At 42.7% G+C, this 230,686-nt stretch carries 209 protein-coding genes and 1 tRNA gene (1 of these 210 cut by a window edge); 86 read left to right on the top strand and 124 right to left on the bottom strand.

Annotated features, from left to right (window positions below):
- From BLR84_RS06915 to BLR84_RS06890, 6 genes are all read right to left on the bottom strand, one after another.
- On the bottom strand, positions 1-1,395 hold the 5' portion of the coding sequence (locus BLR84_RS06915) for a hypothetical protein (protein ID WP_090466353.1). 657 nt of this gene lie to the left of the window's left edge; only the first 1,395 of its 2,052 coding nucleotides appear in the window; the start codon lies at positions 1,393-1,395; its stop codon lies off the left edge, out of view.
- 88 nt (positions 1,396-1,483) lie between these two features.
- On the bottom strand, positions 1,484-3,607 hold the full coding sequence (locus BLR84_RS06910) for a hypothetical protein (protein WP_090466351.1): 2,124 nt from the start codon (positions 3,605-3,607) through the stop codon (positions 1,484-1,486).
- Positions 3,608-3,742: 135 nt separating this feature from the next.
- Positions 3,743-4,186, bottom strand: coding sequence for a hypothetical protein (locus tag BLR84_RS06905; protein WP_090466350.1), 444 nt, complete (start codon positions 4,184-4,186; stop codon positions 3,743-3,745).
- A 229-nt stretch (positions 4,187-4,415) separates the two neighbouring features.
- Positions 4,416-5,156: a hypothetical protein gene (locus BLR84_RS06900; protein ID WP_090466348.1), complete on the bottom strand. Its 741-nt coding sequence runs from the start codon at positions 5,154-5,156 to the stop codon at positions 4,416-4,418.
- Positions 5,157-5,440: 284 nt separating this feature from the next.
- The gene (locus tag BLR84_RS06895; RefSeq protein ID WP_090466347.1) at positions 5,441-6,691 is read right to left on the bottom strand and encodes a PBSX family phage terminase large subunit; all 1,251 of its coding nucleotides are present in this window, start codon (positions 6,689-6,691) and stop codon (positions 5,441-5,443) included.
- Positions 6,692-6,965: 274 nt separating this feature from the next.
- Complete coding sequence (locus tag BLR84_RS06890; RefSeq protein ID WP_090466345.1) at positions 6,966-7,427, bottom strand: terminase small subunit; 462 nt, start codon at positions 7,425-7,427, stop codon at positions 6,966-6,968.
- 370 nt (positions 7,428-7,797) lie between these two features.
- On the opposite strand from BLR84_RS06890, the gene BLR84_RS06885 reads away from it, so the two are divergent.
- From BLR84_RS06885 to BLR84_RS06875, 3 genes are all read left to right on the top strand, one after another.
- Positions 7,798-9,051: a BamA/TamA family outer membrane protein gene (locus tag BLR84_RS06885; protein WP_090466343.1), complete on the top strand. Its 1,254-nt coding sequence runs from the start codon at positions 7,798-7,800 to the stop codon at positions 9,049-9,051.
- A gap of 166 nt (positions 9,052-9,217) precedes the next feature.
- Positions 9,218-9,814, top strand: coding sequence for a hypothetical protein (locus BLR84_RS06880; RefSeq protein ID WP_090466341.1), 597 nt, complete (start codon positions 9,218-9,220; stop codon positions 9,812-9,814).
- 162 nt (positions 9,815-9,976) lie between these two features.
- Positions 9,977-10,279 carry an RNA recognition motif domain-containing protein gene (locus tag BLR84_RS06875; RefSeq protein WP_090466339.1) on the top strand — a complete coding sequence of 101 codons (303 nt, stop codon included), beginning with the start codon at positions 9,977-9,979 and terminating at the stop codon, positions 10,277-10,279.
- A gap of 93 nt (positions 10,280-10,372) precedes the next feature.
- Here BLR84_RS06875 and BLR84_RS06870 read toward each other — a convergent pair whose 3' ends face one another.
- Together BLR84_RS06870 and BLR84_RS06865 are read right to left on the bottom strand one after the other, a co-directional pair.
- Positions 10,373-10,726 carry a DUF2489 domain-containing protein gene (locus tag BLR84_RS06870; RefSeq protein ID WP_090466338.1) on the bottom strand — a complete coding sequence of 118 codons (354 nt, stop codon included), beginning with the start codon at positions 10,724-10,726 and terminating at the stop codon, positions 10,373-10,375.
- Positions 10,727-10,974: 248 nt separating this feature from the next.
- Complete coding sequence (locus BLR84_RS06865) at positions 10,975-11,475, bottom strand: GNAT family N-acetyltransferase (RefSeq protein WP_090466336.1); 501 nt, start codon at positions 11,473-11,475, stop codon at positions 10,975-10,977.
- A 507-nt stretch (positions 11,476-11,982) separates the two neighbouring features.
- Here BLR84_RS06865 and BLR84_RS06860 point away from each other — a divergent pair.
- The gene (locus tag BLR84_RS06860) at positions 11,983-12,288 is read left to right on the top strand and encodes a hypothetical protein (RefSeq protein WP_090466334.1); all 306 of its coding nucleotides are present in this window, start codon (positions 11,983-11,985) and stop codon (positions 12,286-12,288) included.
- A gap of 58 nt (positions 12,289-12,346) precedes the next feature.
- Here BLR84_RS06860 and BLR84_RS06855 read toward each other — a convergent pair whose 3' ends face one another.
- Positions 12,347-13,048: a S24 family peptidase gene (locus tag BLR84_RS06855; RefSeq protein WP_090466332.1), complete on the bottom strand. Its 702-nt coding sequence runs from the start codon at positions 13,046-13,048 to the stop codon at positions 12,347-12,349.
- A gap of 198 nt (positions 13,049-13,246) precedes the next feature.
- Here BLR84_RS06855 and BLR84_RS06845 point away from each other — a divergent pair, with 198 nt between their 5' ends.
- Positions 13,247-13,429, top strand: coding sequence for a hypothetical protein (locus tag BLR84_RS06845; protein WP_090466328.1), 183 nt, complete (start codon positions 13,247-13,249; stop codon positions 13,427-13,429).
- Positions 13,430-13,476: 47 nt separating this feature from the next.
- Positions 13,477-13,890: a hypothetical protein gene (locus BLR84_RS06840; protein ID WP_090466326.1), complete on the top strand. Its 414-nt coding sequence runs from the start codon at positions 13,477-13,479 to the stop codon at positions 13,888-13,890.
- 135 nt (positions 13,891-14,025) lie between these two features.
- Here the strand turns inward: BLR84_RS06840 and BLR84_RS06835 are convergent, their stop codons facing one another.
- Positions 14,026-14,364 (bottom strand): hypothetical protein, encoded by a 339-nt coding sequence (locus tag BLR84_RS06835; RefSeq protein WP_143013850.1) that lies wholly within the window; start codon positions 14,362-14,364, stop codon positions 14,026-14,028.
- Positions 14,365-14,990: 626 nt separating this feature from the next.
- On the opposite strand from BLR84_RS06835, the gene BLR84_RS06825 reads away from it, so the two are divergent.
- Entirely contained in the window at positions 14,991-15,350 is a 360-nt protein-coding gene (locus BLR84_RS06825) for a helix-turn-helix domain-containing protein (RefSeq protein ID WP_090466318.1), read from the top strand.
- A 76-nt stretch (positions 15,351-15,426) separates the two neighbouring features.
- Here BLR84_RS06825 and BLR84_RS06820 read toward each other — a convergent pair whose 3' ends face one another.
- A complete protein-coding gene (locus tag BLR84_RS06820) occupies positions 15,427-17,658 on the bottom strand; it encodes a tetratricopeptide repeat protein (protein ID WP_090466317.1) in 2,232 nt (743 codons plus the stop codon).
- A gap of 208 nt (positions 17,659-17,866) precedes the next feature.
- Entirely contained in the window at positions 17,867-18,097 is a 231-nt protein-coding gene (locus BLR84_RS06815; protein ID WP_143013849.1) for a hypothetical protein, read from the bottom strand.
- A gap of 226 nt (positions 18,098-18,323) precedes the next feature.
- Between BLR84_RS06815 and BLR84_RS06810 the strand changes: the two genes are divergently transcribed.
- The 4 genes from BLR84_RS06810 to BLR84_RS06790 all read left to right on the top strand — a co-directional run bounded on the left by BLR84_RS06810 (position 18,324) and on the right by BLR84_RS06790 (position 21,119).
- A complete protein-coding gene (locus BLR84_RS06810; protein ID WP_090466311.1) occupies positions 18,324-18,914 on the top strand; it encodes a TetR/AcrR family transcriptional regulator in 591 nt (196 codons plus the stop codon).
- Positions 18,915-18,964: 50 nt separating this feature from the next.
- On the top strand, positions 18,965-19,333 hold the full coding sequence (locus tag BLR84_RS06805) for a VOC family protein (protein WP_090466309.1): 369 nt from the start codon (positions 18,965-18,967) through the stop codon (positions 19,331-19,333).
- A 43-nt stretch (positions 19,334-19,376) separates the two neighbouring features.
- Entirely contained in the window at positions 19,377-19,658 is a 282-nt protein-coding gene (locus BLR84_RS06800; RefSeq protein WP_090466307.1) for a YciI family protein, read from the top strand.
- 774 nt (positions 19,659-20,432) lie between these two features.
- Positions 20,433-21,119, top strand: a complete 687-nt coding sequence (locus tag BLR84_RS06790) for a hypothetical protein (RefSeq protein ID WP_143013848.1) — start codon at positions 20,433-20,435, stop codon at positions 21,117-21,119.
- 16 nt (positions 21,120-21,135) lie between these two features.
- Here the strand turns inward: BLR84_RS06790 and BLR84_RS06785 are convergent, their stop codons facing one another.
- A complete protein-coding gene (locus BLR84_RS06785; protein WP_090466301.1) occupies positions 21,136-21,963 on the bottom strand; it encodes an alpha/beta fold hydrolase in 828 nt (275 codons plus the stop codon).
- Positions 21,964-22,193: 230 nt separating this feature from the next.
- On the opposite strand from BLR84_RS06785, the gene BLR84_RS06780 reads away from it, so the two are divergent.
- The gene (locus BLR84_RS06780) at positions 22,194-23,012 is read left to right on the top strand and encodes an N-acetylmuramoyl-L-alanine amidase family protein (protein ID WP_090466299.1); all 819 of its coding nucleotides are present in this window, start codon (positions 22,194-22,196) and stop codon (positions 23,010-23,012) included.
- A gap of 76 nt (positions 23,013-23,088) precedes the next feature.
- On the opposite strand, the gene BLR84_RS06775 is transcribed toward BLR84_RS06780, so the two are convergent.
- Positions 23,089-23,553 carry a hypothetical protein gene (locus BLR84_RS06775; RefSeq protein WP_090466297.1) on the bottom strand — a complete coding sequence of 155 codons (465 nt, stop codon included), beginning with the start codon at positions 23,551-23,553 and terminating at the stop codon, positions 23,089-23,091.
- A 211-nt stretch (positions 23,554-23,764) separates the two neighbouring features.
- Here BLR84_RS06775 and BLR84_RS06770 point away from each other — a divergent pair, with 211 nt between their 5' ends.
- The gene (locus BLR84_RS06770; protein ID WP_143013847.1) at positions 23,765-23,986 is read left to right on the top strand and encodes a hypothetical protein; all 222 of its coding nucleotides are present in this window, start codon (positions 23,765-23,767) and stop codon (positions 23,984-23,986) included.
- A gap of 184 nt (positions 23,987-24,170) precedes the next feature.
- Positions 24,171-24,746, top strand: coding sequence for a YceI family protein (locus BLR84_RS06765; protein ID WP_090466293.1), 576 nt, complete (start codon positions 24,171-24,173; stop codon positions 24,744-24,746).
- A gap of 76 nt (positions 24,747-24,822) precedes the next feature.
- Here the strand turns inward: BLR84_RS06765 and BLR84_RS06760 are convergent, their stop codons facing one another.
- Positions 24,823-25,218, bottom strand: coding sequence for a hypothetical protein (locus BLR84_RS06760; protein WP_090466291.1), 396 nt, complete (start codon positions 25,216-25,218; stop codon positions 24,823-24,825).
- Positions 25,219-25,334: 116 nt separating this feature from the next.
- On the opposite strand from BLR84_RS06760, the gene BLR84_RS06755 reads away from it, so the two are divergent.
- Positions 25,335-26,585, top strand: a complete 1,251-nt coding sequence (locus BLR84_RS06755; RefSeq protein ID WP_176851981.1) for a DUF2130 domain-containing protein — start codon at positions 25,335-25,337, stop codon at positions 26,583-26,585.
- A 1,117-nt stretch (positions 26,586-27,702) separates the two neighbouring features.
- Entirely contained in the window at positions 27,703-28,710 is a 1,008-nt protein-coding gene (locus BLR84_RS06750) for an ABC transporter ATP-binding protein (protein ID WP_090466289.1), read from the top strand.
- A gap of 104 nt (positions 28,711-28,814) precedes the next feature.
- Here BLR84_RS06750 and BLR84_RS06745 read toward each other — a convergent pair whose 3' ends face one another.
- The 3 genes from BLR84_RS06745 to BLR84_RS06735 all read right to left on the bottom strand — a co-directional run bounded on the left by BLR84_RS06745 (position 28,815) and on the right by BLR84_RS06735 (position 30,982).
- Positions 28,815-29,768: an EamA family transporter gene (locus BLR84_RS06745; protein ID WP_218128236.1), complete on the bottom strand. Its 954-nt coding sequence runs from the start codon at positions 29,766-29,768 to the stop codon at positions 28,815-28,817.
- Between the two features lie 8 nt (positions 29,769-29,776).
- Positions 29,777-30,256 carry an Lrp/AsnC family transcriptional regulator gene (locus BLR84_RS06740; protein ID WP_176851980.1) on the bottom strand — a complete coding sequence of 160 codons (480 nt, stop codon included), beginning with the start codon at positions 30,254-30,256 and terminating at the stop codon, positions 29,777-29,779.
- Positions 30,257-30,691: 435 nt separating this feature from the next.
- Complete coding sequence (locus BLR84_RS06735) at positions 30,692-30,982, bottom strand: DUF3892 domain-containing protein (RefSeq protein WP_090466287.1); 291 nt, start codon at positions 30,980-30,982, stop codon at positions 30,692-30,694.
- A 194-nt stretch (positions 30,983-31,176) separates the two neighbouring features.
- On the opposite strand from BLR84_RS06735, the gene BLR84_RS06730 reads away from it, so the two are divergent.
- Positions 31,177-31,581, top strand: a complete 405-nt coding sequence (locus BLR84_RS06730) for a VOC family protein (protein ID WP_090466285.1) — start codon at positions 31,177-31,179, stop codon at positions 31,579-31,581.
- 9 nt (positions 31,582-31,590) lie between these two features.
- On the opposite strand, the gene BLR84_RS06725 is transcribed toward BLR84_RS06730, so the two are convergent.
- Positions 31,591-32,844, bottom strand: coding sequence for a metallophosphoesterase (locus tag BLR84_RS06725; protein ID WP_090466283.1), 1,254 nt, complete (start codon positions 32,842-32,844; stop codon positions 31,591-31,593).
- A gap of 226 nt (positions 32,845-33,070) precedes the next feature.
- On the opposite strand from BLR84_RS06725, the gene BLR84_RS06720 reads away from it, so the two are divergent.
- A complete protein-coding gene (locus tag BLR84_RS06720; protein ID WP_090466282.1) occupies positions 33,071-33,928 on the top strand; it encodes a glycoside hydrolase family 16 protein in 858 nt (285 codons plus the stop codon).
- Between the two features lie 203 nt (positions 33,929-34,131).
- Entirely contained in the window at positions 34,132-34,329 is a 198-nt protein-coding gene (locus BLR84_RS06715) for a hypothetical protein (protein ID WP_090466280.1), read from the top strand.
- Positions 34,330-34,669: 340 nt separating this feature from the next.
- On the opposite strand, the gene BLR84_RS06710 is transcribed toward BLR84_RS06715, so the two are convergent.
- Both BLR84_RS06710 and BLR84_RS06705 read right to left on the bottom strand, forming a co-directional pair.
- Positions 34,670-35,332, bottom strand: coding sequence for a Pr6Pr family membrane protein (locus BLR84_RS06710; protein ID WP_090466279.1), 663 nt, complete (start codon positions 35,330-35,332; stop codon positions 34,670-34,672).
- A 29-nt stretch (positions 35,333-35,361) separates the two neighbouring features.
- Entirely contained in the window at positions 35,362-35,961 is a 600-nt protein-coding gene (locus tag BLR84_RS06705; protein ID WP_090466277.1) for a hypothetical protein, read from the bottom strand.
- Positions 35,962-36,440: 479 nt separating this feature from the next.
- On the opposite strand from BLR84_RS06705, the gene BLR84_RS06700 reads away from it, so the two are divergent.
- Positions 36,441-36,938, top strand: a complete 498-nt coding sequence (locus tag BLR84_RS06700; protein ID WP_218128234.1) for a VOC family protein — start codon at positions 36,441-36,443, stop codon at positions 36,936-36,938.
- A gap of 126 nt (positions 36,939-37,064) precedes the next feature.
- On the opposite strand, the gene BLR84_RS06695 is transcribed toward BLR84_RS06700, so the two are convergent.
- From BLR84_RS06695 to BLR84_RS06655, 9 genes are all read right to left on the bottom strand, one after another.
- A complete protein-coding gene (locus tag BLR84_RS06695) occupies positions 37,065-37,280 on the bottom strand; it encodes a hypothetical protein (RefSeq protein ID WP_090466275.1) in 216 nt (71 codons plus the stop codon).
- Positions 37,281-37,391: 111 nt separating this feature from the next.
- Positions 37,392-37,808 (bottom strand): hypothetical protein, encoded by a 417-nt coding sequence (locus tag BLR84_RS06690; RefSeq protein WP_176851979.1) that lies wholly within the window; start codon positions 37,806-37,808, stop codon positions 37,392-37,394.
- A gap of 49 nt (positions 37,809-37,857) precedes the next feature.
- Positions 37,858-38,415, bottom strand: coding sequence for an RNA polymerase sigma factor (locus BLR84_RS06685; protein ID WP_090466273.1), 558 nt, complete (start codon positions 38,413-38,415; stop codon positions 37,858-37,860).
- A gap of 1,086 nt (positions 38,416-39,501) precedes the next feature.
- Positions 39,502-42,642: an efflux RND transporter permease subunit gene (locus tag BLR84_RS06680; protein ID WP_090466271.1), complete on the bottom strand. Its 3,141-nt coding sequence runs from the start codon at positions 42,640-42,642 to the stop codon at positions 39,502-39,504.
- A 120-nt stretch (positions 42,643-42,762) separates the two neighbouring features.
- A complete protein-coding gene (locus BLR84_RS06675) occupies positions 42,763-43,866 on the bottom strand; it encodes an efflux RND transporter periplasmic adaptor subunit (protein ID WP_255366871.1) in 1,104 nt (367 codons plus the stop codon).
- 22 nt (positions 43,867-43,888) lie between these two features.
- Positions 43,889-45,163: a TolC family protein gene (locus tag BLR84_RS06670; RefSeq protein WP_090466267.1), complete on the bottom strand. Its 1,275-nt coding sequence runs from the start codon at positions 45,161-45,163 to the stop codon at positions 43,889-43,891.
- A 668-nt stretch (positions 45,164-45,831) separates the two neighbouring features.
- Positions 45,832-46,617 (bottom strand): amidohydrolase, encoded by a 786-nt coding sequence (locus BLR84_RS06665; protein WP_090466265.1) that lies wholly within the window; start codon positions 46,615-46,617, stop codon positions 45,832-45,834.
- A gap of 113 nt (positions 46,618-46,730) precedes the next feature.
- Positions 46,731-47,876, bottom strand: coding sequence for a methionine aminotransferase (locus BLR84_RS06660; protein WP_090466263.1), 1,146 nt, complete (start codon positions 47,874-47,876; stop codon positions 46,731-46,733).
- A gap of 94 nt (positions 47,877-47,970) precedes the next feature.
- Positions 47,971-48,948 (bottom strand): YeiH family protein, encoded by a 978-nt coding sequence (locus tag BLR84_RS06655; protein WP_090466261.1) that lies wholly within the window; start codon positions 48,946-48,948, stop codon positions 47,971-47,973.
- Positions 48,949-49,201: 253 nt separating this feature from the next.
- Here BLR84_RS06655 and BLR84_RS06650 point away from each other — a divergent pair, with 253 nt between their 5' ends.
- The 3 genes from BLR84_RS06650 to BLR84_RS06640 all read left to right on the top strand — a co-directional run bounded on the left by BLR84_RS06650 (position 49,202) and on the right by BLR84_RS06640 (position 51,937).
- A complete protein-coding gene (locus tag BLR84_RS06650) occupies positions 49,202-49,609 on the top strand; it encodes a DUF4199 domain-containing protein (protein WP_090466259.1) in 408 nt (135 codons plus the stop codon).
- 156 nt (positions 49,610-49,765) lie between these two features.
- Positions 49,766-49,839, top strand: a tRNA-Pro gene (locus BLR84_RS06645).
- A 307-nt stretch (positions 49,840-50,146) separates the two neighbouring features.
- Positions 50,147-51,937 (top strand): site-specific integrase, encoded by a 1,791-nt coding sequence (locus tag BLR84_RS06640; RefSeq protein ID WP_090466257.1) that lies wholly within the window; start codon positions 50,147-50,149, stop codon positions 51,935-51,937.
- A 437-nt stretch (positions 51,938-52,374) separates the two neighbouring features.
- Here BLR84_RS06640 and BLR84_RS06630 read toward each other — a convergent pair whose 3' ends face one another.
- Complete coding sequence (locus BLR84_RS06630; protein WP_090466252.1) at positions 52,375-53,124, bottom strand: helix-turn-helix domain-containing protein; 750 nt, start codon at positions 53,122-53,124, stop codon at positions 52,375-52,377.
- A gap of 226 nt (positions 53,125-53,350) precedes the next feature.
- Here BLR84_RS06630 and BLR84_RS06625 point away from each other — a divergent pair, with 226 nt between their 5' ends.
- On the top strand, positions 53,351-55,141 hold the full coding sequence (locus tag BLR84_RS06625) for a DUF262 domain-containing protein (RefSeq protein ID WP_090466251.1): 1,791 nt from the start codon (positions 53,351-53,353) through the stop codon (positions 55,139-55,141).
- Positions 55,138-57,336 carry a DUF262 domain-containing protein gene (locus BLR84_RS06620; RefSeq protein WP_090466249.1) on the top strand — a complete coding sequence of 733 codons (2,199 nt, stop codon included), beginning with the start codon at positions 55,138-55,140 and terminating at the stop codon, positions 57,334-57,336. Before BLR84_RS06625 ends, BLR84_RS06620 begins: the two co-directional genes overlap by 4 nt.
- Before the next feature lie 65 nt (positions 57,337-57,401).
- Here the strand turns inward: BLR84_RS06620 and BLR84_RS06615 are convergent, their stop codons facing one another.
- The 5 genes from BLR84_RS06615 to BLR84_RS06595 all read right to left on the bottom strand — a co-directional run bounded on the left by BLR84_RS06615 (position 57,402) and on the right by BLR84_RS06595 (position 63,859).
- Positions 57,402-58,532, bottom strand: a complete 1,131-nt coding sequence (locus tag BLR84_RS06615) for an SIR2 family protein (protein WP_090466247.1) — start codon at positions 58,530-58,532, stop codon at positions 57,402-57,404.
- 62 nt (positions 58,533-58,594) lie between these two features.
- On the bottom strand, positions 58,595-59,974 hold the full coding sequence (locus BLR84_RS06610; protein WP_090466245.1) for a hypothetical protein: 1,380 nt from the start codon (positions 59,972-59,974) through the stop codon (positions 58,595-58,597).
- Positions 59,975-60,089: 115 nt separating this feature from the next.
- Complete coding sequence (locus BLR84_RS06605) at positions 60,090-60,689, bottom strand: hypothetical protein (RefSeq protein ID WP_090466243.1); 600 nt, start codon at positions 60,687-60,689, stop codon at positions 60,090-60,092.
- Between the two features lie 162 nt (positions 60,690-60,851).
- Positions 60,852-62,171: a hypothetical protein gene (locus BLR84_RS06600; RefSeq protein ID WP_090466241.1), complete on the bottom strand. Its 1,320-nt coding sequence runs from the start codon at positions 62,169-62,171 to the stop codon at positions 60,852-60,854.
- A gap of 29 nt (positions 62,172-62,200) precedes the next feature.
- The gene (locus BLR84_RS06595; protein WP_090466239.1) at positions 62,201-63,859 is read right to left on the bottom strand and encodes a phospholipase D-like domain-containing protein; all 1,659 of its coding nucleotides are present in this window, start codon (positions 63,857-63,859) and stop codon (positions 62,201-62,203) included.
- A gap of 364 nt (positions 63,860-64,223) precedes the next feature.
- Between BLR84_RS06595 and BLR84_RS06590 the strand changes: the two genes are divergently transcribed.
- Complete coding sequence (locus tag BLR84_RS06590; protein WP_090466237.1) at positions 64,224-64,484, top strand: hypothetical protein; 261 nt, start codon at positions 64,224-64,226, stop codon at positions 64,482-64,484.
- 48 nt (positions 64,485-64,532) lie between these two features.
- Here the strand turns inward: BLR84_RS06590 and BLR84_RS06585 are convergent, their stop codons facing one another.
- A complete protein-coding gene (locus tag BLR84_RS06585) occupies positions 64,533-65,336 on the bottom strand; it encodes an SOS response-associated peptidase (RefSeq protein ID WP_090466234.1) in 804 nt (267 codons plus the stop codon).
- Between the two features lie 7 nt (positions 65,337-65,343).
- Entirely contained in the window at positions 65,344-65,802 is a 459-nt protein-coding gene (locus BLR84_RS06580) for a hypothetical protein (RefSeq protein WP_143013846.1), read from the bottom strand.
- 175 nt (positions 65,803-65,977) lie between these two features.
- Between BLR84_RS06580 and dinB the strand changes: the two genes are divergently transcribed.
- Genes dinB through BLR84_RS06565 form a run of 3 tightly spaced genes read left to right on the top strand, consistent with a single transcriptional unit; the run spans position 65,978 to position 70,330 of the window.
- Positions 65,978-67,135 (top strand): DNA polymerase IV, encoded by a 1,158-nt coding sequence (gene dinB / locus BLR84_RS06575; protein ID WP_090466231.1) that lies wholly within the window; start codon positions 65,978-65,980, stop codon positions 67,133-67,135.
- Between the two features lie 4 nt (positions 67,136-67,139).
- Entirely contained in the window at positions 67,140-70,082 is a 2,943-nt protein-coding gene (locus BLR84_RS06570) for a DNA polymerase III subunit alpha (protein ID WP_090466229.1), read from the top strand.
- 11 nt (positions 70,083-70,093) lie between these two features.
- A complete protein-coding gene (locus BLR84_RS06565; RefSeq protein ID WP_090466227.1) occupies positions 70,094-70,330 on the top strand; it encodes a hypothetical protein in 237 nt (78 codons plus the stop codon).
- A gap of 402 nt (positions 70,331-70,732) precedes the next feature.
- On the opposite strand, the gene BLR84_RS06560 is transcribed toward BLR84_RS06565, so the two are convergent.
- The 33 genes from BLR84_RS06560 to BLR84_RS06400 form a co-directional block, all read right to left on the bottom strand.
- Positions 70,733-70,963 carry a hypothetical protein gene (locus BLR84_RS06560; protein WP_090466225.1) on the bottom strand — a complete coding sequence of 77 codons (231 nt, stop codon included), beginning with the start codon at positions 70,961-70,963 and terminating at the stop codon, positions 70,733-70,735.
- Positions 70,964-71,017: 54 nt separating this feature from the next.
- Positions 71,018-71,476, bottom strand: a complete 459-nt coding sequence (locus tag BLR84_RS06555) for a PH domain-containing protein (RefSeq protein WP_090466223.1) — start codon at positions 71,474-71,476, stop codon at positions 71,018-71,020.
- Positions 71,463-72,053: a hypothetical protein gene (locus tag BLR84_RS06550; protein ID WP_090466221.1), complete on the bottom strand. Its 591-nt coding sequence runs from the start codon at positions 72,051-72,053 to the stop codon at positions 71,463-71,465. The genes BLR84_RS06555 and BLR84_RS06550 overlap by 14 nt, the downstream gene beginning before the upstream one ends.
- Positions 72,053-72,829 carry a DUF4099 domain-containing protein gene (locus tag BLR84_RS06545; RefSeq protein ID WP_090466219.1) on the bottom strand — a complete coding sequence of 259 codons (777 nt, stop codon included), beginning with the start codon at positions 72,827-72,829 and terminating at the stop codon, positions 72,053-72,055. The genes BLR84_RS06550 and BLR84_RS06545 overlap by 1 nt, the downstream gene beginning before the upstream one ends.
- A 1-nt stretch (position 72,830) precedes the next feature.
- On the bottom strand, positions 72,831-73,985 hold the full coding sequence (locus BLR84_RS06540; RefSeq protein ID WP_090466218.1) for an ArdC family protein: 1,155 nt from the start codon (positions 73,983-73,985) through the stop codon (positions 72,831-72,833).
- A complete protein-coding gene (locus BLR84_RS06535) occupies positions 73,982-74,407 on the bottom strand; it encodes a M23 family metallopeptidase (protein ID WP_090466216.1) in 426 nt (141 codons plus the stop codon). Before BLR84_RS06535 ends, BLR84_RS06540 begins: the two co-directional genes overlap by 4 nt.
- Complete coding sequence (locus BLR84_RS06530) at positions 74,404-74,814, bottom strand: hypothetical protein (protein WP_090466215.1); 411 nt, start codon at positions 74,812-74,814, stop codon at positions 74,404-74,406. Before BLR84_RS06530 ends, BLR84_RS06535 begins: the two co-directional genes overlap by 4 nt.
- Positions 74,811-76,808, bottom strand: coding sequence for a type IV secretion system DNA-binding domain-containing protein (locus BLR84_RS06525; protein WP_090466213.1), 1,998 nt, complete (start codon positions 76,806-76,808; stop codon positions 74,811-74,813). The genes BLR84_RS06530 and BLR84_RS06525 overlap by 4 nt, the downstream gene beginning before the upstream one ends.
- Before the next feature lie 50 nt (positions 76,809-76,858).
- Complete coding sequence (locus tag BLR84_RS06520; RefSeq protein WP_090466210.1) at positions 76,859-82,294, bottom strand: helicase-related protein; 5,436 nt, start codon at positions 82,292-82,294, stop codon at positions 76,859-76,861.
- Between the two features lie 2 nt (positions 82,295-82,296).
- Positions 82,297-82,512 carry a hypothetical protein gene (locus BLR84_RS06515; protein ID WP_090466209.1) on the bottom strand — a complete coding sequence of 72 codons (216 nt, stop codon included), beginning with the start codon at positions 82,510-82,512 and terminating at the stop codon, positions 82,297-82,299.
- A gap of 5 nt (positions 82,513-82,517) precedes the next feature.
- Complete coding sequence (locus tag BLR84_RS06510; protein WP_090467600.1) at positions 82,518-83,312, bottom strand: DUF4138 domain-containing protein; 795 nt, start codon at positions 83,310-83,312, stop codon at positions 82,518-82,520.
- A gap of 58 nt (positions 83,313-83,370) precedes the next feature.
- A complete protein-coding gene (gene traM, locus BLR84_RS06505) occupies positions 83,371-84,516 on the bottom strand; it encodes a conjugative transposon protein TraM (protein ID WP_090466207.1) in 1,146 nt (381 codons plus the stop codon).
- 6 nt (positions 84,517-84,522) lie between these two features.
- Entirely contained in the window at positions 84,523-84,939 is a 417-nt protein-coding gene (locus BLR84_RS06500; RefSeq protein WP_090466205.1) for a hypothetical protein, read from the bottom strand.
- Positions 84,917-85,531 carry a conjugative transposon protein TraK gene (traK, locus tag BLR84_RS06495; protein WP_090466203.1) on the bottom strand — a complete coding sequence of 205 codons (615 nt, stop codon included), beginning with the start codon at positions 85,529-85,531 and terminating at the stop codon, positions 84,917-84,919. Before traK ends, BLR84_RS06500 begins: the two co-directional genes overlap by 23 nt.
- Before the next feature lie 68 nt (positions 85,532-85,599).
- On the bottom strand, positions 85,600-86,760 hold the full coding sequence (locus tag BLR84_RS06490; RefSeq protein ID WP_369829177.1) for a plasmid transfer protein: 1,161 nt from the start codon (positions 86,758-86,760) through the stop codon (positions 85,600-85,602).
- Positions 86,757-87,536 (bottom strand): hypothetical protein, encoded by a 780-nt coding sequence (locus BLR84_RS06485; RefSeq protein ID WP_090466199.1) that lies wholly within the window; start codon positions 87,534-87,536, stop codon positions 86,757-86,759. Before BLR84_RS06485 ends, BLR84_RS06490 begins: the two co-directional genes overlap by 4 nt.
- Before the next feature lie 18 nt (positions 87,537-87,554).
- On the bottom strand, positions 87,555-88,220 hold the full coding sequence (locus BLR84_RS06480; RefSeq protein ID WP_090466198.1) for a hypothetical protein: 666 nt from the start codon (positions 88,218-88,220) through the stop codon (positions 87,555-87,557).
- Positions 88,217-88,882, bottom strand: a complete 666-nt coding sequence (locus tag BLR84_RS06475) for a hypothetical protein (protein ID WP_090466196.1) — start codon at positions 88,880-88,882, stop codon at positions 88,217-88,219. The genes BLR84_RS06480 and BLR84_RS06475 overlap by 4 nt, the downstream gene beginning before the upstream one ends.
- On the bottom strand, positions 88,879-89,541 hold the full coding sequence (locus BLR84_RS06470; RefSeq protein ID WP_090466194.1) for a hypothetical protein: 663 nt from the start codon (positions 89,539-89,541) through the stop codon (positions 88,879-88,881). The genes BLR84_RS06475 and BLR84_RS06470 overlap by 4 nt, the downstream gene beginning before the upstream one ends.
- A complete protein-coding gene (locus BLR84_RS06465) occupies positions 89,538-91,961 on the bottom strand; it encodes a TraG family conjugative transposon ATPase (RefSeq protein ID WP_090466192.1) in 2,424 nt (807 codons plus the stop codon). The genes BLR84_RS06470 and BLR84_RS06465 overlap by 4 nt, the downstream gene beginning before the upstream one ends.
- A complete protein-coding gene (locus BLR84_RS06460; RefSeq protein WP_090466190.1) occupies positions 91,939-92,226 on the bottom strand; it encodes a plasmid transfer protein in 288 nt (95 codons plus the stop codon). The genes BLR84_RS06465 and BLR84_RS06460 overlap by 23 nt, the downstream gene beginning before the upstream one ends.
- Before the next feature lies 1 nt (position 92,227).
- Positions 92,228-92,533, bottom strand: coding sequence for a DUF4134 domain-containing protein (locus BLR84_RS06455; protein WP_090466188.1), 306 nt, complete (start codon positions 92,531-92,533; stop codon positions 92,228-92,230).
- Between the two features lie 222 nt (positions 92,534-92,755).
- The gene (locus BLR84_RS06450) at positions 92,756-93,046 is read right to left on the bottom strand and encodes a DUF4134 family protein (protein ID WP_090466186.1); all 291 of its coding nucleotides are present in this window, start codon (positions 93,044-93,046) and stop codon (positions 92,756-92,758) included.
- A gap of 2 nt (positions 93,047-93,048) precedes the next feature.
- Positions 93,049-93,330 (bottom strand): hypothetical protein, encoded by a 282-nt coding sequence (locus BLR84_RS06445; RefSeq protein ID WP_090466184.1) that lies wholly within the window; start codon positions 93,328-93,330, stop codon positions 93,049-93,051.
- Complete coding sequence (locus BLR84_RS06440; protein ID WP_090466182.1) at positions 93,327-93,662, bottom strand: hypothetical protein; 336 nt, start codon at positions 93,660-93,662, stop codon at positions 93,327-93,329. The genes BLR84_RS06445 and BLR84_RS06440 overlap by 4 nt, the downstream gene beginning before the upstream one ends.
- Positions 93,622-94,287, bottom strand: a complete 666-nt coding sequence (locus BLR84_RS06435) for a ParA family protein (protein WP_090466181.1) — start codon at positions 94,285-94,287, stop codon at positions 93,622-93,624. The genes BLR84_RS06440 and BLR84_RS06435 overlap by 41 nt, the downstream gene beginning before the upstream one ends.
- A gap of 15 nt (positions 94,288-94,302) precedes the next feature.
- Positions 94,303-95,256, bottom strand: coding sequence for a relaxase/mobilization nuclease domain-containing protein (locus BLR84_RS06430; protein ID WP_090466179.1), 954 nt, complete (start codon positions 95,254-95,256; stop codon positions 94,303-94,305).
- A gap of 189 nt (positions 95,257-95,445) precedes the next feature.
- On the bottom strand, positions 95,446-96,276 hold the full coding sequence (locus BLR84_RS06425; protein ID WP_090466178.1) for a DNA-methyltransferase: 831 nt from the start codon (positions 96,274-96,276) through the stop codon (positions 95,446-95,448).
- 481 nt (positions 96,277-96,757) lie between these two features.
- Positions 96,758-97,168: a plasmid mobilization protein gene (gene mobC / locus BLR84_RS06420; protein WP_090466176.1), complete on the bottom strand. Its 411-nt coding sequence runs from the start codon at positions 97,166-97,168 to the stop codon at positions 96,758-96,760.
- A gap of 120 nt (positions 97,169-97,288) precedes the next feature.
- Complete coding sequence (locus BLR84_RS06415; RefSeq protein ID WP_090466174.1) at positions 97,289-98,215, bottom strand: CHC2 zinc finger domain-containing protein; 927 nt, start codon at positions 98,213-98,215, stop codon at positions 97,289-97,291.
- Between the two features lie 623 nt (positions 98,216-98,838).
- Positions 98,839-99,678 (bottom strand): RteC domain-containing protein, encoded by an 840-nt coding sequence (locus BLR84_RS06410; RefSeq protein ID WP_176851977.1) that lies wholly within the window; start codon positions 99,676-99,678, stop codon positions 98,839-98,841.
- Positions 99,679-99,765: 87 nt separating this feature from the next.
- The gene (locus tag BLR84_RS06405) at positions 99,766-101,133 is read right to left on the bottom strand and encodes a cysteine peptidase family C39 domain-containing protein (protein ID WP_090466170.1); all 1,368 of its coding nucleotides are present in this window, start codon (positions 101,131-101,133) and stop codon (positions 99,766-99,768) included.
- A gap of 44 nt (positions 101,134-101,177) precedes the next feature.
- On the bottom strand, positions 101,178-101,819 hold the full coding sequence (locus tag BLR84_RS06400; RefSeq protein ID WP_090466169.1) for a hypothetical protein: 642 nt from the start codon (positions 101,817-101,819) through the stop codon (positions 101,178-101,180).
- 104 nt (positions 101,820-101,923) lie between these two features.
- Here BLR84_RS06400 and BLR84_RS06395 point away from each other — a divergent pair, with 104 nt between their 5' ends.
- The gene (locus BLR84_RS06395) at positions 101,924-102,538 is read left to right on the top strand and encodes a rhomboid family intramembrane serine protease (RefSeq protein ID WP_090466165.1); all 615 of its coding nucleotides are present in this window, start codon (positions 101,924-101,926) and stop codon (positions 102,536-102,538) included.
- 38 nt (positions 102,539-102,576) lie between these two features.
- Here the strand turns inward: BLR84_RS06395 and BLR84_RS29955 are convergent, their stop codons facing one another.
- Positions 102,577-102,741 (bottom strand): hypothetical protein, encoded by a 165-nt coding sequence (locus BLR84_RS29955; RefSeq protein ID WP_176851976.1) that lies wholly within the window; start codon positions 102,739-102,741, stop codon positions 102,577-102,579.
- Between the two features lie 132 nt (positions 102,742-102,873).
- On the opposite strand from BLR84_RS29955, the gene BLR84_RS06390 reads away from it, so the two are divergent.
- The 4 genes from BLR84_RS06390 (at position 102,874) to BLR84_RS06375 (ending at position 104,457) form a co-directional block, all read left to right on the top strand.
- Entirely contained in the window at positions 102,874-103,182 is a 309-nt protein-coding gene (locus tag BLR84_RS06390; RefSeq protein ID WP_090466163.1) for a helix-turn-helix domain-containing protein, read from the top strand.
- 115 nt (positions 103,183-103,297) lie between these two features.
- Positions 103,298-103,504 (top strand): DeoR family transcriptional regulator, encoded by a 207-nt coding sequence (locus BLR84_RS29635; protein WP_143013845.1) that lies wholly within the window; start codon positions 103,298-103,300, stop codon positions 103,502-103,504.
- A gap of 48 nt (positions 103,505-103,552) precedes the next feature.
- The gene (locus BLR84_RS06380) at positions 103,553-103,984 is read left to right on the top strand and encodes a MauE/DoxX family redox-associated membrane protein (protein ID WP_090466159.1); all 432 of its coding nucleotides are present in this window, start codon (positions 103,553-103,555) and stop codon (positions 103,982-103,984) included.
- Positions 103,985-104,133: 149 nt separating this feature from the next.
- On the top strand, positions 104,134-104,457 hold the full coding sequence (locus BLR84_RS06375) for a DUF6520 family protein (RefSeq protein WP_090466157.1): 324 nt from the start codon (positions 104,134-104,136) through the stop codon (positions 104,455-104,457).
- 32 nt (positions 104,458-104,489) lie between these two features.
- Here BLR84_RS06375 and BLR84_RS06370 read toward each other — a convergent pair whose 3' ends face one another.
- The 4 genes from BLR84_RS06370 to BLR84_RS06355 form a co-directional block, all read right to left on the bottom strand.
- Entirely contained in the window at positions 104,490-105,869 is a 1,380-nt protein-coding gene (locus tag BLR84_RS06370; RefSeq protein ID WP_090466154.1) for a RagB/SusD family nutrient uptake outer membrane protein, read from the bottom strand.
- A 10-nt stretch (positions 105,870-105,879) separates the two neighbouring features.
- Positions 105,880-109,077, bottom strand: a complete 3,198-nt coding sequence (locus tag BLR84_RS06365; RefSeq protein ID WP_090466151.1) for a SusC/RagA family TonB-linked outer membrane protein — start codon at positions 109,075-109,077, stop codon at positions 105,880-105,882.
- Complete coding sequence (locus BLR84_RS06360) at positions 109,074-109,661, bottom strand: TlpA family protein disulfide reductase (protein ID WP_090466148.1); 588 nt, start codon at positions 109,659-109,661, stop codon at positions 109,074-109,076. Before BLR84_RS06360 ends, BLR84_RS06365 begins: the two co-directional genes overlap by 4 nt.
- A gap of 105 nt (positions 109,662-109,766) precedes the next feature.
- Positions 109,767-109,994, bottom strand: a complete 228-nt coding sequence (locus tag BLR84_RS06355; protein WP_143013844.1) for a hypothetical protein — start codon at positions 109,992-109,994, stop codon at positions 109,767-109,769.
- A gap of 397 nt (positions 109,995-110,391) precedes the next feature.
- On the opposite strand from BLR84_RS06355, the gene BLR84_RS06350 reads away from it, so the two are divergent.
- Positions 110,392-110,616 (top strand): helix-turn-helix domain-containing protein, encoded by a 225-nt coding sequence (locus BLR84_RS06350; RefSeq protein WP_090466142.1) that lies wholly within the window; start codon positions 110,392-110,394, stop codon positions 110,614-110,616.
- A gap of 14 nt (positions 110,617-110,630) precedes the next feature.
- Here the strand turns inward: BLR84_RS06350 and BLR84_RS06345 are convergent, their stop codons facing one another.
- The gene (locus BLR84_RS06345) at positions 110,631-111,200 is read right to left on the bottom strand and encodes a hypothetical protein (RefSeq protein ID WP_090466140.1); all 570 of its coding nucleotides are present in this window, start codon (positions 111,198-111,200) and stop codon (positions 110,631-110,633) included.
- A gap of 331 nt (positions 111,201-111,531) precedes the next feature.
- Here BLR84_RS06345 and BLR84_RS06340 point away from each other — a divergent pair, with 331 nt between their 5' ends.
- The 5 genes from BLR84_RS06340 (at position 111,532) to BLR84_RS06320 (ending at position 117,611) form a co-directional block, all read left to right on the top strand.
- Entirely contained in the window at positions 111,532-111,756 is a 225-nt protein-coding gene (locus BLR84_RS06340; RefSeq protein WP_090466137.1) for a helix-turn-helix domain-containing protein, read from the top strand.
- 177 nt (positions 111,757-111,933) lie between these two features.
- Complete coding sequence (locus BLR84_RS06335; protein ID WP_090466134.1) at positions 111,934-114,150, top strand: DEAD/DEAH box helicase family protein; 2,217 nt, start codon at positions 111,934-111,936, stop codon at positions 114,148-114,150.
- A complete protein-coding gene (locus BLR84_RS06330) occupies positions 114,147-114,365 on the top strand; it encodes a hypothetical protein (protein ID WP_090466131.1) in 219 nt (72 codons plus the stop codon). Before BLR84_RS06335 ends, BLR84_RS06330 begins: the two co-directional genes overlap by 4 nt.
- A gap of 1 nt (position 114,366) precedes the next feature.
- Entirely contained in the window at positions 114,367-116,556 is a 2,190-nt protein-coding gene (locus BLR84_RS06325; protein WP_090466128.1) for an ATP-binding protein, read from the top strand.
- Complete coding sequence (locus tag BLR84_RS06320) at positions 116,553-117,611, top strand: AlbA family DNA-binding domain-containing protein (RefSeq protein WP_090466125.1); 1,059 nt, start codon at positions 116,553-116,555, stop codon at positions 117,609-117,611. The genes BLR84_RS06325 and BLR84_RS06320 overlap by 4 nt, the downstream gene beginning before the upstream one ends.
- A gap of 22 nt (positions 117,612-117,633) precedes the next feature.
- Here BLR84_RS06320 and BLR84_RS06315 read toward each other — a convergent pair whose 3' ends face one another.
- The 5 genes from BLR84_RS06315 to dndC form a co-directional block, all read right to left on the bottom strand.
- Positions 117,634-118,998 carry a DGQHR domain-containing protein gene (locus tag BLR84_RS06315; RefSeq protein ID WP_090466122.1) on the bottom strand — a complete coding sequence of 455 codons (1,365 nt, stop codon included), beginning with the start codon at positions 118,996-118,998 and terminating at the stop codon, positions 117,634-117,636.
- 1 nt (position 118,999) lies between these two features.
- Entirely contained in the window at positions 119,000-119,680 is a 681-nt protein-coding gene (locus BLR84_RS06310) for a hypothetical protein (protein ID WP_090466119.1), read from the bottom strand.
- An 87-nt stretch (positions 119,681-119,767) separates the two neighbouring features.
- A complete protein-coding gene (locus BLR84_RS06305) occupies positions 119,768-120,160 on the bottom strand; it encodes a DndE family protein (RefSeq protein ID WP_090466116.1) in 393 nt (130 codons plus the stop codon).
- Positions 120,150-122,288, bottom strand: coding sequence for an AAA family ATPase (locus BLR84_RS06300; protein WP_090466114.1), 2,139 nt, complete (start codon positions 122,286-122,288; stop codon positions 120,150-120,152). The genes BLR84_RS06305 and BLR84_RS06300 overlap by 11 nt, the downstream gene beginning before the upstream one ends.
- Positions 122,282-123,607, bottom strand: a complete 1,326-nt coding sequence (gene dndC, locus BLR84_RS06295) for a DNA phosphorothioation system sulfurtransferase DndC (protein WP_090466111.1) — start codon at positions 123,605-123,607, stop codon at positions 122,282-122,284. Before dndC ends, BLR84_RS06300 begins: the two co-directional genes overlap by 7 nt.
- 95 nt (positions 123,608-123,702) lie before the next feature.
- On the opposite strand from dndC, the gene BLR84_RS06290 reads away from it, so the two are divergent.
- Complete coding sequence (locus BLR84_RS06290) at positions 123,703-124,815, top strand: HNH endonuclease domain-containing protein (RefSeq protein WP_090466110.1); 1,113 nt, start codon at positions 123,703-123,705, stop codon at positions 124,813-124,815.
- Positions 124,816-124,820: 5 nt separating this feature from the next.
- Here BLR84_RS06290 and BLR84_RS06285 read toward each other — a convergent pair whose 3' ends face one another.
- The 19 genes from BLR84_RS06285 to BLR84_RS06195 form a co-directional block, all read right to left on the bottom strand.
- Positions 124,821-125,240 carry a hypothetical protein gene (locus tag BLR84_RS06285; protein ID WP_090466107.1) on the bottom strand — a complete coding sequence of 140 codons (420 nt, stop codon included), beginning with the start codon at positions 125,238-125,240 and terminating at the stop codon, positions 124,821-124,823.
- Positions 125,241-125,252: 12 nt separating this feature from the next.
- The gene (locus BLR84_RS06280) at positions 125,253-125,648 is read right to left on the bottom strand and encodes a hypothetical protein (protein WP_143013843.1); all 396 of its coding nucleotides are present in this window, start codon (positions 125,646-125,648) and stop codon (positions 125,253-125,255) included.
- Between the two features lie 10 nt (positions 125,649-125,658).
- Positions 125,659-126,159, bottom strand: a complete 501-nt coding sequence (locus tag BLR84_RS06275; RefSeq protein WP_090466101.1) for a DUF1281 family ferredoxin-like fold protein — start codon at positions 126,157-126,159, stop codon at positions 125,659-125,661.
- Positions 126,160-126,529: 370 nt separating this feature from the next.
- Complete coding sequence (locus tag BLR84_RS06270; RefSeq protein ID WP_090466099.1) at positions 126,530-126,808, bottom strand: hypothetical protein; 279 nt, start codon at positions 126,806-126,808, stop codon at positions 126,530-126,532.
- Between the two features lie 158 nt (positions 126,809-126,966).
- Positions 126,967-127,857, bottom strand: coding sequence for an NmrA family NAD(P)-binding protein (locus tag BLR84_RS06265; protein ID WP_090466096.1), 891 nt, complete (start codon positions 127,855-127,857; stop codon positions 126,967-126,969).
- Between the two features lie 540 nt (positions 127,858-128,397).
- A complete protein-coding gene (locus tag BLR84_RS06260) occupies positions 128,398-131,199 on the bottom strand; it encodes a M16 family metallopeptidase (protein ID WP_090466093.1) in 2,802 nt (933 codons plus the stop codon).
- A gap of 118 nt (positions 131,200-131,317) precedes the next feature.
- A complete protein-coding gene (locus BLR84_RS06255) occupies positions 131,318-133,606 on the bottom strand; it encodes a Gldg family protein (RefSeq protein WP_090466089.1) in 2,289 nt (762 codons plus the stop codon).
- 2 nt (positions 133,607-133,608) lie between these two features.
- A complete protein-coding gene (locus tag BLR84_RS06250) occupies positions 133,609-134,541 on the bottom strand; it encodes an ABC transporter ATP-binding protein (protein WP_090467598.1) in 933 nt (310 codons plus the stop codon).
- A 62-nt stretch (positions 134,542-134,603) separates the two neighbouring features.
- Positions 134,604-136,016, bottom strand: a complete 1,413-nt coding sequence (locus tag BLR84_RS06245; protein WP_143013842.1) for a RagB/SusD family nutrient uptake outer membrane protein — start codon at positions 136,014-136,016, stop codon at positions 134,604-134,606.
- A 10-nt stretch (positions 136,017-136,026) separates the two neighbouring features.
- Positions 136,027-139,425: a SusC/RagA family TonB-linked outer membrane protein gene (locus tag BLR84_RS06240; protein ID WP_090466084.1), complete on the bottom strand. Its 3,399-nt coding sequence runs from the start codon at positions 139,423-139,425 to the stop codon at positions 136,027-136,029.
- Positions 139,426-139,515: 90 nt separating this feature from the next.
- Complete coding sequence (locus BLR84_RS06235) at positions 139,516-140,499, bottom strand: FecR family protein (RefSeq protein WP_090466082.1); 984 nt, start codon at positions 140,497-140,499, stop codon at positions 139,516-139,518.
- A 114-nt stretch (positions 140,500-140,613) separates the two neighbouring features.
- Positions 140,614-141,186, bottom strand: coding sequence for an RNA polymerase sigma factor (locus BLR84_RS06230; RefSeq protein WP_090466080.1), 573 nt, complete (start codon positions 141,184-141,186; stop codon positions 140,614-140,616).
- 325 nt (positions 141,187-141,511) lie between these two features.
- Positions 141,512-142,069, bottom strand: a complete 558-nt coding sequence (locus tag BLR84_RS06225) for an NADPH-dependent FMN reductase (protein WP_090466077.1) — start codon at positions 142,067-142,069, stop codon at positions 141,512-141,514.
- A gap of 104 nt (positions 142,070-142,173) precedes the next feature.
- Entirely contained in the window at positions 142,174-143,286 is a 1,113-nt protein-coding gene (locus BLR84_RS06220) for an NAD(P)-dependent alcohol dehydrogenase (protein WP_090466073.1), read from the bottom strand.
- A gap of 60 nt (positions 143,287-143,346) precedes the next feature.
- Positions 143,347-144,951 (bottom strand): MFS transporter, encoded by a 1,605-nt coding sequence (locus BLR84_RS06215; protein WP_090466070.1) that lies wholly within the window; start codon positions 144,949-144,951, stop codon positions 143,347-143,349.
- Positions 144,948-145,994, bottom strand: a complete 1,047-nt coding sequence (locus BLR84_RS06210; protein WP_090466067.1) for an HlyD family secretion protein — start codon at positions 145,992-145,994, stop codon at positions 144,948-144,950. The genes BLR84_RS06215 and BLR84_RS06210 overlap by 4 nt, the downstream gene beginning before the upstream one ends.
- A 14-nt stretch (positions 145,995-146,008) precedes the next feature.
- Entirely contained in the window at positions 146,009-147,343 is a 1,335-nt protein-coding gene (locus tag BLR84_RS06205; RefSeq protein ID WP_218128231.1) for a TolC family protein, read from the bottom strand.
- 16 nt (positions 147,344-147,359) lie between these two features.
- Positions 147,360-148,001 carry a TetR/AcrR family transcriptional regulator gene (locus BLR84_RS06200; RefSeq protein WP_090466061.1) on the bottom strand — a complete coding sequence of 214 codons (642 nt, stop codon included), beginning with the start codon at positions 147,999-148,001 and terminating at the stop codon, positions 147,360-147,362.
- 149 nt (positions 148,002-148,150) lie between these two features.
- Positions 148,151-149,023 carry a helix-turn-helix domain-containing protein gene (locus BLR84_RS06195; protein WP_090466059.1) on the bottom strand — a complete coding sequence of 291 codons (873 nt, stop codon included), beginning with the start codon at positions 149,021-149,023 and terminating at the stop codon, positions 148,151-148,153.
- Positions 149,024-149,217: 194 nt separating this feature from the next.
- Here BLR84_RS06195 and panB point away from each other — a divergent pair, with 194 nt between their 5' ends.
- From panB to BLR84_RS06180, 3 genes are read left to right on the top strand one after another with little or no spacing between them, the layout of a single operon-like run.
- Entirely contained in the window at positions 149,218-150,033 is an 816-nt protein-coding gene (panB, locus tag BLR84_RS06190) for a 3-methyl-2-oxobutanoate hydroxymethyltransferase (protein WP_090466056.1), read from the top strand.
- An 11-nt stretch (positions 150,034-150,044) separates the two neighbouring features.
- Positions 150,045-150,404: an aspartate 1-decarboxylase gene (locus BLR84_RS06185; RefSeq protein WP_090466053.1), complete on the top strand. Its 360-nt coding sequence runs from the start codon at positions 150,045-150,047 to the stop codon at positions 150,402-150,404.
- Positions 150,405-150,416: 12 nt separating this feature from the next.
- Entirely contained in the window at positions 150,417-151,721 is a 1,305-nt protein-coding gene (locus BLR84_RS06180; protein ID WP_090466049.1) for an NAD(P)/FAD-dependent oxidoreductase, read from the top strand.
- A gap of 97 nt (positions 151,722-151,818) precedes the next feature.
- Here the strand turns inward: BLR84_RS06180 and BLR84_RS06175 are convergent, their stop codons facing one another.
- The 9 genes from BLR84_RS06175 to BLR84_RS06135 all read right to left on the bottom strand — a co-directional run bounded on the left by BLR84_RS06175 (position 151,819) and on the right by BLR84_RS06135 (position 158,800).
- Positions 151,819-152,493, bottom strand: a complete 675-nt coding sequence (locus tag BLR84_RS06175) for an SDR family NAD(P)-dependent oxidoreductase (protein WP_176851975.1) — start codon at positions 152,491-152,493, stop codon at positions 151,819-151,821.
- Between the two features lie 52 nt (positions 152,494-152,545).
- Positions 152,546-153,535, bottom strand: coding sequence for an L-histidine N(alpha)-methyltransferase (gene egtD, locus BLR84_RS06170; protein ID WP_255366870.1), 990 nt, complete (start codon positions 153,533-153,535; stop codon positions 152,546-152,548).
- Positions 153,536-153,539: 4 nt separating this feature from the next.
- Complete coding sequence (locus tag BLR84_RS06165; protein ID WP_090466040.1) at positions 153,540-154,217, bottom strand: 3-keto-alpha-glucoside-1,2-lyase-like domain-containing protein; 678 nt, start codon at positions 154,215-154,217, stop codon at positions 153,540-153,542.
- 31 nt (positions 154,218-154,248) lie between these two features.
- On the bottom strand, positions 154,249-155,217 hold the full coding sequence (locus BLR84_RS06160) for a zinc-binding alcohol dehydrogenase family protein (protein WP_090466037.1): 969 nt from the start codon (positions 155,215-155,217) through the stop codon (positions 154,249-154,251).
- Between the two features lie 32 nt (positions 155,218-155,249).
- Entirely contained in the window at positions 155,250-155,636 is a 387-nt protein-coding gene (locus BLR84_RS06155; RefSeq protein ID WP_090466034.1) for a nuclear transport factor 2 family protein, read from the bottom strand.
- 53 nt (positions 155,637-155,689) lie between these two features.
- Complete coding sequence (locus BLR84_RS06150; protein ID WP_090466032.1) at positions 155,690-156,574, bottom strand: alpha/beta fold hydrolase; 885 nt, start codon at positions 156,572-156,574, stop codon at positions 155,690-155,692.
- A gap of 48 nt (positions 156,575-156,622) precedes the next feature.
- Positions 156,623-157,216 carry a PPC domain-containing DNA-binding protein gene (locus tag BLR84_RS06145; protein ID WP_090466030.1) on the bottom strand — a complete coding sequence of 198 codons (594 nt, stop codon included), beginning with the start codon at positions 157,214-157,216 and terminating at the stop codon, positions 156,623-156,625.
- A 92-nt stretch (positions 157,217-157,308) separates the two neighbouring features.
- A complete protein-coding gene (locus BLR84_RS06140; protein WP_255366869.1) occupies positions 157,309-157,908 on the bottom strand; it encodes a Crp/Fnr family transcriptional regulator in 600 nt (199 codons plus the stop codon).
- Positions 157,909-157,936: 28 nt separating this feature from the next.
- Positions 157,937-158,800, bottom strand: coding sequence for a helix-turn-helix domain-containing protein (locus BLR84_RS06135; protein WP_090466028.1), 864 nt, complete (start codon positions 158,798-158,800; stop codon positions 157,937-157,939).
- 204 nt (positions 158,801-159,004) lie between these two features.
- Between BLR84_RS06135 and hxlB the strand changes: the two genes are divergently transcribed.
- The 9 genes from hxlB to BLR84_RS06090 all read left to right on the top strand — a co-directional run bounded on the left by hxlB (position 159,005) and on the right by BLR84_RS06090 (position 170,210).
- A complete protein-coding gene (hxlB, locus tag BLR84_RS06130) occupies positions 159,005-159,595 on the top strand; it encodes a 6-phospho-3-hexuloisomerase (protein WP_090466025.1) in 591 nt (196 codons plus the stop codon).
- Between the two features lie 40 nt (positions 159,596-159,635).
- Entirely contained in the window at positions 159,636-160,268 is a 633-nt protein-coding gene (gene hxlA / locus BLR84_RS06125; RefSeq protein ID WP_090466022.1) for a 3-hexulose-6-phosphate synthase, read from the top strand.
- Positions 160,269-160,576: 308 nt separating this feature from the next.
- Positions 160,577-160,780 (top strand): hypothetical protein, encoded by a 204-nt coding sequence (locus BLR84_RS06120; protein ID WP_090466019.1) that lies wholly within the window; start codon positions 160,577-160,579, stop codon positions 160,778-160,780.
- 288 nt (positions 160,781-161,068) lie between these two features.
- Positions 161,069-161,647 (top strand): RNA polymerase sigma factor, encoded by a 579-nt coding sequence (locus BLR84_RS06115; RefSeq protein ID WP_090466016.1) that lies wholly within the window; start codon positions 161,069-161,071, stop codon positions 161,645-161,647.
- An 83-nt stretch (positions 161,648-161,730) separates the two neighbouring features.
- The gene (locus BLR84_RS06110) at positions 161,731-162,834 is read left to right on the top strand and encodes a FecR family protein (protein ID WP_090466013.1); all 1,104 of its coding nucleotides are present in this window, start codon (positions 161,731-161,733) and stop codon (positions 162,832-162,834) included.
- A gap of 270 nt (positions 162,835-163,104) precedes the next feature.
- Positions 163,105-166,311: a SusC/RagA family TonB-linked outer membrane protein gene (locus tag BLR84_RS06105; RefSeq protein ID WP_176851974.1), complete on the top strand. Its 3,207-nt coding sequence runs from the start codon at positions 163,105-163,107 to the stop codon at positions 166,309-166,311.
- 11 nt (positions 166,312-166,322) lie between these two features.
- Positions 166,323-167,732 carry a RagB/SusD family nutrient uptake outer membrane protein gene (locus BLR84_RS06100; RefSeq protein WP_176851973.1) on the top strand — a complete coding sequence of 470 codons (1,410 nt, stop codon included), beginning with the start codon at positions 166,323-166,325 and terminating at the stop codon, positions 167,730-167,732.
- Between the two features lie 119 nt (positions 167,733-167,851).
- On the top strand, positions 167,852-168,955 hold the full coding sequence (locus tag BLR84_RS06095) for a TlpA family protein disulfide reductase (protein ID WP_090466005.1): 1,104 nt from the start codon (positions 167,852-167,854) through the stop codon (positions 168,953-168,955).
- Between the two features lie 124 nt (positions 168,956-169,079).
- Complete coding sequence (locus BLR84_RS06090; protein ID WP_090466003.1) at positions 169,080-170,210, top strand: TlpA disulfide reductase family protein; 1,131 nt, start codon at positions 169,080-169,082, stop codon at positions 170,208-170,210.
- A gap of 326 nt (positions 170,211-170,536) precedes the next feature.
- Here BLR84_RS06090 and BLR84_RS06085 read toward each other — a convergent pair whose 3' ends face one another.
- Positions 170,537-171,262 carry a LytR/AlgR family response regulator transcription factor gene (locus tag BLR84_RS06085; protein WP_090466001.1) on the bottom strand — a complete coding sequence of 242 codons (726 nt, stop codon included), beginning with the start codon at positions 171,260-171,262 and terminating at the stop codon, positions 170,537-170,539.
- Positions 171,259-172,341: a sensor histidine kinase gene (locus BLR84_RS06080; RefSeq protein WP_176851972.1), complete on the bottom strand. Its 1,083-nt coding sequence runs from the start codon at positions 172,339-172,341 to the stop codon at positions 171,259-171,261. Before BLR84_RS06080 ends, BLR84_RS06085 begins: the two co-directional genes overlap by 4 nt.
- A gap of 16 nt (positions 172,342-172,357) precedes the next feature.
- Here BLR84_RS06080 and BLR84_RS29950 point away from each other — a divergent pair, with 16 nt between their 5' ends.
- The gene (locus BLR84_RS29950) at positions 172,358-172,522 is read left to right on the top strand and encodes a hypothetical protein (protein WP_176851971.1); all 165 of its coding nucleotides are present in this window, start codon (positions 172,358-172,360) and stop codon (positions 172,520-172,522) included.
- On the opposite strand, the gene BLR84_RS06075 is transcribed toward BLR84_RS29950, so the two are convergent.
- Complete coding sequence (locus BLR84_RS06075) at positions 172,503-173,288, bottom strand: alpha/beta fold hydrolase (protein WP_218128229.1); 786 nt, start codon at positions 173,286-173,288, stop codon at positions 172,503-172,505. The genes BLR84_RS29950 and BLR84_RS06075 overlap by 20 nt on opposite strands.
- A 256-nt stretch (positions 173,289-173,544) precedes the next feature.
- Here BLR84_RS06075 and BLR84_RS06070 point away from each other — a divergent pair, with 256 nt between their 5' ends.
- From BLR84_RS06070 to BLR84_RS06045, 7 genes are all read left to right on the top strand, one after another.
- Positions 173,545-173,997: a hypothetical protein gene (locus BLR84_RS06070; protein WP_143013841.1), complete on the top strand. Its 453-nt coding sequence runs from the start codon at positions 173,545-173,547 to the stop codon at positions 173,995-173,997.
- A gap of 2 nt (positions 173,998-173,999) precedes the next feature.
- Positions 174,000-174,989 carry a hypothetical protein gene (locus BLR84_RS06065; protein ID WP_090465996.1) on the top strand — a complete coding sequence of 330 codons (990 nt, stop codon included), beginning with the start codon at positions 174,000-174,002 and terminating at the stop codon, positions 174,987-174,989.
- 45 nt (positions 174,990-175,034) lie between these two features.
- On the top strand, positions 175,035-176,390 hold the full coding sequence (locus BLR84_RS06060; protein WP_090465993.1) for a TolC family protein: 1,356 nt from the start codon (positions 175,035-175,037) through the stop codon (positions 176,388-176,390).
- Positions 176,380-177,438: an efflux RND transporter periplasmic adaptor subunit gene (locus BLR84_RS06055; RefSeq protein ID WP_090465990.1), complete on the top strand. Its 1,059-nt coding sequence runs from the start codon at positions 176,380-176,382 to the stop codon at positions 177,436-177,438. The genes BLR84_RS06060 and BLR84_RS06055 overlap by 11 nt, the downstream gene beginning before the upstream one ends.
- 8 nt (positions 177,439-177,446) lie before the next feature.
- The gene (locus BLR84_RS29945) at positions 177,447-177,608 is read left to right on the top strand and encodes a hypothetical protein (RefSeq protein ID WP_176851970.1); all 162 of its coding nucleotides are present in this window, start codon (positions 177,447-177,449) and stop codon (positions 177,606-177,608) included.
- On the top strand, positions 177,583-180,711 hold the full coding sequence (locus tag BLR84_RS06050) for an efflux RND transporter permease subunit (RefSeq protein ID WP_090465987.1): 3,129 nt from the start codon (positions 177,583-177,585) through the stop codon (positions 180,709-180,711). Before BLR84_RS29945 ends, BLR84_RS06050 begins: the two co-directional genes overlap by 26 nt.
- Before the next feature lie 171 nt (positions 180,712-180,882).
- Positions 180,883-181,260 (top strand): response regulator, encoded by a 378-nt coding sequence (locus tag BLR84_RS06045; RefSeq protein WP_090465984.1) that lies wholly within the window; start codon positions 180,883-180,885, stop codon positions 181,258-181,260.
- 18 nt (positions 181,261-181,278) lie between these two features.
- Here BLR84_RS06045 and BLR84_RS06040 read toward each other — a convergent pair whose 3' ends face one another.
- The 6 genes from BLR84_RS06040 to BLR84_RS06015 all read right to left on the bottom strand — a co-directional run bounded on the left by BLR84_RS06040 (position 181,279) and on the right by BLR84_RS06015 (position 188,563).
- Positions 181,279-181,785, bottom strand: a complete 507-nt coding sequence (locus BLR84_RS06040; protein WP_176851969.1) for a Crp/Fnr family transcriptional regulator — start codon at positions 181,783-181,785, stop codon at positions 181,279-181,281.
- 321 nt (positions 181,786-182,106) lie between these two features.
- A complete protein-coding gene (locus BLR84_RS06035; RefSeq protein WP_176851968.1) occupies positions 182,107-184,383 on the bottom strand; it encodes a TonB-dependent siderophore receptor in 2,277 nt (758 codons plus the stop codon).
- A 226-nt stretch (positions 184,384-184,609) separates the two neighbouring features.
- A complete protein-coding gene (locus BLR84_RS06030) occupies positions 184,610-186,223 on the bottom strand; it encodes a pyrroloquinoline quinone-dependent dehydrogenase (RefSeq protein WP_176851967.1) in 1,614 nt (537 codons plus the stop codon).
- 196 nt (positions 186,224-186,419) lie between these two features.
- Positions 186,420-187,100, bottom strand: coding sequence for an alpha/beta hydrolase (locus BLR84_RS06025; RefSeq protein ID WP_176851966.1), 681 nt, complete (start codon positions 187,098-187,100; stop codon positions 186,420-186,422).
- Positions 187,101-187,123: 23 nt separating this feature from the next.
- Positions 187,124-187,948, bottom strand: a complete 825-nt coding sequence (ygiD, locus tag BLR84_RS06020) for a 4,5-DOPA-extradiol-dioxygenase (RefSeq protein WP_090465968.1) — start codon at positions 187,946-187,948, stop codon at positions 187,124-187,126.
- A gap of 51 nt (positions 187,949-187,999) precedes the next feature.
- On the bottom strand, positions 188,000-188,563 hold the full coding sequence (locus BLR84_RS06015; RefSeq protein ID WP_218128227.1) for an ester cyclase: 564 nt from the start codon (positions 188,561-188,563) through the stop codon (positions 188,000-188,002).
- Between the two features lie 1,025 nt (positions 188,564-189,588).
- Here BLR84_RS06015 and BLR84_RS29940 point away from each other — a divergent pair.
- The 7 genes from BLR84_RS29940 (at position 189,589) to BLR84_RS05975 (ending at position 201,928) form a co-directional block, all read left to right on the top strand.
- Positions 189,589-189,741, top strand: a complete 153-nt coding sequence (locus tag BLR84_RS29940; protein ID WP_176851965.1) for a hypothetical protein — start codon at positions 189,589-189,591, stop codon at positions 189,739-189,741.
- Between the two features lie 296 nt (positions 189,742-190,037).
- Positions 190,038-190,625 (top strand): RNA polymerase sigma factor, encoded by a 588-nt coding sequence (locus BLR84_RS06000; protein WP_090465960.1) that lies wholly within the window; start codon positions 190,038-190,040, stop codon positions 190,623-190,625.
- A gap of 248 nt (positions 190,626-190,873) precedes the next feature.
- Positions 190,874-192,010 (top strand): FecR family protein, encoded by a 1,137-nt coding sequence (locus BLR84_RS05995; RefSeq protein WP_090465958.1) that lies wholly within the window; start codon positions 190,874-190,876, stop codon positions 192,008-192,010.
- 186 nt (positions 192,011-192,196) lie between these two features.
- On the top strand, positions 192,197-195,562 hold the full coding sequence (locus BLR84_RS05990; protein WP_090465955.1) for a SusC/RagA family TonB-linked outer membrane protein: 3,366 nt from the start codon (positions 192,197-192,199) through the stop codon (positions 195,560-195,562).
- Positions 195,563-195,573: 11 nt separating this feature from the next.
- The gene (locus tag BLR84_RS05985; RefSeq protein ID WP_090465952.1) at positions 195,574-196,968 is read left to right on the top strand and encodes a RagB/SusD family nutrient uptake outer membrane protein; all 1,395 of its coding nucleotides are present in this window, start codon (positions 195,574-195,576) and stop codon (positions 196,966-196,968) included.
- Between the two features lie 155 nt (positions 196,969-197,123).
- Entirely contained in the window at positions 197,124-198,623 is a 1,500-nt protein-coding gene (locus BLR84_RS30485) for a TlpA disulfide reductase family protein (RefSeq protein WP_218128225.1), read from the top strand.
- Positions 198,624-198,976: 353 nt separating this feature from the next.
- Positions 198,977-201,928 carry a M16 family metallopeptidase gene (locus tag BLR84_RS05975; protein ID WP_090465951.1) on the top strand — a complete coding sequence of 984 codons (2,952 nt, stop codon included), beginning with the start codon at positions 198,977-198,979 and terminating at the stop codon, positions 201,926-201,928.
- Positions 201,929-202,034: 106 nt separating this feature from the next.
- Here the strand turns inward: BLR84_RS05975 and BLR84_RS05970 are convergent, their stop codons facing one another.
- Positions 202,035-202,496 (bottom strand): Lrp/AsnC family transcriptional regulator, encoded by a 462-nt coding sequence (locus BLR84_RS05970; protein WP_090465947.1) that lies wholly within the window; start codon positions 202,494-202,496, stop codon positions 202,035-202,037.
- Between the two features lie 214 nt (positions 202,497-202,710).
- Here BLR84_RS05970 and BLR84_RS05965 point away from each other — a divergent pair, with 214 nt between their 5' ends.
- The 5 genes from BLR84_RS05965 (at position 202,711) to BLR84_RS05945 (ending at position 207,410) form a co-directional block, all read left to right on the top strand.
- Positions 202,711-203,733 (top strand): PLP-dependent cysteine synthase family protein, encoded by a 1,023-nt coding sequence (locus tag BLR84_RS05965; RefSeq protein ID WP_255366868.1) that lies wholly within the window; start codon positions 202,711-202,713, stop codon positions 203,731-203,733.
- A 19-nt stretch (positions 203,734-203,752) separates the two neighbouring features.
- Positions 203,753-204,013, top strand: a complete 261-nt coding sequence (locus BLR84_RS30555) for a hypothetical protein (protein ID WP_369829176.1) — start codon at positions 203,753-203,755, stop codon at positions 204,011-204,013.
- A 12-nt stretch (positions 204,014-204,025) separates the two neighbouring features.
- On the top strand, positions 204,026-204,202 hold the full coding sequence (locus BLR84_RS30550; protein WP_369829175.1) for a protein-disulfide reductase DsbD domain-containing protein: 177 nt from the start codon (positions 204,026-204,028) through the stop codon (positions 204,200-204,202).
- A gap of 381 nt (positions 204,203-204,583) precedes the next feature.
- Complete coding sequence (locus tag BLR84_RS05950) at positions 204,584-206,257, top strand: protein-disulfide reductase DsbD family protein (protein ID WP_090465939.1); 1,674 nt, start codon at positions 204,584-204,586, stop codon at positions 206,255-206,257.
- Positions 206,258-206,819: 562 nt separating this feature from the next.
- Entirely contained in the window at positions 206,820-207,410 is a 591-nt protein-coding gene (locus BLR84_RS05945; RefSeq protein ID WP_090465936.1) for an RNA polymerase sigma-70 factor, read from the top strand.
- A gap of 443 nt (positions 207,411-207,853) precedes the next feature.
- On the opposite strand, the gene BLR84_RS05940 is transcribed toward BLR84_RS05945, so the two are convergent.
- On the bottom strand, positions 207,854-211,426 hold the full coding sequence (locus BLR84_RS05940) for an ABC transporter permease (RefSeq protein ID WP_143013839.1): 3,573 nt from the start codon (positions 211,424-211,426) through the stop codon (positions 207,854-207,856).
- Positions 211,427-211,739: 313 nt separating this feature from the next.
- On the opposite strand from BLR84_RS05940, the gene BLR84_RS05935 reads away from it, so the two are divergent.
- From BLR84_RS05935 to BLR84_RS05915, 5 genes are all read left to right on the top strand, one after another.
- Positions 211,740-212,963: a FecR family protein gene (locus BLR84_RS05935; protein ID WP_090465928.1), complete on the top strand. Its 1,224-nt coding sequence runs from the start codon at positions 211,740-211,742 to the stop codon at positions 212,961-212,963.
- Between the two features lie 338 nt (positions 212,964-213,301).
- Positions 213,302-216,628, top strand: a complete 3,327-nt coding sequence (locus tag BLR84_RS05930; protein WP_090467588.1) for a TonB-dependent receptor — start codon at positions 213,302-213,304, stop codon at positions 216,626-216,628.
- Between the two features lie 11 nt (positions 216,629-216,639).
- Complete coding sequence (locus tag BLR84_RS05925; protein ID WP_090465925.1) at positions 216,640-218,334, top strand: RagB/SusD family nutrient uptake outer membrane protein; 1,695 nt, start codon at positions 216,640-216,642, stop codon at positions 218,332-218,334.
- Between the two features lie 381 nt (positions 218,335-218,715).
- Positions 218,716-221,166, top strand: coding sequence for a glycoside hydrolase family 95 protein (locus BLR84_RS05920; protein ID WP_176851964.1), 2,451 nt, complete (start codon positions 218,716-218,718; stop codon positions 221,164-221,166).
- Positions 221,167-221,196: 30 nt separating this feature from the next.
- Complete coding sequence (locus tag BLR84_RS05915; protein WP_090465923.1) at positions 221,197-222,690, top strand: glycoside hydrolase family 30 protein; 1,494 nt, start codon at positions 221,197-221,199, stop codon at positions 222,688-222,690.
- A gap of 183 nt (positions 222,691-222,873) precedes the next feature.
- Here the strand turns inward: BLR84_RS05915 and BLR84_RS05910 are convergent, their stop codons facing one another.
- Positions 222,874-223,134, bottom strand: coding sequence for a helix-turn-helix domain-containing protein (locus BLR84_RS05910; RefSeq protein ID WP_090465920.1), 261 nt, complete (start codon positions 223,132-223,134; stop codon positions 222,874-222,876).
- Between the two features lie 594 nt (positions 223,135-223,728).
- Here BLR84_RS05910 and BLR84_RS05905 point away from each other — a divergent pair.
- Complete coding sequence (locus BLR84_RS05905; protein WP_090465917.1) at positions 223,729-224,958, top strand: site-specific integrase; 1,230 nt, start codon at positions 223,729-223,731, stop codon at positions 224,956-224,958.
- A 160-nt stretch (positions 224,959-225,118) separates the two neighbouring features.
- Here the strand turns inward: BLR84_RS05905 and BLR84_RS05900 are convergent, their stop codons facing one another.
- Together BLR84_RS05900 and BLR84_RS05895 are read right to left on the bottom strand one after the other, a co-directional pair.
- Positions 225,119-225,634, bottom strand: coding sequence for a hypothetical protein (locus tag BLR84_RS05900; RefSeq protein ID WP_090465914.1), 516 nt, complete (start codon positions 225,632-225,634; stop codon positions 225,119-225,121).
- Positions 225,635-225,943: 309 nt separating this feature from the next.
- Positions 225,944-226,255, bottom strand: coding sequence for a hypothetical protein (locus BLR84_RS05895; protein ID WP_090465911.1), 312 nt, complete (start codon positions 226,253-226,255; stop codon positions 225,944-225,946).
- Positions 226,256-226,413: 158 nt separating this feature from the next.
- On the opposite strand from BLR84_RS05895, the gene BLR84_RS05890 reads away from it, so the two are divergent.
- From BLR84_RS05890 to BLR84_RS05860, 7 genes are all read left to right on the top strand, one after another.
- Positions 226,414-226,758 carry a GNAT family N-acetyltransferase gene (locus BLR84_RS05890; RefSeq protein ID WP_090465908.1) on the top strand — a complete coding sequence of 115 codons (345 nt, stop codon included), beginning with the start codon at positions 226,414-226,416 and terminating at the stop codon, positions 226,756-226,758.
- A gap of 138 nt (positions 226,759-226,896) precedes the next feature.
- Positions 226,897-227,691 carry a hypothetical protein gene (locus tag BLR84_RS05885; protein ID WP_090465906.1) on the top strand — a complete coding sequence of 265 codons (795 nt, stop codon included), beginning with the start codon at positions 226,897-226,899 and terminating at the stop codon, positions 227,689-227,691.
- 163 nt (positions 227,692-227,854) lie between these two features.
- Positions 227,855-228,121, top strand: a complete 267-nt coding sequence (locus tag BLR84_RS05880) for a helix-turn-helix transcriptional regulator (RefSeq protein WP_090465903.1) — start codon at positions 227,855-227,857, stop codon at positions 228,119-228,121.
- A gap of 204 nt (positions 228,122-228,325) precedes the next feature.
- Positions 228,326-228,592: a helix-turn-helix domain-containing protein gene (locus tag BLR84_RS05875; RefSeq protein WP_090465900.1), complete on the top strand. Its 267-nt coding sequence runs from the start codon at positions 228,326-228,328 to the stop codon at positions 228,590-228,592.
- Positions 228,593-228,672: 80 nt separating this feature from the next.
- On the top strand, positions 228,673-229,209 hold the full coding sequence (locus tag BLR84_RS05870; protein ID WP_090465897.1) for a hypothetical protein: 537 nt from the start codon (positions 228,673-228,675) through the stop codon (positions 229,207-229,209).
- A 20-nt stretch (positions 229,210-229,229) separates the two neighbouring features.
- On the top strand, positions 229,230-229,628 hold the full coding sequence (locus tag BLR84_RS05865; RefSeq protein WP_090465894.1) for a hypothetical protein: 399 nt from the start codon (positions 229,230-229,232) through the stop codon (positions 229,626-229,628).
- The gene (locus BLR84_RS05860) at positions 229,628-230,332 is read left to right on the top strand and encodes a zeta toxin family protein (RefSeq protein WP_090465891.1); all 705 of its coding nucleotides are present in this window, start codon (positions 229,628-229,630) and stop codon (positions 230,330-230,332) included. The genes BLR84_RS05865 and BLR84_RS05860 overlap by 1 nt, the downstream gene beginning before the upstream one ends.
- Positions 230,333-230,686 lie beyond the last annotated feature (354 nt).

Below are 230,686 nucleotides of genomic sequence, written 5' to 3'. Positions count from 1 at the left end.
CCAGTTTGTGGCCACGGGTATATTATTCACAATATCGCGGAAGGACGAAAAAGTAACCGTGCGCGTGGTATTATTGGTTTGGCAAATAATGCCAAAACGCTGCAGGGCATCTTTCAACAAATCTTTTTGGGTAATATCCGGGAAAATGCGCTCGCACTGGATATCCTGACCGAATAATACGTCCTGATTATCAGCCTTAATAGTTAGCTCTGTACCGCCGGGCATACTAAACCGCGAGCCGGTGTAGCCTTTAAATTCATACCCTACATGCAGCTGCCCGCCTATAGGTAACTCCGCATCGGTGGAGAGGGTTACGGGATCCGTGGTATTTTTATAAGCGAAGAGATTAAAAAAGCCCGATTGCTTATCAATAACGATATTATTTTTCAGATCGAAATTATGGCTAGCCAACTTTAGCTCACCATTTGAAGGATCGGTATAAATGATATTGATATCTAAGTTGGAGGCATAATCGCCAACAAACTTGCCGTAGAAATAAAAGGAAGGTATTTTTACCGTAATGGTAACTTTAGTCACCGCCTTTGCGACATATCTGCCGGCCGATGCCTGGTAATTTTGATCACTGTTGATCACGTTTTTAAAAACAACTGTGCCTATATTGTTCTGAACCCCGGGATGCGATACATTCAGCGCATCGCCTAATGACGCATTTACGCCAAGAGTTGCAGAGTTTTGATAATCGGTACCGTGCTCAAAATTGTCATTGGCAAACTGCACGATCAATTTATCATACATGGGTTGTTTGAGCAGAAACGAACTTTGATCAATCTTGTACCCTGCTGTTTGCGCAAACAGTTCGATAGCTGTTTTCAGGAAAAAGCCTGGTCGCTGGTAGCGTACATCAATTTGAGGGTTATTTAAAAAATCAGTAGCTATCCGGCCGTAATCAACCACAGGCCATATATAACCGCTGGTGTTGTTTTGCGAATGAGCAACCTTATTCAGATCCCATGTATGCTGATAAGGCACAAAAGCATTCTGTTTACCTATATCGGTAGTGTTATCGCCCATGTCATAGATTTTTACGTCCAGCACGTCGAAGAAATCAACATTGCCACTGAGCACTGTGACGCTGGCGGTATCCTGCTCAATGAGATTAAGCTGAGCGATAGCCGATGGAACGATCTCCAGTCCATCCTGTATGATCCTGGCTTCGTAATTATCATAGGGCAGGTTAGTGGTAAACAACACATCATCCGGGAAGCCCAGGATCTGCCGGTTGCGCTGTGTTAAGGGCAGCTTAAACTGATTGCTGGTATTGCCCTGTTGGTTCTTCACCTCTGCCAGGTTATTGATCTGGAAGGTGAGCGCAATGGGGCTGTCGTCACTAAGGTCGACCAGTTGATTGTTGAGGTATAGTTGTATCTGGTTCATGTTAAGTATAAAGTCGGGAGTCTTAAGTACGAAGTCGTCGTCATAAAATCAAGTCTCAGAACTCATGACTTACGACTAAAAACTTACACTACTGCGTTTGAATATTAATAGACGGCATATTGAACGTTACGCTGAATGGCGCCTGCCCGTTGCGGGTTTCATACTCGCTGTAAGTAGCGGTATTAATCACGATGGTTTGCCATTTTACAGGGTTTTTGTTCAGCAGCATCTGCACCTTGGGCGAGTATTTGATGGATTGTAAACCTTTGATATCATTAACCGATAGATCCTCGGCCATTACCTTCATTTTTTGCCCGGCTGTTTTGCTGATCACCTGTTCAATACCTTCCTGGTTTTCCCAGTCACTTACAAAATTCTTGATGATCACGGCGTTCTGTACGTCCAAACTTACCTCTTGATTAAAGACAAAACGATAGTATTCCCAGCTTCCGCTTAATCCTATCCAGCGCAGGTAAACGGAATTATCATCAACAGCATCATCTATCCTGATGGTTTGGGTTTGGGTAACGGTATGGGGAATGTTCTGATCGTCATTGTATTTAAGGGCAAGGTTCATATAAAAAGCCTCACGCGGGAAACTGCCGCTAATGCGCAGGCGGTTAAGCCCCAGTTGAGCGGATAGAGGCGTGTTTATCTGTGTTTGATCGGCAATGATAAATGAACTGCCATCTTCATTCAATAACCAGGAACCATCCTCATTAAGCAGGTAACTGGTTTGTTGCCCGCCGGCAAGTGGGTTACGGTTAATATCCAATAAAATAAGCTCTGCATATAGCTGTAGCCCCAGCAGATCTTCACTATAAATGAAGCCAATGTCAAAAGGATAACTAATGGAGTAAGCCGGCTCTGCAAAATCAGTTACCCAGCGGGCCAGTAGTGTAGGGTTGCTCATCGTTTTAAAAGGTACATAAGCTGCCAGGTTACCACCATAACGCTCGCCCAGTTGTTTGGCGGCATACATCACGTAAAACGGATAGGGTAGCAGGGTAAAGGGCGATGTGAAGCCTTCGGTTGTTCCGTCATCATAATGCTCGGCATATTCAATCTGATAGCTGGCGCTCAGGTTGTCGTCCCTGAAATTGGTCAGCGTATAATCGCTACTATCAACCGGACGTAATAAACTTTGCAAAAAGTTCGACAGGTCGGCTTTAATAATCCCTTCATTGTTTGGTCTGTTGGTGGCGGTGATAGTGTTTTGCCTGCCACTAAGTTTATCCTGGTAGGTAATGCGCGTAATTACGTTGTAATACGGTCGCATACTGTTAATGTTGATATAACCACCTGCATTGCCATTAAAGGGCGTTGTAATGGTAATTTCGTTATTGTTACCTGCTTTATCAACTACATATACACCCTGATATATGCCGGCATTCACATATAGCTTGTCGCCGGTAACAACTTTGTATTTGCCCGTTTTAGAATCAAGCAACGTAGTATTTACCGCTATTTTGGCGTACCCCTTTTCGTTGTCTTGTGTGATGCTGATGATGCCAAAATCCTTACGCTGATAGGTAAATACAATGGGATTAAAGGCCGCGTTCCAACGGGATATATTGCCTCCGCCCAGGTTTACTGACGGATCATCGATCAATAAACCGGATGTGGTTGGTATGGTAATAAAAGCCTGGGCTGTGCAACCTAATGGGTTACTGTCTTTTACCATGGGTTGTACCAGTCCTCCGCTTAAGCCTGTAAAAGTGGGTGACAGCTGCCAGGATGCACCGAAATTATTGCTGTACTGTATAGGGGCATAGCTTGATGACGCGTTAATGGTGATCTGCGCGTCGGCTGCACCTACGGCCGATTCGGGTTTATCTACATTAACATAATTGATCTTCAGATCGCACACACCCGGATTAGTAGGCGGCGGACCATCTCCCGGCTGTAAGGAAACTATCGAAAAAGTGGTATAAGTACTGGAAATGGGATCACCTTGCGGACTATAATGGCTTTCGCGCAGCACCCCGCTATATATTTTTACGGACTGACCGGGTACAGTAACGGTTTCGGTACTGGAATAGCCATCTGTGTTGACCTGGTAGGTTACCACGCAATTATTGCCATTGGTATATTGCCCCGTCGTGGTATCAATAATGGATATCAATACATCGGCAGTATCAATCTCGCCTCCGTTTTGATCAGGGTAAGTACTTACCCAGTTAGTTTCTTCTATTATAGCTAAAATGCCCATCTTGGTGGTTAATTATTGAGTTATTGAATGAGTTATTGTCTGAATCAGAATTTACAGGATTTTAGAATTAACCGAATGCAAGTCATTTCTATTCTGAACATTTTAAAATCCTGTAAATTCTGATTCAGACAATAATTAAAACGTATCAAAGTACATGGTTGATAAGGAAATAGTTAAACCAATGCCAGTAGTATTGGCGTCGAACTTATTATAAACCGGCTGGCATTTAGCCTTGCTGCCCGCCTTGATGCGGAAGTACCGGCCGTCGCCATCGCGGTATTTGGCGGCTTTTACAATAAATTCATTGGCCAGCCTCAAAGCCTGGTTTACAAAAGTTTCGTTTTCTGCAGTGTATTGTCCAAACTCAGTTTGGTATAGGAATTCAATGTAGGCAGTAAACACATTGTCTACCGATCCGTTAACCTGTGGCGATACATCAATGGGTTGTAATGGATACATGAATACACACGGAAAGGCCGTTACATCATCGGCAAGGGTATTGAGTTCTGTTTGTGTACCGTAAGCAAACGTAGGGTTGCCCGTAAGGGTTTGTACTATAGCTTCTATTTGGTTGCGCATGTTTTGTGAGGGGTTGATTGAGTTGATTGGTGAGTGGTTGATTAAGGGAGTGGTTGATTGAGTGAATAGTGAGTTTTGTCTACGTTGTTTAACATATTTAAAAACCACTCACTTAATCAACCACTCACTACCTCACTATACTTCCGTTGATATTCCGCTTCGGTCTTGTTGAGCAGGAGTTTGGTGAGCACACGCTCATAGGGCATGTTCATGATGATATCCCATTTGGTTATATCGCCGCCGGCCAGTGAGTTGATGGTATTGATATATTTGAATTTCTCGAACGACTGGATGCCCGCCCGTTTTTCCAGCGCTGTAGGAGCCGATGCCAGTAACCGGTTTTCGGCTTCCATAAGTTGGGATAACAGAAAAAAAAATGGCGCGCGATGGGTAGTGCCTCCGTTACCCGCATTTTTTTTATTTCGTTACAAAATTCCTCAGCCTGGTATTCATTGTACTTTTGCCCGGTGGCCTTGCAAAAAAAGTAATGGGCCAGCACCTGGCAGCAGGCACTTAATGACGGGTTAAAACGTTCCTGCCAGTCTTCCTGGCCATGCTCTTTAATGTGGTTATTAATCTCCTCGGCAATAATATCCCTGGCCGCCATAAATGCCCCGGTCGGTTCAACCGAAAGATCATGGCTTACTTTTACATTTTTCTGCACCTGCTTTTCCCGGGCATCATGTAAAATAAAAACAACCTCTTTAGGTATTACCTCGCTGTTGTACAGGTGTTTGATCTGGTGCGACAGGGCTAATACTGTCTCGGTAAATACCTGAAAATCGTCAACACTCTTTACATTGTATAATTCATCAACAGCAATGCCCGAAAGTATACCGATAGCTTCAATATCATTCAGATCGGGCTTTTGCTGCATGGCCATTATTTGCCCGAGTGTTACCTCGTTTAATTCCGTGGGAATTTTTACCGATAACTTGCCGGTGATTGTTTTGAGTGTTTTTTCGATCATGGTTTATTGTGGTTCATGGTTCATAGTTTTCTAAAGTTGATGATCTATGGTTTACAGGTAGGTATTCGGAAGATTGTTTTTGGCTAAAGCCAGGGAGTATTTCCATAATCCGCCCCATAAATGGGACGGCAATGAATAAAAGCGATTGATTTATCCTTCATTGCCGTTGGTTTTAACCAACGGACTACAATTAAACAGTTATGGGCTTTAGCCAAATCCAGCACCTAGCATTTATTTTAATTCTTCCAAACATCTATGAACTATGAACCATCAACTATAAGCCCTTAACGTATCATCTGTTCAAAAACTCCGGTTATGGAGTGGAAGTTTGACACAAATGGTAAATGTGATTTCAGTTTACCTTCGCTGCTGATCTTCAGCTTATTTAAGGCAACATAACGCAGTGGATCTATCAGGTGGTTCCATTTATCAACAGGTTGATTAATGGTTTTGCCCGATTGATCTACACGCCATTTATAGCGGTTAAGCTCATTGCGTAAGTTGACGCTGTTGCGGGTTACATTTATTTTGTAACGTTTAAGTATGTCGATAGAGTTTTTAACACTATCTGCACCTTTTTTAGCGCCCGTAACATACCATCCCATGCGCTTGAGGTCTTCTATTGATTTTGGTTCGGCGCTATCAGCAATGATCTCCGTTCTTTTACTTACGCCGCAAGCTTTAAGTCTTTCAGCTATATCGGTATTGGTTAAACCGGTTTCATAAAACAGTTCGTTAACCCAGAGCTCGCCATTTTGCCGGTACACCAGCAGGCAGCCGGTTTGATCGTTAGTGAAACCAAAATCGAGGCCGGCAGCAATAAGCTTTGCATCTGGCGGTACCTGTTCGCAGAGATACCAGTTGTTAAATATCAGGCCAGTGATCTTGCCGGTAATGCCACGGGCATATACTTTCCACAATTCTATATCATCTTTCTTTAATGATTCGATCTTATCCCGCATAGATTGATCAAGATAGGGGTTATGCCGGTGATCAGAAATGATCAACTGTACATTGGGTTGTCCTATCAGCTTTTCATGTACCCAAAAGCCGATATTGGGATTGTAGTCAATAAAAATACGTCGTTTGGTACGCAGGGCCAGCTCATGATAAACATCCCAGGTTATACCATTAGCCTCGTTCACAAATAAATAGTCGCGCTTTCCTGATTTGGCGTCCTGGGCATTATCGTAGCTTTTGAATTCGATAATTGAGCCATTAGTAAACTCAAACACCCTGTCGGTTTTATTGAAATTTTTTACCGTGTTCTGTAAAGCTTCGGATTCCTGGTAGATATTTAAGGCATCGCGTAGTGCCCCCGCTTTTAAATTAGGTATATCCTGGGCCACTACGGTTATCACTAATTTGGAGGTCTGGCATGCCAGGCAAAATAGAACTTGTTCAATGGCGTAGGTCTTGCCCGAACTGGTGCCACCCTGGTTCACAATCACCTGGGCATTGGAGAAATAGTTTTGCCCAAAAAGGACCGACCCTCCAAAACCGTTAAATGGAGGCGCATTGATGTCATTCATCATGATGTATAGCGTTAAGATTTTTTTGTTGAAACCCCATCGCCAGAGATGACGGAGAGCTTGTTATGTTAAAAATGCCATTTGGCATAAATGAATTCAAATATACTAATAAATTTCGGATTTTGGATGTTCGATTTCAGATTTTATTTTTGGAGCAAGGAGTAAGAACTTTAAGATTTATTTTTGATTTTGAATAGCGTAAACATTAAATTCAACTTTCCAAATCTGAAAATTCGAAATTAAGATAAATCCGAAATCGAACATCCGAAATCCGAAATCAAAGAATCACTTCCTTTTCACTGCCCACAGGTAGGGGACCGGTGTTTACGATCTGCACTTTGAGGTTATTGTCGGTTTTGGCGGGCTTTTGTACTTCAGGTTTATCATTCCAGCCCAGGGTTTTCAAAGCAAATATAACCCCGGTAGGTGTTTGGTATAAGCGCGACTCATAAGCGGCTTCTAAGCGCAGGCGTCCGCGTTTTAATACATGGGCATGTTTGCCGCTAAGCTCATAAGCCTCAAACTCCTGTTTGCTGCTAAAGCCCAGGAACAGTGCCATGCCCGCGATGGTGGCGGCTACTGGCTCACGATCCCATACTTTTTGTGCTGTTAGGGTGGGATCTTTTCCATTCGCTGGTTTTTGTTCGATATGGGATGTACCCTCAATGTGTTTAAAATACTGATCAATACGGTTGGCTAACACCGCCGCCGATTTTGAATAATAGGTATGAATTTTCATAAATTAATGTTTGAATTGGTGAGCAAGGATCTTTAATCCAAAGAATATGAAATGAATTCCGATTGGAATAATCACAAACAAATATCGGAAATAAATTTATAAAATGCTAACTTTTTTGGTAATTTATTATAAAAGACTGATAAGTAGGTTGATATTTTTTGAACCCCCATCTAATGCCAATACATGGCAAATGGCCATAAAATGTAGGCCAGCCAATGTACTTTATATTTGGAAAGTAAGGATTTATAACGCAAAATTTAGCTGTAACCTTTGTTTGATACCTGTCAAATTAGTTTATTAAACCAACCATTTGGCTTATTATTTTTATTATTGCAGCTGATAACCATTTATCTACCCTGGTACTATCGTAATGCGCCTACAAAAAATACTCGTTCTGATCTTTACTTTGGCAGTTTTCTTTTTCGCTAATGAAAAAGCATATGCGCAGGATAAGCGGTATATTCCTCTGGGGCATCCCAAATTTAAAGATACCCTGATAGTAGCCCATCCGGATACCACTTTTGAAAAGGATATTTTTGATGTTATCAAATCAATATTTGACAAAAATTACAAAGAAAGCAAGGCCGATTCGGTGACCACAAAACCGGTGTTCTCCATTGTGCCCGCGGTAGGTTATACCTTGCAAACAGATCTGGCAGGTACCTTATCTGGCAATGTGGTTTTTAGAACGGCCCCAAATACCCGGATCTCTACCATTACAATCAACCCGGCATATACTCAAAAAAAGCAGGTGATCATTCCCTTGTTGTCGAACATATGGACAAAAAACAACAAGTATGATTTCATTGGCGATTTCAGGTTTTACAAATATCCGCAAAGTACTTATGGCCTGGGAAGCCATTCCAATCTGGCCGATGAAAACCCGCTTGATTATTCATTCTTTCGATTTTCGGAAACGGTATTGAAACAAATATTCGGCAATTTTTATGCTGGTTTGGGTTATATTTTTGATGATCGCTGGAACATGTCTGAGAAGGGACAGTTTAACGGCGGCGTTTCTGATTATAAAAGATACGGGCCTATTACCCGCGCTATTTCAACAGGTATTACATTTAACGCCCTGTTTGATAGCCGCGACAATTCTATAAATCCTTCCCGGGGCTTTTACGCGTCGATGCAGTACCGCGATAATTATTCCTTTCTGGGTAGTACATCTCCCTGGCGTTCTTTAATTATCGATGTACGTAAGTATTATAAGCTTCCGGCGGAGTCTGATAATGTATTGGCTTTTTGGTCATACGATTGGCTGGTGATCAACGGACGCCCCGCCTATCTCGACTTACCAGCTACCGGCTACGATCCCAGTAACACAACGGGCCGGGGATATATCCAGGGACGATTCAGGGGCGCGCAAATGGTTTACCTGGAAAGCGAATACCGTTTTAGGATCACCCGCAACGGATTATTAGGTGGCGTAGCCTTTATCAACGCGCAGTCATTCTCGGCTGCTCCTGGCTCCGGCTTGCAAAGTATTCAGCCTGGTTTTGGCCCCGGTTTGCGAATCAAGCTCAATAAAGTATCCAAAACTAACATCGCTATTGATTATGGCTTCGGCCGCGAAGGTTCCAGGGGCCTGTTCATCAATGTTGGCGAAGTATTTTAGAGATATTATTTACGATTATCTTTTTTATAGATCCGCAAATACAATATTTTTTGCGAGGTTAATAATAATGGTCATTAATTGTAAAAAAATGTTAAATTTTTGTTTAAAGCCATCAAATTGATAAAATTAAAACTATTTATTATTAAATTTAGCCATCTATTAGCCTATGAACAGTATTCGGTTTACTAAATGGTTATTTTCTGCTCTTTTGCTCATCTCGGTGACTATTTCGTCATGCCAGAAAGATGAGAATGTAAAGAGTATGGATTCCACTAAGTCAATCGCCGCTGCCGATAGCGCTTCCACCATGAGCATTACTAATGGCCCTGGTAACTTTTTAGCTGGTAAAGGAACACTAAAGATTACCATTGAAGATTCCACTTATACTTTTGACGCAGCTACAGACTCCGTAGCTTTTATCAATGTACGTAGCGGTGATAGTAAGTATTTTGGCATTACGGCTATAAACAAGGCTCATACCATGAGTTTTGGTATTAGCTCTGTTGGTTTTGCCGCAGCTAATATGAACAGTAAAGTGGCTGGTAGTCAATTTCTTTTCAAATTAGATGACAAGAATCCTGTATTGCAATATACTTTAACTAAATACGGGGGCAAGGATGATTCCGGAAAAATCAGTATTGAAAAGTACAATAATGATAATCTGATAGCTAAGGGAACTTTCTTTACCTTTTTAGCCAAGGACGATAAAGCTAATTCGCCCTTTTACAGGGTGGAGGGTAGTTTTGAACTCCAACTTAAATAATTTAACTCTTCGTAATTTATTGCCGGATTTTTTAATAACCTTTAAATAACTTTCATTGCGTAATTTAAAGGTAAAAAAGACTAACATATCCACTTCTGCTTTACGTTCATGCTCAAAATACGGCTCTTTTTTTGTACCTTTACGGAAATTTTAAGGAGATTAATGAAAGTATTTATAGCAGGGCTTCCTCTAGAAGTAGATGAAGCCGAATTAACAGCTGTTTTTGGTGATTTTGGGCCGGTTAAATCGCTCAGGATCATTAAGGATCGCGAAACAAAAGAGAGTAGGGGTTTTGGCTTTGTAGAAATGGTTAATGATAATGAGGCGAAAGAAGCCATAAGGTGCATGAATGGTGCAAGTTATTATGGTCGCCGTATTACCGTTAATATTGCTGAAGACAAAGGGCCTGGCTTTAATGGCGGTGGTAATAGCACGGCAGGAAAAGGCAGCTTTAAACGTAATTAAGCCAGAAGTAAGAATATTCTTTTTTGATATAAGCCGGAATACTCCGGCTTTTTTTATGCCCCTCCGATTTTATTATCTATACTATTCTTGAGATTAATATGCCTGAATCATTGATGAGCTACTGATATTGAGGGTGTCCAATAAATAATCAAGCCTTAAATTTAACTCGTTAAGCGGTATTTGGCCGCTTTCAAATGCGGTGGTAAGCAGATCTAATTCTGCGGCGATATTGGGCTTTTGAATACTCAAGTCGGCAGTAGTGTTGTTTAACTGTTGCTGATTCTCTAAAACATTAATTTTATATTCAGCAGCAGTAAGTAGGTAGATCTGTTGTACATCACTGGTGTACAGGTGATTGCTTATCTTACTTTCCTGTTGTTTATTAAACGCAACTAAAAGTATTGCAGCAATAATAGCGGTAATTACAAACATCATTACAGGTTCCATCTTCTTAGTTTTATAATTTAGGTGACTGTAGCGGGAGGCTATCAGTAATTTATTAAATAAATATATGGGTATTATATCTTACTTATTACTGCAATGTTGATAAATCGAACAAATGTTGATAAGTATTTAATTTTTCCTCTTAGTTAAAAAAAACAAACATGTTTTTGTGTTCAGATGGGTTTTTGTACAGGCCTGGCTAACTTGCTTTTTGGGAGACAGAATATTCGCTTTTATAGTTTTAAAGGTATTTAAAGTCGTTTTTCATAACAATAAAATCTCAGCCCGGGTCTAAAACTCAGATCGATTTCACCAGCATAGATATAACCCAGTTTAGGAAATAGCTTTTGAGTAGCCTGGTTGCTGGTATTGGTGTCGATGCGTAATGTTTTTATATTCCGGCGTATGGCTTCGTTCTCGGCTTGTTGTAATAAGGTAGCGGCTATGCCCAATCCTTGATATTGAGGGCTCACAGCAAGGCGATGCGTAACTATGGCAGCCTCTGTAATATCCCAGCCAACTTTGGCGTATTCAGGCTCCTGATCCGTCGTTATTGCGGCAATGCCTGCAATTTGCTCTTCAATCTCCACTACCCAGAGTTGATCCTTACTAATATCATCAGTAAATACGGCAATATTAGGGTAGTGATCGTCCCATTGAAGATTTCCGGATGCTATCATAACAGGTACAACTTCGACAATAAGTTGCATGATCTGGGGGATATCATTTAATGTGGCCAGGCGGATGAGCATATGAATATATTTTTAGTATAATGAATGCCAAGTTATAAAATAGAATAGGGTTTAAATCAACATGCAGTTAGTATGCCTTTAAGCTATGTGCTTATTATTACAGGCTGTAGATGATGCTGGAGAGAAAGACGTAGCTATTCCTTTTAACTATCGATAAGGTTTGTGTTGTTTGAGTTTCAGCTGTATGATAACAACCCATATCATAAACAGGAGTATGGCATAAAAAGCTATATTCTGTAACTTATTGCCAACGCTGAGTTGGTAATTAATGAAATGTAGGATTTTAACCAGCATGTTAATTGCAGTGAGTTGAAATTAATAGGTTTTATTTGGTTGTTTTACAATGGTTTATGATTTCAAAAATAGTGATTTTATATTTTAATACACAAGCTTTTATGCCAGGATCAATACAATGCGATAAGTCTGTAACGGTTGGAGGCATGATAATCATCTCAATGTTCCTATATTTACTATTGAACGGCAAATAATCAATTAAGTGTATAAACTATGACCCTCGTGGAATTTTTAAAATGGCTTAAACGAGAGTCGGAGGATATCGAAAGGTTGAACGCGCGTAATTATTTTACCCATTTAGAACAGCTATTTAAAGTAATAGCATATGATGGCGCACGTTTAGATAAGAAACATGCCCTTATGATCACAACCTACCTGCAATATATTGCTAATACCAAACGCGACGAATTTAGGGATGATCTGTCTAAAAGCGATTTAGGAGAGGTACTGGAAAGCATAAAAACAGATCTGGATTGCATGATCTTTCGAATTGAGCAAGGAAACAAGCCGCTTGTTTAAGCGTGTAGTATAAAATACCATAAGCCCACCAGGCAATGGCGGACTTATGGTGTACACATCAGTGGTTGTGTTTTTTATGGATGTCTTTTACCAGGCACAATTTTTTAATGTCGGCTATTTTAATGATAAAGGGAGCATATTTAAGCCGGTTTCCTATCATTTCTGTGGTATTATCCGAGTGGGCAACTACTTCTTCAGGACTATCGCCAACCAATAATCTTTTATACATACGGTATTCGCCCCATTCAATATAGTATACTTCGCCCGGTAGTATTTTTTTATCGTGTATTACCTTTAAAGCTACCCAACAGCCATTTTCCAGGTAAGGGTACATAGAATGTCCCCAAACCGGCAATGCGAAATCGCAATCTTCAATTCCAGGGAAGTTCATGCGGCCAACTGGCATGGAATCATTAATGTCATTGTAAACCTCTACCCCCGAGGCGGTAGCCGAGATCTCGTACATTGGGATGCCTTCTTCTGTTCTTTTTTCTGTATTTTTTTCTTGAATTGTATCTGTTTTTGCTCCTGAAATAAACTCTGCATATTTTTCTTTAAATATTCTGAGTTTTTCTGGATCTATATTTTGCCTGCTCTTTATTATTTCGGTAATAGAGCTTGGTGAGTTAAAACCAAGAACCTCGGATAACTGAGCGTTCCCCAGGAATGCTTTTCCTTTAAGTTGGTTATAAAGTATGATAAACTCCAGAGTTTCCGGGCGAATAGTTTTGATCTTGTTGGCTTTTGGGGTATCATTCATGTTGATAACTTTTTAAAGATTATTCTTGATTAAAGTAAAGATTATTCTGTATATTTGTCTTGTTGATTTCACTAAAGTACTACATTTTTTTTCAATGGCAAATATATTTAATAAAGAAATTAAAGAATATTTATTACAGAAAAACGTGGAGTAGAAATCAACATCAAGAATACCCAGCCCGTACACAAATTTTTTACCATGCATATAGCCTACTCCGCCATTCAAAAACAAGATGAACAAGACCAACAAAATGCCGCCATTTATTCCGGTAATGAACAAGTTATACGATACCAGGCTTATATAGAGACGTGTGCAAAGTATAGTAAAGAAATAGCGGCTATACAGCAATATATGCCCGGTTGGACCCCGGCTTTCAGATAGCACATCTGCCTAAAAAAACACCCTATTCAGTAAATAAAAACAATACAATGATAAAAATCGCACAAAAACTAAAAGATCAATTATGGTGGCTTATTATATCTGTAGATTACGATTATAGCCGGATTGCCATTGCAGACCACGACTTAAACGACGACACGCTTACGCTTTGGCTGGAAGATAAACAGGATTACAAAAATTCACTGGACGAATGTCTGCAGGTTGATATTAAGGCACGTGAGTTTGCTAAAATATTAAAGGCAGAGGGCCTGAACAGTTATGAAGGCAGTAAAATGCACCCAACCAAAAACTTTGTATATAAAGCACGTATTGAAATAAGTGCTCCATTGAAATGGTATCAGAATGATGCCGCCATAATTGAGCAGCAATGGGCCCGTGAAGCTGTTTTGAAAACTATGCTAACACAGCTGGTTGAAACTGAGGCTGCCCGCATTTATGATTAAGCAAATTTTTGTGCATTTTATTATGCCAAATGGAATTATAATCATAATTTATAAAAACGTCTGAGGCAGGGATATTATCCCTGCCTCAGACGTTTTTGGCTTAAATAGATATGAATTAGGCGCAGCAGGGATCTGTTACTTCACCTTAATCTGCTGTTTTTCTTCTTGTTCCGCCTCTACTAATTCCTCAACCTCGCTGATCGCCTCGGCGGGTTGACTGGCATAGTTCAATTTACGGAAACGCCATTGGGCAAAAGCAGGCTCCTGGAAACGATTGATCAGCTTAAAAAATTTGGGGAAATTGTGTACCTCATCCAGCAATACCCCGGTTACTATGCCATTATTATCCAGTATTTCGCGGATGGTATATTCTTTATCTTTGGTTATCCAGATCTCAAAATCCCTTCTTATTTCTTCGCTTTTTTCAGGATCGATCCTGTCATTTATGCAAATTACCTTGTCTCCTGGTTTCATGATATATATACTATTTGAGCTGAGCTTTATTGTATCCACAGCCATTATACACTACAAAGTACCGCTTTTTAAATCGGAATTGAAAAAACATCGCCAATAATTCTCCGGTTATTGGGCTGAGTTGTATGTCATAAACTTTGTATTTGCCGAATTTATGAGCCATAAGTAACCTATTCGGTAAAAACGTCGTAATAACATTATATATAAATGTTTGGAGGCAATGAGTTTATTTTATTTTTTTCTGATTATAGGTTCGGTGGCAGTTTATCTTATTTTGAGATTTGATAAACAACAACGTCGTAAGCAAAGAGCACTTTTAAAGCAAACAAATGATGTTCAGCCATTATTGCTTATGCAAAGTTTAGGGCAAAAGCTTAACCGGTTAAATGAGGCATTAATCCAAAATTCAACCAAAAGTGAAATAGGTGACCAGCTAAAAAAACTAAGTACCGATTACAACTGCGGCCGAATCAGTATTCAGGTATATAATAACCAACTTAATGAATTACTGTACAGGGTAGAGGGGTGATGATTTATGACCCCGTTATGTATTGATTAGGATAGTGATGGCAAAGCGTAAATAAATATTTGCCAAATGAACAAATTGTTTATTATTGCAGTTGTATATGTCTGATGAAGCAATAATAAAGCGGTTAAAAGTAATTGTAAAGGAGCACGGCGGGCAACTAGGCCTTGCAGGTGCTATAGGGGTTGACCAGGGTTTTATCAGTAAAGTGATCAATCAAAAACAGGATATCAGTTATTATTTGATCCGTAAGCTTTGTTTCCAACTTAAATACTCACCGGAGTGGCTTATTTTGGGTACTGGTGAAAAAAAAATAGACAAGCCTGAATCAGCCAAACTGATCACCGAGATCCAAATGATGCGTACCGAGGTTGATATTTTACATGCCCGCATGCGTGCTTACGAAATGGAGATCAAAGATCTGCGCGATCAGTTGCATTTGGATAAAAAAGCCGGATAGTTGAACGTTAAAAAACTTGAAATAATAAAAGGCCATCCCATTACAGGATGGCCTTTTATGTATACTCTTTAAATTTTTACCGGCAATAACGGCTCGCTATGATCGAAGCTTTTTTTAAACCCAGTTCAATAGCTTTGTTAAAATCGGTGCAGGCTTGTGGTTTTTGGTTGAGCGCGATTTTTGTAAGCCCCATTTGTAAATAAGCCCCGGCATATTTGGGGTTTAGAGTGATGGCTGTAACGCAATCGCCGAGCGAGCCTGCTGCATCATTAAGGCTGAGTTTTAATTCGGCCAAATCGGTATAAACATAGGCGCCATCACCAAATTTTAAGGCATTGTCAAAATCATCGGTCGAGCCTTGTTCATCGCCCAGTTTATTTTTGGCGATGCTGCTATGCGCATAAGCTTTGGCGTTCTTGTTATTAATATAGGCGGCGTTATGAAAATCATCCACGGCACCAGCATAATCCTTTAAGGCTAATTTAACATCACCTCTGAATAAAAAGGTTTCGTCATTTGAATAAATGGATACGGCTTTATCCAGATCGGCCAGGGCTGCTTTATAGTTTTTTAACCGGGCCTGAATATGTCCGCGGTTTTGGTATACCACTGCTGATGAATCAGAAGTAGAGTCAATTTTTATAGCCGCGCTAAAGTCGGCCAGAGCCCCGCTGTTGTCCTGAAAGTCGGCACGATTAAGACCGCGTTTTAGCAAAATGGCAATGTTTTTAGGATTTTTAACAATACCTGCATCATAATCGGCCATGGCACCCTGTATATCGCCGGTGGCGGCTTTTGCTTCCCCCCTGAAAAGGTAAAAGTTTGAGTTTGCCGGGTTTAAGCTAATGGCAGTTGTAAATAGCGATACACCTTTTGTAGTGTATTTGAAAAAATCAGTCACCCGGCCCAAGCGTGTATAAACATCCTGGCGTTGCGGCGAAATCGTTAGGAGCTTTTCAAAATCCTTTACAGCTCCGGCCTGATCATTTATCTTATCTTTTTCGATACCACGGTTTAAATAGGCATACGTATAATTAGGGTTTACCTGTATAGCTGTTGTATAATCACGAATAGCCGCTTGCCTGTTACCCAGGTTACGGTAAGCATCGCCACGCACTAAATATGCCTCATCGCTTTTATTATTGATATTGATGGCTTGTGTAAGATCGGCTATTACGCCGGCGGTATCTTTTAAAGCCATTTTTGCCTTGCTACGACTTATATATGCTTTTAAGCTTTTTGGGTTTAATATAATTGCGCTGTCGGCGTCTGATTTGGCTCCCTCACCATCATTGAGCTCGAGCTTAACAGATGAGCGATTTTGATAAGCATCCGGATTTTTAGGATCAAGTGTTATAGAATGATCAAGGTCGTCCATAGCACCATTATAATCTTTCAGATTGCTCCTTACGAGCCCCCGGTATAAATACACATCGGCCCTGTTTGGGTATTGGCTAACGGCTTTATTAAAATAATCAAGCGCCCCTTTACTATCGCCCATGTTATTTTCGGCATTGGCCAGGTAAAAGAACAGGTTTTTGAGATTAGGATTAAGAGCTGCCGCTTTTTTATAATCGTCAACCGCACCTTTATAATCACCCAGATTTCCTTTGGTGTTTGCCCGGTACAAATATGCCTCAGCATTTTGAGGGTTAGAAGTTAACGCCATAGTATAATCGGCCACAGCTCCGCTATAATCATTTGTGCTCGCTTTGGAGTCCGCACGGTATCTGTATAAGTCACCTTTTTGAGGATTAAATTTTATAGCTGTATTATAATCATTAATAGCCCCGGTAAAATCGCCTTTGTTGTTTTTAGCCAGACCTCTATATTCATATAATTCGGCGTTGTTTGGGCTAAGTTTTAATGCAAAGGAGAAATCTGAAATAGCAGCTGCATAATCCTGGAGATTTGATTTGGCACTACCGCGATATTGGTACATTTTCGCATTCTGTGGCTCAAGGGAAATGGCTTTGTTAAAATCATCAATGGCATTGTGGTAATTGCCAATGCTGCTTTCGGAATTGGCCTTATAATAATACGCAGTCGCGAAATTTGGCCGCAGACTTATAGTTTTAGCATAATCGGCAATCGCAGCTTCATCATTTTTAAGATTACCATAAGCATTTGCGCGATAAAAATAGGCCTCACTGTTACTATCATTAAGTTGGATGGCCTTGGTAAATTCCTGTATGGCGGCATTATAATCTTTTGCATTAGCCCTGGCATTTCCATTTTGTATATATGTACTTGCCGTTTGGGCAAATGTGCTTAAAGGAAATAGGATAAGGAGTAAAATTTTTTTCATTTATGAATACTGGTTTGCGAGTTTCAGTAAAACCAATAGAAATATAACAAAGGCCATACCGAAAATAAAACGTCTTAAATTTACGCTGAATAATGATTTACTAAGGTATGGCAATAAAAATTGGGGTATAAAAACCCCATAATCAATTTTTTGAAACAAATAATGTGGCTTGGTAGGTGTTAACTTATAGGTACGAAATATTAAGTATTTAGAAATACGATGCTTCGTTTGTTTTATCGGCCTGGCTTTGCTCTCTTTTCTTACTGTAGAAAATAAACGCGGTGCAGATCAGGATACAGAAAATTGCTGATGTTTCAATAATGACATGAGTGAGTGGAATATGTCCCGGGCTATTGGAGATTAAAATACCGGCATCAGGCAGAAGTAATCCAAATAGTGGAAAACAAAAGAACATTCTTAATATTATTAATTTTTCCATAATTATTAACATTTAGTATGATAATGCTAAGATAAACATTATTTGATTACTATTTGAATAAAAATAATAAATCACTCGTACTACAATTGAGAAGTGAAAATGTTTTTGCTTTTTTTTTAAATAATTTCTCGGCCCAGTGAGGATGCCATATTTAACTTATAGAGCAGTGAAAAAAGAGAAATAAATTTTTAAATGAATGAACGTTCACTTATATTTGTAATGATATATGAGACCACGCGACGAAAATAAAGAGCAATTGATACGCCAAAAAGCTATTGAACTAATAGTTGATAATGGGCTTGACGGTTTTAGTGTAAGTAAACTGGCAAAGGCTGCGGCAGTATCACCGGCTACTATTTACATTTACTACAAGGATAAGGACGATCTGATTACCCGCTTGTGTGTTGAGGTAGCGGGCAAAATGATGGACTTTAGCTTTAAAGATTTTTCGCCCGAAATGGATTTTGCTGCCGGACTTAAAGTGCAATGGGTAAACCGGATGAAGTATTTCAGTAGTTTTCCAACCGAAATGGAATTCATTGAAATTATGCGGTATACCCATTATTACGAAGAGGTGAGTAAAACTCTTACTATTACCTTTGGATCGGTATTGGGGCCATTTATAGAAAATTCAATTCAAAAAAAGCAATTGATACCACTTCCATTTGAGGTTTACTGGTCAATTGCTTTTGCCCCTTTATATCAATTAATAAAGTACCATCACCAGGGTAATAGCTACGTAAATAACAAATTTGAATTGACTGAGGGTTTAATGATGCAAACTTTGAACCTGGTATTAAAAGCGCTTAAACCTTAAAAAATTTATCAATTTAAATAAACGAACATTCACTTATAAAAAAATAAACGATGAAACTTAATCATATTAATCTCCCTGTAACCGATGTAGCTGCCAGCATCAGTTTTTTTGAACAATACTTTAATTTTAAATGTGCAGAAATAAAAGGCGATAATCTGCTGGCTGTTTTGCAAGGCTCAGATGGCTTTACCCTGGTATTGATGGCTGATAGTTTTAACCGGAATGGCAACACAACATATCCCGACGCATTCCATATCGGATTTTTTGTTGAAAGCCGTGAACAGGTTACGGATATATATAATCGGTTGCTTGAAGGAGGATACGCTACAGAACACCCTCCGGGTAACCTGCGTGGCAGTTTTGGTTTTTACTTTAACGCGCCCGGAAACTTGCTTACAGAAATTACCTGCCAGGTGTAACAATTAATCGGAAGTTAAATCAAAATTTAAATTATTTCATCTTATGACACAGGCATCAGCTTATAAAGAACCCCACCATGTAATGCTGTTTTTTGAAGAGAAAGAAATTACAAATACACAGCATACGTGTATTAATGAACGTATTAGTTATTACGAAAACCTTAAAAAAATGGGTAAAGTGCTGTTAAGTGGTAACTTTTGGAATCAGGCCCGTAATTTTATTATTGTATATGTATCGTCAGATACGGAGCTGGAGCAAATTATAGATAATGACCCGGCTATACGTAATAATTTGTTTGAATTAGTAAGGGCCATGCCTTTTTGATACTGATTAAGCCGTATCATTTTTAATGATATTTTAAATAAATCGATTTATATTCAAAATAACGAATATTTAGAGTGTTTATGCTTAATAATAATGCCAAAATGAAAATATTTATGCAAGTTTTATTCGTAAATATTGAAAATATTTCGACATAATTTATTAAAATTAACCTGCTTGAAATATTATTTTACTTTTTAAGCAAAATAACTTGCATTGTATTCCCAAAAGGTGTAAATTAGGGATATCAAATTGTTAGTTATGGAAGAAATAGCGATTTTTAGAATATTCTCAAGCTTCCCTTTATTGGGATTACTAATTCCCGATCTTTCATCACTATTTATATTTCCGGTGAGGCAAATCTCTATAACACACTTGTATGTAGAGAGCTTTTTATTATTAACAGTTATCATTTGCACCGTAGGTATTTGGTATCACCAAAAGCAAGAACGAAATAATAATATGCAGGTAACGGCAGGTACCTGATCGCTGTTGTTTGCGTAAAGGAGGCTTAGCTATGTTTAAGATATATAATAAAGCCAATTATAAACTTATCCTATTTAATACCCTTATGCCCAGCAAATTTAAGCCGGGCTTTATTTTTTGTTGCCACGGTTAAATGATGTAATATTTTCACTTGTAGTAATGAATTAAGGTTTTTTCATATTTTTACTGTAAATGAACCTTGATCAATTTAACCCTTGCACCTTTGGTTTTATGCACTTTAACGCGTATTCGTTTAAAGCCCCCTGCTGTTTAAAAACAGTTTTAATTTTAATGTTTATATGCTTTTTTGGTACGGCTATGGGCCAGCACCGGTCGCACGAAGCGTTGACCTGGGGAGGTGGTGGCGGAAGCGGCGGTAATTTTGAATCTGGATATGGTATCACGTTTGGTGCAGGTATTGATGCGCCGATGAATTATTTCAAGGATATTTATAAGCCTGCGGCCGCGTTTAATTTAGGGGTTACGCGATTTATAGATAAACTAACCATAAGCCTTAATGTTGGTTATCACAACTATCAACCAAAAGACGCTTTTAACCCGGAGAAAATAACTATCGATATTGGGGACGGTGAAAATACCGGCTCCCAGGATCAAACCCCAATTATCGTTTTTTCTAGCTATAGGGTATTTTCAGGTTATGCAAGTATCGTTTATAACATTAATGTGGCAGATGGAGCAAGGCTTTATGGCGGCGCTAACATAGGAGGGTATTATACAGATTATTCATATCTGATTTTTGATCCCAATAGTGATCAGGGTGGTTCTGTAGTTACACCTGAGCGTAAGAATTTTTATATGGCCCCGCGCCTGGGGTTGATCTTTGCACTTAGTGATCACATCGGTGTAAGTGTAGAATCGACTTATAACTTTTATGCACCATTAAAAAAATCAAACAACAGTGGTGGAACATTTTATACTTCAGTAGCCGGGCTGGCGGCACTTACCTATAAGTTTTAATTATAGCATTAGAAAGTCATCGTTTATTAAATGGGCTTGTAAAAAACTCGTCAACTTTTTTGTTGAATTCGTCCCTGTGTTCAATCAGCGTGCCGTGCCCCGAGTTTGGAACTATCCATAAGTAGGCATTAGGGATGTTTTGTGAAATAAGCACGGTATGCTGTGTTGGGATCAGGTCATGATCGCCTCCGATAATCAATGAAGGGCTTTTGATAGCTTTTAAAGCCGAAAGCTTGATATTGGGCTGAAACCAATCGAGCAGAAATATCTTCCAGTCGTTTTTTTCTTTTGCTGTTTTAAATACCGTATTCTTTTTGGCTTCATACTCTTTTTGTTCCTGTTTCCAGTAGGAGGGTATAAGCCCTGTTGAATCTGGCCATAAATTGGCGCCTGTTGATGCCAGTTTGATCACCTTATCCGGATGGCGCATAGCCAGCTCGAGCGCGTTAATGCCGCCATCGCTCCAACCAATAACATATGCCGAATCGATATGCATAGCATCAAGTAAACCGGCAAAATCATCAGCCATCATTTCAAAACTCAAAGAATCGCGATCATCTTTTGATTTACCATGTGCCCGGCTGTCAACAGCTATAACTTTATATTTCTTCGCGAAGTAGGGGATGGTATTAGCAAAATTGCCCATACTGCCTCCGTTGCCATGTATCAACAGCAGTGGCTTACCTGTGCCATAAACTTCGGTATATAGCTTTATACCCCTTATATTATAGTATTTACCCGCGGCTACATTATCTCCATAAGGCGTTTTTACTTGAGCACTACACTCGGAATGTATCCATAATAAGCAGGCAACTAATAGATAAAGTGATTTTTGAATTTTCATAAAGGTTAACAATCAAGGATATAGCCTACAGATAAATTGAGGGTGCAGGCGGTATAAATGTATAATTACTTTAAATATATAATTGCCGAAAATATAAAAAACTGTGCTAACACGTTAAGTAATATTACCTTTGCAATATTAATTAAATACTTTTAAACTATACGCGTAAAACAATATCCTACTAAATGTAATTAGATAGAAATGTTTTACCACCTATACCAATATATTTCATGCCTGCCATTTGCCTAAAAAGTAATTATATAGCTTTTCTTCTTTTTTTTATACCTGGCTTACTTAGCGTCAGCCCCTCTTTTGCACAACAAGAAGGTACAGGCAGAAGCACTTTTAAATTTAAAACCGTAATTGTTGATGCCGGCCATGGAGGTAAAGATCCGGGAGCGCATGGCTCTTATTCAAAAGAAAAAAATATAGCCCTTAGTATTGCCAAGAAAATACGAGACCTTATTAATGATGAAATGGGTGGTGTTAAGGTAGTTATGACCAGAAGTACCGATGTTTTTGTGGAGTTGCACAAACGAGCGGATATTGCCAATGATAATCATGGCAACCTGTTTATATCTATACATTGTAACTCATCGCCTCAAAAACATAGTACAGAGCGAGGCTCTTTATTGCTGGTTTATGGTTTTCACCGGAGCCAGGAGCAACGTGAGGCCCTGCGCGAAAATGCCTCTATTTATATTGAAAAGGATTATAAGGATAAGTATAACGGTTATGGCAGCGATGCGGTTGTAAATACAATTGTATTGAATGCTTTTCAGCAAAAATATCGTAAACAGAGTATCCAATTTGGCGATCTGGTTGATCATGAGTTTAAAAAAACAGATGGCCGGCACAGTCATGGGGTGAAGGAGCAGGGGGTATTGGTATTAGCACAAAGTGGTATGCCTGCGGTATTAGTTGAAACCGGTTTTATTAATAATACTGCCGATGAGGAATACCTTAATTCGAGTGCAGGTCAAAATGAAATAGCCCGGTCAATTTTAAGGGCCCTGAAACAATATCGTAATAATTTGGAGGGAAGATAATTAGATTTAGTCATTGTTTTAACAAAAAAGCCGGACATTGATGGTCCGGCTTTTTTTATTAAAACTTTAATGAAGTTTACTGATTAACTTTTATATACTTTAATGTACCTCCGGATGTAACTGTGAGCGTATCTAAGTTAGTACTTATTTTGTACGGTACTTTGTCGAAAAAGACCTGGCTTATAGATGTACCGCTGCTATTAGGGTCTGTGGAACTTAACTTCTGGGTCAAATTAACATAAAGTACAGTACCGTTGGTATTATACGTGGCTCTATAAAGTGTGCTGGTTGGACTGGTAGCAGCAATAGTGGCATAAACATCAGTTTGTAAAGTGGAAAGCTGACCTTCATAAAAAGCAACGGTTTGTACGCTATCACCCAATGGGGCGCGATGTATCACTCTTTTCCATGCACCTACCAGGTTTGCATCCTCTGAGGCATCAGGGAGTTCGCTTTTCTTGGTGCATGATTGTATGGCTGTAATCAATCCTAATGCAATAACCAGCATTACTGCTTTTGTATAATAATTCTTGATGTTCATAGTAACTTTTTAAGTTTACAAATTTTGTGTTTTTTAATTAATTATCGCAAACTTAACACTGTTGTGTGCAAAAAGTTTTCATAAAGGGCAATTTTTATTGTCGTTTTATGCACATAGTGATATGTTTTGATCTATATATTAACCACATAGAATAGTTTTTACCAAAACTTTGAAAAATGCTAACTTAGTAAAACTCCTAACTCCAATTAATGTGGAATCTTTTATAATAACCATCGATAATATAGATTATCAGGTGAGCCTTTATTCGACGTTCCCCAGGTTATTTGATGTTTATAATAAAAACATTAATTATACCATCGGGAAAACAGATGCAGGTAATTGGGTTTATATCAAGCATGAGCCATTATCGGCAGTTATACCGCTTGAGCAGATTGGAATGGCTATTGATGACCATTTACCCGACGAGCAATAGAGGTATCTCAATCGGGGGTAAGTGTCTTTGTTATTGATATGTACCGACATAAAGTCCACTAAAATAGTAGAGATTTGTCATTAAATTTCAATAAAAAGATGTTTAAACATTTATTTTATAAAAGATCAATCCAAATATATACTTTTGGTGCATAAACAAAAGAAATTTAAAAAAAATTAACACAATGAAAAAGATCTTTATCCTGTTAGCCTCAGCATTTTTGTATACGGCTGCATCGGCACAAACAACCTGGACTGCGGACAAAAACCACTCAAACGTTAAGTTTACAGTAACTCACTTATTGGTAAACGACGTTGACGGTACTTTTAAGAACGTTGATGCAACCATAGTTGCCGCAAAACCTGATTTTAGCGATGCTAAAGTTTCATTTGTTGTACAAACAGCTTCTGTAAGTACCGATAATGAGAATCGTGACAAACACCTTTCAAGCGCCGATTTTTTTGACGTTGCCAATAAACCAACGCTTACTTTCACCAGCACAGGTATCACCAAAACATCTGATAAACATTACGCGCTGAAAGGTAATCTTACTTTAGCAGGTGTTACCAAACCTGTTACATTTGATTTATGGTACCGTGGTACTATTACCAACCCAATGAGTAAAGCTGATGATGCAGGTTTTCAGTTAACCGGTGTTATCAAACGTTCTGATTTTAATTTTGGTAGTAAATTTGGTGCGGCTATGTTAAGCGACGAAGTAACTATTAAGGCTAACGGCGAATTTGCTAAAGCAAAATAATCTTAATCAAGATATAATTAACGCAACGGCGTGCTCATATAAATGGGTACGCCGTTTGTTTTTGCTGATTGTTGTTTTAATCGTCGGCCAAGAGTTGTTTCAGGGTATCAAACCAAAGCTGGTTTTTAGTGCCGAAAAAGCCGTTGTCGATCATAAGGTATATCGTATTGTGCCCATCGGCAACTTTGTAACGGAGCCTTAGAGGCTGCCAAAACGTACCATTATTTTTGATGAGCGAACGTTTGTATACTTCGTCAAACCCCAGGTAAACCTGTTCCAGTTGGTTTAAAGGGATATTTAAATAGTTATAACCATCAATTACCAGGGTGCCGGTGGTTAATATAATTTCGCCTTCGCGATGATGCGGGGGCGGAGTAAGCGAAAAAAGCCCTCCAGCCGCGTCAATTAATGTGCATGCTGCAATTTCATGATCATAGCTCCACATCGCCTTACCTATTTGTAAAATTTGCATCGTTTAAATTTCGACAATATAATTGATAACTGCAACCTCGCTGTTTTGTGTTATCTCATGCCTAAGTAAAATCATTATCTTTGATCTGCAGAACTATTTTTCGCAGTATTTATCATATGGCTACAGAAGTTAAGTGCCCCAGTTGTGGTTTTGGTTTCCCGATAGAGGAAGTGATGGCAGAGGAGTATAAGAAGGAGCTTCGGCTTAAAATGCAGGATTATACCCGCCAAAAAGAAGAGGAGTACCGTAAAAAGGATGAGGATTTTTTAACCAAAGAGCGCCAGCAAAAGGAGGCTTTTGAACAACGGCTTACCGACGAAAAAAAACAATTGCAATTGGCTATGGAGCAAAACCTGCGTAAATCCATCAGCCAGGATTATGAGAACGAGGTGACGATGCTTAAAACATCGGCACAGGAAACCGAAGAAAAGCTAAAACTATCGCGCCAGAAAGAATTGGAATTTTTGCAGCGCGAAAAACAACTGCAGCAAAAAGAAGAAGAAATGGAACTGGCGCTGCAACGCAAATTGCAGGAACAGCGTAACGAATTGAGCGAACAGATCCGTAAGCAGGAAAATGAACGCCATAGTATAAAAGATACCGAATACCAGCTCAAAGTAAAGGAGCTTGAAAAACAGCTTGACGATCAGAAAAAGCTGGCCGAAGAGATGAAACGTAAAGCCGAGCAAGGCTCTATGCAATTACAGGGTGAGGCCCAGGAACTGATATTGGAAGAATTACTGCGCAATTATTTCCCGTTTGATGTGATCAGTGAGGTAGGGAAGGGTGTTAGGGGAGCTGATTGTATCCAAACAGTACGTAACCAGTTTGGACAGGAGTGCGGGAAGATCATTTATGAAAGTAAGCGTACAGCCACTTTCGGCACCGATTGGATCGAAAAGTTAAAGAAAGATATGCGCAGTGTAGGCGTAGATGTGGCCGTTATTGTTACGCAGTGCTACCCTAAGGGAATGGATTGCTTTGGCGAAAAGGATGGGGTTTGGATCTGTAGTTTTGACGAAGTAAAAGCGGTTTCCTACATCCTGCGCGATGGGGTGATCAAACTCTCCAACCAGGCCCGCTCGCAGGACAATAAAGGCGATAAAATGCATTTGCTGTATGATTATTTAACCAGCAGCGAATTTTCTGAGCAATGGAAAGCCATCCGCGAGGGCTATATGAGCATGCGCCTATCCATACAAAAGGAACGTGATGCGATGGAAAAGATGTGGAAATCGCGCGAGAAACAATTGGATAAAGTATTGCTGAATGCCGCGCACATCAAGGGTAGTGTAGAAGGTATAGCAGGCAGCGATTCTATACAATTGAGTTTAACAGATGATGAGGACGCGTTGCTGTTGGAATAAGGATTTTTTCCTGGAACAAAAATTTTTGGAACAAGGAGCAAGGATGTTTCTTGGAACAAGGATTTTGGGAGCAAAGAATAAGGACTTTTTTTGGAGCAAAGAGTGAAGATTTTAGGAGTAAATCAAAATTATATCATCCTGAGCGCAGCGAAGGTGCTATTCTAAATAAGGGCGTTACCTTCGGCCCGCGCTATCCGCTCATACGCCACAAGGCATTAGGCACGGGCCGGTACCCACTGCTATCGCTAACGCGGAGGACTAATTATTGAATTAATGATTTAGTGATTATTGATTTCTTTTCCCCGTCAGCAGATAAGCTTCGGGCGAAAGCGGGCAGAACGATGGTGGCTCTGTGCGGCTGCGGGGCATAGCAAGTTTTTGCTGAAGCGCAGGATAATGAGCGAACGAAGTAGAGCAAAATAATTGCAGCCCTGGTTCTGTCCGGTTTGCGGGGCAAAGGCCTTATGCGGCAAAGAAGCATTTCTGGTGACTTGATTTTTGGTTACTTTTCATCAAGGAAAAGTAACAGCCTTAGCGGCAATTGAGCGTTCTGCGGTATGTATTATTCGCCCTGTAAAGCTTAGAGATTGCTTCGTTCCTCGCAATGACGCTTGGAGAGAAATGCCCAGCAGAAAAGCTTTGTTATCCTCCAAAAAATCGCTATATTTGTATATACCACAGCCCAGTTATCCGATCAAAAAGGATAACCGGGCTGTTTAGTTAAAGACAAAATAAGACCAAAAATCGACCGTTTTGTATGTAGTTATTTGATATACAGTAATTTAATACTTTTTAAAGTTTTTAAAACTCATCAAAATCACGTTAAAATTTGTTAAAAAGTGTTAAAATGAGGGTTTTTCGATTGGTTTTTGGCCCTTTTTATCCTGTTTTTGAGCAGAAAAGTGTTAAAATTTAAGGTTTAAAAAGTTTTTTGCACCCGATGAGGATATCGTTCCTGTCATCAATTACAAAGTTAAATCAGTTTTTCTGTCATTTTAAAATATACCCATATCAGCATTTTTTGATCCTGAACTTTTTTATAGATTAGTTGCTTTATTCACAGCGATATATTTGTCTGTATAAGAGTTAATTAACTAATTAAAATACCCCTGTAAAAATGAACGACGACCTGATACTGGAAACCATATCGGTAACCAAAAACTTTTTTGGCGATAAATCTTCCGGTGTTAACAATATAACCATATTTATACCTAAGGGTAAAATTACCGCCATTGTAGGCGAAAGCGGAAGCGGTAAAACTACACTGCTCAATTTGTTATATGGTCACCTGCAACCCGATCATGGGGAAGTGTTTTTTAAAGAGGAGCAGGTTTTAAGCCGGGATAATGGATTACAGCACGCTCATAAGGTAATGCGCCTGGTTACCCAAAACGGAAACGATATGGATACGCAATTATCTGTTTGGGATACGGTAGGTGCCGGGCTTCAGGAGGAAGATAAAAGCCTTACCATACAAAAAGTAACCGAGGCCTTGAATATGCTGCATATTTATCAATTGAAGGAACAGCCTTTTGGTAAATTAAGCGGCGGCGAAAAACAACGGGTAACCATTGCCAAAGCCCTCATCAGTCGCCCGGAAGTATTGTTGTTGGATGAGCCCTTTAACCAGGTTGACGCTACCTATCGCGAGGGTCTTCAGCATGATATCCGGTATATTGTACAGGCATGGGGAGTTACCGTAGTGTTGGTATCACATGACCCCGCAGAGATCCTGTCGATGGCTGATGAACTGATTGTACTGAAAGAGGGGGAGATCGTTGAAAACGGAAGCCCGGAGCAATTATATCATTCGCCTAAGCTGTTATATACTTCGCAAATACTGGCCAGCTGTAGTCAGCTTACATCTACCCAGGCCAAAGTCTGCGGTATTAAAAGCAGGCGTGGCGTAGTGGTTATATATGCCGAACATATCAAGATCGGTGTTTTAGGCAATAAGTGGCTGGTAACGCAGGTATTGTTCAAAGGCTTTTATGAAGAGCTGATCATTGAACGCGAAGAAGTTATTCTTCGTGTAATCAATCATGACAGGGGTAAATACCCCAAGGGTACTAAAATCAGTATCAACATCAATAAATACTTTGAGTTTGGAAAATGGGAGGGGTAAGATAGAAGCAAGATTCTTAGAGTCAAGAATCAAGATTTGGTACTTTACTTATATTACCCAAATGTTTTTTCTTGATTCTTGACTCTCGGTTCTTGACTCTCGGCTTATGCCAGTTCCAATTTAGCCTGCTTCTCTTTGCGGTATTTACTGAGGTTGATGAGCAGCACACTGCCCAGGATGATCACGAGGCCGCCTACCTGTAAAAGTGTAATGCTTTCGTGCGCGAACAGTACGCCCAGTATAACCGCTATAACCGGGTTTACATAAGCATAAGTACTCACCTGTGTTGCCGGACGAACCTGTAAAAGCCATACATAAGCGCTAAATGCGGCTATGGAGCCAAAAACTATCAGGTAAAGTAAAGCCAGCCAGCTATGCGTAGGGATGTTTTGCCATTGCAGGTTTTGCACTTCGTGATTAAAAAAGCTCGATGGTAAAAATATAAAGCCTGCGGCTAACATCTGCCAGGCTGTATTTACCGATGCAGAGCCTTGGGTGTTATTGTATTTCGAATATAGAGAGCCTGATGCCCATGACATTGCTCCTATGAGTAATAGTAACATCCCCGGCAGTTTTGAAAGGCCGACTGACGAATCAAATAAACCACGTATTTGTTCGCTAAACAGCAACACAACACCGGCAAAGCCTATAACTAAGCCAACAATGGTAGATGTGCTTTTAAAGTTTACACGCCAGTTTTGTTTATCGAATAATACAAACCATATGGGTGCCGATGATACCATGATGGCCACCATAGCGCTGGGAAGTGTTTGCTCAACCCAAATTACGGCACCGTTACCTATCACCAGTAGTAAAAAGCCAGTAACAGCGGCATGAATGATATTGCGCTTTATAAAGATCTGCTCTCCTTTAATTTTGCACCAGGTTAATAACAAAATACCGGCAGTAAGAAAACGAAGGGCGCCCAACAACATTGGTGGGAACCCATCGACAGCCATTTTTATAAAAAAGTACGTCGATCCCCAAACAATATAAACTGTTGCGAAGGCGATGATAACCATTAATGGTGATGCGGATTTTTGAGGTGTTAAGGCCATGATGATATTTATTTTTCGGGTATAACTAATTGTTGCTCTTCTTTAACCGTTTCCAGCACTATGGTGGTGCGGGTGCTGATGATGTTGGGTATTTTGCTAAACTGGTTACGCATAATACTCATCAATGAGGCTGAGTCATAGGTACGTACTTTTACCAGGTAGCAATCTTCGCCGGCTACATGATGCACTTCTTGTACTTCGGGTATTTTGGCAAGCTCCAGCGTTGCGGTACTGTAACCTGGTCCGTCAGCAGCCTTCATAAATATAAAGGCCAATAGTTTCTGCTGTAGGGCAACCGGATTAATGCGGGTAGTATACTGCTGTATCACGTTTTTTTGCTCCAGTTTTTTTACACGCTCCAGTACGCCCGATGGTGCCATACCCAACTCACGGGCCATGTCGGCATTTGATATTCGGGCGTTTTCCTGCATCAGTCGTAAAATATGCAGGTCGGTTTTATCTAAGGTTATCTCTGTTTCGCTAATCATTCTGTAATATTATATAATTATCGAATTAAATTCAATTAAAATAATAAAAAATGAATTTAATTCGACAAAAGTCTAATTTTGGTGTTTAAACGTGTATTTAAACTATCAAAGCCTGAATGGTGTCCTGTGAAGCAGTAATGATGCAAAGAAAAATCTGCTAAACGTTTACCTACTATTAAATCAGGAAGGAGCGAAAAACTTAATGCATCTAACTTTTTATTTTGATAAACATTAATTTAACAGTTTATTACTGTTTGTTTATTTATCCAAAACTACGTTGTTGGCTGCAGCGTTTAAACCCGAAACTTGCTGTATTGTATCGTGATAATTTAGTGGGAAAATAGGCCATTGATTTTGACTTCAATACACCTATAAAAAACAAACACCCGTCATTGTTTTATGACAGGTGCAAGTACGATAAGGTTAAGGTATTTACTATTTCGTAGCCAGTAGTTTTAGCAACTTGTCGGGTTTAGTTTCGTCAAAAGCCGTTTTTACATACTTGTAACCACTTTTAGTAGTTGCTGTAAGTAATTTGGCTTTATTCCCTTCTTCGTCTAAAACATAGGCTGTACCATTGTCATTGATCCAGTCAAAAAGCACATCTCTTGTAGTAATTCCGCGATTTTGTGTGTAGTCGTCGATCCACACTAATGAGTTAATAGCCAGGTAAGGATTATCATACTCACCAATCGTGCTGTTTACTCCGGTTATTTGTAAGGGCATCGTTAAATAATATCAGGGTTTGAATGTTTTAAAACTCCGAAATTTATAGCAATGGGTCAATCCGTGAAAACACCGTATTTTTACGTATTGAAACACGGTGTTTTCACGGGTCGCTTTATTATGCCCTATATGATCCCACATGGTATATTATGCTTTAAATTAACATATATTTGATTACCTAAACCGGTAAGCAGATGGAGATAAAGAATCACATAGGACGACTTATTATTCTTGTTAACGACTTTAACGATGCGCTAAACTTTTATCAAAACAACTTTAACGCCAAAGTATTGGTTGATTATACCGTAGCAGAAGGTCAACGATTTTTGCATATTGGGTTTGATACTGCAGATGCCATAGGAATATGGTTTTTGAAAAATGAGAGTAACAATCACCAAAGAGTCGGTAATCAAACCGCAGGTGAACCAACTTTTGTAATGTATACTAATGCGTTGGATGCTCTATATCAAAAGCTTTTAACCAATGGTGTTAAAATAAAGCTTCAGCCGGTTTATGCCGATGCTTACAGTTTTTTTCATTGTTATGATCTGTATGGCAACGAGATCATTGTGACCGAGTTGAAAAATACAGTTTCTTAATTAACATGTTTACGCTTTCTTTCTTAATTCAATAACGGTAACTTCCGGCCATATGCCCAACCGGCCAGAAAATGCCAGGAAACCAAAACCACGATTCACGTACAGATACCGGTTTTTTTCATTCGCCAGACCTGCCCAGTCAAGGTAACGGTACTTTACCGGGCTCCACCTAAAACCAGGAATTTCAACACCAAACTGCGCACCGTGAGTATGACCTGAAAGGGTGAGATGAATATTGGTTTTGTTATACCGTACCTGTTCTTCCCAGTGAGTTGGATCATGAGATAATAATATTTTAAAGGCGTCTTTAGGCACACCTTGCAGCGCTTTGTTCAAATCGCCAAGCTGTATAAAACCACGCCCCCAGTTTTGTATGCCAATGAGCGATATTTTTTGACCATTTTTTTCAATGGTCACATTTTCGTCCAGTAACAGGCGATAACCTAATGTTTGGTGATGTTGCTTTAGTTTATCCAGATTAGCCGCTTTCGCCTGTTCACTATCCCAGTGTATATAATCGCCATAATCGTGGTTGCCCAATATTGAGAATTGACCATAAGGAGCTTTGATCTGGCTAAAACGGTCAATATAAGGTTCAATTTCAAATGCGGCGTTATTAACCAGGTCGCCGGTAAAAACAAACAGATCGCTTTTTTGAGCTTTGGCCATATCAATTCCCCGTTGCATAGCCTCGGTATTATCAAAACTACCTGAGTGGATGTCTGATAGCTGAGTTATGGTAAAACCATTAAAAGCATCCGGCAGATCATCAAAATAAAGGGTAGTGCGGTGTAGTTTATAATCGTATTTACCTTTGAACATGGCATAAAACATAGAGGCAAAGGGAATAGCAGCAACTAATACAGCTATTTCGCTGATAAATTTACGGCGGGCAGGGAATACGGTTTCGTTGCCAGAGCGACTCGCTAAGTTAAACAAGCCAACAATAAACCGGCCCAGATCGCCCAGCGACAAAATAATCACAAATACAAGCTTGGTCAGGAAAAAGGTGATGAACAAACTCAGTATCCACTCATGAAAGGGGCGCATGCCATTGGCCGTGCTAAAACTGCCAAAACCGATCAGGAACAAAGCAACAACCCCAACAGAAATAAACAGATAGCCAAACAGTATAATGTTACGCCACAGCTGCGATGACCAATCGGCGCTTAATGTTTTAAGTCCGGAAAAAATATACCAGTCGAACAATAAACTGATGGCCGAAATAATAAGAAATACTTTTAAAAAACCGCTACCGTGCATATAAATGGGTATTAGCCTGCAATTTAAAAAAAGAAGTGGATTAGAGGCACTAATCAAGAGACAAGAGTCAAGAACCAGGACGTCAGGGTTAAGATTATGACATTGACAAAACCAAATGGTGTTTTCTTGACTCTTACCCCTTGGTTTTAACTGACTATTTTAGGGCAAGTCTTGCTTCTTGACTCTTAGCTCCTGATTCTTATCTTAGCCTCAATTAAACGTAACAATGAAATTATATTATTTATTATCTGCAGGCTTGTTAATGGCCTTGCATGCCAATGCCCAGCAGACTAAAATTGATACCGTATTTTTTGAGGATTTTAATGAACAAAGCCTAGACAGGAGCAAATGGAATGTGGAAGTTACCGGCCATACCGTAAATGACGAGCAACAGGCTTATGTTGATTCTGCCGCCACTATATATATGGTAAAAAGTAAAGATGCGGAGGGCGCGGTAAACGGGGCTTTGGTGCTGAAAGCCATATATAAACCCGGTTTTACCAGCAAAGAGCAAAAAAGGTATGATTTTATGTCTGGCCGTATCAATACACAACGCAAAATGGAATTTACTTATGGCACGGCTTCAGCACGAATGAAAATGACCGCTGGCGCTGGGTTATGGCCGGCATTTTGGGCTTTGGGTAACGGTAAATGGCCTGATTGTGGTGAAATAGATATGATGGAAACCATAGGCGATTCCAGCTGGGTGAGCCACGCCCTGCATGGCCCCAATTATTTTGGTAATACACCACTGGCCTACCGGGCCCATTTTGAATCAAGTACAGATGTTACCCAATGGCATATTTATACGGTGGACTGGAGCCCCAACAGCCTGATATTTAAAGTTGACGATAAAGTAACTTATACTGTAACCAAACCCATGGTCGAAAAATATGGCCGCTGGGCTTATGATAATAAAAAATTTATCATCCTAAATTTTGCCCTGGGTGGGGGATACCCGGCAGGATACAATAAGGTTGCCAAACCTTATTTTGGGATATCAGAAAGTACCGTTAATAAGATAAAGGCCGGCGAAGCTAAGGTTTATGTTGATTGGGTGCTGGTTACCAGGGGTAAAGAGTAGTATTGTTGTTAAAATTTGTTAAAGAAGCGTAACAAAGCCATGGCAGACATAATACATGCCTTTGATAGTGCGTTTGTTTATAAAATGCAAAAAATGTAAAATTGTCATCAAATTATGGCTCTAATTTTACTTTTTTTAAACATTGCCTAAATAGCAATTGCATATTTTTGAATAGCAATCATTAACATCAAACATCTACTATTATGGCCATATTAACAATTCAGATCCCAGACAACGAAGTTCATACCTTATCAAGTATAGTTGAACAGGTAGCCGGCAGCGTAATAAAAATTAATGCTGACGAAGACATACACACCAATGAGTGTTTACAAAAAGAAGATTTCTTTATTCAAAATAAACTGGCTAAATCGGTACATAAAAATTACTTGTGGAACGATTAAGCATCAATATTTAAATACAAATTTTTAAAGTTAATACACCATAAAATAGGAAAGCCCTGCTGTTAAGCAGGGCTTTCCTATTTTATGGATGTGCTGTTTAGTTTCTGTATTGATTATGTTCGTGTCCATGGTCATCATGGCGGTGTCTTCTGTTTTCGCGATAAGAAGCAGAACAACTTGTAAAGCCCATAGTCGCCAATATAAGCAATGCTATGAGGCGTGATAATTGAATTTTCATGATATTATTGTTTTAATAACGTTATAAGTACAATACTTTTATCGCATAAAAGTTTGAATATCAATGATTAGTCACGCCGATGTTACTTTGCTGAGTATTGATTCAGGTGTTGCGTTTAAGTACGCGGGTTATAAGGATGAGTAATAGCCCAAGCACTAAAAAGACCACCAATAACACAAGTGAGTTAATGCATATTTGACCGTATCCCAATTTAACCGCATCAATAAAAGGATAGGGGTAAAGCTGGGTTATAACTCCGCGGATAAGCGTGTATACCAGGTACAGGAACGGAAACCAAAGCCAGTTTAATGACTGCGCCCATTTTAATTTTTCCTGCCTTGCAAAGATCAGCCAGTAAATAACAAATAGTAAGGGGTTTACAGAGTGCAGTAACTCATCGGCTAATTTAAACAGGCCGATCGGATGCCATAAATTACGTAGTATAATATTATAAACCAGTCCAACTACTATAATGTATAGGCAGATTCCTCCAAGTACATATCCTCTTGAAAAAAATCTGTAAAGAACGTTTGATGGTTTTAGTAATAAGGTCCACAAACAAACGCCAACCATTATATTGCTTTGAATAGTGAAAAAACTCAGTAATTGGATAATGGCGCCTATTAAACTATGGCCTGCTTTCATATAAGCCGGTATCGAGATGCTTACCTGTAATATCAAAGCAAACCATACTACCAGTCCGGCTACTGTAGCATAAATAGTTGCAGCTTTACTGGGTTTGTATGGAGATAGGCTGTGTTCCATGTTTAGAGATCAGCTTGCTTATTGTAATGCTATTTGTTGTTCACATTAGTTAGCATAACCTGTAATGACTGATCGTTGTTTTTAATGCTTTCAATAATGCCTACGTTATTTTTTACAAAATCTATTAAAATATGGGAAGGCTCGTTTGTATTTAAACTTTTGCTGGTTCTGATATTCTTGATCAAAGCCTGCGGCGTACGGACGAGGCCCCATGGAAGTCCCCACCAGCCCAATAACGCGGTTTTTAAAGTGGCCGTTTGATTTGCCTTTTTTAAACAGGCAGGGCAGCCGATGGAAAACGCTTTTTTGTAATGTGTGAATATTATAATACTAATAACTGTACCGCTCAAGGCCGCATTAAGTTGTTGGGACCTATTACTGCAAATGGGGCAAGCCTGGTTGCGTATCAGGGAGAGGTAGTTATGGAGTTGGGTATCGTCTATGTTATTTAACTGCACATCTATACCCCGTGTAATCCCCTCATCCAATCCACGACTTTTTATTTCGGCTTTTAGCAGTTCAAGGGCTTCTGGTCGTAAGCTTGCTGCTTCGGTAACTGCCAGGCGGGTGAGTTTATCATCAGGCAGGTTTTTATAGGTAACGCTTAATTGTTCTAAGGTTGGTTGCATAAAGTTTAAATGGTTTTAAATATAATAAAAGAAACCGATGCTCAAACACATTTCAATAAAGACTAATAGCAACACTTAATTAAATGAATAAAATGCTTTCCATTATAATCCACTTTTATGCTGTAAATTAGAGTACACAGGTAACAACATCAGGATATTACCCGTAAAAAAATGTTATGAATGGCTATTTGACCATACCTAAATCTATTTACTGCAAACTTTGCAAAACTTGTGGAGCACGTCCGGTGATCAAAGCAAGTGAGGCTGGTTTGTATGTGGTTAAGTGCCCCACCGATGACAGACATTATCAAACCCGATCCGGATTAATAGATATAGACGACTGGAACCGTCACAATTCTGTGTTTTATGTGCCCTGTCGCGATTTTAATCCACAAGTATCCTGCTAAGTAACAATTCACTGACCTTGACCGGCACTTCGTTTAAACCTATATCTTTAGGCTTTAAAACCAAAACTTAACATGAACATTTTCTTGAATTTAAGTACGCATAAGGCTGGCAGGCTAAAATGGGCGATCTTGTTGGCGGCATTTATTTTACCCGGCTTTTGCCAGGCCCAAACCGCAACTGATGCCGCACCTATAGTTGATCATATTGCTATTTGTGTGCACGATCTTAAAAAAAGTACTGCCTTTTATACCGAAGTGATGCACCTGCAAAAAGTGCCGAATCCCTTTGCCGACACCTTGCACCAGTGGTATAGTTTGGGGAATCATGTAAAACTACATGCTATACAAGGCAATTGCAGCTATAAGCACGATATCACCGAGCATCTTTGCTTTGCAGTAGGTTCGGTAAAAGAATTTGCCAAAAGGCTTGATGAACTGCATATTCCTTATGGTAACTGGAAAGGTGATAGTAAGGAACCTACTTTAAGACCTGATGGTGTGCTGCAACTATATTTTCAGGACCCTGACGGATACTGGATCGAGATCAATAGCCCGGCTAAGGGGAAATAGGTTCGTTAGAATCAAGAGCCAGGACAAAAGCAAAACACAAGGGCTTGATCTGAATCTTTCAGAAAATTAAAGGCGAATTAACCTATTATTTCCCTGTCTTGATTCTTGACTCTAATATCTTGCTTCTCAATATTCCAATTCCTGACACTGGATGCCTGCTTTTTTTAAAAGCGTTTCGATCTGGCGCGGGCATACGCCTTCGGCTTCAATACGCAATATATTATCGCAATCGTCCAGGTCAAAGTTCCATTGCATAATAGCCGGAAATTTGGTAAGCAAGGTAGTTACCCTGCTCACCTGGCGCCGTTCTTTAACGCTTGTTGAAAATATCAGCACATCCATCTTTAAATAATTAGTGAATTATTGATTTAGTGAATTATTGAGTGGTGAGTAGTGAATGGATGTAAATTGTTTTCTGTCAATTTGAGATCGCTCACTATTCACCCCTCACTATTACTCTCCGCTCGCTTTAGTTTCCTCTTCGGTTTTAAAATCGTTCCATTCTGGGCCGAACTTGCTAAAGCCCGGGCCGCCGCGATCTTTCCAGTTGCACATACGGTCGCGCATTTTGGCTTTAAATTTTTCCTGTTGCTCCGGACTCATGTTTTTAAAACGCTCGGTCATGCGGGCACGCATAAACCCATCGCCACCCCAGCCAGGGCGCCCGCCGCCTTTGCCAAAGCCGAACAATATTTTACATAAAATAAATATGCCCATGGCCTGCCAAAAGGTGATAGTACCCAGGTGCAAAATATCGGGCAATAAATTGTTCCACAACTGCATCACCACAAAACTGATGAGCGGCAGGAAGACGGCAACTGCCAGCGGAATAAATATGAAACGCCCTTTATAATAAAATACTTTTTTCATTTTCTTGATCTTTAATTTTTTGTGCGACCGGCTTTGTGCCGGTCATCATTTAATATTCTGTTATTTCTTTATACAATTGTTGTAAGCGTTTACGCAAATGCAATACCGCGTATCTTTTTCGTGATACCAGGGTTTGCATTTTTTCGCCTGTGATATCGGCAATTTGCTGGAACGACATATCATCCAGTTCATGCCATACAAATACGTCCTTTTGCTCACAGGGTAGTTCGTCCAGTGCAATAAACAGCTGGTCCCAAAACAGGTTGCGCAGGTATTCAGTTTCGGGAGTGCTGGTTTCGGTGAATAAAATAGCCTTGAAATCGGCTGTGTCGTCCTCCTCATCCTCACCCGTAAGCATATCGTCCAATAGGGTTTCCGTCTTTTTTTTATGCTTGTCGGTTATTTTATTGCGGGCTACCCGGTAAAGCCAGGCGCTGGTTTGTTCAATAGGTTCTGAATTGAGCACCGAACTAAACTGGTACCAGACATCCTGCAGAATGTCTTCGGCATCGGCATCGTTTTTTACCCTCCGGCGAATAAAACCCAACAGGCTTTTACCATACGCTTTTATAGTATGTATAATTTGGCTGTTCTTATCGTCGGGCATTATGGCGGTTATCAATTTTTTTCACTCCTTTAAAGATAAAGACGATTGGCGATGAAAAACATTTTAAATTATTTTAAAGAAAATTAATTGCCCCGCCGAAAAACTTTTTAAACCTTAAATTTTAACACTTTTCTGGTCAAAAACGGGGGAAAAAGAGCCAAAAATTGATCGAAAAACCCTCGTTTTAACACTTTTTAACAAATTTTAACACGATTTTGGTGAGTTTTTGAAACTTTAAAAAGTATTAAGTGATTGATAGTCAATTATTTGATTGTAAAACTGGTGGTTTTTGGCTTATATTTTGTCTTAACAAAATAGCCCGGTTTTCCTTTTTGATCGGAAACCGGGCTGTGGTATATACAAATATACTGATTTTTTTGGTGGGATAAAAGTTATTACTTGGCGTATACCCGCTCTTGGCCGCGGGAGGGCCAGTTACTTTGTAGCCACAAAGTAACCAAAAGGCTTGTCAGCAAATGCTTCTTTGCGCACAAGGCCTTTGCCCTGCAAATCAAACAGAACCACGGGCTGCTAAACCTCGCCGCTACTTCGTTCGCACTACCCCCACGCTTCGGCGAGGTTTGCTAATGCCCCTGCAACCACACAGGCTAACATGTTCTGCCTGCTTTCGCCCGAAGCTGTTCTGCTGACGGAGAAAAGAGATTATAAATAAGACACCATTATTTCCCCACCCTCTTTCCGCCGCAGGCGAAGAGAGGGGCGCCCAGCGAAGCGCAGGCGGGGTGAGTCGTCTGCGCCCGGACAACCACGTTAGTTTGGTATCAACTGGCAAAGAATATCACACTGATTTTTCGTATATTTGTATATACCAAGAGCCCCGGTTTTCCTGAATAATGGGAAACCGGGGCTCTTTAGTTAAGGTCCGCAAGGGACAAAAATCGATCGATTTTTATATAGTTATTTGATTATTAGTTTATTAACACTTTTTAAACCTTTCAAAACCTCTCAAAAATTTGTTAAAAAGTGTTAAAATGGCGTTAAAACTTTGTTAAAACGGGCAAAAGTGATGCGTTTTTCACCCGTTTTCGATTGAAAATTTGTTAAAATTTAAGGTTTAAAAAGTTTTTAAGCATTACGTACCACCCCCATTTTTTTCAAAAGCTTACGGTTTTCGCGCCTGTGAATTAAGCGGTAAACAATGGCGTAAATGATCGGCAATATTAGTAAGGTTAGTATGGTTGAGGTCACCAGACCGCCTATCACCACAATAGCCAATGGCTTTTGGGTTTCGGAACCAATTCCGGTTGATACAGCCGCGGGTAGTAAACCGATGGCTGCCATCAGGGCGGTCATCACCACCGGGCGTACCCTTGAAATTACGCCTTCCAGTATGGCCTCGTTAAGGTGCATGCGCTCTTCGAGATTCTTGCGGAAAACGGATACCAATATCACCCCATTCTGGATACAAACGCCAAACAGGGCTATAAAGCCGATACCTGCCGATATACTAAAGTTGGTATTGGTAATATGCAATGCCAATATACCGCCAATAAGCGCGAATGGTACGTTCATAATAACCAGCACAGCATCTTTGGCATTGCCAAAGGTGATAAACAGTATCAGGAATATAACCAGCAAACATATTGGCACCACGTGGGCTAAAGTAGTTGAAGCGCGGATCTGATTTTCAAATTCACCGTTCCAGGTAAAGGAATATCCCTGATCGAGCTTAACGGCGGCATTTACTTTTTGCTGCGCCTCGGCGATGGTGCTTCCTAAATCGCGGCCACGTACCGAAAATTTAACCGCTATATAACGCATGTTATTATCGCGATAAATAAAGGCCGGCCCGGTTTGGGTGGTGATGTTTGATATTTCCTTGATAGCGATCTTAGCCCCGTTCATGGTAGGTACCATCAGGTTTTCGATCTTATCCTGGGTATCCCTGAAAGGCTTTTGATAGCGGATCCGGATATCGAATTTACGCTCTCCCTCGTAAAGGGTAGTAGCCGCTTTACCGCCTATGGCCATTTCAATAACGGCATTGGCATCGGCAGTTGATACGCCGTAAAGGGCCATTTTGCGCTGGTCAAGTTCGATCCTGAATTCTGGTTGGCCCAGGTTACGCAGTATACCAAGATCTTCAACGCCTTGTACATGTTTCAGGACATCCATTACGGAGTCGGCTTTATGGTCAAGTACATCAAAATCGGGCCCGAATATTTTTACGGCCATGGAGGCAGGTACACCGGCAACAGCTTCAGCAACGTTATCAATAATAGGCTGCGAATAGTTGAAAATAATACCCGGGAACTGGCTGAGCTTTTTATCAATATTGGCGATCAACTCTTCCTGGGTCAGGCCACTTTTCCATTGGTCTTTAGGCCTCAGATCGACCTGGATCTGTACGTTAAAGAAACCCTTAGGGTCGGTACCGTCATTGGTACGGCCAACCTGCGACAGGGTTTGCTTTACCTCGGGGAAGGTTGCCAGTACATCGCGCATCTTGTTGGTGACATTTACCGAACTCTCCAGCGATGTGCTCATCGGTAATTGCGCGGTTACCCACAAAGCGCCCTCATTAAGTTGCGGTAAAAACTCGCTGCCTAAAAATTTACCCGAGAAGAAGGTTACCGCCATAAAGGATACGGCCACAATTAAACTTAGTTTTTGATTGCGGTAGGTATAATTAAACATCCGGCGGATGCCCTTCTCAAAGAATATAACAATAGGGTTATGTTTTTCCCTGACGTTTTTGCTCAGTAATATACTGGACAAAGCCGGCACCAGGGTAAGGGTAAATATCAATGCTCCCAATAATGCAAAACCTAAGGTGTAGGCCAACGGTGAGAACATTTTACCTTCAACTTTTTGGAAGGCGAAAATAGGCACCAGACAGGTGAGGATGATGAGTTTGGAAAAGAATATGGCTTTACCCATTTCGGAGCCCACATTTTTAAATAACCCCAATTTGGCAAGACCGTTAAACTTTTGCATCCCTACTTCTTTGGCACGATGGTCGAGGGCCACAAATATCCCTTCTACCATCACCACGGCACCATCGATGATGATACCAAAATCGACGGCACCCATCGAGAGCAGGTTGGCGCTCATGCCTTTCAGACGCAAACATATAAAGGCAAATAATAGGGCAAGCGGTATAATGATGGCCACAATAAGCGTAGTACGCCAGTCGGCCATGAACAGGAACACGATGACGGTAACCAGGATAATGCCCTCGCAAAGGTTATGAATAACCGTTTCGGTACAAAAATCCATTAGGTTGGTACGATCGTAAAAAGTATCGATCTTAACATCTTTTGGCAGTACGTTATTGTTCAGATCGGCAACTTTATCGCGGATCCGTTTTAAAACTTCGGCGGGGTTTTCGCCTTTACGCATTACTACAATGCCTTCAATAACGTCGTTATGCTTGTCGCGTCCAACCTGTCCTAAACGGGGCAGACCGCTTTCTTTAATTTCGGCAACGTCTTTGGCCAGTATAGGTACATTGTTTACGTTTTTGACGATGATGTTCTGGATCTCATCAATATTATTGATTAAACCGATGCCCCGCACAATGTAGGCCTGGTCGTTCTTTTCAATGATATCGCCACCTACGTTGATATTGCTGCGGTTGATGGCGTTGTATACATCTAATGAGGTAAGGCTGTATTTCTGCAACAGGGCGGGGTTAACACTTACTTCGTAAGTTTTTTCTTCACCACCAAAGCTGTTTACGTCGGCAACACCCGGTACGGATTTAAACTGACGATCCAGGATCCAATCCTGAATGGCGGTAAGTTCATGGATGGTTTTGGTACGGCTTTTAAGCGTGTAGCGGTATATCTCGCCGGTAGGGCCGTAAGGTGGTTCTACTTCAGGTTTTACACCATCGGGCAGGTCGGCATTGCCCAGGCGGCTTAATACCTGTTGCCGCGCGAAGGCATCGTCCACGTCATCATCAAAAATGATGCGTACATAGGATAAACCAAATGAGGAAGTAGTACGCAAGTTAGCCTTTTTCTGTACGGAGTTTAAAACGGTCTCCATAGGTATGGTGATCATTTTTTCAACTTCTTCCGCACTACGGCCCGGCCATTGGGCTATAATGATGATCTGTGTATTGGTAACATCAGGGAACGTTTCAATAGGGGTATTAAGGTAGCTCCATATACCAAGCACGACCAATACCAGCGTCATGAAAAACACGAAGTAGCGGTGCCTTAATGAAAAGTAGATTATATTTTTAATGAATTTATTCATTTTAGTATCTTGTAATTAATTTAGTATCAAGTAGCTAGTATCAAGATCATTTGGTGGCTGTAAATACCACGTTTAGAAGTCGTGATACTTGATACTAGCTACTTGATACCAATAAAAAATCTATTTATCACCCATTAGCGCATCATAAAACAATAGCTGATTTTTAGATATGATCTTATCGCCGGCATTTAAGCCCGATGAGATATAGCTTACATCATCAACCGTTTTAATTACGCTTACTTCGCGTACTTTTAAATCGCTTTTGCTATTGTATACTACAACATAATATTTGCTGTTATCAAAAATAACCCCCTTTGCCGGTACCGCTACCGATTGAGCCTTATCGTTATTAGAGATCACCACGTTGGTAAACATTTCGGGCTTTAGTAACATATCCGTGTTAGGCAAAACGATTTTTATTTTCATAACCTTATTGTCGGGATCAAGAACCGAGCTGATCGCGTCAACTTTGCCGATGAATACTTTACCCGGGTAAGCTACTGTAGTTACTTTTGCTGTATAGCCAGGTTTTACCTTGCTGATATCAGATTCAAACACATTGGCCCAGATCCATACATCTTTCATATTGGAGATGGTGAACATGTTGCCGCTATTATCCGGACGTATAAAACTTCCGGCTGTAATATTTTTTTCGACGATATAGCCGCTCTCAGGAGCTTTAATGATCAGCGAACCGCTTGCTGAGGTATTGCCACCGCCATTGATAGCGATTTGCTGCTGAACTTTGGTGCTGGCTGCCGCTGCTTTATTATAGTTTTCTTTGGCTTCTGTGTAGTCGCGCTCGCTTGATATACCGTTTTTGTACAGATATTCTGCCTGCTCCAGCTGACGTTTGGCAATGGCCAGGTCTGAACGGGTTGCTGTCAGGTCTGTATAATTACCGGCAATATCTGCGCTCCGCATCACAGCCAGTGTTTGGCCCTTGGTAACCTTATCGCCCAAGGAAACCTTAACCTCTTGTATTTGGCCACCAGCGAAAGGGAATACTTTGATCACATTGTTATCATCATATGATACCTCACCCGAAAGATTGAGTTCCTCTTTCATGGCGGTGGTTTTAGCCGTATCAATAGTTATCATACGCGCCATCGAGTCGCTAACGGTAACAGGCAGGTTTGCTGCTACAGGTTGAGGCTTGCCTTTGCAGGCAGCAAGTAATAGTAAAGCGGAGATGCCGGATAACAGCGTTTCTCTTTTCATCATTATTTTATATTTATAAAAATTATCAGGATTTAATTACAGGAATACCAACAGCAAAATTAAGATCGGCAATAGATTTTTGAAGATTATACTGCTGTTGCAAGATCTTAAGCTTTGTATCTTTATATGTATCAAAAAAGTCGACAAACTCAATCAGGCTGATCTGCCGTTGCTGAAAGCTTTTAAGCATACTGCTAAATAATTTATCGTACTGTTCATTAAATTCAACCTGTTGCGTAGTGAATAGCTGTTGATTTAATTTATATTGATTTACCGCGGCAACCACATCATTTTTAAGCTGAAGTTCGCTTTGTTTTAAAGTGCTTTCCTGGCTTTGGATGTTATACTTGGCCGATTTGATATTACCCTGGTTACGATTAAAAAAGGGCAGGGGCAAACCGATCTCCAAACCATAATAGTTAGGGGCATAGTTGCTGTTCTTATCATAAGATGCACCAATGGTAATATCAGGAACCGCCAATGCCCGCTGATAAGCCAGGTTGTGTGTGGCTGAATTCAATTGGTACTGGTTCGACAGGTAATCCGGTCTGCTCGTTTTGGCTTGTTCAATTAAGGAAGGAATATCAAGCGCTACATTCTCGGTTGGTTTATCATTAATGACAGGATCAACAAAAGCGGTCTCTTTGGTTTGCAGCAAAGTTTTTAGCTCGGTTTGCAGATCATTGATCTGGCGGTTGTTCTCTACCATGTCATTCTGCAGGCCAAAAAGCAAAGCTTTAAGCCTGATCAGGTCTTTCATGGATGTATTACCCGAATCGTATGATTTTTGAATCGCCTTAACCAGGTTAGTGGCCGAGGTGATCTCGTTCTCATAAACCTTTTGCTGAGCGTTAAACGTAGCCAGCTGACTAAAATCGAGCCGGAGGTTATAACGCAGGTTGCGCATCAAGTCGTTAAAAGCAGCTTCCTGTACCATGGCATCATCTTTAGCCATTTGTACCTGTTTCCCGCGTTTACCAGCAGTGGTAAATACCTGGTTTAATTGCACAAATACCTGTCCCTGACCTTTACTGTGGTCAAAGAATTTGTTGCTGCCACCGGTATGGATGTTTTGATCGGTACTTAATACCGGGTTGTCCCAAAGTTTGGCCTGTTGTATGAGCGCCTTTGACGCTTCTACATTATACTTTTGGGCTAAAAGGCTTAAATTGTTTTCAAGAAATTGTTTCTCAGCATCCTGAAAGGTAAGCTTAACGGTGTCAGTTTGGGCCTGGGCCCGGGTAGTACTAAAACTTAAAAGTACGACTGATAAAAAAAGCAGGGGTTTTATTTTATACATAGTCCTCGTCTATTCAACAGTACAAAAATTCATAATAGGTATGAATTTTACATGAAGATGGGTTAATGATATAAATTAAAGAACTTAAAATTCGCGATACAAGATAAGCTGCATGAAGTTTAAATGCAGTTAAATATAAATGTTAAAAAAATATCTTATGTGAAGTTTTTAAAATAAGTTCGGCAAAAGACCCCACCCAACCTTCCCCGGAAGGGGGACTTTTAAGAAGCTTGTAGCTAATTCTCCCCTAAACATAATCCCTGAAAAGGCGGGCCATTTTGTTAAAAAGTGGGTTTACATGGTTTACACTTTTTATGGTTTATGTTATTTATTTAATTGATAATCAAATAATTATGTGTATTTTATAACGATGAGAGGAGTTCTGAGGGGATCTTAAAGGTTGTCATTTCGAACGACGTAGGAGGAGAAATCTTCTGCGATTTGCAATGGAGCCTCGCACTACGCAGAAGATTTCTCCTTCACGCCTTCGTGTTGTCCGTCGCTGTTTGTCGAAATGACATAAAGGGGTTCTTATATCGAACTCACGTTAACTAAGGATTATGAAGTATAATATCGGGTACAGACTATGGAATAATGATTTCGCTGTTGGAAATTCAAAATTCATTACTCGATATTAATTCTCTTATTCCTGATTGGGGCAGCAACGGTTAGATTTCTATTTCAAACCCATCCGCGTCCTTTAAAAAAGGCAAAGCACGACGGGCTTTCTTAACCTCATCTGCTATGATCGAGAAGGTGTATACATCATCTTCGTCGCGTTTGTAATATACCACGTTACCATTCGGGTCGATGCAGGTTGAATCGCCGGAATGATAAACCTCGTTGCCATCATGGCCCACGCGGTTTACGCCAATTACATAGCTCTGGTTCTCCACAGCGCGTGCAGGCAGCAAGGTACGCCAGTGTAAGGCTCTGCGTTCGGGCCAATTGGCTACTACAATGAGTAGGTCATAAGCATTTTCGTTAACGTTGCGTAACCATACCGGAAAGCGAAGATCGTAACATATAACCGGGCAAATTACCCATCCCTTAAGTTCAACAAAAAGCTTTTCGGTACCTGCGGTGTAGGTGTTATGCTCTTTACCTAATGCAAAAAGATGGCGCTTATCATAATGTTCATAGCTGCCATCTGGGCGCATCCAGATGAGGCGGTTGTAAAATTGATCACCTTCTTTTATAATAATGCTGCCGGTTACTACACAATCATATTGCTGAGCGGTTTTTAGCATCCATTTCATGGTTTTACCGTCCATCGGCTCTGCTAATTTCTCAGCATCCATGGTAAAACCGGTGCTAAACATCTCGGGCAGTATAATAAGGTCGGTTTTTTCGCGTATCCCGCCTGATAATCTCAAAGAGATGTTCTGTAAGTTTTTATCGGTATTTTCCCAGAAAAGGTAGCCTTGAAAAACAGTAATTTTAAGATTATCCATAAGCAGTATTTTAGTAGTTCATAGATGACAGATCTCTGTAATTGAATTACAATCACCCAGTCTTATTGCTATTAACCAAAACTATGGTTTATAAACAATATATTAACCATAAATTAAACCTTCAACAACCTATCAACGGCTTTATCTAAGGTTTCTTGCCTTTTGGCGAAACAAAATCGTAACACATGGTGGTCAATTCCCTTGGTATAAAAGGCTGAAACAGGTATAGAGGCCACCCCGTTTTCCTTCGCCATGCGAATGGCAAAGTCAGCGTCTTTTTCATCGGTTATATTGCTGTAACGAACTGATTGAAAGTATGAGCCGTAGCAAGGTAATAACTCAAATCGGGTTTGTTCAAGCCCCTTTCTGAAGTAATCCCTTTTCTGCTGAAAAAAGTCGCGTAAACCCAAATAGGTATCTTCGTTTTTTAAATATTCGGCAATGGCATATTGGATGGGTGTATTTACCGCGAATACTAAAAATTGGTGGATCTTTCTGAACTCAGTCATCAGGTGTTCGGGGGCCATGCAATAACCTACTTTCCAGCCGGTAGCATGAAAAGGTTTGCCAAATGAGGCTACTATAAAACTGCGTTGTTGCAGTTCGGGATACCGGGCCATGCTATGGTGGGTTTCACCATCATATATCAGGTGTTCATATACTTCATCACTCAATATCAGTATGTCCTGGTTTTTAACTATAGCACTCAACTCCTCAATATCCTGCCGGTGTAATATGGTAGATGTTGGGTTTTGAGGCGAGTTAAGAATGATCATCTTGGTTTTATGATTGATCAGCCTTTTTACCATATCCCAGGCAATGCGATAGTTTGGTGGTTCAAGCGCCAATGATTTTACAACGCCCCCCATCAGTTTAATGGCAGGAGCGTAACAGTCAAAAGCAGGTTCAAAAATGATCACTTCATCATTGGGGTGTATAACCGCGCTGATGGCGGTAAATATAGCTTGTGTGCCTCCTGCAGTTATCGTGATCTCGGTGTCCGGATTGTAAACAGCTCCGTATAGCTTTTCTGTTTTCTCGGCAATTTTTTCTCGCAGACTCATTACACCGGCCATCGGGGCGTATTGATTGTGGCCATCTTTCATAGCCTTGTTCACCAGCTCAATGAGTTCCGGCGAACAATCGTAATCAGGAAAACCCTGCGAAAGATTTATTGCACCAACCTCGTTGGCCAGGGCCGACATGATGGTGAATATGGTTGTGCCAGTTTGGGGGAGTTTTGAAACAACAGGTATCATTGGGGCTAAAAATAAACAAAAAACGGTAACCACCCATACGTAAAAACACGTTTTTTTTGTTTGTTGAAATTATTTATTCTTATATGAAAATTAATTACGCCCAATGTGTTACTGCATATAAGGCACTTGCAGATATGGCTATCCATAATAATATACTCTGAAACAGGGGCCTGAAACCTACGGATAACAGAACCGTACGGGACAAACCTGCTCCGATAAGGAATAAGGTAAGCGTTAACCCAGCTTTCGCAATTTTTATAATATACGGACTAACAACGGATATGGCAGGTAGGTAAGTGTTAATAATCAGAGCCAGAATAAATAGGCCTATAAAGTATGGTACTTTAATTTTTCGCGAATCGTTTTTAAACAGGAATGATGACAGAAAAGCTATGGGTATTATCCATAAAGCCCTGGCGAGTTTAACCGTAGTAGCAACCTCCAAAGCATGTGTGCCATATTTACCTGCCGCGCCTACCACCGAACTCGTGTCGTGAATAGCTATTGCGCACCATAAACCAAACTGGTTTTGCGATAAGTTTAAATGATGACCGATCACCGGGAATATAAACAACGCTATAGAATTGAGGATAAAAATACATCCCAGCGCAACTGATATTTGTTTTTCTTCGGCTTTGATAACCGGAGAGATGGCTGCTATGGCACTTCCGCCGCATATGGCTGTACCTGACGAGATGAGGTAGGAGGTTTTCTTTTCAATCTTAAACCATTTACCTGTCAAATACCCGAATATCAGGGTGCAGGTAATGGACATGATGGTAAAAAGCAGCCCTTCTTTACCGGCCTGCAACGCGCTATGTACATTCATGCCAAAGCCTAAACCTACTACTGATATTTGCAACAACAAATGGGTAGCCTTATGATTTAAATGAAGGTAGGGGTGACCGGTGAACTGAGCTATGGTAAGCCCCATTAACAGCGCTATTGCCGGGCTTATCAATGATGTTAAACAAAGTGCTGTACAGATGATGAATATAACTATGCGTGCATTTGTGCTTACATTGAGTATTAAGTTATGGGTATTATTAGCGAATTGATTTTGAGTATGCATGTGATGTCTTCTTTAATACACCGCAAAGGTGAAGCATTAATGCATACAGTTTTCATCACAAAGTAATATCCGGAATAACTTTTAGTTATATGCTGAACTTAGATTGTAATCAACAAAGAGTAATTAACCATCTAAAATGTTATGGTATAAGGAAATGTTGTTCCGGTAAAATACTTATATGTTTGAACAATTAGTCTTGCTTTTTCTTTTATTAATATGTAAATTTAACTGTCCTGCCAAATTTTGACAACTCATGAAAAATGCATTTGTTAGTGGTTTAGTTGTAGGTGTTTTTAGCGGAACCTGGCTGTTCGTGATGCACACATTTGGTTACAGCAATTCAGGTAATCATGTTTACCCTATTGAGTATTTATCTATTTTAATACCATTGATAGGAGTTTATATGGGTGTGAAAAGTTATAAGGAAAACGAAAAGGACAATAAGCTTAGTTTTTTTGAGGCCCTTTTCCAAAGTTTCAGAATATTAGTCATTGGTGGTATCGTTGCCTGTCTGGCCGGGCTCGTCTACCTTAATTATGTTGATCAGGGCAATAACTTCCTGGGTTTCTCCGGCCGTTTACTGGGTGGGGCCTTGATTGGGGTATTGATTTGCGTAGCTGTTTCGCTTGCACTGATGAACAGGGCAAGTAAATTGGATTGAATTATTAACTGTTAAAGCTTTCTTTAGGTATTGATTTGATTTTTTTTTAAAATCAAATTGGTGCAAATGAAGAGGTTATAGTTTAACTGGAAACTTCTTTGAAAAAAAGTTTTGTAACTTGATTTTAAATCCTACTTTTGCAAACCCAATCGGAAACGGGATGTAGCGTAGCCCGGTATCGCGCCACATTTGGGATGTGGAGGCCGCAGGTTCGAATCCTGCCATCCCGACAGAAGTCGATACCAAATCAAATCAAAACCCTGTAAATCTGTTGATTTACAGGGTTTTGTGTTTTCAGGGGTTTCCCCGGAATACCAAAATAAATCAAAGTTTTTCAAGTTGTACGATACCAATTGTGGTACCAGAATTTAAATTTTAAATTTGTGGTTCCATAAAGTGGTTTAAACATCTGTATGCCAGATGGTTACCTTGGTTTAAAATGGTCGTTTTTTGACTCGTTTTGCGGGGTATTGAAAGCCTTTTGAGTGAATTTTTTTTACCAGAATTCACAAAAGGCATCAATTTATACCAAACAACATGAAAGCTTTAACCAGCTTTGGCATCTCCTTCAAAGTCAGATCGGACCGCGAAAAAGATGGAAAAGCGCCGCTCCAGGCAACAATCACCGTAAACGGACAAAAATCATTCTTAACCCTTCCAAGGAAAATACCGGTAAAATGCTGGAACACCGGCAAGGCCCTGGCAAGAGCAAATACAGCAGAAGGACGTGAAATCAACAGCTACATTGAAGAGGTCAGGCAGACCATAGGGGAGTGTTACCGGGATCTCCAGCTCGAAAGAAAAATAATTACTCCTGACGTTATCAAAGATATGTTTCAGGGTAATGCTGAAAAGGAGCATACGCTCGAACAAATAGCCGCCTATCACAATGAAATGTCGGAAGGGGTGCTTGCACGGGGGACAATGAAGAATTATTACACGACTCAGCGCTATATGCGGGAATTTGTGAAGACAAAGTACCGAAGGTCGCAATATTACCTGTCTGAACTGAATTACAAATTTATCCTGGATCTGGAAATTTTTCTGAGAAACCATCAACCAGTCGATCATCAGAAGCCGCTAACCAACAACGGGATCATGAAACACCTCGAAAGGCTAAAAAAAATGATCAACCTCGCGTTCCGTCTGGGCTGGATCAGCCGCGATCCGTTTGAGAAATTTCAGTTGAAGTTCAACATGGTTGAAAAGGAGTATTTAACGGCCGACGAGCTATTTGCGTTGGAACATAAGGACGTTAAATTACTGAGGCTGGCGGTTGTTCGGGATATTTTTGTTTTCTGCTGTTATACAGGCCTGGCATTCGTCGATGTTATGAATCTTGCACCAGGCCATGTTGTTAAAGGGCAGGATGGCGAGCTGTGGATCAACACTTCGCGCCAGAAAACAAGAATCGAAGTTAAAGTTCCGCTTCTGGAGCAGCCCCTGGCGCTCATTGAACAATATAAGGACAATATTAAGGCACTATCAAAGGGGACGATCTTTCCGCAGCTCACCAATCAGAAAATGAACAGTTATCTGAAAGAGTTAGCTGATATCTGTGGGATAACAAAAGTCCTCACTTTCCATGTGGCTCGCCATACGTTCGCCACAACCGTTACCCTTGTCAACGGGGTGCCTATGGAAACCGTAAGCAAACTGTTGGGCCATACTACGATGAGGTCTACACAGGTCTATGCAAAAGTTGTTGAAAAGAAAGTCAGCGAAGATATGTCGGGTCTGAAGCAGCGGCTGGAAACGAGGAAAAACGGAGTAGACGAGCCAACTAAGCTGGTTAGCATTGTTTCTGCAGCAGGAGGTACAGTGGCTGGACAAGATGTGAGACCGTTGCTAAGTGTCAATTCCGAAATTGTTGGATACGATACCCATCGGAATACGGCAGATACAGATGCTTTTTCTGGGCTGGCTGCAATTGACCGCAGTGAATACACAGTAAATGATCGGGATGTTTTTTCCGGTCATGATGGTTTCAGAAAGATGATATTAGGGGCATTTGTTGAAACAAAAGAATGGATAGCGCCTATTTTGCGTGAATGCGGCAAGTTTAAAGGGTTGAAAATTTCAGTGGATTATATAACATACAGCGAATATATTCAATACAGACTTGGTGGGGAGTTTGAGGATTGGTTTGATTTCTATGACCGGGCAAGGTGGTCTGTAATAACCATAGACTATTTCGGGGAGAGCCACCTGATGCCGAATGCCACAGCAATTTTAAATAATTCGAGATATCTGCGGGAGGGAAAGTTTAAAGTTGATTTCCGGCGGATTGTGTTTGACAACGGGATGTTCAGGTGGGTTGAAATTTAGAATATGGGACCTTGCGACCGCAGTTTTCGAACTTTTTTATGGAGGATTTGAAGAAATTGGCTGCTTTCGATATTTAGAGGGATTTAAAAAAATAACAGGTTGCAAACCGATGGACTGGCTGAGGTTGGCTTCAGGGAAGATGCCATTCAAAACCGGACCAATTTTATGAGTGTGTCTTGCAGAGTCGCCCTTAACGAGGCTCCGAACTCAAAAAGGGCCTCTATCGTGCAGAAAAGCAGTATTTGAAAATAGCTTAAAAACAAAAAAACGCCTCTAATGCAATTAGAAGCGGTTTTTGAAATTTAGTGACCTTCCGACCGCAGTTTTCGAACTCTTTTATGGAAGATTTGAAGAAATTGGCCTCAATAAATGTTCAATTATAAAAGGCCTTGGTGCCGACCCGGAATCAACACTTGAGTAAAGAAAATCTGTTGATTTTAGAGCCAGAAATCAACCAGTTTTTGTCCATCTCCGTCCACATAATATTTCTGCCAATCCGGGGTTTTCTGCAGGCCGTTCCATTTTGGTTCGCCGCCTTTAGAGCGGTAGAAACGCCAGCAGTAATGTTTATAGATACTAAAAATACCCAATGCGTACGCAATTGCAATATCTGGATTCCCGGTAATTGTATTAAGATTATCATCGTTGCTATTACTTGCTTTTTCACCCATATTATGTGAACCCGTCATAACCACTGGGTTTTCGGAAAAAGGATCGATGACGATCAACTTGCTATGGATGGAAACGGCTATCTGTGCTTCTTCCTCCTTCCAAAATGCGAAGGTTTCGGCGATATGTCCCTGCACCGCGGCTTTAAAACTACCTTTTTGTGCTTCGTTTTTATGAAGGAAGATGATGGTCGGCTTATCCTTGCCGCTCGGATCGGTATTGATGACTCCGTTAATAAACAGGTTATCATCTTTCCTTGCGTAGACTTCCTGTAGTTCATTGCGGCTAAAATAAAGTCGCTTTCCCGGCTTGGAAAATGGGATCTCTTTTCGGCTTACTTTGGAATAAAGTGAAGCTTCAGATATTTTGAGAAAGGCAGCGGCTTCAACAACATTTAACAGATCTTCCGTTCCGCTTTCGGCAGGTTTAAGGCTTAGTATAATCTGTTCAATTGATTCAACTTTTTCGAAAAGAAGACGAACGACTTCGGGAAGTTCATTAAAATTAAACGGTTCCATAGCACAAACATGAGACCTTTTTAAAACTAAGAGTGATGAGTATTTCGGTACTACCGAAATAATTTTTTATTTAAACTGCGTAATATCAACCCGTCCTCGTCATCTATAAATAAAAGGTCTGACTTCAGAACAAATACTGTTGGGACTTAAATTCTTGATTGTAAAAAAAATATTTCACAATTCGGGAGGGGTTCATTAGTTTGCAAGCTTTATCAAGCCTTACACAATGAGTCAGCTCCTTTACACTGTCGAAGAAGTATTTTCCGCAAACGGATATCTTAATGCCCATAACAAGCGATATTATAACATACCATTATACCAAAGAGGCTACAAATGGGAACCTGCTTCTATCAAGAAGCTACTTCAAGATATATATGACTTTCAGGAGCAGGATGGCAAGTTTTACTGCCTTCAAAACATCACTTTGGTTCCGAATAAAGATGTTTTCAATGTGGTAGACGGTCAGCAGCGTCTAACTACACTGACCCTGATACTATCATTTCTCGGTGCTTACAAACTTGTTGAAGGCAAAGTATTATTTCCTCCAAACAGTATAAGAACGGAAACCAACAATTTTATGAAGTCCTTCATCACGGTCGTATCCCCTAAGATCGACAGTTCCAGCTGGCCTAATTTTATTTCAAAAAACGCCAAATATGACCACCAGGATATCTTCTATCTATACCAAGGGTTCCAGGCTGTAGCGGAATGGTTCAAAAGCCGTCCCGGAGCAAAGGATCAGATGTGGCACAAGCTGCGGAACGATGTTAAGTTTATAGTCAACAACATAGAAACTACTGAAAGTGAAGAAAAGATCTTCATCAATTTAAATAGTAAAAGAGTGCCCCTTGACGGAGCTGATCTTTTAAGGGCTATGATTATCACAAGAGCCGCACAGGAATTAAATTTTGGAGAAAGTAATATTAAAGGAATTGTACGTATCAATGAGCGAAGGTTGAAGATTGGTGCTGATCTCGATCTGATCAATCAGTGGTGGGGCAAAAAAAAGGTTAAAGATTACTTCAGGAAATTTATCAAAATCAAGTCTGACGAAACAGTTAACGGAACAAAACTTTTTAATGATGAGCAATATCCGATAAACTTGCTGTACTTGCTCTTTTCTGAAAAATGCGGAAGCGAGTTGCTGGCTTTAGAAGATTACGAGAAGAGAAGTAACGAAATGTTGCAATTTTATACTGAACTTCTGGAGTTGCATTATACTATGCAGGATTGGCATCAGGATAAAGAAATATATCATTATCTGGGTTTTCTGTTTACCCATCTTTCTTCCGCAACGTTCGGCTTTAAAAAAGTTTGGGATATGTGGAAAGGGTCGGCTACGCGCACTAACTTTATTGATGAATTAAGAGGAATGATCAAAGAAACGATAGTTGAGAGTGATGGTAACCTCCCGGATTTTAGTGATATAACTAGCAACTGGTATGAAAAGAACAAAGATAAACTGATACGAACGCTGATTCTAATGGATATTACTTATGCGCTGCGTGAAGATCATGCGAACATGCCGAGTAAAGCGTTTTCAAGGACAGAACAGGATATTGAACATATTTTCCCGCAAAATCCCGCGGAAGTAACAGAAAAGAAAGATTACATAGAATTTTTAAATAATTACATCGTCGCGGATCCTAAAGGTCAATTTGATCTATCCTTATTTGACATTATGCTTGAAGATGAAGAATACAAGACCAAGGTCGAAGAGTTTATTGCTTTGCATACCAATGCGTATAAAACACATGCGATCGGGAACCTTGTATTGCTTGCAGCAAAATTGAATCGGAGTATAAAAAATAAACCCTATGCTCATAAAAGAAGCAGAGTAGTCAGGCATTATCACGATGGTAATTACCTTCAGCCACACACTTTCAACGTTTTTACCAGATACATCAATGATCCGGATGACGAGAACTTTGATCTTTTACATTGGACAAATCTTGATATCAACGCTAATTCAAACTCGATCAATGACAAGATCATAGAATTCTTCAGCAGCAAATGAGCCAGCATCAAACCATGGAAGAAGTTTCAGTAGAAGACCTACTGAACCGATATAACCTTATCGTTCCGGAAATTCAGCGAGAATACGTTTGGGGTAATAACCCCCAAAAAATATTGACCATCTTTTGCGAAGACATCCGCGAAGCAAGGGCTGAAAGGTTTTCCGAAAACTCGATCACTTACAAAACCAAAGCATTCATTCAAAACGTGTTGCCGGGTGCCGACGACGATATTAGGGAAAATTTACAAAATCTGTTAAAGAAAAGCAACTGGGAGGATGATTACATGAATATCGGTTTCCTGTATTCCTACAAACCAAACTATAATGTATTCAATGATACCTATGAAGACATAAATCTTATAGACGGTCAACAGCGGATCACTACATTGTTTTTGCTTCTGTTCTATTTTGCAATACAAGAAAGGCGTAAGGTCAACTTTGAGGATTTTCTTCGCTATGATAAAAGCTCTGGCCAATTAGCCTTTGATTACAGGGTCCGGAGCCTGACGCATAATTTTCTGGTCGACTTGATTGCTAAGGTCAGTTCGATTGATGATATCGCAGGAATAAAAAAGACAAGTTGGTTCCTTTCAAACTATCATGACGATCCGACCATTTCTGCAATGGTGTCGGGCTTAACATTGATGGAATCCACTTTCAGGAGTGATAAGGTTTTATATTACGATTTTTTGAAAACACAGGTTCGTTTCTGGCACTTTCGAACTGAAGAAACTTTCCAAGGGGAAGAATTATATATAACGATGAATTCCCGAGGGCAACAGCTTGCTGATAATGAAAATGTCCGGGGAAAACTATTTGAACCGGCAAGGCTCAAGAAAGCAGGTTATAACGAATTATATTGGAGCGAACGGTGGGAAATTTGGCAGGACTTTTTCTGGCGTCACCGCAATAAACAAAAAAGCAGGTCAAATGCCGATGCGGGTTTTAACGAATTTTTAAGGTGGATTCAGATCATAAGAATGGTTGAGATGGAACAATCCATTGCAGATGACGACAACGAGGAGGCTTTGGATAAAAAAAAGATCATTGAGGTCATGCATTGGCCTGATGAGAGCCAATATAACGTTGCTTACCTGGACATGACAGAAATAGACCTGTTTTTTGGGGCTATCAAGTATCTTTATGAAGATCTCCCTAAAGAGCTTTCGGCTATTAAGAAACAATACAAGTTTTACAGTCGTTTTGATCTTCTTAGTAAATCCTGGATAAGGCCAGACAAAGCTTTAATATTGATAGACCTTTATAAGCTTTTGCCCGCACTTTATTTCGTGAAAAAAGTTATTGCTGAAGGCAAGCGTAAAGACCCTCACAATATTTTCAGGTTAATCCGATTCTTTCATAACTCCTCACTGGATGACAATATCGGCAAATCAATTGGTCCGCAAACTCTTCAGGCACTCCTACTTATCAAGCGGTTGAGGCCAACTGAGGATGTGGTCAAACTGCTCGGTTTTAAAGCCCAAACGATCATCAACAAGGAAGAAAAACTTAAACTCGGCCTAATTAAAGACAGCGATGTACGTGTGCAATTGGAAGACCTGTGCTGGATGGCAGAAGATATGATAAATCATAACGGCTCGATTTTATTCCTTATCAACTGGACCCTTGAAGAGACAAAAGTTTTTGACTTCAAAAAGTTTAAAAAAATGTTGTTGACCTATAGGGAGCTGAGAAACCATGAAGACCAAATCAGAGCTGATCTGATCGTTACGCGATGTTACGAACTGGACGACAGTCGCGCCAGGTGGAAATGGGATTATTTCAAGTTGTCGGATTTTCTGCAGTTCGCTTATCAGTTTTACAAATGGCGTTCGGGGGCTCTGGATGAATTCCTACAGGACAGGGAAAAAACATTTTTAAAGCAATACAAAGATATTGCTGAGCTTTTGGCGGAAAGCGGTTTGAAAAAGCAGATATATATTTATTACCTGTTAAGCAAGTGGGTTATGACGCACAGGCATGTTGAATGGAACTGGAATAACGGAAAAAATTTCGCAAAACTTTACAGTTGGGAGATCGACGATAAATTAAAAAATAACTTTAACAGCGAAAATTTCATTCAAATGTATAATCAGGCCAGGGCAATTAACATGCGTAGGGTGATCTGGTTGCAAACGGCAAAGGGTATAGGAACGAAAAAATTCGAGCGATTACTGGAATGGGCCGCTAAGTAAGGCTTTTCGATTACTGGTCTTTTGTTTTTTGCTGGATAGCCGATAGTTTTAAGCCGACATGCAGATCAAAATTGTACCTGCTGCCGCAATGGGTCAATCTCGGTAATATTGGGATGTTTGAATTTGAACTGACAGTTCGGGTTGATGTGTATCACCTCCTTAATACTGGAAAGGGAATTGCTGATCACGTCGTTAATATGGTCATCCATAAATGAATACCCGATAACCACTAAACGGTCGCTGCCAGGCAAGACCTGCTGTAGCCGTCCGTAAAGGCTGCTGTACATCTTATCTTCGGCTATGATCTGGTGTTTATTCTGCCCGGTAATGAACTTTGGCGTGATCTCGGGGGTCCAGTTTTGCATGACGGTACCATTTTCATCGATGTGGCTGGCAGCCTGTTTGGCATAAAAGTCCATTGTTTTAAAATAATCAAACCCCAGATACTCATTTTGCTTTTCGATATAACTGTATTTGTATATATCAATGGAGCCATGGAGCTTCATCATAGAGATACGCTGATCGAAAGTGCCGTCGTAAATTGGCAAAGGATTTTTGTCATCGTCGAAAAGACGTGAACTTTTGGTTGAAAATCCGTCACTATAAGCTAACTCTGTTTTGAGAAATACTTTTTCAAGAAGGAGGTCATGGTTGAGTGTAAAAATGTTGAACGAGTGATCCTGATTGGAAAAATAGTTGATGTACGGCGCATACAGATCTTCAATCTCTTTGTACGGCTTTCGTACCCACAACATGTCATCAACAAGATGGTAGAAACAGGAAAATATTTCACGATTTGGTATCGAATCAAAATTGAAATCCCTGAAATGATTTTCGGCGTTATATACCTGTTGCGCCTCGGCTATAATAGCGTCAAACTGTTCCCTATTCTTACCGGCCATGTCCAGCATATACTGATAGAATTGTTCATAGTTGAGGACATCAGTGTGCATATCTGCGAGATAGTGCCTGGCCATAAATTCAATAATCATCGAAACCGGCTCTTGCTGAAACGGTAAAATACCGTTATGCTTATCAGGCTCCGACGCCCAATCACGCCATTTCCACTCGCCGGAATTGAAGTTGAGCGTATGGGCCGCAAGTGGATGCCGCAAGAACTTTTCAGATACGCCGGATACAACTGGTAGTCCTGCGTTATAAGAAAAGCCGGCGCCCAGTAAAAAACTTATATTCATTTTTATGTAATTTTCCGAATATAAGAAAATCACCGAGCCTGCTCATTATTTTACCCCGAGTGTTACACCGTGGGATTGGCATCCTGTTCCAATCCGGATCCATCATTCATAGCTTCCCACGTTTCTAAACGGTTCAGAATTTCAATGGTCGGTTTTAAATGATCCAAAGCGATACGAATAATAAATGCCATACCGATAAAACCTTTTTTCTTACCGTCATCAATCACCAGGCCTTTGTTTTCATGAGTAAACAACTCCCTACCCTTAATTGGGGATGCAGCTTTAACTTCGTTCAACTCGCGCGCCGTTGACCATCGTAGCGGTAATCCTGCCATTTTAGCGAATTCTATCAGCTGATCGTAGTTAATACCGATGAGTACCTGGATCTTACCGGTAAGTATATCATTAATATCCTCCTGCGAAAACGGTTTGGAGAAGAGATTTTCAACAACATGTACGCTGAGCGTTTGACGGATATCAAACAATGGATAGCCGGCATTTATTTCATGCAGGGTGGCCGCACCAAGTCCGCCAAGCCAATGCTCGCGGTAAACACCGACATTAACGATACCGTCTATTGACGTATAGGCATGATTTTCTGCCCTCGACTTCTCAAGGAGTGCGATCAGATCGTCATGATAATTTTCCTGCTCATATAAAGACTCATGCAGTGTTACAATTGTATTATCATCCCTTTGATAAACTCCGGTGTCGTTGTTGAGGATATCAGCGGTCTTAGCAGCTACTTCCTTTTGTTTTTGCATTCGCTGCAATTGTTTCTTGAAATGGGCATCAGCAACCTTTTCAATCTCTTCAGCCAGCAACAGACCTTTTTCTTCCACATCCTGAAAAAATTGGATGGCCTCCATATTTTTCGTTCCTGTTTTAACTTCGGTTATCTCGTAACCGTTCTTACCAACGGTTATCAAATCGCCGACATGCATATTAGTTGCAAGATCTGCGATAAGGGCGAATTTATGCGGGTCGGCATTAATCGATTCTGCTGCTTTCAACACAGCCTCGAAACCATCGCCGGTTAATGATTTTGTACCTTCATCTTCAAGGTAGAACCTGGCAATTTCTTCGCGTTTACCACCGAACATTTGCCAGACGATGGTATTGACCAGACTCCGCAGTAAATTTTCCCTACCAGCAAGTAGCTTGCCTTTTGACAGCAGCTCCTCTATTGGTTCTTTTTCTTTTGGTGCTGTTTGCCTAAGCCTTTTTACTTCGGCATCGTTTTGCTCCTGCTCCGTTATAACTAACCTGATCTTCTCCAGCAGCAAAAGCTGGGCTTTTTTCATGCCCTCATTGATAAGTGCAAGCATTTCGTCCTGATTGATAGGCTGACTTCTATCAGGGTGTTTTTTAATGTATTCGATGACTCCGTATTCGCGGATCAGGAATAATATATTACTGATTTCTTGATTTTCTGCTTCCATTATTTTAATGATTTAATTGGGTCGCAAAGATACCCTGAACAGTTGACGGTTGGTGAGTATCATCCAAATGTTAAGAAATGATTCATCAAGGGCTAAATTTAACCCTTTAAATCAATCAGAACAACGTGAGTTGTACGCTCTCCACTTCATATTTAGCGATTGCGCTCAGTGTGCCACGGATGACCTGCGGATTATAATTTGACTGGTCACTGTCACCGACTTTTGCGGTCATCATCGTTTTCAATTCCAAAATACCAGCATCGACCGCTGCTCCGCGGGATTTGAATTGTTTACCGTACACTGACAGCCCGCATCCACCGCCGGCTGTTCCAAAGCTATAGCTCAAAGCATTCGTCCAAACGTTACCGATACCTTTCCCGATCTTAAGTGTACTGTGTTCGCCGTATCGTTTTTCATTACCGAAGATCAATTTTTCAACAGCAAGGAACTGCGGCCGCGAAAACCACCCATACTGATCAAAGGCAATCTCAGTAAACCCGAACTCCAATCCTTTGCGATAAGCATGAACATTCATAATAATACTTCTGAAACTGTCACCAAAATTGCCAAACCACTTTTTGGTTTCCGCATCGCCACTTTCAGCGGCAGCAAGAATTTCGGCGAAGATCGCTAGCTCGTAATGGCTTAGCCGGATTTCGTCCCGGTAAGCTATGATCTGATCTTTTGATTCAACGTTTAAAATAAGCTTTTCCATAAAATGAATTTTTATGCAGGTATAAAGCAGGAGGAATGAGTTGTCAAGGGCCCGGGTCACCGGGGTTCATATACCCTTGACAAATCAGGAGGTGCTTTACCTTAGCATAATAAATTCTTTTTTGGAGATGCGGAACGGTGCTTCCATAGTTCGGGCAACTGGTTATAAACTATTGAATGGCAGGCCGAACTTAATGCCCCAAATACCTTCATTTGCCAGCGTCGTATGGATATAGGATTTGCGCTGATAAAAAACCTCCACATTAATCGTGGCGTCGCCGTTCTTATCCAGGAACGGAAACAGCAGGCCGAAACTGGTTCGATTGACATATGCGCCGGAACGGTCTGCGACCAATCCCGCAAATGAGGTTGCTACATCCAGACCGATACTCATATCCTTATAAGGTGTAAGCAAATAGATAACCTGTGCGCCCGCATCAGGCCGGTAGGCTGTTTTAAAAGTAGCGTCATTCAAAGTAAAAACCTTTTTATCATCTGCTACCGTAACCGTAGAATCCGTAAGCCGCTGCATATTATACCATTGCACCGGTTTAGAGATCTCACTCAGGCTGTGTTTTCGGGTGATGGCCGCATAGACAGCCCAGTAGAACTGGCTTTTGCCGGAGGGAAAGGTCAGTAATTGGTTGACTGAAACCTTTAAGCTTCCCGTATAAACAGACTTGTCTGCCGGGCTGCTTTTGGTAGTGGGTTGCGCGGGGTCGATATAAGAGAAGTTGTCCCAGCCCAAAGGCGCGAAGTTCAACTTCATCCAGGTCATCCGCTTGGTGCCCCATTTGTCGTTGTAATATTTTTCTTCCACTTGATCGAGGTTATCAAAAAAACGTTTTTTTACCTTGTCACGGATAGCCAGTTTGGTGGTGTCTTCGAGGTCATCAGAAACCGCAAGATAACCGGCAGCGTCGGTTGCTGCTTTTTGGTAGAGATCAGTGAGGTCTGTACGCACTGATTTGACTATTTGCGCATGCACCGCTACGTCTCTCTTGGGATTAAACTTATAGCTGTTAAGCACCCAGGTAAGTGAGTAACTGCCCCTGATCGACTTTTTATTTTTGAAGTCAAAGATATTCTGGTCATCGACCTCGCCACTGAAATCAACAGAGTGGATGAAACGGAATGGCCCTTTGGTCGGATCCTTACTCTGAACAAAAGTGATCGGTGTAAAATAAAATTTCGACTCGTCTGAGTTGATATTTACCGTGGCAAACCTTCCGATTTTGGAAAAGCTGTTTTCGCCGATGGTGATCTTTGAATAATCTTTTTGTGTCAGCGCTCTGAAAGTGTAGCGGGACACCAATTGCGGATAATCGGAACTCGTACTATCGGTATAAATATCATTGGTGATCTTTTCATAAAGATAGAGGCGGCTGAGGATATATTTCAGGCGGGCACTGTCGAGTTTGAGCTGTGCCTGAGCGCTGGCCGCTATAGCTATAGCAGCCAGTAAACAAATAAATTTTTTCATGACAGGTAATAAGGTTAATCGGTAATAAATTAAGGAATCACTGTTGCATTCATTGCTGAGAACATATCTCTTCGTTTAAATTTCAACGCTGTACTTTTATAAAATGATGCCGTCCAGTTTGCCGGGTTTGTTTCCAGAATAGATGGATTGTAATTGGTGGCTGTATTGTGCGGTTTTAGCTTGATCGTGTCCTGCCGCGATGCATAATGATTGAAAATCCGCGCGAACTCAGTAAAATATGAATCGGCTACGTCGCGGTCGCCGCGGATGACCATCGTGTTTTCGTCATTGCGCAAGATCGAATTGTCTGAAAAGTTCGCTGATCCCGTGATCACGATCGGGTCGTCGCTCAGTGGATCGATCAGGATAACTTTGTTATGAATAAAGTTCACCCCGCTATAAAATAATTCGCCGCTATCCACTTCCTGTGCCCAGCCATATAAGGGTTCATCGTAGCTTCCGCCATAGATGATTACATTATCCACGTCGTTAGTTACCAGCGTGGTGTTCTTTGTTTTCTTGTCGATAATGATGTATTTCAAATGTTCGGTATCCTGAGTAATGGCACTCTTGATTCCTTTATTGAATGAGAATGGGAACATTCCGCAAACAAGTCGCTGCGAGTTGGCGATCAGCTGGCTGTAAAGTTTCAGCACTTTTGTACCCGGCCGCGGACTGAATAAGGTGGTTGTTCCGCTGCTCACGATTTTCGGGTCTTGCTTAATTGCAATAGCATTTGCCCGGGCGGCCTCATTCAGCGGATCTGATTCCAGCCCTTCCCAGTGCTTAAGGTAATTTTCCGCGATAGCAGGGTCCCTTACGATGTGAAGCGTATTACAATGCCCAAAGATAGCCTTCTCGGTGATGTTGGTCGAACCGGTACTCACCGCTACCGGCTGTTCGTCCTCCAGCAGCACCATATATTTATTATGCTGTAAAAACGCCGGGTCGGCAGTTCTTCGGATCATCATCTCCCGTGGTATCCCGGCCGTTTCTATCGCCTTGTCGTTCTTGGTTTTTTCATGACGGGAATCATAGATGATCTTAACATCAGCGCCTGATGCATGGGCATCTTTTAACGCTTGCAAAACTTCCGGGAAAATAAATTCGTAAAAGCAGCATCGAAGACCTTTTCCGTGCCCGTTAGCCTGTCCGATAAAAGCGATCATCGCTTCTTTTAATCCCTTGGAAAGCCAGGTCAGGGCTTTTTCCTTTTCGGCCGGAGGCATTTCGTCGGGACGGCGATTACCGAATTCCCTTGCATAGGCCTGGCTGCCCGCAACCCCGCGGTTAAAGTGCAATTCATGTTTGCCATCTTTCGCTTTGCTGATATCTACCGGTATTTCGATTTTTTCCCCGTAGGTCAAATTTCCGGGTTGTCCGTATACCGGTGTGAAAAAGTATAAATAATCGCCATCGTTGCTGACATAGTAATCTTCCCACAGAAATGATTGCCAGGGTTGCTCTTCCGTGCTGTAAAGGCCGTTAGGTGACGGAGAGGCTCCCTGAAAATGTTTGATGGAATGAACGTCATAAGCTTGCTGCGGCTGTTTGTTGTTTTCCTTTCGGATGTAAAAACCAAGCAGTGTCGTGGTGTCCGTTTGCTTCATGTCAATAGAGAACAAAACGGATGAGGTACCGGCCACGACGTTGACCGTAATCTTGTCGGTGATCTTTCTTAGTCTCATGGTGATAAAGTTTAGTTTGAAGTTTAATGGTTGTAAATCAAATTGTTATAAATATACAAAATCTGACAATTCCAATTAGCTCTAAAGAATATTTTACGAAGAATGGAACATATAATGAAACATCTCAAAATGACATCTTGAAAAACGCCGTGCCATGTATTACAACGCCGCCGATGAAGACCTTATCGGTATTTTGTAAACAGAAATCTGGCAATAATTTATCTGTAATGTATTTGAAATCATTAGGCGTTTCGTAACTTACGGTCAACTACGGTCAACTACGGTCAACTACGGTCAACTCCGGTCAGCACGGCTATAATTGAGATGTTGGTTGGAAGGGGCAAAACTTTTAATTTGATCAAAATTGTTTGAAGTCGATAACATTTTAGCAGAATCTCCAGCTTTTCAGATCGTGCTGGAATTCAGCTGCCGTGAAATTGAACTCGATATTGTTCCGCATTGGTACAACAGAGATAATCATTGTGACTTTTATATTTTTCAGGACGGTCAGGAACTCGGTACAGTCATCTGCATTGACATTAACGAATGGGAATGGGTAGCGTCCATTGAGCTGCGATGGCTGGCCCAGCTCATTGGCAATGAGATAGATTGGCATTACATGTAAGTAATTTGCCAATTTGAAAGGTGGTATCCAGCAAAATAATGGGCCAATCTAAAAAAGACTGGGCTGTGCCGGCCCTGTTTCTTCCTGACCATAAATGGGCAGTTTACCGCCCCAGTCATACAAAGCGTCTTTTTCTTTTCCTTCGGGCTGCTCTTTGCCTCCACGGATAGAAAATACAGGATAATGCACTATATCGTCCGACGGAATACTGTAATGGAAGATCTCATCCATGTCGTCGTCTCCCAGGTCATCCAATACCCATGCCTGTTCCATCTCTTTTGTCAGAAATAGAGGCATCCGATGCTTGTTGTCGCCGTCATTGTGTATCCACATCATTTTCTCATTGGCACCACGGGTAAGCATGGAAAATGAAGCAAAATTGTAGATCTCGCCCGTTGCCTGGTCTACTTCCTGGCTGACCTGGTACAAGGCCGGAACATAAAATTGCTCCCGGTCGGCGATACTGATATGATAAGGGATCTTGTTTTTAAACCCTTTGACCTTGCGGTGCTCGTAAATGCCGGTGGCGGGGATCAAACAGCGGTTTTTGCGTAACCTGTACCAATAGGATTTTTTGTCCTCGATCACCCGTTCCGAACGGGCGTTGACATAATTCCTTCGCTGTGCCTGCCGCTCTCTCGGATCATCTATGAATGCAGGAACTACCCCCCAGCTCATGTTGGCCAGCGCCAGCATCTGCCGGTTGACCACGATAGGATGAGTGGGTAAAACCTCACAGGTAACATGAATCATATCATTCGGATAATGCGCCAGGTTTGGGGCCAGTTTAATTCCCTGGAAATCTTTAGTGACTATTTGTATCTCTGAGTGAAAGCTGATATCCCTGCACATGATGATTTTATTTGATCATATCATAAAAAAGTGCCGTGTGGCTCTGATCACCGGAAGTGATCTCCGCTTTTAGGCGGCCGTATTCAACAAATATACGTACATCATAGTGATCTTCCTTTTTCATCCGAATATAATGTATATAGGCTGATACGGATTTAGCGTAAGCTTGTTGCAGCCTTTTTTCATGCTTAGCATCGATTGTTCCGGCAAAAAACAAACCAATCCCGGCTTCGGTTTTCATCAATTTGAGTACAGTTTGGTATTGTGAGATATCCAGCAGGTTTTGCCTTTTTCCCTCGTTGAGCCGGAGTTCCTGCTCATGCAAACAGGCTTCGTGCTCCTGCTCGTAAGCGGAAAGCAGGAATGTTTTTTGTGCGGGCTGGCCCGGCCAATGAAAACGCTGGATAACCACATGGGGTTTACCCATGGCCATCAGTTTACGGAGCGTATCCTCTTTGATGCGCATGAAAGGATTATAAAACAAGCTATCAGTCATTTTACCCAGCCTCCAAAATTATTTTCAAATATAAACAATTTGCTAATATTTTTAGTATTAGTTTTGTTGTCCGTTTTCCAGACGAATAAAAGTAAAAAATGATGTGATTCCCAACTGATCGTTAATCAAAGAATTCAAAGCCCTAATGAGCACAGACCGACAGATCATCCATATGGACCAGGATGCATTTTTTGTATCCGTTGAAGTTCGTAAAAATCCAGAACTAACAGGGAAGCCCGTGATAATCGGCAGCCTGTCGGATCGCGGTGTGGTGGCGTCATGCAGTTACGAGGCGCGTAAATTCGGTGTTTACTCTGCTATGCCAGCCCGTATGGCGCGTATGCTTTGCCCGCACGGCATTTGGATCAGGGGTAACATGGATGAATATTCCAAAGCTTCGCACGAGATCACAGAAATCCTGAAAGAAAATGTGCCGCTCATTGAAAAGGCCAGCATCGATGAACACTATATCGATATGACAGGCATGGATAAACACTTTGGTACGCTGCTTTATGCCAAGGAATTGCGAGCTAAAGTCATGCGGGAAACGGCGTTGCCAATTTCATTCGGTCTTTCGGTCAACAAAACTGTTTCCAAAATGGCGACTAACGAATGTAAGCCCAATGGCGAACTGAATATCGAAAAAGCCGTTGTACAACCCTTCCTAAACCCGTTGTCTATTCGCAAAATTCCCGGCTTAGGAGAGAAAACTTTTATCAAGCTGAGCGACATGGGTATTAAGAAAATCTATGAACTTTCTCAGGTCCATCCTGAATATATGAACAGTATCCTTGGGAAGAATGGAATCTGGCTGCTACAAAAAGCCAAAGGCATAGATGATTCGCCGATTATTCCCTATCAGGAGCAAAAATCCATCGGCACACAAACCACCTTCAAAAATGACAGCATCGACCTGGTGGCCATCAATTACTTGCTAACTTCCATGGTCATGGAACTGGCCTTTGAACTGCGCCAAAAAAAGAAACAAACAGCCTGTATTACCGTGACGGTCCGCTATTCGACAAGGGAAGATGTCACTAAACAGGCCGCTATTCCTTATACCGCTTTAGATGGACCGCTCATTAAAAAGGTGAAAGAATTATTCAAGGCGGCCTACCAAAAAAGATTGCTCATCAGGCTTGTTGGCGTTCGCCTTTCAAATCTGGTTAATGGCTTTGAGCAAATCGACCTTTATTCGGAATCTGAAGAACAATACAGCCTTTGCCAGGCAATGGATAAAATACGCCGCCGGTTCGGCCCTGATTCCATTAAACTGGCTTCCGGTATCAATCTTAATCTTTAATGCCATGTACCTGAACGTTCACTCCCAATATAGCCTTCGCTTTGGCACTATGTCAATCCCGGCATTGGTGGAGGAAGCTATTGCCTGCGGTATAACCCAGATGGTACTCACGGATATCAACAATTCCACCGGCATCATGGAATTTATGCGGGAGTGTGACGAAAAAGGTGTTAAGCCCATCGCCGGTATGGAATTCAGGCGGGATAAACGCTTGCTTTATTTGGGTATCGCCCGCAATAAGGAGGGAATGAAGGAATTAAATGATTTCCTAACGGAGCATAATCTGGAACAAAAGCCCTTACCAGATCTCGCGCCGGCTTTTGTGAATGCTTTTATTGTTTATCCTTACGGGCATGAGGAGCCGCTGAAGGATAACGAATACCTGGGCATCCGTTATGGTCAGCTTAACAGCTTATTTAACAAGGACCTTAGCGCTATCAGGGAAAAACTGCTGGCTTTGCAGCCGGTCTTTATCGCTGATAAAATTGAATACCGCTTACACGAATACTTGCGGGGCATTGATCTGAACGTGGTACTGACAGAAATAACCGCTGTCGATAAATGCGCCCCTACCGATAAGTTTTTGGCACCTGGTCAGCTGGAAGCTAAATTTTCAAGGTATGCCTTTATACTGGACAACACCCGGAACCTGATGAATTGCTGTGTGATGGACTATCCCAAAGGCAGGGTTAATTTAAACCGCAAAACCTTTACCGGCAATAAGAAAAATGACCGGGAGCTTTTGGAAAAACTGGCGATCAGCGGTATGGAGTATCGCTACGGCAAATCCAATAAAGAAGCACTGCGCCGGGTTAAACATGAACTTAAAGTTATTTACGAACTCGATTTCTGCGCATATTTCCTTATTACCTGGGATATTATCCGCTACTCCAGTTCGCAAGGCTATTACCATGTGGGCCGTGGTTCCGGGGCGAACAGCATTGTGGCCTACTGTTTGAAAATAACGGATGTTGACCCTATTGAATTGGACTTGTATTTTGAACGGTTCCTGAACGCACAGCGGACTTCGCCCCCCGATTTTGATATTGATTATTCCTGGGACGAGCGGGAAGATGTACAGGATTATATTTTTAAGCGCTATGGTAGTCAGTATACCGCTTTGCTGGGAACCATGTCTAGCTTTAAGGACCGCAGCATTATCCGGGAGATCGGTAAGGTCATGGGGTTGCCTAAGTCCGAAATCGACGGCTTCACTGACCAGACGCGGGCGGCAGTTAACCAAAACAATGATACATTCAGAAAGATCGTAGCTATCCATGAACGAATGGCGAATATGCCGAACCAACGCTCCATCCATGCCGGTGGGGTATTGATCACCGAAGACCCGATCACTTATTATACAGCACTCGATCTGCCGCCAAAGGGAATGGCCACCGTACAGTGGGATATGTATGAAGCCGAAAAGATCGGCTTTGATAAATATGATATTCTTAGCCAACGGGGTATCGGACATATCAAGATGGCTGTGAAGCTGGTAGAAGAAAACCAGCAGCGCAAGATCGATATCCACCAGGTCAAGAGCTTCATGAAAGACCCGGCGGTAAATGCCAATTTAAGGATAGGGAATACAAAGGGTTGCTTTTACATTGAATCGCCGGCAATGATCCAGCTCAATCGAAAACTAGGTTGCGATAACTACCTCATACTTGTCGCCGCCAGTTCCATCATTCGCCCGGGGGTAGCCAGTTCGGGAATGATGGGTACCTATATCAAATACCACCATGCCCCTGAAACTGTGGAATACCTTCACCCGGTTATGGAAGAAATATTAAAGGAAACTTATGGCGTAATGGTCTATCAAGAAGATGTGATCAAAGTCTGTATTCACTTTGCGGGGATGGACGGCACCGACGCCGACATTTTAAGGAGGGGAATGAGCGGTAAGTACCGCTCAAAAAAAGAATTCGACAGACTGGTCGAAAGGTTTCATCAGGAAGCCATTGCGCTGGGCCGGCCGGAATCTATCGTAAAGGAAGTATGGCGGCAGGTATCCTCTTTTGCCGGTTATAGTTTTTCAAAGGCACATTCGGCCAGTTTTGCCGTAGAAAGCTATCAAAGCCTTTACCTGAAAACCTATTTTCCGAGAGAATTCATGGTCGCGGTATTAAATAATTATGGTGGATTTTATGACCGTGCGCTATATGTGCAGGAGTTGCAGCGCTCGGGAGGAATCGTACATCTGCCATGTGTAAATAACAGTGACAGTATCGTCAACATTACGGGTGTGGATGTTTATCTCGGTTTCGTAGGTATCCATGGTTTAAACGAAATGTTCATCGAACTGATACCGGCAGAACGCCGTCAAAACGGTCCGTATCAAAGTTTGGAGGATTTTATTAAAAGAACAGGTATCGGCCTGGAACAGGCGATCACCCTGATACGCGTGGGCGCGCTCCGGTTCACAGGCAAAAGTAAGAAGGAACTTTTGTGGGCTATACATCTGTTACTGGGCGCGAAGGCTAAGCCTTCCAACAATGCAGAACTGTTTCAAATAGAAGCCAAAAATTATTCGCTGCCGGTATTGGTCAATACCAGCCTGGAAAACGCTTATCACGAGCTGGAGTTACTGGGTTTCCCGTTAAGCGTGACAATGTTTGACCTGCTGCAAACTGATTATCGCGGAGAGATAGGCGCTAACGATTTGATCAACCATGTCGGACAGATGGTGCGGATGGTAGGCCAGTATGTGTGCGAAAAAACGGTACATACCAAAAACAACCAGAAAATGTGGTTTGGCAACTTTTTAGATGCTGAAGGCAACGCTTTTGATACTGTGCATTTTCCAAACAGAACGCCGGTTTACCCTTTCCGGGGGACGGGGTGCTACCTGATCCTTGGCAAGGTAGTTGCAGAATTTGGCTTTGCCAGCCTGGAAGTATTGAAGTTTGCAAAACTGCCAATTTTACCCAATCCCGTAATTTCTTAACTCACACAGAAATGGATAGAATCAACATTAAATGTCTGATCGGCGGCCAGGAAATGGAACTGCAATTAGACAGAAAAGCGATGCCCGGCGAGACCGGGCCATGTTTTATGATCACAACGGATGGATGTTTTAAAGGTTACATCTCCCGCCAGAAGAACGGGCAGTATAAATCCATTGGCGTAGCTTACTACACGACGCAGGATTTGCAGATGATCGTAGAACAATTGCAAATACAGGCGCACCACTGAACCCGTTCTAGGACCTGGGCACTTAATGAGACGGCAAAAGAAACTTGGATTAAACATTTGATCTTTATTTGAACGCTCTTATTTAGAAATATATCCTTGACAAGGGAGATAAAGAGGTCTCCCATTCAAGGCCCTGTTCCTGTTTGTTTTCGATCTCCCGGAAGAAAGCGACAGCAGCCGCAAGCTTCGCAGGATCACCTGTGAAGATTACCCGGTTAACGCACAAGTTTGCCATAATGGAATGTATTTACAGTTGGAAAAAGCAGCGGAAGTGCTGCCTGAAGAAAAAGGCCGGTAAAATAAAATCCCCTAAGCACTCGCTGCCGGGGATTTTAACCTAAACCTTATCACAATTACGGGCGGGTTGCCCGCGATTATAGATCGCAATATATAAATTAATTCTTAGCGGCGAACGGAACTGCGGCTTTTTGACCGCATATATTCATTAAACATCCGCTCGTTAAAGCGTCTGGCAGCTTCTTTTTTTGCCCTTCTGCTGCAACCCCAGAGAAAAAGTACCCATATTCCGAATGCCACACCGAAACAGGGAAATGGATTTTTCATGCCCAGCGCACCGAAAAAAGCGAAGGTGGAAATGAAGCAGGTCGCTATAAGATAAAATGCGGTTTTCATAATAATTCAATACTTAAATATACTAACTTATTTAGTATATTCATAGCTTTTCCCTTAATTTATTTCGTAAATATTATTGTTTTTCCGTGCCTCCTGCACATATTCCCTGATGGTTTCTATAAGTTCAGAAACCTGGATTCCCGTAAGTAATAACACAGGATTTTCAACATCCGTACTACTGAGGGTCACGTTCATCAGTCCGAAGACCTGAAGCATCAATGGTTGTGTAACGATATAGTCCTTGATGCGGTACATTTCCATATAATCGGTTCGCCTGAAGAAAATACCGCTGCCGGTTTTTATTTCCTCAGGTGTAATGAGATAGGAGCAGCTTCGGATATAAAGCAGGCGATACCAGGCTCCAGCCATAAAGGCGAAGCCGAAGATCAGAAAGAAAGGGGAGAGGTACCATGCCGGGAGAAGGAAGGCGAGGGACAGAACGATGAGCGGTAGTACTTTCAGGAAAGCGAAACTCATCGCCGGCCTGAGCAGAATTTCATTATTTTTTATCATGGATCAGTTGTTCTAAAAATGTGTTGTAATGTGCCGGTTTCCTGGTTCTGATGGTTGTTCTGATGCCGGCTGTTTTTTCAAAGGAGTTGAGGCTCAGTTTTTCCGGGTCAGCTTCAAATGTGGTATTATTCACGTACAGCTTAACTTTGCCGTTATGCCAGTGCAGGCGGAGGGCCTTATTCCGGATGCCTGCAGCAACCACGATGTCGGCCAGCCTGCCCAGCAGGTCGTTGCCGAAGACGAGCGTAATTTTTCTTTTTTGACAGTAAGCCCTTATCCAGTTCAGCTGCCGCGAATGCGACAGATTACCTATTGCAATAAAGGAAAGCACCGCATTGGCCGGGTGACGCCAGGCATTCAGGGCCATATAAGCTATGGCTTCCATCGCGCTTGATGTAATGATCAGCTCTGTAGCAGGATAGTTTCCTGCAAGCCACAGGTCACCGGTTGTTGGTACGATATGAAAGCCGGAACCAAAGAATTCCTGTTCATCCCCGTAATCAAAGCGCAGTTCATCTATATCAAAATAAGCCTGGAGTTCTTTTGAAACTCCAAGCTCAGTTAAAAAGGGATGCATCAGCGGGAGTTGCGGCTCCTTGAATCAAACCGGATATGATCGTTATTGATCACCGGACGCTGATCTTCCAGATCTTCCACCGCACTGTAATAACCGGGACTTAAGTGTTCAGCTTCTTTCGGATCATGTTTCTTACCGAAAGCGGCATTCAATCCCTGATAGAGCATATAGGATAAGCCGCCGTCGATCAGAATTGATGCCACGAGAGCAAGCCGGTTGGACCTGATGCCATTGATATCGGTTGCTGAATAATTGAATACCGTATGATCAGCCAGTTCAACCTCCTTGCCTTTGCGATAGCTTTCCTTTTGCGCGGCGGTCAGGAACTCGCTGTTGACCATATCCGGAACCAGTATCTTTTCGGTATCCGAAACGATAAATTCCCGGGTTTCAGCATCGTATTCGACAAGAATCTCTTTTTTATTGCCCTTTTTGTCCGATGTTACTTTAAGCAGGCTGGCCACTTCACCTTTTTCGAGCTGCCTGGCATCGTTGTCAGCCAGGAAATCAGGTGTTGCCGGTTTCCGGTATATCGGATGGATCAGCAGGTCGGTCTTTCCCTTCTCATTTCTTTTCAACGAAATTTTTGCTTCTATGGACTTGATCTTGATGTTTTCTGTTTCGAGGTTTTCCAAGTGGATTAACTCCGTTCTCCTGCCGGAAAGCAAGGCTCGCAGGTCGGTCATATTCAATAAGAGCTGACCGCGTGAGGCCAGCCCGATAGTTTCCAGTTCCTTCATAGGAAGCTCGTGTTCTTTAAAGTTGATCAGGTTCATATTACCTCCCTATTTTATGTGATTGTTCCTGTTCCAAGACCGGCCCGGCAGCCTGCGGATTATTTCTTGCTTCCACCAGGTTGGCAAAAACCTTGTCGGTCGATTTGATTTTAAACCGCTCGCCGTTGTCTGCTTTTTCCATTTCAAAGGTTTTGCCTTTTTTATCCAGCACCTTATAGGTGGTGTTGTTATAGGCGATCTCTTCACCTTTGGTCAGTGTCGTGTTCACAGCCGGCCCCTGTTTTGCTTCCCGCTGCTGACCTGCGCTAAGCAATGCATTTGCGATCTTCTGCCCGTCGGCCGATGCCCTGGAGATTTCGAAAGGTTCATCCTTTAACATTTTCGCCCATGCACCGGTGTAGGCGTCATGCGGGCCAAAATTATGGCCAATCTTCAATTCACCGCCGACTAACATAGCGCCGATAGCTGCACGAAGTTCTTCACGCGCGTAGTCCATGGAAGCAAACTTGCCCTCCATCGGCCGGTTTAACCGGCTTTCATGACCTGACCAGTGGGCCAGCTGGTGGATTGCTGCCTGGTAATATTTAGTTTCGTTCTCAAAGGCACTTTTCTCCGGCAGGTGAATCTCGTCCTTTACCTTATCATAAAAAGCCTCCTGTCCGCCGTGAACAATAACGGCCCCGCTGTCTGCAATCAGTTTTTCGGCTCTTTCAATAGGGGAGAGCGGCTGCTCAGGAATGGACTTCAGCCAGTCTTCCAGCGGCGGAATATCCCTGATCTGGGCAGCATTAAATAGAAAGGCCTTGCCGTTCTGGACCTTATCGAATTCCACGGTTTTGGTTTGCGTTACACCTGCGTCATCCTTGATTTTTGCTCCGTCAGGCGTGCGAAGCGCCTGAATTTCGTTGCGTTTTGGGAAATTGATGAGTGTTCCCTTAGAGCCTTCCTTGACCAGGTAGCCGTTAAAACTTGCTGTATCAGCGGACATCCAGCGCGGATCATCGTATCCCTTTAGTGAAAGGTTGATGGCATTCATCGCACTGTATCCCTTGCCGGTAATCGGGTTAACAGGCGGCACAAATGCAGGCATTCCGTTTTCCTTCACCGGTTTCTGAAAGGGCGAAGTGCCTGCTTTGAATTCTGCGATCAGCTTTTCTGCAAGCTGCGCATAAAGCGGTTTGAAGTTTTTACTCATGATTTTGTATTGATTAATTTTTGATAAATAAATTCGAGCGGGTCTACATAATGTCCCCGGAAGCGGATAGAGAAATGAAGGTGCTCACCGGTAACACGTCCGGTTTTGCCGGTAACTCCGATGGGCTGTCCGGCTTCGACCGACTCATCCGGCGAGACAAATACCTGGCTTAAATGGCCGTAAATCGAAGTAAAGACTTCATGTCGGATGCTTATACTGATACCAAGCAGGCTGTCATAGCCGGTACCTGTCACTGTCCCTTTCATCAGCGCATAAACCGTATCGGATCTTGCCCGGAAGTCGACCCCGTTGTGAAATGCATAGATCCCGGTAACGGGGTGCCTGCGGTAACCAAAGGAAGAAGTGATATACAATCTGGAGAGCGGCAGGCAGATCAGGCAGCAGACAATACAGGTTTTCATCGCCTGATATATTGGTTATGACGCAGGCCCAGGCTTTCCTCCACCGACACCAGGCTGTTCTTCCAGATCTCCGGGTTGTCACGGGCAATTTCCAGTGCTGTCCAGATATCTTTTCCACGGCCCATATCCTGCAGGGTGGCGATTTTATAAAGATCCTTGTAGTTGTCCAGCTTCATATCTGATCCGCCGGCGGACTTTTCAGAAAAGAGTTTTTCCTTGTTTTTAAGCATAAACAAGGCATCCGATGGATAAACAGCCTCCGCCTCATCGGTGAAACGGAGATATACCTGGTTATTGGGAGAGTCCACATACGCTACAATTCCGATATCCCCTTCACGTCCTGCCGGATGATCTTTAAGATCAGGGTGCACCAGAACAAGGGTGCCCAATAATTCGTTGTTTGTCATGGTGTTTCATTTTGATTTTTGATGAATTGGGCGGCCGGCTTGAACAGCAGTACCATATCTTCTATTTCCCGGCTGATCCGGTTAAAGTTCTGCCGGAGTTTTTCGTCCCTGCGTCCGTTAAAGTCATAGTAAGCTGGCAGGGCCCTGTAGTTCTTTTCCTCACCGGCTATCTCTGCCATATCGAGGTTGATCCTGCAGTTAACGGCGGATGTTTCGAATTGCCCGGTAAATTTTTCCTGCACATCTGCGGCGATGACACCGACCATCTCGCCGGCATTCAGGGATGCGATCTTGCCTGCCGGGATCAGCACTTCCAGTCTTTCATTAAGGGAAGTGGATGTTTTGTTGCGGTCGATGGATAATCCTTCGCCGATCTGTTTTGATTTGCCGAAAAGCCGTTCCAGCCATTCCAGCGTTTCCTTATTGCGGACAGAGCCGGAGAGCACATTACCTACGACTGATATAATCGTTGCGGCGGTGTCCTTGCCGTACTGCTGATTAAACTGCGGCAATTCCTGCAGACCCATCAAAACGGCTACCTTGTTGCTCCTGGCAGTGGCAATCAGGTTCTCCACTTTATGGACAAAAAGGGTAGGCACCTCATCTATGATCAACGCGGAGGGCAGGTTGCCCTTGGTGTTAATGAGTTTCGTCAGGCGGTTAATGACGATGGAGTAACATGCGGAATTGATGTTCTGCGTGTTGGGATCATTAGCCAGCACAAGTATCCCCGGACTGTCCCTGCCCGAAATTTTGAGGTCAAAATCGTCACCGGAGAAAACCCAGTAAGTTTCTTTTGTTGCCAGCCTGCTGATAAATACTTTCAGCGTTCCGATCTGCCCTTCCAACTGGTCAAATGCTTTGGCATGATAAGCAGTCATGAAAGGGGACATCAGGGAGCGCAGTTCCGGTTCTGCTATGAGCGCATTAAATATTTCCTCATACGAGCGGTTCAGCATAGCGAGCACATGGGGCAGGCTGGAGTATTTTCCACCTGCATACTTGCTCAGAAAATAGATACAGGAAGCCAGAAAATTGATCGCCGACTGCGTGAAAAACTGATCGCTGCCGCCCGATTTATCACCTTTTTTCAATGCCTCCACCAGTCCTTCGGCTGTTTCTGCGGCATCTGCCAGTGAACGGATATAGTCAGACCGCCAGGGATTGATACGCCTGCTTTTTTCAGGGTCGTTCAGGTTCAGCACATGAAAGGTATAGCCCTTCAGTTTTCCCTGATGTTTTGCCTTGAGGTAATGGTAATAAGCGATCTGCCCTAAATCAGGGAACTTAAAATCATACAGGCAGACTGCGAATTCCTTGGCAATCAGCTGCCGGATAAATGGGTTTACAATAGAAAAACTCTTCCCGGAGCCTGGCGTACCGATCACGATGGTGCCGCGAAAAACATTACAGATGTTAATCCATCCGGAGTACACCCTGCGGTTGTGATAGAACAGCATCGGGATGTTGACAGAATAGGGGTTTTCTGTCTTTTTAAGGGGCTGCATAAAGCTTTCCGCCTCTGTATTCCATTTGTCCTTACCGAGACCTGACCTGATTATTTTGGATATATTATCCATTGACAGGCTGATGAGTACGGCACCGGTAAATGAGCAGAACATGTAGATCAGGTCATACCATCTCGTGTATTCGCACGCGATGGTTGATGCCCGGCCCTGACAGGCAACGCTGCCAAAAAACAAGAACAGCCCTAACGCTAAGGGATAAATGATCTGCCTCCCCGGTTTTAGTTCAGTATCTTTTTTCGACAGTGTGCCGATGCTTACCAGGCAGATCAGCCCGAACGTGGCCAATTTGCTGTAAATCAGCTTGCTGTAAATTGCCATATGGCTGAACTTGTCAAGTGGGCTAAAAAAAATGCCCCAGAACGGGGCATCATGGTATACAAAAATGGCGGCTTCCAGCAATATGGACAAATAGATACCGCATTGCAGGAAGCCATGCAGCTTCTGCTGTTCACGTGTTTCTTCCATATAATGTTTCGGGTTTTAAGTAAGGATGACCGGACCGAATCCGGCGCAAATCAGCGTTTGGGTCCGCCGTAGCTCAGTTCTTCTGATTCATCGTTATCAGGATGGAGATCGGCAGCATCTGTTTCCAGTTGTTTTTCAGCGATCTTTCGGCTGATCTCCTGTTCCAGGTTGCTGAGGTCCGTTTTTAACGCCGCGAGCTGTGCTTCCTGTTCAAAGGGCTTGGCGGTCAGTTCACGGATAACCGGAATTTCTTTGTCAAGCGCATCCAGTTTATCCCGGTACTTACTGACCAGCGTACCGACATGATCAATGGCGTTAAGGAAATACCTGGCTGCGGTTTTGGGGTTGTCCGTATTGGGAATGCCGTTGTTCCGCATATATTTAATGCCTGTTTCGGGGCTTTCTGCATACAGGCTGGAAACATAGTCATATTTGCTGCCCTGCTCTGTCTGTACCCAGGCAAGCTGGCGGTTCACCATGAGATTGAAACCATAAAGTTCGCCCAGTTTATATTCAGATTGTTCCGGATGCTCCGGCTCCCATTTTTTATACATCGCGATAAACCATTTACCGATATCAGCAGGGGCTGTTTCGTTAATCGCCGGGATTTTCAGCGGATTCAGTTTGTTTCCCTTGGGATCAAGCTTAAGCACTTTCAGGTATGCGGTTTCATCCTTAGCCAGCTTTTCGAGCAATGCTGATGTTTCAGAGCGCTTCTTCTCGGTGTCTTCCAGCAGGTACCTGCTCCGGGCGACATCTTTAAAGTGGGACGATTTATATCCTTCCAGTTCAGCGACTTTCTTCTCGATCTTTGTTTTTTCCAGCAGGGAAGTATCGCCTGAAAGGATGGCAATATATTCGGAAAAGTTCATGCCGCTCTGTTCATCCATAGCGCCTTCATCGATGATACGGAGGCTCAGTTCAGAGTTTTTCATCTGACTAATAAAGGTTTGTTTGTTTTTGAGCAGGCCGAATTTATAGTTGTCCAGGGACTGCTCCACCGCATAGATGTAATTCCGCACCTTGTTTTCCGAAAGTATTTTAGCCAGCCAGTTGCCTTGTCTTGCGCCGCGTCCGTCCCGCTGTTCCAGTTCCGAGGGTTTCCAGGGAATATCCAGATGATGCATAGCAACTACACGCTGCTGCACATTCAGCCCGGTGCCCGCCTTCTCCGTACTTCCGATCAGCACCCTGATTTCACCGGCATTCATCTTCCGGAACAATTCCGGTTTCTGTCTGTCCGTCCAGTTATGGATAAAGGTTACCTCTGCATCCGGTATATCAAAATCATTGACCAGCTTATCCTTCAGGGCATCATAGATGTTGAAACTATCCGGCTTTGGCGTTCCGATATCACTGAAAATGATCTGCGTCCCTTTATGTTCGCTGCTGTCATGGTATTCCCTGGCCACATTCCGTGCGCAGGTACTGACTTTATTACCGGCGTGATCACCGTACCTGTCCGCGCTGATAAGCCGCATATCAACGGCCATCTTTTTCGCATAATTGGTAGCGATGAGCATCCGCCCCAAGTCTTCATTTGCTGTAAGCGGCTGTCTCCCGATCAGGGTAGCATCACCGGTTTTTGCAAACTTCATCAGCCTTATTGTAAAGTCCGCCTGTTCCGGTGTCGGGGGAATGTTAACCAGTACTTCGTCAATGGCCGGTTTATCAAGGCTGATATGTTTGGCCGTTTTATAATCCGTGATCTCGTTGTAGAAGCGGGCCAGTTCCGGCACTTTGATAAAATAGCGGAACCTTTCCTTTGCCCTGATCTCATTGGTTACACTGAATTCGAAGTCAACCGTCTTCCGGGCATAAACGGCAGCCCAGGCATCGAAGTTGCTGATCTGCTGTCTTTCCATTTCATTCGGGCGCAGGTATTTAAAAATCAGGTACATTTCTGTCAGGCTGTTCGAGATCGGCGTGCCCGAAAGAAAAGTGACACAGAGGTCGGACCTGAACTTTTCCTGCAGCGTTCTGATCGCAAAGAGCATATTGAGCGCTTTCTGACTGCCCTGCATATTTCCCAGTCCGGCAACCCGGTTATGCCGGGTGGTAAAAGTGAGGTTCTTGAACTTATGGGATTCGTCAATAAACAGGTGATCCACTTCCATTTCCTGGAAATTGATGCCGGTATCCTTCCGGGTATCAATAGCATACAAAGCAGCGCTCAGCTGTACCTGCAGGTTATTCTTTCGGATTTCCAGGCCTTTCAGCATCGCCCTGTTGATCGCTACGCCAAGTGTGGCGAGTGTTGCCAGATCGCGGGTCACATTATCAAGCTCCGCCTGAAATATTTCCCGCTGGATCTCCGGTGATTGCGGGATCATACCAAACTGGTCGTGTGTAAGAATTACGCAGTCCCAATTGTTGTTCTTGATCTCATGGAACAGGCGCTGTCTGCGTGCCGGCAGGTAATCATTTTCGCCGGGAGCCAGTATCCGCGCATTTGGATAGGCCAGCTTGAATGTATCCCTGATGGCACTCACGTTTGCTTTAAGTGCGAGGATCATGGGCTTATGAATGATGCCGAGCCTTTTCATTTCCATCGCGGCGACTACCATGGTCAGCGTTTTTCCGAGCCCTACCTCATGATCTACCAGTGAGCCCCTGTTTTGGATAATCCGCCAGGCGGCATCTTTCTGCGAGCTGTACAGGTCTGGTATTTTCAGCGCTTTCAGGTCAAGCCCCGGAAATTTCAAATGACCGCCATCATATTCCCGCAGCACATAGCAGTTGAAAGTATCATTATACAGCTTTTCAATCTGCTGCTTGTCTTCCGGAGGAAGTTCTTTCAGCCATTCGTTATACCGGTTTCGGATCGCTTCAATTTTACGGTGGGCAGTTTGAATGGCCTCGGTGTCCGGTATGCGTTTAATCTTTTTATCGACCTCGACAGGGTAGGTAATATGCGGTGAAGTATTTTCCAGGGCGTGTTCAAGAAGCGTGCGGCCTGTGATCCGGTCACTTTGTTTGGGAACCACCGAGAACTCTTCATCAGTTGTTGTATTCCCTTTGATATAGGATACCTTAAACGTATCGATGGACGGAAAATAATTGATCTCCGTATCCAGTTTGAACAAATCAGTTGCAAACCGTTCGTAGTATTTCAGCGGCAGCCAGCGTTCACCGAGATTAAAATCCAGCAGCTCAAAAGGGATCTTTTGCGGCTGCACACGCCGGATGGCTGTCAGGCTGCGAAGCAGCTGAAAGTTCTCCGGGTCGTTTTTTGCCTGCTGTTCAGCAATGTTCAGTTTAGCGATGACATTACCGGACAAATAGTGGTCAGTGGTTTCCCATGATCCGTTTTCCGGGTTAAGCAGGATCTGTTTGTCCAGCCGATAGATCACATCTTCTTCGGAAAGTCCTGTTGATTCACTAATCCTGATAATATCTACCCGTCCGGTATCATTCAGACACCGGGCAAGAGCATCTGCCGGATCGCTTGTTTTATAGGAGGATTCCTGTGGGAAAACGGGTACATGAAAAATGTCTGAACGAATAAATCTTTCATTTTCCTTCCGTTCCAGTGATGCGAGAATCTTAAAACCGAAAGCCGCATCCGCAAGAATACGCGAACGGTTGCCCTGTTTATTCACGTCGCCATATTTTTCCGAAAATGCCTCATAATAAAGATTTAAGGACTTTCGAAGTTCAGGGAACTGAATTTTATGTTCTGCCTCCGCAGCATAAAGCGCCATGTATGTATCCCTAAGCGGGATATAGGCCCGAAAGAACGCCAGGTTCTCCTGTCCCTCCAGCGGCGTAAACAATGCCTGGCCGTTGAGCGGTTCAGCAATGAGGCCCGCCTTACCTTCAAACAGTACCAGGGTATCCTTTTCGTAAAAAGGCCTGATGTCGGTAAAGGCCTTGGGCCTGTCCGGCAGCAGTTTGAATGAAGCTTCCAGGCTGGTATCGCCCTCGTACCGGAAATCATATGCGAAATATTTAAGTTTTGCCGCGAGAATATCCAGTTCATTGCCGAGGCTCTGGCCGTTCAGCCACCGCGAAGGAACCGGAATCTCTGCGATATTGCTGTATAATTTATACATATAACGGCTATTGGCTCTGGCTCTTGCGGTAAGCATGACAATGCTGTCATGGGCAGGCCTTGCGGTGGTGCGAATGGTACTGATCAGCCTTGCCGTTGTTTCATCTACGCTAAATTTATCAGTGTCCCTAAGGTAGGATTGCGCCTTATTGTTGTTTTCAACGGGCACGGCATCAAATAAACCCAGCTGGCCGAGGGCATTACCCTCCACGACTTCAGGAACCGGCAGAAACGTAAATTTCCGTCCGGCTGACTCATTCCTGTTAAAGCTGATGGCCTGCCATTTCGCATAATCAAAGGACATGTTCAGTCCTTTACTGATCTGCAGCTGCAGTCCCGCTGTAATATCCGTTAAATCACCATTTTGCCAGACCATGATGTTGGCCTTCCCGTAGGCATTGGTGTCTTCGATGACCTCATCACCCAGCATCAGTTCAGGGTGAGCGGCCAGATAAGCATTCAGATGATACTTTCCTTTACTACTGGTCTGCTCAACGGTTTCGATCAGCTGCACCTCCGCTTCGGTAAGTGATTCCTTAACATCGTTTTTCTGTACGATTACGAGGTGGGTACTGACTTCGACATTGGCATTTTCCTTCATGAGGTTTGCCGGAAGAACAGAAACACTGATCAGGTCAGCGGAAGTCAGCAGGTATTTTCGGGCGGCATCGTTTGAAGGCGCGTTTAAAAAGCCGTCTGTAACCAGGTAGGCCAGTATTCCGCCATCGGCCAGTTTATCCAGTCCTTTTGCAAAAAAGTAGTTATGAATACGGGAAGAAATTCCGCTGCTGTTAAAAGCCGGGTCATGTACGGAAAAGTTGCCGAAAGGAATATTACTGATGATCAGGTCCGACATGCCTTTTTCGTTCGGCGCAGTTTCTTCCAGGCCTTTTACCTGCACATTGATCTTTTGGCTGACTGCCTGGCTCAGGACCGACAATATCCTCCCGGTGAGCAGGTCTTTTTCCACGGCATTGACTGCTTCCAGATCAGGAAAGGCCCGAAGCGCCTCTATAATAAAGACCCCGGCCCCGGCGCTGGGTTCATAAAGCCTGCGGGGATAAACAGCGCTTTCTTTCAATGCGGTATAGATCGCTTCCGGAATAAAGGGGGGCGTATAAAATGCGGTTGCCACGCTGTTGATCATGGCAGCGGCGGTGCGCTTATAATCTTTCTCTGCAAGTTTGCTCCGCAGGAGTTCATGCAGCTGCATGACTTCAGGGTGCATTTTCAGGTCAGCCTGCGATATATCGTATTTCCGCCACTCTTCTTCGGTGCCGGGAGGGAAATGAACGGCTTTAATACCTCCGACCCCTGCGTAACTGCGGAGCGTTTTAATTTCTTCCGGTGATAAAGCCTGCCCGATGTAATTCAGGGCAATATTGATCGCTGACATATTATCAGCCAGTTTTCTGCTGCTGTTAAATGCCATTGTTATTCCTCCTGTAAATAATTTGCGATGGTTCCGATTACCTCATACCTGAGAAACCTGTCGTCTTCATCAAGCCCTGTCAGCAGGGGCGCACAGATCTCCTGGATATTGGTCAGCTCATAATGCAGTATGCCGTGGTTGATAAAGCGCAGGTAAGCTGAGAGGAATTCTTCCTCCAGAACCAGCCTTACATAATCATAGGCTATCAGGTTTGTCATAAAAGTCAGTTGGGTAGGATATCCGCGTTCAGAATATCCTGGTAAGAGATCTTCAGGGTCAGGATGCGCCCTGAAATTTGCTTTTCGCTGAGTTCTGCCAGCAGTACCTTGTTTCCCGGAAAACTCATTTTTTTGAAGACAAAGATGTTCCGGTAGTTCCTTTCAAATGCCGGGGTGGCGAACAGGACAAACTCAGGTTTCAGTTCAAAGGATTGTACATTGGAAGCCTTGTTTACCTTTTTGTCATCGATTCGGAAGCGGAAATCTTCGATAGTATATTTCAGTCTTGTTTTGTTCCTATAGCTGATATCCAGAAATATATAATCCCCGGCAGTATAAACGTGATTCAGCCTGGCCGTCAGGCCGAATGCGCTCACCTTTTCCATGTTCTTTTCCGGCCGCTGTGCGATGAGGCTGAGTGCCATGCCTTTCAGCTGGTTTTGTGAAAACCCGATCCCGGAAATATCCAGCGGACGGGTATCTTCCGGTTCAATATTAATTTCCGTGGCAGCATCCGCAGATCCTGGAACCAGGTGGTACTGTGCGATAAATTTTTCACCGGCTATGGTAATGAGGGCTTCCGTAAATCCGGATACAGAATCTTTCAGCCGGATGCGCAGCACATTTTTCAGGGGCAGGTCGCCGGCCAGGCCTTTGGAAGATATATCCACGTATTGTATCGGTTCCGGTGAAATAAAGTGGATCGAGAGGTTTTTCGGAAGCAAAATATCCGGGACCTGGTGCTGTGCATATAAAGCATTTGACAAAAGGACAGCGAAACAGAATAATAGCTTTTTCATGGTTTTTGGGTTTGATAAATTTGTCTGGGGCATACCGGCATCTTGCCGGATGCGCGGATTAATAAGATTTCTGCGTGTTCTGCAGGGCATCGGTATCGATCAGGTAGATATAGGAGTTATACTTCATCTTCGCCTTGTTCTTGCGGATCAGGCCGGCGATTGCCGATGATGTGGATTGAAACAGTTTGTCTACCGAGCTCATGATAAACTGGCTGCCTGTGGAGTTGCCGTCAATGGTGACACCCTGAACGGAACTGCTGCCGAGGTCTTTGGTGAATTCCCGGAACGCGGACGAAGGGACATACAGCCCCGGCATACCGTCCAGGTCATAGATCTCCAGCTTTACCGGTAGTATTTTTCCGTCTGATAAAATGGTCGTTATACCCAGGGTCACCCGTTGTTCGGAAAATCCGCTGATCTGTGCAAACAAGTAGGTGCCTTTCCTGATCAGGTTTCCCCCGGCTTTAATATCTTCCAGCAGTTTCAGCCTCAGGCGTGATCCGGCATAGCCAGTTACATTTTCATCAATGACGGCCGATATAAACCGGTCTTCTTCGGCAGGCTTTACCGTATTGAAATCAGCCGGTGATGTATCCGCCCTGGTTACGGTCAGCCGTTTTTCAAGTGACTTTTGCTGTGCGGCCTTTTCAGCGGCCTGCTGCTTCAGTTTCTCCGCTTTATAAGCCGGGTCGTTCATTTTGCCTACGCTGTCCATGTAAGCCATCTGCTGTTTGAAGACCTCCATCGGGTCTTTTTCCTTTGGGGAAGGCAGATCGGGTTCCAATATCCTGCGGCGCGGCATCGTATTCAGCGTACCGGCAAGCGCTTTGTCCCTGCTGACCGACTGGGGCGCATTATATTTCGCTTTCATTGCACGGTCAATGGAATCCAGCATCTGCCTCTCCCTGCCGGTATAATTGTCTTTGAAACCCGGATTGCCGGAGACCTCCTTTGGAATTACATTAACCGCGGAATATCCGTCGGCTTCCTTATAGGTATTCCGGTACGCATCGAGCTTATCTGCCAGCGCTTTTTTGCGCACATCAGCAGAAACATTGCCGACATTGCCGTTAAGACCGGCCTGCTGTTTTACTTCCGTTTTCGGCTTGTCAAATGTGCTTTGCCAGACATAAAAGAAAAGGCAGAGAAATGGCAAAGCGAGTAGAGGTAGTACATATTTGGGCTGCTTGAAATTGATTTTCATAACGAATTATTTAGAAGGTTGATGAATGTGCTGCAGGCGGCTGAGCGCGCTGTCGAGCATCAGGCTGTCCGCCCGTGAGAGGTTTTTCCTGGCGGCAAGACTGTCAATGGTGTTCTTCAGTTTCAGCGTTTCCTTCAGCTGTCCGGCAGCCTGCATGATCCGGCTGAACCCGTCTTCAACCACGTTCGGTTGTTTTTTTTCCGGCACAGCAGCCGTTTTTTCAGGGTTCCTGAAAACTGTAAAGGACAGCACCATGGAAACGAGCAGGAGAATGACCATCCCGGAAAAAAAGAATCGCGGGTAATCCGACAAGGCAGCTGAAAAACAGCGCCGGGCTTTGGTGAACCAAGGTTTGAATTCCTTTTGCAGTTCACTGTACAGCGTATCCCTTGGATCGCGGTTAGAATGTATTTTTCTCCACATCTTCGAGGTCTTTATTTTCAAGGGTTTTCCATCCGGTGATGAGCACACCGTGGGGGTTATTATCACTGCGCGGTATATCTTTCAGGTATCCCTCGGTGATCAGGGAGCGGACAACTGTTGAACTTCTCCGGTCGATTTTCAGCCTGCCGTAGTACCGGAAATAGTGTTTCGGCATGTCAATAGCTACGGAATCCGTTTCGAGGGTGAGCACCGAACTTGATGACAGGATAGAGTTGAAGAACCCTTTTTCCTTCAGGTCGTTATACTGCTGCATACCCGATTCATCGATGAGGTACATCGCTTTTTTCATTTGGTATTCCATGTAGTTATCATCCGGTGTGAGGGAAAAGAAGAGGGAATGAAAGAGGTCAACATGAGCGCGGTACTCGGCGGGCCTGTTCAGCTGCATGTCGGTCTGCCTGGCCAGTATAGGTACGCTCTTATCCAGTATATAAATACTTTTCTGGGCATTGGCTACCATCTTATAGGCGTAAAAGCAATTCATGCCGACAATGATGATCGCTGTCAGCAGGCTTCCCGCAGATATAAAAACGGCAAGCCGGATCTTGGCTTCAATATTTTTGATAATCATAAGCTGGGATTTAAAAGAAAAGGCTGCCGGGAGGGGCAGCCTTTATCAGGTTAATAGCATAAAGAAGATCAGAAGAAACTTCCGGAGGCTTTCCGGGCCACGCTCATGACCGTTCCGGCACTGCGGCCAAAGGTGGAAGCGGCTGAACTGATGCCGGAAGTGGAAATGATCCAGGTGGAAATGCTCGGAACGGTAAACATGCAGATCGCGCCGATCAGAAATACGATGATCACAGTGCCGAAGGATAGTATACCATTGCCTGCAAACCAGGCCATCTTTTCAAGATTGGCGCTTAATCCGTCCTGTCCGACAAGCTCCTGATATTTGCTGATCTCTGAGGTGAGGGCATATTCCTGCATCAGGCCCACGATGTACATGATCAGATAGGCAATACCTGAATAAAGGTTGACAGATACGAAACGCGCTATCCAGGTGCTGAAACTGTCACGGAATGCCGGCAATATACTCACTGAAACGGCAAAGGGGCCGAGGATAATCAGTATGGTGGAGTAGATAATCTGCAGCATAAATATGATATACACGGCCAGCCGTAATATCCATATCCCCAGCAGCTCCAGCAGCTGTGTAAAGAGGAGCTGCATGCCGACCTCCAGCCTGTTCTTCAGTTCGATCAGGGGTGAGACTACGGTACTGATGCCCTGCTTCACCGTACTGGTGACGGAATCCCATGCCTGCCCGTACCAGGTATCGCTTTCTTTTTCCGCAACCTCGGTCTGTGCCTGGAAAGTATAAAGGGAATTGGCAACGGCAAGCATCAGGTTTGCCCGGTTAAGACGAAGATTGTTAACGATGGTTTGTTCGCTTTCAAACATCCGCTCGGTCTGGTTGGCGACCAGATCTGTCGGAAAGGCAATGACTTTAACGAAGGTACCCCACCATAAAATGATCATCGCCAGTCCGAAGGGACGCAGCAGCGGCATAATCTCCATCCTTTTGTCACCCACCATCATTTCGTAGGATTTGATGGCAAAGTAGATGATCATGAAGATGGCGGCAAGTGCTTTCGCATCGCTGATAAAAAGATCGAAGTGTGTCCAGACGGAGTCTTTCAGGCCTTTAAGAAATGCCATTACGCCGGTTTCATAAACGCCGTCACCCTGCAGGTATTCGAGCGTTTTGCTGTTGCTGATATTACCGGCCGGCTGGGCCAGCACCACTGTCATACCCGATGACAGCAGCAGTATGATGAGTATTAGCCTTTTCATCATTGCAGGTGCTGAAGTACTTTTCTGGCGATCTCTGTATCGGTCTGCGGGGTCCAGTCACTTACCGCCACCCGGTTGCCCTGCAGTTGCTGCTGCCTGGCTTCCATGTCGATGGTCGTTTGTGCCGATGAAGTCCGGATCGCCCAAACACCGGCCAGCCTGCGGTATTCATTCAGCAGCCTGTAATAGGCCATGATCCGTGCACCGCGCTCCATATCAGCGGAATGCGCCCCCTCAATTCTTTCTTTCAGCCGGTCAAGTTCATTTTTATACCAGCTGTATAAACCTTCTGAAACCAACCGGGTACTGACCTGGGGTGTTAAACCGGAAAGAATACCTGCCATTGAATTATTGAGCACGGGTTTGAATTCATTACTGTAATAAAGCATCCATAACGGATCAGCGCCGGTAATAAGACCGGATTGCCCGGCAATCTCTGAAAGTGCTGTATTCCGAACAGTATCGGACTGAAGCTTATATTTGTTATCCGTGCTGTTCATGGCTGCTACCATACCGAGGCGCTGGGTTTGCGGACCGTTGGCACTTAATGGCCGGAGGTCGGTTTTATGATAATTGGGATAAAAGAATCCCCAGGTCAGCCAGTAGTAAGGGTTTAAACCTAAAAATCCGGATGTTGGCGTAAATTTTTTCTGATCCCATTGTTTGAACACCATGCGCTCCTGCTGATAGCGGATGCTTTTGTCGGATACGACCGTTTGCGCGAAACAATGGGCAGCGCAGACCAGGCCCGTAATAAAGAGCATAATTGTTTTTTTCATGATTTTAAAATGTTTGGTTTATTGTCTGAGATATTTTGCATTCTGTATGATCTGTACCACAAATACCTTGTCCCTGCTGATGTAACCGGCAAAGGGGTTTAGTGAAGCGATCACGCCACGTTCTTTTGCCCAGTACATGGCTTTCCATGCCCCATATGCCAGACCGTCAAGGATCTGCAGCTGCTGGGTTACTTTGCGGAGCAGTTCATCGCGGGAGTTATAATCGGCAAGCACATTTTTACCCTCTTTCAATACATAGCCGGAAACATCACTCACGAGGGCGAGTGCCCTGGTTTTCATTTCTCCGGATATGTTATTGGCGAAGACCAGCAGGTAGGGGTCAGCCCTTGCCATGGCAAGCGCCTGGTTGATGTAGCCGGTCATGTCGGCGATAATCACGGCCATGTTCTTCACTTCGAGCCCGTTTTTAAGTGCGGAATTCACATTGGACAGCGCCTGATAGATCATCGTTTGTGCCAGCACGACAGAACCAACGTTTGTATTGAGGTCATTGATGTTGTTATTGATTTTGCCCAGATACTCCGAGTGGGCAGATTCCGCCGAACTGCGGACTGCACCATTTTCGGTTACTGCGATGAGGTGCTGGTAATCGATGACATACTGCTGCGCCATGATCCTGGCTGAAAAACAAATACAACAGGATAAGAAAAGGTGTTTTTTCATTTTTTAAAGTATTTGGCGTTTTGAATAATGTCACCGGCAATACCCTTATCGGCATTGATGAAATTCTGAAAGGGATTGGCTGCTCTGAGCAAAGCGGAGAGGCTGGAATATTGTATCATGCTCAGCATGTTCCCGGACAGATCCTGAATACTGCTCAGTTCGGATATCACATAATCGAAAAGCAGTTTTCTATCGGAAGCTTTCATCTGGTTAACGTCACCGATGGAAAGGCTTAGTCCGGCCACATAGCTGATCAGTCTCCTGGCCTTATCGGCGAACTGCAGGGCTGACTGGTATCCGATTGCGACCAGGGCCGGGTTTTTCTGAACAAGCTGAATAATCTGTTCCTGGTTGCTGATGATCCGGCTTACCATTGGTGAGGCATAAATGCCGATATCGGCGATATTGATCGCCGTGCCCAGTGTGTTGTATCGCTGCTGAAGCGTTCGGTATGTTGCTTTCAGTTTCGAAAGCAGGGTCAGGTTAGCCTCTTCGTTTGCTGAGGTAAGCGCCTGCCGGTTCCGGGCTTTTACCTGGAGCTTATTTTCAGAAATAGATTCATCCACAAGCTGATGTATGCCGACAATATCCAGTGTGTTCTGCTGGGCGAATGTAAACCCCGTTATACATGCGAACCCCAATGTTAACATCATCTTCTTCATTGCTTCAGGTATTTGGCATTGGTTAACACATCATTGGCAATCCGGACATCGTTATTCTGCCATTCTGCCCAAGGATTAAGTGAATGAAAGATTCCGTTCATCCGCGCCCAGTACATAGAGCGGCTCATTCCATAGGCGATCCCGCGAAGTATGCGCATTTCCTGGGCGATATGGTTCAGCAGCTTGCCGCGCTCGCCGGAATCCATCAGGTTATTATTGCCTCCCTTGAGTACGAATGCACTTACATCTGCTGCAAGCGTAACCGCCCTTGTTTGAAAATCCCGGGCGCCCTGTTCTGCAAACAGCAATAAAACCGGGTTTGAGCGGGCAAGCTGGATGGAGCTCTCGACATCTTTTACGATATCGCTCCCGCAATCCGCTATTTCCCGGATGGTCGTGAGGTTACTAATTACGGATGCAACCTGGCTCAGGCCGTTGTAGATCTTGTTTTGCAGGTTATTGACGATAACCAGCTGCCCGCTGACGGCAAGCTGACCTTTCTGGATCAGGTTGAGCCTGTCGTTAGTGGTATTGAGCTGGCTGTTGATGATCCCTGCGTTCACGGCAATTGCAGCGGTTGTAGCCGGATCGACGACAATTTCCTGTGCCGCGCAGCGTATAACGGTGAGGCACAGCAGTAAGATGAGTAGGTTTTTCATAAAGATTTGTTTTCGTTAACGTTTCGGATAAAATGGGGCAGGGACAACCCGCTCTGGTTGAAATCAGCAACAAATGCGTCCAGGCCTTCCCGATAAGAGCCGTACTTTCCGGTGTATCGTTCAACGGCAGATTTTTCCGGCTTTTCGGTTGTGTAGGTAAGATATTGCTCCAACGATACTTCTACGCCGTACACTTCACCTGCAGCGCCCCTGCGGATATAAACTTCTTTAAACCGCCCGCGCCCTTCGGTATTGTCAAGCTGATTTATGGTAAAGATCTTCCGGCGCTCGGTTTCATTGATCGATAACAGTGCAGCGATTTCGTTATAATTATCTTTGAACTTCGTTTGATCCAGGAGGCATATCGTGTCTGAATTGTTAATGATACTGTCTTTGACAACCGCATTACCGATAATGTCTCCCAGCTCCTGCGTAACAACAATGGCCTCTCCCCAGAACTTTCTGACTGTTTTGTAGAGATACAACAGATAACCCGCCATGAGCGGACTCGCTATTGCTTTCCATGCTTCTTCGACCACCAATGCTTTGCGCCTGTCTGACCGGTACCGCATCTTTTGGATGAAGACATCCATAATGATGAGCGTGACTATGGGGAACAAAGTCTTATTCTCCTTGATCGAGTCAATTTCAAATACAATAAAGCGTTCAGTAAACAGGGATTTATCAGCCTCCTTATTCAGGATGGGTGCAAATTCACCACCTTTATAGAATTTTTTAAGGACATACCGGAACTCGTCGAAATCGAACACGATCTTTTCCTCGGTTTTGATCTCCGGGATTTTTTTCAGGGCGAATTCATAAAAGGTGTTAAAGTTTAACTCACCGTTTTCAGCAAAGAACCTGCTGTAATAAGCGGAGATCACATTGGCTATCACATCCCTTTCTACCGGGCTGAAAGATCCTTCGGCTCCTTTCCAGGCAACACCAATTAGTGTACATAAAAAGTCCTTTTTTTCGATGTTGTATTCTTCTTCCGTGATACGGAAGGGGTTCATCGTGATCGGTGATTTGTCCGAGTAGGTAATGTATTTGCCGTTGTAATAGGAGCAGAGCCCGGAGTAGGAGTGACCAGTATCCACAATCACCATATCCATGTTGAAGAGCATGTATTGCTCAATGAGGGCGTTCATGAAAAAACTCTTGCCGGAACCACTCGGCCCGAGCACAAACTTATTGCGGTTATTGATCCTGCCGGTTCGCATCGGGAGATCCGCCGGGTCCATTCCGACCGGTATTCCCTGCCGGTCTGTAAACCTGATCAGGAAATCAGAAGGTTCATCTTTAGGCAGCGATTCTTTGAAAAAGAAGCAGCCTGCCGCGTCGCAGGTGGTCAGGAACCAGTCGTAAGGTTTGAGTTCAACCGTATTTCCCGGCAGAACGCTCCGGAATAGTTCAAGCTGGTTATAGGCGTTTTTGCTTGGAATGATACCCAGCTGAAACAGGGAGCTTTCAATGTAGTTAGCCGCTTTTTGTATGGTGCTGTCCGGAGCTGCCACCAGGATATTGAAATGGCAGTTGACCAGCAGCTGGTTCTCCCTGGCTACGTCGTTTAAAAGCTGATCTATGTCCTCCACGCACAGCTGATTGGCCGGGTCGGGAATACCGGAATGCCTTTTCTTTTTCTGCTCCAGCTTGCGTAACGTCACGGACTGGTTGGGAATCTCTATGACCTGGTTATAAATAATAACATCGCAGGCAGGCACCTTAAAAAGAAAGGAGAGGAAATCCACCGGAAAACCGCGGATGCTTTCCTTATCGTTCAGCTCAATATGCGTACTTACTTCAGGCGGCAGATCGATGCTGTCAATATTAACGAGGCTGATACAGCGCATGGTTTTATCCCCGGCACTGATCCCGGTATCTGTCGGCGACAGGTTATTCAGACTGATATGCCCGGTTCGGAAGTTCATGCTGAGCATCTGCAGGACCAGCCGGTTGATGCTGCTTTCTTTCAATACGTCGGGCGACGGAAGAATTTCGAGTATCTTACCGACTGCCTGCCGGAAATCGCGGAGCGCTTTAGCGTCATAAACGAAAAAAGTACCTTTTTTTACCTGTCGCGTGATGGTAAACCAGGTGGCGACCTGAAGGCATTCCCTGCCTGTGAAATGCGCGTTGTATTTCTGCTGCAGGTATTCACCTGCGGGTTTCCCCCGCCAGGCGGAACGGCTGATGATGTCCTGTTTCTGGATAATATATCCGTCGCCCAGAACTTTGACGATATTGAGCAGGAGGTGGTGAAATTCGTCGTAGCCTGCGGGATATGCGGAGTAGCGGACGACAGGGTTTTCAATGCGGATGATAACAGAACATTCACCGTTTTTCCCGATGAGCAGATCGTATTCACCGCTTTTGTCCACGCCCGCATAGGGAATGTTAAACAGAGTTTTTACGGCCATAGTGATTAATGATATTAATGCCGGTACTGCGGCTTTTGGCGTGGAGACCGCCCTTCTGCTTTCCGGCTGTGAACAGCAGGCCGCCGACAATGCAGCCGATGAGCACCAATGCGCCCAGCCACATATTGATCAGGGACATGGTCAATGCGCCGAGGACAAGCCCGGTCAGCAGGAAACCTAAACCCCAGTAAATGAATTTTCCTTTGAAACCTTTGAAAATAAGGGGCTTCTGCAGCCCCTTATAAACAGCATACTTCCTGGCCATTTTACAAGCCGAAAAAGGCTTTGATCACCAAAGCGGAAACCACGAGAAAGACACAACTGCCTCCCCATCCCATAAGTTCCTTGTTGATATCCTGATCACCACTATTCCATTTGGAATAGACGCGGATCGCACCAACGATACCGACAATGCCGCCGATTACGAGCGTGATGTTGGTAACCGGTGCGACGTAGGTCTTCAGGGTCGAAGTAGCAGTGTTCAGGCCGTTAACGCCGCTCTGGGCAAAGGCCGGTACAGACAGGGCCAGCAGGATCGCTGAAACCCACAATTGTTTTGTTTTGTTAAACATTAAATCTGGAAATGATAATGAAGGCGGAGATCTTTTAAAGGCAGCCGGAGAGGAAGCCGTGGTATAATAAACAAGCGTTCAGATCACGAACAACGCCATTACAAGTAAACCCGATAGGATAGCCGGCAGCTTTGCTGCAAACGGCAAAACATTAATTGAGAAATGGAGACGGGGATCTTTTATAGCTATCAGGGTGATAGCTTTAAGTCAGTCAGAAGGCGTTCAGATCCCGAACAACGCCCTCAGGAATGTGCCAGCGAGGAGCATAAAAAAAGCGGCATAAAACCATGCCGCTACGTCCGAATCAATCCGGTCTTTTCCCATCTGCCAGTTTTGGTAGATCTTTGCCGCACCGATCAAACCCAGGAGAGTTGCAATGACCAGCGACAGGTCGAACACCGAAAAAAAGTCCGCCGCAAGGTCACTGCGTGCCCGCTGCATTTCCTCGATTCCCGGTTGTGCGGATGCGCTCCATGCAAGTATGCAGCCGCAGAAGGTGAGTACTGTTTTCATATTTAATAGCTTACGGGACGGATATATTCTACAGCCTCTTCCCGGGCGAGGTTAAATAATTGTTTCAGGCTCACACCCCCGGAAGAGAGTACCGAAGAATCGTAGATCTGAGGTTCTGTGTCCGGGATTTCCCTGACGGGTTCCGAATGCTCCTCGAATGACAGTTCATGGGATTTTTCATCTTCCGGCAGCTTGCTGCTCCGGAGAAAGTCCCAGCAGATAACCGTCCCGTAATAGGCAAAATAAACGGCGCTCAGCCAGAGCGCAAATCTGATCCAGTTCATAATTCTGTGTTTTGAATAAATTGTTTAATAGTTGTTTTTAGTTCCGGGCAGGTATCGAAGAGGTGTTTGACAGCGAAAGAGACAAGCCGCGTTACATCGATGCCGGTGGCCATTTTAAGTTGATTCATCGTCCTGACCGTTTTTGCGTCAAATCGTGCATGTACCATGCTTTTGTTACCGGCAGTGTCGTAGGCGAGAATCGCTGTGATGATTGCTGCTTCCTCTTTTTCCTTGGGCTTTAACTTTTTGGAGGGTTTTTCAGCAGAAGCTTTTTGTTCGTTTACTGCTGGTTTAACCAGCTGTTCCCTCAGCTGATCGGCCAGTGATTTCATGTTTTCCATATAAATGATCGGTATATATCTGTTCAAGAACAGGGGTGATGACGGGGGACAGGCTGACAGGGGTATAAAAAGTATTCACGCGCTGAAAGTCCACGCGGTCGGGCAGAACAGGGGTAATCTTCCCGAACTTCGAGAGCTGTTCATTGACCTCAACCATGATTTCATACCTTGCGTTGGATTTGATCCTGTTCGGAACAAATACCATCATGATTTTTGGATTGATCCTTTTCATGACCACTGTAAAAAGCACGGTTGACTGAAAAGTAAACTCATCATAAGCGAAAGGGCAGATAACCAGGTCAGCCGATGTAAATACCGGGATCAGACCATCATCATCCAGTTTTCCGGGAAGGTCGATCAGGATGACATCCTTTGCACTTTTACACAGGAGATCACGGAGATATGGGTAACTTTCAAGATTCGCCGGCACCACATCATACGGTTCGGCATTTTCTAAGATTTTGGCTTTCTGGAATTTCTGTGCAATAGACTGCTGGTAGTCCATGTCGATCACGGTAACCGGGCAATTCTTTTCCTGCGTCAGAAAATTAGCCAGCACCAGGGCGAAGGTGCTTTTTCCTGCACCGCCCTTCTGGTTTCCTATTATTATAATCATATAGCGTGTTGTTTTTTATCTGGTATTGGTGCGGGCCTTCCGCTGCCGTTTGCGGCGCATGCCGTGTATCTGCTGATCGTCGACATCATCCGCAATACTTATTGATTGTATATGTACCGAAGGCTCCGGAACAAAATCGTCCGCCCGTTCTTCTGCAGAACTGCCGGTGCGAAAGACATCAGGTGCCGTATTCAGCAGATCTTTCAGCGGAAGCACCTCACTGCCCTTAAATACCTGTTTGGTATCGTGGTCGATAATGGAGTAACCGTATGGCTTCTTGCCTTCAGCGGAATGAAACAGCAGATCGATGCGGAACCGTTCTTTCATCAGATCAGCCAGCGCCGGAGCATTTTTGTGCTGTCTGAGCAGGCTTGCAATGGCTGCGGCCCTTTGTTTGTCTGGCACATGCCGGCTGATCTGTTCCCTGATTTTATCGTCATCAGGATCAATCCCTGGGTAATTCATGGATTCGAGGATCATAAAGAACTGCGCCCTTGTGCTGAACCTGTACTGCATAGCCACGTCATATCCCAATACCCTGCTGATACTTTTCTGTGCCCTTACATACTCAAAAGCACTGCTGATTTTTTTTCCATCCCTGTCAACACGGGTACTTACCATATGAACGTGGTTGTTTCCGGTGTCTTTATGGTAAACAATCAGATAGGGCTGATCACCGTAACCCATTTCTTTCAACCAGCTTTCAGCAATTTGGGTTAAGGCGGTCTTATCATATATTTTTCCTTTGGCTGAAATGACCGCATGAAACTGCGGAAGCTTCACATTTTTATTGAGGGCTGAAAGCGCCGACAGATAGTTGATATAATCACGGGGCTTCAGATGTCCGAATGCCTGTAAAGGGCCGAAGTTGGCTGTTTTCATCAGTTCACCCTTGTTACGGTCAATTTTACGCGTGTTGTAGCTTACTCCGCCGAACGTGGCTATGGGGTCGAATATTTTAACGATCATACAGCAACAGTTTCGGGTATCAGCCTGATAACACGATGCCCGGCCTGTACCGCTCCAGTGAGGCTATGGTGTCATGTATAGCGCCGCCATGACTGAAAAGCGCGATCCTTTCCAGTTCAAACTCCCTTGATTTTTCCATGACAATAGAATGATAACCGAACGTGATTACGATACCATCCGGTTGCAGGCTTAAAAATCAGCTGCCCGTTTCGCCATTTCCCGTTTAATTCTATCCCGTGCTACCTGTATCAAATCAATGGGTTTGTGTTTCTGGTGATAGCAGCCCTCGTTTTTTTCAATGCCGATAAAGGACCGGTTTTCAATGATGGCCGCAACGAGGAACGTGCCGCTGCCACAGGCGTTGTCCAAAACAATATCACCGGGTTTGGTAAATGTTCTAATGAGATATTGCCCTAACTCCACCGGCTTTTGTGTGGGATGAACGGGTGACTCATCTTCATTTTCGGCGGTTTTACAATAAAACCAGTCGTCTGCAGGATCTTCTTCAATAAATAGAACATCATACGGATAGCGATGCCCTTTTACATTCAGCCCGTTGGAGGGCTTGTATTTTCCATAACAACCCGTAGACTGATCTTTGCGCCAACCTTTATTATAAGGCTCCCCAGGCATCATTTGAGGCTGGTAATCTGGTTGGTTTTTATAAAAAATGCAGATATCCTCGTGCTTTCTTAAAGGTTGTTTCTTTGCGTTTAAAAAATTTGTGGAACGCGACTTAATCCAGACGATTTTGTATTTAAACAGGATGAGGTTACTCATGATCAATTTAGCGGTGAAAATTGCGGAGCCGGTTAAGGCAATCACACCTTTAGGCTTAATAAGCCGCTCATATGCAAGCCACAGCTCCTTAAAATCAATGATCTTATCCCATTCATTAACAGTTGTGCCGTAGGGCAGGTCACACAAGATCAAATCAATGGATTGGTCGGGAAGATATTGCATGATTTCCAGGCAATCCCCCTGAGTTACCTGATTTAGGTAGGGTTCTAAACTTTGCATTCAAATAATTAAGAGTTTTAAGAGCGTATAACCTGACGAGACAGCATTGAATAGCCGGAGGCCTGCTAATCTGTATAGCCGGTTATCAATGGAACAGGATATCACTGTACCGCAGTATCGAAAGAAAGGAGGCATATCAGCATATCGCTATACCAACAATACCGTATAACTCAGTAACTGTATAATAAATACTGAACTTTAGATCATTATATCCGGATATCAATGGAACAGGATATTACTGTACCGCGGTATCGGCAGTAAGGACGCATAACGGCCTATCCCTGTATCAAAAGAACCGATGGGCAGTAACGGTATAACTACAGAACATTACATCATTATAGCTTAATATCGATGGAGCAGGCTATCCCTGTACCGCAGTATCGGCAGAAAGGAAACATAACGGCATATTTCTGTACCAGCAGAACCGACTGATATTGTAACCGTATAACTAAGAACTTTTATACCATTATATCCTGAAAGGTTACTTACCCATCATCTGAATAATTTTACGGAGGGATGTTTCCAGTAATCGCTGAATGGAGATATAGTCAATCAGCAACGCATTAAACTGAACAGCTACCTGGAGCGGCAGCGCCCCTGCAAGCTTCATCGTATTGGCGTGTTTAGCCAGCTGATTAATATTATTCCCTGCACGCCCCATTTCAGCGCCGATCTTGTCAAGGGTACTGATCAGGTCAGCGGAGTTGAGCACAACCTTGTCAGCATCGTTCAAAACCCGCATGCGCACCAGTTCGGTTTTACTGATGCCCAGTTCCTTTTCAAGAGCCAGCAGCATGTTGTATTCTTCCTGGGTAAATCTTGTGTCCAGTTTTTTAACCCGTTTGCCGTCTTTCAGTTTTGGCCTTCCATTAAGCTTTTTAAATTCGGCCATAAAGAAAAACGAGTTGCGAAGTTTTGACCGGAACCCCGTAGGGCAAGATACTTTTTGTCCGACAAAAAGACATCTTGCCTTTACGGAATCAAAGTTGATTCCGGTATTTAAAACTGGTCTTCAGACAGATAAGTTCCTGCGGTTTCGTTCAAAAGGATCGTTTGCCGGAGGTGGCCTGAGCATGGCGACAAGCTTGTCGTTATAGTCATTGAATTTCTCGTAGGCGGATGATTTATCCGCGGCATAAGGAAGCGATTGTGTGAATTGCTTTGTGGCCTGAAACCCGGAATTGTCACGATCCAGGTAGAGATCAATAAAAGTGAACTGCTTAGCCCTGCTGATACCTTCATTCAGTAAAGACAGTGTATTCAGAATAATAATGCTGTAATCACTCTTCGGATTGTCTTTTAACCAGCTGAGGTAATTGATAAAACCTTCGAATACAGCTGCCCGTTTGGGGTCGCCATGGATAAAGCTGATCGCCTTTTGTCCGAGGCATCCTTTAAAATACTTGTTGCGGACCTCCCAGCTGCCGGACTCGTTTTTCCATCCGGCAGCGAAAAACTGTTTCTTTTCACCTTTCTCGTTTTTTACATGATAGTAGACTTCGCTCAGGTGACTTTTAGCTAAATCGAATATGCCGCGTCCCTGCAGGTAGCCGGTGATCGCCGGATGTGTGCCCAGCGCCTTAACCTGCTCGATGACATAATTTCGGGCTTTAACCGGTAGCCTTGCCCGGTATTCCTTACGGATGGGGGAGATATTACAGGCGGTCTGAATTTTCTCGACCACCTCATTAAAATTGAGGGTGGGCCAATAAGCTATGCCGAAGTCGATGATATTTCCGCCTTTGCCGTTACCGTGGTCGTACCATGCACCGATTCTGTCATCCACGCTGAAGGAGGGATCGTTATCACCATCCCGCAGCATACTCCGGTACATATGTTCCTTGCCGTATTTTTTTACAGGTTCATAGCCAAGCCGGCTCAGCAGTTCAACTATCGACGCCTGTTCCTTTAGTTGTGTTGAATTTAAGAGCTGCGTCATAATGTATGTTTTTTGTAATTAATGTTTCAGAACCCCAGGCCTTCAGGCCGGGTAATGGTACCGGCAGCGGGTAACGAACCCGGATAATTCGGTTCTGCCGGTATATTTTTCGGGACTACTCACGTCGGCATCTACATGCCGGGCTCTCGCCTGCCAATGCGCTTTCGGTATATTGATATCATCTCACCTTCGCAGAATTTTCCGCTCCCCGCGGAATAATGCTTTGTCCCCGTATGTCAAAGAGCGTGAGGAAGCCTTTAAAAGTTTCCCTTTGTTCTGCACCTGGCAGAATTGAATGTTGTTGGTGATGCGGGCAATGCGAATATTAATTCGGCATATGCCTGGCAGATTTCAGAAAGTCGGATCTTAGGCTGAGCGTTCGGTTTTAAAGCCGGAATGATTTGCTCAATCTGCTGATCTGCTGATGTCTGTCATCGTCAACGGGATCAAAAGTGAGGGTATCCGTGACGGGGAAATGAGGAGCTTTTCGGTACTACCGATAAATAAATTTTGAATTAGTCAGGCCGCTGAAGGGCATATCAACGGGTATTCAGACGCCGGAATGCGTCTGAATCGCGAAAAGAAAGACTATAAATAATAGCGGGTAAAAATGGTTGAAACAGTCAGGAATTGCCGCGGTCGATTTTTTTAAGAATTGCATCTTTCATTTGGTCTATGAATTTGGTGAAGCTTAAGCGTTTTCGTCGTTCGATTTCATTAAAGCGGCGCTGAATAATACCAATAGATACATGGAGGCTGCTTTCCAGCCACCGGACAATTTGGTTGAGGCTTGCGTTTCCATTATTAAGCTGTCCGGTAAGCCAGATACCGTAAGCCAGTTCTACCATATTTACGGAATCGCCGGTCCATTTGAGTTCAAATGTCTGGTTGTTGGTTTTTGACTGCTGTAATTCGGGATGTGTGATCTGGGCGATTTGTTCAAGAATATAGTATTGTATATGTTCATATGCGATGAACTTTGCAAAAAGGAAGGTCATCGGCGTAGAGAACTCAGTACCGGATTCCGAAAGGTCGGCAACCGGTACCAAAAGAGGTCTTGCATCGGACAGGAAATAGATCCGGTCAAGATCAGAAAGCCCGGATTTGAAGTACTGGTAATGAAAATTGTTCATCCGAAAAAAGCTTTTACGTGCCTTAAGTTCGTCCTCGTAGTATTTGAGTTTACTTTCATTTGTACCGATGGGGACATTCCTGTGAATGTGGTATTTCATGACCTCTTCCAGTTTACAGGCAAGCAGTTCCGGTTTAAATTGCTTAAAGAAGTGTACTTCTTCCTTTTCATCGGCAAACAGCAGATTTTCGCCAAGGTTGTTTACAGCTGCTTCGGCCTCATCGGTTATTTTGAGGGCCTGTATGAGCCTGCTGAGCCCTAGCTCAGAGTGGCTCAGTTCATACAAGCTGTCATTTAGATCTGATTTTATCTTTTCAAGGTGCTGATTCATAATGATTTTATTAAATTTAAAACAATACAATCCCATGAGGCCTGAGTAGCGCCTGTATTGCGGATCGGTTAATAAGTAGCCGTTTATTCAGATGTTCAGGTATCTCCGGGCAAGCCTGGAGCCTTCAGATATAACAGAAAATACATTACAGACCTTCGGCATGAGGGCTGAAACAAAGTAGCTGAGAATTACTTCAGCCATGAGGGTGTTATAGGAAATAGCTTGATGCCTGATATTGTACAGGCAGAAAATAAAGACAGCGATCACGTTCACAGTCCCCATCCATTCATACCATAAATGAGACCTGCTGATGGCTAAAGCCAGCGCTTTGGCCCGTCCCAGGCAGTTCATTTGGTTTTGCAGATGTATCTGTAAGGTGCCGGCCCGATCTGTTACATCCGTAAAGGATCGTATCGTGCGGAAAAGCGCGTTTTCCGCGGACGCAGATAATTCACTCAGCGCTGCTTGCTGATAGGCAAATTCCGGCGATGATCTGAACGCGAGTAAAGTAATCAGGACTAAATAAGTGGTATTGATTAAACCGACAGCGGGATCAAAATACCATAAAGCGGCTACTGTCATCGAAATGATACAACCCTCAGACATCAATACTGCGAAAAAGGCAGACAGCGCATTCTGTATCTTCTGGATATCAGCAACCCCTTTTTTAATAGTATCCTCATTAAATCCTGCAGAAAGAACTTTCCTGATAAATGAGCCTGTAAAACGGTCTCTGACCGCGCCGTTGAGCATGATCAGGATATGCTGCCTGACATGACTGAGCAGGCTCTTAAAAAGCATCATGAAAAGCAGCAATAAAACGACAGCGATAACGATGCTGTTCTTTTTATCGGCAAGCGAATCGTTAATTCCCCGCTGCAGCATCCAGGAAAGAGCAATCCCGAGAATTGTAGAGCATGTACTCAGAAACGGAATGCTGATCAGCAATGCTTTCCGGAACGCTTTGATTTTTAATAGGATGAGCCAGGGATGGTGCTTTATGCCGCAAAGATTTAACTTAACCAGATCAAAGTAAAGGGCTGCAAAACCAGGCCAGATTTCGACCAAATCCTTTTCCGAAATAAAACGCATCTGTGTAGCAGGATCGCCTATCAGGTATCTGTAACTGCCGCTTCTCATTTCCGCGCCAAAGCATACTACAAAGTGATTTGCACCGGTATGATTGATGGTATGCAGAATGCATGGCGTTTTAGCCGCCCGCAGAAAAGTGAGATCCATTGTTACACAACGGGACGCAAACTGCAGATCTCTGGCGATATTACGAAGTTCCAAAAGTGATAAGCCGTTTTCGGAAACCGGATAATCCAGGATCAGTTTATCGGCATCAATATAGCGCCCCGCATAGTTCAGGAGCATGCCCAGACATGCAATGCCGCAGTCATAAGGACCGGTCTGGCTGACAAAAGTGTTGTAAATAGCACGTGAATTTTTCATAAGCGTTAGTTAAAAAGGAAGATAGAACCAGGAACAACCACTTTTTAGCCCGTGGCGGGAAACATGATTAAAGTGAAGAATGTGACAGCGGCGATCCAGACCAGTAAGCCCGGAACATAGGAGAGGACGACCAGTCTTAAAGATTGGTCATAGTTAAGCTGAGAAATTCTCGAAATACCTAAAGCCAGCAGAAACCAATAGGCGATCTCAAATACATTGAAGGATTGCAGGGCATAAAACCAGTCGGCAGGGACATCGCTGAACAGGCTCAGGGCTGAGAAAACATAATACTTGTGCCAGTCCAACAAACTTGCATGTTCAAACGTATAATAGAAGCAGGATATCTTTATTGCGGCGGGGATGAGGAATACAAATTCCGCAATGACGGTGATTTTCAGAACGTTCCGAAAGGAAACCTCCTCGTTTTGCAAGTAAAGGGCGGTGTGAATGATTAGGGTGATCACACAGAGTTTCATAAGCAGGTAAACAGCCGATGAAACATATACCCACTTTTGTAATGCCTGATAAATGCTGAGATCCTGTTCGGGAATACCGGATAGGGGATTACCGTTATTTTCATAAAATTCAACGGTAAGGATATAGTGATCAGTAAGATAGATCAGCAGAAAGGTAAGCAGTAGCAGCAATGCGAAGCTTAGGATACCATGTTTAAACAATAATTTCATGTCCGTGGATTTTTAAGTAAAATTCTGCGCGGACAGTGCCGTTTACAATAAGAGGGAGTTATAAATTATAAGTAAAAGTGATTGCGGAATAAAATTAATATCCTATGCCTGACCTGATCAGAACACTTACAAACATACCGGTTACGCTTGCTATCATGGGGCTTATGATGGTGACCAGTATTGCTGCTTTCCGGAAACGTGATTTCTATTTAAAAATGATACTTCATCCCAACAGTATCATCAAAAGAAAAGAATATTACAGGCTTGCAACTTCTGATTTTGTGCACAATGATCCGATGCACCTGGTGATCAACGAGGTAATGGCATTTTTCATTTGCGGTCAGTTGGAGGGATTTTTAAATGCCAGGCGGAATTATGGCAGCCTTATATTCCTGCTGATTTACCTGCTGAGCCACTTTTCAGGAGTTCTTTTGGTTACCTGGCGGCACCGGAACAGTTATGCCTACTCAAGTGCCGGGGCATCGGGCAGTATTTTGGGGTGTATGCTGAGTTTTATGATGCTGAGCCCCGACTTCATCGCATTCTACCTGCCGATAGCAGGCGGCGTAAAAAATATATTTGCGGGCTTAATTGTGATTGCCGGGCTTATCGTTTATCAGTGGAGGTACGCCAACCAGATGATGGATCATGAGCTGCATTTTTTTAGTGCATTGGGCGGCATTATAGTTACGCTGGCCATATTTCCAAACTTACTTTAATACATCACCGGAAGGTCCGGCCCTCCGGTGATCAACAGTTACCACCATCCCAGGCAGGACGGGCCGGTAGCTGCAGCGATGGCACCCACTGCTGCGCCGGCTCCTCCAAACAGGCCGCCGACGGTGGCGGATACCACGATGTTGTAGCCGCAGGCTGACCCGCCTCTTAATTCATTTGCTTTTGCATCACATAGATCTTTCATATATAATAATAATTAAACCCGTTCCCAATATCGGGAGTTGAAGTAAAGGTCAAAAGATGCGGTGCCGTAAGCTAAAACCTTAACTTGTAATTTATTACTTTTGCTTATAGGAATATTATTGCGAAATATATTATGGACAGCATCGGAGATAAAATAAGGATCCGCAGACTGATGAAAAACTACAGTCAGGAGTACATGGCATTCATGCTGGATATTTCGCAGGCCGCCTATTCAAACCTGGAACGGAACGAAACCGAAATGACCATTAAGCGCGTGTTTGAAATAGCTGAAATTCTGGAGATGTCGCCATTTGAACTGATGCCTAAACCGAAGTTCGGAAGCGGTATCAATCACCTGAAATTCTGGCGTACGATCAGAAAATTCAGCGCGATATGGAAGGCTGGTATCAATGCCAGGAGATCAAGCCCTCCGGTCTTATAACTGGTACTTACAGTGACACAACAAACATGAAATGCAAATAATTTATAAGTACAGGTTATAGCATTTTACCTCCCAATCCTCCAAATTCACTCATACCAATTTGAGAACGAGTGCTATGGACTACAGATCTTATGAGAAGCGGCTTGATTACATCCTGGAACTGATCGGAAAGAACAGGTTCCGCACCATAGATGATGCGGCCACCCGCTTCAGCTGCAGCACCCGAACCGTTAAGAGAATGCTGAATCACCTTCGCGACCGTGGCCATGATATACAATACGACCGTCTTCAAAAAAAATATTTCATCAAAAAAAAAGAGTGACATTTTCTGTCATTAAGCCGGATATACCTTTATGCCATACATCAGATTATGGAAAAGAGGTCGGACAAATTCTTAAAATACGCCACGGGCCTAATCGCCCTTTTATGGTTTTACGCAGCCGTAAGCAAATTGCTTAATTTTCAGTATTTCATCTCAGCGATGCACAAACAGCCGTTGGGCAGATCGCTTCAAACACTGATGATTTATGGATTGCCGCCAGCAGAGATTCTGACAGGAATATTGCTGATCGTTAAAAAGACCAGTCTGCCCGGACTTTATATTTCGGCAGCTCTGTTCTTTGCCTTTACGATTTACACCGGCCTGATCCTGCGTCGTTTTTTTAACCACGTTCCCTGTGCTTGCGGCGGCTTAATTGAACATATGGGATGGAATTTTCATTTATGGTTCAATATCACATTTCTGGCGCTGACCTCTGTTTCGATCATGATCTATACAAGAAAGGAGGCAGGTGACATATAGTCTTATTTACAAATTAGCGCTTTTACGAGGGAGTTTGCGAAAGCGAAACAGGAGCTGCCGAAAACCTGCAATCAGAGTAGGCAAGAGTCAATTAATTCTGTTATAAAAGTTTTTCTGATGCTTTTTGATTTAATAAAGCATTATACAAAATGCGCAAATTAATCATACCAGTGGTTGCCATTATTATGGCATTCGGGTCAAGTGCTTTTACCGCTAAAAAAAGCACCAGTAATTTTTTTAAGTATAATGGGGCAACCCGTACACAAACGGATATTCAGAATATCAATAACTACACCGCACGAACTGACAATCCCTGTGAAGATGTTACTAATGTTTGTGGAGTAACGTTAAGTACCGCCAAAACTGTTGGGCAAACCCCGGCGAGTTCCGAATTTAATGCGGAGAAGGCTAACCTCTGGTTATCACAACAGAATCATTCACCGGCTGATGGTGCAATTGATATGGAGCCATAAAAAAGGAAAGGGGCAGCTGCCCCTTTCCTTTTTTATGGATTTTGCTGCAGTCCGCTTAGGTTGACCGCATTCTGATCAATCTGGAAAACGTAGCGAAGTCCGTTAGGTTCCAGCGAATAAGTAGCGATATTTAAATTTCTGGTCAGGGTCTTGGCATAATCAGGGTCCAGATTCAGCCGTCTTAAATCAGTCCAGCGCAGTGATCGGAAAAGTAAATCCTTCCTTCTTTCCTTTAGAATAAGCTGAAGTAATTGTTTAGGATCTGTAATGGTATAGGGTATAAATGTTCCCTTTTTCCATCTGGTGAAAAGCAGTGTATTTAAAGCCTCTAAAGCTTTGTTGCTGTCTCCGTTTCTTACCGCCGCCTCTGCCTTGACGAAATACAATTCATTTGTTGCAATGCCGGTAAATAAACTGGCACCGGCCACCCCGGTGTAATTGCCCTTAAAAGCCCTGCTGCCATCTGCGTTTGTTTTAAATAATACTGTTTTCCGGAGATCCTGCTGGGCATATGAAGTAAAGAGAGCAGTATCTACTTTTGCCTTCGACTGGGACAACGCCTGCGGGCCACCCGCTCTCGAGTCGTAAATCACCTCATCGTTGAATTGTTTAAAAGGTATGGCAGCTGCCGGACTTAAGGTGTTATAATCAATCAGCTTGTTGTACCGATTTAACGCGGAATCAGCGTACAAACCCGCGTTTTTGAAATCACTCATCGAAAGGTATAGTCGTGCAAGCATTCCATAGGCGGCTGCCTTGCTTGATCTGTATTTTACATCAGGAATTGCGGGAAGCAAAGGAACAGACCTCCTTAGGTCATTTAAAATGGTGTTGTAGGTCTCCGATACAGTCGAACGAACTGGTCTGACTGCAATATCGGATGTCAGCCGGAGTGCTATTCCCAGATCACTGTTTGCGGATGCCTTGCTATAGGCTTTCGCATATAACTGAGCCAGGGCATAGTGATATGATGCACGAACGAACAATGCGTTACCCTCAACGGTATTTCGTCTGGCTGCATCTCCGCCTGAAACTTCTGGCAGTGCTTCAAGTAAGATATTAGTGTACTCAATTGCCAGATATGGTGAAGTATAATCACCCACAAAATTTGGTGACTTTTGCCAGCTGTAGTAAAAACGCTGCGGATCAATCAGACTGTTGAAATCGGTTGCTGTCAGGTAAAAATCGTCTGAGGCTACTTCTGATGCAGACGGATACCGGCCGTTTATGGTGCCGTACGCATTCAGAATGCCTTCGAGGTCTTCTATAGTTGAAGGCGTGGCGATTGACTGATCCGGTTTCGCATCCAGGTATTTTTTGCATGCGTTCAGGGAAAATAGCGGCAAGAGCCAAAACAATAGCAGGAGCAGCCGGGAACTAAATCCGGGCTTTATGTTATATGAATTTTTCATAATTTAAAATTTAAAGATTGGCTTTGATTCCGGCAGAAAGGGATACCGGCGGTTTATAGTTATACAGCACGTCCGGATCAATTCCGGCATGGTTTGCTTTCCATAATATCAGGTTGAGCTGGTTTGCGTACAGGTAGAATTGTAGCGATTTTATTCCAAACAAGCGTTTACCCGGATAAATAGTGTAACTCAGGTACACTTCCTCCAATTTAACATTATCCGCTCTTTCTACATTGACAGATGCATAGTGATAGAATTGATCTCTGAGATCATTTCCCGGGTAAATGAAAGACGGTACATTGGTGTGTGCTTCATCACCCGGTTTCTGCCATCGCTGGTCGTAATCTGCATACCCTGCGCCGTAAGTTATGAGGCTTGAGTAATTAGTTGTTGGGCGTCTGAAATAGTAATTGAACCGGTACGAAAGATTGAAGGCCAGTGAAAATCGTTTCCAATCGAAACTGTTTCTTAATGTTCCGAATATCGGGGGCAGAGCTGAACCGCTTTTTACCTGCTGATCAAATGGGTTTTGTGCTATCGCCGCATAATCTTTGCTGACGATACCGTTAAGGTAACCTTGCGGGTCACCCGTTTTGGGGTCAAGCCCGGCCCATTTGTAGCTGACGATAACGTATGGATTTTCATTCAATACAGGAAAGATGGTATTTCCATCGCTGACTAATCCTGCCGTGGTTGGCGGGTTCAGGTTTTTTATCGTTTTAAAGTTGATATAACTAAACAACAAAGTTGACTTCCATTTCAATGATCCGTTCAGATTGACAGAATTTAAAACTACATCAGCGCCTTTCGAAAATATCGTTGCGGAGTTTTGGTTTGCACTTGTGAAACCGACAGTAGCATCCAGTAAGACACTGTTTATCAGATCCACGGAATTCTTGGTGAAATACTCGACAGAGCCGCTGAGCCGGTTATTAAACAGGCTGAAATCGATACCAGCGTTGAAGGTTTTTACCTGTTCCCACCGAAGATGCGGATTAGGCGGTGCGGCAATTCCTGTGAACGGAACCCGTATCGGCGAAGTAGCGGCGGTATAGTATTGAATTTTCGTTAAGGCTGATTCGTTAGGGGACAGGTTGCCGCTGACACCGTAGGTTATTCTCAGGCTTAGTTGAGGCAGCCAGGAAACATTATAGAACTTTTCGCGGTCAATTTTCCATAACGCGCCTGCAGACCAGAGCGGCACCCACTTTTGATTGGTTTGTACACCAAATAAATTAGAGGCGTCCCGTCTGGCGGAGCCTGATACCGTATATTTATTATCAAACGTGTACGCAGCATTGGCAAAGACTGAAACAAACCTGTTCAGGTAGCTCGTGTACTTGGTGCCGTTGTTGATATAACTATCACCGAATATACCATCATAAGTCGGATATTGATTGGCATAATCCACACCGATTGTAGTGAGCGTGTTCGGATCGTAACCATAAATAACCTGTGTAGCTGAATTGCTGCGGGTTTCCCTTATTTCGGAGCCCGCTATCGCGGAGATCTGATGTTTATCACCCCAGGACTGATCGAAAGTGAGTTGTCCACGGACGGCCTGTTGTTTATTAACCTGATCATAAGTGTTCAGAATACTGTTTTTAGGAACGGCATAAGTAGTACTGTTATCTGACAGTTGGGTAAATGTATTGATGTAGTCTCTGGTTGAGTAAGAATTCAGATTCTGAAGGTTATTTGCTGATGACCACGATTGTTCAAATTGATACTTGAAGTCCGCTTTCAGCCAGTTTAAGACCTTGTATGAAGATCCCACGTTCAGCAAGATATCAGTCATCGCAGATCGGTTATCATTATTGGCCAGTTCCTGCAGCGGCCTGTATTTCCAGTCTAAAAGACGTCCGTTACCTGCCGTGTCAGTAAAGGCCCTGCTGTAATACAAGTCAACTGCTGCAGGCGAGCCATCACTGTTGACGAGCCTGGTATAAGGAGACATAGTTGTGTTGTTGTACCTGTATGACCCGTAACCGCCCGGACTATTAGTCGTTGTGTTTGTCCGGGTCAGGATAACGTCTGTGTTTAACAGCCATTTCTTTGAGAGATCAATCTGATTATTGGACCGGATGGTCAGGCGGTTTTTATTGTTCCCGCGAAGGTTATCCTCGTCTTTATCATAGCCTGCCGACACAAGATAACGAACGCTGCTGCCTGACCCGTTGAGATTTAGATAGTACTGCTGGTTCAACACATTCCGGTAAAGGTACTTTTGAAAATCATTCCTTACATCCTGTGTGCGCAGCTGATTTATTTGCTGATCAGCCTGAGCGCTTGTGATTTCACCATTCCTTGTCTGGTTAAGCAGTGCAACGACCTGTGAAACGGCAGGGAAGGAGGGATCTGAAAACAGGTTGTTGTAATAACCCTGACTGAACAGGTTTTTCTCCAGATCAATATAACTGCTGACTGGTATCTGACTCCCCGAAAAAAGATTTGGCCTGGATTTCAGGGTGAGATTGGAATTGAAAGCCACGTTAAGGCGCTGGTTTGCTTTCGCCTTTTTTGTATTGATGACAATTACACCGTTTCCTGCACGTGCGCCCCAAATTGATGATGCAGCCGCATCCTTCAAAACAGTAATGCTTTCAATGTCATTGGGATTAATGTTATTAATGTTACCTGAATACGGGAAATTATCAAGGACAATCAGGGGAGAAGACGCATCATAATTGAGTGTGCTTAATCCACGGATCTGGATAGTCTGCTGATTAGGATCCCGACGGTCAATCTGTAAACTGCTCGTGATGCCGTCCAGTCTGCTGATAATGTCAGTTCCTGTTCTTTGATTAAGCAATTGATTATCCAGCTTATAAAATGAGCCTGTAGCTCTTTCTTTGGGAATATCCTGATAGCCCGTACTTACGACAACTTCCTTTAATTCATTTACCAGCGGCTCCATCGTTATACGAAGCAGAGCCGAAAGCTTAGAATCAATTATTTTAATTGCCGGTTTGAACCCCATATGAGTTACAGTTATCGTATCTATCCCCATTATGGTCATTTCAAACCTGCCGTTTTTATCGGTAGTTGGACGAGGATACTGGTGTTTTGCAGTTATAGTCGCGCCCTCAATTGGCTCATTTGTTTCAGATTTTACTTCACCGTAAATCTTTACAAAATCTTGCGAGAAGGCCTCAGACAGATTAAACGTAAATAACGCTAAGCATAAAAGAAAAAATCTGTTTTTCATAATGTCACCTTTCTTTGGATTGTCCGAGTTCTTTCGATCCGGTGTTTAAGGGTAACTTTCTCGCCCGCAAGAACCTTTGCTATATTTTCTGCGGTGAGTTCGCTTTTATCGGGGATGGCAACGATAGTTCCATCCGGACCAATCCATACAGCATAGGGTACGCCATAAAAACTGAAGTTTTCCGAAAGCGCTTTATCCCGATAAACTATCGGAAGTGTAAACGACCGGGCAGACCATGAATTCATGCGGTCGATCACTATCTTCATACTTCTCTCGGTTTCATGGTCATTTTCGGGATTGACAAGAAATACCTGAAGTTTCCCCTTGAATTGGCGCTGAAGTGAATCCAGTTTAGGAAAACCGGCTATACATCCGCCACAGAAAGAATTCCAGAAATCAAGAATGATGATCTTGCCTTTGAAGTCTGAAATTTTTGCAGTTTTTGATTTCCAGTTCATAATGTTTGTGATCTGTACATTCGGCATTTTATCGCCGACCTCCAGAAATTTAGTGGTTGGTTTTGTTTGGGCTTTAGCCTCAAAAAAAAGGCATAGTAATCCCAGTAAGCATATTTTTAGCTTCATTTTAGTTGTTGTTAAATGTCAAAAATTGGATTAAACTCCTTGAAATCTTTAGGAGCGTGTTATTCAGGGGGAGAAATAAGAAGCAGCCAGGAATGGACAGGATAGCTATTCATGACCATTCTCTCCCTGCTGGCTTTGTGAAACCCCGTTCGCCTGGTGTACTATGTAAGCCGCGGCCACCAGGTCGCTTAACTGATCGAAGAACAGGGCTACTTCTTTGTCTGAAACTTCAGATTTTATGGTGCAATCTTTTGTAGTCCAGCATTGAAATAATTTGAAGAAAAGGACCTTTGCAGAATCAGGTGTATTGTTTTTAAAAAAAGATGTAACCATCCTTTGAAAGGATGAATTTGATGTAAGATTATTTTTTATCACTGCCACTTCCATTTTCAAGAAATTTATGTAAGCCGGCATCACGAAGAAAAATAAGGCGTGGAACTCAGCTTAGCCGCCTTAGAGGTACTGGTAAGAACCCGGGAACGGACAAGTGAGCCCACGCCTATAGCGTGAGCATTTCACCCATCTTCTCGTTCCCTTTTAAAATTACCAGTTTTCTAAGGCGAGATTTTAAGTGCGAATGCTTCTTATATTATCTGAAGAGTCGCAAAATAACGTAAATCAATTCTAAATCATAAATCAAATATAATAAAAAAAAATTATTCACGGTAGAATTATACCGTGAAATAGTGAAAAAAAACTTCTCTATTTAGAAAAAATAAAATTTCAGTCTTTGAAAGATTACTCGATTCTTAAAAATAATTTTGGCTTACATATAAAAAAAATCCGAGAGGCCAAAGGATTTAGCCTTCTCGAGGTTGATCGAAGGTGCGATTTGGATGAAAGTAATATTTCAAAAATTGAAAACGGTAAAGTTAATATTCAACTCTCGACCATTTTCGAACTTGCCAAAGGACTTGGCGTTGAACCTAAAGAATTATTAGACTTCGAAATCTAACTGACACCGCGTGACTATTGTATAGGGTAATTTACATTTACCTTAAGCTTCTGGTAATCGTATGCGTTATCTTTATCCAATAAAGCGAGATCATCATAGTATTTATTTGCCATCATCTTATAGGCGTTAAATTGAGCTTTCCGTTCAGCAATCTGCTTTGCATTAAATTTCCAGGATTCATCGCCGGAAAATCGGTAACATAACTCTTTGTAAACCTGGGCACGCAATACTTTTAAATTAAAATCAATCATTTTAAGATTGATTGCTTTTTCCACCATGTTTTTTGCAATGGTCAAATTCTTTAAAGCCACGACCGAGGACGCATTTGGTTCCGATCTAAGGTTGTTAAACTGTACATATAACAAAGCCCGAGAAAGCAGACTGGTTGTATCAGAGGGATTGATTTTTATACTTTTATCTAATGTGTCAGTTAACGATAGATATTTGTCGGCCCTGGGAACAAAGGACCCGTCATTGATAATCAATTGTCCGGCTACCAGTCTTATGGGAACCTGAGCGGTTGAGATCGAAACTATAAAAAAGCAAATGCCCACCATTGTGAGTTTGGTTTTATGTTTTACCATGACAAAGGGGTTTAATCACAAAGCAACGGAAAGAAGGCCAGAACTTCAAGAAAAAACATATTAGTAAAACTTATAACCCGTTGAAGATTTTAAGCTCATAAGCTAAATAGACCAGGCACCATAAAAGCACTAAGGCCAAAGCAAAAATTACATGTCTCTTCTTATTCAATTGACGTAGATGATTTGTGAACACTACTTTAACGACTAAACGCTACTTATAAAAGCTTTGCCTGGTTGAATGAGGCGTTTACAAAGCTAAATAGTGTTGTGTTAAAACACAACACTATTTTTATAGAAAACAGCCAATTTTCCCCCAGTTGTAAATACTGTGATGGCAAGTGAAACCTCCAAAGATTATCTTATTAAATTCGGCCATCATCTTCAAACGCTCCGAAAAAGCAAAAACCTATCTTTCAGAAAATTAGCAGCCAAATGCGATTTAGAGCACAGCGATATTAAGAGATATGAGAAAGGTGAAATAAACATGACGTTTGCCTCTTTGTTTGAGCTTGCTAAAGGGTTGGAAATCCCTTTAAAGGAATTGATGGACTTCTAAATATTTAATGTAATTATCGAATCCAATTTCAACCACCAAAAAAATTATTGCAATTTTATAGGTGACTTCAAACCTTTTCGTATATTTCAAGCTAAATCGCAATGTAAGTCAGAATTATTTTGATTCAATTGACATTGTTTATCTGAAATTAAACCTTAGACCATTGAAGTGCGGCCAATGAATAACGAAAATAAATTTCGAGCAATTGATTTCCCGCAATCGAGCCAATATAGTTCAGATTCCAAGCGACTTCCACTTGAGTTTTACGAAACAGCGATCCCCAAAGCTGAAACTATGGACATGGTTCTTGGATACTTTAGCACTAACGCTATTAGAACCCTTTGCATGGGATTTGCAGAGTTCATATATAATGGCGGTGTTTTGAGAATTGTTACGAATCATGAATTAACCGAAATCGATAAGGAGAATTTGCTGGTCGACACCCTATTACAAAATCAGGATACAGTTATAAATATATTCAGCGATTTAGATTTACTCCGGAGAGAGCTTGGGCCATTTGGACAGCATTTTTTTGATTGCCTAAAATATCTAATTTCACAAAAAAGAATGGTATTACAACCGGTTATGCACAAGCCGATTGCGATGTCACATTATAAAAAAATTATACTTTTTGATGGAGCCGACTATTTATACGTTCATGGAAGTGCAAACTTCACTAGTTCAGGTATTGTAAAAAATGGAGAGAGCTTTACAGTAGATAAATCATGGGGAAGTGACACAGAGATCTTCAGGATCGAGGAAGAAAGGACGAACTTTAATTTGATTTTCAATAAGAATCATTCTTCTTATATCTACCTTAAGCCGGATGAAGTAATCAGTATTATTGAAAAGGTTGGAAATACACAAACCGAATTGGAATTACTCGACACCTCACTCTATTTGAGAAGTCAACAAGAAATTTCAAAACCTGCCCAGGAATTCTATAGAAAAAGAGAAGCTGAATTTAAGCTCAAAATAGATTTTATTAAGAATAGTCCGAAATTCCCATTTAATAGTTCTCCCCGAGAATATCAATTGGAAGCTTATCAGAATTGGAAAAAAAATAACTATTCAGGCCTATTCGCCATGGCCACTGGAACAGGAAAGACGATTACAGCTTTAAATTGTGCATTGACAGAATTTAATAAGACAGGTGAGTATCACATCATCGTTTTGGTTCCGTCAAAGGCATTATTAGAGCAATGGGAAAGTGAATTAAAAAGTTTCAATTTTAATAATATTCTTAAAGTTGGTGGCGGAAATAATTGGCAAGGCGAAATCTCCGATTATTCCAGCAACTACAAATATGATATTAGACCTAACTTAGCAATTATAGCTATCAATGACAGCTTTGTAATGCCAAAGTTTCAAAAGTATTACAAAACATTCCAAAGGGACTTTTTGCTAATCGCAGATGAAGCTCACAATTTAGGAGCACCAAACATAAAAGAAGTATTAAGCCAAATCGACCCTAAAAAGCGAATCGGTTTAAGTGCAACGCCCAAAAGAATATATGATCCTGAAGGCACAGAGTTTTTAAGCCAATTTTTTAAAGACAAAGAACCCTATTGTTACAGCTTCACAATGGAGCGAGCCCTGAAGGAGGGGCGACTGACAAATTATTATTATTACCCCAACGTTGTACAATTAGAAACGGATGAGCAGGATACTTATAACAGGATATCAAAAGAATTATTGAAATACTTTGATTTCGACAAAGGACAATTCAAGGATAGTCCTATAGTCGAAATATTGCTCTTAGAGAGAAAAAGAGTAATTCATAAAGCTCGACAAAAGCTCCCCTGCTTTATGAAAATTTTAAAGGATTTAAACGCTAAGAACAAACTCAAATTTGTTTTTACCTATGTACCTGAAGGGATTTCGTATGATGAAAAACCTGAAGGCGAAAAGTTGATTTACACTTTTATAAGAAAAGCACATGAATTTGATCCGAATTTAAGGCTATCGTCCTACACATCTGCTGATTCAGGACATGGGAACCTACTTAAAGCATTTACAAACGGCGAAATTGATATAGTTTTTGCTATGAAAATGCTTGATGAAGGAATTGATGTTCCGAGAACTGAAATCGGAATTTTTGCAAGTAGTACAGGTAATCCGAGACAATATATTCAAAGAAGAGGTAGATTACTGCGGACTCATAAGGATAAATTATTTGCAAGTATTTACGATATGATTGTCACACCTCAGACATCCGATCAAGACCCTTCTTTATTTAAAATAGAGCAGAATCTTTTAAAATCAGAGTTAATGAGAGTTGCCTATTTTGCGAGTTTATCGATGAATTTTAAGGATACCCAAACGGCTTTAGCTGATATTACAGCAAAGTATGATATTGATATTGACACATTAATAATAGATTTACAAGAATGACACCAGAGAACTTATTAAAAGATGTTTTGAGTGATGAAGAGCTTAAATCTAAATACGGTCTAAGTGATTCAATGATCAATAATGCAAGGCTATCTGCGCCTTATGAACATGAAATAATTGAATATCTTGCTGCAATAATCATAGCAACTATGGACCAGCATTTAGCTCCCCAATCGGTCTATAATAAAATTAAAAATATAGTAAAAATCGCATAATATGGCCTCGATCATTAATCAGGTAAGCTTTCATAACTTCTTTAACTACTATGGGACTTACGATAAGAACGAATATGATTTTACAGATGGGGTTAATATTGTCATAGCAGACAATGGAACAGGAAAATCGAAGTTTTTTAACGGGTTCATGTGGCTTTTTTATGATGAAGTGTGGGACTCTGACACAAAGAAAAAAGCCCAAGTAAAAACTTTTGCCGTAAAAATGATTTCAGATAAAGCCAAAGCTGAGGCAAGTGTAGGGGATATTATTGAATGCGGTGTGAAAATTCAGTATTCAGATAATCGTTATCGGTACCAAATAGTAAAAAGCCTAAGGGCTAAAAAGCTTGGTGAATCAATTACTGAACAGCGCGATTGGCAGGTTTTTATTAATGAAATCGAAATTTCAAAAAAAGACATCATATTGCTCACTTACCATCCTGTTTATGATGAAGAAGAAAAGATCAAGATTTTAAATAAATTAATACAGGTTAATCTCCGTCCTTATTCCTTATTTCAAGGAGAGGAAGTAGATAAATTAATAGACTTCTCTGATCCAAAAGCTATAAAAAATGCTGTTACAACATTAACTTCGATTAATAAATACGAAGACCTGAAAGAAATTACAGCGTATATATCTAAGAGGGCAGAGGAAAGCTTAAATAGGAAAATTGAGTCATCAACAGAAGATACAGCGAATTACGATAGAATAATTCGCGATCAAATTGATAAGAGAGAATCACTTGCTCATGAAGAAGAAAAACATCTTCGATTTCAAGAATCCTTTGACGAAAACCGGCTCGAAGTAGATAAACTGGAGGCACTAAACGAAAACGCAGAAAAACGAAAAGTATTTGACGACAAAATCAAGGACTATAATTCGCAATTAACCTTGGTTAAGGAAGAATATGAATTACTTACTACAAAAATAAACAGTAGATTTTTTGATGGGAATTTTGCCTGGTTAGGACTTGGATGTGAAAAGTTTGTAGAAGTATTTAAAAATAAAAACAATGCTTACACAGAAAAGCATGTAGCCTTCCGACTTGATAAATTGAACGAAAGTAATTCAAATAAGGTTAGCCTTTTGCCTGTCGGATCGCCAGACCCAATTACAGTCAGAACCATGATTGAAAAAGAGTTCTGCTATGTATGCAATCGAGATGCGAAAAAAGGATCGCCGCCATATGAACATTTAGTCAGCCTACTTGAACGACCTGGAAAGAAAATTGAAGTTGAGGTTTTTAAAAATGATTTAGGTGCTTTTTTTAGTGAAATTATGACTGGAGCACAGCCATTTATCAGTAGAATGGCATCGGTTCCAGATTCAGTCAAACAAACTCGACTTAAAGAAAAAGAGATCAATGATAAAATAAAGTCGCTCCAATTAAAAATAAAAGATCAGCGAGATAAACGCTCCCATCTAATTATAGGCGAGGAAGATTCTGATGCAAGCAGTCAGCGTGCAATAATGAGCCAATACCGAGGAGCAATCAGTAGAATGGAGCGTGCAAAAGCTGATTTAGAGACGAGCGCTGAAAGGGTTGCGAAAATTAAAAGAGATCTCAATCTTCTTGGAGATGAAATTGGAAGAATGGGCGCGTCAATTAAAGACGTCCCGGAAGCATATAAAACAAATTATGGTTTTGCATTTGATTTAAAAAATGCTGCAGAAAGAACCAGGACAAGAGTTTATAAAAATATGCTTGATACCTTGGAGAATTATGCTAACCAGCATTTTAAAAATTTAATAAAATATAACGATATCAAGGGCGGAAAACTCAAATTCGTTAATACTGCCAATGACACTATTGAGTTTTTTTATATCGATAAGTTAGGTAATGAAGTCTCCGGTGCATCAGAGGGATTTCAGAGAATGAAGGTGCTATCAGTATTGATGGCGATAATTTCTGTAACTAAAACCGGCTATGAATACCCTTTACTCGCCGACGCTCCTTTGTCAGCCTTTGGACAGGGCTTTATTAGAGGTTTTTTCGAAGAAACAGCGAAAGTTTTTCCACAGAGTATAATTCTCATAAAGGATCTTTATGATAAAACCAGCCCTAATAAAATTAATGTTTTAGGGCAAGAATTATTATCCAATGTGGATATAAAAACTGTTTACCTAAATGAAATTCCCGAAGACTTAGATCAGATTGATATTTATACGACAAAAAAGAAAATTAAATGACCAGCCAAGATTTTAAAGCGGCTATTCTTGCCAAAAGTCCTCACTTCGCAAACTCAAATCAAAAAGTATTTGACGCATTAGCTAATAAACTACAACGATCTGGGCAATTCAGTCAATTTGGTGCATTGTATGAGTTATTCATATATTCCTTTTTCATAGGAATTCATATCAATTCCAAAATCGAATTACCAGAAAGGAAACATACGTCTGAATTTGCAAAAATAGGAGCATGGAAAAGGGAATCTCCTATTATCAATTTTATCCTATTTATTGTTTTTAGCAGGTCAGAAGAAATTGGCTTCGATTGGAATCAATTGGAGCATATGAGTGAGAAAGAAATCGAAGATGTTCTAAAAAATATTGTCACTTTTTTGGAGGAATATGCACATGGTGGATTAAATTATTTGAAAAATAAATATGATAGTGATGATTTAGATAACTCTCAATATTTATTTATTGACGTTTTGGATGATGTAATCGAGAAATTAGAGTCTATCGAGGAAACCAAAGAAGAAGAGCATGAGGAAGAAATAACCGAAGAGGTTAGCCCTATAAGAATAATTACAGCCCTAATTAAAGTAGGAGAAACTACAAATGTAGAATTTAAATCAACTTTACGGGTGAATTTACATACTAATAAACCAGATAAAGCAATGGAACATTCATGCATGAAAACCATTGCGGCATTTTTTAATAGCAGTGGAGGTTCTTTAATCATCGGTGTAGATGACAAAAAGCAAGTCTTAGGGTTAGATAATGATTTTAATTCGTTCAATGAAAATAAGGACAGATTCGACGAATTTCAAAAGCATCTTGATAATCTTATTGAAAGTTATTTTAATAATGGCATATTTTCGCTTTTAGATATCTCCTATCCAGTAATTGAAGATAAAACGATCTGCGTTATAAAAGTGAGACATAGTGCTAAAGGGCAGGTTTTATTATGTAACAAAATGGACAACAATAAAGAAGAGTTTTATATTAGGAGATCAGCCTCAACAAAAAGTCTTAGTGCAACAGAGATGATCAGTTACATTAGAAGCCAGTGGGGGTAAGTAGGTCCAAACGTTTTAATTATTAGATCACATTTAATTTTGCATCAAAAGTTACCCAATACTGTGCTTTATACTGTTCTATAAATTGGGTAGTATTTTGAGGTTTTCCTAAATATTCCAATTTGCTCAAAATATCATTATGGATTTTTGATATGCTTCCAGCACTTCCTGTTTTTCCATAAGGACCTGTATTAGTAAAATCAACATCACCTATTCCGATTAAAACCCTTTTAAATAATTCAACATTCAACAAATCTACTTTAGCCCAATCTTCTTTCATTTCATCTTTAAAGATTTTTAGGAATAGTAGGTTAAGCGTTTTTAGCAATGCGCCTACGCCCATCCCTTTAGAAATTATACTTTCACTCGGAACGTTCCACTCTGGTTTTAATTCAGAAACTGCATTGAAAAATCGAGAAATTACCCTTACTATGTTTATGTGATTATCTGTGTTTTTAAAATACTTCAGGAAAATTGGTTCGTAAAATGAGCCCTTTGCTTTTGCAGAAATAAACCTAATCGTAGAATCTATAAAAAAAGCCTGTGAGATCGATAACCTGCTTTTAACCTCTGCACTTAATCCTTTGGGTGTAATACCGAGCATCTTAATTCTCCCTTTAAATGGACTTCCATCTAACTCGTTTAGCAGTTTAGTGACGTTATGCATAAAGGATAATTCGTCTATTTCTCGTGTAAACTCCCCGGTAAGCTGATATAATAGAGATTTATTTACCGGTTTTTGTTCATAATTTATAGTATAGAATTGTTTTGCTATGATTGACCTATCCAACCCAATAATAAAGGCAATAATCAAATCAAATCCCTGCTGTATTGAAACATCAGATTTCTCCAAACCAACCAATCGATGCTGACCATCAATGACTAAAACCGAGTTTTTTACATATGGGATATATAGAAAGTAATTATCATTGTGGTTGCATAAAAAACTTAAAAAAGCCGGTTTGTCCTCTAACTTGGCGAAATCTTCTTCAGTTGAGTTTTCATTGATATCAAAACTTTCCCAATCATTTATTAATTCACAGTTAGCAATTATGGTATTGGGAAAAAAGGCGAATTCTTCATTTTTAAGAAAGCTTACAATTTGGTTGATCCTATCATCATTAGGGTTACGCTGAAAATCCTTCTCATTGATATTAAGTTTGTCGTCATTGATTAAGTGCGAGTAATATTTATCATCTTGTTCAAAAGAATTAGCTAACGAAGAATGTTTATCTAAATCATATTGAGCAGGTCTTACTGTAAAAACCTCCAAAAAATTAGTTGCATTAATTGTTGCCAAATAAAAGGATTTCGATTTTTGTGTTACTTTTAATAACTGGACTTTGAGATAATCCCTATTGTTAAGGTTTATAATTTTCGTTTCCATTTTATAACCCTTGTTCTTTTAGCTTACTTTCCAAATCTGTAAAGTCGTTTTTTTGAGATAATAGCCTTCCAAAAAGTAAGGTAACTGAATCTTCAGTGTCTAATATATTAGTTTTCATCAACACAATAAATCTCCCATGTAAAACTGAAATTAATGTTAAGCCTATCACTAAAACGAGAATGACGTAGATAAAAGGGTGGGATGTGTTTACAAATTGTCCTATTTGCAAAATGTACAAAAGCCAACCAATTGAGGACAAAGACCATACTCTTCTTTCCAACTTGTTTCTTATTATATCAATCTCGTCAATCAGATCCGTAATACGGCCAACAAAATTTTCTGGTACATTCGCAGGAATTAGCTTTTCTGAGATTGCTGTAGATGCAGTTCGGATAACATTGATCCCTAAAAGAGTAACACTACCTCCTATGAGTATTTCTGTTACGGTCTTATGATAGGCAAAAGAATTAAAATAATTATGAATAATGGTAAGAAAGATTGGCGAAATAATAACCATTGATGGAAAGTAGAGATTATTAAAAAACCAGCTTTTGGTTTTTTTCTGCCGTGCTATCGAAACTATCTTATAGGTGCTATATTCCTGATTGGTAAAACCTAAAAGCTTAAATAAATGAACCTCGTATTTCTTAGAGGAAAAGTAAATAGATGTCTTCTTAAACATTTAGTACAAAGGATTGAGGCTCACGAAATTATAACAATAATATTTCAATCCAATTTAGCTATATTATAGTTTATAAAACAATTTCGACTAAAAAAAAGAGATATTTTTTTCGATTTCATTTATCAGGAAATCAGTTCCAGTTATTGAATCCTTATTTAGAATGTCTTTGCTTATAAGTTGTAACCCTTCATCTATGTGCATTTTAACATACTTGGGAATGTCCTTATCTGATTTATTCAAATTATAGTGCACACATATTAATGCTATATAAACATCAGTATAGTTTCCAAATAAAACCTTGGTATTATATTCTTTACCAGCGGAATCTTGAATATTATTCAAATCCAACTTGATATCCTTGGATAAGGAATAGCTAAAAGCCATCCTTGCAATAACGTTTTCAGCTCCCAGATTTAATTTGTTGGTTAACTGTGTTACAACATCTCTATTAATCTTTGATGTTTTTATGTTACTGAACATATGACCTTTGCAAATTATTAAACTGATCGAATAATACCTCTGGCGAAACGTCAGAAAATTTTGATTTATAGGGAGCTGTCTGAGTGATAAGATAGCTTTTGCCAACTTTTGGCAAAAGCATTAAGTACTCTTCAAAATTTAATTCTTTTTCCAATAATGGAAATACCACAACCTGGGAAGAAATCGTTGGATAAAAATCTTTGATGATATTACCCGCATGTAATTTATCCAGTTTTTGCAAAGGGCTATCAATAAATACCGGAAATTGAATATTAGATTCTGTAATTAATGCTTTTAATAATGCAGTAGCATACAATTGTTGTTCTCCCTTTGATAGACTGTCTTTATTGATAATTGATTTACTAAAGTCATATAAATCCACATCTATCAAATCACCTTCTACCTTTACTTCAACTCTTTCAACAAAATCGCTTTTGTGCATAAGCCGATTAAGCTCTTTTTTTATGTTTTTTTCTAATGAGCCTTTTTTCTTTTGCTTCAACTGATAAATAAAAGTTTCCAACTGTTTAATGAGCCGTTCTGCTGTTTCTGCCTTAAGTTGGTCCGATTCTTCAATTCGAATATGTTTTGTCTGTTCGGAAAGCTGGCGTTTAATACCAATAATTTCCTTCTCCAGTATGCCAATTTTAACCTTTATATCTAAGATGCTATTTTCCAGGGTATTAATTTCATTTTGTAGGGAGATGTACGTTTCTTTCAGCGCCTTAATTACCGGATCATCTGCTTTTGCCTCTGCATCCTGGACTTTCTTTTGGGTAATGTTATAAGTGCTTTGTAAACGTCGTCCATCGGCAACCAGGGTTTTGAATTGCTTACTATAGACATTTCCCAAATTATCCATAACCGCATTAAATAGATTATGCTGTTCTGAATTAAAATTTAGTAATACTTTTTGTTCTGTATTTACATCAGCAACTAAGTTTTCAGCCAAAATATTTTCTATTTTTTTTGAATTGAATTCAGGAAGTTCATTAAAAGCAGCAAGTAAGGCATTATATTTCTCCTGCATCAAATTGCTAATCAACTGATGATGAGCTTGTCGTTCCTCTAAATTAAGTTGTCGCCGTACTTCATGCATTTTCCTTGCAAGCATTGCAAACGGGGCTAACTCAAGAAGATCATTAAACCTGTTCTTATTCTTAACAATCTCTTCTTTCAATTGAATTCTGATTTTCTTGAATTCTTGTAATTCTTCAAAACTCATTGCACTGCCGGCACGAACCAATCTTTCTTGAATTTCAGAGAAATCACTTTTCTTGATTATCCATTCCTGTTCCTTTTTAATTAGATTGTTTTGATAAAGCTCTAAGAGATTATTGTTCTCAATTAATTTTTGCTGATGCGTTTCTATTTTTTTAAGGTCAGCTTTATCAGCCGATTTCTTACTAATTCGCAAAAGCAAATTTTCAAGATTTGACTTAAGGTCGGTGTACTTTTTAATGCCGAGGACTTCGGTATATGCCTTGCTAAAATATTGTTTTTCCTCTAAGCTTTTAACTTCAGCCAGGGCTGTAATCTTCTCCGCGTCAAAGAAAAAGAATTTGGCTATTTCCTTTGGTAGGATAAAATCGTTGATGAATATCTCAGTACCTATCGTCTTTGTTAATTCATTTGGCTTACCATCGATTAAAATTTCAATAGTTTCATTCCCGGATATTATGTGATAGGTTCTTTTGATAGATACTTGTTTACAAGATAAATGAGGAATAAATATATTAGTTAAATAAACGGTTACACTAAAAGAAAACGCCTCAGCAATCTTCTGCCGGCCGTTTTCTTTTTCTAATACATTATTGGTGCCCTGCACTGCTCTTTTCAATTCAGAATCCTGGGAATGGGCTTCTTCTAATGCGGGGCGGTTCATTAGTTTGGTGGCATATTTCTTATATCCGCCACTTTCGTATATTTCTTTTCGATAACGCTCATCCACATCAGTCATTAGTTTGCCGTATAAAACCCAAACTAATGAAGTAAGTAAGGATGTTTTTCCAAAACCATTTTGTCCAGAAATTACGGTAACATGCTTTTCAGGATTGATAGATAAGGACAAATCATGACTTCCATGATAAACCCGAAAATTGCGTACACTAATTTTATCAATTAACATACTGAACGTTTTTTAAAGTCTCTCTCAATATGATTTTCAAAATCGCTTTGTATACCAAAATTGTTGACTAAAATTATTTTTGATTTTTGAATTTCCAAAAGTTCCGAGATCAAGTTAAAATCAGCAGGATCAGCACAAATCTCCTTTAAAAGATCTTTTTCGAATACTTGTCCGTCTGAAAAATCTTCATTTTTCATTTGGGTTTTATAAACGCTGTTATAAATATCTGCCACATTGAAATCAAAGATCGAATCCCGGTGCCAAGTCACTTGAATGGCAACAAGCTCCTGATAATTTATCAAAATCAAATTTGGATCTTCCTCTTGTACTTGCTTTTGCGCTTTTAGCAAAATACTAAGCATATAGGCTCTTTTTTCGGGTAAATAAGGCCCCCAGGTCTCTTCATCGGCATCATCAGCGCTCGAGTTTCTTCTCCAGGTCTGTCTCCAGCTTCTATCATTTCGAAAATCTACCAGCATATCACGAAATTCTACGAGTGGTTCCATCCATTCTTCACCATTGTCAATCAAAGCTTCCATTGATTTATCCCGTTTGACTACGCTGCAAACCCAGCAACCGAAACGGCTTTGACCGCAAGAGGGGGTAGTAGTATCTATAACTAAAGGACAATCACCCCCGGTTGCATTACGATAAAGTGTAACTAAAGCCCTATGTGTTCCGCCCCAAGGTGGATTAACTTGTAATAAGTAGGTCCACAATTCATCGGTTAGTACATCGGAAATGGGTGAAAAAACAAATGCGTTAGGTAAAACGTGTCTGCGAAGCCGTTCGCTATCGATATGAATTTTATTGTTTGCTATGCTTTTCGCGCGAGTTGCGCTTTCGTCACTTCGCGTCCCTAATAAAATTATGGCTTCACCAACCTCACTAATTTTGCTCCGTATAAACTCCGTAGTTGGGTTGATTTTTAAGCGATCTGTACACCACCTGAATGAATTATTTGGTGCTGGATACCCTTTCCCTAATAGATTTACCCAAAAAGTGTCTTCTAACCGCGGAGTAGTCTGGTGCACTGTAATCGGTAAATTTTGCTCTGCAGCAGCTTTTTGGATGTTGTGCAGTGTTATATTGATAAACTGAGCGATCTTTGGATTTTCTACCAAAGTGTCATTACATACGATGTATACCTTTCTGCTACGCAGAATAGGGTCAATTTTCAAGATCGACAGCCAAACCAATTGAAGGAGCATAGTGCTATCTTTACCGCCGGAAAAGCCTATTATCCAGGGTCTTGGATTGTCGTCATTAATGTACTGATCAATGATTTCAGCCTCAATGTCTTTAATATTTAGTGCCATAGTATATATGCAAATTTAAACTTAACATATTAGAATAAGGTAACAATTAGTCATAGTAGTGAATAATTATCTACATTGTGGAAAAGTAATATTTAATGAGTTTTTCAAATGACGACCTGCCGGGTTATAAAGATTTAGATATAAAAAACCTAAGCAACTGCTTTAAGAATGTATTAAATTCATATAAGTTTTATTGGTTTTTAGCTATTCTGGATCACGTTGCAGAAAGAAATGATCCTTTCATTAGCATGGAGGAATTATCTCTCAGAATGTTATCATCTGTCTGGTATCCGTTAGATTATTTCAAGTTGTCGTTTGGAAAACAAGATAGCTTTAGAAACCTGGCTATATCAGTCTCATCCTATATGCGGGTTGACAACAGCCTTAACGCCCCAACATTGATGTGGCAAATCGAAAATAAATTGCCCGAAGAAATCGCTTACAATATAAAACGATCAATAAAGGAAACTTTAAAAAGATGGGTAACATACAGGTTTTTAAGTCCCTTTTTTAATAATCAATTAAGAGGAACCAGAGATCAACAAGTTAATAATATCATTGAAAAGCTAACCAACGAAGAACGTTTAAAACATTATACACCTTATCGAATTGTGCCTAATGGCATAATATTAAGTGAGAAGTGGATTGAATATTTTAAAGTTCACCAATATATTTTAAAGGGCTTCATTTCATGGCATTTAGTTCGCTTTTTGCAAAAAAATAACCCCGGTGTCGTAGGACTTTCAGAAAAGTTGGAAAAGCCCAAATTTCGAGATCTAAAAGATGCCAAAGTATTCTGGAGCAAATATTTATTTTCTTCAGAAGTATCTTGTGTTTATTGTAGCCGCTTGATTCCGAAAACAGGGTTCAGCTTAGATCATTTTATTCCCTGGAGCTACGTGGCTCATGACCAGTTATGGAATATTATTCCAACAATTAAATCAGTAAATTCATCTAAAAGTGATGCTCTCCCTAATCTGAAATCCTATTTAAGCACTTTTTGCGATTTGCAATTCGATGCTTTTAAAATGCATGTTGATTTAGGTAATAATCGACTATTAGAGGATTATCAAGTCCTTTTTAAGCAAACTGAACTTCAACTGATCAATAGTGAGGATTTTAAAAATGTAATTGGCTTAGAAATAACAAACAACTACCGGATAGCTGAAAATTTGGGATTTAAAGCCAACTACATCTATGAACTTTAGCTATTTTAGGCCATGGATAAATTAAATTGTCCCTGAAAGCTTTTTAGCATTTCTAAGAATAGCTTGCCTGAACCCGGATTTTCCTTGTCCAGTTCATCCGCTTCCTGTTCTTCCGCATAGATCAGTTTATTCCAGTCTTCATACTGGTGGTAACATAGCCGGATATTGAAATGGTGATATTCAATTTCCTCCTTGTTCATCGGTCGGGAAAGAAAAGGGACAGCATAGTATAGACCCATCGGCCTGCGGTTACGGTCACACCAGATTTCAGCATGCATAAAAACATAAATGCGGGGCGGATATTTGGTTTGCGGTTTGAAATAATAGTCGACCCTTCCGCTTGTTTTTCTCGGGAGCGCGTTCACCCTGTCAAACTCTGCCTTTTCACGGGGAGACATGACATAGCCTTCTTTAATCTTTACCATCTTTTTAAATCATTAGTATTCCAGTATGCTTTTTCCGTATTTCTTCAGGTTCCGGGCTTTGGTTTCAAAGGTGCAGGGCAGAACAAATTGGCGGACGTATTCATCAATAGTTGTCCCTTTGAGGCGATGATACCGCAGCAACTGCGGCGTATCCGCATTAATTTCGAACCAGCGGAGCGGCCTTGTCAGCGGGTGCCGGAATATTTCATCCCGGTAACGCTCATTCCAGTCTTCCTCACCCGCTAACCTGATATAAACCACATCCCGCTGCCGCCTGATTTCGGCTACAGCTTCTTTAATCAGTTCGGAAGTGTATTCAATTGTCGTATAAAGCGTAAAGCCAGCGCCTTCGCTGCTTACGAGCGCTTCGGTATATTCAATACCATTGGTTGTTTTTTCAAAATACATAGTGATGATATTAATTGGTATCATTACCAAAGTTCAGATCCTTCAATGCCGTGATGGCCTGTTTCCTGACCAGCAGTATTTCGAGGATTTCCTCGCTGTTATCATAATTTTGGTTCTCAAAGCGGTAGGTGTCCGTATCCTCATCAAATTCATATGAGGCGATGTCGTCCCAGTCCAGCGCAACATCCGTAAGTGTGCCGTCCCGGTAAGCCGCTTCCCCGAACGTACCGTTACCCGGCTCGCTGTAGCTGTACCTGAAACCCATTCTAAAATGTTCAGCAATCGCCACGATGACCGCCGTATTCGGAGACCACTTCGTCTCATAATACAGCATACCATCCTCCCAGCGGATGTCAAAAAGATATCCCCTGTCACCCTGTGCAAAAGGAGGAAGCTGTCCCGCTCTATTCTTTTTTTCTTTCGCCGCCATTGCTTTAAAAAGCTTTCCCAAATCCTCAAATTGGCTGTGTTCGCCAATAAATTCTACCGTGTTGCTGCACCAGTTTGCCATGTTTCCTGTTTTTAATCGTTAAAGAATTATTTTTCTTTTTTGCCAGCCTCTTCCATATGTTTTTTGAGATAAGGGGAAAAAGAAAGCAGCTGGTTGTGGCCGGAAAAGGCAAAAGGAAACGAAATAAATAGGGGGGACCCTTTGGGGAGTAAACTGTTTATGTCGTAGTCTTTTGACATCCCATCAAATCATACGGACACGAACTTGGCTGTGCTTTTTACCCGTTCAAAAAAAAACAAGACGGAGCGCTGATACTTGATTGAAACAAGACCGGAAGCCGGATCGGGATAATCAAAGCAACACCCAAAAGCCTGGTCAGGAGCAAGTGCCTGCCTGCCGGATGAGCGGAAGCGTACGGTCTGATCCGGGTCTAAGCCGGGGCATACGGCAGGCAGGCTTTTGCTCCGCCGGCCGCATCTGGTGAAAGCATGAAGCAGGGCGGAATGATGAACCGGATAAAAGGCCGGCACGCTTCGTAAGTATAGTCAGTAAACTCTAAAGCCTGTCGGAAAAGCAAATGCCTGCCTGCCGGATGAGCAGGATGGATCAGCCAGGTTAAGCGCAGCGTACGGTCTGATCCGGGTTTAAGACGGGGCATACGGCAGGCAGGCTTTTGCAGCGAAGCCCGGTCTGGCCCGGAATGCAGCATAGCGGAATGTAAGGACCTGACAAAGGGCATTGGACGGCATCAGGGATAGGAGCGGCATCCTTCGGGAGAAGATACAGCGTATAGCCCGCCCGGCAGTTTGCGGCGTTTTGTCGGGGATGCAGAAATAAAAAAGCATAGCAGTTGAAAGGACGAAGCGCCTACAGCCCGGACAGTTTTCGCTTAATGAACTCCGCGACAGTTGTGTTTTTAAACGGGAATTCCACGTTATTCATCTTCACGCCGTCTGATCCTGCGGATGGATATTGCCATTGCCTTTCCAGATATATTCTTAACCGGTATGTTTCCGGTCTGAAGAGCCGCAGCCATAATTTTGACCTGGAGCTGTACCGGTACAGCCTGGATGTAAGCTGAGTTAACATTTCAGCGATCATTTCACCGGAAAGAACATCCCCGGTAACCTGGATGGTGCGGTATATAAACCTATCCGGCTCCGAAAAGATAAAAGCCGCACTTCGGCCTATATCCGTTAATGCGGTATAAGGTATGGTCGATTTCGCTCCGTAATTTCCTGACACCACACCGGTATATTTTGAATCATTGTGCCAATCAATATGTTCCATATAGAGAGATGTCCGGAGTATCGTGTAAGGAATATGCTCTTTCATCAGTATGTTTTCCAGTCGCAGCTTACTGTCGATAAAGCTTACGCCTGTAAGGCCATCAGCATAGCTGATAAAAGAACTGAAAACCAGATGGCTGACTTTTGCCTCCTTACACGCCCAGATGATATTTTTGCCCTGTACGATTTCGTTGTCAATATCATATTTCCCCTTCTGTGAGGACCACGGCTGTGTGACGCCGAATACGCCGAAGGCTCCTGTGAATGCCTGTACAAGCGAGGACAAATCGCGGGTATCTGCCCTTCGCACCGAAGCCCCGGCAGCCGCAAGCCTGAGCGCCGCGGCTGACTCAGGGTTCCTGGTAAGGACAGTAACGCTCCACCGCCGATCTGCAAGCATGGCAGCGGCAACGGCACCGCCCTGGTTGCCTGTCGCTCCGCAGATAATAATTTTACGTTTTGAATTCATAAACCGTCAGGTGGCGTGGCAGATCGTCGTTATTAATGCCGCGTTTGTTTATAGGCATCTGAGGCCCAAAGTTCATTTTACCGAAATGGAAGGAGAAGCTCACGCCGAAAGAGTTGAATGATACCGGGAACCCTGCTGGTTTGAACAAGCTTATGACCTGCTTCAGGGAACCATTCAGCTTGAATGTTAGTTGCCCTGAACATTCGGTAATCTTACAGCAAAAGATCAGGTGCAGACATGGGCCGGATTACTCCTGGACACGTTGACAGCTATGTTGTTTAATTTTCAATATGCAGTCTGCGCGCTCTCTGCGCCAATCATTTGAATCAAAAAAGCACCTCCAGCTCCGGGAGGTGCGACTATTATTAACTGATCTTCATATAACGTTATGAAAAAAACGTAAGAACGATGGAGCAATATTTCTGATTATCTTGATTAGAGATAGATCATGGTCTTCCCAGTTCAACCGTACAATTCAGCAGTGCGACACGCCACTGATACGGCAACATGGAGATCCAACAGATTAGCATCTCCCTGAGATTATGGTTTGGCTTGATTTTCGGGCAGTAATACCAGCTGTATATAATTCTGTCCACCCAGGTATGTATTCGCGGTCGCTTTGATGCGTTCCGGTGTTACCGTTTGCAGATCCGACCGGTAAGTATCCAAAGCATGCAGGTCGTCATTATTTGATTGCTGACCATTGAGATAACTGAGCCACCAACGATTAGTTTGGCTTTCCGACTCCCTGGTTCGGATGCTTTCCGCCCGCCATTTGTCCACGTTGATCTGCGTTGGACCTTGTGTCTTCAGTTTACTGATCTCATCAAGAGTGGAAGCAATGAGCTTTTCTGCGTTCTGCGGCCCGCAGCCAAATTCTACCCCGAACAGGTAACGGTTCTTTGGATATTTAAAAGTCTGTGCAAAAGCACCCGGAGAATACACCCCGCTTTCATCTTCCCTTAACCTTTCCAGTAAACGAATCTCCAGGCATTCCCTTAGTGCATCTATCGTTACTTTTTCAGCCGTATTATACTTGAAATTGCCCGACCAGTATAACTGTACGCTGGCTTTGGGCTCGCTGCCTTTGTAAACTGTTTTTTCGGTCTTTCCCGACGGTACATCGATGCCCAGGTCTTTAGCCTGGGTATAATGCCCGCTGGCCGGCAGGCTGCCAATATATTTCTCGAGCAGGGGTTTAAGCAGTTCTACATCAAAACTGCCCACAAAAGTAAAAACAAGGCCGGATGCATCGCCAAAGCGCTCCTTATAAATCTCAAAAGAACGGTCTAAGCTGATCTGGTCAAGTTTAGCCAAAGTCGGACCTGTACGACGTATGCTGTGCATTCCCAATACAGCACTGACCGTATCCTTGAAAACGCTGGACGGATCGTTCGCCCGGTTTTGCAGGCTGGCCTTCGAGCGGGCAATGATGCCCTGAAATAGCAATGAATCTTTTCTGGGTTCTGTATAATAAGTGTACAAAAGCTGTAATGCTGTTTCGAGGTCTTTAGGTGTCGCAGCTCCGCTGACACCCTGCATACGTTCGCTGATATAAGACCTCACTGCTAACTGTTTGCCCGAAAGAAATTTATCCAATTGAGTGGGATTATAATTCCCCGCGCCAAAGGAAGGAATAATCCCGGCCGCATTAGCCGCACTCTGGTAATCTGAATCGGTGTACAGGGAAGTACCGCCGGGTGCAAAGGCAGTAAACAACACCTCGTTGTCTTTATAGGTGGTAGGTTTGAGCAGTACTTTGACACCGTTACTGAGTGCGAACAGCGTTGTACCCAACTTATCGTCCTTGACGATGCTGGTTACCTTACCACTTACGGGCTGCACGGCTATTAAAGGCTCAGTGCTTACTTCATCTTTGTAAGATTCCAGTTTTTCATCAACCACGGCTTTTATCCAGCTATTAACCAAATCTTCGTTCGGCAGGTTGCTTTTATCCTTTTCAGGAGCCATCAGTAATATATCCCGGTTAACCTGGGTAATGTATTCAGCTGACAACGCGTTGACCTCGTTGAGCGCGATGCCGGGCAGACCCTTTTTGACCATTTCATATTCATATTGGATCCCGGGTGCTGCGGTCCCTTTTAAAAAATAAGCGAGATATTCCTGAACATAATTTTCTGAATTCGTTTTGTTCTTTTCGTTAAGCGCAGACTCCATATTGTTCAGATAACCTTTTTTCGCCCTGTCGAGTTCAGTTGAGGTAAAACCAAATCGTTTGATCCGTTCAGTTTCCCGCCAAACCGCTTTAAAGCCTTTTTCCAGTTCACCGGGCCTTGCCACAACACTAACATCAAAATTATCCAGGCCGCCAATAAAACTGCTGATCCCCGCACTGCCGCGTACAAATGGAGGGTTAGCCTGGCGGGCCAATTCCGCATAACGTTCACTCAGCATCTGGTTATAGAGTTCGCGGATAATAGATTTACGATATTCAGAAGCGGTACGTAAAGGCAGTGTCGGCCGCTTGATCAGCACTTCTGCTACTGTGGCTGTCATTTCCTTATCCGTTACAGATATGAATTGATTCTTCCCGGTTAGCGGTACGCTATACTTCGTGCGTATTTTTTCATGCAGGGGGTTTTTGAGGCCATTAAATTGTCTTTTAATGGTTTGCTCCATTTGGTTCACGTCCACGTCACCCACTACGATCAGCGCCTGCAGGTCAGGACGGTACCAGTCATGATAGAATCTCCTGATGGTTTCGGGTTTAAAATTATTCAGCACTTCATCAGTACCTATGGGGATCCGTACCGCGTACCGGGAATTATTCAGGATCAGCGGCCAGTATTGTCTGCGCATACGTTCCTGCGCGCCCTTGCCCAGGCGTTTTTCCTCCAGTACCACCCCGCGTTCCTTATTGATCTCAACAGTATCCAGCGAGGCTTCCTGCGCCCAGTCCCGCATGATGGCGACACCTTTTTGCAGGAGTTCCGGATTGTCCGTTGGCAGCGGCAACTGATAGACGGTTTCATCAAAACTCGTGTAGGCGTTCAGGTCTGCTCCGAACCGTACACCGCTTTTTTGTAAGTAGTTAACAAGTTCATTTTTTGGAAAGTGTTTAGTGCCATTAAAACTCATATGTTCCATGAAGTGCGCTAATCCGCGCTGGTCTTCAGATTCCAGTACCGAACCCACTTTGTTGGCGAGGTAAAAAACGACCCGCTTTTTGGGTTCTTCGTTATGCCGGATGTAATAGCTAAAGCCGTTGGCAAGTTTGCCTGTACGAACAGCAGGATCAAGCGGCAGGGGTTTTTCCTGTGCTATTGCTGCCGCGGACAGGAATAATACCCCTGCGAAAAAGGACAATTTGGGAATTTGCATATTGATTGGTTATAATTTATTAAAAGTTCGAAACAGGTTTACTAACCTTGCCGTCCGGATTGTTTTGTTTGGGTCGTTACTTAAAGCAGCACACAGTGTTAACTTTTCTGTAAAAAAGCTATCGCCTTTTTCTTGCAATTAAGATCCAAGATACCGACAGCGCTATCAGCGAAGGCAAAATGCCCATCCATGCCCAGCGTATCCAGGTTAACCGGGCACTATTCATGAGAATGCGGTTATCCTGAGGCTCGGGGCGGGTAGTATCAATAGGAAACTCGCCATCACTGAACCACTTGAACAATTCCGTTACGAAAGCAAAATTGATTGACCGGGGAGTTCTTCTCCTTGATTCGGCATTATTCATAAAATCGGCATCACCGATAATGAAAATCCGCTGTTCGCCGCGTGGTATCGCACGGCGAAGCGCCAACGCTACCGGGTAGGATTTTTTGTCTTCATTTTTTCGTGCATCTGTCAATTCTTTTGTTTTGTCGACCCTGAGATCCGGGATCAGCCAGGTGTTGGAGGCCTGTGTTACCAGAATTGGTAAGTTTCGGAAAGGTGAATTCGGCAATAACCTTACAGGTGCAACCGTTGGTGTGGTCACAAAAGCACTGTCTTTATTTAAATACTCACCGTTGCCTGCAATTTGCAGCCAGTTTTTTGTAGCCAGCCCGCTTAATACAAAGGAAGGCTCAAAGTTCTGGCTCTTTTGCACGAGCATGCCATCACCCATTTCAACACCTGCTAAACTCAAAATAGGATTTAAGATGGCCTGACTACCTGGTTCACCGGCGATCAGCAGGTTTCCGCCCTCATTGATATAGCCTGCAAGATTTGTTAATTCCCCGGACGTATAGGCGGTCAATGGGTCAGCGATCACCAGCACATCCACCTGCTTGCGAAGCCCTGGCTGATCAAGACTAACAGACCGGATATCGAAACCCTGATTCAGCAAAGAGTAGCGAAAGGTTATTTCATTGGTGGACACTTCGTAATCGTTGTCCCCGGTTTTGGTGATGTTTCGTTCGCGATGCCCTGTCGCAAAACCTACTTTCGGCGATTTTGCTATCAGTTTTTTCAATGCGGCGGAAGTCTCTTTCTCCGACGGATATTTCATAATATCATCAAACATACGGAGGAACACTTTCTTACCTTTATATGAAAGCGTCCGTACTAACCTGTTTCGCTCGGGCTTGAGATCAACGATCTTTTTGATCTGTTCCGGCCGCAGGAACTTATCAAAATCCATCCCGTTAATTTTTGCCATTTTTTTTGCCAGCTGTTCATCATTTAACCCGGGATTCTCCTTATACAGCCGCTCGTTTTCAGAATGATCCCAGTAATAGACATAATCCATCCGCATGTAAGGCATAAACCTGAAATATTTATCAAAGGACCTCTTATCATTATTCTGAAAGCTGGGAAGTCCCATAAAATAGTTTTCATCCAAAAGGTTTACATAAGTGGTCATGACAACAGGTTCATTGATCTTTGCAATCACTTCCCTGCTTGGTCTTGTTAATGTACGGGTTTGATCCGCCGTCATATCTATATAAAAAATATACTGAGGTAAAGAGCCGATATAGCCGATCAGCAGCATAAAGGCAATTAAACCAACATAGCCTCCAACTTTGAGTGATAGAGAGATGGTCCTGCGCTCAAATTGCAGCTTCAGAAAGGTGAGGCCGAGAAACATAGCAATTACGATCAGGAAGTACAGGATATCGTTACTTCCTAAAAGTCCGTTGATAGATTCTTCCGCACGCCCGGAAATAGAAAGGAAGTAAGTAATATCCCGGACGAATTCAATATCCTGCCACAGACCGCCGATGAAATTTAAAATGGCCAGTACAACGAGTGTACTAATGGCCGCCACCACCTGGTAGCTCGTTAAGCTTGACATAAAGAGGCCTACTGCGGAATAGGCACATATAAGGAGATACAATCCGATAATACCGGAAAGAATAAAGGTAAAATCAACGTCCTTGATCGTAAATATGGATAACACACCCAGCCCCAGCAATATACACATCAGAAGAAAACAGTAAATGATCATCGCCAGGTACTTTCCGGCTACAATGTCGAATACCCTGATGGGCGAAGAATACAATAATTTAATGGATCCGCTATGCGTTTCCCTGCTGATCAGGCCCATGGTCAGCAGAGGGATATACAAGTAGAGATATTCCTGCATTTTGGGAAACAAACTCCTGAAACCTGCAAAAACATTATCGGTCAGGCCGCTAAGGGTCATTCCCATTTGCTGAGCCTGCTCCAGGCGTTCTATGGTGGACATATATCCCCAGCCTGACTGGATGATAAATACCAGTAATACGATCCATGCTACCGGCGAATAGAATAAAAGGCTCAGTTCAATCCGGGCAATCCTTAAAATATTTTTCATGCTTAATTCTTAGGTGTTTTGTTTGATAATTGGGCAAAGATTTGGTCAAGGGAACTTTTCTCCAGTGTGATCTCGCGCATCCTCCAATCCTGATCGATACTCCGCCGTATAAGGTGTTCACAAATTTCCGGTCCTCCCGAAAAATGAATCCGGAATCTTGTATCGCTCAGTACCTCAACACTTTTTACCTCATCAAGCTGTTCCAGCATTTCGAAGGGTGGGGGATTCTGAAGCGTGATGACCAGGCTGTCCGGTTCTATATGGTTATTGAAAGCATCCATGCTGTCAGAAAAAACCATTCTGCCGTTCTCGATCATCTTGACATGGCTACAGGTAGCCTGTATTTCTGAAAGAATATGGGATGAAAAAATAACCGCTTTTTCTTCGCCTACCGCTTTAATCAGCTTACGTACCTCGGTGATCTGGTTGGGGTCGAGCCCGTTTGTTGGTTCATCCAGTACTACGAGCCGCGGCTCATGAATAATGGCTTGCGCAATGCCCACCCGCTGTTTGTAGCCGCCGGACAAATTGGCGATCAGCCGGTTCTTAAAATGCGAAACGCCGCACTTCGCCATCGCTTTGTCGACGGCATACGGCACATCTTTTTTGGCTATCAGCCTGAGATAAGCGCATTGGGTAAGGTATTCCTTTACGGTAAGCTCCATATAAAGAGGGGCATTTTGCGGCAGAAATCCGATTAGCTTTTTGGCCGCGATGGGGTTATCCTGCATGGTATAACCACCGACCTCCACAATGCCTTCAGTTTGGTTAAGTACACCGCACATGATGTTCATCGTGGTTGATTTACCTGCGCCGTTAGAGCCTAATAAGCCCAGCACACCGTGCTCACTGATTTCAAAACTAATGTCGCGGATAGCCCATGAGGTCCCGTACCGGTGCGACAGCCCGATCAGTCTTACTATATTATTGTCCATTAATTTAAGTTTGAGGCCGATGTCCCGCGCCAAAGCGGCGCGGGATACCAAACCATGTTCATCTACCTGTATCCTTGATTTTGTGTAAGGTTCGGATTAGCATCAATAGCTGTTTGTGGTATAGGAAATAATTGAGCAAAGGATTGCCAGGTAGGTTTGGCTGCCCCTAATACCGCATTTATTCGCCCGGTTCTTTTTAAGCTCACCCAGCGGTCGCCGCGTTCGCAGAATAACTCTATTCTTCGTTCATGTTCGATAGCTAAATTTAAATTTATACCGGTTGTGAGCGCGGGAAGCCCGGCACGGTTACGGATAATATTGATATCAGCTAAGGCTGGCGCGGCATTGCCAAGTGCTGCGTTCGCTTCTGCGCGCAGCAGATACATTTCAGCCAGGCGGATTACTGTCGGGGCCTCGTTTCTTCCGGATGCGACAGCATCGTCATTATCAGAGTTCTCATACTTAAATGATTCCGATGCGTTCACTCCATCCAGGGTTACGTCACGCACCCAGGCGGATCGGCGCAGGTCACCTGGTTCAAATGAATTTAACAATGCATCAGTTAAGGTATAGGGTAAGGCAAATGTATAAATGCCGCTGACAAACTCCTGTCCCTCATTGGTGTAACCGGAGGTTTCGTTAAGCGCCGAACCCAGTTGGAAGATTGCCTCCCTGGAACCTGCAAGAAAAACGTTGTTAAGCTGGTTTCCGGGCAATAATCCGTACATATCCGTATGGTTAATTACTTCCGTTGCATTACTCACGGCGCCTTGCGCGTTGCCTGTAGCCAGATAGGCCCGGGCCAGCAAGGCAGTCGCGGCGCTCCGGTTGACCTGGGAACGGCCGCTGACGCCGGAATTGGAGACATACGCTTCGCTCAAACCCGCTTTTGCCTCGGTTAAATCCTGTATGATCTGTGTATAAACGGCAGCAACTGAACTCCTGGGTAGCAGGGCTGTTACGTTTACGTTGGTGCTGACCACCAGCGGAACATCACCGAAATGACTGACGAGCTGCATGTAACAATAGGCGCGCATAGCCAGCGCTTCGGAACGCATTTGCCTCGCGGCAGTTTCGCCGACAGCAGTATTGTTTGTCAATCGTTCGATAATGCTGTTGAAACTGTAGATCGATGTATATGAATCTGTCCATATATCTGACGTGTAGCTGCTGCTTTGGGGCTCGTAGGTATTGTTTTCCAATGCGGCGTACCGGGCGGAACCGGAAAGAGAGTGTAATTCATCGGCGGCCAGGGCATCGGCGAGCGTTAAGTTCAAACTATAACTTTGCGATCCTGATAGTTGACTATATGCCCCCGACAAGGCTCCTCTTGCCGATTCTACCGAGTTGAAAATTACTTCAGAGGGAAGTTCATTCTTGGGAGGTTTGATGTCCAGTAATTTTTGACAGCCCGTGCTAATGAAAATAAAAAAGGCTAAACCGGCTGACTTAATAAGTTTTGATATATTAATCATGGCAGTTAAATTAAAAGGTAAATTGAATAACACCGACGATAGTCCTCAACGGGGGGACGTTTAAACCCTGAGACTCCGGATCAAACCCCAGGTAATTGGTAACAGTGAACAGATTTTGTCCCTGTACCTGCAGTCTGAGCTTCTGCAGCTTCATCCGTTTTAACCAGTCGCCTGTAAAATCATAAGCGACGTTGATATTCTTCAGCCTGACAAAGGAAGCATCTGTAAGTATTGCATCGGATGAAACATAGTTGGAATAAGCGTTATAGGCATTGTTATAGGTACTGGTGATCTGCGGCTGGCCCGGCAAGCCCGCATTGATGTATTGAAGAACAGGCTTTGCAGCCCCGTTATACATCATCCCGGGCGGATAAAATGACTGGGATAAAACCGATCTGCCCTTTTGTTTAACAAACTGGAATAGGAAGTCCAGTGTGATGTTCTTGTAAATGAACGTGTTGGAAAGCCCTCCGTAGTAATTAGGCTGTGTGTATCCCGCGAAATACCGGTCCCCGCGTCCGGTTTCAGCAAAGCCAAAGTTGATGCTGCCGTTCCCGTTCAGGTCTGCAAAAGTTGGCAGGCCTGTTTGAGGGCTGAAGCCGGTATACTGAAACAGGTAAACGCTGCTGAGTGGTTTTCCGACAACATAGCGCGAGTAATAAGCCGTATTTTGGATATTGGGGAAGGACAATAATTTATTCCGGTTGAACGAGATGTTAAATTCGCTGTTCCACCGGAACGATGAGCTTTTAATATTCTGAGAAGATAAAGTAAACTCCCAGCCTTTGTTCTCGACAGTTGCCGGCATATTGGCCTGGTAGCTTGAAAAGCCTGACTGAATACTAAGCGGGTAGGATACCAGCTGGTTTCCGGTCCGGTTTCTATAATAAGCGGCTGTTAGAGAAAGTTTATCTTTCAGAAATGACAGGTCGACCGCAGCTTCCAGTTTCCTGGTCTGCTCCCAACGGTATGTAGGGTTTGCAATACGTGTTGGCACCAGGCCGGTCGCACCATTATAAACGTACGGCACGGAGACATAGGAGTCCAGAAATTGATAATCACCGATCTGGTCACTACCTACAACACCATAGCTTGCCCTTAATTTCCCAAAGCTGATTAAAGGGAAGGCTTTTGCGAATTTCTCTTCAGTAAATACCCACGCAGCGCCTGCTGATCCGAAATTTCCGTAGCGGGAATCCGGTCCAAAGCGGGAGGAGCCATCCCTTCTGAAATTCAGGTTAAGTATATATTTCTGTTCCCAGTTATAGTTTACACGCCCGAAAACAGAGGCATATTTATATTGACTTGAACCGCTGCTGGTACTCACATTTTGTGCGGAAGCCAGGTTTTCCAGGAAATCGTCAGAAGGGAAATCAGTCGCAATAGTGTAATAAGGTGTCCTTGAGCTCTGGTATTGCCAGGTACCGCCAAGTAAAGCGCTTAAATCGCCCTTTGATATCCTGGTGGAATAGGTGAGCTGGGGTTCAATGATGTAATTATTGCTTACGTTGTAGGCAAACATGCTCCCCGACACATTATAACTTACGCCTGGATCCATTGATGATTTTGGCGATAATCGTTTTTGATCCATATCTGACCGGCTGAATCCGAGGGATGTCTTGAAGGTCAGTCCCTTGGTTATATGATAAGCAAGGGTCATATTACTGATCAGGTTGCTGCCTTTGTTGGATTGCTGCTGGTTAAGCTGTCCCAGCGGGTTCCGTGGAATGCCGAAGGCGACGCCGCTCCAGTAAAGACTGCCGTCGGGGTTATACAGCGGGTAATTTGGCGGCAGGTAATAAGCTGCAGAGGTTTGATCCAGAACTGAAATATTATTTTCGTCGGCGCTGTAAATAGCAGAAAAGTTAACTTCAAATTTTTGGTCGAAGGATTTATGACCAAGGTTAAAATTAAGGGCGCTGCGTTTATAGCCCTGGTCCCCGATAAAAACGTTTCCTTCCAGGTGATGCGTCCCGCTTATACGGAAACTGGTTAACGCGTCCCCTCCGCTTAGTGCGATATTGGCATCTGTTGTATGTGCCGTGTTGCCGATCAGGAGTTTCTGGAAATCAGTATAAGCATTTTGATCCCATCGTGTTAAATCAAAAGCGGCATCTGTCGCCGGGTTAATCCCGGTGTTTGCATAGGCTTTTCGCCGGATGGCCAGGTATTCCGGTGTGGAAAGGGTTTTAACGTAATGGTTAACATTTGAAACGCCATGTTTGACCAGCCCGTCCAGGTGTGTATCACCCTGTTTGCCCTTTTTAGTAGTAATCAGCACAACGCCGTTTGATCCTCTCGATCCATATATGGCCGTGGCGTCAGCATCTTTGAGAACTGTAATGTTTTCAATATCGGCGGGATTGATGCTGTTAAGCGGACTGGTAGATCCGTTGGCGGCATCCATCGAAGATATCGCATCGGAAAGATAAGGAACGCCGTCAACGATAAAAAGCGGATTATTGCTGCCTGCCAGTGAATTTGTCCCCCTGATTGTAAATGTCATCGGGCTTCCCGGTAAACCATTTGCCTGTGTAACATAAACGCCGGCCATTCTGCCCTGAATAGCTGAAGCCGGATTCGTTGCCGGAGTATTGGCCAGATCCTGCGCGGAAATTTCAACCTGGGATCCCGTACTTGTTCTCCTGGTAGAAGTGCCGTATCCAATGACCTGAACTTCGTCAAGTCTGCCCGGGTCCGGTTCCAGTAAGAAGATCATTTCCTGGTTCCTGGTTGCTTTTCTTTCGGCCTTTTTGTAACCGATAAAGGTGAAAATCAGGATTGATTCGTCATTTGGAATTCCAATATTGAAAACCCCGTGGCTATCGGTCTGGGCACCATTTGCTGCATTGTTAAGATGAATGGTAACACCCGGCATAGGTTCGCCGTTTTCGTCTTTAACCACACCTGACTGTACAAATCCGGTTAACGATGGCTGCCGGGTACCGGCGGCAGCCGGCCCTGTCGGAAGCGGCAAGGGCCGGCTGCTCTTCAGTACAATAAACTGGTCATCTATGATGTCGTAGTTAATACCATACTTGTCGCGTATCCAGTTAAGGACCGTTGAAAGGCGCTGACCGGTAAATGACTGATTAAGTATTATTTTTTTATCAAGTAGCTTGTCGTTATAAACGAACTTGGTATGGCTCTGCTTTTCGAGCAGTTTGATGCCGTTTTCGAGCGAAACGTTGTTAAAAGCAATCGTAATGATCTTTTCCGCGGAAGATTGTGCAGCCGCGGGACAGGAGAGCACTATGAATACAGCAAGTAAAAAGAACGGTGCCGGGCGGCCACGGAAAAGCGCCCTTTTAATATTCAACGCAATGGTTGCTGCTTTACCCGAATGTTGTGTGTGAATGAGCCGTTTGGATAAGGCACAGAAAGGCCATATCAAATCTTTTTTATACATTTGTTAGGTTTGAATTTTGAGATTAAAAAAATTAGGAACCAATTGACGGGGGTGTTGGAAGCACCTCCGTTTTAATTTAGTAAAGACTATCTATTCATCGAAACAGCCTCCCCCTGTTAACTGAATTTTATTATCATGAATTTTATAGGTGGCATTAATTGACCCGCAAAGGAGCCTGAGTGATTGTTCCAGGGATTGATTAGTAAGATCGGCTGTTATTTTACAAGACTTATACTCTCCGGTATACCCTTCAAAATGAACATCAAACTTTTGTTCAAAACGATGCATAATTTCCTCAAATGGCGTTTTCTCAAAGGCCATATCATATTGCGTTCCCGCCGTTATGGACTGAAAGTTTTCTTTTTTCGCCCGGCTGTCTATACTTTCTACCTTCCCCAGCTCGGCCTTAAATGTTTGGTTGGCGGATACAAAAACCACCTTGCTATCCTGTCCTGATACCTTTCTTATGACACCAACTTTTCCCGTCAGAACGGCAATGTCAAAATCCCGGTCGGCGGTTCCTGTTTTCAGGTTAAAACTGGTTCCTAATACGGTAGTTAAGTAACTTCCGGACCTTACAACGAATGGCCAGCGTGCGTCGTGTCTGATTTCAAAAAGCGCCTCGCCGGTAAGTGACACCTCCCTGTTGTTTTTTCCAAAAGTTGCCGGGTAGGTAAACTTACTTTTTCCCTTCAGCCATACAACACTGCTATCGGGTAAAATTATTCTTCGTACACCTTCGGTGTTTACGATCTGTTGATTTACAGCAGGTGCGGCCGCTCTATTAAAATATTGATAGGCCAGGAATGACATGCCAAAGAACAAAATAATAGCCGCTGCTGTTCTTAACCATACCGGAAGCTGTCTTACTGTCTTTTTCTCTTCATTGCCCAACTCTTTACTGATCCTTTTAAACAGCAGCGCTTTCAATCGCTGTTCATCAGTGCCTTCCAATTCCAGAAATTCGGGTAGGGGGGCGTCATACCAGTTCCTTAATTCAATTTTTTCAGACTCTGTTAAGCTGCCTTTTTTCCATTTAAGGCTCAGATATTTGATATTTTCAGGGACATCCATAGCTATTGTATCAATTTACTAATACTATAGCGTGCATTTTTCGCAACAACACGTACGCAACATGAAAAAAAAGTTAATTTTTTGTTACTTTTTTATAAAAACGGAAAATTTAGGCTACAAAACTAGGGAGTTTATGTTTTTTAAAGTCTGCCTGAGCGTTTTAATAGCTTTGCTTATTTGTGTTTCCACCGTCCGGTGCGACAAATTGAGCTCATTGGCAATTTCCCGGGAACTCAAACCTTCATTCCGGCTCATTTTAAATATCAATTGACATTTCTCCGGGAGATTGTCGATCATTTCGTTCACTTGCTGTTGAAGTTCTTTCATTTCAAGTGAATAAAACCCTTCTCCCTGGACTAAAACCTGCAGATGATCTGTTTCATCAATAGAAAGATGATTTTTCCGGTGTAATTGTTTGGCTAAAAAATCGAGTATTTCATAGCGTAGTGCGGCAAAAATATAGGTCTTAAACGAAAACTGCAGTTCTATCCGTTCTCTTCGCCGCCATATTTTTATAAAAAGCTCCTGAACTACTTCTTCGGCGTCCTCCTGACTCTTTAGCCGGTCAAAGGCTTTTGCCAGCATTGGGTTTAAATAGCGGTCGTACAATTCGCCAAATGCAGGGAAATCACCATCTTTTAACATGGCGATCAATTCTTCATCGGATGAGGCGCTTATTTTTTTCATCAGGGGGTTTTCCGAAAACCTTCTAAGATAAAAAACAATATTTAATCCTGCCCTTTAATAACATATTGCGTGAAGAGTATAACTGTTTAGGCAGCGTTTTTGATAGCGCAGAGCGGGAATGTCGTAAAGTACCGACGAAAAAGATGATGTTAAAATGATTTTGATGACTGCTTTCAGTTAATAAATAAGACGCCGCCAACCGTAAGAATGGTATGCGGCAATCTTTATGATGTTATTTTAGACTTATAATGATCGTACTATTCTATTTTATAATGACTAAACAGTCATTTATTAACGATAATGATTGTCTTAACTTATTATACTGCTACTCAGCATTTCTTTTAAACCAGACGATATACGCATTCACAGCTTTTTGCAGAAACTCTTTAGTCGTTCCTTCTTTCAAAACACCGTTTTCATCAAACAACTCATTCACTTTCTGAAGGTAGACTTCTGGCTGCTGCATAGCCGGCATATTAAGAAATACGAGACTTTGCCTTAAATGATGGTTGGCGCCGAAAGCAGACAAATTCCCCGGTGAGCTGCTAAAAACGGCAGCAGGTTTTGCATTCCATACACTTTTACCATAGGGCCTTGAGCCTGCGTCTAATGCATTTTTCAGGACGGCCGGGACCGACCTGTTATATTCCGGCGTAATAAAAATAACACCGTCAACTGTTTTCATCACCTCCCTGAACACCGAAATGGCTTTGGGAACCTCATTGTTGTCATCGAAGTCCTGATTATATACCGGCAGATCATCCAAAGAAATTACTTTAAACTCAAACCCTTCAGGTACCATAGCTAATATGGCTTTACCTATTTTTTTTGAAAATGACTCCTTGCGCAGACTTCCTGCGAGGATACCTATTGTTTTGTTCATGATTTCTCTTGTTTTGATTATTTATAAAAGGGTCAGATATTAATGAACTGTGATATATAAGCACATATCCGCAATAGGGGATATGTACTTAACAGATTGCCGGCCTATTGTTTGTACTCGCCGATTAACAGCACAGATTTGATTGTCCGCCCTTTTTCCGAATCTTCAACAGCCTCATTAATATCCTGAAAAGCATATTTTTTGATCAGCTTGTCAAAAGGAAACTGACCCAGCTGATACATGTGAATTAATTTAGGAATGAACTCCTGCGGAACGCTGTCTCCCTGGTTGATCCACCTGATCTTATAACCCTTAGTCAGGAAGATGTTGGTTTCCAGTTCCAGTGGTTTGCGCGCCACGCCAATGCAAACCATTTCGCCCACCGGAGCCAGGCTGGATAACACATTATTAATTACTTCGTTTCTGCCGGTCGTATCGATGCCATACTGTACACCGTTAGGCAATATTTCCCGAATGCGTTTTTGCACATCTTCAGTTAAACTATTGATGGTATGGGTTGCACCCAATTCTTTTGAAAAGTTCAATCGTTCTTCGTTGATATCAACGGCGATGATCGTTGTCGCTGAAGATGCCTTCGCTGCCATTAATGCTGCTAACCCGACAGCCCCGGTGCCTGTGATGACGATGGTGCTGCCTATTTTAACTTTCAGTGAATTGATCACGGCTCCCGCACCTGTTTGAATCCCACAGCCTAACGGACCTAATATGTCCAACGGTGCATCCTTTGGTACTGAAATAACGTTATTCTTATGGGCTATAGCATAAGTTGCGAAGGAGGATTGAGAAAAGAAGTTATCATTAATCACTTTTCCATCAGGGTAATGGTGGTTATGGGAACCGTCCACTCGGGCACCTGAAAAATTTCGCGGGAAAAATTCATAACAATATGCTGGTGTACCAGACCGGCATATCTCACATTCCCCGCAATAGCCATAGGTCAGTACCACGTGATCGCCAACGTTCAGGTGATGAACGTCCTCACCGATACTTTCAATAACACCCGATCCTTCGTGGCCCAGGATCACGGGAAAGTTGGGAGATCCCATGACGAAATCGCGTGCAACCATATCGGTATGACATATACCTGTTGCTACGATCCTGACCAATACTTCGTCGGATTTGGGTTGATCTAAAATTACTTTTGCCAATTCAAATTCGCTGCCTTGTTCCTTAACGACAGCTGCTGTGATTTCCATAATGTTTGATTAAGTAGTGAATAATTTGATTAATTTATTTGCATTGAGTTTTCTGAAAATCTAAAGGTTACCTGATGGCACAACCATGCGCCGATTCCAATGTAAAAAGGTTTTATTGATCGCCGGTATCATCAGTATGAGCATAGCCACTCCGAAAAGCAATAACGCAATGCTTAGAAATACGGCACGGTTAGTTAGTAACTGGGTTTGCAGTGCAAGACTTTGACCAAGCGCGGCATTAGCCAGGGCTGCTGCCTGATCCGCAGTAAATCCTTTAGCAGCATATATTCCCTGGTAGCCCTTTAGCCGGTCGGCAGTGATCACGTTGTCTGCTGTCAGGTATCCCAAAAATCCCTCTTTGAAGTGCTGGTTGAAATACAACTGCAAGTTGTAATATCCGGCAACTGAATTAGAAGATGCCGTAAACCGGGCGTATGCGGCCACCACAAGACCGGTTGTGCCTGTCTCCGCAGGCAAAGAGGAGACCGTAAAAATGATAATAGGAACAAACAAAAACCCCGAAGCTGCCCCTTGCAGCATGACAGGAAATAGCAGGTCGGTAAAAGACAGATCGGGTGTTATGATAAAACACATCCAAAGATTATAACCGGCCATGAGCAAAAAACCGGCTACCAGGAAGCCTTTGGTGGAATGCCGTTTAGCTAAGGTGAGCTGTGTAGAGACAATCAGCGAAATCACTATTGCGCCCACATTACACAGTCCGAGGCAAATTACCTGGAGCGTACTCCATTTCAAAATCCCGCCCGCATAATTATAAACCAGGTTAATGCTGTCTTTACTTCCATAATAGATGGCCAGCAGGCAAAGCCCGATCAAAAAATTCGGGTATTTAAATGCTTTGATATTGATCAATGGCCTTTTAATAATCGATTGCCTGTAAAAAAAAAGCACTGCACCGCACACCGTAATTGATGTGCTCCAAAATATCCGCGGGTCTGCAAACCAATAATATTTCGAACCGTAGATCATGGTATAGGCAAAAGCCGCAACCGTACAGGAAAACAGGATAAACCCGGCCCAGTCAATCTGGTGTAAAGGGTAGGCTTTATGGCCTGATGTTCCCCGCAAAACCAGCAAACAAATGATGAGTGTGAGTATCTGGAACCCCATCAGGTAATAGTAGGTGACTTTCCAGTCTGCCGAAACAACAACTGCTGCGGCAACTAAACCTATTAGAACCGTATTGGCGAGAATGGTGCCATAAAATACGGCCGAACCAATCGCCTGGGCACGTTCGCTTTCTAAACGTGTAAAGATCAGAATGAGCGCACAGGCAGCCGTATTGCCAACTAAAATACCCTGTAAAAACCGAAGGATGAAAAAAACATTGATGTCATGGCAGTTCACACATAAGCAGTTCAGGAAGACAGCCACTATGATATTAGTGATCAAATAGTTTCTTGTTTCAAAATATTTCAGGAACCGGAACTGAACAGGCAGTATCGAGATAATACCGGCATAGGTCAGCAGCAGCGCAAATGAAATATCTTCAGGCTGCGCTCCCAGGTAAGCGATCATGTAGTTTTGTGTCAGTGAAAACATACCAAACTGCATCAGCGAAACCAACAGGATGAGAAACAGTGCTATACGCACACCCCATTGCCAGTCATTTATCCAGTTTCTAAAATAAACAGGCTTGCTCATGATGCTTTCTTTTTTACAGCTACAGTCACGTTCATTCCGGGAATAAACTGATCTGTATCTTTATCTTCAAATACAATTTTTACTGGCACCCGCTGTATGATCTTCACAAAGTTTCCGGTAGAGTTATCCGGAGGTAAAAGTGAGAACCTGGAACCGGTCGAGCCTGCGATCGCTTCGATCCTGCCTTTAAATGCCTTCCCGTTTATAGCATCGACCCTGATGTCTACCGGCTGGCCTATATACATACCCTCTACCTGCGTTTCTTTATAATTTGCAGTAATCCACTTTTGATTTTCATTGATAATGCTGACCAGCGGCTGACCAGGCTGGATTTGCTGACCTTCTAATATGTTTTTCCGGCCCAATCTCCCGGAATAAGGTGCTCTTATGATGGTATAAGATAGATTGAGCCAGGCCAAATCCAATGCGGCCTGCTTCCGCTTGATATCCGCTTTAAGCAGGGCGAAATGTGTTTTCATTTCTGCAACCCGTGCCTGATTTGTTTTAAGGCTGTTTTGGGCGGCGCTGTAATCACTTGCAGCTACATCATAACGAGCCTGTACCTGTTCCAGATCCGACCCGGTAGCAGCTTCTTCCTTAACCAGGTTTTTATAACGCCTGATATCCTGCTGCTGCTGCACGTACTTTGCCTCCGCGCCTTTGATCTGATCTTTATTAACATCGGTTCCCAATTCTGATGAACGGATTCCGGCTGTCAATACTGTAAGTTGAGCCTGTGCGTCTTCAATGGCGGCTTCCGCGGATTCCAGTTGCGCTTTGTATTCCCTGTCATCGAGTATGACCAGTGTGTCACCCCGTTTAACCAGTTGATGTTCCTCGAACTTAACCTGTTCGATATACCCGCCTGCGCGTGCGGATACCGGATTAATGTAAGATTCCACCTGAGCATCATTGGTTTCCTCATAATGCCGGCTAAAACCCCAGTATTGAATAAAATAATATACTCCGGCGAGGACGACCATGATAGCGATGATCGTGATGACGATATTTCCCGGGTGAATCTTTTGATTTTCTTTTTTCATGTCAAAGGCATTAATTACAAGTTGCCACTGGTGTATAAGAGGTGATAATAAATGGTGAGTGCGTCGGTTTGTGCTTTGACGAGGTTGAATCTCGATTCCTGGTAGAGGTTGTCCGCGTCAAGCAAGTCCGTTAATAAAGCCAGTTGATTAAAGTACTTGGTGGTTACGATGCGGTAATTGACCTGTGATTGTTCCACGGAGCGCTGATTGACTGAAATACGGTTCAGGGCCTCCATATATTTGATGTAATAAGATTTGACATCGGTAGTAATATTATCGGCGATTGCCTGCTGCTGTAGTTCCAGTTCTTTAACCCTGAGCTTACCGGCAGTCACTTTGCTTTTATTGTGGTAAAGCGACGAAATGCTATATTGCGCTTTAAGACCCACAAAACCAATAGCATAGGCCTGATTTACCGAGGGGAAAAACAGATAGTTAGGGTAATTCAGCCCGTAAGCAGTATAAAAACCCAAAGTGGGCATATTGGCACTTTGGATACCGTTGACCCTCGCACGCTGTATTTCCACATTCTCCGCTGCTTTACGTATGCTGTACGAGGATATTCCCGCCCGTTCTATCAGCTGCAGCAGTGAATCGGGCCCTGGCTTCGGCATAGCGGCAGAATCGGTAGGATTAAGGCGGACGCTGTCCGGCACATTCATTAGCACATCCAGTTTTTGATTAGCTATACTAATATCATTCTCTGTTTGCTGCAACGAGAGTTCTACATTGGACAGCATTACTTCGGCGCGTAATACATCACTTTTAGTAACCTTTTGATTTTTATAAAGTGTGTTAATATTCTTAAGACGGGTTTGCGCCCTTTTTAACTGATCCTGGATGTACTTTTTCAAATCGGCAAGCCGGACCAAATCAAGGTACTGGCTGGCAGTTTGCAGCGCAATACTTCCGGATTGGTCTTCAGTATTGAGTTTAGCCAATGACTGCCGGGAGGTTTGTTCTTTTTGAAAAGCCCGCTGGCGTCCGCCGCTGTAAATATTAAATAAGGCATCGATCCCCAATGCCGCCGCATTGGGCGTAGGTTTTCGCGGGCCGGTAGTGGAATGGCTGAGACCCTCAGTAAATAAAGTAAGATCAGAAAAACGTTGATAAGAACCATTTACATTCACTGTAGGCAACGCTGCCCGGTAAGCATCCAGCCGGTCTTCACCTGCCGCACTTTCTTCAGCGCGGGCAGCTTGTACCCATTTGTTTTGGCTTTTTGCAAACTGCACGGCCTCCGTTAGTGAAACACGGAAGCCGGCATCCGGCGCTTGCGCGTACGTAATTTGCATACCTGCGGCTATACTGACCAAGAAAAAAACGGCAGTTACCAGGTGAATTTTCATATTATAATAGCTATAATTAAACATGACACAATTTATTATTGGATTGCACTCCTGAAGGAATAACCATCAGCATAATATGATCGATCATCCGCCGGGCGAAATCATCTCTCATAGGTTCACCTAAATGAATAAGTGAGATCAGATTTGCTGTAAACACAGATGGGATGAACGATAGGATATTGAGTGCGAAAATTTCTGCATCAATGACATTGAAATGCCCAGACTGGATACCGTCTTTAATAATTTTAAGCAGGAAGGAATATATTTGAGCCCTCGCTTCTGACACCATGGAAATAACGGCCGGATATTGTCCGGTCGCAAGTTGATTGTACAACAGCCGATGAAAACTTTTATTGGACGATATCCTCCTGATGTAAACTGTCAGGTAGGCTTCGAGCTTTTCGACAGGACCAAGGTCGAGCTGATTGAACCGGCTGATCTCATTTGCAATTTCAGTTAACCTGTTCCTGAATATTTGAAGATAAAGTGCTTCTTTGGAACCAAAATAATAACTAATCATCGCCGAGTTGATGCCGAGCTCTTTCGATATCATCCTGATCGATGTTCCATCAAAGCCATATTTGGCAAAGAGATCTTCAGCAGCTCTTAATAATGTCTGCCTGCGATTTTGTAACGAATAATCTTTGTGCTCAGTCATATCCAACTCAAAAAAGTTTTGATATGACAAAATTCCTGTAAAAACAGGCAATAAAATTGCCCAAACCACCTCAATATTTGTCGAAATGACTTATCGCCGCAAATTCATTCGTGAACGAATTACAGCGCCTTTGAAAAAAAATATAGGAATTACAGGAGTTTTTTGCGGTACGCTACAGGTGACATTCCGGCATTTGCCCTGAAAAACTTACTGAACACCGACTGGTTTGAGAAATTCAACATATCGCTGATCTGGGAAACGGTAAGCATTTTATTTTGCAGCAGCACCTTGGCTTCCAGGGCTATTGTTTCATCGATCCATTTACCGGCAGACCTGCCCGATTGCTTTTTGATCGCGGCAGAAAGTGATTTGGGCATCACGTGAAGATGATCAGCATAAAATTCAAGTTTGCGCTCGTGCATGAAATTGCGGTTGAGCAATTGTTTGAATTTTGAAAAAAGCGTATAACCGGTTAGCGAAGACTGTCTCCCTGCGCTATGCTGCCGATGAAAAGCATCAATTTCATAGATAAGTGCAAAGATAAGATTGCGGATGATTGGGGCCTGGTGATAGTTAGCCGTTGCCAGGGTTAGTTGAATAATTTCAAAAAACCTGCTGAATTTAATATGATAAACATCGTTTAAGTTGAATACATGCAAATCAGCGTTTTCAAAAAAATCGTAATTGTTAAAAAAAAGGACATCGACATACTTTTCCAGCAAAAAAGCATCTTTAAAAAATATAATATCCATTTTTAAGAGTTCGCTCCGCTTTCGGAAACTGCGGATGACCGAAGGCCCGAGCGTGATGATGGATGGCGCATTAATCTCATACTCGTTTAGCCCGGCCTGTAAAAAGACGGCCCCTTCTTTTAGGTAAGCGATGGCATAGCTCTCGGCCCTGTATGGTTCTTCCAGGTATGGATGCCCCTCAGCTGGAATAAACAAATATTCTCTGCTGGTATCAGGCACGGCGAAAAGGCGGCTATGTCTTGAAAGCGAAAAGGTTTTGATTTCCTTCATTGGTGTGAAATTACGATATTGATTTTACTGATATTCCTTTTTGCCATTTAAAAACCAATTTTTTCAGGTTGCTCCATTTAAACAAATTGTCAAGCCATATCGACAAACCGGCCGTTTAAGCGATTTGTAATATTGCATCAACAACAATCGGTAAATATTTGCCGCTGATTTCGGCGGCAATAAAATAAATTTCAATGTCAGTTCAAACAGCATTCCCGAAAATAACAAGTAAAGTTCTTCAGGACATGAAGAACGCCGCTGAGAAGATCAGCATGCTCACCGCCTATGATTTTTCGATGGCCCGGATCTTTGACGAAGCAGGTGTGGATGTTCTCCTGGTTGGCGACTCAGCTGCCAATGTCATGGCGGGTTATGAAACTACGCTGCCAATGACACTTGAGCATATGATCTATCATACGCAAAGTGTAGCAAGAGCGGTGAAAAGAGCAATGATCATCACCGATCTTCCTTTTGGCTCTTACCAGGGCGACAGCAAACAAGCGCTCAGTTCAGGTATCCGGCTGATGAAAGAAGCGGGCGCGCATGCGCTTAAACTGGAAGGTGGGGAAGAAATTATAGAATCGGTCAGCAGGCTTATCCAGGCGGGTATTCCAGTGATGGGACATCTGGGTCTTACTCCTCAGTCTATTTTTAAATTCGGCAGTTATACTGTCCGTGCGAAGGAAGAGGGCGAAGCGAAAACACTACTGCGCAATGCACAGGTTTTGCAGGATGCCGGATGTTTTAGTATAGTGTTGGAAAAGATCCCGGCGATTTTAGGAAAAGAAGTGGCAGATTCTTTAACAATTCCCATTATAGGCATTGGTGCAGGAAAATACGTTGACGGACAGGTCCTGGTCATGCACGACCTTTTAGGGATATCGAAGGATTTCGCCCCCCGTTTTCTCCGAAGATATCTTGACCTGTACAGCCAGATCACCAACGCCACGAACGCTTATGTTTCAGATGTCAAATCCCGAAAATTCCCCAGCGATAAGGAACAATACTAAAATTTTATAACATGGATCTTACCTCATCCCTCCTTAAATCTGAAATACAATATGTCCTGGTAAACAGAATTTACCCTGATGGTGAAGATTACCTGCTGCTTGACGAGGAGATCTTAGAGGCTGCAAAAATACTGGAGAACGAAAGAGTTTTGATCTTTAACCATAATAATGGGGCAACTTTCGAAACATATGTGCTTAAGGCCGGCAAAGGCAGCCACGCCTGTTTTGTCTGCGGGTCCGCGACAAGACTTGTTCATGCTGGTGATCATATCAATATCCTGAGTTACGCCAGATGGGTTACCGGTCCGCCCCCAACTGAATACCCGTTCATTATCGTTCTCTTTAAAAATCAGCTGCCACTACAGCATTAATTTTTTTTCATCATGACACCATATGGAAATAGTATAGTCATTATCGGCGGCGGGTTCGCCGGTATAAATGTCGCCCAGAATCTATTAAAAAAAGAAAGGGACTTACATATTACGTTAGTCGACCGAAACAATTTCAATTTCTTTCCCCCGCTGCTTTATCAGGTAGCGACAGGCTTTTTAGACGTATCCAACATCAGCTACCCGTACAGAAAATTGTTTAGAAACCATCCTAACTTTACCTTCAGGATGGGCGAACTTCTGGAGATCAAACCCGATCAGAATTTGGTCGTCTTGTCCTCAGGGGAGCTGCGTTATTCCAAACTGATTCTCGCTACTGGTACAGAAAGCAATTTTTTCGGAAATGAAAATGTCCGGAAGCACGCCCTCCCCATGAAAACGGTTGCCGATGCGCTGTTACTAAAAAACACACTCCTGACCAGGTTAGAGGAAGCTACAGTTTCCAATAACCCGATCGAACAAAAAAAGCTAACAAACTTCGTCATTGCGGGTGGCGGACCTACCGGGGTTGAAATAGCTGGTATGCTGTCCGAATTGAAGCAGAACATTTTCAAAAAAGATTACCCCGAACTGGCAGCCCTGTCATTTGATATTTATGTACTGGACGGCTTGCCGACTTTACTGGCACCGATGACAAAAAAATCCCAGGAGTATGCTTTGAAATCGCTGGGATCAATGGGTGCCATTATTAACTTAAATCAACTTGTAAAAGACTATGACGGGGAAAGCGTTCTGCTTGGCGACGGTTCACGGATCGAAACCAAAAACCTGATTTGGACCGCCGGAGTTACCGGGCAGACATTTACCGGATTGCCGGCTGAATTTTATGGACGCGGAAAACGGCTGCTGGTTGATGCCTGTAATAAAGTAAAAGGCACGGCTAATATTTATGCAATCGGAGACAGCTGCCTGCAAACGCTGGACAAAGGGTTCCCTAACGGCCATCCGCAACTGGCCCAGGTCGCCATTCAGCAGGGTAAAAACCTGGCGCATAATATCCATGCAGAAAGGACAGGGCATCCATTAAAGCCATTCCGGTATCATGATAAAGGGTCCATGGCCATTATCGGCAGGAACAAAGCCGTAACGGATCTTCCTAAACCATCTCTTCATTTCCAGGGATTTTTTGCCTGGCTGATGTGGCTTTTCGTGCACCTGCTTTCTCTGGTCAATTTCAGGAATAAACTAAAAACGCTGACCAGCTGGAGCGCAGCATATATTTCCAAAGATCAATACCTGCGAATGATCGTGCGGCCTGCCACCAGGGAATCTGAACATCAGAATACGGAAGCCAAATGAGGTTGCTGATTTGAACACTGCAGATAATGAAATAGCAAACAAAAAGAAAGGCGAACATTTTATTGTCCGCCTTTCTTTCGAAGCTTTTTAGCCAGGATTAATATTCTTCCAGCCCGTCCAATTCGATATTCCAGAATTTACCGGTTTGTTTATTTTCTGTAATGGCTTTAAAGATACCGTTAACCGATTTTTCGATGGTAACCGGTGCAGTGTCGCCGCCCATTCTTGTCTGTACCCATCCCGGGTGCAGTGGCGTTACCCTGATTTTTCTTTCAGCAAGCCTTTGGCTCAGCATTACTGCATACATGTTAATTGCGGCCTTAGACATCCGGTAAGCCGGTGCATTCGGCGCAGCATTACGCAGCAAAGCCATTGCGGTCGATAAAAACACGATCTGTCCGCCATTATTTAAACTATTTAATAATGCTTCTGTGAACAAAACCGTGCCGGTTGTATTGGTAGCAAAGGTGGCATTCATCAAGTCAGCTGTCGGCAGTTCATCTCCTAAGTCCAGACCAACCCCCGCATTATTGACAAGTACATCTATTCTAATCCCGGCTGCTTCGATCTGCTGAGCTACTTTATTAATGCTTTCTGCATTGTTGATGTCTGCCTGAAATACGGTAAGTTTTGGATGTATGTAATCAGCAACTTTGCCGGAACGTGTAATGGCAATCACTTCAGCTCCTTCGGCCAGTAATTTTTTGGTCAGGTCGAGACCGATTCCGTTGCTTGCGCCGGTAACGAGCACTTTTTTAATTGAATTATTCATTTGATCTATATATATGAATGTATCCCGCTTATCCATTAAGCGGAGATTTTTGTTAAATAGCTTTCCAGCAGATGTCTGCGAACCATCCTTTTGAGTCCAAAAAGTGTCGAACAGGCAAAAAACCACTCCGTTCAGCCAGCCTGTCTGTTTCTGCAATCGTATATTTTTGCGACACTTCCATGTAAATCGTTTCATTTTTGGCAAAATGGACGTATTGCCCCCCGATAGAAACCTGCTGATCACTTAAACTGACCAGGTAGCTTTTACAAGCTCCGGTCTCCGGGTCGTAGGATTGATAATGTTCAAAATGTCCCAAATCAAAATCGCCTTCAAGTTCCCTATTGATTCTTGAAAGCAGGTTCAGATTGAATTTTGCAGTTATCCCCGCAGCGTCATCGTAGGCATTAAGGATCGTTCGCGGATTTTTTTTCAGGTCAAAACCTATTATCAGCAGATCCCCCGGCTGCAGATGTTCACGCAGGGTTTCGCAGAAGGAAGTGGCTTCTTCTTCACTCATATTTCCAATATTGGCCCCTAAAAACAGGATCACCCTGCGTCTTTGGCCTCGTAGTGAAGTCTGTGCAAGCATTTCAAAATACTCGCCTGCTAAGGGAATAACCGACAGTTTCGGTATTTTTCGTTCTAATCTTTCCTGCAGCACATGAAGAATATTACCTGATATGTCGATGGGCAAGTAATTAAAATCTACCCCTGTATTTGCAAGGTAGGAAAGCAGATATTCTGATTTCGTGGCATCGCCTGCACCCAGTTCTACCAGATCAAAGGGTTCACCTGATGAACAGATATTGCCGGCCAGCTCTGCTGTCCGGCTGCTGAAAATTTCCAGTTCGCAACCCGTCAGGTAATACTCCGGGCATGCCATGATCTGCTGAAAAAGCGAGTCACCCTGTTCATCATAAAAGAATTTAGATTGTAACCTTTTGGGTGTTTCGGTAAGGCCCTGCAAAACTTCTTCCTCAAACTTATTAATGATAAGGTCGGGCGCAGTAATGCCTGAATCAAGAGTTGAGTTCAAATTCATTAATTTATTCATTAGTTGGCAGGATTCGCAGATCGCGGAAAAAGCCTTCGGTTCCCACATCTACCCATAAGCCAATGCCTCCGGCCGTATCAGCACCAAGTTTTAAATCGTTGACCAGGAAAGCCGGAAACTTGCTGTCATTGATATAGAGTTTGGCTTGATTTCCTTTTATCTCTATTTTTAGTTTTATCCATTCGTTTAACCCGATATCCGCATGTGTTTCATATACTTCGGGATTTTCTTTTCTTAGGCGGGAATAAGGATAGTCCGGAAATGAGAAATATTGTACCGTATGATTTCTGCGGACCTGGTCGTCCGTGCGGCCGTTTGTGGGACGAATATAAATTCCTTCAAATCTGGAATTGTCGTCATTGATGTGAAATGCGATGCCTATAAAACCACGGTCGTCTTTTTTGGCGGTTTTAAGCAGCCTGCTGAGCACTTTTACCTCGATGACGCCGTTTTTAAAAACAACTTTGTTCAATTTTGCAAATGTCGGCTGATCCACGGCCTTAACCGCAGTATCCTTACAAACTTTTACCACGTCGTTTGCATCCAGGTTCCGGACAGCTATGGAAACCTGGACAGGGGAAAGACTTGCCGCGTTTAATTTGATATTTTGTCCATAGGAATGGGTCAACAGGAAGGTATTTAGTAAAGTAAAAGCGATTAGTTTTTTCATAAGTCTATAGATCAATTAAAGGTATAAGGCCTCAAGGCAGCACGACAATTTTTCCGGCGGCGGTATTACTGTCCATTAAATGATGTGCCGCTGCTATATTCGCCAGACTGAAAGTGCGGCCGACAGGGAGTTTAATTTTCCCCGCTTCAACATCGCCTATAAATTGCTGAAAGCTTTGTGCATTGACCCTGATCTGCCCGCTGTCATAAACAGTCAGGCTGACGGTGGCCGGGATATATTCCATGGGTGCAAATTCATTAAAGGACCACTGCTCCGCCAGCATGCCGGTCATACAGACAATGCCCCCGGGGGCGGCGCAGCTGAGTGAATCTTTCAGCGTAGCAGTACCTATCAGTTCTAACACTTTATTTATGCCGAAAGGATAAACCGCACGAATTTGCCTGGTCAGGTCCCCGTCGTCGATCATTACCTGATCTGCACCATTTTTCAGCAGCATTTCTTTTTTATCCGGGTTCCTGGTTGTTGCAATCACAGTCAGACCGCTGTTTTTAGCCAATTGTGCAGCCAGGAGCCCAATAGAGGAAGTACCGCCGCGGATCAGAATAGTTTCACCGGGTTGGATCTTTAAGGCCAACTGCAATGAACCGAACACCGTTTGAAACATTTCCGGCATCGCTCCTAACTGCTCCCAGGACAGGTGGCTTTCAAAGGAACTGAGCAGAGGCTTAGGCAATAATGCATATTCTGCATAACTGCCATTAAAATCCCTGCCCATACCGCCCATGAAGGCGGCTACCTTTTGCCCCGGCTTAAATTCCCCTGAAAGGTCGTTTACTACTTCGCCGACACATTCAATACCCAGTACCCGCGGAAAAACCACATCAGCCGAATAGCCCTTCCGGGTCATCAGTTCCGAACGGTTGAGTCCAAAAGCTTTAACTTGAACCAGTACCCATCCGCTTTTGGGTTCAGGTAACGGCAAGTCCTCCAAAACAAAGTTTTCGGGACCGCCGGGACGATAAATTAATGCTGCTTTCATGTTAGGTGTGAATATCTTTAGACCGAAAAATATTAATCCTGTACTTTGTTAAACAGGTAACGGTAAATCTTCCAATCTGTACCGTCTTTCCGTAATACAAAAAAATCCCTGCTGGTATGGAGTATTTCGTCGCCTCCATTTGGCACGGTTGTCGTGCGGGCGGTAGCGTCAATGAAGGCAAATTCATTTCCTACTGTAACGCTTTGTATATCGTATTTGATCTTAAAAGTCTTGTTCTGAAGGAATTTGCCGCCTGCTGCATCTAAATCTTTTTTCGTCAACGTTTTAAATCCGTCAGGCATAAACAGGCCATCAAAGGCATAGAAGGAAGAAATTGATGCGAGGTTTGCCTTGTTCAATACTGCTGCATAGCCGTACAGCAATTGTTCTGCAGCTTGTTTTTCATTTATAGTGCTCATATGGATCTTTGAAATTTGAAAAATATAAACCTGTTGTTCATTCTACGTATCAATTATTGTTGCAGAAAAGGCACAATATCTGCCCATACCGCCGGAAAATTCACCAAGAAGGCGGGGTGCGGAGCATTGGGTATAATAGCCAATTGAACTTTAGGAAACATATAATAAGCTGCGATCACGGTTTTAAGCCGTGCATTTTGATCAAGCTCGCCCGCCATCAATAATACCGGGCAGTGAACTTTTGAAAACACTTCGCTGCTTATATTTACAGAATTGTAATACTTATTGATCGATGCCAGCCAGGCATCTAACTTTTCAGGCTGAGGTGACAGCGCCAGTTGTTGCTTCCAATAAAGGCTATCAAGGGCAAACGCGTCTTTCCGGGTTACGTTGAACGTTCTTGAACCCTTTAGCCATTCTCCTGCACCGATCGTAATCAGTTTCTTTACCTTTTCCGGATACATACCTGCAAAATAGTAGGCGGTATAACCGCCGTCACTGAATCCTAAAACGGTAACGCTATCTTTGGTCGTTACCTGTACGATAGCGTTCACATCATTCGCTTTCTGCTCATAGGTGGGTTCGGTGGTACCCATTTCTGATTTTCCATGACCTCGGGTTGAGATAGCGATTACCTGATAAGTCCTGGATAGGCTGTCAATAAATCTTCCCATTTCATAAGTTGATCCGAAAACCCCGCCGTGTAAAATGACCAGCGGTTTTCCCTTGCCATAAACTTCATAGTAAATACGGGCGTTCCCCGTGTTCAGGTAGTGGCCCGCTTTGGGATTGTTGCCGTAAGGAATTGCACCGTCAGGTGTCGAACCAGCCTGCATAAAACCTCTCAGGCGATTCAGGTCCTGGGCATTAGTGCCGAGTGAAAATATCAGCGATATGATAACAAGTATCAAGCCTGATTTTTTATTTAACAATTTCATTTTTTTATTTATTTATTTATTAGAATAGCCTGTTTTAGGGCCACGATACTATTTTTCTAAATCGGGATCTACGACAAGGGCATTAAATTCAGGACTAACTTTCTTATAAACTGCTGTAGGTTCAACGGTAATGTAGAATTCAAATGTGGGGCCTACGATCAGTTCCAGCAAGTGCCCTCCATGGCATAAGCCGTCACTTGTCGCTACACTGGCATGTGAATGTGCAAAAGGTTTACCATTGTAAAGGGAAATATCGCCTGTAAGGCCGGTTACTTCAGAAGGTTCGCTGATATCAGTGAGCTTAAACATTTTGCGATCCTTATCATACCAGCCAAGTTTGGCTGAGGTCGCATCGCCAAACGCCGTATAATGCGCATTTTTTACCTGATATTTTTGTGCGAATTCTGCTATACCCGAGGTTACTTCATCGCCGGTTGCAAGCACCAACAGGTAAGTCCTGGTTTTCCCATTCGTGCTTAACAGTTTTACTTTTGCACCAGGCGCTCTTCCGGGTTTCGCCGGTTGTGTTAATGACACATATTCCTGTGCTTTTGCGGCAACAGACCCACATAAAATTAAAAATGCCGCAATTGCAAATTTTGGAATTTTCACGGACGCCACTAGTTTTAATAATCCTTTCATCGTTATAATTATTTAACGATACAAAGGTGAGCAGACTAACGCGAACAGGCCAATGAACTTTGTTAAGAAATATTCTTAAACAAGTTTAAGAATTAGTTTTTATGGACCATTTTTTTTCTGACCTTGCTTAGGAATTCAGGAGTTATACCGAGGTAAGAGGCGATTTGAATATTGGGTAAACGGTTAGCCAAATTCGGATAACGGTCCATAAAGTTGATATATCTATTCTCCGCTGTAACACTGATATTCTGCATTACACGGTTTTGGAGATCGATGTATTTTCTTTCAACAATAATCCGAAAATTCCGATCGAACTTATGATAATTAGTATATAGATAGAGCAGATCATCGTGTTTGATCTGTAGCACTACAGACGGCTCAACTGCTTCGATATAAAGGCTGCTTGGCTCTTCAGCATAGAAGCTCGAAAGATCAGTGATCCATTCATTCTCGGCTGCGAACTGCAAATTGTGCTCCTTTCCATTTTCGTCAATTGCATATTGCCTGAAACAGCCGGACACAATAAAAGTAAAGTATTTGCAAACATCGCCCTGCTGCAAAATAAAGCCGCGTCGTTTGACACTGCGCTCTGTGAATCTCGCGGGTATTTCCTGACGTTCAAGATGGTTTAGCGGGAAGTATTGTTCAAAGGACTTTAACAATGCCGCTACCGGTAAATTTTCTTTATTCACGATTGATGCCTGATTTAATTTTTTTGTATCAAATTAAGGTATTAGCCTTTAATTTTAAATGATTTTGCGCCTGTTTTTGAAACTCTTCCGCTGTTTGCCCGCTCTGCTTTTTGAAAAATCGGCTGAAGTACGGACGGTCAGAAAACCCTAGCTCATAAGCAATTTCTTTGATCGTATGTTCACTGTGAATAATGAGCCGCTTAGCCTCTAATATGATCCGGTCATGGATGATTTGCGTACCTGTCTTACCCAGTTTTTCCTTTAAAATCTGATTAAGCCTTTTGGAGCTGATATCCAGTTTGCCTGCATAAAAATCGATATTGCGAACCTGTAGATAGTTACCTTCCAGCAGCATTAAAAATTCATAGATCCTTTTCTGGTGAATGTCATGTCCGGTAAATTCCTGCTCTTTAACTTTGATCAGTTTCAACAGGAAGACTTTAAGTAATGCCTTCAGAATAATTAGTTCATCGGGCGATTTCTGATATTCCGTAATCAACAATTGGTAAATGCCGCTCAAGTCTTCCGCGGCAGCTTTGTCTAATCTTAAACAGGAGAATTCTCCCTGCACGTTAAATATTTTAAAAATATCCAGCAAAAACTCTTTGTCTTCCTCCTCCAGGATCTCCCTTTTAAAGGAGATTAACTCACCATTCTTTCCCGCTTTATTCAGCTGGTGTACCCGGTAAGGAGGGATCAGATAAATCCAGTTGCCTTTTACTTCGAAATCATTTGTTTTTAAAGCATGTAACGGATCTTCATTTTTTAACCATACAATTTCAAAAAAGTCCTTCCTGCCCGGATCGTTTAAGTAACTGGGCGGGCAGTTATGTAAGTTTCTGATGTAGATCATGGCACTTTCCAGCCGACTTTCTTTTGACTGATTCATCATTTTATAAAGGTAGGTACTTCAATTTTAATGTAGTGGATAATCGGCTAATTATAGTGGACTATTCGGAAATGACAGGTAAATATCAGTTTATTTATGACTTTGACTTGATGGAATTTCCTGATAGTCCACCCGATCAGGCTGTTTGTGTAATCGTTTCTGCCCGGGTGCGGAATACTTTTGTCACCGAATTAAAAACGCTGTCCAATGGATTCGATACATGAAAAAAGTGAAACGACGGCAATAGCCATCCATAACAATCTTAAACAGATATTACAGGAAAACATAGCGTTGACCGAAAATATCGACTACTCCAATTTTTCGGAGTTGCTGGGCGGTATCCAACAAGCCGATGCCATTTTTCTCATCGCGTCCGGGCGGTCTGGTTTTTCTATGCGCTCAGTCGCGATGCGCCTGATGCACCTGGGTTTAAAAGTGTATTTCGTTGGCGATACAACTACTCCCGCGATTAAAGCGGGTGATTTGTTATGGGCAGCATCGGGATCTGGTAGTACAGGAACAATTGTAAAAGCAGCGGAGAAAGCAAAACAGGAGGGAGCTGATGTAATTGCGGTAAGCACTAATGCATCCTCGGCTCTTGCCAAAATTGCGGACACACACATACTTATACCTGCCGCCGAAAAACAGGATCATGGCGGGACGCGATCAAAACAGTATGCAGGAAGTTTATTTGAACAAGCGTTGCTCTTATTGGGAGACGCGGTTTTTATAGAATTATGGAAAATTGATGGTACACCTGCCGAAGAACTTTGGAAACGTCATGCTAACATGGAATAAATAATAATCAATCATATAATTAAAATTTAATAAATAAAAAATGGCAAAATTACAAGTAGCAATAGACTTATTGACAACCGAGGACGCGTTAGCGCTTGCCGCTAAAGTGGCTCCTTATGTGGATATCATTGAATTAGGTACTCCGCTTATCAAGAATATGGGTTCCGCCGTGATCACAGCGATGAAGAACGCGCATCCTGACAAACTTGTGTTTGCTGACCTTAAAACCGCCGATGCCGGAGAACTGGAGGCCGATATTGCATTTAAAGCAGGGGCTGATTTAGTTACGGTCATGGGAGCAGCAGGAAATGCAACTATCATTGGAGCGGTTAAAGCAGCCAAAGCGCACAATAAAGGAGTTGTTGTGGATACTATTGGTTATCCCGATCGCGTAAAACGAGCTCAGGAAGTGATTAAATTAGGTGTTGAATTTGTTGAACTGCATGCAGGTCTGGACGAACAATGGACAGCAGGATATTCTATCCAGGTACTGATCGATGAAGCAGCAAGGGCAGGTGTGCCTGTTTCTATAGCAGGTGGGGTAAACCTGACCAACATCTCTGCGGTTATCAAAGCCGGTGCCCAGGTAGCCGTAGCCGGTGCCGCAATTTACGGTGCCGAAGATCCTGCGGCCGCTGCCAAAGCGCTCCGGGAAGCAATTGATGCCGTTTAAGTAATAGTAACCGAATACGAAAGTTCTCATATGTGCAGAAATAAGAAGCCCCCCGGATTACCGGGGGCTTCTAAACAGATACATTTGTGGCTCATTATACTCCCTGGTAATCGGCGTGGTATTCTATTCTTAAACTATGTTAAGTATATTTCTTAAACTTGTTTATGAACCCGTTCAGTGGTGCCGGTTTACTTTTACAGTAAAACTCAGTTTTATGAAAAGAAAGCTTTACCGGCTCGCCGCAATCATTTGCTCCCTGTCTATTTACAATAATACTGTCGGACAGATCCCCTCAATAATTCCGGCCAATGGAAATATATATTAAACCGGAAGCTGGCAATGATCAAAATACAGGTTTAAAGGCAGCGCCGCTATGGACGACGGTGCTGATGTCATTGTCAAAAAAAGATGGAAAAGTTGAAATCGAGGAAGGTCTGGCCAAACGGAATTATCTTCATTTAAAGCAGGGGACGTTAGGTGCAAATCTCGGTGCCGGACTATTTACCAGATAGAATTTATTGCGTTAACCGCTAATCGCAGGCCCCGTATAAGGAGAAAACGTAACCTGGCGCGGTTAATTCGGGCATGCAGCCTGATGAGTTTATTGGAAAAGCTGATATTTCCCGGACAAATTGATCAATATAAACTAACAAACAGCTGAAAATAATATTTTTGCGCTTTGTTAGCCCAAGGCACTTTTAAACCACTAATCCGTTCCCGCTAACATAAAGCTGAACAACTTGAGGTGTGTCCGGTATGTTGAAACGCATTAATGTTGTAATTTAGAGATCTGATTAATCATGGGCACATATACTGATCTTTCTGACGACAAACTGGTCGCTCTTTTAAAACAGGGGAACGAGCAGGCTCTAAAGGAGATTTTTACACGTTATAACAAACTGCTGTACAGTTACGCCTATAAAAAACTGGAAGATCAGGAAGAAGCGAAAGACCTTGTGCAGGATTTATTCATCAGGCTCTGGAGCAACCGCGAATCTTTTGTCCTGAAAACATCCCTGCCGTCTTACCTTTTCCGTGCAGTAAGAAACCGGGCTTTGGATATCTTCGCACATAAAAAAATCAAAAGTGATTACGTCGCCTCGTTTCAGGCATTTATTGATCTTCCTCAGTCTACAACTGACTATTTGGTGCGGGAAAAGGATATTTCCGCGTTAATAGACCGCGAAATTCAGTCATTACCACCAAAAATGCGTGAAATTTTCATCCTAAGCCGTAAAGAAAATTATTCTCACAAGGAAATAGCAAAAAAAATAGGCATTTCTGAAGAAACGGTAACCAAGCAAATCAAAAGGGCGCTAAAAATCCTTCGCCTTAGACTGAAACTGATCTTAATTATCGCGTTCTTACTGTCGGAGTGATTTTTATTGTATTTTTTTTTTAAGGTGTACCCCCTTGGTGCTTTTGATCCGTCATGGTAATATTGATTTAACATTATTTCAACATGCGCGACTCAAAAGCAGCGGATATACTTAAAAAATATAGGGATGGTACCTGTACCGAAGAAGAGAAACTCCTGATCAAAAAGTGGTTTTTAACCTTCGGCGAAGAACGGAATACTTTTTTATCGGAATCTGATTTGGAAGATGCTGAAAACGCCATGTGGGCCAGCATACAGGACAAACTTTCGCTCCGGCAGGAAGCCAGGATTTACCATATCAACTGGAAGAAATTTGTATCAGCAGCAGCCGTTCTCATCTTCATCAGTATCGCCGCCCTTATCACGATAAAATATCGTAATCAAAACAGCACATCAGAACTGGTGTCCTTTAAATCACATGACCTGATGCCCGGATCACGTCGCGCTGTTATCATCTATAATAACGGGCTGCAGCGGACACTTAATGGCAAGGTATACTTTGCGGGCAGCGATAAACAGAATGATAGCTTAGCGACCGGGCAACAAACCGCGAAATTTAATACGATTATAACACCCAGGGGAGGGGATTACCATATCATACTGGCAGATGGTACCGAAGTCTGGTTAAACGCAGGCTCTTCCCTGAAATATCCGGTATCGTTCACACATCAAAAAGAACGTGTGGTTGAACTGACAGGGGAGGGGTATTTCCAGGTGGCTCATAACAGGGCCCTGCCATTCAAGGTAAAGACTGATGAGCAGATCGTGGAGGTTTTGGGTACGCATTTTAACATCAATGCTTATCACGATGAACCTTATCTGGCGACTACTTTAATGAGCGGTTCGATAAAGATATCCGGCCGGGCCGGAACGCAAATAATCAAACCGGGGGAACAGGCGAGATTAACTTCTGCCAGCTCGATATTCACCATAACACCAACGGATACCGTAGCAGCAACGGCCTGGACAAACGGCTTTTTTCAATTTGGAAGAGCAGATATTCAGGATGTTATGCGGCAGCTTGCCCGCTGGTATGATATTGAGGTGGATTATGTCGGTGATATACCTGAAAAGAGATTTACAGGCAAAGTATACCGCACCTTAAAATTATCGGAAGCATTGGAAATATTGACCTATTTCAATGTCAAATTTATCGTTGAAGGTCATAAAATAACAATTATCAATTAACCATTAAAAAGCACACCATATGATAAGATATTTACGATAACCTACCGGATAAGGGGCCTTAAAAACCGCGAAAGTGAGTCGAAGCACTTCCGCGGAGAATGTCAGATTAACCCTTTTGTCCCTGACCGGGGTCCGGGACAGACAAACAATTTCTGAGTTGAGTCTAATGTTAACCTTACAGTAACAAATGTAATGAATTTTAATGCCATTTCTATGGCCATACCCAGGCTATGGCTTTCAGTAAGTCCTCAAAAAAGGAGGAAGATCATCATGAGAATAAATTTGACCGCTTTTCTGTTTTTTATACTACTTACGCAAATCAGCGCGAAGGGTTATACGCAGATTACGATTCATCGAAAGAGTGTACCGTTGCAGCAGGTCTTGCATGAGATAGAAACACAATCCAAATACGTATTTCTTTTTGATGAAAATGAACTGCCGGCACTACCCATCACTGTTGACCTCAAAAATGTATCGATAGAGGAGGCCCTTTCGGCCTGTCTGGCGAATTTGCCGCTGACTTATAAAATCGTAGATAAAAACATCTTGCTGAAAGCGAAGGAACAGTCCTTACTGGACCGGATCAGGAAGGTCTTTGAAACCAAATTGAGTCTTATTGTTACTGTCACCGACGAAAAAGGTAATCCGCTTCAGGGCGCGACGGTCAAAATACTGCAAAACGGCCCCATTTTAATTACTAATGTCAATGGCTTTGTACAGTTGAAAGATGTTTCGGAAAACGCCCTGATCGAAATTTCGTTCATCGGCTACGAAACCGTGCGGTTAAAAGTAACCGCCGACCTTAAAAAAGTTGAAATGAAGCCATCCATGGCCAGCTTGAGCGAGGTGGTGATTAATAAAGGATACTATACCACAACTGAGCGCCTGAACACAGGCTCCGCTGTCCAGATCAACGCTGCCGATCTTGAACGGCAGCCGCTAACTAATCCGATACAAGCTTTGCAAGGCCTCGTTCCCGGTTTATATGTGAAACAAAGCTCCGGAGTTGCGGCTTCCACCTCGAGCGTGCTGATCCGTGGCCGAAATTCAATCAATTCCGGCAATCAGCCTCTGTATATAGTGGATGGCGTACCCTATAACGGCACAGCTACAGATCAGCAGATCGGCGGTTTTATCACTTCCGGACAGCCTAACGGGACGACAGACCCTTTAAACAACATCAATCCGACTGATATCGAAAGCATCACTGTCCTCAAAGATGCCGACGCAACCGCGATATACGGTTCACGGGGCTCTAACGGCGTTATCCTGATTACGACCAAAAGAGCGGTGAAAGGCAAACCGGCACTGAATTTCAATGTATCGAGCGGAATAGGGGAGGTTGTTAAACAGCGGGCCTTGCTATCCTCATCGGATTATCTGGCCTTACGTCGCCAGGCATTCGCCAATGATAATGTAACGCCGACTGCTGCCCTGGCTCCTGACCTGATGGTCTGGGATCAGAATGCCAACACGAATTACCAGAATATGCTGATCGGTAATACGGCCAAAATTACCGACGCGTCGACGTCGCTGTCCATGGGAACCGATAAATCATCCATCCTGTTAAGCGGCAATTACCATAATGAGCAATCAGTGCTTTACGGCGGATACGGTTACAAACGAGGTGGTTTCAATATGGGGGCCCAGCATACTTCCGGTGATAATCGCCTGAAACTGAGCTTAGGGGCCAATTTAACATTTGGCTCTAACAATATGCCCGGGGCTGATTATACTTCCGCAGCTATCAGCATGCCGGCCAATTATCCTTTATATGATGCCGCCGGAAAGTTGTACTGGGTTACCGATTTCAATAACCCGATAGCCACCTCAAGGCAAACCTTTGATATGGGAACGAGTAATATGGTTTTCAGTGCTAATCTTTCCTATTTGATTGTCAAAGGGTTGACATTCAGAACAAATGCCGGTTATGATATCGTTAGTCAAACTTACCGCTATACCGTTCCTGCCAGTACATTTAACCCGATATATTCGCTCCCGTCGCAGGGGATATATACGAGCAGTAACGGCAAGACATTAATAGCTGAACCTCAGTTAAATTATGAAACCCCAATATGGAAGGGTAAACTGAGTACAACTATTGGCGGTTCGTATCAGCATAATATGTTTGCCATGCCTTATTACATCCAGGCATCTACTTTCGCGTCAGAAAGCTTACTGAACAACCTGGGCAATGCGGCAAGTTTTCCGACTGTTTCCAGTTTGTCGCAGGAATATAAATATATTTCAACTTACGGTTTGATCAATTACAATATTGCTGACAAGTACTTGTTTAACGGCACTTTCCGCAGAGACGGTTCATCCCGTTTCGGACCTGATAAAAAATTCGGAAATTTCGGTTCGGTTGCGGCCGCCTGGCTGTTCGCCGAAGAACAGTTTATAAAGGATATTAATCTATTTAGCTTTGGTAAGCTGCGCAGCAGTTACGGCATAACCGGTAATGATCAGGTGGGCAATTACGGCTACCTGGACACCTACACCAGTACCAGTACAAGTTACGGCGGAAATCCCGGGTTTTACCCGACGAGAATAGCCAATCCGAATTACCGGTGGGAAACGAACCGCAAGTTTGAAGTGGCTTTGGATTTGGGATTCCTGGATGATCGTATCCGGTTAACTTCGGCATTTTACCTGAACCGCTCCGGCAATATGGTGGTGAATTCTTCTCCGCTGCCGGCCCAAAGCGGCTTTCCAAGTTTTACTGAAAATCTTGATATGAAGGTACAAAACAAGGGTTGGGAATTTAATCTTCATACCGTTCCGGTCAAAAGCAAAGTGTTCAGGTGGGACCTCTCGGCCAATTTTACAACAGCCAGGAACAAGATTCTTTCCATCCCCGCGCAGGTAGCGACGCTCTACGCCAACACTTATCAGGTGGGCCAGTCGGTCAGTTCATTTATCGGCTATCAAAACACGGGCTTTGTTGACGGCGTTGCCCAGTTCGCGGACCGGAACGGCGATGGTGCTGTCACCAGCGGACTGGCCAATGATACTTATATTATTGCCAGCCGTGATCCGAAGTTTTACGGAGGTATCACATCAGGCCTGAGTTACAAGCGTTTCAGACTGGATTTTTTAATCAATTTTGTTAAGCAGAAAGGCATTGCGCAAACCGCATTTCCCGGTTTGCTCGGCTCGCAGCTTGATAATCTGCTGCAATCGCCCTTTAAGCCCAGCGCATCAACTTCCTCAGCAGCTTATAACTCCTACACCAGGTATATTTCTTCAGACGCCGTGATTGTTGATGCTTCTTTTATGCGATTGCGGAACCTCTCGCTGAGTTATTCATTCCCCCGGCAATGGCTCGATGCTGTAAAGGTTAAAAACGGCCAGATCTTCCTGCGTGGAGAAAACCTGGTAACCGTAACTAATTATAAAGGGCTGGATCCCGAAACGCAGGGCTCAGTTTTGCCCCCTTTAAAAATGTTCACCGCCGGATTGCAATTTTCATTCTAAAATAAATGACCATGAAAGAGATTTTTAAAATTAACCTTATCAAAGGTTTTATATATATACTGCTGCCTTTTGTAGTTGCCATCACCGGCTGTGAAAAAGCGATAGAAGTAGCCGTTCCGGTAAATCAGATCCCGTCCACTGCTGCCTTCCAGGATTCCCTCACCGCGCAGGCCACCGTAAACGGCATGTATGCATTTATGTACACCGGTGCCTCTGCGAATCTGACGACCAATTACAGTGTTTTCGCCAGCACACTACCGGCACGCTCAGCAGACGAACTTTACCTGCCTGCTACCCCAACTGATGAATTCGCGAACAACAGCCTGATACCCGGGACGGGTACAGTGAATACGGTATGGCTGCAAAACTACCAGATCATTTACCAGGCAAACGGAATCATTGCGGGAATGGGCGCGTCATCCTTGTCTCCGACTCTCAAAAAACAGCTGATTGGCGAGGCTAAATTTATGCGGGCGTTTTGCCATTTCTACCTGGTCAACTTGTATGGCGCGGTGCCGCTGATCACCACTACGGACATTGCAGTGACCAGGACCCAGCCACAAAGTACAGTTTCACAGATCTACAGCCAGATCATCAGCGATCTGAAAGATGCGCAGGGATCGCTGGCCCAGGATTATTCCTGGTCGGCCGGCTTACGGACCAGGGTAAACAGCTGGGCTGCCACTGCTTTGCTGGCCCGTGTTTACCTGTATAATAAAGATTATGTCAACGCTGAAGCGGAAGCCTCCAAGGTGATCGCTCAATCCAGCCTGTACAGCCTTCCTGCCAAGTTAAGCAACGTGTTTTTGAAGGCCAGCACTGAGACTATCTGGGCTTTCAATACGAATCAGTATGGCTATGCTTCCATAGCCAGGGTGTTTATCCCGCTCACGGCGAGCGCTGATCCGAACCATGCGATGACCGCTTCATTGGTGGCCGCTTTTGAGCGGGATGCCCTGAGGCCGGACTACCAGGATGATCGTTTTGACAGCTGGGTGAAAACATCAGCCAGCGGTAAATACTATATCGCCAAATACGGAACGATCACCGCCGCGAATACCGAATTTTTTGTCGTACTGCGCCTGGCTGAACAATACCTGATCCGAGCCGAAGCGATGGCGCAGCAGAACAACCTTACCGGAAGCCTGGCTGACATTAATGTCATCCGTTCGAGGGCGGGTCTCCATCCGGCAACCGCTCAAACCCAGGCAGAGTTGTTGCTGGCCGTCGAACACGAAAGACAGGTCGAGCTCTTTGGCGAATTCGGTCATCGCTGGTTTGACCTGAAACGCACAGGCCGCGCAGATGCTGTGCTCGCCCCGGTTAAAGGATCGGCATGGCAGTCAACAGACGCTCTATACCCGATCCCAGCACTACAGGTGACGAATAATCCGGCCCTGGTTCAAAATCCGGGCTATTGACATAAATATTGACAAGGTCGCTGCTATCCGCGAACATCACCGATGCTGATCCTGAATGCTGACCAGCCAATGGGTCAGCATTCATTTTGAGACAAGCGGGACCAAATAAAATTCAAGTAATGAACTACAAAAAATCATACACGATATTATGCGTTATGCTGCTTGTGCTGCCGGCATTTGCCTTCGGCCAGTTAAAGATAACAGGGGATGTCAAAAATCTCAATGCTGATTCGATCCTGCTGATTTATGCTTCTGTGAAATCGAAGCAGGAAAAGGTTAAAATACCCGTTCATAATGGTCAATTCGAATGGCTATCCTCATGGACAGAAACAACAGCTGTAAACGTGATCATGCCGGTAGGCAAATCAAAAATGTCATTCATGCTATTCGCAGAACCCGGAGAACAAAAGTTGAGCGGAGACGCGGCTACGCCAGCCACTTTTAAGGAGATGTCGGTCACAGGGTCAAATACACAAAGCGAGTATGTACAGTATTGCACTCAAATGGCAAATATTTACGCAAAGTATAGCCATGCAAAAGAACTGTTAAAATCGGCAGCCGCATCGGAAGTGCCGGAATTGAAAAATCAGGCGGAAACCTATTATCGCCAATACTTTGTTACAGAGAACGACAATTACGTAGAACAGCATCCGGGAAGCTATTTGAGTCTGGAACTCCTGCTTAAAATTGCCAATACAGGAGCATATGACAAGGCTAAACGCCTGTTTGAAAACTTACAACCAGCTATGAGAACCACCGTTAAGGGTCGAATGATCCAGGCGCAGTTATCAGCCATGCAAAATGGTTCAATTGGAAGAGAAATGCAGGATTTTGCATTTAATGACCCGGCTGGGAAAACGATTCGTCTCGCAGATTACAGGGGAAAGTTCGTCCTGGTCGACTTTTGGGCAAGCTGGTGTGCGCCATGCAGGGCAGAAACCCCCAATTTACTAACAGCGTATCAAACGTTTAAGGATAAAAACTTTACGATATTATCAGTCTCCTGCGATGAAAAGGAAGACAAATGGGTGAAGGCCTTAAAAGAAGATCAGTTACCCTGGGTGCAGGTTCGGGGATCAGGCAGCAAGAGTTTCGAGCTGATGACCTATTTCGGTATAAAAAATATCCCTTCCAGTTTCCTGGTCGACCCTTCAGGAAAGATTCTTGCGAAAGACCTTAGGGGAGATGCGCTAACGGTTAAGTTAAAGCAGGTCCTGGAATAATGGACGGGCATCCTGGGATAACGTCCTGGCATTTCATAGGGCATTTGCTCACTCATCTGCAGCGATGCCGATCTACCACAAATTATTAGTTATTAAAAAAAGTCTATAGATTAAAAAATACCACATGAAAAAGATTATTATACTGCTGATTACCCTGTTTCCGATGTCGCTCTATGCACAGAGGAAAGAGTTTGTGATCGAGGGATCATTTGTCAAAAAAGATATGGACGGTAAGGTTCATTACAATTATAATGAACGCGGGATTAATGTTGCAGACAGCACCCCTGTAATCAATGGCAGATTTGAGTTTAAAGGGAAAGTTTCGGGTATTCAACGAGCCTACTTTACTTTTAAGCCTACGCGGGCAACAGATATCAAACAGGCCTGGCGCGATTCTAAGAGTATATACATTGAACCCGGCAGTTTTAAAATTGTTGCAAAGGATTCTATTTCGACAGCAAGGGTGGTAGGTTCTGCAATAAATTCAGCATATGAAAGTTTTATGGCTCCTTTGGAGGTGATTGCGAAGGAGCGGAAACCACTTTGGGACGAATACGTTAAAATTAAAGCCGCTGATAGAAAGGTGCTGCCAAGAGCTGCTGAGCTCAAGGCAAAGATTGACGAAACAACCATAAAGCGAGATGAACTGCTTAAGGCTTATGTGCGATCTCACCCTAAGTCCTATTTCAGCATCGAGGCCATAACCGAATTGATGGGACCTTATGTTGTAGTTGAAAAAGTGGATGAGCTTTGGGGCACACTTGATCCTGAATTGAAGGAAAGTTATAATGGCAAGATTATCAATGCGGTGATTTTGGGATCAAAAGCAACAGATGTGGGTTCCAGGGCACCGGTATTTGCCCAGCCTGACACATCAGGCAAGATCGTTAAGCTCAAAGACATTAAAGGTAAATATGTACTGGTCGATTTTTGGGCATCATGGTGCCATCCGTGCCGTGCAGAAAACCCCAATGTTTTAAAAGCTTACAATGCTTATAAAACAAAAAATTTTACTGTTGTAGGTATATCGATAGATTTTGAAAAAGATAAAGGTAAATGGATAAAAGCCATAAAAGATGACGGCATGCCCTGGACTCAGTTGCTTTCCCCGGCCAATATTGACGGGGGCGCAATGAAAGCATATGGAATCCATGCCATCCCATCGAATTTCCTTGTTGATCCAAACGGAATTATCATTGCAAAGAACCTTCACGGTCCCGAACTACAGAAAAAGCTCGACGAGCTGTTTAACTGATCAATTTTACAAAAAAGGAACCCGGTTAAAAGATAATTCAAAACAATTTGGATGTGGTTCATATTTTTGTCTGAATGGGCTGCCTAAGAGTCTGTTTCGTAAGTCAAAAAATATAATTATAGAACAAAATTGAATGTTGATAGCCCCAAAATAATATAAAGATTAATACAAAAACGGCAATTCCAGATTTGGAAATTGCCGTTTTTATTAAGAGATGACTTGCTTAAAGAATTAATATGATGACTTAAACGCTAAAATGGCTTATAATACAGCCTCTTTTTTTGGACTAAAAGCCCGCGTTCATGTTTGGTTAACAAACAGCAATTTTAGAGCTCTGAATCAAGATGTCCCTCAACATATTTTTTGACGAAATCAGTCCGGTAGATTTCTCCAAGCGGAATTTCCGTTTCCCCCATATATACAGCATGATTATCATATGAAGTAACCTGTTCCATATTTACAACAAAAGATTTGCTTACTCTGAAAAATAAACGCTGCGGTATTTTTTGATGGATGGTTTTGATATTCATGGCAGTAATCAATTTTTGATTTTGCGTGTAGATGACCGCATAGTCTTTTAGCCCTTCTATGTAAAGAATATCCGTGAAGTTAAGTTTATAGGTCCTTCGTTCTGATCTGATAAAAAAAAAGTCGTTAGTATTCGACTCTACGGTGGTCTTCGCAGTATCGTCAGACAATAGCTTGTTGTACATTTCTGCTTTGCGGATCGCTTTCTCCAGACGGGCTTTGTCAATGGGCTTCAGCAAATAATCAATAGCATCAAGCTCATAGCTCCGGAGCGCATACTGGGGATAGGCTGTAGTAAAGATGGTCAGGCTTTTTCCCGGGATACTGGCTGCGAAATCAACGCCGTTCAAACCGGGCATTTCGATATCGAGGAACAGCAAATCGACTTCGTTTTTAGCCAGGTATTCCATAGCTGCAAATGCATTGGAGAATTTCTTCAGCACTTCAAGGGATGAAACTTCCCTGATCAATATTTCCATTTCATCCCTGGCCAGGGGCTCGTCGTCTACAATGATACAATTCATAAGGGTATGATTAAATCTACAAAATATTCTTCATTCGTTGAAGATATCTTCAGCATAAAATCATCCTGATATAACAATTCGAGCCGCCGTTTGATGTTGGCCAGCCCGAGGCCGCTGTTTTTACGGTCAGCGGGCCAGATATCCGGGCCTTTGGAATTACGGCACGTGAAATAAAGATTTCCGTCTTTAACGGAGATATTAATGCGGATATTTTCCGGCTCTTCCGTCATATCCACACTGTATTTGATGGCATTTTCCAGGAACGTGGTAAATAGGTTTGGCGGCAAAAAGATATTTTTCAGGCGCCCCGGGGGGATTGCTGCCTCTAGGGTAACCGAAAGTTTATCACGGCGTATCTTTTCTAATTCCGCCAGGTTAGAAAGAAAATCCAGTTCTGATTGCAAAGAAGTTTTCGCCTCGCCGTTCTCGTATAACTGGTACCTTAAAAATTCGGAAAGTTTCATAATAACGATAGTCGCTTTTTCCGGATCGATACGGATCAGCGCCTTTACGTTGTTCAGCATGTTGAACAGGAAGTGAGGATTGATCTGGTTTCGCAGCTCGTTCAGCTCCATTGTTAGGGTTAAATTATTTAATTCGGCAATCTGTTCCTTGTCTTTGATCCAACGGCCGAAAAGTTTAAATGTGGTGGTCAGCAGGATAAGTGCGATGGAAATTACACTGCCGGTATAAAGGCCGATACTATCGTGGTCGCTGGGAAGCGCGTCATGATCATTCCCTGGCAACGGTGAATACTGATCCAGGAACCGGGAAACTAACAATAGTATACTGATGACCGTGACCGCCAATAAAAACAGGTATAGAAAATAGCGCGCTTTAAAAAAAAACAAAGGCACCAGCACATACATATTCAGATAAAACATCGCTACAAAACCAAGGTAGATAAAAGTCACGCGGGCATATTTGAATGCCCCGGGACTTACGGGGATCTGTTTAGTGCTGATAAAGAAAAGAAGGAGGACAATTAAAAAAATGACGTGCCTTAACAGCCGGAAACGCTCACCGATCAATAGGCTGATAGCCTTTTCATTTTTGAATGTATCTGTATGTTGGTTCAATGATACTACATGTTAGATGTTTACCAAAAATAGGATATTCCGCCCGGCAGAAGGTGAAATTTATACCAAGCCCATGATTTCTTCTACAAAAGACCCGGCAAAACAGCGTTTAGCAGAAAAAGCAGGGGAGTGGGTGGCAGATACCGTCAATAAAGTTCCGGTTATGCATACATTTTTTTGATAAACCCTTTTGCTGCGTTGAAAGTTAATCCGGCGGCCTCTTTATGAGGCGTATGACCTACAGCCGGAATAATATACTTTTCAGCCTTACCGCTTACCCCGCTTATTGTTTTTTCCACCTGTTTCAATGTGCCATATTCATCGGTTTCTCCCTGAATAAACAAAAGCGGGCAATGAATACCCGGTAAAAAGTGCTCAATATTCCAATCTCTGTAGTCGATTCCCATCCAGGTTTCTGTCCATGCTTTAAAAATAGTATCCGTTTTATTACCGTGATGTTTTTGCAGGCGCCTGGCCAGATCAGTGTGCTTATATACCTCTATCGCTTTATAAATTCCTTTTAACGTCACATCCTCTACAAAAATATGCGCGGCTTCACAGATCACCGCCTTTATCCGTATTGCATATTTGCTTGCGGCAATCAGGGCAATGGAACCGCCGTCACTATGGCCAAACAGAATTGCATCATTGATGTCCAATGTATTCAGCAGATCATTTAATACGTCTGCCTCTAATTCCAAATAATTAACCGGCCTTTGGTAAGAACTCATTGGTTCAGACTGACCATAACCTAAGCGGTCATACACCAATACATTACATTGTGTTGCTTCTGCCAGCTTTTGAGGCAGATCCCTCCAGAGCGCTGCACAACCCAAAGAGTCGTGAAGAAATACAATTACGGGGGCATTTTTATAAGTGTTCTGAAACGCCACATAAAGATTTTTCCCGTTGATGTTCATCAGCATACCGCGTTTGTTCCCTGTCATTAAATATACCGGTTTAAATCGGGCCTTCCTGCGGTAAGGTCAACAGACAGGACTGCCGCTCCAAAAATAGCCAATAATTTGGTACTGAATCAGAAGCTCAGCGTCCTGTTTTCTACAATGGATGGTGAAATTACACCAGGCTCGTGATTTCTTATGCCGGTGAAATCGGACAAACCGGGGTTTGGTAGAAAATACAGGGGGTTTAGTATAAAAACCAAATTCAGCAGTGTTTTAGTGCCTTTCTTTGCGCTAAATCATGAATACGAACGATCTTAAAATATGGAAAACGTTAGCTGTAAATGCAACTTACGCACCTGGTATGTCTGCGGACAGCCAATGCGGAAGATTTACAGAACTGGCCTATTTATGTCACTTCGTTCAATGTTACCGGCCGTCGATGCATATTGCCGGCTGGCAGCGTCATCCTGTATATGTTATGGAGGATGCCGGAACCAGAACGGGCATCGCTTTTTGTGATCTCCAGTTGCCGCTAAACCTGACAACGCACCAGGAAGAACCTGTTGCCGGTGATGCAACCGATCCTGACACGCAGGATGTTTCAGAGTTATGGCTGGTTTTGGTAGCCAGAGATATCACACAGCGCAAACCCTTTTTTCTCGATCTGGTAAAAGTACATCAGCTATCCTCAACTTTCGATAAGATATTCCTTTTCGATTTTTTTCAATCAATAATCCAAGTCATTAAGTAATTATGAAAACCACGAACAAGCTCCTGCTCACCGTCGCGGCATTGATCCTGTCAAAAACCGGTTTCGCGCAAATACAAGACAGTGTAACCACCAAAAAAGTGGTGGCTTATGCCGCCAATAAATTTCCTGAAACCAGAACCTTCAATTTTGAATTTTCAGGCTCCGGACCCTATAATTTCACTTCGACTTTACGGGGCGAAGCATTACCCGCAGGCAGGGTAACGAACTGGACACAAGCCAGGGCAAGTGCCAACATCAATTTCATCAGATCGAAACACTGGATACTGGGGACCTCGTTTACCTATCGTTTAACTTCGCTTACCGCCGCCCTGAATGAACCTGTTTCAGGACTTACCAGTTCTGTGAATGAGAACTTTCAATACCATAATTCGGCCTTAAACCTGGCTTACGTATCAAAACTGTTTGATAAAACAACTATATTCTCCAGCAATGTAAGTATAGACGGAAGTGAAAAACAGTTCGAGCGGGTTCGGGGCCTGTTTGCTGCAACAATGCTGTTAAAGGCTAATGCGACCACAAAACTCGGTGTCGGTTTTGTTGTCAATATTGACCCAAGTTCACAAGTACCAATACTTCCTATATTCACTTACGAACACCGCTTCGACAATGGCTTGGTCGCGGATATTACACTGCCCAGGAATATATTTATCCGGAAACAGGTATTCCGGAATGGCAGAATCACCTTGGGAACGGAACTGGATCGCACCAGTTTCTACCTGTATAATTTGGACAAGTCGGGAAGGACCTTTGAGTTTAATCAGGTCGATCTCAATAATGGACTGATCTATGAGCACCTGGTTTTTAACTACCTTATCCTGACTCTGAAAGGCGGATTGAAGACCAGTCTGTCGCCCCGGATATTCGATCGTAACCAATCTTATAATGACCCGATTTTTCAGGCAAAGGCCAGCCCTTCAGGGTATTTCAACGTTGGGATTTCCTTCAACCCCTTTGCGAGGAAAAAACGATAGTCATCAACCCTTAAACGCCAGCGGCTGCCATCAAACCGGTGTATCATGAACAAAAATATTTTATTTCTATTACTGGCGTTCCTGCCTTTCCGGTTGCCCGCCCAGTCCGTCTGGTCGCTTAAAACCTGTATTGATTACGGCCTGAAAAATAACCGGAGTAATGCCGTATATGCCAATGAAAAGAAAATCGCCGATGCCAAAGCCAGAGAAGCGCTGGCCGCTTATCTGCCCAGCATAGGGGTTACCAGTACGCTGGACGATAACCTGAAAGTTCAGGTATCGGTCATCCCTGCCGGGATTTTTGGCCCAAACGACTTGCGGGTTGCTTTTACCAAGCAATTTAACACCAATCACGTGGCACGCGTTGATCAAACCATTTATGATCAGTCATTGCTTACCGGTTTAAAAGCGAATAAATATAATGCTCAGCAGGCTGTGCTGAACCAACGCCAGAATGACGAAACCATCATTTATAACATCAGTACGGCTTATTCGCAGATATTCGTTTACCGGGAGCAGCTCAACCTGTTAAAAGCTAATCAGGAAACCTATAGGGGGCAAATGGGAATTATTTCCCTCCGGGTAAAAAAAGGCACGGCCCTGCAAAAGGATGCGGATAAAGTAACTGTTGACTATAATAACGCCCAATCGCAGATACAGGTGGCGGAGAGTAATCTCACCCTTGCTGAAAATCAGCTCAAGTATGAGATGGGATACCCGATTAATAGTGCGCTGGCTATTGACAGTACAGCTGCCAGCGATGTGTTTATACCTGTTGCCCCGGCGCTTGCCAATAACCAAACATTTACGGCAGATAACCGTACCGACTATCGTATTTCGCAGGTAAATGCGAAGCTATTGGAGATCGACGAGAGCCGGATCAAGGCGGGGGCTCTCCCTAAACTGACCGCTTATGCACAACATGGTCTACTCGGTTTCGGCGACCGGCTTGGGCCAGCCTTTTCCGGCATGTCACCCTATTCAGCGATAGGCCTTAAACTGAACATCCCGCTGTTTGATTTCTTCAAACGTAATGCACAATATAGCCAGGCCAAATATAAACGCTTAAACGCGCAAGAGAACCTAAAGCTCGATGAAGATAAATACCATTTGGACTACGAGAACGCACGAACCAAAGTACTTAAAGAACAAAGCAACGTAGAGAATAACCGCCGTAATATAGCACTGGCACAATCGGTATTCAGCACTACCGACCTGCAGTTACAGAAAGGTACTACCGACCTTACCGACTGGCTGAACGCACAGAACTCATTAAAAGAAGCACAAAATAATTACCTCAACTCGCTGTACACCTTTTTTCAGGCCCGTATTGACCTTGAAAAAGCTGGCGGCACATTAAAAACCTTTTACTCCGGCTTATCATCAGCACATGAAAACTAAATACATTGTACTTACAGCCCTTTTAGCGATAGCGGCGCTAATCGTATTCCGGCTTACATCCAATAAGAAGAAACTGGACGAAAAAAACAAGCCGGCACCTGCCACCGCGGTCCTCATCCCGGTTAAAGCAGCTACCGCTAAAGAGCAGTTACTGGAGATCAGTATGGTGAAGACCGGTAATCTGGCACCTTTTAAAGAAGCCAAAGCCCTTGCCAAAACTGGTGGCACCTTATTACAGGTGCGATTTAAACTAGGTGACCAGGTGAGCGAAGGACAGGTTCTTGCCCTGACGGATACCCGCAGCCAGCAACTGGAGTTACAAAAAGCGGAAACAAGTGTAGCCAAACTGCGTAACGACCTGAACACTTATACGGAGCTGTTGCAGGGTAAAGCCGCTACACAGGAGCAGGTTAACAACATTCGGCAAGATTATTCAAATGCCGTGAACCAGGCCGGCCAGGCGCGTAAGAACCTGGCTGATGCTTCCATCAAGGCACCAACCAGCGGCATTATATCTGCCAGGCCCGTTGAAGAAGGTGTTTTTGTAAACGCAGGTGCGGAGATAGCTACCATCGTCAATCTATCAAGAGCTAAGGTGCAGGTGAACCTGACGGAGGCCGAGGTTTACCAGATTGCGCAGGGGCAGAAGGTTAAAATAACCACCGACGTTTATCCCGGTAAGATGTTTGCCGGTACGGTAACCTTTATTAGTCCGCAGGCGGATCAGACCCATAATTACCTGGTAGAAATACAAATCGATAACTCGCAAAAAGCCATACTGCGTTCCGGAACTTTTGTTTATGCCGATTTCTCTGAAAAGACATCTCAACGGGTGCTGGTCATCCCGCGTGAGGCACTGACTGAAAGTATTAAGAATGCCTCGGTTTATGTAGTTGAAAATGGCATTGCCAGGCAGAAAAGTATTCAAACAGGAGCCGAAATGGGCGGTATGATTACGGTGACCAGCGGCCTGAAAGCCGGTGATCAGGTGGTAACATCTGGCCAGATCAATTTGAAGGATGGTACGCCGGTAAGTATTTCCAATTAGCTACCGGCATGGTGTCAAATGATCAACAAGGCAGGCCATCCCGGTCGACTATTATTGTTGGCATCATTGTGCTGCTGATCGTTTTACAAACCTATTTAAAAATAAAGATCCTACGATCCATTTTACAAACTAAAACACCGGTACATGTCAATAGCAGAGATTGCCGTTAAACGGCCCTTATTCATCATCGTCATCTTCACCGTACTCTTCCTGTTCGGGGCACTGAGCTATTCCAAACTCAACTATAAACTTCTGCCCAATATCGAGGTAGCCACTGTCTCTGTGAGTACCGTGTACCCGGGCGCCTCGGCAGCCGAGGTCGAAACTTCCGTAACCAAAAAACTGGAAGACGCTTTCGCCTCGGTAGAAGGCCTGGATAAGATCAGTTCAACCTCACAGGAAGGCGTGTCGCAGATCGCGGTCCAGCTAAAAGGCGGAACAAATGTGGACCAGGCTGAGCGCGACATTCAGCGGAAGGCCGATCAGGCACAAAATGACCTGCCGGATGATATTGACCGCCCAATAGTCAATAAGATCAACCTGGAAGAAACGCCCGTTATTCGTGCAGGTGTCACTTCAACGCTTGCGCCCAAAGCATTATATGACCTGGTAGATCAGGATTTTCGCCCCATGCTTCAGAATGTGAGCGGAGTGGGGCAGATCAATATTATTGGCGGCGACGAGCGGGAGATACAGGTGAATATTGATCAGGGAAAATTAAGGGCTTACGGGCTGGGCATTACCCAGGTAAGCGATGTTATCAATAACGCGAATAAATCCTTCCCTGCGGGTAGGATTGAAACCCAAAATCAGCAGGTATCTATTCAGTTTGATGCCAATGTGGCCTCCGTCAGCCAGATCCGCGACCTCATTGTGAAACAACAACCGGGCGGTGGCAGTATCTATCTGAAGGATATTGCCGAGGTGGTTGACGCGACGGCAAAAGTAACGGCCATCAATCATATCAATGGCTTGCCATCCGTTGGTATACAGGTAATCAAACAGACAGATGCCAATGCGGTGAATGTGAGTAAAGGCGTAAAAGCGATGTTCAGCCGCCTGGAAAGCCAGTATAAGGCCCAGGGCATTCACTTTACCGTGTCGAGCGATCAGTCTACCTATACCCTTCGCTCGGCCAACGCGGTAATGGAAGATCTTGGCCTTGCCGTTGTGATTGTGGGGGTGGTGATGTTAGCCTTTCTGCACAGTTTCCGCAGTTCCATGTTTGTGATGATCGCGCTGCCTTCATCCATCATTCCAACCTTCATCGCGATGTATTTCCTGGGTTTCTCCCTCAACCTGATGACGCTGATGGCTATGTCGCTGGTAGTCGGCATCCTGGTCGATGATTCCATTGTCGTGCTGGAGAATATTTACCGGCATTTGGAGATTGGGTCTGAACGCCGGAAGGCCGCGCTGGATGGTCGTAACGAGATCGGTTTTACTGCGATGGCGATTACGCTGGTGGACGTTGTGGTGTTCCTGCCGCTGGCATTGTCGGGCGGTATGATCGGTTCTATATTGCGGGAGTTTTCCCTGGTGGTAGTCATTTCCACGCTCATGAGCCTGTTCGTGTCATTCACGGTAACGCCATTGCTGGCCAGTCGTTTTGGCAGGCTGGAGCGCCTGACGAAAGACACCCTATGGGGACGTATAAACCTGGGCTTCGAGCATGTGATTGACATCATAAAAGAAAGCTATGGCAAGATACTGGAAGTGGTGTTGCACAGGAAACGCTGGTTGCTGTCGGGAGTAATTGTACTCATTATTGGTTCGCTTATGCTGGTCGGTAAAGGCTTTATCGGCGCGTCATTTATCCCTTCGAGTGATCAGGGCGAATTACTGATCAATCTTGAACTAGAACCGGCAGCGTCCATCTATCAAACCAATATGGTAACGCAGCAGGTAGAAAAGATGATCATGGAGCAGCCTGAGGTTGACAAGGTTTTTTCCAGCATTGGGTTTGTGAGCGGTGGTGTAGTCGGAACTGGTAACAACGCGAACAGGGCTGAGCTCACAGTGAGCCTGAAAGACCGCAAAGAGCGGAGTATGACTGCCGATGAGTTCGGCATTATCATACAGCAAAAACTAAGCGCTGCTATTGCCGGTGTTAAAGTGACCGCATCATCAACCTCTATCACCGGTAACGCCAGTTCTGCGCCTATACAGATCGCTATCAAAGGAGTAGACCGGGAAGCCGTGCGAAGCGTGGCCGAGCAGTACCGGAACATGGTGGCAACCATACCCGGAACCAAGTTCGTACAGCTTTCGGTCAAAGACAGGAAGCCGCAGGTGGAGGTGAAGCTGAACCGTGATAAAATGACCTTGCTGGGCATCAACGCCAGCCAGGTTGGCGGCGCTTTACAGAATGCCTTCAGTGGCAACAGTAAGAGCAAGTTCAAACAATCTGGCAATGAGTATGACATCCTGATCAGCCTGGATCGTTATGACCGGTCTAATATTAACGATCTGAGAAATCTTTCTTTCATCAATAATGACGGCGAGGCTTTTGTGCTGAGCCAGTTTGCTGAAGTCAGGGACGGCTTGGGTGAAAGTGTTTTACAGCGAAGCGACCGGATGGGGTCCATTACGGTCAACGCCAATGTTGCAGGCAGGCCAACCGGCACAGTCGCCAGTGAGATCAAAATAAAAGCGGCAAAAATCAAGCTTCCCGAAGGGATCGCCGTGGAGTATCTTGGTGATGTAAAGAACCAGGCAGATGCCTTTGGTAGCCTGGGGCTCGCGCTCATTATTGCTATCGTCCTGGTTTACCTCATTATGGTGGCGCTTTATGAAAGTGTGATCTATCCCTTTGTGGTATTATTCTCCATACCGGTGGCCTTGATCGGCGCTTTGCTGGCCCTGGCGCTTGCCATGGAAACGCTGAACATCTTTTCGATCATCGGGGTGATCATGCTATTGGGCCTGGTGTCTAAAAATGCTATCCTCATCGTTGATTTTACCAATCAGCTTAAAGCGGAAGGGCGGAGCGCTAAGCAAGCATTGATCGAAGCAGGTAAAGAGCGTTTACGGCCCATCCTGATGACCACGCTGGCTATGATCTTTGGTATGCTCCCTATTGCTATTGCCAGTGGTGCTGGCTCCGAGATCAAAAACGGTATGGCCTGGGTGATCATCGGTGGATTGACCAGCTCTATGATCCTGACATTGTTTGTTGTGCCGGCAATGTACCTGATCATTGATAAACTGGCTATGAAATTCAAAAAAAAGGAACAGGCTGAGCTTAGCCGGATTGAGTTGAGTGATCATTGATGCTGGGCGATTCCCCGGGGAGCAGCCAGCATCAGATTTTAATCGTAAAGGCTATGTTTGGATCCGCTATCCACGACGTTTATTCATGCGTATTGCCGCTGTCAGGAATTGAGGGAGCGGACAATTCAAACAAAAATCATTCAACTATATAGACATACATTGAAAAATGCGATGAGGAAAAAAATATATATAGCCCATGATGACGGCGCGTTTATAGAGCTGATGTCTGTTTTTCTTGAAGGCATAGGGTACGAGGGATACGGGAGTACCGAGCTTTTAAGCCTGCTTCTATTGGATTCCTTAAATTTGCCGGATGTTTTTTTACTGAATGTTCAGCTGTGGGGTGAAGACAGCAAGATGATATACAACTATCTGAAGAGCAATGAGTCCACCGAAACCATTCCGGTAATCTTATTTTCAACTTTAAAACGTTCTGCGCAAAACTCATTTGATCATTACGCGGATAGTTTTATTTCTATACCTTTTGAAATAAATGAACTTCCCGGTTTATTGAAAAAAGCACTTCCTGAAAGGAATCAGGAAGAATAATCTTTGAACAGATATAGATTAGGCCCGCTCATGAAAAAGCTGTTTCCTGATCCGGCTTAAACTTTCCGGGGTAATACCCAGGAAAGATGCCACATATATAAGCGGTACACGAGCAGCAACCTGGGGGAAATCATGGATCAGCATCCTGTAACGATCCTCTGCATTAAGGCTCACCGCGGTATTCAGCCGCTGTTGCAGGCCCACATAAGCGCGCTGGTATAAGTGACGAAAATACCGTTCAAGGGCAGGCACCTCATTATATAATAATTCCAATTCGCGATGTGGTAAAAGCAAGACCTCGCTGTCTTCAATTGCTTCGATGCTGATATTTCCCGGCACCTGCGTAATAAAGCTCGAAAGGTCTGCTATCCAATGACCTTCGAGTCCAAGTTGGATAACATGCTCTGTACCCTCTTTATCAATGGTAAACGAGCGAAGAGCTCCTTTTTCAATAAAATAAATGTAGCGGCTCACGTCTCCTTCTGTTAATAAAGACCTTCTTTTCTTGACGAATTTTTTTGCCATTATGCTTTCGATCCGTTCAAAATCAGTCTCCTTTATTGGGGCGTATTTATTAAAGTTATTGAATAGGAGAGTTGAGCGCATGGAGGAAAATTATACCGCAATTTATAGACTTTTGGTTAATATCCAATAAACGAGGCCAGCAAGTTCTTTGTCACCCACTGTGTGCACCACATGGTATTGTTTATAAGCTATTATCGATCAGCGGTTGTAAATAGGCAAGCGCGTCATTTGCGTAAAATTAACTATTGCATGACCATGGCAGGAAAGGCATTAAGTCAAGCTGTCATTAATAATAGTTGACCATCATCTATGTTATGTTGATCATTTTTGATCAAAATGATACCATAACCCTGCCATAAAGTTTTGTGGTGCACCGGCCCATTTATTGACGCTACCATAGGCACTTGCCCAATACGTTTTGTTTGTAATATTATTCAGGTTTATGGAAAAGCCGATATGTTTGTATTTATACTGCAAACCACCATTGAAAATGATATAACCGGGTAGCGTAATATCCGCATCCAATGTATTGCGGCTGCTCACTTGCGAATGCCCAATCAAAATGGATAAATTATGAAGTGTACCATTGGTAAACGTGTACTTAAGCCAACTGTTGCTACTGTGTTGTGGTGCATTATCTTTAATGATACCTACTTGAGAAGGTACGTCGCTTTTGTTGATCTTGGTTACGTTATAGGCATAGGTTACACTGACTGAAAAGTTAGGCAGTATGTTTCCGCTGATTTCTGTTTCTACACCTCTTGCTCTATCTTCGCCATTTTGTACATATAAATTAGGGTTGGAGGGTATGTTGGCATTGGTTGCCACATTTTGCACCGTGAGCTGATATAAGGCTACAGTAGCGGCTAACCTATCTTTAAATAAGGTCGTTTTGGCTCCGGCTTCCAGCAAATTGCTGACGATAGGGATAAACGGTTTATCAAAAAATTGCAGACTTCCAGATGCTTCAAAAGGGTCGAAGCCTCTGTTGTAAGTGCCATAAATGCTTATCTGAGGTGATAACGTGTAAGTAAGACCGATTTTGGGCAACCAGACAGATTCATCACTGCCACCTTCATAAAATTCTCTCCTTAACCCCGCCAATAATTTCCATTTACCGTAAGTGAGTTGCTCCTGCACATAAACACCTTGCGTAGCATAAACTTCGGCATCTACCTCGTTGACTCCACCGTCACTATCACTAAGTTGATAGTTGCCTTTTTGCGGCTGAGGATATTGAGGATTACTCAAACTAAATGTGCCTACTATACCGTTTCCTAATCCAAACTGATTGGGCAGTTCATAGTTGTTTTGTTTGATGTTTACAGTGCTTTTTATGTAATCATAACCTACCAATAGTTGATGTTTTAACTTGCCTGTATTAAAGTTAAAATTAAAATAGTTAGTTAAACTATTAGTTGCTGTGTTGTAAGTCCAGTCTGTATAATATAGGTTGATTGAATCAGGAGTAATATAGCTTTGAAAGCCGTGCTCAGCTACATTTTGCCGGGAAATATAATTAAGGTAGCCACTATTAAAGCTGATGTTTTTATTTATTTTGTAAGAGGCGGAAATATTAGTGGCAATATCGGTTTCCTTTAAATAATCGCCAGGTTGGTTTACCATCAGACTAATTGGTGTAGTTTTCAATGTTGCATCATCCTCAAATCCTGGCGTACCCCTGTCAAGCAAAGTGTTGATGTGCGAAAACGAAAAATCAATATTAAACTTCAGTTTATCATTTGGAAAATAAGAAATAGATGGTGCCAGTTCATACGACTTCGAAAAAAAGGAATTGCGAAAAGATTTGGTGTTATCATAGCCCGCATTGAAACGATACAACAATTCTTCATCTTTAGTAACCGGACCAGTAATATCTGCCAATACGCGAAAATGATCCCATGTACCGCCAGTAATACTCACATCGCCACGGTTAGTTTTTAAAGGCTTTTTGGTTACTAAGTTAATGCTTCCGCCGGGATCACTATTGCCATAAAGTGTACCTGCCGGTCCTTTCAACACCTCCACTCTTTCTATATTTACAAGCATCGGACTTGTGTAAGTACTGTTATAGCCACGCAGCCCATTGATAGAACGGGCATTTTCTGCCCGAAAGCCACGGATGGTGTATTCATCAAAACCTGAGTATTGGTTTACCCCGGCTATATCGGTAGCAATATCTTTTAATGAATATTGCATCTTATCGGCGATCAGTTCTTTTGTAACAGTAGATATGGATTGAGGGACATCCTTTAATGAGGTTTGTGTTTTTGTACCTAAAAAAGTATAGTCACTTTTGTACGTTAGTGGAACACGACCTTTTACTTCCACTGTCGACAACTCTTCTGTTTTATATCTAAGCGTCAATGTGCCCAGGTTAAGCATTCCTCCATCCAAGGGTAGAATTTGTATTTTAAAAATGAATGCAGGTATATAATGAATTTCAAGTGTATCAGCCTTTAAAGGCAAAGCATAGAAAGAAAAAGTACCCTCTGCATTGGTTGTTGTCACTTTCTTTGATTTAATCAGCTTTACAGCAACGGAACTTAGCGGCGAGCCGTACTCATCATATACTTTTCCGGTTATTTTACCAACCAAATTTTGTGAAAAGGAAAAAAAAGGTGATAAGACAAACAACAATATAAAGTATAAACATTGTGTTTTTCTTATAAAAATGTTTGTGATAGTAATGTGTTTAGCGAAAGTCATAAGGTAATTGGCCGTGCACTATTCTTGTCTCATTTTGCAGCATTATAGTTGTTGCTTAATGACTGTTTAAAAAAGATCCCCCGGAAATATATTCCCGGGGGATCTTTATCTGGTATTACAAACTGTAAATAAATATTTTGCTGTTCTTGGCTGTGCCAAACCAAAGGTCTGATTTCATACCAGCAGCTACTGCCAAATATTGTTTACCGTTAACGGAATACGTAATCACACCGCCACCGTTAATGAGGTTTGTAGTGCCTTTCCAAAGGATTTTTCCGGTCGCAGCATCAAACGCATACACTTCGCCATTCATTGAAGCAGTAAAGACCAAACCACCCGCGGTTGGCGTAACACCTGCCAGGATAGGCCCGGTAGTATGGTATTTCCACTTTTCAGAACCATCTTTTGCATCAAAAGCTGTTAGCCATCCCGTAGCCAACTTGGGGTCATCAGTTACCAAATCTTTAGTCCCAAACCAATTAGAGCCAGGCGCAGGAATTCGATTTTTTACACTATCCAAAGGAGCTAATTTCGCTTTCAACCCCCAGTCATCCGCACCGGTATAGATAATGTTGGTTTGCGGATCGTAAGCAGGGCCATTCCATTCATTCCCCCCTAAATAGCCTGGTTTAAAATATGTAAAAAACTCACGAGAAAGTGCCACATCTGTATTGATACGGGTAGTTGTAGGTACTTCGTAAATCAAGGGAATAGTTTTTTCAGCTCCATTTGGGTCATTGGTAATTCCGGCAATATCCAATACGGATAGCAAACCGTTTTTATTTGCAGAAGCCACTAATTTTCTACCTTCTTTAGTTGTGAAAACTACGGGAGGAGCAGAAACATCCCAATCATGGATATCATTTTTCACCAATTGTTTTGAGGCTATAACTTTTCCTGTTTTGATGTCCAAAGCAATTAAATGGTTAAAGTACTTCAGATCTTCTCCTCTGGCTTCGATGTCAAAATCCGGTGCAGGATTTCCGGCCGGAGCATATAATATCCCTGTAGTTTCATCCAATCCGAAAGATGTCCAATAACCGCCACCCGAAACCGGAATCCCTGTAGAAGTTTTAGGATTATCGGCATAATTTGTAATTGTATTGAATTTCCAGATTACGTGACCATCACTGGCATCCAAGGCATAAACGTGCCCCGTAACTCCAACTAAATCACCTCCCGCTGTTCCTACGAAAACCATTCCTTTGTAAGCAATTGGCGCCATTGGAATTGCTACGCCAGGCTGACCGGATACGTCTAATTTCACATCCCAAAGTATTGAACCATCTTTGGCATTCATTCCCAGAACATGAGAGTCTGAAGTGCCACGAAATAATTTACCATCAAGGTAAGCAACACCTCTGTTTGCACCATAACCTGCAGTTGCCGCATTTGAGCGTTCTCTTTTCCAAACCAGGTTTCCTGTAGCCGCATTAACCGCGTAGGTAAACCTGTTTGTTGTGAAATACATAATGCCACTAACGACCAGCGGGCCGGTTTGGAAGCTATTGATATCTGTTTGCAGATCAAAAGAACCAACCAGTTTCAGGCTTGCTACGTTTGTGGCATTAATTTGATTGAGCGGTGAGTAGCGGTCACCAGCTAATGTACGGTTGTAAGATGCCCAATCACCTGATCCAGCTGTTTGTGCATGGACATTGCTTAAAAGCCCACCAACAAAGGCAATTGAAAGCATGCCCTGTGAAAAAAGGTTTTTTGTTGTTTTCATGATATTGTTTTTTAAATTAAGAATACTCTTAAAGCCGATGATATTTGTGATCATCGTTTTTTAGGTTTTTGTTTTCGTGAATATTTTACTGGAAATCAAACGATAGCTTTGTTAGAGCCGACATTTTTCAAATCAAAAGAATTTATCAAGTTGTTGAAAAGCAGAGTCGAACGCACTCAGAAAATTATACCGCAGTTTATAGACTTTTGGCAAATATCCAATCAACCAGGTCAGCAAGTTCCTTTTCACCCACGGTATGGACCATATCATATTCGTGATAGGTAATGTTGTTGGTTAAAGTTTGCAGATAAGCGAGTGCATCAGTCGCATAGGTTAAAGGCAATACGGGATCGTTTTTCCCATGGGCTATGAATATCGGCAAGCTTTGCAATTCTTCACCCGGCCTGATCAGCGGCTTAACTTCCGGTAACAGACGGCTGCTTAAAATGAATATTCCCGCCAATTTTTTAGGGAAAGTAAGACCAACACTATAAGACATGATACCGCCCTGGCTGAAACCGCCGAGGAAAACTTTTTTTTGGTCAATATCATATTTGTCGACCAACTGGCTGATAAATGTATTGATTACCAGGCGGCTCTTTTCAGCTTGTTCAGCATTAATTACCCGTTCGCCGTTGCTGAATCCTAATTCGAACCAGGTGTACTTTCCGGGAGAAATCGTATAAGGCGCTCTCGCCGAAACAATTACAAAATCAGGCGGAAATTGGTTTGCTAACCTAAAAAGGTCTTCTTCATTGCTGCCAATTCCATGCAATAAAAGAATTAACCCTGCCTTTTTTTCTGATAATTCTGCCTCACGAATCTTATATATGAGCATCAGCTCTTCGCCCTTCAGGGCATCTGTTTTAATTTCCATTATCATAATATATTTAATAATAATTACCCTGCCTGAAAACAGCGCATACTCAAACTGCCGAACTGGTAGCCTTCGTAGATGTGTTTTATCGGTTCGCTTTTTTCGATTAATCCTATCGCATACATCAAAGGCAGGTAGTGATCATTGGTTGGAATAGACATTCGTGCTGCTAAACCTGCTTTATCGTAGTTAATCAAAGCGTCGAAGTTCCGATGCTCTAATTGCTCCTTAACAAATCCGTCAAATTCAAAATTCCAATCGTACGGTTGGGCATCGATGTCCCGCCAAACAATCATTCGGAGGTTATGCACGATATTTCCGCTGCAAAGAATGAGTACGCCCCTGCGCCGCAGCGCTTTCAGCTGTTCGCCTAACCGGAAGTGGAAGGCCGCATCTTTTGAATAGTCCATACTCATCTCAAATACCGGCACGTCAGCTTCCGGCCAGATAAATTTTAATACTGTCCATGCGCCATGGTCAAGGCCCATATCATGATCTTCCATCACATCAGTAAGCGACACGAGTGATTTTAATTCCCGGGCCAATTCAGGGTGCCCCTGCGGTTCGTATTTAACACGAAACAGTTCATCGGGGAACCCGCCAAAGTCATGGATGGTACGTGGTGCCGGATTAACACTCACATAGGTGCCAACAGTTTCCCAATGTGCTGATATAACCAACACGGCACTTGGTTTATCTAAGCTTTGACCAAGTTTGGTCAGTGTCCGTGTGAAATCATTATCCCATAAGGCATTCATCGGATGACCATGACCGATAAATAACAAGGGCATAGTTTTTTCCCTCAATGGAAAATTCCCGGCAATAGTTGCCAGTTCCTGCAATTTCATATGTTTAATTTAAGCAGGCACACCATTTGGTATGCCTGCGGCGTATGCTGATTATTTGCCAAGACCAATTTGGTCAAGGTAAGCCTTGTTGTCCCAAAACAAATGTTCTTCGGTCATTACGCCATCTTTCCAGATTCCGATGGTAGCCATTGGGATATTGAATTTTTTACCGGTCGGTTGGATGAATTTACCATTGCCAATAGGCATAGGTTTGGTAAAAGTACCTTCGAAAACGCCGGTAACGGCTGTAAAGCTTCCTGAACCGAAACGGATAGGGTGCTGCTTGATACGGGTATCAGGCGCATAAACAAACAAAGCTTTCATGTCTTCGATATGTTTGGCCAGGCCAGTGGTTATATGACCATCCGGCCAGAATACTTTGATATTTGTGCCATGGCTTTCGTGGAAGCGTGCCCACTGCTGACCACTGAAGACGGTATAATCCAATGTGTCAAATGTTTTCAGGTGTCGTTGAACCAGTTTGTCGGCTGCTGTCAGTTGTTTTAACTGTTGCTGCATTTTAGCGATTTCCTGTTTTGATTGTGCTTTTACGGATAAAGTACCGGCGCTCACCATCAATAATAACATGGCTGCAATTCTTGTCAAATTTTTCATTTTTTTGATGTTTAAGTTTTTGTCTTATTGGACATCACAAAACTGGCCTTTAATTCACCATTCTCATTTGATGTATGGTAAGAAATAACCTTAACATAGGTTAAGATTTCGGGTAATCTTAGGAGGGGTGAGCGTGCTCCCAAAAATGGAAATAACGTCGTGCTCTTCGAGTAAGCATGTCGTACATCATCCGTTAAATGGATATTTCGGATGTCCTGGCCTCTATTCCGTGCGTTTCAGAGCGCCGAATTGTGTTTGTTACCCATAGAATTGGCATCAACAATCAATAAATTAATATTGTCAACGTGTTCCGGAACTTATCGTTTGTAATTCTGGAATGAGTGCTCAACGATTCCAGAATATTCACAGTATCGCCATAACTAATTTCGGCGCTGCCATCCTTTGTGGCCCAAAAGCCCGTTGTTTTTCTTTGCTAAATTGGTATTTTCAGGTTTATGGTCTGCGATGAACTGTAAACGCGCCATGTTGTCAACTAAGGATTTCTTTAAGACGGACTTTGCGCCGCCAAGTAATTGCGATAAAGAACCTTGCCAATTCTGATGCAGAGATACGCATGCCTCCATTCCAATAAGTAGGGACACTATAAAAAGGTATCAGTTTTAAAGTGTCACCAGTTTTATCTTTTGCGTGGCACGTTTTGATAGACGGGTCTCAGAAAGAAACCAGCCATGTGTTTTTTATTTTAGGGGCTTGAAAGTGATCTGCATACTGTATTCATATAGTTCATACCGGTTATCCGTTCCACAATGTAACCGCTAGCCCTGTGGCAATGTTGCAGTACTCCCGGTAAGCTCCTGATTTTTGTTTAAGATAGTTGTAACTTGAATATAATTTTCCGGTGAATGCAAAATAACTTTCTAAAAACGCACCTAAAGACGTAGGGCTATCACCTGCTAGTAACAAGGCATCTCCTTGAAAAAGATGATGCCAAAATGAAAGATTCCACTATTGACCGGAGTTTAAACTTTGCCCAGATAGATTTGATGTTGAACTGGAACCTGTAGGTGCAACTTTACCACGCCACAAAGGAAGCAAATCAGCCATCACTGGCCAGCCGGTTAAGTGTATCTATCTGGCTGAGTGCTCAGACTGAACACAGGTACAGTCCTGATGGCGGTAAGGGTATAGTGGAAATAAATATTGCTGAAACGGTATAGCCGAGTTCCAAAAAAACTCTATGGAGCTCTGTATTGGGGCACACTGGAACGATAGCTGCCCTTGTCGAAATGGCGAACAAACGATATGATGACCAGAAAATCCAGCAACACATTGATGAATTACATAATATTGTGAAGGTAGTGCCGGAATTTGCCAATTTAGAGGGATGGTTGTTTAAATATTTATCGTCTTTTAATTCAGAAACACGAGAAAAACGACATCCTGTTAGTATTTTCATAAAGATTACTTAATATTGAATTGTCTTTTTGTAATTTAAAACGATGTTGTGATCGAGATGGCTTTAAATTCCCCAGTTAATGAACGTGAATTATTGGCTAGTATAGCTGACGGGGATCACCACGCGTTTACATTGCTTTATAAGCAATACTGGCCTTTATTATATCTCCACGTTTACCGGATGCTTGATGATGAGGAATTGGCAGGAGATGTGGTGCAGGAAACATTCGCCTGGTTCTGGCAAAATGCGTCATCGATCCGTTTAACTGGGTCGATTTCATCCTATTTATACAGCGCGATACGAAATCATGTTTTTAACCTGATCCGTCGGGAAAAAGTTAAGTCGGACTATCTTAAAGATTTGTCCGTCTTTATAGAAGAGGGGTATTACCAGGTTGAAGATGAACTGCGGTATCAGGAACTGGTGAACGAGATTGAATCTGAAATTGACCGGATGCCATTGAGGATGCGGGAAGTTTTTAATCTGAGCCGCAAGGAGCTGTTATCCCATAAACAGATTGCGGAAAAATTGAATATATCAGAAAGTACGGTGCGAGAACAGGTAAAGCGGGCCTTGAAAATTCTGCGCGTGAAATTAAAGGACCGGCCTTATGTATTAATGGTTTTTATTCATTTGCTCCGGTAGGAGAACTTTAATTTGAAATTCGATTGATTTAATTCGATAAAATGCCGGATTTTAACTCATGGTAGTTTTAACGAATTATTTACTGTGTTTTTGTAGGTCTTTTTTTAATAATTGCAGAATTTATCTCCGCATATATCGAAATTTTCACAATTTCAATGCGCTTGATCAAAATAGATGTTTTTTTTTGATGTATTGTCCCCTAAAGGCTTTTGTTAAGTGCCTTACTGTTATTAATACCCATAGGAAGCATGACAAGTCAGGAAATTAAAGACTTAATTGAAAAATATCAAGATGGCATTGCCTCTCCACGCGAAAAAGGACTGTTGGAATCCTGGTATATTAATTATGCTCGAAATAAAAGCGATTTAAATTATCCAGCCGACTTGGAGGCAAAGATGAATCAGACTTTACCATTGATTTTATCACTTGAACAAAAGACACCCGTCAAGCACCGGGAGATCAGGAAATTGCTTTGGCCACGTATTGCCGCAGCCGCCTTGCTGCTTATAGGCTTATCCATTGGCGGCTATTATCTGTTGCCTGATGTTAAGAGGCAGCAAACTACGGCTACCCAAAAAGAAACGATTGTTCCCGGCCGTAACAAAGCGGTCCTGACCCTGGCCAATGGCAAGCAGATCAGTTTAACGGATGCTTCAAACGGGCAAGTGGCCACGCAACAAAAAACGGTGATCCTTAAAACCCCGCAAGGTCAAATCATTTACCAGGGGAGTTCGCAATCTTCCGGCATAGTACAGTATAATACATTGAGTACGCCAAGAGGCGCGCAGTGGCCTCAGATTATATTACCGGATGGGACGCGGGTTATGCTTGACGCGGCTTCAACGATTCGTTATCCGGTAGCCTTCACAGGGCCAGATAGGGTAGTTGAATTAACTGGGCAGGCATATTTTGAAGTAGCACATCATGCGAAGCAACCTTTTAAGATCAAAGTAGCCGGTATGACGCTGGAAGATATAGGAACAACTTTTAATGTCGATGCTTATCCGGAGGAAACTGCCACGAAAACTACCTTGGTTGATGGGAGCGTGAGAATAGTCACAAATGAAACTACGGTAATTCTCAAGCCAGGTTATCAGGCAGTTGTCGGCAAATCGCAAGCAATTTCAGTACTAAAGGCAGATGTAGGTGAGGTAATAGCCTGGAAGAACGGACAGACGTCATTCCAAGGAAAAACAATAGAAGAGATTATGCGCCAGGTGTCTCGTTGGTATGACGTAGACATAATTTACCAGGGAGCTCCTTCAAGTCGCAAATTCTCAGGTGGAATTTCGCGCCGGGTACAACTTACCGATCTGTTAAGGGTACTTGAATTCCAGGACCTCCATGTGCAACTCAGTGGCAAGAGAATTATCATAAAACCATAAATACAAACAATAACTCATAAATAGAACTGCCTATGAAGACATAACTACAAAAACTTCAAGGATAATCAACAAAGGCCGAAAGTGCGCTAACACCTCCGGCCAAAGTTCAGGTTAACCATCTTCCGCCCAGGGCGGAAAGAAAATCCCTATCGATTGAATATTTGAAAACCCAAACAAATCAAAAGTATGAATTTTTATATGCTTCGCCATGCCCTGCGCGAAAAACAGCAAACGCTATTTAAAACCCTACTCATTATGAAACTGACAGCATTCCTTCTCGTGGCTGTTTTCTTTCAGGCTACAGGCGCCATAACCAAGGCACAATCAGTTACGTTGAATGTAAAGAACGTTCCGATTACGAAAGTATTCGACGCTATTAAAGCCCAAACGGGTTATATTTTTATTTATGAATCTGATGTCTTAAATGGCAGCGGAAACGTTAGTCTGCAAATCAAAAACGCACCGTTAAGGGAAGTTCTTGACCTATGCCTGAAAGATCAGGAGCTGACTTATTACATATCGGCCAATGCTATCGGCATCAAGAAAAAAAAGTCAACTATTCAAGAGATAAAGAATATTTTGCAAATGGACATACGCGGTAGGGTTGTAGACGAGAATGGCCAGCCATTACCCGGAGTTACTGTAACTTTAAAAGGTGGCAGTCAGGTCACCACAACTGGCAGCGATGGTTATTTCTATTTGAGAGCCGTCAATGATAAAGCTATTGTTGTGATTACCAGTATTGGCTACGCAAAAATCGAATTGCCCGCTGCCGCTGATCTGGGCACCATTAAAATGTCGGTGAGTCAATCAAAGCTGGATGAGGTTCAAGTACTTGCTTATGGTACCACAACCCGCAAATTGAATACCGGCGCTGTAAGTTCCATAACTGCTGCCGAATTAGGGAAAGAAACAGTGACCAACCCGCTTACGGCATTACAGGGCCATATCCCGGGAATGCAAATAACCCAGGATAACGGATTGCCTGGAGGTGGTGTTCGGGTGAACATTAGGGGCGCAGGTACCGCAGCTGCGGCTGGATTAAGCTATTATACCGGCTTCACACCGTTATACATCATAGATGGTGTCCCTTTTACCATCATCAACGCTCAAACGCCTCCATCAGACAATTTGAATGCAGCTGGTTTAAGTGCTGCCAACGGCGGCATCAGTCCATTTAGTATGATCAATCCAGAGGATATTGAGCGTATAGATGTATTGAAGGACGCGGATGCAACAGCGATTTATGGTTCAAGAGGAGCGAACGGCGTGGTTTTAATTACAACCAAAAAAGGAAGTAATAGTCGTACCGTCGTTAATGTGAATTTTTACCAGGGTATAGAAAAAGTGTCACATTTCCTGGATATGATGAATACGCAACAATACCTGGCGATGCGAAAAGAAGCATACACGAATGCCGGTGTTACACCAACAGCTTCGAATGCCCTTGATTTAACGGTTTGGGATCAGAATGCCTATACTGACTGGCAGCGGTATTTTATGGGCGGGACATCGCATACTACTAATGCCACGGCAACAGTATCTGGGGGTGATTCACAAAGCAATTTCCTTTTCAGCTCAACCTACCGGAGACAAGGCACTGTTTTTCCCGGTGATTATACCGCCAATACCTTTTCAAACAGGTTGAGTGCTGGTCGTAAAAGTGCGAATGGGCGCTTCAGTATTGATCTGACCGCCAATTATAACTATATGGGCAATAATCTGCCGGCTACTGATTTAAGTACCTTGTATAATTTACCGCCTAACTATCCGATATTTAATGCCGACGGGTCACCAAACTGGACGCTGACGAATCCATTATCTTATTTTTTAAAAACATACAATGCAAAAACCAGTAACCTCCTTAGTAACCTAAACTTAGGTTACAAAGTGTTGGCCGGTCTTACATTGAAAGCCAATTTAGGTTATACATTGACCACTATCCACCAAACAGCCGTCAATCCTGCCAGTTCACAAAACCCGGCCACTGCTAATTCGGCTACAACCAGCAGATTAAATGTTTCTGATAATTCAACAAATAATTACATTATTGAACCACAAGCCCAATATCAAAGGAAAATTGGAGACGGAGACTTTGATGCAGTTGTAGGTACCACGTTTCAGCATATTAAATCGGATGGTGTTTATCTGACGGGTGCCGGCTTTACAAGTGATGCGTTAATCAATTCATTATTCGCGGCAACCTCAATAACCACTTTTAATAACTATAATTATTCCGAATATAATTATAACGCGGTTTTTGGAAGGCTCAAATACAGCAGGAAGGATAAGTATATTTTTGACGGCACATTCAGACGAGATGGCTCTTCCCGCTTTGGGGCGTCACACCGTTTTGGCAACTTTGGCGCCGTTGGTGCTGCCTGGATATTTACCCAGGAAGATTTTGTAAAGAAACTTAGTTTTTTAAGCTTCGGTAAGCTTCGTGCCAGCTATGGGTTAACAGGTAATGATCAGATTCCAAGTTACCAATATATTGCTACAGACAGGGCTGCCGGAGGAACGTCCAGCTACCAAGGTAACAGTGTATTGATTCAGAATAATATTGCTAACCCCGATTTACACTGGGAAACGACTAAAAAGTTAGATTTTGCTGTTGAATTAGGTTTCCTGAAAGACCGTATTTTACTTAAAGCAGATTATTACCGTAACCGAAACAGTGATCTGCTCACTTACCAGTCGCTGCCAACTCAGGCAACTTATTCGAGTGTTGTTGTGAATTTGCCGGCCATCGTACAAAACTACGGTTGGGAATTTGAATTAAATACGATCAATATCGCTGCTAAAGATTTAAGGTGGTCTTCCTCTGTCAACCTTACGTTTGCCCGCAATAAATTGCTTGAATATCCAAACCTGGCAAAATCTGGTTATAACTTTGTTATCGGCCAGCCGCTGGATATTTCGTTTCTATACCATTTTACGGGCGTTAATCCTCAGACAGGTTTGCCAACTTTCCAAACAACCGCTGCCAATGGAGTGCCGAGCTATAGCACCGATAGGATGATAGCTCCCTACGGCACACCTTTTTATGGCGGTATCAGCAACACCATCAGCTTTAAAGGTTTTCAGCTCGATTTTACCTTCCAGTTTAACCACCGCAATGGTTACCTGAATAATACCCTTTCAAGCAATTATAGCCCATATGGGTATTCCTATACTAATCAAAGTGTAGCGGTTTTAGATCGATGGACCAAAGTGGGTGATAACGCCGCGTTACCAATGGCCAGCGTAAACTCCAACTCTCTTTATAGTTCATTGGCCTCATCGGATTATAATTGGGGGGACGCTTCCTATATTAAGCTTAAAACCTTAAGCCTTAACTATGCATTGCCTAAAAAAGTAGTCAAGCACATCGGAATGTCTTCATTGTCGGTGTATGCACAAGGGCAAAATTTATATACCTGGGCAAAGCAAAAGTATACCTATGACCCAGAAACAACAGCCGCAGGTACAGGGGTGGGTTTAGGTACTGGTAACTACATTGCTACACCGCAATTACGCACAATGGTAATAGGTTTAAATTGTTCATTCTAAATATATAGATCATGAAATTATCAATAACATATTTAATAAAAAGGTATACACTTGGACTGGTTCTATTGGCAAGTTTTATATTTTCATCCTGCAGTAAGTTTGTGGCCACAGATACAGCGCCCTCATTGGTCTCAATTGGCGAGGTCTACAAAACGGATGCTACAGCTACTGCGGCGGTATCTGCCATGTATTCTTACAGCAACAATATCACTTTATTAGGCAATATCAGTTACTTAGATGGTATTTATGCTGATGAATTGCAATATACAGGTACATCGACAAACTTGCTGGAGTTTGCAGGGTCAAACATCTCATCAACAAATAGCAGTTCCGAAAGTAATTTCTGGACGTATTCTTATTATATGATAGGACAGGCAAACCTGGCCATTGATGGTTTGACAAATTCCACCACGCTGACTCCATCCCTTAAAAGCCAACTATTGGGAGAGGCTAAATTTTTCAGAGCATTTGCGTTTTTTTACCTCGCACACCATTTTGGTGGAGTTCCCTTATCATTAAGTGCAACCCAGATCGATAATGCATTTCTACCGAGATCTGCCGCTGATGAGATTTGGGCACAAGTAATTTCTGATTTAAAGGATGCAGAGGCATTACTACCAACCGCCTACGCCGGAACTAGCGGGCAAAGGGGGCGGGTAAACAAATGGGCCGCCGCTGCTTTACTAGCGCGTACCTACCTGTATAATAAGGATTACGTCAATGCGGAGGCTCAGGCCACACTGGTTATTAGTTCGGGGACTTATAGCCTGGATGCTTTAAGCAACGTGTTTATCAACACCAGTAAAGAAACCATATTGCAATTTGCAACCTACTATGGCTATTCCACATTTGGTCCAAACTATCGTACAACGACCTCAGCTACGACAGTGGCTCCCCCTATCTATGTATTATACCCGACATTTACCAATTCCTTTGAACCAGGCGACACCCGCAAAACCAGCTGGGTAGATTCAACTACTTATAATGCCGTTAAATATTACCGCATTAACAAATATAAATTGCCTACGGCCACAGCAGGTAACGAGTTTAACGTTATTTTACGTTTAGCAGAACAGTACCTGATTCGTGCTGAGGCAAGAGCCCAGCAGGTTAATATTTCAGGGGCTCAAAACGATTTAAATGTGGTTCGCAACCGCGCGGGGCTCGGCAACACCACTGCCAGCACCCAACCCCTACTTTTAACGGCAATTGCCAATGAAAGAAAAGTTGAACTATTTGGAGAACTGGGACAACGATGGATTGATTTAAAACGCACAGGACAAGCCGCTGCCGTGATAGGTGCTTTAAAACCTGCTACCTGGAAATCAACATCTGTGCTGTTACCTATCCCTTACAATCAAATTGTTTTAAATAACAACCTTATCCAAAACCCCGGATACAATTAATGATTATAAATAACCCGCTATTCTTAAATAGCGGGTTTTAATGATCTGATTAAAACTTTCGTCCTAGTACATCAAATGTTTGTAAGAGTTCGACATCAAAAAACATACACGATTAAGAAGAAATGATGAATGAATCAACATCAATATTTAAGAAAATGACAAAAAAACAAATATGCCGTATTATAATTCTGACACTGCTGATACCTGTGACCTTGGTTGTTGAGGTAAAGGCACAGAAAAGCATTACCATCGATAGTACGAGAAAATACCTTGATCGATTGATCGCTGTACAGCCGGCTGACACCATCTTAATAACCAATAAATTAAATGATCTGGTAGCCAGTAATGACGAAAAAAAGATGAACCTGACACTAAACTATTATTTCCGCCTTAAAAAATTGAAAATGATTGATTCAGTTGTTAAAATGGAAATCAAATTATTTCCTGAAGGAATTCAGGCCCGAAAAGTTGCAGAAGGAGTTGTTTATGAAAAGAAAACCGCAGCTGGTAAAGACTCGGCCTATAGGACCTGGGTTAAAAAATTCCCCCCGGAAAGGTTTGATAATGGAGAACTTGATGATAGGTTGATTTACGATTACGTAAGATACGGGATTTCCAATCAGTATGCTTTGGAAAAAAACAGTGCAAAAGCTATCGAATTTATAGAAATGCTTGAAGCGGATTTTTGGAAAGGTAATGGCTATGGCGGATTATCAGCAAATTTTCGAAAAAACGGTGATCTTCTCGATGCTGAACTTTATGCAAAAAAGGCAATGGAAAATGCATACCAATACATCGATGGTAAAAAAGGCAACAGTAATGCAGCCCGTTTTGCGGCTTCAGGCTACGCCGGTTTGACAAGTACTTATGCCGATATTTTGTTTGAAGAAAAGAAATACAGCGAAGCGCTTGTTTATAGTGAAAAGGCCTATAAGGGTACTAAGGAACTAAATCCGGGCATCAATGCCAGGCTCGCCGATATTTTGATCGCTCTCAACCGTAACAAGGAGGCTTATGATAAACTGGAAGAGGTTGTTAAAGGCGGTAAAGCTACGCCGGAGATGGCTGAAGTCTTTAAGTCGCTGTATGTTAAAGTCAAAGGCAGTGATGCGGGCTTCAGCGAATATTCGGCTGCGATAAGAAAGAGCTATATGGAGAATCTAAACAAAACTTTAACCAAAGCAATGGTTAAAGAACCTGCTGCCGGCTTTACCCTGACAGATCTGAATGGCAATAAGGTTTCCTTAGCTGATTTAAAAGGCAAAGTTGTTATTCTTGATTTTTGGGCTACCTGGTGCGGCCCTTGCAAAGCATCCTTTCCGGCCATGCAAATGGCGGTAGATAAATACAAGGATGATCCCAAAGTTAAATTCCTGTTTATTCATACCTGGGAAAAAACAGCTACGGCAACAAAAGATGCAGGTGATTATATAACGGGAAAGAAATATAGCTTTCAGGTGCTGATGGATCTGAAAGATCCGGAAACCAAAGAAAATAAAGTGGTAAGCAGCTATAAGGTATTGGGTATTCCTGCAAAATTTGTAATTGATGCCAATGGTAATATTCGCTTTAAATTAACGGGTTTTGATGGTAGTAACGAAGCGGCTGTTGATGAACTGTCCATGATGATTGATATGGCCAAAAGTAATTCGTAGCGGATAATATATAAATATCCTGTAATGTGTCGCCGTGAAGGTTATTGAAGGGGATGGATCTTATGGTAATAGCCTTGCCTGAAGTGTAAAAAAAATGGGTGATTAATTAAATAGGACCCCTAAAGCAAAAAAAACACAGTTTAAAACGGTTATTCAGTAAAATTTCCGGTTTTAATGGTAGTCATTGTTATAATGAGCAACAATGGTGAGTTTTACTGAACTTTCTAATTGTGCAGGGAATGTTTTAGAGGTATCGGGCCCGGTTAAACTTTTAAAATGAAACCCGAAAAACCATTAAGATAACCGCTATTACATTTAAGGAGCAGAGAAATAAAAATATTAGACATACAAAAATGAACTACAAAAAAGGAAAATACCTGTTGGCATTTACGGGGTTTATCATTGCAGGTATATCTGGGGTAAATGCCCAGGTAAAACACGAATGGAAAAAGGCCACTGAAGGTGCTTATACGTATCGTTATGTAACCGGTGATCCCATGCACGCACAGTTTTACAAGCTCAAAAATGGCTTAACAGTTATCCTGAGTGTTAACAAGAAGGAACCGCGTATACAAACGCTGATTGGTGTGCGTGCAGGGAGTAACAATGATCCGAAAGATCATACGGGTCTTGCACACTATCTGGAGCACCTGCTTTTTAAGGGAACGGATAAATATGGCTCGCTGAATTGGGTTAAGGAGAAACCATATATTGACCAGATTGAGCAATTGTACGACAAATATAACCATACAAGTGATGCAGCATCGCGCAAAACAATATACCACCGGATTGACAGTGTATCGGGCCTGGCTTCGCACTATGCTATAGCTAATGAGTACGATAAACTAATGGCAGGTATGGGTGCACAAGGTACCAATGCCCATACATTTGTTGAAGAAACAGTTTACCAGGAGGATGTTCCATCGTCATCAATAGATAAATATCTGGCGGTGCAGGCCGAGCGTTTCCGTTACCCGGTATTCCGTTTATTCCATACCGAGCTGGAAGCGGTATATGAAGAAAAAAACCGGGGATTAGACAACGACCCGCGTAAGGTGTACGCCGCCATGTTAGACGGCCTTTTCCCAACCAATAATTACGGACAGCAAACCACTATCGGTACGGTAGAGCATTTGAAAAATCCTTCGTTAATTGCCATACGCAATTTTTACAATACCTGGTATGTACCTAACAATATGGCCATCATCATGTCGGGAGATTTTGACCCTGCTTACCTGATCAAAAAGATCGATGCTGATTTTGCTTACATGCAACCTAAGCCTTTGCATGAATATACACCTGCTCCTGAAGCGCCTATCAAAGCTCCTGTAGTTAAAGAAGTATTGGGCCCCGATGCAGAAAGCATAAATATTGCCTATCGTATGCCAGGCGTACAGGATAGCCACGCACAGGTAATGCTGGAGGTGGTAAGTCAGTTGCTGAGCAACGGCAAAGCAGGCTTGCTTGATTTGAACCTGAATCAACAGCAAAAAGTACAGGGGGCTGGAGCTTATGGACAAAGCTTTAAGGACTATGCCATGCTGGTTTTAAATGGTAAAGCCAAAAAGAGTCAAAGTCTTGATGAGGTTAAAGAACTTTTGCAGGCTCAGATAGAAAAAATTAAAAAAGGCGATTTTGACGCCACACTGGTGAAAGCTATAGTGAACAACGCTCGTCTTTCAGATATCAAAGACCTCGAAAAAAATGATAACCGTGCCAATAACCTGATGGATGCTTTTATAAAGCATAAAGGTAATAACTGGCAAAATGATGTGGGGCTGCTTGATGAAATGGCCAAAGTAAACAAGCAGCAGGTGGTTGATTTTGCTAATCAATACCTGGGCAATAACTTTGTACTGGTTTATAAGCGCATTGGCGAAGATAAAAGCATTGTAAAGGTTGAAAAGCCTGCAATTACACCAATATTTATCAATAAGGAAGCGCAGTCGCCATTTTTGAAAACCATTGCTGCCATGCCTGCAACACCGGTACAGCCGCAGTGGTTAGATTATAAAAAGGATATACAGAAAAGCAAAGTAGGTATAACCGATATGCTGTATGTACAGAATAAGGATAATTCGCTCTTTACCCTGTCTTACCGTTTTGATATGGGTAGCTGGAATAACAAAATGCTGCCCCTTGCCGCACAATACCTTCAGTTTCTAGGTACTGATAAAACATCGGCAGAAGCCATCATTAAAGCGTTTTATAACATCGCCTGCAACTACAATATAGCCGTAGGTACCGATGTAACCACGGTAACTATTACCGGTTTACAGGAAAATTTTGATAAAGCGGTATCATTATTTGAAAATCTGGCAGCTAACTGCAAAGCTGACGAAGGAGCATTTACCGCCTTTAAGGGCCGTATTGAAAAAGCAAGGGAAAATAATAAACTTAACAAGGCAACTATTATGCGCGGGCTGATACAGTATGCCATGTATGGCCCCAATAACCCGTACAATTACCAATTGAGTAAAGCGGAGTTGAACAGTGTGACTGCAGAGCAGCTTACCACAATACTGCACAACTTCATGAACTATAAACACACTGTGCTTTATTACGGACCGGCTGCAATCACATCTTTAGCAGCTAAACTTGGTAAACTGCATCCCATGCCGGCTCAGTTTGCGGTAACCCCGGTGGTCAGAGTGTTTGATAAAACCAGCCAAAGCAGTAACCAGGTATTATTTGCCGATTATGACATGGTACAATCAGAAGTATACTGGGTGCGTAACACGAGTAATTATAATCCGGATAATACCGCTACCATCAATGTGTTTAATACTTATTTTGGTGCTGGCATGGGCTCTGTTGTATTTCAAACTATCAGAGAATCAAAAGCATTGGCTTATTCAACCTTTGCGCAATATGTATCGCCAGATAAAAAGGACGGCAGGTATTCAGAGATAGCTTATGTAGGTACACAGGCCGATAAAATGAATGATGCTATCCATGGTATGAATGAACTCTTAAATGACATGCCTGAAAATAACACCCTGTTACAAAATGCCCGGCAAGGTATTAAGCAGGATATTGCAACAGAGCGGATCACCCAGGATGGCATTATTTACAATTACCTGGCTGCACAAAAACTGGGGCTAGATTATGATTATCGAAAACAGGTATTTGAAACGGCCGACAAGATTAATTTTGCAGATATTCAAAAATTTCATGATGATAATCTGAAAGATAAACCTTACGTCTACTGTGTTCTGGGTTCGGAAAAGAAGATCACCCCGGAAATATTAAAACAGTATGGGGATGTTAAAAAATTAACATTAGAAGAGATTTTTGGCTATTGATATAACACAAGCCGGTAATATAAATCACTATAAACTTTCAGATAAGTAAACTCATCAAACAGGCAACATCCTTACACATGTTGCCTGTTTGATTAAATAGTAAAATTTATAACGGATATGCCGTATCGCTCTTAGTTTCAGACAAAACAAAGAAGCTTTGCACGGTGGTAATATTGGGTAGGGTTGCCAGCTTGTTCCGGTAAAAATGATGGTAAGCCTCCATATCACTTGTGGCTATACGCAGGATAAAGTCAAAGGTCCCGGTCATCTGGAAACATTCCATTACTTCAGGGAACTTGGCAACTTCCGCTTCAAAATTATTTAGCGTATTGGCGGTATGGTCATTTAAAAGTACATGGCTAAATGCAATCAGGTTTCTGTTGATTTTTTTGCTGTCCAGAATAGCTACAATGCGCTTAATGTAACGCTGGTCTTTCAACCGCCTGATCCTTTCATGAATAGTGGCAATTGATTTATGAAGCTTGTAAGATATCTCCTTATTGGTTAATGAAGCATTTTGCTGTAAAAGCTTTAAAATTTCAAGGTCAGTTGCGTCTAAATCGTTCATTTATAAAAGTTTAAAAGGTGGGCTGTTGAAAAAAAATACAATGATAGGAACTAATAGTTTTAAAAGCTGAAAATAAGCAAACTATAATTGTAATTAACCATAAAATTTACGGTTTTTTTGATAATGATTGTTACTATTATAGGATATGCTGAAATTTAACCAATAAAATTAAAGTATGACAGACGGGGTAGCAGTATTGGATTTAACAATAAATATGGAAAAGAAGTTTCAGGACTTATGGTATCTGGTGGGCAACACGCCGATGTTAAAATTACAGTATACCTACGAGGGCAAGCCTGGAGAAATTTATGTAAAATGTGAACATTATAATCTTACAGGCAGTGTAAAGGACAGGATGGCGCTGTATATTTTATACAAGGCTTACAAAAATGGAAATATATCATCCGGCGATACCATCATTGAGGCCACCAGCGGCAACACGGGTATTGCCTTTGCAGCAATAGGAAGGGCGCTGGGTCACGATGTAAAAATAATTATGCCCAATTGGCTAAGTAAAGAGCGGATTGATATTATCAAAAGCATGGGAGCCGAAGTGTTATTGATCAGTAAAGAACAAGGCGGTTTTTTAGGCAGTATCAAATTAAGTGAGGAATTAGCCGATGATGGCGGCGTTTTTTTACCCAGGCAATTTGAAAACCTTTACAATGCCGAAGCGCACGGAATGACTACCGGGCCCGAAATATGGGAGCAACTCGCTGGCCTGGGCCTTAAGCCCGATGCATTTGTCGCAGGAGTAGGTACAGGCGGAACCGTAATGGGAACCGGCAAATACCTGAAATTGATGAATCCCGAAGTGAAGATCCATCCCCTTGAACCCGCTGAGTCGCCAACGTTAACAACCGGGCACAAGGTAGGCAGCCATCGCATACAGGGAATTTCCGATGAGTTTATACCGGCAATTGTAAAGCTGGACACCATGGACGCGGTCGTGCAGGCCAGTGATGGTGATGCGATCATTATGGCGCAAAAGCTATCTAAACAATTGGGATTAGCGGTAGGAATATCGTCAGGGGCCAATGTTATCGGCGCCATTAAATTAAAGGAACAGTTGGGAGTGGACGCGGTCGTGGTTACGCTGCTATGTGACAGCAATAAAAAGTACCTCAGTACCGATCTGGTAAAAGAAGAACCCATTAAACAGGGATACATCTCAACAAATACGGATTTTACCGGGTATCAGCCCATATCCCGCCTGAATGAACCCGTTATTCAATAATTAATCAAAAAAAAATAAGATGAAAAAAATTACAACGATAATAACCGTGCTGATCTTGTTTGCCCTGCAAAGCAAATCGCAAATTTTGCAACCGGTAAAGTGGAGCTATGCCGCTAAGAAAACCAGCGCGACAGAGGCTGTAGTATTTATTAAAGCAACTATTGATGCCGGCTGGCACGTGTACTCTCAGTTTGTTAAAGATGGCGGCCCGGTAAAAACCACTATTGATTTTACCCCATCAAATACTTTTGCTATGGTAGGTAAAACCACTGAGCCATAGCCTATTATTCGAATGGAAAAAGCTTTTGGAATGGAAGTTGGTTTTTTTGAAAAGAGTGTGATTTTTCGGCAAAAGATTAAGCTGAAGGCCAGGCAGGTTACCGTTAGCGGTAAGCTGGAATATATGACCTGTAACGATCAGAAGTGCTTGCCGCCGGATGATATAGACTTTAGCATATCTGTAAAATAAACCTGTAAAATTCATGGAATCAATGCGGCTTTGGAGGTTGCCTCAGGCTATGCCTTTGCCTGATTTTTTCCGGCTTGCTACTGTATTGCGTGGTAAAACTTCCGGTTAATGCCGTTAAGCCGAAAGCATTGTTACCAGCTGCCCATGTTTATGGGGTGTTGAAATACTGCTAAAGATAAATGCAATGGGTTTGGATTGTCGGGCAATAGCAGCGGTTCTATCACCGTATGCTGTTAACCGGTTAACAGATAATTATCACCAGGCAGGAGAGCTGTTGCTCCAATATCATCTTGATAACCTTGACCAGGTACAAGAACTATGTGATGAACCTGAATCTACAGGAATTGTAACAAATATAAGGATCAAAAAAAATAAAGATTAATGAAGCGGATCATATTATTTATTTTACTAATTACAGGGATCGTATCTGCCCAAAATGTGGTAAAAGCACAAGACACTGCTTCAACCTCAGGTATAGAATTTACCCCTATTAATCCATCCCCGGCTGCAAAAACCACCGGGACCAAAAAAGACGGCAGCCGGGAAAAAGCAGTGGACAAAAAAAGCGGGAAGGCCGCATTAAAAGAAACTACCAAAGAGCAGAGCAAACAAACCCTATGGACCATCTTTTTGGCTGGTTTGGCAGGTGGATTTGCTGCCCTGTTAATGCCCTGCATTTTCCCCATGCTGCCGTTAACGGTTAGCTATTTCACCAAATCGGGCGATAAAAAGGGGAGTCCGGTGGGTAAGGCAGTTATTTATGGTGTCAGTATAATAGCCATATATGTGGTCATGGGGCTCCTGGTAACTGTCGTTTTTGGTGCCGATGCCTTAAATAGTTTATCAACCAACGGGATCTTCAACTTTGGTTTCTTCCTGTTAATTGTTGCGTTCGCCGCATCTTTTCTGGGTGCTTTTGAAATTACTTTGCCTTCGGGCTGGGTGAATAAAATGGACCAGAACTCAGATAAAGGGGGGCTGGCCGGGTTGTTCTTTATGGCGGCTACATTGGCATTGGTATCCTTTAGCTGCACAGGTCCCATTATTGGTACATTACTGGTTCAGGCCGCTACTACCGGGGCCTTACTGGGCCCCGCTATTGGTATGCTGGGTTTTGCGCTGGCACTGGCCATACCCTTTGTGCTGTTCGCCATGTTTCCCAGCTGGCTTCAATCGTTGCCCAAATCAGGCGGGTGGCTTAACAGTGTGAAAGTTACATTGGGTTTTCTGGAACTGGCGCTGTCCTTTAAATTCCTGAGCAATGTGGATCTGGCTTATCATTGGCACTGGTTCGACAGGGAAATATTCTTGGTATTGTGGATCGTGATTTTTGCCCTGATGGGTTTTTATTTGTTGGGTAAACTAAAATTCAGCCATGACAGTGACCTGAAATTTATTTCGGTGCCGCGGCTTTTTCTGGCCATTATTGTTCTGGCGTTTACTATGTATATGGTGCCGGGGTTATGGGGTGCTCCACTTAAATCGATCAGCGCCTTTCTTCCGCCGCAGGCAACACAGGATTTCGACTTATCTAATCCGGGTATGGGCAATAATAATCAAAGTAACAGCAATAGTACCACGGATACCCAGCCGCGTAAATATGCCGACCTGTTTGATAAGCCGAAGGGTTTTAATCCCTATTTTGATTATGATGAAGGCCTTGCTTATGCAAAAAAGGTACATAAACCGGTGATGATAGATTTTACCGGTCATGCCTGTGTAAACTGCCGTAAAATGGAAGCTAATGTTTGGCCCGACAACCAGGTATATCAAAGGATTACCCAGGATTATGTACTGATCCAACTATATGTGGACGATAAGACGGATCTGGCTAAAACGGAACAGGCTTCCACGCCCGAAGGAAGAAAAATACAAACCATTGGCAATAAATGGAGCTATCTGCAAACTTCAAAATTTGTATCCAATTCACAACCGTTTTACGTGCTGCTGGATCCGGATACACAGGAGCCTTTAGTAACGCCCCGGGGGGCAGATTATGATCCGCTTAGCTATTTGAAATACCTGGATAGCGGTTTAAGTGTTTATGGTAAATGAGGATTATCAGGCTGATGATACTGTGACAGTTATAATGGTTGTCATCGGCATTATGGTCATTTATCTCATCGTGCGCATGTTGCTGAACAAGCTTAAAGGTAAAGATGAGTTAGATGGATTGTTATAAAATATTTTAGTTAAAAAGTCTTCATTTCGTTCTTTAACCAGTTAATAGTTAATTAATAAAAAGCATCCCCTGAAGCGGATGCTTTTTTTTTGAAGATGTAAGAAAAATAGTATTCCATACATTTTTGCCTGGTTCCTGTTGTCATTCGGTTGAAAGCATAATAGTACAAAAATATTTGGATGATAGGACCAAGGGACCTTTCACGCCCGGACGCGATTATAATCAGCGCCAAGGCCAAATGTGTGGTAAAACTACGGACAGTCAGTCTTATTATTGACAATGCTGATCTGTAGTCGATTCAATGTTAATATAAACAGGTTTCTTTCCCAGTCAATTTCAGATTTTAATTTAGAAGTTATAAAATATCAAAATTAAATACTGACATTCGACGGACCGATTAATATAACTACGCTTCAAATAAGCGACGAACACCAAATGAAAGCGCATCTCCAATATTCAGATGAAGAACTTACGGGTTTAATCCAAAGTGATGAACTTGTAGCGTTTGAAGAAATATATAACAGATATTGGTATAAAATGTATGTTTTTACTAATAAAAGACTCAGGTGTAAGGAAGCTTCCGAGGAAATTGTACAGAATTTTTTTACTAAATTCTGGCAAAACAGAAATACTATTAAAATTGACGAATCCTTAAAGGCATATCTTTTTTCATCGATAAGTTATTTAATCATCAATCATATAAAAAAAGAAGCCCTTAAAAATCAGTATCTACAGTTATCTTACACTGCAGTTGAAGACCAACTGGATAACTCCACCGAGGATATCGTACATTTAAATGATCTGCAGAGTATTATTGACAAAGAGCTGGAGAAACTCCCGGTACGTTGCCGTTCGGTTTTTGAGCTTAGCCGCAAGGGTAATAAATCAAATAAGGAAATTGCCCACGTGTTAAATATATCTGAAAAAACAGTCGAGAACCATATCACCAATGCCATTCGCTATCTCCGTATAAATCTAAAAAATTCACTGCTGTTTGCTCTTCTGGTATTCAGGCATCATCTATAACCCCGGTTCACTGGTCACATTATCCTTGTTCCAATACATCGAGCTTCGTTCATTCTAAATAAATGTTAAGAACACAAGGCGCGAAGGCAATCTCACCTAACCAAGCGGGACATGGTAAACTGAGCTAATAGTTCCGGATTCATACCTGCAAACGTCCTTGTTTAGCTAACCAATCTTCAATAAAAACGATTTCACGGAAACTAAAAACAATGATGTTATTATTCAGTTGTTGACCAACCTTGTGCAATCAATTGGCTCACCACCTTAAATTATTTGTCATTATTATCATTATTCACAATCTATCATACACTTTATTCATAGCTGATCATACACATAGACTGAAGGTTCATCCGCAAACTTTTGACCGGATTCATCGTGGCGGATCTTAAGCTTTGGTCGCTGACGGTTACCAGAGTGATAGCTATAGCGCCAATTGGCAGCCGCTAGTCTGCCTTCAGGCTTTTGCCCGGATTAGCCAGCGCGGCCTGGATGGTTTGGTAACTGACTGTTAATAAGGCCACGCTTATTGTACCAGCCGCCGTTAATATAAATATCCACCAGGAAAAAGCCGTCCGGTAATTATAGTGCTCGAGCCATTGTTCCATAAACAGGTAGGACAGCGGCATGGCGATCAGCAAGGCAATGAGAACCAACCGGATAAAATCTTTAGAAAGCATGGCCCACAGCGCCGGAACTGTTGCGCCTAAAACTTTACGGACGCCGATCTCTTTTTTACGCTGCTCAGCCATAAAGGACGCCATGCCGAAAAGGCCCAGGCAGCTGATCAGGATTGCCAGGAACGAAAAACAGCTGGCCAGCTTTCCCACTCTTTCCTCGTTGTCAAAGTTTTTTGCGAAATCTTCACTTACAAAATTGTAAGAGAAGGGTGAGGTAGCATCGTACGCTTTAAAAATTGCCGCTATTTTAATTAAGGCGGTATGTGCGCTGACTGAGGGGGTGATCCTTAGCAGCATATTCGATAGATGCCCTTTCCGCAGGTAAAAGAACATCGGTTTGGCCTGGTCATAGGGTGATCCGGTCACCATGTCTTTAACAATGCCCACAATGGTATAGTTGCCGTTACCCTTCCAGCGGATCGTCTCACCCACCGGTTCTTTCAGCCCCATGTACGAGGCGGCCGTCTCATTTATGATAAAGCTGGAGGAATCGCTGAGGAATGTGGATGAAAGATCGCGACCGCGTTCAACTTTCCAGCCAATGGTTTTCCCGAACTCAGGAGTAATGGCGACACTGGTAAATTCTTCCTGCAGGGCAGGGCTTTTGCCTCGCCAGTCCAGGCCGCTTTGGGTGACATAAGTCTGGGTAATGGGCGTTTCCGATTCAGCAATTGCGGATACCATACTGGAACCTATGAGATCGTTCCTAACAGCCTGGTATTGTCTATTGATCTCATCCGTTTGCAGGGGTATGGTGATCAGGCCATTGCGGGAATAGCCAACTGGCCGGTCTTTCGCAAATTCGACCTGGCGGAATATCACGATCGTGCCGATGATGAGCATCACCGAAGCGGTAAATTGCAGGACAACCAGCATCTTGCGCGGCAACATAGCCAGCCGCCCGGTACGAAAAGTGCCCTTCAGTACTTTCACAGGCTGAAAAGAAGATAAGTAGATCGCAGGATAGCTGCCGGCAATTAGTGCGGTGAACACACAAAAACTGATGCTGCAAAGCCAGAAATAAATGTTTGTCCAGGGAATGTCGAGTTGCTTGCCTGCAATGCCGTTGAAGAATGGCAGGCTAAGCATCACCAGCGCCAGCCCGAGCAGAAAGGCCAGCGACGCAGTCAGCAGCGATTCTGTATAGAACTGGATGATCAGCTGACCGCGCAGGGAGCCGATTGCCTTCCGGATACCTACCTCCATCGCCCGTTTTTCGGAACGGGCAGTGCTCAGATTCATAAAGTTAATGCAGGCCAGCAGGAGGACGAAAGCACCGATAATCCCGAACAGCCAGACATATTGGATACGGCCACCGCTGTTGACCCCATTTTTGAACTCTGAATATAAATGCCATCTGGCCATGGGCTGCAGGAAGACGACCGGGTTGGAATGCACATCGGCAGTCTTACTGTTCCTGATCGCATTGAGCTTTACATCCCTGATCTTTTGAGAAACCGCCGACATGTCCGCGCCATCTGCCAGCTGTACAAAGGTCTGGAACATGCTGGAGCCCCAGGGATTGGTAAAACGGGTATCATAATGCTGGCTTTGCACCAGTAAGCTCCATGGCGCGATAAACTTAAGGTCAGCAAAATAGGAATTGGAAGGCAGGTCTTCGTAAACGCCGGCTACTTTTACGGTCAGGTCATGGTCGATCCGCAGGGTTTTATTCATGGCCTCTCCTTTACCGAAAATAGCCAGCACGGCCGAACGTGAAAGCAGGATCGAGGAAGGATCGTTTAGACCAGCGCGGCTTCCTTCGGCCATTTGTAAAGACAACATTTCTGTAATGCCGGGTTCCATAAAATTACCATTCTGCTTCAGGTTATTTCCGCCAAAAGATAATACATGCGGCCAGGTACCGGATGCCATGACCACCTGTTTAAAGTTGCTGCCATAATTGCTCCGCAAGGCCTGTCCCGTTGGATAGGCCTGTGTATTCCAGGTTTCCGTTTGGTTGTTTCTGGTATGATTTTGCATGACCATGGCAATGCGGTCATAATTCGGGATACTTCTATCGAAGCTCAGTTCGCTCCATGTCCATAGACCGATGATCAGGCTGACCGACATGCCAAGGGCGAGACCACCGATATTGATAAACGATGTAAATTTCTTGGTGATCAGGTTTCTCCAGGCGATTTTCAAATAATTCTTAAACATAAAGCTGTGGGTTAGTTTTGTATAAGACCAGCTTGGAGCGGTCTTGTGACGCAAAACTATCGCAGCAGAGCGGGTAAAAGGTCTCAAAGTGTAAGTTGGGCGCTCTTTTTCCAACTCCCGTTTATATTCTGCCGGGCTTAATCCGGTCATTTCACGGAAGATCCGGTTAAAGGTAGATTTGGAGTTGAATCCGGCATTCAGCGCAATGCCAATAAGGGTCAGCCGGTCATAAGCCGGGTCCTGCATTTTTTGAACGACATCCGAAACGCGATACGCATTGATGAAATCGTTAAAGTTTTTCTTGAGCGCAGAATTGATGATCCGGGATAGTTCGTTTTGATTTATATTAAGTGTTTGTGCCAGCGAGCGTAAGCTGAGGTCGGGATCCCGGTAATACAGATGTGCTTGCATAACTTCTTTAAGCCAGATGCCTTTTTGTTTCAGTTCCGCCGGCAGCAATTGCCTTATGGATTGCACATCAGCCGGCACTTCAGTGTTCGGCCTTGAAAATGCCGCCGCAGCGATCCGGATCATCACGACCGCAGATAGGAGATACAGCGGATAACAGGCCTTAACACCCAGTTGGTTGTGGTAAAAAAAATAATTTATTAGGGTAAATGGCACCCACAACAGCCACGACAGGCCCATGCTGATCAGTATGCGTCGCAGCCACCGCAATTCATAACGGTACCGGTCACTTGCTTCATTAAATTTCAGACGCCGGTAATACTTGTCAATCAGCCTGTTTGCAGCCCACAGGTAAATCACGGCAATAATAGACGCCGGTAATTGTAATATGGAATCAAACTGATTCAGTAAAATTTGCGCGCTAAGTGCAAGCACCAGGGGGCTAAAATGAAGCAGATACCGGTGGCCGATCTTATATTCCTGGCAGGTTAGTTTTAGTACATAAAAATAAATAAACGGGCCCGCCACCAGCATATACAGCAGCGGCAGCCGGCTCCAATGTATAAAGTAATTATCCGGCCCTATGTCAATTCCTAAAATCAGGATCATCCACAACACCGTAGTGGTTAAAGCCAGGGCAAGAAACAGATTGGCTGACCGGTTGGGCTTTTTAGCACACCACAACTGCACGGCCAACGTAGAGCCGACAAATATCGTTCCCAGGCAAGCCAGGTCATAGAGGTTAATATGTAAGCTATATGCGTTCAACGTGACATGGTTACTTCAATCGTTGTTCCAGTTTTTTAAATAGCTGAATATTAAATTATTATGAGTAGCCAATAGGAATTCTGTAACAAAACCGAACGTTCGGGTGTCCGCATTTGACTTAGGTTTGATAAGAAAAAGTAAACGGTCAATTAATGTGTATGATTACGAATGAATAAAGTGTATGATTATTTGTGAATAATGACAATTATTTACAATAAAATAATTTTTTTAAAATTTATTTAGGGGGTACAGCTGTTTTAATTGACTTCACTTATATAAACCAAGAGTAACATCTTTTTTACAAATCTTTATCATGGAAAAAAACATTTCAGTTGAAGTGATTGAAAGATATCTGTCTGGAAATTGCACCCCTGATGAGATCAGGGAGGTATATCAATGGTTCAGATCATATGACAATATACCGGACAGCCTTGTCGGACTTCCGGATGATGAGAAGGCTATTGTTAAGGAGAAACTATTCGCACAAATTACAAGCGAGATCAACAACAGTGATAACATAGTACATCTGAATGTTAATTCCGTCAACAGTCAGGAGCCAAAAGAAAGGATTGACAGAACGCGGCAAAACATTGAGCGTAAAACTTATAGTTTATGGGCTAAAATTGCTGTAGCAGCCTCAGTTACACTCATCATAGGCTTTTTACTTTACCCGGTGCTCACTAACCGCCATAAAATTGCACCTGAAATAGCGAAGGCACAATTACATGATATTGCTCCCGGGGGTAATAAGGCTGTATTGACACTCGCTGATGGCTCTGAAATTATTCTGAATAATGCAAAAAAAGGATTACTAAGCCAACAAGGCAATGTTAACGTATCTAAAACTTCTGAAGGATTACTTGTTTATAAAGCCAATAGCGATGAGTCTGCCTCGGGTAATACGAAACTTAATACAATCACCACACCTAAAGGCGGACAGTATAAGGTGATGTTACCCGATGGGACCAAAGTATGGCTAAACGCGGTATCTTATTTGAGGTTCCCGACCAATTTTAGCGGTAATACGAGACAGGTGGAGATTGGCGGCGAGGTTTATTTTGAGGTAGCCAAGAATCGCGCAAAGCCATTTATCGTAAAGTCAAACAGAACCCAAATTACCGTTTTAGGAACCCATTTTAATGTAAATGATTATCCGGATGAGGCATTTGCCAAAACTACCTTGCTTGAAGGTTCAGTAAAAATAAATGGGAAGCAATCTGTTGGAATTTTAAAGCCCGGCGATCAGGCGTTGTTAAATGAAAACGATGAAATGAAAATTGCTGCAGATGTGAATGTAAAAGAAGCTGTAGCATGGAAAAATGAGATTTTTGATTTCAATAACACTGATATCACATCAATTATGCGGCAGGTAGCCAGGTGGTATGGCATTAACGTTATTTATACCGGCAAACCCGCGCCTGTTTTATATAAAGGAAGAATATCCAGAAATGTAAATCTTTCTGAAATGCTTGCCATGATAAAGTATATGGGAATAAATTACACACTTGAGGGGAACAACTTAACTGTAAAAAATTAAAGTGTAATTATTCTTCGGGCATTCAGATAAATGCAATTAAAACCAATATAATACAATTATAGTAACCTGATTTTTAACCTAAAATAATAAGCTTATGAGAGAAGAATTACAAATCTAATCCCCGCCCCTTAAAAGGTACCCATATTTTAATAGCCAGATCATTTGATCTTAGATATAAAAAAGCCGAAAAGCGTTCGAAGCACTTTCCGGCAGCATTTGGGTGCCTAAACCAATTGACAAATTGACATTATTACTTACCCAAACATTACAAATGTATGAAATTAAATCATAAGGCAATGCCCGTGGTATGGCCTGATTGTACCTCAATAATATTAACCATGAAACTCACTGCTATTTTTCTGATTGCAGCATTTCTACAAGTGAGCGGCAAGAGTTTTAGTCAGCAGGTGACTATACATCATAAAAACATTTCGATAGAAAAGGTCCTTCAGTTAATCGAAGATCAAAGTAGCTACCATTTTCTTTTCAAAATAAATGACCTGTCATCTTCACGGAATGTAGACTTAGAATTAACTAATGTTTCTGTTGAACAGGCGCTTGACCAATGTTTTAAAAACACGGCCTTTACTTATAAAATTATTAACCGTACAATTTTAGTAAAAAAAACAGTTGACCTGCCTGACCGCGCGGCTAACAATAGTTTTGTATTGCAAAAGATACAGGGTGTTGTAACCGATGAAAAAGGTGCTCCGCTTCCTGGTGTAACTATTAAGCTCAAAGGCACTACAACCGGTACCATTACCGATACCGACGGTAAATTTACGCTGGAAGTTTCGGACGCAAATAGTACATTGATTGTCAGTTTTATAGGATTTACCTCGCAGGAGGTTTTAACTAATGGGCGTAATGTATTAAACATCCGTTTAAAGGAGGCTCCTAAAGATTTAGGCGAGATAGTTGTTGTTGGTTATGGTCAACAACGTAAGGCAACGTTAACAGGTTCAATATCCACCGTATCTGGTAAAGAAATAACCCAAAGTCCTGCGCCAAACGTAGTAAGCTCCCTTGCGGGCAAGCTGCCCGGCCTGGTCGTAAATCAGCGTTCAGGACAGCCGGGGGCCGATGATCCGAGTATAATTGTACGCGGAGTTGCAACTTTCTACAATGGAGGTTCAGGCAGCGGTCCGCTTATCATCGTTGACGGCGTGGAGCGTACGATAATAAGCCGCCTTAACCCAAATGATATTGAAAGTATCTCTGTGCTGAAAGATGGTTCTGCCGCTATTTATGGCGCGCGCGCCGCAAACGGTGTAATTTTGATTACTACAAAAAGAGGGAAAAAAGGCAGGCCGGATTTTAGCTTCAGTTACAATTACGCACTCCAAAGCCCTACTAAAGTTCCCAAAGTTTTGGATGCGGCAACATTTGCACAGGTATATAACGAAGGTAATTTTTATCGGCAATCGACCGGTAGCACCTACACAACGCCACCAGGTTACCAGCCATTTTATTCAGATGCTGCTATACAGGCATACAGGGACGGTTCGGATCCGATTAATTTTCCGAATACCGATTGGGCAGGGGTTACCTTAAAAAACCATTCTTTCGTAAAAAACTATAACATGCAGGTTATTGGCGGTTCCGATAATGTACACTACCTGTTTTCATTCGGCAAACTGAAGCAGGACGGTGGCTACGTGCATGACCCTCAAAATTACACGCAGTACAATTTTCGCTCGAAGGTTGATGTTGATATTAACAAATATTTGAATATAGGCGCCAATTTATCCGGTACGCTTGACACTAAAGCATATAGTACAGTGGCATCAAATGTTCAATTTATTAATATACTGCAGGCAAACCCAACGATAACGGCGATTTACCCAAACGGACTGATCGGCCCGGGCCGGCTGGGTGAAAATCCTTTGCTGATTGACCAGCGCGGTTATGACAATATTAGTGAAACGCCTTTATATTCAACATTTACGGCCAGCTTCAAAGTTCCGCATGTTGACGGATTGAAGATCGATGCTTCCTATAACTATGACCTGGATAACGTGTTTGAGAAGCGCTGGAATGTACCCTACTTTTACTATCAGTACAATGTAAACACGAAAAACTATGACCGGATTCAAGGTTCAGCAACAGGGACAACTGAACTGACCGATACTTATTCGAAATATACTACGACATTAAGCAATATAAGAGTTTCCTATGACCATAATTTCCGCAACCATCACGTAGCAGCCATGGTTGGAAAGGAGCAGCAGCAGAATACTTTTTCGGGCGCCGATGCATACAGAAAGAATTTTTTGACCCAGGCCCTCCCGCAGATTAATTATGGCAGCAGCGTCCCGGCTGACCAGGCCAATGGTGGCTCGGCGAGTTCAAGTGCCCGCAACAACTATTTTGGAAGGTTTAATTACGATCTCGATGCCAAATATCTTGTGGAATTTTTGTTCCGTTACGATGGTTCCCCCATTTTTCCTTCTAACAACAGATACGGTTTCTTCCCGGGTGCATCAGTTGGGTGGCGATTGTCTGAAGAGAAGTTTATCAAAGACCGGTTTCCTTTTATAAACCAGTTGAAACTGAGGGCTACCTATGGTGAAATAGGTAACGACCGTGTGGGGACCTACAACTATTTACAAGCATATAATTTCGGACAAAACTATGTTTTCGGCAGTACCGATGCACCGGGTATCTATTCCAACGTGCTGCCCAACCCCAATATCCACTGGGAGGTAAGTAAGAAAACAGATTTTGGACTGGAGTCTGAATTGTGGAACGGTTTGCTGGGGGTAGATTTTACCTACTATTTGGAAAAAAGATCTAATATCCTGGCTATTCCAAACCTGTCAGTTAGCCAGGTATTGGGCTTCCCGGCTCTTCCTGCTGAAAATATCGGAAAAATGGACAACCACGGCTTTGAATTAAGTGTAAGCACCAGGAGTAAAATTGGTGAGGTAACCTATAGCATAGCTGCCAACTTAAACTATAACAGAAGCAAAATTATTTACCAGGATGAAGTTCCGCCACAGGAGCCATACCAGGGTTTTACCGGCCATCCTTTTGGAGCGGGAATGTATTATAAAGCTGATGGTATTTTTCACACACAGGCCGAACTGGACGCTTATCCCCATGATCCAAATACCAGGGTGGGGGATGTTAAAATGCTTGATTTAAATCATGACGGCAAGATAGATTCAAAAGATCAGTTCACTTTTGATGGCAGCGTTTTACCCAGATATACATTTGGTTTGAACATGAATTTTGCGTACAAAAGCTTTGACCTGAATGTATTCCTGCAGGGTCAGGCCGCCGCCTGGAATTACGACAATACATTTGCAAGTTTAGGTACAACCGACTTTGCCAACGCCGCTGTTGAAAGAGCACAAAATCGCTGGACTGTCAGCAATCCAAACGGAACAATGCCAAGGTCTGATGGATATCAGCCGGGCAACAGCACTTTCTATCTGTTCAACGCCAGTTTTGTCAGGTTAAAAACTGTCCAGTTAGGGTACACATTGCCTCAAAATGTGGTCTCAAAAATAGGAATGAACAACCTGCGGTTCTTTATGAGTGGCTTTAACGTCATTACCTGGGCTAAACAGATCAGTTGGGCCGATCCGGAACTTAATGGAGGTTATACCACCTATCCACAACAACGTATTATCAATTTTGGCGCTACCGTAAAATTTTAATTAAAAGTATTATGAAAAAACTATTATTGTTTTTCGCAATTGCTATATGTTTTTCTTGTAAGAAAAACATTCTCGATATCCCACCCAGCGACCGTGTTTCGGATGCTGCTGTGTGGACAGACGCAAATCTTATCCAGGCTTATGAAAACGAAATGTACAACGGCCTCCCTCACGGGTTTTATATCCATATGTATTCAAAGTACACCGATGAAGCTGTAAATACCGCGCCTTGCTGCGGGGCCAACATTTTCGGGCCGACTACTTACACGCCTGATAACATCGACCAGGCAGGTAGCGGCGATTTTTGGGGTGGTTATATGTATTACTGGACGCAGGGATATGTGTATATCAGAAAAGTAAACCTCTTCCTGGAAAAAATGAGCACTACTACCGTTAGCCTTCCTAATAAGGCCCGGTTGGTAGCAGAGGCCAAATTTTTACGTGCGTTTATGTATTTTAACCTGATTGAAAGGTTCGGCGGAGTACCCATTGTTACCCAATCGTATCCACTGGGAACTCAGGTAGACTTTAAGCGAAGTTCGTTTGATGATTGTGTAACCTTTATTGAAAAGGACATTACCGAAGCCATCACTGACCTGCCCGTAAGTTATGCCAGTACTGACGCTAACTTTGGCCGTGCCAGTCAGGATGCCTGTAAGGCCCTAAGTTCACGCGTTCTGCTTTATGCGGCCTCACCTTTGTTTAATACTTCAAATGATATGACGAAGTGGCAAAAAGCTGCTGACGCTGCAGCATCCTTATTGAGCAGCGGCTATTCGCTTTATCCAGATTACCAAAAGGAATTTATGCTTACAAGCGGTTCGCCGAACAGCGAATTGATCTTTGCCAGGGAGTTTACCACTACCAATGGCCACCAGACCCCAATGAATAACCTCGGCCGCCGTTACGGCGCATATGGAGGTTGGTGGGGGAGTAACGGCCCTTCCCAAAACCTGGTGGACGACTATGACATGACTAACGGTCAACCTCCTTTTATTACCGCGGCCGGAGGCGCGAAAACAATTAATCCCGCATCAGGTTATGCCCCTCAGCACCCCTACGAAAACCGGGACCCTCGTTTTGATGCAACCGTAATACATGATTCGACAATTTTCCGCGGCGATCAGTTTGCTATGTGGATAGCGCCGGATGGGAAAACTTTTGGTATGGACAGCTATACTTTTAGCAGCGATAATCCGAAAGGCGGATATATACTAAAGAAATTTATGCCTGATGACCCCACTGTACCACTGAGCTGGCAAACGACGTATACAACACCCTGGCCGTTTTTCCGTCTTGCCGAAATTTACCTGAATTATGCCGAGGCAAAATTAGCGCTTGGGGATGAAGCTACCTGCCGTCAGTACATTAATTTGGTAAGGGCACGTCCAAGTGTCAATATGCCGCCGATACCTCCCTCGGTTACCGGAGATGCATTAAAAGCAAGGCTTTATAATGAGCGTAGAATAGAGCTGGCTTTTGAGGGCCATCGGTTTTTTGATGTGCGAAGGTGGAAGATTGCGATGGACATAGAAAACAGGCCTATTATGGGCATGAATATCAGCCGGGATCCTGCAACCAACAAACAAACCTATACGCCGGTGGTCGAATTACAAAAGCAGTTTACCCCCAACATGTATTTGCTGCCTGTTGCAACCGCCGAACTTAGCAGAAACAAGAATCTGGGGCAGTCTGCAGGGTGGTAATTTCCTGCTACTTTTGATAATAAACCAATCTGGAAGCCATGATAACGGGCTTCCAGATTTTATCGCGGTCACCGTTTCAGCTCTAAAATTAACGGGGAGTAAATAGGCCCGCAACGAAGGTTTTAAGGTCCGGTTCCCTAAATTATGCTTGAGGAGCCGATTTATCTCCAATGCCCGATAATGAAAATACACCGTGTTTTGCTTCTGATCCAAAAGATGATCTGAAGCTGAGCGCCGAAAATAAAAACAGGCGTGAGATATGCACGGCCGGCCCGGAATAAGGTAAACAAAATGGAAGTAAACAACATGATGCCAATTATAACAGCAACCAAAACCGTTTCCATGTCAAAGAAGAATATTAGCCTTTTTGAATCACTGTATATGAAACTTAAATATCAAAAACTTGTAGTAGTTGCTTGTCTGTTTTTTCTTAATGGCAGCGTTTTTGCACAAGGGAAAAATAATTTATGGTACGACAAACCCGCTGCGAACTGGAACGAGGCATTGCCGATTGGCAACGGCTATATTGCTGCTATGGTTTTCGGCGCTACGCAACTTGAACAGCTGCAGCTGAATGAATCAACCATTTGGGCCGGAGGACCTAATAATACGGTCGATTCAGCAGCTAAACCTTACATTAACCAGGTCAGGGCCCTCTTAGCACAAAAAAAGTACCTGGAGGCTCAGCTTTTGGCCAACAAACAAGTGACTCAGAAAGGGAATGGCGGTATGCCGTATCAGTTGGCAGGTAATTTATACATCAATTTCCCCGGCCATAATAGTGTAACAGATTATAAGAGGGACCTCAACATTGAAAGTGCGACCGCCTCCGTAATTTATGTATACAACGGCGTGCATTATAAAAGGGAATATTTTACCTCGTTTACTGATAATGTTTTAATGGTCAGGCTGACAGCTGATAAACCGCGAATGGTCACATGTAATATTAAATTGCAAAGCCCTCTTATGAAAACCGTAGAAGTATCGAACGGTGATTTGGTTTTATCAGGATTAAGCAGCGATCATGAAAATCAAAAAGGCAAAGTGAAATTTGACGTCATGACCCGTGTAAAAAACTTTGCCGGCTCCCTCACTGCTGATACTTCAGGGATCAAGGTGAATAATGCAGATACGGCCATCATTTACTTATCGATGGCGACCAATTTTGTAAACTACCATGACATCAGCGCCGATCCTTTCAGTCGTGCGCAGGAATTTTTAAATAACGCTTACAAAAAGGACTTTGCAACACTGCTCCGGGCACATTCAGCTTTCTACCAGAAATATTATAACCGTGTTAAACTGGATTTGGGCTCCGGGGATGCGGGGAAATCTACTACTGATATACGTATTAAAAACTTTGCAAAGGGAAAGGATCCGCAACTGGCCGAGCTTTACTTTCAGTTCGGTCGGTATTTGCTTATTTCATCTTCACAACCGGGCTCGCCCGAGCCGGCTAACCTTCAGGGTATCTGGAACGGCGACCTGAAGGGGGCCTGGGATAGTAAATATACCATCAATATCAATACAGAGATGAACTATTGGCCAAGCGAGGTAACCCAGCTATCAGAGCTAAGTACACCGCTTTTCAACATGATAAGCGATCTGTCAGTGACGGGAAAGGAAACCGCCGGTGTAATGTACGGTGCGCGGGGTTGGTCTTTACATCATAATACTGATGTATGGAGGATCACCGGGATTGTTGACGGGCCTTTTTGGGGGCTTTGGCCAACCGGCAATGCCTGGCTTTGCCAGCACCTTTGGGAGCACTACCTGTTTACCGGCGACAAAACCTTCCTGAAAAAATATTATCCCATTATGAAAGGTGCCGCTCAGTATTTTGAAGACGTCCTGCAACCGGAAGCGGAACACAATTGGCTTATAGTGTCGCCATCAATATCACCGGAGCATGAATATATCGATGGTAAAACTCAGGTATCGGTTTCTGCCGGGGCCACAATGGATAATCAACTGGTTTATGGCCTGTTTACCAATGTCGCACATGCTGCCGCCGATTTAAACGAAGACAGCGCCTTTGCCGATAGTTTAATGAATTACAGAAAAAAACTGCCGCCTATGCAAATAGGCAGATACGGACAGTTACAGGAATGGCTGGATGATCTGGATTCTCCAACTGATCATCACCGCCATGTTTCACATCTGTATGGGTTATTTCCCGGCAATCAAATATCGCCTTTCCGCGATCCGCAGCTTTTTGCTGCTGCCAAAAACTCACTGGTTTACCGGGGCGATATTTCAACCGGCTGGTCAATGGCATGGAAAATTAATTTATGGGCCCGCTTACTTGATGGTAACCATGCCTATAAATTATTAACTGATCAGATTTCACCGGCAAATAACGAGGGACATGAGTCCGGTGGTACTTATCCCAACCTGTTTGATGCGCACCCGCCGTTTCAAATAGACGGAAATTTTGGCTGTACCTCAGGGATCACCGAAATGCTGTTGCAAAGCCACGATGGCGCTATTTACGTGTTGCCCGCCCTGCCGGATGTTTGGAGAAAAGGCAGTGTAACCGGCTTAATGGCCCGTGGTGGTTTTAAGATGGACATAACCTGGGACGATCATAAAATTACAAAGCTGGTTATTCATTCAGCGTTAGGAGGTAATTGCCGGCTTCGGTTAAATCAATTGGTGGTTAACAAACTGCTAAAAACAGCATCTGCACGAAACACAAACCGTTTCTATAGGACAATGGATATTAAAAAGCCAGTCATCAAGACCGATAATAGTAAGCTGGGCATACAGTTACCAAAAACATGGCTGTATGATTTTAAAACAACAGCGGGGAAAATATACAAGATAATATAGTATTGAATAAAACATCAAAGGTTAACATTTATGAGAATTTTTAATATAATTATATTAATAGCAAGCAGCCTTTTATCATCGCTACAGGTTTCGGCTCAGTCCTTCAATTGGATTAAAAGTAGTGACACGATTTTTTGGAAACTTAAAAGTGTAAATCTTCAAAAAGGGGCCGGTTCAGCTATTGATATTACAATTGACGAAAAAAAAAGTGGCAGTAAGTTTCAGTCATGGGGTACATGTTTCAACGAATTGGGCTGGGATGCGTTGAATCTGCTCCCAAAAGAAAAAAAAGAAATAGTTCTGAACCAGCTTTTCTCCCCGGATGGCGATATGCATTTTACAATAGGACGTTTTTCTATGAACGCCAATGATTACTCCCGTGACTGGTACAGTTGTGATGAGGTCGATGGTGACTTTCAATTGAAGTATTTCAATATTGACCGGGACAAAAAGGCCCTTATCCCATATATCAGGGAAGCCCAGAGAAGAAATCCCAAAATGACCTTTTGGATATCTCCATGGTCCCCACCTTCGTGGATGAAAGTCAACCACAATTACGCGGTACTGAGTGATGCCAAATACAATCAGCTATCACCGCTTTCCGAGGTTGTTCTTTATGAGAACACTAAGAAAAGAGACGAGCATGTCTTCCCTAAGCAGGTAACGGTAAATGATTATCTGATACAGGACCCACGTTACCTGCAAGCCTATGCTAACTATTTTTGCAAGTTCATTGACGCTTATAAAGAGCAGGATATTCCAATCAAAATGGTGATGTATCAGAATGAAGCTTATAGTTACACTGTTTACCCAGGCTGCGCCTGGACGCCCGAAGGTGCCATTCGTTTCAATACAGAATATCTGGCACCTGCCTTAAAAGCTAAACACCCGAATGTTTCCTTGTTTTTTGGAACAATCAACACCAATCGTTACGATCTTGTCGATCAGGTACTTTCAGACCCTCGTATGGTAAACACGATCCAGGGTATCGGGTTTCAATGGGAGGGAGGGCAAATTCTACCTGCTATCCGTAAAAAATATCCCCAATATCAGTATGTGCAAACAGAAAGTGAATGTGGTTGGGGGACTTTTGACTGGAAATCAGCCGAGCATACCTTTGATCTCATCAATAGTTATCTGGGTCATGGTTGCACAGAATATACGTTTTGGAACCCTGTTTTGACCGATAGTGGTACAAGTGGATGGGGATGGAAGCAAAACGCGCTTATCCGTGTCGATTCGCAAAACCAGACCGCTGCCTACACACCAGAATATTATGCGGTGAAACATTACTCCCGTTACATCACCCCCGGTTCCAGGCTGTTGTCGTTTAAAGAGGCTGGTAATGATAAGAAGCCCGTACTGGTTTTCCAGACACCGGAAGGCAAATACGTTATTGTTGCCGGTAACTTTAAGGATACCGCGCAGCGGTTGCGTATAAAAATTGGTTCAAAGGTTTTGGATGTTTCTTTAGATGCTCATTCTCTAAATACTTTTGAAGGGAAAAAAACTAAAGCAATTTAACCGTATAAATGAATGGTATTAAACGATAAACTGGGTCAAAATTTCCGACTGCCGCACGTTTAAAAATTCTGGCCGTTGCCTTCGGCCCGGGTCATTTACTCCAATCTTTTCAAAGGATTTCCATTACTATCCCTAACGGAGTTTTCGTTGGGGATTTTTATTGATGAGGGATTTCTCGTTAGTTTATCGCTCATTGTTAAGGATTTTTAATATATCCTCATATTTATAATAAAATATCCCGCCTATTTTAGAGTACCTGATCGTGCCTTTTGTTCTTAGAGTTTGTAATGTTCCCGGCGATATTTTAAGCATGTTTTTAACCTGGTAACTTTTGAGCCATTTTTTCGGTGCCTCACTTTTAGTGTTTAATAGATTCTTTATGTCTTCTAATAGTTTAGCCCTGAATAGTTCGAGGTCATCCTTAGTTATGATTTCAATTGCCATTTTGCTACGTTTATTACAGACCAAATTTCACCATCCCAGCCCGGTTTTGTTGCCCAGTTTTTCGGTACTACCGGAAAATTTAGTTTACATGATAGGGGAGTACTTTTACGCGATTGAATGGTTTAAATCTTGGTTAAAACTTGCAGGGTTCTCCCTGATTTTGTAAATTTGTCGACACTCAAAAGAAGAAGGAGACCAGTATTGGTACCAGCTTTGAGAAGCTCTTTGTAACATACTGAAATTCAATAGAATATAGAGGTTGATTATCGTCCTGCCATCCCGACTAAAGCGATACCAATCGAGTCGAAAACCCCTTAAATCGTATGATTTAAGGGGTTTTTCTTTTTATTTCAACCCAAGTTATTCAAGTAAAACCAAAGAAAATGAGACCTATTCGGTTACCCATTTTAATTTCCTACGTTTGGGTCACCAAAAGCATTGTAATGTATTGATAGTCAATTGATTGATTTGTTTATTTTGACCTGTTTTGATGTGGTTTGAAACCTGTTTTTTGCTCAAACCGGTGCTCCTTTTCAAAGGGGTATATCAAATCAGTCAAAACCATGCTTTTGTAAATTTTTAACCAGAATAACTATGAGTACCACAAACAACACTTTTGGCGTTGCTTTTTATCTTAAAAAGCAAAAGACCACCCAAGCGGGAAAATCACCTATCTATGCAAGGATTACCGTAAACGGCAAGCGTATTGAAATATCCGTTAAACGCTCCATTGAAGAAAATAACTGGAACGCCATTAAAGGAATGGGAAAGGGAAGCCGGGAAGAAATCATCAAACTGAATAAATACCTTGACCAATTCAAGGCTGGAATTATAGACAGTTACCAGCAGCTTTTGTTGCAGAAGAAATTTATTACCGCAGAACTTTTAAAAGGGAAAGTTACAGGGGCCGACCAGTCCGAATTTACGCTATGTAAGTTAATGGACTATCACAATGCGGAACAAGGACAAGTATTGGAGCCAGGCACAATGAAAAATTACTATACCACCCAAAAGTATATTAAGGAGTTTATTAAAGAGCGTTTTAGGACAAGCGATAAATACTTATCGGAGTTGAGTTATAAATTTATTACGGACTTTGAGTACTACCTGCGCAACAGAAAGCCGGAGAAAGGCCAAAAAAACCTGAATAATAACGGCCTGATGAAACACATGGAAAGGTTTTGCAAGATGATTAATCTTGCTGTAAGGTTGGAATGGATAGTCCGCAACCCCTTTCACGCTTACCAGTTAAAGTTTGATAAAGTAGAACGTGAATATCTGACCAAAGAAGAACTGGCGAGGATTGAAGCCAAGAAATTCAATATCGTGCGGTTACAAGTCGTTCAAGATCTTTTTATTTTCAGTTGCTATACAGGACTGGCTTATATAGATGTATTTAATTTAGCACCTGCCAACCTGATAGAAAAATCCGAGAATAATATTTGGATCATGACCAACAGGCAAAAGACCAATGAACCGGTAAGAGTACCGCTTTTGCCCAAAGCCTTAGCGATCATCGAAAAGTATAAGAGCCATCCCCAAGCGTTGGCAGAAGGTAAAGCGCTACCGACATTGAGTAATCAGAAATTGAACAGTTACTTAAAAGAAATTGCTGATATGTGCGATATTATGAAGCCGCTGACCTTTCATATTGCCCGGCATACATTTGCCACAACGGTAACCTTAACCAACGGTGTACCTATAGAAACGGTAAGTAAACTGCTAGGCCATGCCAAACTGCCCACCACGCAGATATATGCTAAAGTAATAGAGAACAAAATACAAGATGATATGGCACAGCTATGTAAAAAGTTGCAGGCATAACAATTATTATCCTTATTAAGCCTTGTACTAAAAGATGCAGGGCTTAATTTTAACAGGATAAGATATTATAGCCATCATCCCAATGCCAAAATTAAGCCTTCTATGTTGTGGAAATACTACATAAGGACATTCTTACTTGCCGAAATGATGCGTCCTTTATTTAACGAATTATGATAGGTGCAGGCAAATCGATTACCCTAGCGAAGCTTTCAGGATACTCTTTAGCCCCACCGAGTGGAACTTCTTCTTGATCAATCGGTAATAATCTCGCTGACCTACTCCAACCAATTACCGCATCCCGGATAACATCCTTGTCATCGCCCAGGGAAAAGTCTTCGGGATTTGTCGCCATTTTGGAGAGCTCATCTACACAAGGCTTTAAAATGGCTCTGGCGATAGAAGCAACCGCTCCAGAAGGCAGGGGTGTGGTGCTGTGTGATTCAATAGTGGAAGCCAGATGGTCAACTACCTGGTCAAAACTTTTGCCTTCGGCTACCCCGTCTAATAAGGATGCGCAAACAAAATCATCTAAAAGCTCCCTGGTTTTACTATCCGGTAAATTTGCTTCGGTTTGTTCTTCCTTCTTATTTAATTCATTTAAAAAGGATTCAACGCTTTTGTCAGCCAAAGCCTTCATTGTTGAAATTGTAGTTTCCTGGAATTGGTATGTTGCCATAAAATGGGTTTTCAAGGTGAAGTAATATGGTGAAAAGAAAAGTGAACGTTTTTTGAGATAAGTATCAAAAGTGAAAGCACGCCTGAAACAACCACCCCCAGGTGGTGCAATTCCTACTAATCACGTGCTCGACACTTCTGAGTTATTGCTACTAAATTTCAGTACTCCCAACGCTGAAACTGTAATCAAAATTCCTGTTGATGCCATGCCAAAAAGGAACACTCATAGCTGGTGCACTATCAGCTTTTGATTTGTGATCCGCCATATAAACATAAATATGAACCTTTGAGACATCGCTGTTTTTGCATATTAATCATTCCCAGGTTCCGGTACAATTGGCAGAATTGATGGATTACCAATTTCAGGCAGTTTATTTCCACCGCCTACAATTGGCAGAATTGATGGATTACCAATTTCAGGCAGTTTATTTCCACCGCCTACAATTGGCAGAATTGATGGACTACCAATTTCAGGCAGTTTATTTCCACCTCCTACAATTGGCAGAATTGATGGACTACCAATTTCAGGCAGTTTATGTCCGGGATCCACCGGAGGAGGGGTAAATGCAGGTTGCTCCTCAGTTAATTTTTCCCCTATAGGATTATGCTTGCGGTTTTTCATAAAATAGGATTTGTTTACATAAAGGTAACGTTTTTTGATAACAATTTTCCATGAGCAGCCGAAGAGCTTTACAGATCAAAATTCCCTATGATATCAACAGCGAACTCCCCCAACTATAAGGTAGGGTCTAACTCTTGATACTGATTAGCTTTAGATGTATGGTACTGGAGACAAGTGTAGGTAGTAAGGACATACAGCTTTTGTTTCTTTTGGGTATTAAAAGCATAAAGAAGGGCTTTGTAAGAGAAAGTAAAATAAGGAATGTGCATTCCCGCTCTCCTTTTTATTATTTACTTTTCATTGGCGTTTATCCAGAATTTCAAAATATAGGACATGGTAGTAAATTACTAACCGAACTAATTAAGGACAGTGAGGCTCGTAAACTCCCCATATATTTGGAAACATACCTACCCCAAAATATAAAGCTGTATAAGAAACACGGATTTGAAGTTTATCATGAACTTGATTTTGGATTTCCGGTGTTTTGTATGAAAAGAAACTAATCCCCAAAAGAATGTTGTATGGCACAGCTTAGTAAGCGATTGTAAGTGTAGCCATAAAAGCAAAAGTCTAAAGCCAGGCCCTGTACCGAAAAGTGCAAGGCTTTATTTTTGTACTAAAACCAAAATAATAAATTGTAGTTGAAGCATATAGTAGGAATTAATACCGAAACCATGCCCAATAAATATTTTAAACCACACGAGGCCTTTGATCTACACCCACACAAATATGATGTTGGCATATTTACAGGGTTAAAAAAAGGCTATGAAGATAATCTTTTCATAAAGAAACTATTTACGCTGCCTGAACAGGAATACGTAGATTATTACCAATATCACCTAACTTATTTCTTGGGAAAAGAACCGCAAGGCGAACAGGTGTTTTTTTCTTTTGTCTGGGAGGTAGTTTTAATACGTATCAGATACTTAGAAACCAAAGACCCATTTAATTCGAGCCACGCGACCGACATGGAGCTGCTGGCCAAACTCACGAGCTTTCAAAAGTATCTCCGTTCCATTGACCAGTGGAATACCCAAAAGACGCTGCCTGAAATTATTGCAGATCAGCAGGAAGAAATCAGAAAGCAACAAGCAGAAATAGCAACATTAAAAGAGGATTTAAAAGCAGCAAGAAAATTGGAAACCGATGATTACATTAATATCGCTGATGGTTACCTGTTAAGTTTTTTAGATATCTGTCTGCAAACACAAGAAGCCTTATTGCCGGACAATAGCAAAGAACTCGTTTTCTCTCAAACGCAAATCGTATGGAGTAAAATGATTGCCAAGTATTTCAGGGAGGGTAATAACGAGATCAGCCTGGAAACCATTCGCCGTTATTTCCCGGCAGATAAAAACAACCCTGGCACCAAGTATGCTAAAATACCACCGGAACTGAAGCTGTTTCAGCTCAAACCTGCTCGAAAACGCAGTTAAAAGTTGCATAACTTAATCTTATCAATTCCATCTTTCGGTAAACCATAACGACTTAAATTTCAATCAAATACAAGCTTATTGTAGCTTGCTATGAACACCCTCAATTTAACCATGCAAATCTGCGTGGTCATGCACACGTTGCTTTTTTATTTTCATTTGTAGCATGGAGATCATTAACCACGAAGCCCTAAGTCGGTGCATCAGGGATGCAGTCCGGGCAGAATTACAAGAACATTTTAAAACAGGCGGAAGCCCGCCGCATGATGAACGGCTATTATCCAAACAGGAACTGTCCGAAGAATTAGGCGTGTCATTGGTAACACTCACGGCCTGGATGAAGAAGGGCTTGCCCTTTCTTCGGCTGCATAAACGGGTATATTTTAAAAAAAGCGAGGTGCTCAAAGCCATGCAACAAAAAACTAAAGATTAAACAGGGAGGTACAAGATGAATGAAACAATCATCCCAACAGGGCGGTGATATAAATGATCGCCAAAAAACAACGAGCTATTCTGGAAATTAGGCAGGGCTGCAAAGAAAATCAGGTGTCACCCCTTAAAAGTCCCCAATAAATCAAACAGCACATGCCCAAATTGCGCAAAGGCTATTTTAAATATTAATCATAAACATATAATTATGACAGCAATCGATTTAATCACCAAAGAAGATTTAAAGCAATTTAAAAACGAGATGTTAACCGAGATGAAGCATCTCCTCAAACCCGGACAGGGACAAAGTAAGCAATGGCTGAAAAGCTATGAAGTGAGGAAACTATTAAACATATCACCCGGCACCTTGCAGAACTTACGGATTAACGGCACGCTTCGCTACACCAGGATCGGTGGGCTTCTTTATTACAAGTTGGAGGACATTCAAAACCTTTTGGAAGGAGGTGCAAAGTGAAGACTGCACCCAGGCACACAACATCGGGCGGCCGCACTAAATGGACAGTAGGAAGGTATTGAGCCAATAAATAAGCAACTATGGAAAGGTCAAATGAAAAGAAAAAGGACATCATCGATGATGTGATTGAACAGTCCGTTCAAAAAAACAAATCTTTGCTGGAACAGCAAGCCGCCTCCAGGGACACACTGCCGGAATATCCGGAGGTTTATATACCCGACTATAGTAAAGAGTTCAGACAGATAAACGAGCAGTTGAACAAGTTTAATCAAAACTATGAAAAAGAGAATATTAGTCGGCTGTTTGAGCAAATAGATAAAAAAATAGATCGAATGCCGGATGTTATTCCGGTTAGGCACCATTTAGATCCTAAATCCCAATGGGTATTAATCATATATTTTATCCTTATCGTCGGGGTTGCTGTATTGACCGGAACAACCATCGGGTATGCCACGGAATCGTATCTGCTTAAAGAGCAACTTAAGAGCAAACAAGCCCTGTCAGACGACATGGGCCAGGCTAAGGACGAAAAATTCCAGAAAAACTTGCCGGTAAGATCGAAGATGAAGAAAAAGCGGCGTGCCCATAAGACAGAGCCGAAAAAAACAAGCTATTAACCAACCAAATTTGTAATATCATGAGTAAATCCTTAAATTTGAGTGCATTCGCTGAAGAAGGCAAAATTAGTATTTTTGTCAACTCCAGCCAGGAACCAATGGGTGTTCTTATACCGTTAAAACAGTGGCCAGAGATCGCACCTGCAATAGCTAAAAATTGTGAATTGTACCGGCTTATGGAGCAGTTAACTTACAAACCGATTTTTGAATGTTCTTTGCAAGAGCTTCAGGACAGGTTACGCCCGGAAATTCAAAGAGTCGAAACCGAGCATCTTAATGCCGGTCAATACAATGTCTACCAATATACTAACGGCGATAATTCCCCAAAACAATTTATCCGCCAATATGCCGACAGGCGCGAATTAGTGGAAGTAGACGCCAAGACAGGACAAAGCCATATTCTCCAAAGGAAATTTTAATGGAACAGCCAAAACTGTTTGTTTTTGCCGGCCCTAATGGTGCAGGTAAAAGCACGCTGTCCGCCACTATGCTGCCTTCGGGCACGCCAGTGTTCGATGGCGATAAAGAACTAGCACGATTACGGCAGCAATTTCCCGGACTTGATAGCGGAAACCTGTATGATGCAGTAAATGGTCATATTTTTGCCAACTGGAAAGAACAAGTACAGGCAAAACGCATGGATTGTGCATTTGAAACAAATTTCAGATCGGCAGATGTAATGAGTACGGTTCAGGAATTTAAAGACAAGGGATATCAAGCACAGCTTATTTATTTTGGGCTCGATAGTTTAGAAGCATCTATCGAGCGTGTTCATGCCAGGGTTGCAATGGGTGGGCATGCCGTAGCGTTGGATAACATAACCGCAAACTATAACGAAGGATTTAAAAACCTGGAGAAACATTTTGAGGAATTTGATAACGTGCTTTTGGTAAGGAGTTTCACCGAGGATAATCAGCAGCGTTTGAAACTTCATCCTTATTTAAAGATTGAACAGGGGCAGGTTAAAGAACAAGCTGAACAAATACCCGACTGGGCAAATAAGCTGGTTCGGAGGATCGAACAGAAGCAACAACAAAGGCAATCTTTAATACAAAAAAAAGACAGGGACCCCGGAGAAGATTTAGATCAGGGCTATGACCGGGGCCCGTCAATAGGCCGATAAATGGCCAGTCGCACGTACAAGGGGCTTGTGTACGGCTGGTCAGGGAGATTGGCGTCCTGTAAATAAACAGGGGCTCTGCACCCGGCTATCCTCAAAATTCGCTTGGAGATTTCTTTAAAGCCTTATCAGGACAAGACATCCCCATATATATAAAATGCTGTTTTCGCTATGCCAATAAACCTGTTAGCATATATGAAAAATATTCACACTCCATATAGTATTTATAAGCGCAGACGAACGTCCAAAAAAGCAATTTTTTTGGAGCGAGCGGGAGTCAGGTTGTACCTGACTCTTCCGCTCGCCCTGCGGGGCCAGGGCTGTTTTTAGTATACTGGAAGTATATTTTACCGATTA

This window comes from Mucilaginibacter sp. OK268 (genome assembly GCF_900103125.1).
GTDB lineage: Bacteria > Bacteroidota > Bacteroidia > Sphingobacteriales > Sphingobacteriaceae > Mucilaginibacter.
Note: the sequence above shows the minus strand (reverse complement) of the source record. Positions and strands in the feature narration are given on the sequence as shown.

Bases quoted from the DNA above. Each gene is read 5' to 3' on its own strand.
- BLR84_RS06045 (WP_090465984.1), top strand. From the start codon at position 180,883: ATGAGGAAAAAAATATATATAGCCCATGATGACGGCGCGTTTATAGAG.
- BLR84_RS06390 (WP_090466163.1), top strand. From the start codon at position 102,874: ATGGACAGCATCGGAGATAAAATAAGGATCCGCAGACTGATGAAAAAC.
- BLR84_RS06110 (WP_090466013.1), top strand. From the start codon at position 161,731: ATGCGCGACTCAAAAGCAGCGGATATACTTAAAAAATATAGGGATGGT.
- BLR84_RS05910 (WP_090465920.1), bottom strand. From the start codon at position 223,134: ATGGCAATTGAAATCATAACTAAGGATGACCTCGAACTATTCAGGGCT.
- BLR84_RS29950 (WP_176851971.1), top strand. From the start codon at position 172,358: ATGTTTACCAAAAATAGGATATTCCGCCCGGCAGAAGGTGAAATTTAT.
- BLR84_RS06155 (WP_090466034.1), bottom strand. From the start codon at position 155,636: ATGAGCACTATAAATGAAAAACAAGCTGCAGAACAATTGCTGTACGGC.
- BLR84_RS06900 (WP_090466348.1), bottom strand. From the start codon at position 5,156: ATGATCGAAAAAACACTCAAAACAATCACCGGCAAGTTATCGGTAAAA.
- BLR84_RS06225 (WP_090466077.1), bottom strand. From the start codon at position 142,069: ATGAACAAAACAATAGGTATCCTCGCAGGAAGTCTGCGCAAGGAGTCA.
- BLR84_RS06065 (WP_090465996.1), top strand. From the start codon at position 174,000: ATGAAAACCACGAACAAGCTCCTGCTCACCGTCGCGGCATTGATCCTG.
- BLR84_RS06275 (WP_090466101.1), bottom strand. From the start codon at position 126,159: ATGGCAAACTGGTGCAGCAACACGGTAGAATTTATTGGCGAACACAGC.
- BLR84_RS06775 (WP_090466297.1), bottom strand. From the start codon at position 23,553: ATGAACATCAAGAATTATTATACAAAAGCAGTAATGCTGGTTATTGCA.
- BLR84_RS06090 (WP_090466003.1), top strand. From the start codon at position 169,080: ATGAAAAAGATTATTATACTGCTGATTACCCTGTTTCCGATGTCGCTC.
- BLR84_RS06380 (WP_090466159.1), top strand. From the start codon at position 103,553: ATGGAAAAGAGGTCGGACAAATTCTTAAAATACGCCACGGGCCTAATC.
- BLR84_RS06160 (WP_090466037.1), bottom strand. From the start codon at position 155,217: ATGAAAGCAGCATTAATTTATCGTCCCGGCGGTCCCGAAAACTTTGTT.
- BLR84_RS06765 (WP_090466293.1), top strand. From the start codon at position 24,171: ATGAAAAAGATCTTTATCCTGTTAGCCTCAGCATTTTTGTATACGGCT.
- BLR84_RS06215 (WP_090466070.1), bottom strand. From the start codon at position 144,951: ATGAGCAAGCCTGTTTATTTTAGAAACTGGATAAATGACTGGCAATGG.
- BLR84_RS06260 (WP_090466093.1), bottom strand. From the start codon at position 131,199: ATGCAAATTCCCAAATTGTCCTTTTTCGCAGGGGTATTATTCCTGTCC.
- BLR84_RS06450 (WP_090466186.1), bottom strand. From the start codon at position 93,046: ATGAAAACAGTACTCACCTTCTGCGGCTGCATACTTGCATGGAGCGCA.
- BLR84_RS06690 (WP_176851979.1), bottom strand. From the start codon at position 37,808: ATGAAAAAAGTATTTTATTATAAAGGGCGTTTCATATTTATTCCGCTG.
- BLR84_RS06520 (WP_090466210.1), bottom strand. From the start codon at position 82,294: ATGGCATTTAACAGCAGCAGAAAACTGGCTGATAATATGTCAGCGATC.
- BLR84_RS06760 (WP_090466291.1), bottom strand. From the start codon at position 25,218: ATGCAAATTTTACAAATAGGTAAGGCGATGTGGAGCTATGATCATGAA.
- BLR84_RS06050 (WP_090465987.1), top strand. From the start codon at position 177,583: ATGTCAATAGCAGAGATTGCCGTTAAACGGCCCTTATTCATCATCGTC.
- BLR84_RS06815 (WP_143013849.1), bottom strand. From the start codon at position 18,097: ATGGAAAAATTAATAATATTAAGAATGTTCTTTTGTTTTCCACTATTT.
- BLR84_RS06515 (WP_090466209.1), bottom strand. From the start codon at position 82,512: ATGACAAACCTGATAGCCTATGATTATGTAAGGCTGGTTCTGGAGGAA.
- hxlB (WP_090466025.1), top strand. From the start codon at position 159,005: ATGGATTCGATACATGAAAAAAGTGAAACGACGGCAATAGCCATCCAT.
- BLR84_RS06315 (WP_090466122.1), bottom strand. From the start codon at position 118,998: ATGGAAACGAAAATTATAAACCTTAACAATAGGGATTATCTCAAAGTC.
- BLR84_RS06530 (WP_090466215.1), bottom strand. From the start codon at position 74,814: ATGACAAACAACGAATTATTGGGCACCCTTGTTCTGGTGCACCCTGAT.
- BLR84_RS06115 (WP_090466016.1), top strand. From the start codon at position 161,069: ATGGGCACATATACTGATCTTTCTGACGACAAACTGGTCGCTCTTTTA.
- BLR84_RS06550 (WP_090466221.1), bottom strand. From the start codon at position 72,053: ATGCATCCCTTTTTAACTGAGCTTGGAGTTTCAAAAGAACTCCAGGCT.
- BLR84_RS06365 (WP_090466151.1), bottom strand. From the start codon at position 109,077: ATGAAAAACAGATTTTTTCTTTTATGCTTAGCGTTATTTACGTTTAAT.
- BLR84_RS06360 (WP_090466148.1), bottom strand. From the start codon at position 109,661: ATGAAGCTAAAAATATGCTTACTGGGATTACTATGCCTTTTTTTTGAG.
- BLR84_RS06705 (WP_090466277.1), bottom strand. From the start codon at position 35,961: ATGCAACCAACCTTAGAACAATTAAGCGTTACCTATAAAAACCTGCCT.
- BLR84_RS06535 (WP_090466216.1), bottom strand. From the start codon at position 74,407: ATGAAAACCTGTATTGTCTGCTGCCTGATCTGCCTGCCGCTCTCCAGA.
- BLR84_RS05990 (WP_090465955.1), top strand. From the start codon at position 192,197: ATGAATTTTTATATGCTTCGCCATGCCCTGCGCGAAAAACAGCAAACG.
- BLR84_RS05900 (WP_090465914.1), bottom strand. From the start codon at position 225,634: ATGGCAACATACCAATTCCAGGAAACTACAATTTCAACAATGAAGGCT.
- BLR84_RS06270 (WP_090466099.1), bottom strand. From the start codon at position 126,808: ATGCTGCATTCCGGGCCAGACCGGGCTTCGCTGCAAAAGCCTGCCTGC.
- BLR84_RS06445 (WP_090466184.1), bottom strand. From the start codon at position 93,330: ATGAACTGGATCAGATTTGCGCTCTGGCTGAGCGCCGTTTATTTTGCC.
- BLR84_RS06150 (WP_090466032.1), bottom strand. From the start codon at position 156,574: ATGAAATTGTTAAATAAAAAATCAGGCTTGATACTTGTTATCATATCG.
- dinB (WP_090466231.1), top strand. From the start codon at position 65,978: ATGAGCACAGACCGACAGATCATCCATATGGACCAGGATGCATTTTTT.
- BLR84_RS06880 (WP_090466341.1), top strand. From the start codon at position 9,218: ATGAACAGTATTCGGTTTACTAAATGGTTATTTTCTGCTCTTTTGCTC.
- BLR84_RS06265 (WP_090466096.1), bottom strand. From the start codon at position 127,857: ATGAATTCAAAACGTAAAATTATTATCTGCGGAGCGACAGGCAACCAG.
- traM (WP_090466207.1), bottom strand. From the start codon at position 84,516: ATGAAAATCAATTTCAAGCAGCCCAAATATGTACTACCTCTACTCGCT.
- BLR84_RS06885 (WP_090466343.1), top strand. From the start codon at position 7,798: ATGCGCCTACAAAAAATACTCGTTCTGATCTTTACTTTGGCAGTTTTC.
- BLR84_RS05985 (WP_090465952.1), top strand. From the start codon at position 195,574: ATGAAATTATCAATAACATATTTAATAAAAAGGTATACACTTGGACTG.
- BLR84_RS06730 (WP_090466285.1), top strand. From the start codon at position 31,177: ATGGAGATAAAGAATCACATAGGACGACTTATTATTCTTGTTAACGAC.
- BLR84_RS06720 (WP_090466282.1), top strand. From the start codon at position 33,071: ATGAAATTATATTATTTATTATCTGCAGGCTTGTTAATGGCCTTGCAT.
- BLR84_RS06290 (WP_090466110.1), top strand. From the start codon at position 123,703: ATGAGTTTTTCAAATGACGACCTGCCGGGTTATAAAGATTTAGATATA.
- BLR84_RS06540 (WP_090466218.1), bottom strand. From the start codon at position 73,985: ATGAGTAAAAACTTCAAACCGCTTTATGCGCAGCTTGCAGAAAAGCTG.
- BLR84_RS06400 (WP_090466169.1), bottom strand. From the start codon at position 101,819: ATGAAATTATTGTTTAAACATGGTATCCTAAGCTTCGCATTGCTGCTA.
- BLR84_RS06875 (WP_090466339.1), top strand. From the start codon at position 9,977: ATGAAAGTATTTATAGCAGGGCTTCCTCTAGAAGTAGATGAAGCCGAA.
- BLR84_RS06325 (WP_090466128.1), top strand. From the start codon at position 114,367: ATGGCCTCGATCATTAATCAGGTAAGCTTTCATAACTTCTTTAACTAC.
- BLR84_RS06165 (WP_090466040.1), bottom strand. From the start codon at position 154,217: ATGAAAAAACTAATCGCTTTTACTTTACTAAATACCTTCCTGTTGACC.
- BLR84_RS06410 (WP_176851977.1), bottom strand. From the start codon at position 99,678: ATGAATCAGCACCTTGAAAAGATAAAATCAGATCTAAATGACAGCTTG.
- BLR84_RS29635 (WP_143013845.1), top strand. From the start codon at position 103,298: ATGGACTACAGATCTTATGAGAAGCGGCTTGATTACATCCTGGAACTG.
- BLR84_RS06345 (WP_090466140.1), bottom strand. From the start codon at position 111,200: ATGGTAAAACATAAAACCAAACTCACAATGGTGGGCATTTGCTTTTTT.
- BLR84_RS06000 (WP_090465960.1), top strand. From the start codon at position 190,038: ATGGCTTTAAATTCCCCAGTTAATGAACGTGAATTATTGGCTAGTATA.
- BLR84_RS05880 (WP_090465903.1), top strand. From the start codon at position 227,855: ATGGAGATCATTAACCACGAAGCCCTAAGTCGGTGCATCAGGGATGCA.
- BLR84_RS06240 (WP_090466084.1), bottom strand. From the start codon at position 139,425: ATGTATAAAAAAGATTTGATATGGCCTTTCTGTGCCTTATCCAAACGG.
- BLR84_RS06375 (WP_090466157.1), top strand. From the start codon at position 104,134: ATGCGCAAATTAATCATACCAGTGGTTGCCATTATTATGGCATTCGGG.
- BLR84_RS30555 (WP_369829176.1), top strand. From the start codon at position 203,753: ATGAAAAAAATTACAACGATAATAACCGTGCTGATCTTGTTTGCCCTG.
- BLR84_RS06555 (WP_090466223.1), bottom strand. From the start codon at position 71,476: ATGATAAAAAATAATGAAATTCTGCTCAGGCCGGCGATGAGTTTCGCT.
- BLR84_RS06245 (WP_143013842.1), bottom strand. From the start codon at position 136,016: ATGATTAATATATCAAAACTTATTAAGTCAGCCGGTTTAGCCTTTTTT.
- BLR84_RS06580 (WP_143013846.1), bottom strand. From the start codon at position 65,802: ATGCGCATCAAAGAGGATACGCTCCGTAAACTGATGGCCATGGGTAAA.
- BLR84_RS29945 (WP_176851970.1), top strand. From the start codon at position 177,447: ATGGTGTCAAATGATCAACAAGGCAGGCCATCCCGGTCGACTATTATT.
- BLR84_RS06285 (WP_090466107.1), bottom strand. From the start codon at position 125,240: ATGGTAAAGATTAAAGAAGGCTATGTCATGTCTCCCCGTGAAAAGGCA.
- BLR84_RS06845 (WP_090466328.1), top strand. From the start codon at position 13,247: ATGCATATAGCCTACTCCGCCATTCAAAAACAAGATGAACAAGACCAA.
- ygiD (WP_090465968.1), bottom strand. From the start codon at position 187,948: ATGAAATTGCAGGAACTGGCAACTATTGCCGGGAATTTTCCATTGAGG.
- BLR84_RS30550 (WP_369829175.1), top strand. From the start codon at position 204,026: ATGGAAAAAGCTTTTGGAATGGAAGTTGGTTTTTTTGAAAAGAGTGTG.
- BLR84_RS06570 (WP_090466229.1), top strand. From the start codon at position 67,140: ATGTACCTGAACGTTCACTCCCAATATAGCCTTCGCTTTGGCACTATG.
- BLR84_RS05975 (WP_090465951.1), top strand. From the start codon at position 198,977: ATGAACTACAAAAAAGGAAAATACCTGTTGGCATTTACGGGGTTTATC.
- BLR84_RS06620 (WP_090466249.1), top strand. From the start codon at position 55,138: ATGAGCCAGCATCAAACCATGGAAGAAGTTTCAGTAGAAGACCTACTG.
- BLR84_RS29955 (WP_176851976.1), bottom strand. From the start codon at position 102,741: ATGAAAGATCTATGTGATGCAAAAGCAAATGAATTAAGAGGCGGGTCA.
- BLR84_RS06120 (WP_090466019.1), top strand. From the start codon at position 160,577: ATGGAAATATATATTAAACCGGAAGCTGGCAATGATCAAAATACAGGT.
- BLR84_RS30485 (WP_218128225.1), top strand. From the start codon at position 197,124: ATGACAAAAAAACAAATATGCCGTATTATAATTCTGACACTGCTGATA.
- BLR84_RS05945 (WP_090465936.1), top strand. From the start codon at position 206,820: ATGAAAGCGCATCTCCAATATTCAGATGAAGAACTTACGGGTTTAATC.
- BLR84_RS06715 (WP_090466280.1), top strand. From the start codon at position 34,132: ATGGCCATATTAACAATTCAGATCCCAGACAACGAAGTTCATACCTTA.
- BLR84_RS06615 (WP_090466247.1), bottom strand. From the start codon at position 58,532: ATGAATATAAGTTTTTTACTGGGCGCCGGCTTTTCTTATAACGCAGGA.
- BLR84_RS05870 (WP_090465897.1), top strand. From the start codon at position 228,673: ATGGAAAGGTCAAATGAAAAGAAAAAGGACATCATCGATGATGTGATT.
- BLR84_RS06300 (WP_090466114.1), bottom strand. From the start codon at position 122,288: ATGTTAATTGATAAAATTAGTGTACGCAATTTTCGGGTTTATCATGGA.
- BLR84_RS06395 (WP_090466165.1), top strand. From the start codon at position 101,924: ATGCCTGACCTGATCAGAACACTTACAAACATACCGGTTACGCTTGCT.
- BLR84_RS06060 (WP_090465993.1), top strand. From the start codon at position 175,035: ATGAACAAAAATATTTTATTTCTATTACTGGCGTTCCTGCCTTTCCGG.
- BLR84_RS05935 (WP_090465928.1), top strand. From the start codon at position 211,740: ATGGAAAAAAACATTTCAGTTGAAGTGATTGAAAGATATCTGTCTGGA.
- BLR84_RS06680 (WP_090466271.1), bottom strand. From the start codon at position 42,642: ATGAATAAATTCATTAAAAATATAATCTACTTTTCATTAAGGCACCGC.
- BLR84_RS06180 (WP_090466049.1), top strand. From the start codon at position 150,417: ATGACACCATATGGAAATAGTATAGTCATTATCGGCGGCGGGTTCGCC.
- BLR84_RS06650 (WP_090466259.1), top strand. From the start codon at position 49,202: ATGAAAAATGCATTTGTTAGTGGTTTAGTTGTAGGTGTTTTTAGCGGA.
- BLR84_RS06220 (WP_090466073.1), bottom strand. From the start codon at position 143,286: ATGGAAATCACAGCAGCTGTCGTTAAGGAACAAGGCAGCGAATTTGAA.
- panB (WP_090466056.1), top strand. From the start codon at position 149,218: ATGTCAGTTCAAACAGCATTCCCGAAAATAACAAGTAAAGTTCTTCAG.
- BLR84_RS06145 (WP_090466030.1), bottom strand. From the start codon at position 157,216: ATGAAAGGATTATTAAAACTAGTGGCGTCCGTGAAAATTCCAAAATTT.
- BLR84_RS06870 (WP_090466338.1), bottom strand. From the start codon at position 10,726: ATGGAACCTGTAATGATGTTTGTAATTACCGCTATTATTGCTGCAATA.
- BLR84_RS06070 (WP_143013841.1), top strand. From the start codon at position 173,545: ATGAATACGAACGATCTTAAAATATGGAAAACGTTAGCTGTAAATGCA.
- BLR84_RS06425 (WP_090466178.1), bottom strand. From the start codon at position 96,276: ATGCAAAGTTTAGAACCCTACCTAAATCAGGTAACTCAGGGGGATTGC.
- BLR84_RS06335 (WP_090466134.1), top strand. From the start codon at position 111,934: ATGAATAACGAAAATAAATTTCGAGCAATTGATTTCCCGCAATCGAGC.
- BLR84_RS06440 (WP_090466182.1), bottom strand. From the start codon at position 93,662: ATGAAATCACTGGCCGATCAGCTGAGGGAACAGCTGGTTAAACCAGCA.
- BLR84_RS06790 (WP_143013848.1), top strand. From the start codon at position 20,433: ATGTTTATATGCTTTTTTGGTACGGCTATGGGCCAGCACCGGTCGCAC.
- BLR84_RS06685 (WP_090466273.1), bottom strand. From the start codon at position 38,415: ATGCCCGACGATAAGAACAGCCAAATTATACATACTATAAAAGCGTAT.
- BLR84_RS05925 (WP_090465925.1), top strand. From the start codon at position 216,640: ATGAAAAAACTATTATTGTTTTTCGCAATTGCTATATGTTTTTCTTGT.
- BLR84_RS06305 (WP_090466116.1), bottom strand. From the start codon at position 120,160: ATGTTCAGTAACATAAAAACATCAAAGATTAATAGAGATGTTGTAACA.
- BLR84_RS06255 (WP_090466089.1), bottom strand. From the start codon at position 133,606: ATGAAAAATATTTTAAGGATTGCCCGGATTGAACTGAGCCTTTTATTC.
- BLR84_RS06460 (WP_090466190.1), bottom strand. From the start codon at position 92,226: ATGGCCAGGAAGTATGCTGTTTATAAGGGGCTGCAGAAGCCCCTTATT.
- BLR84_RS06640 (WP_090466257.1), top strand. From the start codon at position 50,147: ATGAAAGCTTTAACCAGCTTTGGCATCTCCTTCAAAGTCAGATCGGAC.
- BLR84_RS06905 (WP_090466350.1), bottom strand. From the start codon at position 4,186: ATGCGCAACCAAATAGAAGCTATAGTACAAACCCTTACGGGCAACCCT.
- BLR84_RS06600 (WP_090466241.1), bottom strand. From the start codon at position 62,171: ATGAAAAAATTTATTTGTTTACTGGCTGCTATAGCTATAGCGGCCAGC.
- BLR84_RS06405 (WP_090466170.1), bottom strand. From the start codon at position 101,133: ATGAAAAATTCACGTGCTATTTACAACACTTTTGTCAGCCAGACCGGT.
- hxlA (WP_090466022.1), top strand. From the start codon at position 159,636: ATGGCAAAATTACAAGTAGCAATAGACTTATTGACAACCGAGGACGCG.
- BLR84_RS06025 (WP_176851966.1), bottom strand. From the start codon at position 187,100: ATGGAAATTAAAACAGATGCCCTGAAGGGCGAAGAGCTGATGCTCATA.
- BLR84_RS06195 (WP_090466059.1), bottom strand. From the start codon at position 149,023: ATGAAGGAAATCAAAACCTTTTCGCTTTCAAGACATAGCCGCCTTTTC.
- BLR84_RS05995 (WP_090465958.1), top strand. From the start codon at position 190,874: ATGACAAGTCAGGAAATTAAAGACTTAATTGAAAAATATCAAGATGGC.
- BLR84_RS06370 (WP_090466154.1), bottom strand. From the start codon at position 105,869: ATGAAAAATTCATATAACATAAAGCCCGGATTTAGTTCCCGGCTGCTC.
- BLR84_RS06560 (WP_090466225.1), bottom strand. From the start codon at position 70,963: ATGAAAACCGCATTTTATCTTATAGCGACCTGCTTCATTTCCACCTTC.
- BLR84_RS06205 (WP_218128231.1), bottom strand. From the start codon at position 147,343: ATGAAAATTCACCTGGTAACTGCCGTTTTTTTCTTGGTCAGTATAGCC.
- BLR84_RS06700 (WP_218128234.1), top strand. From the start codon at position 36,441: ATGAACATTTTCTTGAATTTAAGTACGCATAAGGCTGGCAGGCTAAAA.
- BLR84_RS06820 (WP_090466317.1), bottom strand. From the start codon at position 17,658: ATGAAAAAAATTTTACTCCTTATCCTATTTCCTTTAAGCACATTTGCC.
- BLR84_RS06465 (WP_090466192.1), bottom strand. From the start codon at position 91,961: ATGGCCGTAAAAACTCTGTTTAACATTCCCTATGCGGGCGTGGACAAA.
- BLR84_RS06320 (WP_090466125.1), top strand. From the start codon at position 116,553: ATGACCAGCCAAGATTTTAAAGCGGCTATTCTTGCCAAAAGTCCTCAC.
- BLR84_RS06415 (WP_090466174.1), bottom strand. From the start codon at position 98,215: ATGACGCAGCTCTTAAATTCAACACAACTAAAGGAACAGGCGTCGATA.
- BLR84_RS06655 (WP_090466261.1), bottom strand. From the start codon at position 48,948: ATGCATACTCAAAATCAATTCGCTAATAATACCCATAACTTAATACTC.
- BLR84_RS06670 (WP_090466267.1), bottom strand. From the start codon at position 45,163: ATGTATAAAATAAAACCCCTGCTTTTTTTATCAGTCGTACTTTTAAGT.
- BLR84_RS06470 (WP_090466194.1), bottom strand. From the start codon at position 89,541: ATGAAAAACCTACTCATCTTACTGCTGTGCCTCACCGTTATACGCTGC.
- BLR84_RS06105 (WP_176851974.1), top strand. From the start codon at position 163,105: ATGAGAATAAATTTGACCGCTTTTCTGTTTTTTATACTACTTACGCAA.
- BLR84_RS05965 (WP_255366868.1), top strand. From the start codon at position 202,711: ATGGAAAAGAAGTTTCAGGACTTATGGTATCTGGTGGGCAACACGCCG.
- BLR84_RS06910 (WP_090466351.1), bottom strand. From the start codon at position 3,607: ATGGGCATTTTAGCTATAATAGAAGAAACTAACTGGGTAAGTACTTAC.
- BLR84_RS05860 (WP_090465891.1), top strand. From the start codon at position 229,628: ATGGAACAGCCAAAACTGTTTGTTTTTGCCGGCCCTAATGGTGCAGGT.
- BLR84_RS06475 (WP_090466196.1), bottom strand. From the start codon at position 88,882: ATGAAGAAGATGATGTTAACATTGGGGTTCGCATGTATAACGGGGTTT.
- BLR84_RS06455 (WP_090466188.1), bottom strand. From the start codon at position 92,533: ATGTTTAACAAAACAAAACAATTGTGGGTTTCAGCGATCCTGCTGGCC.
- BLR84_RS06430 (WP_090466179.1), bottom strand. From the start codon at position 95,256: ATGATCGTTAAAATATTCGACCCCATAGCCACGTTCGGCGGAGTAAGC.
- BLR84_RS06805 (WP_090466309.1), top strand. From the start codon at position 18,965: ATGAAACTTAATCATATTAATCTCCCTGTAACCGATGTAGCTGCCAGC.
- BLR84_RS05930 (WP_090467588.1), top strand. From the start codon at position 213,302: ATGAAACTCACTGCTATTTTTCTGATTGCAGCATTTCTACAAGTGAGC.
- BLR84_RS06585 (WP_090466234.1), bottom strand. From the start codon at position 65,336: ATGTGCAGGGATATCAGCTTTCACTCAGAGATACAAATAGTCACTAAA.
- BLR84_RS06840 (WP_090466326.1), top strand. From the start codon at position 13,477: ATGATAAAAATCGCACAAAAACTAAAAGATCAATTATGGTGGCTTATT.
- BLR84_RS06485 (WP_090466199.1), bottom strand. From the start codon at position 87,536: ATGAAAAAAACAATTATGCTCTTTATTACGGGCCTGGTCTGCGCTGCC.
- BLR84_RS06750 (WP_090466289.1), top strand. From the start codon at position 27,703: ATGAACGACGACCTGATACTGGAAACCATATCGGTAACCAAAAACTTT.
- BLR84_RS05905 (WP_090465917.1), top strand. From the start codon at position 223,729: ATGAGTACCACAAACAACACTTTTGGCGTTGCTTTTTATCTTAAAAAG.
- BLR84_RS06040 (WP_176851969.1), bottom strand. From the start codon at position 181,785: ATGGCAAAAAAATTCGTCAAGAAAAGAAGGTCTTTATTAACAGAAGGA.
- BLR84_RS06825 (WP_090466318.1), top strand. From the start codon at position 14,991: ATGTCTGATGAAGCAATAATAAAGCGGTTAAAAGTAATTGTAAAGGAG.
- BLR84_RS06630 (WP_090466252.1), bottom strand. From the start codon at position 53,124: ATGGAACCGTTTAATTTTAATGAACTTCCCGAAGTCGTTCGTCTTCTT.
- dndC (WP_090466111.1), bottom strand. From the start codon at position 123,607: ATGGCACTAAATATTAAAGACATTGAGGCTGAAATCATTGATCAGTAC.
- BLR84_RS06755 (WP_176851981.1), top strand. From the start codon at position 25,335: ATGGCTACAGAAGTTAAGTGCCCCAGTTGTGGTTTTGGTTTCCCGATA.
- BLR84_RS06660 (WP_090466263.1), bottom strand. From the start codon at position 47,876: ATGATACCTGTTGTTTCAAAACTCCCCCAAACTGGCACAACCATATTC.
- BLR84_RS05875 (WP_090465900.1), top strand. From the start codon at position 228,326: ATGACAGCAATCGATTTAATCACCAAAGAAGATTTAAAGCAATTTAAA.
- BLR84_RS06725 (WP_090466283.1), bottom strand. From the start codon at position 32,844: ATGCACGGTAGCGGTTTTTTAAAAGTATTTCTTATTATTTCGGCCATC.
- BLR84_RS06595 (WP_090466239.1), bottom strand. From the start codon at position 63,859: ATGAGACTAAGAAAGATCACCGACAAGATTACGGTCAACGTCGTGGCC.
- BLR84_RS06780 (WP_090466299.1), top strand. From the start codon at position 22,194: ATGCCTGCCATTTGCCTAAAAAGTAATTATATAGCTTTTCTTCTTTTT.
- BLR84_RS06075 (WP_218128229.1), bottom strand. From the start codon at position 173,288: ATGACAGGGAACAAACGCGGTATGCTGATGAACATCAACGGGAAAAAT.
- BLR84_RS06030 (WP_176851967.1), bottom strand. From the start codon at position 186,223: ATGAAAACAACAAAAAACCTTTTTTCACAGGGCATGCTTTCAATTGCC.
- BLR84_RS05865 (WP_090465894.1), top strand. From the start codon at position 229,230: ATGAGTAAATCCTTAAATTTGAGTGCATTCGCTGAAGAAGGCAAAATT.
- BLR84_RS06500 (WP_090466205.1), bottom strand. From the start codon at position 84,939: ATGTGGAGAAAAATACATTCTAACCGCGATCCAAGGGATACGCTGTAC.
- BLR84_RS06605 (WP_090466243.1), bottom strand. From the start codon at position 60,689: ATGGAAAAGCTTATTTTAAACGTTGAATCAAAAGATCAGATCATAGCT.
- BLR84_RS06785 (WP_090466301.1), bottom strand. From the start codon at position 21,963: ATGAAAATTCAAAAATCACTTTATCTATTAGTTGCCTGCTTATTATGG.
- BLR84_RS06610 (WP_090466245.1), bottom strand. From the start codon at position 59,974: ATGGAAGCAGAAAATCAAGAAATCAGTAATATATTATTCCTGATCCGC.
- BLR84_RS06895 (WP_090466347.1), bottom strand. From the start codon at position 6,691: ATGATGAATGACATCAATGCGCCTCCATTTAACGGTTTTGGAGGGTCG.
- BLR84_RS06185 (WP_090466053.1), top strand. From the start codon at position 150,045: ATGGATCTTACCTCATCCCTCCTTAAATCTGAAATACAATATGTCCTG.
- BLR84_RS06735 (WP_090466287.1), bottom strand. From the start codon at position 30,982: ATGCCCTTACAAATAACCGGAGTAAACAGCACGATTGGTGAGTATGAT.
- BLR84_RS06490 (WP_369829177.1), bottom strand. From the start codon at position 86,760: ATGATGAAAAGGCTAATACTCATCATACTGCTGCTGTCATCGGGTATG.
- BLR84_RS05890 (WP_090465908.1), top strand. From the start codon at position 226,414: ATGGTACTGGAGACAAGTGTAGGTAGTAAGGACATACAGCTTTTGTTT.
- BLR84_RS06175 (WP_176851975.1), bottom strand. From the start codon at position 152,493: ATGAATAATTCAATTAAAAAAGTGCTCGTTACCGGCGCAAGCAACGGA.
- BLR84_RS06665 (WP_090466265.1), bottom strand. From the start codon at position 46,617: ATGGATAATCTTAAAATTACTGTTTTTCAAGGCTACCTTTTCTGGGAA.
- BLR84_RS06235 (WP_090466082.1), bottom strand. From the start codon at position 140,499: ATGGATGTCCCTGAAAATATCAAATATCTGAGCCTTAAATGGAAAAAA.
- BLR84_RS06100 (WP_176851973.1), top strand. From the start codon at position 166,323: ATGAAAGAGATTTTTAAAATTAACCTTATCAAAGGTTTTATATATATA.
- BLR84_RS06675 (WP_255366871.1), bottom strand. From the start codon at position 43,866: ATGATGAAAAGAGAAACGCTGTTATCCGGCATCTCCGCTTTACTATTA.
- BLR84_RS06510 (WP_090467600.1), bottom strand. From the start codon at position 83,312: ATGAAAAAGCTATTATTCTGTTTCGCTGTCCTTTTGTCAAATGCTTTA.
- BLR84_RS06810 (WP_090466311.1), top strand. From the start codon at position 18,324: ATGAGACCACGCGACGAAAATAAAGAGCAATTGATACGCCAAAAAGCT.
- BLR84_RS05895 (WP_090465911.1), bottom strand. From the start codon at position 226,255: ATGAAAAACCGCAAGCATAATCCTATAGGGGAAAAATTAACTGAGGAG.
- BLR84_RS06695 (WP_090466275.1), bottom strand. From the start codon at position 37,280: ATGGATGTGCTGATATTTTCAACAAGCGTTAAAGAACGGCGCCAGGTG.
- BLR84_RS06740 (WP_176851980.1), bottom strand. From the start codon at position 30,256: ATGATTAGCGAAACAGAGATAACCTTAGATAAAACCGACCTGCATATT.
- BLR84_RS06480 (WP_090466198.1), bottom strand. From the start codon at position 88,220: ATGAAAAAACACCTTTTCTTATCCTGTTGTATTTGTTTTTCAGCCAGG.
- BLR84_RS06210 (WP_090466067.1), bottom strand. From the start codon at position 145,994: ATGAAAAAAGAAAATCAAAAGATTCACCCGGGAAATATCGTCATCACG.
- BLR84_RS06200 (WP_090466061.1), bottom strand. From the start codon at position 148,001: ATGACTGAGCACAAAGATTATTCGTTACAAAATCGCAGGCAGACATTA.
- BLR84_RS06355 (WP_143013844.1), bottom strand. From the start codon at position 109,994: ATGGTTACATCTTTTTTTAAAAACAATACACCTGATTCTGCAAAGGTC.
- BLR84_RS06230 (WP_090466080.1), bottom strand. From the start codon at position 141,186: ATGAAAAAAATAAGCGCCTCATCCGATGAAGAATTGATCGCCATGTTA.
- BLR84_RS06340 (WP_090466137.1), top strand. From the start codon at position 111,532: ATGGCAAGTGAAACCTCCAAAGATTATCTTATTAAATTCGGCCATCAT.
- BLR84_RS06055 (WP_090465990.1), top strand. From the start codon at position 176,380: ATGAAAACTAAATACATTGTACTTACAGCCCTTTTAGCGATAGCGGCG.
- BLR84_RS06085 (WP_090466001.1), bottom strand. From the start codon at position 171,262: ATGAATTGTATCATTGTAGACGACGAGCCCCTGGCCAGGGATGAAATG.
- BLR84_RS06625 (WP_090466251.1), top strand. From the start codon at position 53,351: ATGAGTCAGCTCCTTTACACTGTCGAAGAAGTATTTTCCGCAAACGGA.
- BLR84_RS05920 (WP_176851964.1), top strand. From the start codon at position 218,716: ATGAAACTTAAATATCAAAAACTTGTAGTAGTTGCTTGTCTGTTTTTT.
- BLR84_RS06280 (WP_143013843.1), bottom strand. From the start codon at position 125,648: ATGTATTTTGAAAAAACAACCAATGGTATTGAATATACCGAAGCGCTC.
- BLR84_RS05970 (WP_090465947.1), bottom strand. From the start codon at position 202,496: ATGAACGATTTAGACGCAACTGACCTTGAAATTTTAAAGCTTTTACAG.
- BLR84_RS06310 (WP_090466119.1), bottom strand. From the start codon at position 119,680: ATGTTTAAGAAGACATCTATTTACTTTTCCTCTAAGAAATACGAGGTT.
- traK (WP_090466203.1), bottom strand. From the start codon at position 85,531: ATGATTATCAAAAATATTGAAGCCAAGATCCGGCTTGCCGTTTTTATA.
- BLR84_RS06250 (WP_090467598.1), bottom strand. From the start codon at position 134,541: ATGGACAATAATATAGTAAGACTGATCGGGCTGTCGCACCGGTACGGG.
- BLR84_RS06865 (WP_090466336.1), bottom strand. From the start codon at position 11,475: ATGCTCATCCGCCTGGCCACATTAAATGATATCCCCCAGATCATGCAA.
- BLR84_RS06135 (WP_090466028.1), bottom strand. From the start codon at position 158,800: ATGATGAATCAGTCAAAAGAAAGTCGGCTGGAAAGTGCCATGATCTAC.
- BLR84_RS06095 (WP_090466005.1), top strand. From the start codon at position 167,852: ATGAACTACAAAAAATCATACACGATATTATGCGTTATGCTGCTTGTG.
- BLR84_RS06435 (WP_090466181.1), bottom strand. From the start codon at position 94,287: ATGATTATAATAATAGGAAACCAGAAGGGCGGTGCAGGAAAAAGCACC.
- BLR84_RS06835 (WP_143013850.1), bottom strand. From the start codon at position 14,364: ATGAAACCAGGAGACAAGGTAATTTGCATAAATGACAGGATCGATCCT.
- egtD (WP_255366870.1), bottom strand. From the start codon at position 153,535: ATGAATTTGAACTCAACTCTTGATTCAGGCATTACTGCGCCCGACCTT.
- mobC (WP_090466176.1), bottom strand. From the start codon at position 97,168: ATGGCCGAATTTAAAAAGCTTAATGGAAGGCCAAAACTGAAAGACGGC.
- BLR84_RS06855 (WP_090466332.1), bottom strand. From the start codon at position 13,048: ATGAATGATACCCCAAAAGCCAACAAGATCAAAACTATTCGCCCGGAA.
- BLR84_RS06330 (WP_090466131.1), top strand. From the start codon at position 114,147: ATGACACCAGAGAACTTATTAAAAGATGTTTTGAGTGATGAAGAGCTT.
- BLR84_RS06745 (WP_218128236.1), bottom strand. From the start codon at position 29,768: ATGGCCTTAACACCTCAAAAATCCGCATCACCATTAATGGTTATCATC.
- BLR84_RS06890 (WP_090466345.1), bottom strand. From the start codon at position 7,427: ATGAAAATTCATACCTATTATTCAAAATCGGCGGCGGTGTTAGCCAAC.
- BLR84_RS05915 (WP_090465923.1), top strand. From the start codon at position 221,197: ATGAGAATTTTTAATATAATTATATTAATAGCAAGCAGCCTTTTATCA.
- BLR84_RS06800 (WP_090466307.1), top strand. From the start codon at position 19,377: ATGACACAGGCATCAGCTTATAAAGAACCCCACCATGTAATGCTGTTT.
- BLR84_RS06710 (WP_090466279.1), bottom strand. From the start codon at position 35,332: ATGGAACACAGCCTATCTCCATACAAACCCAGTAAAGCTGCAACTATT.
- BLR84_RS06545 (WP_090466219.1), bottom strand. From the start codon at position 72,829: ATGAACCTGATCAACTTTAAAGAACACGAGCTTCCTATGAAGGAACTG.
- BLR84_RS05950 (WP_090465939.1), top strand. From the start codon at position 204,584: ATGAAGCGGATCATATTATTTATTTTACTAATTACAGGGATCGTATCT.
- BLR84_RS06860 (WP_090466334.1), top strand. From the start codon at position 11,983: ATGACCCTCGTGGAATTTTTAAAATGGCTTAAACGAGAGTCGGAGGAT.
- BLR84_RS06015 (WP_218128227.1), bottom strand. From the start codon at position 188,563: ATGAAAAATTTGACAAGAATTGCAGCCATGTTATTATTGATGGTGAGC.
- BLR84_RS06565 (WP_090466227.1), top strand. From the start codon at position 70,094: ATGGATAGAATCAACATTAAATGTCTGATCGGCGGCCAGGAAATGGAA.
- BLR84_RS06525 (WP_090466213.1), bottom strand. From the start codon at position 76,808: ATGGAAGAAACACGTGAACAGCAGAAGCTGCATGGCTTCCTGCAATGC.